This window comes from Chengkuizengella sediminis (assembly GCF_010078385.1).
GTDB classification, from domain to species: Bacteria; Bacillota; Bacilli; order Paenibacillales; family KCTC-33759; genus Chengkuizengella; species Chengkuizengella sediminis.
Map to the genome: position 1 here is coordinate 57,672 of NZ_SIJC01000003.1, position 230,686 is coordinate 288,357.

At 34.5% G+C, this 230,686-nt stretch carries 214 protein-coding genes, 4 tRNA genes, 1 other RNA gene and 3 pseudogenes (2 of these 222 only partly in view); 59 read left to right on the forward strand and 163 right to left on the reverse strand.

Annotation, left to right across the window (positions count from 1 at the left end; genetic code table 11):
• The 12 genes from EPK97_RS07450 to EPK97_RS07505 all read right to left on the reverse strand — a co-directional run.
• A protein-coding gene (locus tag EPK97_RS07450) for an acyl-CoA carboxylase subunit beta (RefSeq protein WP_162036001.1) crosses the window boundary here: on the reverse strand, positions 1 to 1,477 show its 5' portion. Its footprint begins 53 nt before the window's first position; only the first 1,477 of its 1,530 coding nucleotides appear in the window; it begins with the start codon at positions 1,475 to 1,477; its stop codon lies off the left edge, out of view.
• 101 nt (positions 1,478 to 1,578) lie between these two features.
• A complete protein-coding gene (locus EPK97_RS07455) occupies positions 1,579 to 2,361 on the reverse strand; it encodes an enoyl-CoA hydratase (protein WP_162036002.1) in 783 nt (260 codons plus the stop codon).
• 28 nt (positions 2,362 to 2,389) lie between these two features.
• On the reverse strand, positions 2,390 to 3,289 hold the full coding sequence (locus EPK97_RS07460; protein ID WP_338075665.1) for a hydroxymethylglutaryl-CoA lyase: 900 nt from the start codon (positions 3,287 to 3,289) through the stop codon (positions 2,390 to 2,392).
• 62 nt (positions 3,290 to 3,351) lie between these two features.
• Complete coding sequence (locus EPK97_RS07465; RefSeq protein WP_162036004.1) at positions 3,352 to 3,564, reverse strand: acetyl-CoA carboxylase biotin carboxyl carrier protein subunit; 213 nt, start codon at positions 3,562 to 3,564, stop codon at positions 3,352 to 3,354.
• Positions 3,565 to 3,604: 40 nt separating this feature from the next.
• Positions 3,605 to 4,948, reverse strand: a complete 1,344-nt coding sequence (locus EPK97_RS07470; protein WP_162036005.1) for an acetyl-CoA carboxylase biotin carboxylase subunit — start codon at positions 4,946 to 4,948, stop codon at positions 3,605 to 3,607.
• A gap of 87 nt (positions 4,949 to 5,035) precedes the next feature.
• Positions 5,036 to 6,178, reverse strand: coding sequence for an acyl-CoA dehydrogenase (locus tag EPK97_RS07475; RefSeq protein WP_162036006.1), 1,143 nt, complete (start codon positions 6,176 to 6,178; stop codon positions 5,036 to 5,038).
• Positions 6,179 to 6,391: 213 nt separating this feature from the next.
• A complete protein-coding gene (locus EPK97_RS07480) occupies positions 6,392 to 7,267 on the reverse strand; it encodes an SDR family oxidoreductase (protein WP_162036007.1) in 876 nt (291 codons plus the stop codon).
• Positions 7,268 to 7,357: 90 nt separating this feature from the next.
• The gene (locus tag EPK97_RS07485; RefSeq protein ID WP_162036008.1) at positions 7,358 to 7,810 is read right to left on the reverse strand and encodes a GNAT family N-acetyltransferase; all 453 of its coding nucleotides are present in this window, start codon (positions 7,808 to 7,810) and stop codon (positions 7,358 to 7,360) included.
• Between the two features lie 183 nt (positions 7,811 to 7,993).
• Positions 7,994 to 10,009: a transketolase gene (gene tkt / locus EPK97_RS07490; RefSeq protein WP_240903729.1), complete on the reverse strand. Its 2,016-nt coding sequence runs from the start codon at positions 10,007 to 10,009 to the stop codon at positions 7,994 to 7,996.
• 306 nt (positions 10,010 to 10,315) lie between these two features.
• A complete protein-coding gene (gene purU / locus EPK97_RS07495; RefSeq protein WP_162036010.1) occupies positions 10,316 to 11,215 on the reverse strand; it encodes a formyltetrahydrofolate deformylase in 900 nt (299 codons plus the stop codon).
• 3 nt (positions 11,216 to 11,218) lie between these two features.
• Positions 11,219 to 12,340 (reverse strand): deoxyribonuclease IV, encoded by a 1,122-nt coding sequence (locus tag EPK97_RS07500; protein WP_162036011.1) that lies wholly within the window; start codon positions 12,338 to 12,340, stop codon positions 11,219 to 11,221.
• Positions 12,341 to 12,415: 75 nt separating this feature from the next.
• The gene (locus EPK97_RS07505; RefSeq protein ID WP_162036012.1) at positions 12,416 to 13,339 is read right to left on the reverse strand and encodes a LysR family transcriptional regulator; all 924 of its coding nucleotides are present in this window, start codon (positions 13,337 to 13,339) and stop codon (positions 12,416 to 12,418) included.
• Positions 13,340 to 13,579: 240 nt separating this feature from the next.
• On the opposite strand from EPK97_RS07505, the gene EPK97_RS07510 reads away from it, so the two are divergent.
• Genes EPK97_RS07510 through EPK97_RS07520 form a run of 3 tightly spaced genes read left to right on the forward strand, consistent with a single transcriptional unit; the run spans position 13,580 to position 16,008 of the window.
• Positions 13,580 to 13,762, forward strand: coding sequence for a hypothetical protein (locus tag EPK97_RS07510; protein ID WP_162036013.1), 183 nt, complete (start codon positions 13,580 to 13,582; stop codon positions 13,760 to 13,762).
• A gap of 17 nt (positions 13,763 to 13,779) precedes the next feature.
• Positions 13,780 to 15,051: an APC family permease gene (locus tag EPK97_RS07515; protein WP_162036014.1), complete on the forward strand. Its 1,272-nt coding sequence runs from the start codon at positions 13,780 to 13,782 to the stop codon at positions 15,049 to 15,051.
• A 24-nt stretch (positions 15,052 to 15,075) separates the two neighbouring features.
• Positions 15,076 to 16,008: a DMT family transporter gene (locus EPK97_RS07520; RefSeq protein WP_162036015.1), complete on the forward strand. Its 933-nt coding sequence runs from the start codon at positions 15,076 to 15,078 to the stop codon at positions 16,006 to 16,008.
• Between the two features lie 11 nt (positions 16,009 to 16,019).
• On the opposite strand, the gene EPK97_RS07525 is transcribed toward EPK97_RS07520, so the two are convergent.
• From EPK97_RS07525 to EPK97_RS07565, 9 genes are all read right to left on the reverse strand, one after another.
• Complete coding sequence (locus EPK97_RS07525; RefSeq protein WP_162036366.1) at positions 16,020 to 16,889, reverse strand: DMT family transporter; 870 nt, start codon at positions 16,887 to 16,889, stop codon at positions 16,020 to 16,022.
• Between the two features lie 1,022 nt (positions 16,890 to 17,911).
• Entirely contained in the window at positions 17,912 to 19,087 is a 1,176-nt protein-coding gene (locus EPK97_RS07530; RefSeq protein WP_162036016.1) for a sugar ABC transporter permease, read from the reverse strand.
• Position 19,088: 1 nt separating this feature from the next.
• On the reverse strand, positions 19,089 to 20,606 hold the full coding sequence (locus EPK97_RS07535; RefSeq protein ID WP_162036017.1) for a xylose ABC transporter ATP-binding protein: 1,518 nt from the start codon (positions 20,604 to 20,606) through the stop codon (positions 19,089 to 19,091).
• 250 nt (positions 20,607 to 20,856) lie between these two features.
• Positions 20,857 to 21,921, reverse strand: a complete 1,065-nt coding sequence (gene xylF / locus EPK97_RS07540) for a D-xylose ABC transporter substrate-binding protein (protein WP_162036018.1) — start codon at positions 21,919 to 21,921, stop codon at positions 20,857 to 20,859.
• Between the two features lie 200 nt (positions 21,922 to 22,121).
• A complete protein-coding gene (tnpB, locus tag EPK97_RS07545; RefSeq protein WP_162036019.1) occupies positions 22,122 to 23,243 on the reverse strand; it encodes an IS200/IS605 family element RNA-guided endonuclease TnpB in 1,122 nt (373 codons plus the stop codon).
• Between the two features lie 239 nt (positions 23,244 to 23,482).
• Positions 23,483 to 25,201: a methyl-accepting chemotaxis protein gene (locus EPK97_RS07550; RefSeq protein WP_162036020.1), complete on the reverse strand. Its 1,719-nt coding sequence runs from the start codon at positions 25,199 to 25,201 to the stop codon at positions 23,483 to 23,485.
• A 30-nt stretch (positions 25,202 to 25,231) separates the two neighbouring features.
• Positions 25,232 to 26,785 carry a response regulator transcription factor gene (locus EPK97_RS07555; protein ID WP_162036021.1) on the reverse strand — a complete coding sequence of 518 codons (1,554 nt, stop codon included), beginning with the start codon at positions 26,783 to 26,785 and terminating at the stop codon, positions 25,232 to 25,234.
• Positions 26,778 to 28,226, reverse strand: a complete 1,449-nt coding sequence (locus EPK97_RS07560; RefSeq protein WP_162036022.1) for a sensor histidine kinase — start codon at positions 28,224 to 28,226, stop codon at positions 26,778 to 26,780. The genes EPK97_RS07555 and EPK97_RS07560 overlap by 8 nt, the downstream gene beginning before the upstream one ends.
• Positions 28,223 to 29,191 (reverse strand): sugar ABC transporter substrate-binding protein, encoded by a 969-nt coding sequence (locus EPK97_RS07565; protein ID WP_162036023.1) that lies wholly within the window; start codon positions 29,189 to 29,191, stop codon positions 28,223 to 28,225. Before EPK97_RS07565 ends, EPK97_RS07560 begins: the two co-directional genes overlap by 4 nt.
• A 471-nt stretch (positions 29,192 to 29,662) precedes the next feature.
• Here EPK97_RS07565 and EPK97_RS07570 point away from each other — a divergent pair, with 471 nt between their 5' ends.
• From EPK97_RS07570 to EPK97_RS22150, 3 genes are all read left to right on the forward strand, one after another.
• Positions 29,663 to 30,094 (forward strand): DUF2621 domain-containing protein, encoded by a 432-nt coding sequence (locus EPK97_RS07570; RefSeq protein WP_162036024.1) that lies wholly within the window; start codon positions 29,663 to 29,665, stop codon positions 30,092 to 30,094.
• A gap of 194 nt (positions 30,095 to 30,288) precedes the next feature.
• Positions 30,289 to 30,453, forward strand: a complete 165-nt coding sequence (locus EPK97_RS21370) for a hypothetical protein (RefSeq protein WP_170295487.1) — start codon at positions 30,289 to 30,291, stop codon at positions 30,451 to 30,453.
• Positions 30,454 to 30,576: 123 nt separating this feature from the next.
• Positions 30,577 to 30,705, forward strand: coding sequence for a hypothetical protein (locus tag EPK97_RS22150; RefSeq protein WP_276609477.1), 129 nt, complete (start codon positions 30,577 to 30,579; stop codon positions 30,703 to 30,705).
• 99 nt (positions 30,706 to 30,804) lie between these two features.
• On the opposite strand, the gene EPK97_RS07575 is transcribed toward EPK97_RS22150, so the two are convergent.
• The 8 genes from EPK97_RS07575 to EPK97_RS07610 all read right to left on the reverse strand — a co-directional run bounded on the left by EPK97_RS07575 (position 30,805) and on the right by EPK97_RS07610 (position 51,130).
• On the reverse strand, positions 30,805 to 31,422 hold the full coding sequence (locus EPK97_RS07575; protein WP_162036025.1) for a TetR/AcrR family transcriptional regulator: 618 nt from the start codon (positions 31,420 to 31,422) through the stop codon (positions 30,805 to 30,807).
• Positions 31,376 to 32,650, reverse strand: a complete 1,275-nt coding sequence (locus EPK97_RS07580) for an MFS transporter (protein ID WP_162036026.1) — start codon at positions 32,648 to 32,650, stop codon at positions 31,376 to 31,378. The genes EPK97_RS07575 and EPK97_RS07580 overlap by 47 nt, the downstream gene beginning before the upstream one ends.
• Positions 32,651 to 33,056: 406 nt before the next feature.
• On the reverse strand, positions 33,057 to 36,806 hold the full coding sequence (locus EPK97_RS07585) for a fibronectin type III domain-containing protein (RefSeq protein WP_162036027.1): 3,750 nt from the start codon (positions 36,804 to 36,806) through the stop codon (positions 33,057 to 33,059).
• Positions 36,807 to 37,006: 200 nt separating this feature from the next.
• Positions 37,007 to 38,383: a S1 family peptidase gene (locus EPK97_RS07590; RefSeq protein ID WP_162036028.1), complete on the reverse strand. Its 1,377-nt coding sequence runs from the start codon at positions 38,381 to 38,383 to the stop codon at positions 37,007 to 37,009.
• Between the two features lie 118 nt (positions 38,384 to 38,501).
• Positions 38,502 to 41,408, reverse strand: a complete 2,907-nt coding sequence (locus tag EPK97_RS07595; RefSeq protein WP_162036029.1) for a beta/gamma crystallin family protein — start codon at positions 41,406 to 41,408, stop codon at positions 38,502 to 38,504.
• Positions 41,409 to 41,776: 368 nt separating this feature from the next.
• Entirely contained in the window at positions 41,777 to 44,614 is a 2,838-nt protein-coding gene (locus EPK97_RS07600) for a fibronectin type III domain-containing protein (protein ID WP_162036030.1), read from the reverse strand.
• Positions 44,615 to 44,997: 383 nt separating this feature from the next.
• Positions 44,998 to 47,877, reverse strand: coding sequence for a hypothetical protein (locus EPK97_RS07605; protein WP_162036031.1), 2,880 nt, complete (start codon positions 47,875 to 47,877; stop codon positions 44,998 to 45,000).
• Between the two features lie 325 nt (positions 47,878 to 48,202).
• On the reverse strand, positions 48,203 to 51,130 hold the full coding sequence (locus tag EPK97_RS07610; RefSeq protein ID WP_162036032.1) for a peptidase inhibitor family I36 protein: 2,928 nt from the start codon (positions 51,128 to 51,130) through the stop codon (positions 48,203 to 48,205).
• A 446-nt stretch (positions 51,131 to 51,576) separates the two neighbouring features.
• On the opposite strand from EPK97_RS07610, the gene EPK97_RS07615 reads away from it, so the two are divergent.
• Positions 51,577 to 52,062: a hypothetical protein gene (locus EPK97_RS07615; protein ID WP_162036033.1), complete on the forward strand. Its 486-nt coding sequence runs from the start codon at positions 51,577 to 51,579 to the stop codon at positions 52,060 to 52,062.
• 140 nt (positions 52,063 to 52,202) lie between these two features.
• Here EPK97_RS07615 and EPK97_RS07620 read toward each other — a convergent pair whose 3' ends face one another.
• The 3 genes from EPK97_RS07620 to EPK97_RS07630 form a co-directional block, all read right to left on the reverse strand.
• A complete protein-coding gene (locus tag EPK97_RS07620; protein ID WP_162036034.1) occupies positions 52,203 to 52,424 on the reverse strand; it encodes a hypothetical protein in 222 nt (73 codons plus the stop codon).
• A 93-nt stretch (positions 52,425 to 52,517) separates the two neighbouring features.
• Entirely contained in the window at positions 52,518 to 53,435 is a 918-nt protein-coding gene (locus EPK97_RS07625; RefSeq protein WP_162036035.1) for a hypothetical protein, read from the reverse strand.
• A gap of 935 nt (positions 53,436 to 54,370) precedes the next feature.
• Positions 54,371 to 54,526, reverse strand: coding sequence for a hypothetical protein (locus EPK97_RS07630; RefSeq protein WP_162036036.1), 156 nt, complete (start codon positions 54,524 to 54,526; stop codon positions 54,371 to 54,373).
• Between the two features lie 197 nt (positions 54,527 to 54,723).
• Here EPK97_RS07630 and EPK97_RS22550 point away from each other — a divergent pair, with 197 nt between their 5' ends.
• Positions 54,724 to 54,906 (forward strand): hypothetical protein, encoded by a 183-nt coding sequence (locus EPK97_RS22550; protein WP_162036037.1) that lies wholly within the window; start codon positions 54,724 to 54,726, stop codon positions 54,904 to 54,906.
• Between the two features lie 441 nt (positions 54,907 to 55,347).
• Here EPK97_RS22550 and EPK97_RS07640 read toward each other — a convergent pair whose 3' ends face one another.
• The 5 genes from EPK97_RS07640 to EPK97_RS22355 form a co-directional block, all read right to left on the reverse strand.
• The gene (locus EPK97_RS07640; RefSeq protein WP_162036038.1) at positions 55,348 to 55,617 is read right to left on the reverse strand and encodes a hypothetical protein; all 270 of its coding nucleotides are present in this window, start codon (positions 55,615 to 55,617) and stop codon (positions 55,348 to 55,350) included.
• 243 nt (positions 55,618 to 55,860) lie between these two features.
• Positions 55,861 to 56,238 (reverse strand): hypothetical protein, encoded by a 378-nt coding sequence (locus EPK97_RS07645; protein ID WP_162036039.1) that lies wholly within the window; start codon positions 56,236 to 56,238, stop codon positions 55,861 to 55,863.
• Between the two features lie 361 nt (positions 56,239 to 56,599).
• Entirely contained in the window at positions 56,600 to 56,872 is a 273-nt protein-coding gene (locus EPK97_RS07650) for a YolD-like family protein (RefSeq protein WP_162036040.1), read from the reverse strand.
• 402 nt (positions 56,873 to 57,274) lie between these two features.
• The gene (locus EPK97_RS07655; protein ID WP_162036041.1) at positions 57,275 to 57,415 is read right to left on the reverse strand and encodes a hypothetical protein; all 141 of its coding nucleotides are present in this window, start codon (positions 57,413 to 57,415) and stop codon (positions 57,275 to 57,277) included.
• A gap of 326 nt (positions 57,416 to 57,741) precedes the next feature.
• A complete protein-coding gene (locus EPK97_RS22355) occupies positions 57,742 to 57,873 on the reverse strand; it encodes a CD1375 family protein (protein WP_338075666.1) in 132 nt (43 codons plus the stop codon).
• A 300-nt stretch (positions 57,874 to 58,173) separates the two neighbouring features.
• Here EPK97_RS22355 and EPK97_RS07660 point away from each other — a divergent pair, with 300 nt between their 5' ends.
• A complete protein-coding gene (locus tag EPK97_RS07660) occupies positions 58,174 to 58,485 on the forward strand; it encodes a hypothetical protein (protein ID WP_162036042.1) in 312 nt (103 codons plus the stop codon).
• A 224-nt stretch (positions 58,486 to 58,709) separates the two neighbouring features.
• A complete protein-coding gene (locus EPK97_RS07665) occupies positions 58,710 to 59,240 on the forward strand; it encodes a hypothetical protein (RefSeq protein ID WP_162036043.1) in 531 nt (176 codons plus the stop codon).
• A gap of 314 nt (positions 59,241 to 59,554) precedes the next feature.
• Here EPK97_RS07665 and EPK97_RS07670 read toward each other — a convergent pair whose 3' ends face one another.
• Positions 59,555 to 59,890, reverse strand: coding sequence for an N-acetylmuramoyl-L-alanine amidase (locus tag EPK97_RS07670; RefSeq protein WP_162036044.1), 336 nt, complete (start codon positions 59,888 to 59,890; stop codon positions 59,555 to 59,557).
• A gap of 5 nt (positions 59,891 to 59,895) precedes the next feature.
• Positions 59,896 to 60,129 (reverse strand): annotated as a pseudogene (locus EPK97_RS07675) (BhlA/UviB family holin-like peptide).
• A gap of 180 nt (positions 60,130 to 60,309) precedes the next feature.
• Between EPK97_RS07675 and EPK97_RS21760 the strand changes: the two are divergent.
• Positions 60,310 to 60,474 (forward strand): N-terminal phage integrase SAM-like domain-containing protein, encoded by a 165-nt coding sequence (locus EPK97_RS21760; RefSeq protein WP_240903730.1) that lies wholly within the window; start codon positions 60,310 to 60,312, stop codon positions 60,472 to 60,474.
• Between the two features lie 493 nt (positions 60,475 to 60,967).
• Here EPK97_RS21760 and EPK97_RS07685 read toward each other — a convergent pair whose 3' ends face one another.
• The 4 genes from EPK97_RS07685 to EPK97_RS22160 all read right to left on the reverse strand — a co-directional run bounded on the left by EPK97_RS07685 (position 60,968) and on the right by EPK97_RS22160 (position 63,595).
• The gene (locus tag EPK97_RS07685; protein WP_162036045.1) at positions 60,968 to 61,183 is read right to left on the reverse strand and encodes a hypothetical protein; all 216 of its coding nucleotides are present in this window, start codon (positions 61,181 to 61,183) and stop codon (positions 60,968 to 60,970) included.
• A gap of 358 nt (positions 61,184 to 61,541) precedes the next feature.
• Positions 61,542 to 62,237, reverse strand: coding sequence for a hypothetical protein (locus tag EPK97_RS07690; RefSeq protein ID WP_162036046.1), 696 nt, complete (start codon positions 62,235 to 62,237; stop codon positions 61,542 to 61,544).
• Between the two features lie 31 nt (positions 62,238 to 62,268).
• Complete coding sequence (locus tag EPK97_RS07695; protein ID WP_162036047.1) at positions 62,269 to 62,751, reverse strand: helix-turn-helix domain-containing protein; 483 nt, start codon at positions 62,749 to 62,751, stop codon at positions 62,269 to 62,271.
• A 715-nt stretch (positions 62,752 to 63,466) separates the two neighbouring features.
• Positions 63,467 to 63,595: a hypothetical protein gene (locus EPK97_RS22160; RefSeq protein ID WP_276609478.1), complete on the reverse strand. Its 129-nt coding sequence runs from the start codon at positions 63,593 to 63,595 to the stop codon at positions 63,467 to 63,469.
• A 476-nt stretch (positions 63,596 to 64,071) separates the two neighbouring features.
• Here EPK97_RS22160 and EPK97_RS07700 point away from each other — a divergent pair, with 476 nt between their 5' ends.
• Positions 64,072 to 64,608 carry a hypothetical protein gene (locus tag EPK97_RS07700; RefSeq protein WP_162036048.1) on the forward strand — a complete coding sequence of 179 codons (537 nt, stop codon included), beginning with the start codon at positions 64,072 to 64,074 and terminating at the stop codon, positions 64,606 to 64,608.
• 73 nt (positions 64,609 to 64,681) lie between these two features.
• Here EPK97_RS07700 and EPK97_RS07705 read toward each other — a convergent pair whose 3' ends face one another.
• Both EPK97_RS07705 and EPK97_RS07710 read right to left on the reverse strand, forming a co-directional pair.
• Positions 64,682 to 64,870 (reverse strand): hypothetical protein, encoded by a 189-nt coding sequence (locus tag EPK97_RS07705; protein ID WP_162036049.1) that lies wholly within the window; start codon positions 64,868 to 64,870, stop codon positions 64,682 to 64,684.
• On the reverse strand, positions 64,870 to 65,211 hold the full coding sequence (locus tag EPK97_RS07710) for a YolD-like family protein (RefSeq protein ID WP_162036050.1): 342 nt from the start codon (positions 65,209 to 65,211) through the stop codon (positions 64,870 to 64,872). Before EPK97_RS07710 ends, EPK97_RS07705 begins: the two co-directional genes overlap by 1 nt.
• 147 nt (positions 65,212 to 65,358) lie before the next feature.
• On the opposite strand from EPK97_RS07710, the gene EPK97_RS07715 reads away from it, so the two are divergent.
• On the forward strand, positions 65,359 to 65,817 hold the full coding sequence (locus EPK97_RS07715) for a hypothetical protein (RefSeq protein WP_162036051.1): 459 nt from the start codon (positions 65,359 to 65,361) through the stop codon (positions 65,815 to 65,817).
• A gap of 271 nt (positions 65,818 to 66,088) precedes the next feature.
• Here the strand turns inward: EPK97_RS07715 and EPK97_RS07720 are convergent, their stop codons facing one another.
• The 4 genes from EPK97_RS07720 to EPK97_RS07735 all read right to left on the reverse strand — a co-directional run bounded on the left by EPK97_RS07720 (position 66,089) and on the right by EPK97_RS07735 (position 67,660).
• Positions 66,089 to 66,319 (reverse strand): hypothetical protein, encoded by a 231-nt coding sequence (locus tag EPK97_RS07720; RefSeq protein ID WP_162036052.1) that lies wholly within the window; start codon positions 66,317 to 66,319, stop codon positions 66,089 to 66,091.
• 1 nt (position 66,320) lies between these two features.
• Positions 66,321 to 66,563 carry a hypothetical protein gene (locus EPK97_RS07725; RefSeq protein ID WP_162036053.1) on the reverse strand — a complete coding sequence of 81 codons (243 nt, stop codon included), beginning with the start codon at positions 66,561 to 66,563 and terminating at the stop codon, positions 66,321 to 66,323.
• Positions 66,564 to 66,645: 82 nt separating this feature from the next.
• Entirely contained in the window at positions 66,646 to 66,867 is a 222-nt protein-coding gene (locus EPK97_RS07730; protein WP_162036054.1) for a hypothetical protein, read from the reverse strand.
• Positions 66,851 to 67,660 carry a ParM/StbA family protein gene (locus tag EPK97_RS07735; protein ID WP_162036055.1) on the reverse strand — a complete coding sequence of 270 codons (810 nt, stop codon included), beginning with the start codon at positions 67,658 to 67,660 and terminating at the stop codon, positions 66,851 to 66,853. Before EPK97_RS07735 ends, EPK97_RS07730 begins: the two co-directional genes overlap by 17 nt.
• 193 nt (positions 67,661 to 67,853) lie before the next feature.
• Between EPK97_RS07735 and EPK97_RS07740 the strand changes: the two genes are divergently transcribed.
• Complete coding sequence (locus tag EPK97_RS07740; RefSeq protein ID WP_162036056.1) at positions 67,854 to 68,075, forward strand: helix-turn-helix domain-containing protein; 222 nt, start codon at positions 67,854 to 67,856, stop codon at positions 68,073 to 68,075.
• A 75-nt stretch (positions 68,076 to 68,150) separates the two neighbouring features.
• On the opposite strand, the gene EPK97_RS07745 is transcribed toward EPK97_RS07740, so the two are convergent.
• Both EPK97_RS07745 and EPK97_RS07750 read right to left on the reverse strand, forming a co-directional pair.
• The gene (locus tag EPK97_RS07745; RefSeq protein WP_162036057.1) at positions 68,151 to 68,603 is read right to left on the reverse strand and encodes a hypothetical protein; all 453 of its coding nucleotides are present in this window, start codon (positions 68,601 to 68,603) and stop codon (positions 68,151 to 68,153) included.
• Positions 68,604 to 68,658: 55 nt separating this feature from the next.
• Entirely contained in the window at positions 68,659 to 69,636 is a 978-nt protein-coding gene (locus EPK97_RS07750) for a hypothetical protein (protein ID WP_162036058.1), read from the reverse strand.
• A gap of 778 nt (positions 69,637 to 70,414) precedes the next feature.
• On the opposite strand from EPK97_RS07750, the gene EPK97_RS07755 reads away from it, so the two are divergent.
• Together EPK97_RS07755 and EPK97_RS07760 are read left to right on the forward strand one after the other, a co-directional pair.
• The gene (locus EPK97_RS07755) at positions 70,415 to 70,537 is read left to right on the forward strand and encodes a YjcZ family sporulation protein (protein WP_162036059.1); all 123 of its coding nucleotides are present in this window, start codon (positions 70,415 to 70,417) and stop codon (positions 70,535 to 70,537) included.
• Positions 70,538 to 70,854: 317 nt separating this feature from the next.
• On the forward strand, positions 70,855 to 72,039 hold the full coding sequence (locus EPK97_RS07760) for a tyrosine-type recombinase/integrase (protein ID WP_240903745.1): 1,185 nt from the start codon (positions 70,855 to 70,857) through the stop codon (positions 72,037 to 72,039).
• 130 nt (positions 72,040 to 72,169) lie between these two features.
• On the opposite strand, the gene EPK97_RS07765 is transcribed toward EPK97_RS07760, so the two are convergent.
• The 6 genes from EPK97_RS07765 to EPK97_RS07790 all read right to left on the reverse strand — a co-directional run bounded on the left by EPK97_RS07765 (position 72,170) and on the right by EPK97_RS07790 (position 74,498).
• Positions 72,170 to 72,255 (reverse strand) — tRNA-Leu (locus EPK97_RS07765).
• Between the two features lie 152 nt (positions 72,256 to 72,407).
• A tRNA-Glu gene (locus EPK97_RS07770) sits at positions 72,408 to 72,482 on the reverse strand.
• Between the two features lie 125 nt (positions 72,483 to 72,607).
• Positions 72,608 to 73,642 carry a copper amine oxidase N-terminal domain-containing protein gene (locus tag EPK97_RS07775; protein WP_162036062.1) on the reverse strand — a complete coding sequence of 345 codons (1,035 nt, stop codon included), beginning with the start codon at positions 73,640 to 73,642 and terminating at the stop codon, positions 72,608 to 72,610.
• Between the two features lie 196 nt (positions 73,643 to 73,838).
• Positions 73,839 to 73,929: transfer RNA gene (locus EPK97_RS07780), tRNA-Ser, on the reverse strand.
• 1 nt (position 73,930) lies between these two features.
• Positions 73,931 to 74,006, reverse strand: a tRNA-Asn gene (locus EPK97_RS07785).
• A gap of 18 nt (positions 74,007 to 74,024) precedes the next feature.
• Positions 74,025 to 74,498 (reverse strand): SprT family protein, encoded by a 474-nt coding sequence (locus EPK97_RS07790; RefSeq protein ID WP_162036063.1) that lies wholly within the window; start codon positions 74,496 to 74,498, stop codon positions 74,025 to 74,027.
• Between the two features lie 135 nt (positions 74,499 to 74,633).
• Here EPK97_RS07790 and EPK97_RS07795 point away from each other — a divergent pair, with 135 nt between their 5' ends.
• The 3 genes from EPK97_RS07795 (at position 74,634) to EPK97_RS07805 (ending at position 75,688) form a co-directional block, all read left to right on the forward strand.
• On the forward strand, positions 74,634 to 74,987 hold the full coding sequence (locus tag EPK97_RS07795; RefSeq protein ID WP_162036065.1) for a hydrolase/acyltransferase: 354 nt from the start codon (positions 74,634 to 74,636) through the stop codon (positions 74,985 to 74,987).
• Between the two features lie 123 nt (positions 74,988 to 75,110).
• Complete coding sequence (gene cmpA / locus EPK97_RS07800) at positions 75,111 to 75,230, forward strand: cortex morphogenetic protein CmpA (RefSeq protein WP_162036066.1); 120 nt, start codon at positions 75,111 to 75,113, stop codon at positions 75,228 to 75,230.
• 107 nt (positions 75,231 to 75,337) lie between these two features.
• Positions 75,338 to 75,688 (forward strand): zinc ribbon domain-containing protein YjdM, encoded by a 351-nt coding sequence (locus EPK97_RS07805; protein WP_162036367.1) that lies wholly within the window; start codon positions 75,338 to 75,340, stop codon positions 75,686 to 75,688.
• Here the strand turns inward: EPK97_RS07805 and EPK97_RS07810 are convergent.
• From EPK97_RS07810 to EPK97_RS07835, 6 genes are all read right to left on the reverse strand, one after another.
• Positions 75,685 to 77,877: a Tex family protein gene (locus tag EPK97_RS07810; protein ID WP_338075678.1), complete on the reverse strand. Its 2,193-nt coding sequence runs from the start codon at positions 77,875 to 77,877 to the stop codon at positions 75,685 to 75,687. The two genes, EPK97_RS07805 and EPK97_RS07810, sit on opposite strands and share 4 nt — an antisense overlap.
• A 144-nt stretch (positions 77,878 to 78,021) precedes the next feature.
• Entirely contained in the window at positions 78,022 to 78,372 is a 351-nt protein-coding gene (locus EPK97_RS07815; RefSeq protein ID WP_160648047.1) for a type II toxin-antitoxin system PemK/MazF family toxin, read from the reverse strand.
• 3 nt (positions 78,373 to 78,375) lie between these two features.
• Complete coding sequence (locus tag EPK97_RS07820) at positions 78,376 to 78,627, reverse strand: CopG family ribbon-helix-helix protein (protein WP_160648053.1); 252 nt, start codon at positions 78,625 to 78,627, stop codon at positions 78,376 to 78,378.
• A 260-nt stretch (positions 78,628 to 78,887) separates the two neighbouring features.
• Positions 78,888 to 80,048, reverse strand: coding sequence for an alanine racemase (gene alr, locus EPK97_RS07825; RefSeq protein WP_162036068.1), 1,161 nt, complete (start codon positions 80,046 to 80,048; stop codon positions 78,888 to 78,890).
• A gap of 125 nt (positions 80,049 to 80,173) precedes the next feature.
• On the reverse strand, positions 80,174 to 81,232 hold the full coding sequence (locus EPK97_RS07830; protein WP_338075667.1) for a DUF4367 domain-containing protein: 1,059 nt from the start codon (positions 81,230 to 81,232) through the stop codon (positions 80,174 to 80,176).
• A 281-nt stretch (positions 81,233 to 81,513) separates the two neighbouring features.
• Positions 81,514 to 82,605 carry a low temperature requirement protein A gene (locus tag EPK97_RS07835; RefSeq protein ID WP_162036069.1) on the reverse strand — a complete coding sequence of 364 codons (1,092 nt, stop codon included), beginning with the start codon at positions 82,603 to 82,605 and terminating at the stop codon, positions 81,514 to 81,516.
• Between the two features lie 110 nt (positions 82,606 to 82,715).
• Between EPK97_RS07835 and EPK97_RS07840 the strand changes: the two genes are divergently transcribed.
• Together EPK97_RS07840 and EPK97_RS07845 are read left to right on the forward strand one after the other, a co-directional pair.
• On the forward strand, positions 82,716 to 83,162 hold the full coding sequence (locus tag EPK97_RS07840; protein ID WP_162036070.1) for a MarR family winged helix-turn-helix transcriptional regulator: 447 nt from the start codon (positions 82,716 to 82,718) through the stop codon (positions 83,160 to 83,162).
• Between the two features lie 34 nt (positions 83,163 to 83,196).
• Positions 83,197 to 83,598, forward strand: coding sequence for a (4Fe-4S)-binding protein (locus EPK97_RS07845; protein ID WP_162036071.1), 402 nt, complete (start codon positions 83,197 to 83,199; stop codon positions 83,596 to 83,598).
• Between the two features lie 411 nt (positions 83,599 to 84,009).
• Here EPK97_RS07845 and EPK97_RS07850 read toward each other — a convergent pair whose 3' ends face one another.
• Both EPK97_RS07850 and EPK97_RS07855 read right to left on the reverse strand, forming a co-directional pair.
• On the reverse strand, positions 84,010 to 84,501 hold the full coding sequence (locus EPK97_RS07850; protein ID WP_162036072.1) for a hypothetical protein: 492 nt from the start codon (positions 84,499 to 84,501) through the stop codon (positions 84,010 to 84,012).
• Positions 84,502 to 84,763: 262 nt separating this feature from the next.
• Positions 84,764 to 85,252 (reverse strand): hypothetical protein, encoded by a 489-nt coding sequence (locus tag EPK97_RS07855; protein WP_162036074.1) that lies wholly within the window; start codon positions 85,250 to 85,252, stop codon positions 84,764 to 84,766.
• Positions 85,253 to 85,853: 601 nt separating this feature from the next.
• On the opposite strand from EPK97_RS07855, the gene EPK97_RS07860 reads away from it, so the two are divergent.
• The 3 genes from EPK97_RS07860 (at position 85,854) to EPK97_RS07870 (ending at position 87,279) form a co-directional block, all read left to right on the forward strand.
• Positions 85,854 to 86,192, forward strand: coding sequence for a ribbon-helix-helix domain-containing protein (locus EPK97_RS07860; protein WP_162036075.1), 339 nt, complete (start codon positions 85,854 to 85,856; stop codon positions 86,190 to 86,192).
• A 2-nt stretch (positions 86,193 to 86,194) separates the two neighbouring features.
• Complete coding sequence (locus tag EPK97_RS07865; protein WP_162036076.1) at positions 86,195 to 86,431, forward strand: hypothetical protein; 237 nt, start codon at positions 86,195 to 86,197, stop codon at positions 86,429 to 86,431.
• 353 nt (positions 86,432 to 86,784) lie between these two features.
• A complete protein-coding gene (locus tag EPK97_RS07870) occupies positions 86,785 to 87,279 on the forward strand; it encodes a hypothetical protein (RefSeq protein WP_162036077.1) in 495 nt (164 codons plus the stop codon).
• A 247-nt stretch (positions 87,280 to 87,526) separates the two neighbouring features.
• Here the strand turns inward: EPK97_RS07870 and EPK97_RS07875 are convergent, their stop codons facing one another.
• The 4 genes from EPK97_RS07875 to EPK97_RS07890 all read right to left on the reverse strand — a co-directional run bounded on the left by EPK97_RS07875 (position 87,527) and on the right by EPK97_RS07890 (position 89,173).
• A complete protein-coding gene (locus EPK97_RS07875) occupies positions 87,527 to 87,832 on the reverse strand; it encodes a hypothetical protein (RefSeq protein WP_162036078.1) in 306 nt (101 codons plus the stop codon).
• A 1-nt stretch (position 87,833) separates the two neighbouring features.
• Positions 87,834 to 88,076 carry a hypothetical protein gene (locus EPK97_RS07880; protein WP_162036079.1) on the reverse strand — a complete coding sequence of 81 codons (243 nt, stop codon included), beginning with the start codon at positions 88,074 to 88,076 and terminating at the stop codon, positions 87,834 to 87,836.
• Positions 88,077 to 88,158: 82 nt separating this feature from the next.
• Entirely contained in the window at positions 88,159 to 88,380 is a 222-nt protein-coding gene (locus EPK97_RS07885; RefSeq protein ID WP_162036080.1) for a hypothetical protein, read from the reverse strand.
• Positions 88,364 to 89,173 (reverse strand): ParM/StbA family protein, encoded by an 810-nt coding sequence (locus tag EPK97_RS07890; RefSeq protein WP_162036081.1) that lies wholly within the window; start codon positions 89,171 to 89,173, stop codon positions 88,364 to 88,366. The genes EPK97_RS07885 and EPK97_RS07890 overlap by 17 nt, the downstream gene beginning before the upstream one ends.
• A gap of 197 nt (positions 89,174 to 89,370) precedes the next feature.
• On the opposite strand from EPK97_RS07890, the gene EPK97_RS07895 reads away from it, so the two are divergent.
• Positions 89,371 to 89,595, forward strand: coding sequence for an XRE family transcriptional regulator (locus EPK97_RS07895; RefSeq protein WP_162036082.1), 225 nt, complete (start codon positions 89,371 to 89,373; stop codon positions 89,593 to 89,595).
• Between the two features lie 251 nt (positions 89,596 to 89,846).
• Here the strand turns inward: EPK97_RS07895 and EPK97_RS07900 are convergent, their stop codons facing one another.
• Together EPK97_RS07900 and EPK97_RS07905 are read right to left on the reverse strand one after the other, a co-directional pair.
• Entirely contained in the window at positions 89,847 to 90,095 is a 249-nt protein-coding gene (locus EPK97_RS07900) for a hypothetical protein (RefSeq protein ID WP_162035955.1), read from the reverse strand.
• Complete coding sequence (locus tag EPK97_RS07905) at positions 90,095 to 90,436, reverse strand: YolD-like family protein (protein WP_162036083.1); 342 nt, start codon at positions 90,434 to 90,436, stop codon at positions 90,095 to 90,097. Before EPK97_RS07905 ends, EPK97_RS07900 begins: the two co-directional genes overlap by 1 nt.
• 149 nt (positions 90,437 to 90,585) lie before the next feature.
• Between EPK97_RS07905 and EPK97_RS07910 the strand changes: the two genes are divergently transcribed.
• The gene (locus EPK97_RS07910) at positions 90,586 to 91,119 is read left to right on the forward strand and encodes a hypothetical protein (protein WP_162036084.1); all 534 of its coding nucleotides are present in this window, start codon (positions 90,586 to 90,588) and stop codon (positions 91,117 to 91,119) included.
• 20 nt (positions 91,120 to 91,139) lie between these two features.
• Here the strand turns inward: EPK97_RS07910 and EPK97_RS07915 are convergent, their stop codons facing one another.
• From EPK97_RS07915 to EPK97_RS07940, 7 genes are all read right to left on the reverse strand, one after another.
• A complete protein-coding gene (locus EPK97_RS07915; protein WP_162036085.1) occupies positions 91,140 to 91,328 on the reverse strand; it encodes a hypothetical protein in 189 nt (62 codons plus the stop codon).
• Between the two features lies 1 nt (position 91,329).
• Entirely contained in the window at positions 91,330 to 92,100 is a 771-nt protein-coding gene (locus EPK97_RS07920; RefSeq protein ID WP_162036086.1) for a peptidoglycan recognition protein family protein, read from the reverse strand.
• Positions 92,101 to 92,307: a BhlA/UviB family holin-like peptide gene (locus EPK97_RS07925; RefSeq protein ID WP_240903732.1), complete on the reverse strand. Its 207-nt coding sequence runs from the start codon at positions 92,305 to 92,307 to the stop codon at positions 92,101 to 92,103. It abuts the gene before it with no gap.
• Positions 92,308 to 92,390: 83 nt separating this feature from the next.
• A complete protein-coding gene (locus EPK97_RS21380) occupies positions 92,391 to 92,531 on the reverse strand; it encodes a hypothetical protein (RefSeq protein ID WP_170295489.1) in 141 nt (46 codons plus the stop codon).
• A 139-nt stretch (positions 92,532 to 92,670) separates the two neighbouring features.
• Positions 92,671 to 92,808, reverse strand: a complete 138-nt coding sequence (locus tag EPK97_RS07930) for a hypothetical protein (RefSeq protein ID WP_162036088.1) — start codon at positions 92,806 to 92,808, stop codon at positions 92,671 to 92,673.
• Positions 92,809 to 93,084: 276 nt separating this feature from the next.
• On the reverse strand, positions 93,085 to 93,219 hold the full coding sequence (locus EPK97_RS07935) for an XkdX family protein (RefSeq protein WP_162036089.1): 135 nt from the start codon (positions 93,217 to 93,219) through the stop codon (positions 93,085 to 93,087).
• On the reverse strand, positions 93,219 to 94,160 hold the full coding sequence (locus EPK97_RS07940) for a hypothetical protein (protein WP_162035956.1): 942 nt from the start codon (positions 94,158 to 94,160) through the stop codon (positions 93,219 to 93,221). The genes EPK97_RS07935 and EPK97_RS07940 overlap by 1 nt, the downstream gene beginning before the upstream one ends.
• Between EPK97_RS07940 and EPK97_RS07945 the strand changes: the two are divergent.
• Positions 94,098 to 94,418 (forward strand): annotated as a pseudogene (locus EPK97_RS07945) (tyrosine-type recombinase/integrase); the annotation flags it as partial. The gene EPK97_RS07940 and the pseudogene EPK97_RS07945 overlap by 63 nt on opposite strands.
• Positions 94,419 to 94,495: 77 nt before the next feature.
• On the opposite strand, the gene groL reads toward EPK97_RS07945, so the two are convergent.
• The 9 genes from groL to EPK97_RS07990 all read right to left on the reverse strand — a co-directional run bounded on the left by groL (position 94,496) and on the right by EPK97_RS07990 (position 101,552).
• Complete coding sequence (groL, locus tag EPK97_RS07950) at positions 94,496 to 96,142, reverse strand: chaperonin GroEL (protein WP_162036090.1); 1,647 nt, start codon at positions 96,140 to 96,142, stop codon at positions 94,496 to 94,498.
• Positions 96,143 to 96,178: 36 nt separating this feature from the next.
• Positions 96,179 to 96,460, reverse strand: a complete 282-nt coding sequence (gene groES / locus EPK97_RS07955) for a co-chaperone GroES (protein ID WP_162036091.1) — start codon at positions 96,458 to 96,460, stop codon at positions 96,179 to 96,181.
• 290 nt (positions 96,461 to 96,750) lie between these two features.
• A complete protein-coding gene (gene tatC, locus EPK97_RS07960; protein ID WP_162036092.1) occupies positions 96,751 to 97,506 on the reverse strand; it encodes a twin-arginine translocase subunit TatC in 756 nt (251 codons plus the stop codon).
• Between the two features lie 14 nt (positions 97,507 to 97,520).
• A complete protein-coding gene (tatA, locus tag EPK97_RS07965; protein ID WP_162036093.1) occupies positions 97,521 to 97,775 on the reverse strand; it encodes a twin-arginine translocase TatA/TatE family subunit in 255 nt (84 codons plus the stop codon).
• Positions 97,776 to 97,813: 38 nt separating this feature from the next.
• Complete coding sequence (locus tag EPK97_RS07970; protein WP_162036094.1) at positions 97,814 to 98,830, reverse strand: molybdopterin-binding protein; 1,017 nt, start codon at positions 98,828 to 98,830, stop codon at positions 97,814 to 97,816.
• A complete protein-coding gene (mog, locus tag EPK97_RS07975) occupies positions 98,827 to 99,321 on the reverse strand; it encodes a molybdopterin adenylyltransferase (RefSeq protein WP_162036095.1) in 495 nt (164 codons plus the stop codon). The genes EPK97_RS07970 and mog overlap by 4 nt, the downstream gene beginning before the upstream one ends.
• A 16-nt stretch (positions 99,322 to 99,337) precedes the next feature.
• The gene (gene moaC / locus EPK97_RS07980) at positions 99,338 to 99,820 is read right to left on the reverse strand and encodes a cyclic pyranopterin monophosphate synthase MoaC (protein ID WP_276609479.1); all 483 of its coding nucleotides are present in this window, start codon (positions 99,818 to 99,820) and stop codon (positions 99,338 to 99,340) included.
• Positions 99,821 to 99,942: 122 nt separating this feature from the next.
• Positions 99,943 to 100,539, reverse strand: coding sequence for a 5-formyltetrahydrofolate cyclo-ligase (locus EPK97_RS07985; protein ID WP_276609480.1), 597 nt, complete (start codon positions 100,537 to 100,539; stop codon positions 99,943 to 99,945).
• A gap of 185 nt (positions 100,540 to 100,724) precedes the next feature.
• Positions 100,725 to 101,552, reverse strand: coding sequence for an endonuclease/exonuclease/phosphatase family protein (locus EPK97_RS07990; protein ID WP_162036098.1), 828 nt, complete (start codon positions 101,550 to 101,552; stop codon positions 100,725 to 100,727).
• A gap of 212 nt (positions 101,553 to 101,764) precedes the next feature.
• Here EPK97_RS07990 and EPK97_RS07995 point away from each other — a divergent pair, with 212 nt between their 5' ends.
• Positions 101,765 to 103,696: an ABC-F family ATP-binding cassette domain-containing protein gene (locus EPK97_RS07995; protein WP_162036099.1), complete on the forward strand. Its 1,932-nt coding sequence runs from the start codon at positions 101,765 to 101,767 to the stop codon at positions 103,694 to 103,696.
• A 192-nt stretch (positions 103,697 to 103,888) separates the two neighbouring features.
• Here EPK97_RS07995 and EPK97_RS22555 read toward each other — a convergent pair whose 3' ends face one another.
• The 9 genes from EPK97_RS22555 to EPK97_RS08035 form a co-directional block, all read right to left on the reverse strand.
• The gene (locus EPK97_RS22555) at positions 103,889 to 103,978 is read right to left on the reverse strand and encodes a putative holin-like toxin (RefSeq protein ID WP_420826781.1); all 90 of its coding nucleotides are present in this window, start codon (positions 103,976 to 103,978) and stop codon (positions 103,889 to 103,891) included.
• A 191-nt stretch (positions 103,979 to 104,169) separates the two neighbouring features.
• A complete protein-coding gene (locus EPK97_RS08000; RefSeq protein WP_162036100.1) occupies positions 104,170 to 106,419 on the reverse strand; it encodes a hypothetical protein in 2,250 nt (749 codons plus the stop codon).
• Between the two features lie 811 nt (positions 106,420 to 107,230).
• Positions 107,231 to 108,244, reverse strand: a complete 1,014-nt coding sequence (gene tsaD / locus EPK97_RS08005) for a tRNA (adenosine(37)-N6)-threonylcarbamoyltransferase complex transferase subunit TsaD (protein WP_162036101.1) — start codon at positions 108,242 to 108,244, stop codon at positions 107,231 to 107,233.
• Complete coding sequence (gene rimI, locus EPK97_RS08010) at positions 108,241 to 108,705, reverse strand: ribosomal protein S18-alanine N-acetyltransferase (RefSeq protein ID WP_240903733.1); 465 nt, start codon at positions 108,703 to 108,705, stop codon at positions 108,241 to 108,243. The genes tsaD and rimI overlap by 4 nt, the downstream gene beginning before the upstream one ends.
• A 38-nt stretch (positions 108,706 to 108,743) precedes the next feature.
• The gene (gene tsaB, locus EPK97_RS08015; RefSeq protein WP_162036103.1) at positions 108,744 to 109,502 is read right to left on the reverse strand and encodes a tRNA (adenosine(37)-N6)-threonylcarbamoyltransferase complex dimerization subunit type 1 TsaB; all 759 of its coding nucleotides are present in this window, start codon (positions 109,500 to 109,502) and stop codon (positions 108,744 to 108,746) included.
• Positions 109,499 to 109,984, reverse strand: a complete 486-nt coding sequence (gene tsaE, locus EPK97_RS08020) for a tRNA (adenosine(37)-N6)-threonylcarbamoyltransferase complex ATPase subunit type 1 TsaE (RefSeq protein WP_162036104.1) — start codon at positions 109,982 to 109,984, stop codon at positions 109,499 to 109,501. Before tsaE ends, tsaB begins: the two co-directional genes overlap by 4 nt.
• A 19-nt stretch (positions 109,985 to 110,003) precedes the next feature.
• Positions 110,004 to 111,029, reverse strand: coding sequence for a thiamine-phosphate kinase (gene thiL, locus EPK97_RS08025; protein ID WP_162036105.1), 1,026 nt, complete (start codon positions 111,027 to 111,029; stop codon positions 110,004 to 110,006).
• Between the two features lie 798 nt (positions 111,030 to 111,827).
• A complete protein-coding gene (locus EPK97_RS08030) occupies positions 111,828 to 112,010 on the reverse strand; it encodes an H-type small acid-soluble spore protein (protein WP_162036106.1) in 183 nt (60 codons plus the stop codon).
• Between the two features lie 59 nt (positions 112,011 to 112,069).
• A complete protein-coding gene (locus EPK97_RS08035; RefSeq protein WP_170295490.1) occupies positions 112,070 to 112,270 on the reverse strand; it encodes a hypothetical protein in 201 nt (66 codons plus the stop codon).
• Positions 112,271 to 112,526: 256 nt separating this feature from the next.
• On the opposite strand from EPK97_RS08035, the gene ku reads away from it, so the two are divergent.
• The 8 genes from ku to EPK97_RS08075 all read left to right on the forward strand — a co-directional run bounded on the left by ku (position 112,527) and on the right by EPK97_RS08075 (position 121,319).
• Complete coding sequence (gene ku / locus EPK97_RS08040) at positions 112,527 to 113,363, forward strand: non-homologous end joining protein Ku (protein WP_162036107.1); 837 nt, start codon at positions 112,527 to 112,529, stop codon at positions 113,361 to 113,363.
• Positions 113,364 to 113,381: 18 nt separating this feature from the next.
• Complete coding sequence (locus EPK97_RS08045; RefSeq protein ID WP_162036108.1) at positions 113,382 to 114,320, forward strand: ATP-dependent DNA ligase; 939 nt, start codon at positions 113,382 to 113,384, stop codon at positions 114,318 to 114,320.
• A gap of 18 nt (positions 114,321 to 114,338) precedes the next feature.
• Complete coding sequence (gene ligD, locus EPK97_RS08050; RefSeq protein ID WP_162036109.1) at positions 114,339 to 115,226, forward strand: non-homologous end-joining DNA ligase; 888 nt, start codon at positions 114,339 to 114,341, stop codon at positions 115,224 to 115,226.
• A gap of 82 nt (positions 115,227 to 115,308) precedes the next feature.
• The gene (locus tag EPK97_RS08055) at positions 115,309 to 116,925 is read left to right on the forward strand and encodes a spore germination protein (protein WP_162036110.1); all 1,617 of its coding nucleotides are present in this window, start codon (positions 115,309 to 115,311) and stop codon (positions 116,923 to 116,925) included.
• Positions 116,918 to 118,105 (forward strand): Ger(x)C family spore germination protein, encoded by a 1,188-nt coding sequence (locus tag EPK97_RS08060; protein WP_162036111.1) that lies wholly within the window; start codon positions 116,918 to 116,920, stop codon positions 118,103 to 118,105. Before EPK97_RS08055 ends, EPK97_RS08060 begins: the two co-directional genes overlap by 8 nt.
• 248 nt (positions 118,106 to 118,353) lie before the next feature.
• Positions 118,354 to 119,676, forward strand: a complete 1,323-nt coding sequence (locus EPK97_RS08065; protein ID WP_162036112.1) for a GerAB/ArcD/ProY family transporter — start codon at positions 118,354 to 118,356, stop codon at positions 119,674 to 119,676.
• A 127-nt stretch (positions 119,677 to 119,803) separates the two neighbouring features.
• Entirely contained in the window at positions 119,804 to 120,862 is a 1,059-nt protein-coding gene (locus EPK97_RS08070; protein WP_162036113.1) for a M23 family metallopeptidase, read from the forward strand.
• A 43-nt stretch (positions 120,863 to 120,905) separates the two neighbouring features.
• Positions 120,906 to 121,319 (forward strand): bactofilin family protein, encoded by a 414-nt coding sequence (locus EPK97_RS08075; RefSeq protein WP_240903734.1) that lies wholly within the window; start codon positions 120,906 to 120,908, stop codon positions 121,317 to 121,319.
• A gap of 121 nt (positions 121,320 to 121,440) precedes the next feature.
• On the opposite strand, the gene EPK97_RS08080 is transcribed toward EPK97_RS08075, so the two are convergent.
• From EPK97_RS08080 to EPK97_RS08125, 10 genes are all read right to left on the reverse strand, one after another.
• The gene (locus EPK97_RS08080; protein ID WP_162036114.1) at positions 121,441 to 121,701 is read right to left on the reverse strand and encodes a metal-sensitive transcriptional regulator; all 261 of its coding nucleotides are present in this window, start codon (positions 121,699 to 121,701) and stop codon (positions 121,441 to 121,443) included.
• A 126-nt stretch (positions 121,702 to 121,827) separates the two neighbouring features.
• On the reverse strand, positions 121,828 to 122,430 hold the full coding sequence (locus EPK97_RS08085; protein ID WP_240903735.1) for a carbonic anhydrase: 603 nt from the start codon (positions 122,428 to 122,430) through the stop codon (positions 121,828 to 121,830).
• Positions 122,431 to 122,436: 6 nt separating this feature from the next.
• On the reverse strand, positions 122,437 to 124,095 hold the full coding sequence (locus EPK97_RS08090; RefSeq protein ID WP_162036115.1) for a SulP family inorganic anion transporter: 1,659 nt from the start codon (positions 124,093 to 124,095) through the stop codon (positions 122,437 to 122,439).
• 77 nt (positions 124,096 to 124,172) lie between these two features.
• On the reverse strand, positions 124,173 to 124,400 hold the full coding sequence (locus tag EPK97_RS08095) for a sulfurtransferase TusA family protein (RefSeq protein ID WP_162036116.1): 228 nt from the start codon (positions 124,398 to 124,400) through the stop codon (positions 124,173 to 124,175).
• A 21-nt stretch (positions 124,401 to 124,421) separates the two neighbouring features.
• Entirely contained in the window at positions 124,422 to 125,555 is a 1,134-nt protein-coding gene (locus EPK97_RS08100; RefSeq protein WP_162036117.1) for an MBL fold metallo-hydrolase, read from the reverse strand.
• Between the two features lie 71 nt (positions 125,556 to 125,626).
• A complete protein-coding gene (locus tag EPK97_RS08105; protein WP_162036118.1) occupies positions 125,627 to 126,022 on the reverse strand; it encodes a DsrE/DsrF/DrsH-like family protein in 396 nt (131 codons plus the stop codon).
• A 47-nt stretch (positions 126,023 to 126,069) separates the two neighbouring features.
• The gene (locus tag EPK97_RS08110) at positions 126,070 to 126,306 is read right to left on the reverse strand and encodes a glutaredoxin domain-containing protein (RefSeq protein WP_162036119.1); all 237 of its coding nucleotides are present in this window, start codon (positions 126,304 to 126,306) and stop codon (positions 126,070 to 126,072) included.
• A gap of 15 nt (positions 126,307 to 126,321) precedes the next feature.
• Entirely contained in the window at positions 126,322 to 126,894 is a 573-nt protein-coding gene (locus EPK97_RS08115; RefSeq protein WP_162036120.1) for a sulfurtransferase TusA family protein, read from the reverse strand.
• A 69-nt stretch (positions 126,895 to 126,963) separates the two neighbouring features.
• Positions 126,964 to 127,272: a rhodanese-like domain-containing protein gene (locus EPK97_RS08120; protein ID WP_162036121.1), complete on the reverse strand. Its 309-nt coding sequence runs from the start codon at positions 127,270 to 127,272 to the stop codon at positions 126,964 to 126,966.
• A gap of 54 nt (positions 127,273 to 127,326) precedes the next feature.
• Positions 127,327 to 127,797, reverse strand: coding sequence for a DsrE/DsrF/DrsH-like family protein (locus tag EPK97_RS08125; protein ID WP_162036122.1), 471 nt, complete (start codon positions 127,795 to 127,797; stop codon positions 127,327 to 127,329).
• A 297-nt stretch (positions 127,798 to 128,094) separates the two neighbouring features.
• Here EPK97_RS08125 and EPK97_RS08130 point away from each other — a divergent pair, with 297 nt between their 5' ends.
• The 7 genes from EPK97_RS08130 (at position 128,095) to EPK97_RS08160 (ending at position 138,817) form a co-directional block, all read left to right on the forward strand.
• A complete protein-coding gene (locus tag EPK97_RS08130) occupies positions 128,095 to 129,198 on the forward strand; it encodes a GerAB/ArcD/ProY family transporter (RefSeq protein ID WP_162036123.1) in 1,104 nt (367 codons plus the stop codon).
• A gap of 50 nt (positions 129,199 to 129,248) precedes the next feature.
• Complete coding sequence (locus EPK97_RS08135) at positions 129,249 to 130,673, forward strand: spore germination protein (RefSeq protein ID WP_162036124.1); 1,425 nt, start codon at positions 129,249 to 129,251, stop codon at positions 130,671 to 130,673.
• Between the two features lie 35 nt (positions 130,674 to 130,708).
• A complete protein-coding gene (locus EPK97_RS08140) occupies positions 130,709 to 131,842 on the forward strand; it encodes a Ger(x)C family spore germination protein (RefSeq protein WP_162036125.1) in 1,134 nt (377 codons plus the stop codon).
• A gap of 506 nt (positions 131,843 to 132,348) precedes the next feature.
• Positions 132,349 to 133,995 carry a M4 family metallopeptidase gene (locus EPK97_RS08145; RefSeq protein ID WP_162036126.1) on the forward strand — a complete coding sequence of 549 codons (1,647 nt, stop codon included), beginning with the start codon at positions 132,349 to 132,351 and terminating at the stop codon, positions 133,993 to 133,995.
• 76 nt (positions 133,996 to 134,071) lie between these two features.
• A complete protein-coding gene (locus tag EPK97_RS08150; RefSeq protein WP_162036127.1) occupies positions 134,072 to 135,730 on the forward strand; it encodes a M4 family metallopeptidase in 1,659 nt (552 codons plus the stop codon).
• A gap of 547 nt (positions 135,731 to 136,277) precedes the next feature.
• Complete coding sequence (locus tag EPK97_RS08155) at positions 136,278 to 137,948, forward strand: M4 family metallopeptidase (protein ID WP_162036128.1); 1,671 nt, start codon at positions 136,278 to 136,280, stop codon at positions 137,946 to 137,948.
• Between the two features lie 224 nt (positions 137,949 to 138,172).
• Positions 138,173 to 138,817 carry a VTT domain-containing protein gene (locus EPK97_RS08160; RefSeq protein WP_162036129.1) on the forward strand — a complete coding sequence of 215 codons (645 nt, stop codon included), beginning with the start codon at positions 138,173 to 138,175 and terminating at the stop codon, positions 138,815 to 138,817.
• A gap of 381 nt (positions 138,818 to 139,198) precedes the next feature.
• Here the strand turns inward: EPK97_RS08160 and ilvD are convergent, their stop codons facing one another.
• Positions 139,199 to 140,884 carry a dihydroxy-acid dehydratase gene (gene ilvD / locus EPK97_RS08165; protein ID WP_162036130.1) on the reverse strand — a complete coding sequence of 562 codons (1,686 nt, stop codon included), beginning with the start codon at positions 140,882 to 140,884 and terminating at the stop codon, positions 139,199 to 139,201.
• A gap of 157 nt (positions 140,885 to 141,041) precedes the next feature.
• Between ilvD and EPK97_RS08170 the strand changes: the two genes are divergently transcribed.
• A complete protein-coding gene (locus tag EPK97_RS08170) occupies positions 141,042 to 142,013 on the forward strand; it encodes a M23 family metallopeptidase (RefSeq protein ID WP_162036131.1) in 972 nt (323 codons plus the stop codon).
• 20 nt (positions 142,014 to 142,033) lie between these two features.
• On the forward strand, positions 142,034 to 142,513 hold the full coding sequence (locus EPK97_RS08175; protein WP_162036132.1) for a bactofilin family protein: 480 nt from the start codon (positions 142,034 to 142,036) through the stop codon (positions 142,511 to 142,513).
• 154 nt (positions 142,514 to 142,667) lie between these two features.
• Here the strand turns inward: EPK97_RS08175 and EPK97_RS08180 are convergent, their stop codons facing one another.
• Positions 142,668 to 143,438, reverse strand: coding sequence for a pirin family protein (locus EPK97_RS08180; protein ID WP_162036133.1), 771 nt, complete (start codon positions 143,436 to 143,438; stop codon positions 142,668 to 142,670).
• 183 nt (positions 143,439 to 143,621) lie between these two features.
• Between EPK97_RS08180 and EPK97_RS08185 the strand changes: the two genes are divergently transcribed.
• The 3 genes from EPK97_RS08185 (at position 143,622) to EPK97_RS08195 (ending at position 145,528) form a co-directional block, all read left to right on the forward strand.
• Positions 143,622 to 143,936, forward strand: a complete 315-nt coding sequence (locus EPK97_RS08185) for a hypothetical protein (protein ID WP_162036134.1) — start codon at positions 143,622 to 143,624, stop codon at positions 143,934 to 143,936.
• Between the two features lie 172 nt (positions 143,937 to 144,108).
• On the forward strand, positions 144,109 to 144,417 hold the full coding sequence (locus tag EPK97_RS08190) for a hypothetical protein (protein WP_162036135.1): 309 nt from the start codon (positions 144,109 to 144,111) through the stop codon (positions 144,415 to 144,417).
• A 172-nt stretch (positions 144,418 to 144,589) separates the two neighbouring features.
• Entirely contained in the window at positions 144,590 to 145,528 is a 939-nt protein-coding gene (locus tag EPK97_RS08195; RefSeq protein WP_162036136.1) for a polysaccharide deacetylase family protein, read from the forward strand.
• A 129-nt stretch (positions 145,529 to 145,657) separates the two neighbouring features.
• Here the strand turns inward: EPK97_RS08195 and EPK97_RS08200 are convergent, their stop codons facing one another.
• The 10 genes from EPK97_RS08200 to tnpA form a co-directional block, all read right to left on the reverse strand.
• The gene (locus EPK97_RS08200; RefSeq protein WP_162036137.1) at positions 145,658 to 147,439 is read right to left on the reverse strand and encodes an acyl-CoA dehydrogenase family protein; all 1,782 of its coding nucleotides are present in this window, start codon (positions 147,437 to 147,439) and stop codon (positions 145,658 to 145,660) included.
• A 219-nt stretch (positions 147,440 to 147,658) separates the two neighbouring features.
• Positions 147,659 to 148,837 (reverse strand): acetyl-CoA C-acyltransferase, encoded by a 1,179-nt coding sequence (locus EPK97_RS08205; protein WP_162036138.1) that lies wholly within the window; start codon positions 148,835 to 148,837, stop codon positions 147,659 to 147,661.
• Positions 148,838 to 148,870: 33 nt separating this feature from the next.
• Positions 148,871 to 151,243 (reverse strand): 3-hydroxyacyl-CoA dehydrogenase/enoyl-CoA hydratase family protein, encoded by a 2,373-nt coding sequence (locus EPK97_RS08210; protein WP_162036139.1) that lies wholly within the window; start codon positions 151,241 to 151,243, stop codon positions 148,871 to 148,873.
• 12 nt (positions 151,244 to 151,255) lie between these two features.
• On the reverse strand, positions 151,256 to 152,929 hold the full coding sequence (locus EPK97_RS08215; protein WP_162036140.1) for a long-chain-fatty-acid--CoA ligase: 1,674 nt from the start codon (positions 152,927 to 152,929) through the stop codon (positions 151,256 to 151,258).
• 84 nt (positions 152,930 to 153,013) lie between these two features.
• The gene (locus tag EPK97_RS08220; RefSeq protein WP_162036141.1) at positions 153,014 to 153,994 is read right to left on the reverse strand and encodes an electron transfer flavoprotein subunit alpha/FixB family protein; all 981 of its coding nucleotides are present in this window, start codon (positions 153,992 to 153,994) and stop codon (positions 153,014 to 153,016) included.
• Positions 153,987 to 154,757 carry an electron transfer flavoprotein subunit beta/FixA family protein gene (locus EPK97_RS08225; RefSeq protein ID WP_162036142.1) on the reverse strand — a complete coding sequence of 257 codons (771 nt, stop codon included), beginning with the start codon at positions 154,755 to 154,757 and terminating at the stop codon, positions 153,987 to 153,989. Before EPK97_RS08225 ends, EPK97_RS08220 begins: the two co-directional genes overlap by 8 nt.
• A 271-nt stretch (positions 154,758 to 155,028) precedes the next feature.
• Complete coding sequence (locus EPK97_RS08230) at positions 155,029 to 155,673, reverse strand: GDSL-type esterase/lipase family protein (protein WP_162036143.1); 645 nt, start codon at positions 155,671 to 155,673, stop codon at positions 155,029 to 155,031.
• Between the two features lie 568 nt (positions 155,674 to 156,241).
• Positions 156,242 to 157,027, reverse strand: a complete 786-nt coding sequence (locus tag EPK97_RS08235; protein ID WP_162036144.1) for a TIGR00266 family protein — start codon at positions 157,025 to 157,027, stop codon at positions 156,242 to 156,244.
• Between the two features lie 321 nt (positions 157,028 to 157,348).
• Positions 157,349 to 158,485 (reverse strand): IS200/IS605 family element RNA-guided endonuclease TnpB, encoded by a 1,137-nt coding sequence (gene tnpB / locus EPK97_RS08240; protein WP_162036145.1) that lies wholly within the window; start codon positions 158,483 to 158,485, stop codon positions 157,349 to 157,351.
• A 19-nt stretch (positions 158,486 to 158,504) separates the two neighbouring features.
• Complete coding sequence (tnpA, locus tag EPK97_RS08245; protein WP_162036146.1) at positions 158,505 to 158,909, reverse strand: IS200/IS605 family transposase; 405 nt, start codon at positions 158,907 to 158,909, stop codon at positions 158,505 to 158,507.
• A 167-nt stretch (positions 158,910 to 159,076) separates the two neighbouring features.
• Between tnpA and EPK97_RS08250 the strand changes: the two genes are divergently transcribed.
• On the forward strand, positions 159,077 to 159,175 hold the full coding sequence (locus tag EPK97_RS08250) for a putative holin-like toxin (protein WP_240903736.1): 99 nt from the start codon (positions 159,077 to 159,079) through the stop codon (positions 159,173 to 159,175).
• 176 nt (positions 159,176 to 159,351) lie between these two features.
• On the opposite strand, the gene EPK97_RS08255 is transcribed toward EPK97_RS08250, so the two are convergent.
• The 3 genes from EPK97_RS08255 to EPK97_RS08265 all read right to left on the reverse strand — a co-directional run bounded on the left by EPK97_RS08255 (position 159,352) and on the right by EPK97_RS08265 (position 163,909).
• Positions 159,352 to 161,124, reverse strand: a complete 1,773-nt coding sequence (locus tag EPK97_RS08255; protein ID WP_162036148.1) for a methyl-accepting chemotaxis protein — start codon at positions 161,122 to 161,124, stop codon at positions 159,352 to 159,354.
• 167 nt (positions 161,125 to 161,291) lie between these two features.
• The gene (locus EPK97_RS22360) at positions 161,292 to 162,047 is read right to left on the reverse strand and encodes an N-acetylmuramoyl-L-alanine amidase (protein ID WP_162036149.1); all 756 of its coding nucleotides are present in this window, start codon (positions 162,045 to 162,047) and stop codon (positions 161,292 to 161,294) included.
• Between the two features lie 710 nt (positions 162,048 to 162,757).
• Entirely contained in the window at positions 162,758 to 163,909 is a 1,152-nt protein-coding gene (locus EPK97_RS08265; RefSeq protein ID WP_240903737.1) for a S8 family peptidase, read from the reverse strand.
• 241 nt (positions 163,910 to 164,150) lie between these two features.
• Here EPK97_RS08265 and EPK97_RS08270 point away from each other — a divergent pair, with 241 nt between their 5' ends.
• Positions 164,151 to 165,701, forward strand: coding sequence for a thiol-activated cytolysin family protein (locus EPK97_RS08270; RefSeq protein WP_420826782.1), 1,551 nt, complete (start codon positions 164,151 to 164,153; stop codon positions 165,699 to 165,701).
• 322 nt (positions 165,702 to 166,023) lie between these two features.
• Here the strand turns inward: EPK97_RS08270 and EPK97_RS08275 are convergent, their stop codons facing one another.
• The 5 genes and pseudogenes from EPK97_RS08275 to EPK97_RS08295 form a co-directional block, all read right to left on the reverse strand.
• Positions 166,024 to 166,431 carry a hypothetical protein gene (locus EPK97_RS08275; RefSeq protein ID WP_162036150.1) on the reverse strand — a complete coding sequence of 136 codons (408 nt, stop codon included), beginning with the start codon at positions 166,429 to 166,431 and terminating at the stop codon, positions 166,024 to 166,026.
• Positions 166,397 to 173,215 (reverse strand): S8 family serine peptidase, encoded by a 6,819-nt coding sequence (locus EPK97_RS08280; protein ID WP_162036151.1) that lies wholly within the window; start codon positions 173,213 to 173,215, stop codon positions 166,397 to 166,399. Before EPK97_RS08280 ends, EPK97_RS08275 begins: the two co-directional genes overlap by 35 nt.
• Before the next feature lie 48 nt (positions 173,216 to 173,263).
• Positions 173,264 to 175,087 carry a hypothetical protein gene (locus EPK97_RS22560; RefSeq protein WP_420826784.1) on the reverse strand — a complete coding sequence of 608 codons (1,824 nt, stop codon included), beginning with the start codon at positions 175,085 to 175,087 and terminating at the stop codon, positions 173,264 to 173,266.
• A gap of 15 nt (positions 175,088 to 175,102) precedes the next feature.
• A pseudogene (locus EPK97_RS22565) lies at positions 175,103 to 175,525 on the reverse strand (RCC1 domain-containing protein); the annotation flags it as partial.
• Positions 175,526 to 176,030: 505 nt separating this feature from the next.
• Positions 176,031 to 176,531, reverse strand: coding sequence for a GNAT family N-acetyltransferase (locus tag EPK97_RS08295; RefSeq protein WP_162036152.1), 501 nt, complete (start codon positions 176,529 to 176,531; stop codon positions 176,031 to 176,033).
• A gap of 181 nt (positions 176,532 to 176,712) precedes the next feature.
• Here EPK97_RS08295 and EPK97_RS08300 point away from each other — a divergent pair, with 181 nt between their 5' ends.
• Both EPK97_RS08300 and EPK97_RS08305 read left to right on the forward strand, forming a co-directional pair.
• Positions 176,713 to 176,982 carry a transposase gene (locus EPK97_RS08300; RefSeq protein WP_162036153.1) on the forward strand — a complete coding sequence of 90 codons (270 nt, stop codon included), beginning with the start codon at positions 176,713 to 176,715 and terminating at the stop codon, positions 176,980 to 176,982.
• Between the two features lie 5 nt (positions 176,983 to 176,987).
• Positions 176,988 to 177,248 carry a hypothetical protein gene (locus EPK97_RS08305; RefSeq protein WP_162036154.1) on the forward strand — a complete coding sequence of 87 codons (261 nt, stop codon included), beginning with the start codon at positions 176,988 to 176,990 and terminating at the stop codon, positions 177,246 to 177,248.
• Positions 177,249 to 177,297: 49 nt separating this feature from the next.
• Here the strand turns inward: EPK97_RS08305 and EPK97_RS08310 are convergent, their stop codons facing one another.
• The 20 genes from EPK97_RS08310 to spoIID all read right to left on the reverse strand — a co-directional run bounded on the left by EPK97_RS08310 (position 177,298) and on the right by spoIID (position 208,531).
• Positions 177,298 to 178,263 (reverse strand): cell wall hydrolase, encoded by a 966-nt coding sequence (locus EPK97_RS08310; protein WP_162036155.1) that lies wholly within the window; start codon positions 178,261 to 178,263, stop codon positions 177,298 to 177,300.
• Between the two features lie 117 nt (positions 178,264 to 178,380).
• Positions 178,381 to 178,881 (reverse strand): hypothetical protein, encoded by a 501-nt coding sequence (locus tag EPK97_RS08315; protein ID WP_162036156.1) that lies wholly within the window; start codon positions 178,879 to 178,881, stop codon positions 178,381 to 178,383.
• A 161-nt stretch (positions 178,882 to 179,042) separates the two neighbouring features.
• Positions 179,043 to 182,993, reverse strand: a complete 3,951-nt coding sequence (locus tag EPK97_RS08320; RefSeq protein WP_162036157.1) for an S-layer homology domain-containing protein — start codon at positions 182,991 to 182,993, stop codon at positions 179,043 to 179,045.
• A gap of 602 nt (positions 182,994 to 183,595) precedes the next feature.
• Entirely contained in the window at positions 183,596 to 186,496 is a 2,901-nt protein-coding gene (locus EPK97_RS08325; RefSeq protein ID WP_162036158.1) for an Ig-like domain-containing domain, read from the reverse strand.
• A 390-nt stretch (positions 186,497 to 186,886) separates the two neighbouring features.
• Complete coding sequence (locus EPK97_RS08330; protein WP_162036159.1) at positions 186,887 to 189,679, reverse strand: S-layer homology domain-containing protein; 2,793 nt, start codon at positions 189,677 to 189,679, stop codon at positions 186,887 to 186,889.
• A 349-nt stretch (positions 189,680 to 190,028) separates the two neighbouring features.
• A complete protein-coding gene (locus tag EPK97_RS08335; protein WP_162036160.1) occupies positions 190,029 to 194,093 on the reverse strand; it encodes an S-layer homology domain-containing protein in 4,065 nt (1,354 codons plus the stop codon).
• A 575-nt stretch (positions 194,094 to 194,668) separates the two neighbouring features.
• Positions 194,669 to 195,769, reverse strand: coding sequence for an MraY family glycosyltransferase (locus EPK97_RS08340; protein ID WP_162036161.1), 1,101 nt, complete (start codon positions 195,767 to 195,769; stop codon positions 194,669 to 194,671).
• Positions 195,770 to 195,860: 91 nt separating this feature from the next.
• Positions 195,861 to 196,622, reverse strand: a complete 762-nt coding sequence (locus EPK97_RS08345; protein ID WP_162036162.1) for a WecB/TagA/CpsF family glycosyltransferase — start codon at positions 196,620 to 196,622, stop codon at positions 195,861 to 195,863.
• Position 196,623: 1 nt separating this feature from the next.
• Positions 196,624 to 197,760 carry a polysaccharide pyruvyl transferase CsaB gene (csaB, locus tag EPK97_RS08350; protein ID WP_162036163.1) on the reverse strand — a complete coding sequence of 379 codons (1,137 nt, stop codon included), beginning with the start codon at positions 197,758 to 197,760 and terminating at the stop codon, positions 196,624 to 196,626.
• Entirely contained in the window at positions 197,736 to 199,745 is a 2,010-nt protein-coding gene (locus EPK97_RS08355; protein WP_162036164.1) for a DUF5693 family protein, read from the reverse strand. Before EPK97_RS08355 ends, csaB begins: the two co-directional genes overlap by 25 nt.
• A 17-nt stretch (positions 199,746 to 199,762) precedes the next feature.
• On the reverse strand, positions 199,763 to 201,499 hold the full coding sequence (locus EPK97_RS08360; RefSeq protein WP_162036165.1) for a phospho-sugar mutase: 1,737 nt from the start codon (positions 201,497 to 201,499) through the stop codon (positions 199,763 to 199,765).
• On the reverse strand, positions 201,496 to 201,951 hold the full coding sequence (gene fabZ, locus EPK97_RS08365; protein ID WP_162036166.1) for a 3-hydroxyacyl-ACP dehydratase FabZ: 456 nt from the start codon (positions 201,949 to 201,951) through the stop codon (positions 201,496 to 201,498). The genes EPK97_RS08360 and fabZ overlap by 4 nt, the downstream gene beginning before the upstream one ends.
• 173 nt (positions 201,952 to 202,124) lie before the next feature.
• On the reverse strand, positions 202,125 to 202,649 hold the full coding sequence (locus EPK97_RS08370; RefSeq protein WP_162036167.1) for a CDP-alcohol phosphatidyltransferase family protein: 525 nt from the start codon (positions 202,647 to 202,649) through the stop codon (positions 202,125 to 202,127).
• Positions 202,650 to 202,738: 89 nt separating this feature from the next.
• On the reverse strand, positions 202,739 to 202,975 hold the full coding sequence (locus EPK97_RS08375) for a DNA-directed RNA polymerase subunit beta (RefSeq protein WP_162036168.1): 237 nt from the start codon (positions 202,973 to 202,975) through the stop codon (positions 202,739 to 202,741).
• Positions 202,976 to 203,106: 131 nt separating this feature from the next.
• Complete coding sequence (locus tag EPK97_RS08380; RefSeq protein ID WP_162036169.1) at positions 203,107 to 203,973, reverse strand: flagellar hook-basal body protein; 867 nt, start codon at positions 203,971 to 203,973, stop codon at positions 203,107 to 203,109.
• 18 nt (positions 203,974 to 203,991) lie between these two features.
• Positions 203,992 to 204,924: a flagellar hook-basal body protein gene (locus EPK97_RS08385; RefSeq protein WP_162036375.1), complete on the reverse strand. Its 933-nt coding sequence runs from the start codon at positions 204,922 to 204,924 to the stop codon at positions 203,992 to 203,994.
• 24 nt (positions 204,925 to 204,948) lie between these two features.
• A complete protein-coding gene (gene mreB / locus EPK97_RS08390; RefSeq protein WP_162036170.1) occupies positions 204,949 to 205,950 on the reverse strand; it encodes a rod shape-determining protein MreB in 1,002 nt (333 codons plus the stop codon).
• Positions 205,951 to 206,136: 186 nt separating this feature from the next.
• Complete coding sequence (gene spoIIID / locus EPK97_RS08395) at positions 206,137 to 206,409, reverse strand: sporulation transcriptional regulator SpoIIID (RefSeq protein ID WP_162036171.1); 273 nt, start codon at positions 206,407 to 206,409, stop codon at positions 206,137 to 206,139.
• A gap of 301 nt (positions 206,410 to 206,710) precedes the next feature.
• Entirely contained in the window at positions 206,711 to 207,439 is a 729-nt protein-coding gene (locus EPK97_RS08400) for a M23 family metallopeptidase (protein WP_162036172.1), read from the reverse strand.
• 72 nt (positions 207,440 to 207,511) lie between these two features.
• Complete coding sequence (gene spoIID, locus EPK97_RS08405; protein ID WP_162036173.1) at positions 207,512 to 208,531, reverse strand: stage II sporulation protein D; 1,020 nt, start codon at positions 208,529 to 208,531, stop codon at positions 207,512 to 207,514.
• 254 nt (positions 208,532 to 208,785) lie between these two features.
• Here spoIID and EPK97_RS08410 point away from each other — a divergent pair, with 254 nt between their 5' ends.
• The 6 genes from EPK97_RS08410 (at position 208,786) to EPK97_RS08435 (ending at position 212,514) form a co-directional block, all read left to right on the forward strand.
• The gene (locus tag EPK97_RS08410; RefSeq protein WP_162036174.1) at positions 208,786 to 208,995 is read left to right on the forward strand and encodes a hypothetical protein; all 210 of its coding nucleotides are present in this window, start codon (positions 208,786 to 208,788) and stop codon (positions 208,993 to 208,995) included.
• A 15-nt stretch (positions 208,996 to 209,010) separates the two neighbouring features.
• On the forward strand, positions 209,011 to 209,637 hold the full coding sequence (locus EPK97_RS08415; protein WP_162036175.1) for a hypothetical protein: 627 nt from the start codon (positions 209,011 to 209,013) through the stop codon (positions 209,635 to 209,637).
• A complete protein-coding gene (locus tag EPK97_RS08420) occupies positions 209,630 to 210,823 on the forward strand; it encodes a glutathionylspermidine synthase family protein (protein ID WP_420826783.1) in 1,194 nt (397 codons plus the stop codon). The genes EPK97_RS08415 and EPK97_RS08420 overlap by 8 nt, the downstream gene beginning before the upstream one ends.
• A gap of 1 nt (position 210,824) precedes the next feature.
• Positions 210,825 to 211,481: a hypothetical protein gene (locus EPK97_RS08425; RefSeq protein ID WP_162036176.1), complete on the forward strand. Its 657-nt coding sequence runs from the start codon at positions 210,825 to 210,827 to the stop codon at positions 211,479 to 211,481.
• A complete protein-coding gene (locus EPK97_RS08430; RefSeq protein ID WP_162036177.1) occupies positions 211,478 to 211,867 on the forward strand; it encodes a DUF350 domain-containing protein in 390 nt (129 codons plus the stop codon). Before EPK97_RS08425 ends, EPK97_RS08430 begins: the two co-directional genes overlap by 4 nt.
• Before the next feature lie 137 nt (positions 211,868 to 212,004).
• On the forward strand, positions 212,005 to 212,514 hold the full coding sequence (locus tag EPK97_RS08435; protein ID WP_162036178.1) for a DUF4178 domain-containing protein: 510 nt from the start codon (positions 212,005 to 212,007) through the stop codon (positions 212,512 to 212,514).
• A 462-nt stretch (positions 212,515 to 212,976) separates the two neighbouring features.
• On the opposite strand, the gene EPK97_RS08440 is transcribed toward EPK97_RS08435, so the two are convergent.
• The 14 genes from EPK97_RS08440 to rpoE form a co-directional block, all read right to left on the reverse strand.
• Entirely contained in the window at positions 212,977 to 213,642 is a 666-nt protein-coding gene (locus EPK97_RS08440) for a PDDEXK family nuclease (protein ID WP_162036179.1), read from the reverse strand.
• 505 nt (positions 213,643 to 214,147) lie between these two features.
• Complete coding sequence (gene recR / locus EPK97_RS08445; RefSeq protein ID WP_162036180.1) at positions 214,148 to 214,747, reverse strand: recombination mediator RecR; 600 nt, start codon at positions 214,745 to 214,747, stop codon at positions 214,148 to 214,150.
• Positions 214,748 to 214,916: 169 nt separating this feature from the next.
• Positions 214,917 to 215,228: a YbaB/EbfC family nucleoid-associated protein gene (locus tag EPK97_RS08450; protein ID WP_162036181.1), complete on the reverse strand. Its 312-nt coding sequence runs from the start codon at positions 215,226 to 215,228 to the stop codon at positions 214,917 to 214,919.
• Between the two features lie 64 nt (positions 215,229 to 215,292).
• Positions 215,293 to 217,089 carry a DNA polymerase III subunit gamma/tau gene (gene dnaX / locus EPK97_RS08455; RefSeq protein WP_162036182.1) on the reverse strand — a complete coding sequence of 599 codons (1,797 nt, stop codon included), beginning with the start codon at positions 217,087 to 217,089 and terminating at the stop codon, positions 215,293 to 215,295.
• Positions 217,090 to 217,359: 270 nt separating this feature from the next.
• Positions 217,360 to 218,778 carry an ATP-binding protein gene (locus EPK97_RS08460; protein WP_338075671.1) on the reverse strand — a complete coding sequence of 473 codons (1,419 nt, stop codon included), beginning with the start codon at positions 218,776 to 218,778 and terminating at the stop codon, positions 217,360 to 217,362.
• Positions 218,779 to 219,076: 298 nt separating this feature from the next.
• Positions 219,077 to 219,343, reverse strand: an RNA gene (gene ffs / locus EPK97_RS08465) — signal recognition particle sRNA large type.
• A gap of 58 nt (positions 219,344 to 219,401) precedes the next feature.
• Entirely contained in the window at positions 219,402 to 219,794 is a 393-nt protein-coding gene (locus tag EPK97_RS08470; RefSeq protein ID WP_162036183.1) for a hypothetical protein, read from the reverse strand.
• Between the two features lie 86 nt (positions 219,795 to 219,880).
• On the reverse strand, positions 219,881 to 220,078 hold the full coding sequence (rpmE, locus tag EPK97_RS08475; RefSeq protein ID WP_160647894.1) for a 50S ribosomal protein L31: 198 nt from the start codon (positions 220,076 to 220,078) through the stop codon (positions 219,881 to 219,883).
• A 120-nt stretch (positions 220,079 to 220,198) separates the two neighbouring features.
• The gene (gene rho / locus EPK97_RS08480) at positions 220,199 to 221,479 is read right to left on the reverse strand and encodes a transcription termination factor Rho (RefSeq protein ID WP_162036184.1); all 1,281 of its coding nucleotides are present in this window, start codon (positions 221,477 to 221,479) and stop codon (positions 220,199 to 220,201) included.
• A 109-nt stretch (positions 221,480 to 221,588) separates the two neighbouring features.
• Positions 221,589 to 222,839 (reverse strand): UDP-N-acetylglucosamine 1-carboxyvinyltransferase, encoded by a 1,251-nt coding sequence (locus EPK97_RS08485; RefSeq protein WP_162036185.1) that lies wholly within the window; start codon positions 222,837 to 222,839, stop codon positions 221,589 to 221,591.
• Positions 222,840 to 222,956: 117 nt separating this feature from the next.
• Complete coding sequence (fba, locus tag EPK97_RS08490) at positions 222,957 to 223,811, reverse strand: class II fructose-1,6-bisphosphate aldolase (protein ID WP_162036186.1); 855 nt, start codon at positions 223,809 to 223,811, stop codon at positions 222,957 to 222,959.
• A gap of 170 nt (positions 223,812 to 223,981) precedes the next feature.
• Positions 223,982 to 224,368, reverse strand: coding sequence for a response regulator (locus tag EPK97_RS08495; protein WP_160647890.1), 387 nt, complete (start codon positions 224,366 to 224,368; stop codon positions 223,982 to 223,984).
• Between the two features lie 106 nt (positions 224,369 to 224,474).
• Complete coding sequence (locus EPK97_RS08500) at positions 224,475 to 226,073, reverse strand: CTP synthase (RefSeq protein WP_162036187.1); 1,599 nt, start codon at positions 226,071 to 226,073, stop codon at positions 224,475 to 224,477.
• A gap of 170 nt (positions 226,074 to 226,243) precedes the next feature.
• On the reverse strand, positions 226,244 to 226,771 hold the full coding sequence (gene rpoE, locus EPK97_RS08505; protein WP_162036188.1) for a DNA-directed RNA polymerase subunit delta: 528 nt from the start codon (positions 226,769 to 226,771) through the stop codon (positions 226,244 to 226,246).
• Positions 226,772 to 227,224: 453 nt separating this feature from the next.
• On the opposite strand from rpoE, the gene EPK97_RS08510 reads away from it, so the two are divergent.
• Positions 227,225 to 228,388, forward strand: a complete 1,164-nt coding sequence (locus EPK97_RS08510; protein WP_240903738.1) for a S8 family peptidase — start codon at positions 227,225 to 227,227, stop codon at positions 228,386 to 228,388.
• 96 nt (positions 228,389 to 228,484) lie between these two features.
• Here the strand turns inward: EPK97_RS08510 and argS are convergent, their stop codons facing one another.
• The 3 genes from argS to speB all read right to left on the reverse strand — a co-directional run.
• Entirely contained in the window at positions 228,485 to 230,161 is a 1,677-nt protein-coding gene (argS, locus tag EPK97_RS08515; protein WP_162036189.1) for an arginine--tRNA ligase, read from the reverse strand.
• Complete coding sequence (locus EPK97_RS08520) at positions 230,158 to 230,577, reverse strand: YwiB family protein (RefSeq protein WP_162036190.1); 420 nt, start codon at positions 230,575 to 230,577, stop codon at positions 230,158 to 230,160. Before EPK97_RS08520 ends, argS begins: the two co-directional genes overlap by 4 nt.
• 93 nt (positions 230,578 to 230,670) lie before the next feature.
• Positions 230,671 to 230,686, reverse strand: partial view of an agmatinase gene (gene speB / locus EPK97_RS08525; RefSeq protein ID WP_162036191.1) — the end only. Its footprint extends 854 nt past the window's final position; 16 of the gene's 870 nt are visible here — the last part of the coding sequence; its start codon lies beyond the right edge, outside the window — the gene reads right to left on this strand; the stop codon is at positions 230,671 to 230,673.

Sequence of the window (230,686 nt, forward strand, 5' to 3'; positions counted from 1 at the left end):
TATAGGTTTCAAACCGATTTATTAACTCGCCACGTAATAAATTTGCAGGAACAATACCATCTATTATCATTTCCGATGCTAATCTATATATATCTATATCTTCACGATATTCTTCGCGCTTTTTCTCTATAAAAGCAGCTCTTTCTTCCTCAGGTAATTCAGCTATTTTGTTTGCATATACGGCATTCACAGCTGCCTCAGGTCCCATTACAGCAATTTGAGCAGTTGGAAGTGCAAGGCAACAATCTGGTTCAAAAGATGGTCCTGCCATTGCATATAAACCAGCTCCATACGCTTTTCTAACAATGATCGATATCTTTGGAACAGTTGCTTCAGACATTGCAGCAATCAATTTGGCACCATGTCGAATAATCCCTGCTCTTTCAACTTTTGTACCGATCATAAATCCTGGTACATCTGCTAAAAATAAAAGTGGTATATTAAAAGCATCAGCTAATGTAATAAATTTTGCTGCTTTATCGGAAGAGTCATGAAAAAGAACCCCACCTTTTACACTCGGTTGATTTGCGATGATTGCAATGGATTGTCCATTCATTCGTGCAAACCCAGTGATTAATTCAGAAGCAAATAACTTTTTAATTTCAAAGAAACTGTCCTCATCAATAATTCTATTAATTAAGTCATACATATTAAACGGGACATTCTGGTTTTTAGGTATGATCTCTTCAAGTGTTTTTTCAAACTGTTTTGGCGAAATCGCCTCTTTCACTGATGGCTTTTCTGAATAATTTGCAGGAAAGTATGTAATATAATCCCTCGTTAAACTGATTGCTTCTTCTTCTGAACTAGCAAGTATATCTCCAACACCAGAGACAGAGCAGTGCATTCTAGCTCCACCCATTTCTTCTAATGTTGTTTTTTCACCGATCACCATCTCTGCCATTCTAGGAGATCCTAGATACATTGAAGCATTACCTTCTACCATGATGACGATGTCACAAAAAGCTGGAATATACGCACCACCAGCTGCTGACGGACCAAACATGATACAGATTTGTGGAATCTTCCCTGATAATTTTACTTGATTATAGAAAATCCTCCCTGCACCACGACGTCCTGGAAACATTTCCACCTGATCTGTAATTCTTGCACCTGCTGAATCCACCAAATAGATAAGTGGTACATTTAGTTTTTCTGCTGTTTCTTGTATTCTTAGTATCTTCTCTACCGTTCTAGCACCCCATGAACCGGCTTTGACAGTGGAATCATTAGCCATAACACAAACGACTTGACCATGAATTTTTCCTACCGCAGTGACAACTCCGTCAGCTGGCAAATCATCTGCCATATTATTGGCAAATAAAGCATCTTCTAGCTCAACACCATCATCAAATAATAACTCTAAACGGTGACGAACAAATAGTTTCCCTTGTTTAGCATTTTTTTCATGATATTTACTCGCTCCACCTTTTTGTATTTGTTCAACTCGTTCTTGTAATTTCTTTTCTAATGACATTTCCCTACCTCCTTATGTGTCCCTTTCTTTTTCAAAGATTAATAAATTTGTAAATGAGTCTCCATCTGATTTCCCAATGTTTAAGGATTACTTAAACGAGTTCACTCACCTTTATATATTGGCTTTCTCTTTTCCTTAAATGCCTGAAGACCTTCTAATCTGTCTTTTGTAGGAATCGTAATTTCATAAGCGTTCTGCTCAATTGCTAGAGCTGTATTCAAATCAACATCGTAACCCTTATCAATTGCTATTTTAGCTTGAGATAGGGCTATGGGTGCATTTTTTACAATCTCTTTCGCTACTTCATATGCTTTATCCATTAAATTCTCTGGCGGTACTACATACTCTACTAAACCTATCTTCTTTGCTTCTATTGAATCCACTTTTCTAGCCGTAAAAATAAGCTCTTTTGCTCGCCCTTTTCCGATCAATCGAGGTAAGCGCTGTGTTCCACCTGCTCCTGGAATGATTCCTAGTGAGGTTTCTGTTAATCCGAATTTTGCATTCTCTGATGCTATTCGAATATCACATGCTAAGGCTAATTCGGTACCTCCTCCAAGAGCCATGCCATTAACAGCAGCAATAACAGGTTGAGGTAACTCTTCTAAATCATTAATATTTTTTCTAATCAAGGATACAGTCTTACGAACTTGTACAGCATCCATAGTTGCACGTTCTTTAAGATCAGCACCAGCACAAAACACCTTTTCACCTGCACCCGTTATAATGACACATCGAACAGATCGATCATATTTTATATCCATAATGACTTCTTGAAGTTCATTTAACATCTGAAGAGACAATGCATTTGCTGCTTCTTGGCGATTTAAACTAATATTTGCTATCCCCTCTTCAGATATTGAGATACCTACTTGTCTATCCATGTATATCCTCCTGGTCAATCTCTAATTTTCATTTTGCCAATCTTGCTTGTAGATTATGGCTTGGTAACATGCGATCAAGTTTTTCTTGAATAAATTTAGCAGCTAAAAAGAGTTTTTCTTGATCCACCCCAGTTTTAATATCCATTCCATCAAGCATATAAACTAAATCATCAGTAGCTAAATTTCCTGATGCACCTGGAGCATAAGGACACCCTCCAAGTCCACCAACTGCACCATCATAGTTTGTTATCCCCATTTCTAAAGAAGCTAGAATATTAGACAAAGCCGTTCCACGTGTATCGTGAAAATGCATTGCTAATTTTTCTGCAGGGAAACGTTTAAGTAACAATTCTAAGAGATCCTGAACTTGTTTAGGATTAGCCACACCAATTGTATCACCAAGAGAGAGTTCACTAATTCCCATATCAAATAAAGTCTCTGAAACTCTCAAGACTGAGTCAATATCTACCCTACCCTCGTACGGGCATCCAAATACTGTAGAAACATAACCTCTGACCGTTTTTCTAGCAGAAAGTGAATCTTGTACGACCTCTCTTAAAACAGGAAACGTATCTTGGATAGATTTATTAATGTTTTTTTGATTATGGGTCTCACTTGCTGACATAAAGATAGCTACTTCATCAATGTTTGCTTCTAATGCACGCTCAAGTCCTTTTTGATTCGGAACAAGTGCGGCATAAGTAACTCCTTCAACACGATGAATGCCCTTAGCTACTTCTAAAGCATCTGCTAGAGCAGGAATCCATTTTGGATTAACAAAAGAACTAATTTCTATATACTTAAGCCCTGATAAAGATAATTGATTTATCCAGTTGATTTTATCTTCTGTTGATATAAACGCCTTTTCATTTTGTAATCCATCACGAGGTCCAACTTCTTTTATTGTAACCTTTTCCGGCCATTTCACCATTCTAGCCTCCTAACCTCATAAATACCCGTTCAAAAAGTTCAGTTTTCAGCACAAAATGACTATTCTAATTCTACTAAAACATCACCCTCATTAACAAAGTCACCTTCATTGACTTTAATTTCCTTAACTACTCCACTTGATTCAGCTGCTAATGAGATTTCCATTTTCATAGATTCTAAGATGACTAAATCCTGTCCCTTTTCTACTTTGTCTCCTTGTTTAACAACTATTTTCCATACACTTCCTGCCATATTTGATATAAGTTTGCTCATTTTAATTCCCCTTATTATATTTTGATTAATATTTTGAACTTTATTTGTTTTGAAGATACTTCGAAACAAAATTAGTTGTGGTGTCTCCATCCTTGAAAGCTTGATGAGATATTACCTCTCGCAACATCGGGATATTCGTTTTTATACCTTCAATTTCATATTCAGATAGTGCATTTTTAAGATGAATTATCGCTTCCTCACGATTCTTTCCCTTAACGATTAACTTACCAATCATTGGGTCATAAAAAGGTGTAACAACAGATTGTTCCTCAATAGCCAATTCGTGACGCACTTCAGATCCTTTAGGTAAAGATAACTTTGTAATCTTCCCTGGTGAAGGGAAAAATGTTTTAGGGTCTTCAGCATAAATACGAACTTCAATCGAGTGTCCATCACGTTTGATATCTGATTGTGTATATTTTAAAACTTCATCTGCAGCGATCCTAATCTGCTGTTCAACTAAATCAATTCCTGTTATTTCTTCTGTAACAGGATGTTCAACTTGCAGACGTGTGTTCATTTCTAAAAAGTAAAAATTTTTATTCGAATCTACTAAAAATTCAATGGTTCCAGCATTACTATATCCAATTGACTTCGCCGCTTTTATAGCTGCAGCACCCATTTTAGAACGAGTTTCTTCATCTAAAATAACGGAAGGAGCTTCTTCTACAACTTTCTGATGACGACGTTGGATTGAACATTCACGTTCCCATAAGTAAATTGTGTTGCCTGATTTATCAGCAAAAATCTGGATCTCAACATGTCTTGGATTCTCAATATACTTTTCAACATACATTGCTCCATCTCCAAAAAAGTCAGTTGCACGTTTTTGATTGCCGGCAAAAGCTTTTTGAAGCTCTTCACTATCGTGAGCAATTTGCATCCCAATACCACCACCACCAGCAGAAGCTTTTAACATCACTGGATAACCCATACTGCTCGCTATTTTAACTGCTTCGTCAGCATTGGATAATGGATAAGTAATACCTGGTACTACAGGTACACCAACTTCCTCCATTGCTTTACGAGATTCTATTTTACTTCCCATACGAGATATAACTTCAGGTGATGGACCAATAAATGTAATTCCTGCCTCTTCACACTTTTTTGCAAAGACTGGGTTTTCTGATAAAAGACCATATCCAGGATGGACGGCTTCAGATCCTGTTTCCTTTGCTATCTCAATAATTTTATCTATATTTAAATAACTTTCGTTAACTCTTGCTCCTCCAACAAGAAAAGCTTGATCCGCTTTTTTGACATGTGGTGAATCTTTATCTGCTTCTGAATAAATAGCAACTGTATTAATCCCCATCAACTTACAAGTGCGCATAATACGAAGTGCAATTTCTCCGCGATTTGCTATAAGAATTTTTTTAAACACTACATCACCACCCTTATCCGATTAAATCTTCCATTTTAACAAATAACAAATATATTTTTCAAATTAAGCTAACATATATATAAATTTTTACAATCCCAATTGTCTAGCTAACACTAGTCTCTGAATCTCAGAAGTCCCTTCTCCGATTTCTGTTAGTTTTGCATCTCGTAAATACCTTTCAACCGCATATTCTCTCATATAACCATAACCACCATGTATTTGTATGGCTTGATTCGTAATTCTTGAAGATGCTTCTGAGGCATATAATTTTGCCATTGCAGCTTCTTTAGAAAATGAACGATCATTATCCTTTAACCATGCCGCTTTATAAATCATGTTTCGTGCTAATTCAAGCTCCGTAGCCATATCAGCTAATTTAAACTGAATAGATTGAAATTTCGAAATACTTGTTCCAAATTGTTTTCTTTCCTTTGCATATTTGATAGCGGCATCATAAGCTGCCTGAGCGATTCCAAGTGCTAAAGCTGCAATTGAAATGCGACCACCATCTAAAGTATAAAGAAATTGTTTAAACCCTTTATAAGGATCTCCGAGTATATTTTCCTTTGGCACTCTAACATTTTCAAAAACTAGTTGTGAAGTATTGGAACCTCGAACACCCATCTTGTCATAACTGTTAGTAATTTCAAAACCTGGTATTCCTGTAGGAACTATGAGTGCGGAAATGATGTTTTTACCCCTCTCATCTTTTCCAGTGACAGCGGTTACAATTACCGTTTTAGCAAAACCAGCATTAGTAATAAAAGTTTTCTCACCATTTATTACATAATCATCACCATCTAAAACAGCTTTTGTCTGTGTACCTCCTGCATCAGATCCAGCGTTAGGTTCAGTTAAACCAAAAGCTCCTAAAGCCTCCCCTGATGCTAAAGGAATTAAAAACTTTTGTTTTTGCTCTTCCGTTCCAAAATAGTATATTGGTGCTGCCCCTAGAGAAATTGCAGCAGCATAACTTAGACCAGTACTCCCACAAGCTCGACTTATTTCTTCTACTGCTATTGCATAGGATACTGTATCTCCACCAGATCCACCATATTTTTCAGAAAAAGGGATACCTAATAACCCTAATTCACCCATTTTCTTAAATGTATCAATTGGAAATTCACCAGTTTTATCAACATGTTCAGCTTTTGGCGCGATTTCATTCTCTGCGAACTTCCTAACCATCTCTTTAATCATTAATTGCTCTTTGGTTAAATCAAAATCCATTTTTTTACTCACTCCTGTCATGGGAAACGAATTTTAGGAAATTTATACAATACAATATTGATTATAATAAAAATTGTTAAATATAAATAGAGTTATTTTTAATATTTCGAATATTTCAAACAAAAACATCTCTTTATCCTCCTTTTTATAAGGAAGGACTAAGAGATGTTTATTAAATTTTAATATATTGCATCTAGAAATTTATTGAATGTTTTATTTATTTAGAACATTTTCTTCAAAATACTTTCCCCAGTCGGGCTGTCTACCATCAATATCTTTAAAACCATACTCCCTTGAAAGCTCCCAAGAACTTAGTGCTTTGCCATTTTTCTCATACACATTTGGATCACTTGCTAAAGCTGCAACAGCTCTTCCAACAAAAAATGGGGTTTCTGAAGCAATAAAATGTGGGTCTTTTTTTGCACCTTCTTGCCAATTTTCCTCTGTTACCTCAAACAAGTCCAACATAGCCTCCGAACGCAAAAATCCAGGAGTCAGTGCAACGGTTGTTATATGATCTTCTTTTAATTCAGCAGCCATAGACTGAGCTAAATGAATCGCCGATATCTTTGCTAAACTATAAAATAAGTTTCCTCTATAATCGTAACTAGTGCCGTCCGTTATTTCGATAATAAGACCTTTTTTGTTTTTTACCATAAGTGGAGCTCCATAGTAACTCGTTTTAATATGAGAGTGTACTGCTCTTTCCTGCATAAGTAATCCGTTTTCCAAATTGTGTTCCCAAAATGGGATCTCCCATTCTGTAAGAGGATCTCCACCCCATACATCATTCACTAATATATCTAGCTGTCCATCCTGCTCTTTTTTTACTTTATCAAAAAGGGCTACGATATCCTTATCAACCGTATGATCTACTCGAAAAGGAATTCCTAAACCTCCCGCTTCAGTTACAAGCTCAGCAGTTTCTTCAATCGTTTCGTTTCTTCCCATAGAGGATAGATTTCCTCTCGTACTTCTACCGGTAACATATACCGTTGCACCTGATTCACCTAACATTCTTGCAATGCCACGCCCCGCTCCACGAGTAGCACCTGCTACTACTGCAATTTTACCGCTTAATGGCCTCATTTCAAACCCACCCTTTCCTGTATACTGTAAAGTATACAAGACTAATATGTCACCTTCTGTCGTAATTCATGAATTTGTTACAGGAATAAATCAAATTATTCTTTGAAGTTTTGTTATAAACACATCTTCAACTAGTTCAATATCAGCTACTTCAATAAAACCATGTTTTCGATAAAGTTTTTTGGCAGGATCATTATCACGCCCTGTAGATACAATCATTTTTTTTACATCCAAGTTCAAGTCAAAAAGATAAGTTATTAATGCAGATGCTATCCCCCTGCGAAAATAATCTGGATGGACGATCATGCGACAGATTGTAAGGATTGAGGCTTCAATTTCATATGAAATAGCACCGGCTAATTCCATACCTTCATAATATCCAAAAAAAACCTCATCACACTTTTGTAGCGTTTGTACGTTATCCTTAAGAGGCGGAATATCATAAAAATCTATGATCTCTGCTTCTATTTTGTAGGAAGGGATTTGTATATTTAAGACTTGTTTTGCAACTTCTTCTTTGGAAATATCGATTTTTTTAATCATCATATTTTCACCTCGATTATAAAGATAAAACCAACAAAATAGAGAATAACTTTATTGTTTCATTGATACGATTTTCTGAGAGAAAATATATAAATTCGAATTTTGTAAAAAAACAGGCAGCTAGAATGTTTAAGTTCCAGTTTGCCTGTTATTTTAATTTACTTACACTAGTCTGAATTCAATTTAATTCAACAATGCCTTCACTTTTGAAACGACATTTTCTACTGTGAATCCGTATTCCTCTATCACTTTTGGCCCAGGAGCAGAAGCACCGAAGATATCAATGCCAAGTATATCACCTTGATCACCTGTATAACGTTCCCACCCAAGCGGTTGTGCCATTTCAATTGCTAAACGAGCTTTTACATTTGGTAAGATTACAGAATCTTTATATGATTGATCCTGTTTTTCGAATAACTCCCAGCTAGGCATGCTGATTACACGTACTTGAATTCCTTGTTCCGCTAAAGCTTTTTGGGCTTCTACAGCTAAAGCAACTTCCGAACCTGTAGCTATAATTTGTGCTTGTGCATTTCCATCCGCTGCATCGGATACAACGTATGCTCCTCGAGTTAAATCTTCATTAGCATTTTTAGTTCCTGCTAATTGAGGAAGGTTTTGACGAGTTAACACTAATGCCACTGGAGCACCTGTATTTTCAATTGCATAACGCCAAGCCGAACTTGTTTCGTTTCCATCTGCTGGACGAATAACAGTCAAGTTAGGAATGACTCTTAATGCAGGGAGTTGTTCGATAGGCTCATGTGTCGGTCCATCTTCTCCTACTGCAATACTATCATGTGTTAATACATAAATCGCTGGCAAGTTCATTAGAGCTGCTAAACGAACAGCAGGACGAAGATAATCTGAGAATACGAAGAATGTTCCGCCATATGGTCTAACTCCACCATGTAACAAAACTCCATTCATTGCAGCTGCCATCGCAAATTCACGAACACCATAATAAATATTTCTTCCACTATAATCTGCTGGCGTATACACTCCAAGATCTTTCATATGCGTATTTGTAGAAGACTCTAAATCGGCTGAACCCCCAAATATTGTCGGCACTTTGTTAGCTAATGCATTTAAAGCATTTCCAGAAGCTACGCGTGATGCAATGGCTTTATCTTCAGGAGTATAGGATGGTAGATCTGCATCCCAACCTTCGGGTAGTTCATTATTCACTGCCTGTTCGAACTGCTGTGCCAACTGTGGAAATTGTTGTTTATAGTTGGTAAACATGTTGTTCCATGCTTTTTCCGATTCTATGCCATTATTTTTAAGTGAAGCAAAGTGCTCTCTTACTTCGTCAGGCACATGGAAATCGGGTTCATTCGGCCATCCGTAAGCTTCTTTCGTAAGTACAACTTCATCTGCACCTAATGGAGAACCATGAGGTCCAACCTTACCACCTTTACCTTGTTTGTTTGGACTACCAAAACCGATCACTGTTTTTACTTCAATAATCGTTGGTTTATTTAACTCCGCTTTCGCTTGAGAGATCGCTTGATTAATTTCTGCTAAATCATTACCATCCTCAACACGTAACACCTGCCAGCCATGACCTTCAAAACGAGCTGTCACACCTTCAGAGAAAGAAAGATCAAGATCTCCATCTAAAGAAATATCGTTGGAATCATACAACATGATAAGCTTTCCTAATTTTAAATGTCCAGCTAGAGAAGCTGCTTCACTAGAGATCCCTTCCATTAAATCACCATCACCACAAATGGCATAAGTGAAATGATCGATCACATTAAAATCATCCTTGTTGTAAGTTGCTGCAAGATGAGTTTCTGCAATTGCCATACCTACTGCCATCGCTACACCTTGTCCTAGTGGACCTGTTGTAGCATCTACACCTGCTGTATGCCCAAACTCTGGATGCCCAGGTGTTTTACTGCCCCACTGACGGAAGTTCTTAATTTCCTCCATTGGAAGATCATATCCGCTTAAATGAAGTAAGCTGTACAATAACATAGATCCATGACCTGCGGAAAGTACAAAACGATCTCGATTGATCCACTGCGGATTATCTGGATTGTGCTGCATAAATTTTGCCCATAATTCATAAGCCATCGGTGCTGCTCCCATTGGCATACCCGGATGTCCTGAATTTGCTTTTTCAATTGCATCAATTGCTAAAGTACGTATTGTATTTACACTTAACGCTTCTATATTTGATATTTGACCCATCATAAAAACCTCCTAAATTTCAATTTAAATGTTTAGTTTAATGAATAAGTAATTACTACCTCTGTAAAATATTTGGTTTAAAATACCTTTTTTGAATGTAAGAATTGCATTGGAATCTTCATTCACTAAGATTGTATCTTTGGATTATGTACAAATCTAGTTACATTCGTTATTAATCCCCATTTTTCAGTACAAATAACAATCAAAGATAAAATTAATTGTAACACTTGAAAACTATCTCTTCCACTTTAAATTGATAAAGTAATATTGTTGAATTTTTGCAGACTATTAGTCCAGGTCCAATCTCTAATTAAATACTACCGTTTTATTTTCATGGACTAAAATTCGATCCTCAACATGCCAAGAAACAGCTCTTGCTAAAACAATTCTTTCAATATGTCTACCAATTCGTTTCAGCTCATCCACGGAATCTCTATGACTTACTCTTTGTACGTCTTGTTCAATAATCGGACCTCCATCAAGCTCTTCTGTCACATAGTGAGCAGTCGCCCCTATGATTTTTACACCTCTGTTAAAAGCCTGAGCGTAAGGCTTCCCACCTACAAATGCTGGCAAAAAGGAATGATGTATGTTAATAATTCTATTTTGAAAAACTTGAAGGAACTTATGTGAAATGATTTGCATATATCTCGCTAGAATAATCGCATCTACTTTTCCTTCTGTCACTTCAAGCTGTTTTGCCTCAGCTTCAGCTTTGGTGTCAGCTGTCACAGGAATATGATAATATGGAATCCCAAAAGATTCTACTAGCTCCCTCATATCATCGTGGTTACTTACCACCATCTTAATATCCGCATATAAATCTCCTGCTTGCCATTGCCATAACAATTCGAGTAAACAATGGTCTTCTTTTGAAACAAAAATAGCTAACTTTTGTTTCTTGTGAGCCAAACTTATTCTCCAATTCATTTGAAATTCATTTGCAACCATGGCAAAATCCTCTTTTAATGCATTTAGCTTAGACTCTAAATCAGGCAAATCAAATTCAATTCGAATAAAGAACATTCCACCCTCAGGATCCATCGTGTACTGATCAGATTGAACGATATTTGCTTCATGTTGATGCAAAAACTTGGATACGGTTGCTACAATACCAGGTCGATCTGGACATGAGATTAACATACGAGCTCTATTTTCACTTGTTTTATCTGACCATTTATTCAAATTAGGTGTCAGTGGTTTCATGTTTTAAGATGACGCTCCTTCTTTTGCAAAACTAACGGTTAAACGTTGATTGATCTGCTCTTCAGATAAATCTGAAAGCACCTTCGCTTCCATCATTTGATCATACAATCGTTCCATCGGCTCACGAGGATCTTGTTTTCTTAATTTTGCATCACTTTTTAACATTTCCCATGTGTTTAGTATAAATTCTCTTTGATTTATAGAATTTTTATTAAAAAAGTGATTTATTTTTTCAACATCTTCAAGAAACTCAGATCCAAATCGATCTTCTAAATCTCCTTTAAGTAAAGCAATCTCTGCTTCGTACATCGGTCTTTGAGATTTTTTATCTTTACCGATCCATGGTGTTTCTAAAATCATTGGAAGATGTTTTAATTTTTCATGATGAACGATGTTGTTCATCGCATTAAATCCAATAAACCCTGAACCTACTGGGGCATGACGATCTTTTCCTGCTCCACGAGGGTTTTTACTATCGTTCAAATGTAATACAGCGATGCGATCTAATCCAACAATCTTATCAAATTGCTCTAAAACTCCATCAAGATCATTTACAAGGTCATAACCTGCATCATGAACGTGACATGTGTCAAAGCATACTGTTAATCGTTCATTACTTTGTACTTTATCTATAATAGAGGCAAGTTCTTCAAAACTTCTCCCAATTTCAGTTCCTTTTCCAGCCATCGTTTCTAATGCGATATTTACGTTCGTTTCTTTTGTACCTTCAAGAACTTCATTTAATCCTTCAGCTATTCGTGAAATTCCGTATTCTGCATCTTTATCCGTATATGCCCCGGGATGAAGTACGATATTTTTAACGCCTAAATAATCCGTTCTTTTCATTTCTTCCTGTAGAAAATCAACAGCTAATTGAAACGTATTTGATTTATAAGAGCCTAAATTTATGATGTAAGGTGCATGAACAACAATCTCATGAATATCGTTTTTCCCCATTAATTGTTTGCCTTCTTCTATAAATTGCTCTTCAATCGGTTTTCTTCTCGTATTTTGAGGAGCTCCCGTATAGATCATAAAAGTAGATGAACCATAAGTTTCTGCTTCCTCTGCTGCATTTAATAACCCTTTACTAGAAAATGAAACATGAGATCCAATTTTTAACATATTTATCTTCTCCTAAATCTATTTTATTATAAAATACAAACAACCTTTTTATCGTATATTAAACTATTTCTATTATTAACTTATTGTACTCTTATTGTCCCTTTGTCGCAATTCATCAAAGTATCGAAGATTTAACAATTGAATGAATTCCTTAAGGGCAGGTGACATCCATTTTTTCTTGTGAACAACGAGTTGAACATAAACTTCAATGCTTGGTTCATCTAAAGGGATAAGAGATAAACTACCATCATCTAGTTCCTTCTCTACTGTTATTTTGGGTAATAAAGAGATTCCCAATCCGGAAATGACACATCTTTTTATAATTTCAATCCCATTAAATTCAAGTGATGAACAGTAACTTACACCTTCTCTTTTTAATGCCTGCTCCAGCAGCATACGATATGAACATCCTTTTTCTGTAAATACAATCGTCTCATCCCGAAAATCCTTAACAGTTACTCTCTGTTTTTGTGCTAACGGATGACGACTGTGCCCTACTACCACCATTTCTTCCTTTCTAATAATCACTTTATCCAAATCATCATGATGTAAAATTTGATCCATCACAAACGCGATATCATAGGTTCCGTCTACTACTTTTTGATACAATTCAGAGCAGATGTTAGATTCTATTGATAATTTGATTTGAGGGTGTTTTATATTAAATTGTTGAAAGTATTTCACTAATTCAAATGTGGTATACGATTCTACTGTACCGATACACAATGATCCGTTTAATTCTGTTTTAGAAGTGAGACGTTCCCTTGCTTCATCCTCTAATGAGACTAATTTTATAGCATATTGATACAAGTGTTCACCTGATTGTGTCAGCTGCATCATCCTTCCCATTCTCTCAAAAATCCGAACCCCATAAGCAGCTTCAATTTTTTTTATTTGTGTAGTCACACTGGATTGTGCATAACCTAACTGGTCTGCGGCTTTCGTATAGTTTTTCCATTTTACGACTTCGATAAAAGTACGATAAACATCTATATCCATTTTTAATCATCACCTTTTTCGATAGTTACTATCAATAATTATAGCTAACGTTGATAGTTGTGTCTATGGTAATGTGTATTCAACGAGATTAATTTAGTGGTTAAAAGAATAAAGTAGTAGTTATGCTACTGATTCGCATTGAAATATGAAATGTAGAGAATAGGGATTTTCAACAGTATAGAGTCCATCTCAAATTCATAAATCAATTTTTCTTGATTAAAAAAAGAGGGGGATAACATCATGTTATTAAACGAATATGAAATTAAAAAGTTGTCTAAATCGAAAAGGGATGAAATGAAAAAATTAGTACAAGAGGATGGTTTGAAGTACAAATCATTTTTTCAAGAAAAAATGATTCAAAAGCTTAAATATAAGTTATTCAGGAAAACCAAAGTAAAAGAATTAACAAGCTGTGAATGTTAATTTTAGGAGTGATTACAATGTTTGAAAAAAAACTAAATGCAGTCCAATTAAGCGGTCTCATCATTGGACCTATTTTGGGATCAGGTATTATCTTATTACCTCCGATCATCTATGATGTTGCAGGAGATTATGCCATATTTTCATGGATTGCAATCATATTAATTAATTGGTTTTTTGCTTTTTTATTTGGTACTTTGAGTGTGAAATTTCCCGGTGATTCTGGAGTAACACAAGCCGTTGAGGATGTGTTTGGAAAATATATAAAATATTTAACCTCCTTCTTTTTAATAGGAGCTGTATGTTTTGGACCCATCGCTGTACTAATGACCGCTGCTCAATTTCTTCAATTTGATGGGTTCTTATCAACAAAGTGGATCGCTGTTCTTTTAATGGGAATTACGATTTTGATTTTACTACTGAACGTTTCATTCATTGGTAAAATTGCTTTTGTTTTATCTTCTGTAGCAGCATTATTGTTGTTTTCAGGCGGATTAACCTCTTTAATTCAATATCCTAAAGCAGAACTATTTACTACAAGCTTTGATCTCTCATCATTTGGATTTAGTTTGTTATTGTTGTTTTGGACGATTGTGGGTTGGGAAGTGATTGGAAATTACAGTAGTGAAGTTAGAGATGTACGCTCGACGATACCAAAAGCGATTGGTTTCAGTGCACTGATCATTACGATTGTATTTTTAATAGTAGCTGCTTCTATACAATGGTCAGATATACATAGTATTTCTGGTGCTTCAAAAATGACCGTTGCAAGTATTTTAACTCCTATATTTGGAGGTTTGACTGGACTGATTATGGGAATCATTGCACCTGGTTTATGTTTGTCCTCCATCATCTTATTTATTGGGGGGACAGCTAGATTAATTCGGTCTATGGCAGAGGAAGGTATTTTACCTAAGAGGTTAAGCTATCGAACAAAAACCAATGTCCCTTTAGGCGGGATTATTGCTTTAAGCTGTTTTCATATCTTTGTTTTTATCCTGATCTTTTGTGATTGGATCAATGTAACACAAATTATCGCTATTGCAGATGGTTTTTTTATTAGTAATGTGTTTGTCACCATGTTAGCTGCAATCAAACTATTCAACCAAAAGATAGTGAAAACAGCTATAGCTTTGATGTTGCTCGTATTATTTGTATTTTTATCATTCTCATCACCTATTGTTTTGGTTTGTATAGCTATATTAACGGTAGGTTTCGTTTATAAACAGATCAAATCTAACACGAATGAGTCCCGTAAGGATAGTGGAAAAGATCTTTTAATGGTGGACTAAATAATATAGAAAGTAGGAATTAAAATGCCCCGCATACTCTTTTTAGTATTTATTTTACTGAGCCTCATTTGGGGTGGATCTTTTTACTTTATGAAAATATTACTCGAAGATTTTGGTCCATGGACGATTGTTTTTCTCAGATCTTCCTTCGGATTCATTACCATTGTGACCATTATGCTCGTTTTGCGTAAACCTTTCGAGCTTCAAAAAATGCCTTGGTTTCCTTTAACGATCATAGCCTTAATCAATACAACAATTCCGTGGGCAATCATAGCATTTAGTGAAACTAGAATATCTAGCAGCATGGCATCTGTGTTAAATGCTACAACTCCACTGTGGACCATCGTAGTAGGTATTGCATTTTTCCGTGCGACAACCAATCGCTACCAATGGTTAGGAATCGGAATAGGTTTATTCGGTCTGATGATATTACTTGATGTGAATCCTGTTACTATGATTTCAGTAGATTTGTTGGGATTTGTATGTATGATCGTGGCTTCGATTTGTTATGCGTTTGGATCTCAATTGTCTATGCGCCTGCTGACGGAGTTGTCCATGTATCAGATCACCTTCTGTACTTTGTTCATCGTCACACTTAGCAGCGGAAGTGTTGCTCTAACCTTTGAATCCATTTCGATATCCCACCTAGCTTCGTGGACGAATATATCTGTGTTAATTGGTTTGGGTGTATTTGGATCAGGTATTGCCTACATTCTCTATTATTATTTGGTTCAAAGAGGGAGCGCTGAGTTTGCCACGATGGTCACTTATCTTATACCAGCTACTGCCATCATATGGGGATATACACTGCTTAATGAAGAAGTGAAATGGAGCTTATTGGCGGGACTTGTTTTAGTACTTGGTGGAGTATTCATATCAACTAAAAAGCAAACGAGTAAGGTTGTTGATGTTCGAACGTTGAGACAACAGAAAATAAACGGAGCGTCAAAAATATGATTGGAAATAAACTAACTAGCTTCAGTTGATGATTTAATCGGATTACTCCGAACTAATATAATCACCATCCCCCCAAAAGTAAGGAGTAACCCAAGTATTTGCAATATACTAGGACGAAAACCAATAATCATTGTATCTAATAATATGGCCACTATTGGATCTAAAAAGACCAATGCTGAAATGAGTCTTGTTGGAAGGAATCTTACACTTCTAAAAAACAAAAAATACACCACACCTGTATGTATGACACCAATAATCGTAATCGCAATCCAATGATTAATCTGAAGTCCAGAAAAAGCACTAAAACTAACTAAAGGGAATAACAAGATGGCACCAAGTGATGTTTGAATCACGGTCACAGCATAGGGAGATAACTGATGAATACCTTTACTGAGAAGTGTTAACAGAGCGTATAAAATAGCTGCTAAAAAAGGTAAGATAAGTCCTGATGAGAGTAATTGTTGAAACGGGGTATCCGTTCCTAAACCGGATATTAACATCGTACCGATAAAACATATCAAAATAGAAATAATCGCTAACCATGTTAGCTTTTCTCTATAAAGAAAACTTCCCAACAATAAAACGATAACGGGTGCTAGATAATAGATTGAGATGGCAACAGTAATTGGCATCATTTCAAATGCTTTAAAAAGGAAAACCCAGTTAGATACGAGTATTACTCCACATAATAAAACACGTTTCACTTCTCGTTTATTCCAGTTTTCATTTTTGAATTTACCGGATAATAACCAGAAAGCACCTAAAAATAAAGAAGCACAAACACAACGAACAAAAACTAACTCAAAAGCCTGAAGTCCAGTTTGTGCAGCTATAAATCCGATTGAACCAAAAATAGCCATTGCCAGACCCATACTGATCATAGCTAGTGATTTTTTAGGATGTTGCAAACTATTACTCAATGGTAACACCTACCTTATGATGTGAATCCAGTTATATTAATATTAACTGTATTCATATTAAATGATTTCATTTAAGCAAAACTTTCTTTCAGTGGTTTTTCCGTATCCTCTATGCTACTCCGGTTTATATTTGTAGAAATAAAGGGAATTTATGGTCTTATATTGCTGAATTTTATATATTCAGAAAGATAGAGGTATTTTGTGGTCTTAAATCGGGGAATTGATCAGAAATTACATCAAAACTAGCGAAAATCATAAAAATAAGACCACCGATTCCCGCTATTTTAAATATATATCAACAAAAGACTATATAAGACCAAAAAATCCCGCTATTCCATTTTTTTCATCAGAGATGCTTCAAAATGGGGATGAGTCTGTCTGACCGCATTCTAAAAAGAAATTTTCAAAAAAACTCTTCTTATTATTGTATTACATTATATTTCTTATGGGCAATGATTTATTTGTGTTCATATAATAACAGCAAAATCAGTACATTCGGCAATTTCAAAAACCAACCACTGCATGTGGTTAGTGATGAAACAAACTCCTGTTTAATATGGACTAAACATTAAGTCACTTTTGTGACATTTATAGAAAAAAATAGAAGATGAAGCGATTCCCTCTGTCGCTCCATCTTCATTTATGGAAGATACATCCCCGAAAAGTAATAAGTCGACCATGTCCTTGTGGGCAGATTAAGATTATTTCACGTCCATGTGAAACATCTGCATCAGCTCATCCAGAAACTGACAACATCGATACCAGCTCATCCTAAGCTGGGAAATTACTTCACTTTTTGGGGATGTTTCCGGTCTCCGCTTACAAAAGTAATTGGCTTACGCTACATAGTTTCATCTCACTTTTGTTTTTCCTCAAGGCTACTTTGAAATCACTTTTTATTTTTGGGAGATGTTTTTGCTTGAACCCGGTAAAAATCTTCTGCGTAAGCTGCTGAAGAACTGCTTCACTTTTGTAGGTTTGCCTTACCCTTTATTTTTTCTTTGTCTACTATAAATATCCATCCATACCGCTAGGATCAAAATACCACCCTTAACGATATATTGCCAGAACGTTTCAACACTCATTAAACTCATACCATTATCTAAACTAGCCATAACTAATGCACCGATAATAGCTCCTGAGATGGTACCTGCTCCACCTAATAAACTCGTTCCACCAATAACAGCGGCAGCGATGGCATCCAACTCATACATGTTACCAGCATTAACAGTTGCAGATCCAACCCTAGCTGTTAATAAAATACCTGCAATGGCAGCCAACGTATTTCCTAATACGAATAACATCACTGTTCTTCTTTTAATGTTAATTCCTGATAAACGAGCTGCTTCTGGATTACCACCTATCGCATAAATCTGTCTTCCATATACCGTATTTTTAGCAATAAACGTAAAGATAACAGCTAAGAAAATAACAACGAAAATTGGAATCGGTATCCCTTTATAACTATTCATAGCTAATACAAAAGTAAGGACTATTATAGAAACTAAAACGATTTTGAATAAGCTAAGCACCATGGGTTCGATATCAAAACCAAATTTCTTACGAGAAACTCTTTTCATAACTAATAGTAAGGCAAACACACCAATCGCCAAAATCCCGATTAATAGTCCCCAACCTGCAGGAACATACCCCGTACCTACTAATTTAAATCCATCTGATAAACCAGAGATCGTCTGACTATTACTAATTCCTAACAATAGTCCTCTAAATATGAGCATCCCACCAAGGGTTACGATAAAAGCTGGTACAGCACGATAAGCAACCCACCAACCTTGCCATAATCCAATTAATGCACCAAAAGCGATGGTTACAATAAACACAACAACGGCATTCCAGTCATAAGTTGAATTTAAAATGGCGGCCACTCCACCTGTTAAACCAACCAATGAACCAACAGACAAATCAATATGTCCTGCAACAATGATTAATACCATTCCGACTGCTAATACAGATGTAACTGACATTTGATTAAATAAATTAGATAAATTTCTTGGTTCTATGAAACTACCACCACTAAGAAACGTGAACAATATCCAAATCAAAACTAAAGCAGCGATCATCGTATAAGCTCTAAGATCAAATTTGATCCATTGTATTTTTTGTTTCTTTTCCAATGACTGTGTAGTATTTGTATTCATTTTACTTACCTCCCGTAGCTGCTACCATAATTTTCTCTTGCGTTGCATCTTTGTAATCAAACTCACCCGTTAGTTGTCCTTCATTTAATACTAAAACACGATGGCTAATCCCCAATACTTCTGGTAGTTCGGATGAGATCATTATAATAGCCACACCTTTTTTGATTAGTTCATTCATAATATTATAAATTTCAAACTTAGCACCAACATCAATACCACGTGTAGGTTCATCCACAATTAATACTTTTGGTTCTGTCATTAACCATTTACCAAGGACAACCTTCTGTTGATTTCCACCACTTAAGTTTCCTACTATACTTTCTACAGATGGAGCTTTAATTCGTAATGACTGATGATATAGTTTTGAATGTTTGATCTCTTCGTTTTCACTAATCACACCATATGGTGAAATCCATTTCAAGCTTGGTAAAGTGATGTTATTTTGGATACTCATCCCCAGCACCAGTCCATATTTTTTTCGATCCTCTGAAACTAACGCAAGTCCCTTTTTAATCGCATGTTCGGTATTTTTAATCTTGACTTTCTCACCATCAATTTCAACTTCACCACTAGTTAAACCAGCATAGGTACCAAATAAACTCATCACTAGCTCCGTACGTCCAGCACCCATCAGACCAGAAATCCCTAGTATTTCTCCCTTACGTACTTCAAAGGACACATTATCAATTAGATTTTTACCTGCTTGATCTGGATCTTTCACTGAATAGTTTTTAACAGATAAAACAATATCTCCAGGATTGGCTTCAACACGTGGGAATCTTTCTGTTAATTCACGTCCAACCATTAATGAAATCACCTTATCTTCATCAATTTCAGCCGTGTCATGTGTTGCTACCGTTTGCCCGTCACGTAATATCGTAATGGAGTCTGCTATATCAAAAACTTCGTTTAACTTATGAGAAATATAAATGCAAGTTACTCCGCGCTTTTTAAACTCTCTTAATATGTTTAATAGGATCTCAACTTCTTTTTCTGTAAGTGCAGCCGTAGGCTCGTCTAATATTAAAATTTTTGCATCTTTTGATAACGCCTTTGCAATTTCAATTAATTGCTGCTGACCAATTCCTAGTGTTCCAGTAATTTGATCCGGTTTAATTCCCGCTAATCCTACTTCAGCTAACCATTTTTCCGTTTCACTATAGACATAGTCCCATTGGATGACTCCAAGTTTTTGAGGTTCATTTCCTAAAAATAAGTTTTCTGCTACCGTCATACCTCTTACCAAAGCCAATTCCTGATAAATAATAGCAATCCCAGCTTCTTCTGCATCTCTAATATTCGTAAAAGCTTTATTATCCCCATCCACAAGGATTTCACCTTCATAGGTTCCCTCAGGATATAACCCACTTAATACTTTCATTAAGGTTGATTTACCTGCACCGTTCTCACCACACAATGCGTGTACTTCTCCTTTATTCACTTTAAATGTCACTTGGTCCAAAGCTTTTACACCAGGAAATTCTTTGGTGATTTGTTTCATTTCTAATGCAATTGTCATTTTTGTTCTCCCCCCTGCTATAGTACATGTTCAAAAAGTTCGATTTTCAGCACCGAGAAAATTGTGCGAGTGAACTTTTTGAACAACCTCTATGAGTAAAAAGCTTGTATTGGAGTAATTAAGTAAAATCTTTTATTAAATTCAATTCATGCCTTTTTTTGAGGATAGAATCTAAACTTTCCTATCCTCTAAAAAAGGGGGGGAACTAAAGGAGCAAGTCCTTCATTTTCCCCGCTAAACTAAACATTGATTATTCTCCGTATACATCCTCTTGAGAGTGGAATCCATCAGCAATAACAGTTTCATCAATGTTATCTTGGCTAACTGGAATTGGATCTAAAAGAATAGATGGAACATCTTTAAAGTCATTGTTTACAACTTTATCCGTTTCAGGAGTTTTACCATTTGCTAAGTCAATTGCTAATTGAGCAGAATTGTAAGCTAAATCTTTGATTGGTTTATAAACAGTCATTGTTTGTGTACCTTCAACAATTCTTTGAATTCCAGCAAGTTCAGCATCTTGACCAGATACAGGGATTTGTCCCGCTAATCCTTGTTGATCAAGTGCTTGGATAACACCACCCGCTGTACCATCATTAGCAGCAACGACTGCATCAATGTTGTTTTCGTTTTTAGTTAAAGCATTTTCCATATTTGCTAATGCATTCGCAGGGTCCCAACCTTCTGTGAATTGCTCATACACGATCGTAATATCACCTTTATCAACTAAAGGTTGAAGAATGTTCATTTGTCCTTGTTTAAATAAGTGTGCATTGTTATCTGTCTCAGCACCTTCGATAAGTACATAGTTACCAGTTGGTGCAGCTTCTACGATTGCAGTAGCTTGCATTTCACCTACACGTTCGTTATCAAAAGAAACATATAAATCTACATCAGCTTCTTTAATTAAACGGTCATACGATAAAACTTTGATTCCAGCTTCATGTGCTTTTTCAACAATTGCCGCTGCTGCTTTAGCTGAATGAGGAACTACGACTAAAACGTCTACCCCTTGGCTAATTAAGTTTTCAGCTTGAGAAATTTGCTTTGCATCGTCACTGTTTGCTGATTGTACTAATACTTCTGCACCTAACTCTTCTGCTTTTTCAACAAAGAAGTCACGGTCTCTTTGCCAACGCTCTTCTTGTAATGTATCCATAGAGAAACCGATTACAATCTTATCGTCACTTGCATCATTACCACTGTCATTACTTCCAGTGTCAGTTCCTTCATCACTATTACCACACGCAGCTAATGAAAATACAAATACTAACGCTAGTAATAAAACCCCAAACTTTTTGAATTTTGTGTTCATTTGTACCTCTCCTTTTTAATATAAGTATTTACAATAATAAGACTACCAAGAAATATATTCTTTGTGAGATATAATCGTCTGTACTTTATTGGTATATACAGCACTTTTTTATGTTCACCCTTTGAACTCTCCCACCACTTAACGCTTTACGTTTGATGTGGAGGATTCCTAGGTACAGAAACCTAATGGTCTCTAATGGATTAGGCTATCCCCGTAGTTCCTACGGTTAAGAGACGAATGGCTTCGTTTCTTAGATTAAGTCCTGCGTTAATATCTCGATCATGATGAGTATGGCATGATGGGCATTCCCATTCTCGCAAATTAAGATTCTTAACGTCTTTGTTTTTGTATCCGCAATGAGAACAAAGTTGGCTTGAAGCGAATGTTTTAGATACAATAATCACATATTTGCCATACCATTTCGCTTTATATTCAAGCATCGCACGAAACTTTGCCCAAGAGACTTCCGTTATTGCTTTTGCTAGATTTCCGTTTTTGAGCATGTTTTTTACTTGCAAGTCTTCTAACCCGATAATGTCGTGGTTTTTGACAACTTCGGTTGAAATTTTTTGCAAATAATCATTTCTAGCATTGGATATTTTCTCTTGGATACACGCCACTTTCACTCGTTGCTTATTCCAGTTTGAACTGCCTTTTGTACGTCTAGAAAGAATGCGCTGAGCTTCAGCTAACTTTTTTTCTAAGCTTCTAAAGAACTTAAGATTAGTATATGTAGTGCCATCCGAAAGGATAGCAAACTGTTTTAATCCAACATCAATTCCTATGGAGGAATTTGTTTTATGTAGGGGATGAATTTCTACTTCAGCAAGAATAGAAACAAAATATTTCCCACTCGGATTACGTCTTACCGTAGCATTGATAATTCTACCGTCTATTTCACGACTTTTAGCGTACTTAACGAGACCGAGTTTAGGTAGTTTGAGTTTGTTATTGATGATGGCAATATTTCCGTTGGTATGCTTCGTGGTATAAGATTGAACTTTATTCTTCTTCGATTTAAACTTTGGAGCATCATTTTGCTTTTTGAAGAAACGGTCAAAAGAATCTGATAGATGACGAAGTGAAGATTGCAAAGCAATGCTATCCACTTCTTTTAACCACATGAATTCTCTCTTTAGTTTGGGTAATTCAGAGGAGCATGTTCCATACGATAAGCCTTTTCCCGTTTCTTTATATGTATCATTCCACAAACCTAAGAAACGATTAAACAAAAAACGACTGCAACCCATCGTTTTATGGATTAGATTTTCTTGTTTCTTTGTAGGATAGATGCGAAATTTATAGGCTTTATTGACTAACATTTCCTCACCTCTCTTAGTTTCATTTTACAACAAAATTGACATAGTTACAAACATTTGTTCGATTATGCAGGTGCATTCAACCCCCACTTAACTTTCATTCGTTTCACATTGTTTCAGTTTGAAGTTGGAGGTCTTCTGCTAGGAATAGATAAAAAAAACACTAATATGGAAGTTTTTTAATAAACTAACCAAACTAGTGTTTTTTGCAAAAATATGTTTTCTATCCTATATCGTTTAATCTATTCTTGTTGAAATTGAGCTACAAGTTTTTTAAGCATCCCCGCTTCCTCTGATAATTGTTTCGTCTGCTCTAAAATATGTTCAGTATTTGCCTGCTGTTGCTGTGAGGAGGCTGCAACCTCTTCGTTGGCGGCTGATTGCTCTTGAACTAGCGCACTAATATTATCAAAGATTGCTACGATTTCTCTTACATGCTCTAGAACAAAATTAGCTTCCTCTTTTGTTAGTTCTCCATTTGTTTTCACTTTATTGTTCATCTCGTGAATTAAACTAAAGGTGTTTTGTAATTCTTTCATACTACTACTACCTAGATGTATGATTTCCGTACTTTGCTCTGAATGTTGGACGGTATCAATTAACTTCTCCTGGATCTCCTGGATCAGAGCTACAATATTTACAGAGGAATGACTCGTTTGTTTTGAAAGTTCCCTAATTTCTTTGGCAATCACTGCAAAACCTTTACCATGCTCTCCAGCACGAGAAGCTTCAATCCCAGCATTAATGGATAATAAATTGGTTTGTCGAGATACTTCCTCTATGATTGTGTTAATCTCCACTATTTTATGTAAGGTTTGTTGGAAATAGTGTATAGACTGATTAGTTAGATCTGTTTGATGTTGTATTTTCTCCATTTGACTTAATAATGATTGAACCTGTGTATTTCCTTTTTTAGAATAATCATTTGCATTTTTTGCTAAACCATAGGTTTCCTCAGCATAGGTTGCAACAGAACTTAATTTATCAAAGGATTGTTGTAAAAATTGTTGCGTATCCTGTGTTTTTTCACTTTGAACAATCGATTGATCACTCATATTCACAGCAGCAGATGAAATTTCATTTGATGCTAAGGATAATTCCTCACAATGAGTTGTGATTTGTTTTGAAGAGGAAACCACATATTCAGTTGTATTACGAATTTGCGACACCATATTGTTGATCGTTTCTAATATTTTATTCACATAGTCCCCAGTATCCTGTATTTCATCTCCCGAATGAATAAGAACACGTTCACTAAGATCTCCTTTAGATTCACTTAAATCTTTTAATACTTCATTGATTTTTCCAATCGGACTCATCACAGAACGTGTTGTCCAAATAGATAGGAAAACTGATAAAATGATAACCATGAACATAGATATCATGGTAAAATTTCGACTCAAATCATATTGAGACTGATTGCTCTCAACGACAGCATTCATTCCGCTCAAACTGATATTAATTAATTCATCTAACCTTTCATGTAAGTCCATATAGAAACGATAAGCATTCGTTTCATAAATATATTGAGCACCTGCAGTATTCCCTTCTTGTATTTGTTCCAACATATTCTCATGCGTAGATGTATAAGCATCAAATTGCATCTGAAACAAACCAGCTGTTTTCTTCCCTTCATCTGATAACGTTTTCTGTAAGTATGCATCTACAGCATCGATCAATTCTTGTTGTTTATCCGCCATTTCCATTGCGATATCACCCGTTTGATTACTCAGGTATATCCCTTCTAACTCCCTATATTCTTGCGCAATTAATTTAATTTCATACGCTTTAGAAACGTTAGGCATCCAATAATTCGTAATGATTTTTGTATTTTCATTAGACTTATTACCCGTCATTAAGAAAAAGAGCCCTCCAAATATAAGAAAAAGGCACAATACACCAAATGCGATACTTAATTTCATTCGAATGGTTAACTTCATTTTCATCTTACGATCCTTCAAATTTTATTCCCCTCTCATCTCATATTACTTTCAAAATTTCTTTCTATATTCTGTTGGTGAAACACCATACTTTTTCTTAAATACTCTACTAAAATAATTCGGATCCTTGTATCCAATTTCATATGTAATTTCTTTTAAACTTCTTTGAGGATCTTTCATCAGCTCTCTTGCACGTTCAAGTCGACATTGCGTGAGAAAATCAATATAGTTTGTCCCAAATTGTTCTTTAAAAAGCTTGCTAACATAATACGGACTGAGTCCTACAAATTCTGCGAGCATTTCTAAAGATATCTCACGATGTGCATTTTTATAAACATAGTTTTTCATTCGTGATAATAAATCAGGTTCAACACGAATTCTCATCTTTTCAAAAGGTTCGGTCATTTTTTTCAAGATCACATTTGTTTCTATTTTTAATTGTTGTACACTTTCTATTTTTGTTAAATAAATTGGGCTTTCCACTTCAAAACCCATTTCATTCATGCTTCGGCTCATTAACCATAATACTTGTAATACTCTTTGTTGAATTTCAATTTGAGGTTTTTTATTAGATGCATAGTTTATAATAAGCTGATTTATTAATTCAGGTAAATGATGAATATTTCCTTTTCTTGTTTCTTCCAACATTCGTTTTTCTAAGTCTAAATCTAAAGTATTCGGAGTTGCATTTGAATTTTTTAAATCCTCGTAAAAAAAATGTTTGGAAGGCAAATCTAAATCTGCTGATGCTAATAAAGCCTCATGATATGAATTTTGAATGTTCTCGATTTGTACACATGGCTTCCCAACCCCGATGAAAAAATGAATACCTTGAAAACGATTTGAAAAATTAAGCAATTTCCTTATTAAACTTGAAGCATGAGAACGATACGTTTTTTCTGGATCTGGGATCACAATCATTGGGATATGTTTGCCTGATATTGCACCTACAAACCCCTGCACCTCTTGATGAAAAAAACGTTTGACTTCACGATATAATTCAAATAAAGGAACGGATTCCATTTTCTCAAGTTTTTCGGTTTGGACCACTAGTAAAAGTACATAAGCATTTTGGATTTTAGCCATGCCTAATAGTTCTAACATTTCATCAAGTTGCATGACATGGATATGTTCAAACAATAGTTGGGTCACTAAATCCGCTTCTACAATGGGCAGGACTTTTTCAAGGCGTTTTTCACTCTGCAATTGAACCTCCTTCTCTTTTTTTTCAATATCCATTTCATCCAATACTTTTTGAACAGCTTTGACTATATCTACAGGTTTACTTGGTTTGAGAATATAATCCTTGACCTGCAGTTTCAATGCAGTTCTTGCGTACTCAAAAGTATCGTATGCAGATACCATAATAAATCGGATATAAGGAGCAAATTGTTTAATTTTTTTTACGGCGTTTAAACCATCCACCTCTGGCATACGGATATCCATGAATATAAGATCAGGTTCAAGTTGCTCAGCCATATCAATTGCTTCTTTACCGTTACTGGCTTGTCCAACGATTTGAATATCATCAATATGTTTTTCAAGAATTTTCTGCAAAGCCATTCTTTCAATTGCTTCATCATCTACGATGAGAATTTTATTCATTTATTTCCTTTCTCCTTTTTGGTAACTGCAATGTTATTTTCGTCCCTTTTTCTGGAACACTTGATATTTGTATCACATCATGAACACCATAGTGTAATCTCAATCTGTTAATTACATTACTTGTGCCAATACCAGTGGAATGCCCCTCATAGTGATTTGAAGCTTCACCTTTTAAAATGGTGTTGACTTTTTCCTGTGACATTCCTTTACCTATATCTTCTATACAGATCAGAACATGCTCTGGTTGATCCTTAATGTTAATATGTATTTCTCCCCCTTCTTCAGATGGTTCTATGGCATGGATGAATGCATTTTCAACAAAGGGTTGAATCGTTAGAGAGGGAATCTCAAAAGAAAAACATTTTCCGTCAATGTCAATATCGTACTGGACACGATCAAAAAACCTTGCTTTTTGAATCGCTAAATATTCCTGTACGCCTTTCATTTCTTCAATAATTGTGACTGTTGTGCCCATTTGTCTTAAGTTATAACGCAATAAATTAGATACAGACGTAATGAGATCACTTGTTTCATATGCTTCCTCTAAATAAGCTTTTTTCGATAGTGTGTTTAAGGTATTAAACAAAAAATGAGGATTGATCTGACTCTGTAGACTTTTGAGTTCACTTTCCTTTAATAATAATTTATGTTCATTCAAATCACGCTCAATTTGAGCCTTTTCCTTCATTTCACCGATTAATTTTTTAATATCAATGCGCATACGTTCAAACATATTAGCCAAAAACCCAATTTCATCATTGCTCTTGATATTGATTTGCCGGTCAAACTTGCCCCTTGATATCTCTTTTACTGCCAGTGTTAATTTAAGAATAGGACGGGTGATACTACCCGTGAATAAATAGGAAAATAACAACAAAAAGAATGAAGCCATCAACAAAATCCAAAAGCCCATTTTTTCCAGATTAGTACTTTGTTGAATAATGGAACGATAAAATTGATGATATGTTTTTAATTCATGATTTAAAATGGTTAATGTCATCTCTGCGATATAATCTGATATTTTTGTCGCTTGATCCAAATGAGATGTAGCCAATTCATAACGGTCACTATGAAAAGAAACCAAGGCTAACTCCGTTAATTCTAGTTGGCTTTTAATCATATTTTCGTAATTAATTAAATCCATATAATTATCGGTATTTCGCAATGAATTCAATTGAACAGATGTAGTTTGTAATTCCAACTTTTTATTTTCGTATGATGTAAGATGTTCATCAGATGTTTCTAATATGTACTCATGTAATGTAGCAATTAAGTTTTCACTAAGGTTGGATACTTGATTCATTAGCAAATATCTATGTAATATTTGATTATATTGCTCAATCGTTTTTTGATTATGATAACTCATAAATAACCAAATACCTAACATCATGATCCATATAAATAAAGACAGCAGTATGATTTTTTTTTGAATGGTATTCATAGATCAAACTCCGTTATGACTTTACTAGGCGTATAGTGGTATTTTTCAAGTGGTATTTCTTTACCTTCTAACCATTTTAGCATCATCACCATACTAGTAACCCCAATTTCTTTTGGATGATGTTCAATTGTCGCCTGAATAATTCCTTCTCTTAACAACTCTTTTATTTCTGAATTATCATCAAAAGCGTATATCTTATAATTTTCAATTCTTGATCTCGTTTTAATCGTATTCACAATTTGACTCGCTGCATTCGCATTTAAGGCAACGATATGTTTACAATTAGGATTCTCATTTAATAAAGAGACAGATTCTTGAAGTGAAGATTCTAACGTATCGCTAAAAATATAAGAATTCCCCAATTTAATCTCATCATCTGTTAATAAGGTATCCATCACGCCTCTTTGTCTCATTTCTTGCAAGTTGATGGAATCTTCTCCAGCCAGAAAGCATACATTAGCTGGCGATTGGATTGTTTTTTGTATATACTCTGCAATTTTTATCCCTTCTTGATAATGATCTACCCCTACATAAGTTCTCCTTAGACTATTTGGTGCATCAGAATCAATAGTAATTACAGGTATCCCTTTAATTGATGCTTGATTCACGACCTCAATAAAATCAGGATGATCAATACCTTGTACGAGAATTCCATCTACTTTAGACGCGATAGCAATTTCAATTTGTTTGATGATTTCACTTTGGTTCGTTCGGTAAGTTCCCCATATATTCAAATCGGTATTATTGTTTTCTGCAATAAATTTTGCTCCGTCAACAAGCTCATCCCAGGAAGCACTTCCTAAATGATCCGAGATTAAAACAATTCTATATTTATTAAAAGTGGTTTCATCCGGATCCAGATATAAGATTGAATTATCGCTATACATATTAATAATATAGTAAGCGGATACAATCATGGTTAGGATACAACCAATGGATAGAGCAACGATAATCAATTTTCTCATTTTAAATTTACCTTTCAAATAGTACTGTCAAAATGATGCTGTTACACTTTATTGTAACACATCGTTCACACAGCATGAATGAATACAAAAAAACGACTTTACTCGAATTTTGTTTAAAAATAAGATATACTTTTTGTTAGTGCGTGTTCAAAAAGTTCAGTTTTCAGCACCGAGAAGATTGTGCAAACAGAAGCAAGGTTTTCGGGATCCCCTAAAAGTAGGACTATACTCCAAAGGATTTCTTCACTTTTTGGGGTAAAGCAAGTGTAGTTATTGTTACATGAGCACCGGACTTCAAATATGAGTGCAATATTCGATGTCGAAATCACTCCCTCGAGCCACTTCGTGATCACTACTGAAAACCAGTCACTTCCATGTGACTAATGTAGTACCAGCACGTCCTGTGCTGGCAAAAGGGGACTTTTTGAATAACCTTTATTAGTATGTGTAATTTTATGAGGTGAAATTAATATGTCAACAGGTTTCTCATGGTTTATTTTTATATGGGTCTTTATATTAATCAGTTTCATGTCAATTGGTGGATACTTCATGTTTAGAAAATTTTTGAAAGTACTGCCTCAAGCTGATGGTAAATCTAAATTAGACTGGCAAAATCATTATGTAGAAAAAAGCAGACATTTATGGACAGATGAATCAAAAGAATTTTTAGAACTGTTAGTCTCACCTGTTCCAACTGCATTTCGTGATATAGCCAAACATTCAATTGCCGCAAAAATTGGACAAGTTACATTAGAAAACAATGCTTCAGAAGTGACTCGTGACCATTGTGTGCAAGGATATATATTAGCAACACCAAGAAGAGATTATAAAAGTTTAATTTCATTTTTAGAGAAAAATGAAATTGATTATTCCCCTTATAAACACTTGCTGAAAAAAGCATAATGAAACAAGCCATAGTAGCTTTGTATTTCAACTTCTTCAGTTCCATCTGAAGAAGTTTTTTATACTTTAAGATTCCTCTGTCTTTACCTTTTATGCTATCCGCGAGTAGTTTTCTTTATTTGGAATATAAAAATGAAAGATTAACATAAACATGATATAAGATTGTAAAAACGAATGTGGAAGGAAGGATTGCCATGGCAAAATCTAAACGTGGAAGAGCTTTGTGGAAATTACCAGCAAGAAGCAGAGGAACCTGCCCTATTTGTAATGCAACTCGTATCAAACTACTTTACGATGTTGTTAATGAGGAAGGTGAAAACTTGAAAGTTTGTAAAAGATGCCAAAAACAAAAAATATAAATCTCAACTAAATTATTTATATGAAGCAGATGATAATTTCAAATCAAAATTGCCATAATAAAAATACTTCATAAAGCAAAGAGTAATTGTGAGTTTAAACTGACCATAGGGAGATAATACGCAATGGCAAAAACAAACCGAAGCAAAGATAATGAATTTAAAATGAAAAAAGAGAATCCTAAACCACACGGTAAGGTTGAATCCTTTGATGAAATTTGGGAAGAACAGAAGGAAGGAAAGTCAAAAACGTAGTTATTTCCAAGAACATGATTAATAAAAACCTCTTCAATTCAATGCGATTGAAGAGATTTTTTGTTTGAACCGATAGTTTTTTTACATTGTTGATCACTATCACTCTACCCCAAGTGTTATTTTTAAATAATCCATAAACAAAGCGGACTGTTGTTTCAATTTCAAATCTTCTTTCGGCAATATGGAATGATCTAAAGCTAACCCATCTATGAACGCAATGATGGATCTAGCAATGACATCACTATCAAACTTAGTGCTGAATTCACCTTTTTGTTGTCCTTGCTTTATAATATCAGCATATATTTTAAATCCATTATAATAACGAGTCTTACCGTATTCTCTTCTGCGTTTATCATTTCTCCCCGTGATGAAAAACTCTAGTTTTGAAGGTGCAAGAGGATCCATTTCATCATTTGGTTGTCGTTCCTCGCCATATATCGTTTCTAATAACAAATCCCAATGAGAATGAACGTTTTCTCTCAAAACTTCCGCCAGTTCAATTAAATACAACTGTATATCTTCTTCAAGTATGGTTTCAAATACATCTTCCTTGTTTGAAAAATACTGGTATAAACCACCTCTACTCACATTCGCTGCATCCATGATATGTTTCATCGTCGTATGTTCATAACCATGCTCTATGAAAACATCCTTTGCTGCATTCAATATGTTAGCTCGTCGCTGCTCCTTGTGTTCCTTGCTGACTTTCGGAGACATCTATTTTCCCTCGCTCTATTTTGCTTTTTAAAGTATATCCAATGATCGATATCAAGATCAAAAGTGACCCTGTTATAATAAATGTTGGGATGACCCCTATAACAGTAGCAAGCCAGCCACCTAATAATGGACCAATGATTGTCGCGGTCGTTGTCACACTATTAATGACACCAAACACTCTCCCTGTCATTTGTACAGGAGTATCAGTTTGTACGGCAGCCTGAAAAGGGATAAAAACTAGTCCAGCGGCAAAACCCGCAACTAACCCTAATATCGGTCCCCATAATGTAGATAATGATAAATCTACACTTGTTAATACTGCCATCATACCAAAACCTACTCCTATCCCGCAAACTCCAATAAACATTAATTGAAGAGGATTATAATCCGTTTTCTTAGCTAAAATCAGTCCTGAGAAAAACATGCCAAGCCCGGCAGCCGTGACGATATAACCAAACAAATCAGGAGAAACATTGGAAAGTTCCCTAATTAAAACAATAATTTGTGCATCTGATAACTGTAAAATTAGAAGGCTTATTCCTAAAACCATCATACCAACTAATAAGAAATAATTTCCCTTTATAAACGTCAATCCTTCAATAAACTCTTCTTTAAATGATCTTTTTTTATGCTCTTCTAGGTCTATTTTTTCTTCTAAATTATTCATACCTTTAGGTAGGGCTAATATGAGTAAAGCCGATATCATAAAAGTAGCTGAGTCAATAAAAAACACTAGTTTAGTACCAAATGCAGCAACCAATAGTCCACTTAATAATGGACCTAGTACCTTAGTACTGGAATCAATCATGGAGGTTATAGACATTGCACTTTTCATATGAGTATCAGCTACAAGCTCTTTTAGCTTGCCATTCTTAGCTGGAACAAACACAGCCGATAACATCCCTATCATGAACAAACAAATATAAACCGTCCAAATCGAATTAGCAAATGCTAATAAAAGAATGAGCCCTGCTCTAACCCCGTCAGATAAAACCATTAACGTTTTTCTATTAAATCGATCTGCAATTGTCCCTGCAAAAGGTCCTAAAAGTGCCATAGGCACTGCCAGAGATAAAATGATAAATGAAATTTCCATGGGTGATGCTTCCCACTTCAATCCTACAAGTGTAATAATCGCTACAATACTTAACCAATCACCAAGACTTGAAATTAACTGAGCAACCATTAATGTAATAAATCCCTTATTCTTACCTAAATGTTTATCCAAATGTCTTCCTCCATTTTAACGACACTAATGTCTTTTTTATTTTCCATTATAACGACATTGGTGTCGTTAATCAACTCTTTTATTAAAAAAACTCGACTGATGTTTGTGTTTCTATTATTGTAGGTGATTCCTTTCACTTCCAAAACAGACTCTGGACCATATTTCACCCTAGACTATAGTCTAGTCTTACAAACAATTTATGCATCAAAAAAACCCTTATATTCCAAGGGTTAATGAGATTAATTTAATACTTTAATATGAAAAGGAGCAGTTCCAGCGTGAATGTGTCAACAATTTCACGAGTTGAAACTGCTCTCTTGTACCTAATATGCTAAACGATAAGGTCTTATTATCCTAATGCTACGATTTCCCAAGTTATTATCATTACTAGTAAATTTATAATCTATTAATAAGTTTCTCCTGTCGTCGTATCAAAAAGCTTAGACCCGGCAATTAAGATACTTCCTTGTGATCCCTGGTCGGCAGAAACTGGATAAATTTCATACTCAAAAGTATCTGATCCATTGTTAATAGGGAACGAATAATCTATGGAATAATATTCCCATTGGTTCGTTATTGTAAAATCTCTTAACTCATAACTGTTATTCGAATAATCTCTAACAATGAACCTAACCTCTTGCGAAGCAGATCCGTCTGCCGTTTTTAGCCACGCACCAAGTCTAACAGTTTTCTCTGATAGATTTCTAATATTTGTAAATTGAGAAATAGAAGAGTATTCATTACTTGGTGCAGTAGATGTTAGTTGATAAATGGGTGCATCTCCTATGACAGAATTCATAGATTCAATTTTGGTGTTATCGTAAATGTCAAAGCCATTCAAGGCTACTCTATGAAAATTTGCTCCAGCAACTAAGACGCTTCCTTGTGATCCTTGCATAGAAGTAGCTGGATAAATATATGCATCTACCTTTGTACTGCCACTAGAAAATGTATAGTCTATGGAATGATATACCCACTGATCCGTTGCTGTAAAATATCGGAATCCAGTTCCGTTACCTAAATCATCTTTAAGCATAAGAGTAACCTCTTGAGAAGGAGATCCGTCTGCTGTTTTTAGCCACACACCAAATTCATAACTATCCCCACTACTAAGCCATAGATCATATATCGTTTTTCTAATCCAAGACCAATTATCACTTGGCGCAGTAGATGTTAGTTGATAAACTGGAGAGCCATCTTGCACCATTCCCGTGACGTGCATTGCATCTGTATTTTGAAAAGTATCAAAACCAGGGTATGAATCTGAAAAAGGAACTTCAGGACTCGAAGGAGGAACGGGTCTGGATGAGTCCAATGCTTCTACTTTAATAGAACTAACCGTATTTTCACCAATAGGATTGTCACTTAGATCTGGATCGTATTTAGTTTCCGTTTCACTCGTACCGCCAAAACCAGATTCCGGGTACAGTCTTGCTCGATAACCGATAGCAATAATTGAACTTAGTGAATTATCTGGGAAATTCACTTCTGGGTCTTCTATTGTTCTCCATTCTCCGGCGGTGTGTATTTCACTTAGTCCATTATGCCCATAATTTCTATCATCAAATAAATAAACACCTTTACTTAAAATTTTAAAAGATGACATTGCATTATCCCCTACATTCCCACTACTTCCCAAGTAACTATCTCTACGTTTAATGACTTGCACCCTACCTCCATAATCGCGGTGCTGATATAATAAAGCTGCATAGTCCCCGATCACTAGAACGGATGATAAGGAATCATTCTGCCAAGTTTGATAAGAGCGAGAACAACCACGATCACTATCACTAAAAGGACAATCCCATCGATCTTGACGTGCTTCACACCATCCATTAAAATCACGTTCCTTGCAGAACCAAACACCTTTGCCCCATAAGATTTTATATGATGAAGCTGCATTGTCACCCACAGCGGTACCACCATCAGCAGGAATAGCAATAGGATCTGCCCAATTTTCTGTAATAAAAGAGTACCTTCCTCCAAAATCATCGTCATATAGGACTACTCCATGCTTACTACCAACAACTTTCACCGATTGTATATCGTTATTTGCCATATTTCCACGTGGTAACTCATATTCTTCATGACCATATAGATATCCTAATTGAGGTCTATAAGTTTCAACTTGAGCCAAACCATAATACTCTTCCCCAGGAAATAAATAGACGCCCTCTGTTTGGGGTTGTACTCTTATAGCAGACACGATATCCGATCCTATAACTTTTTCCTCAAAGTCAGGAACCTGAGCAAATCCGTCCTCCGTGAAAATCGACTGCATTCTATCCCAGTCCCCGTAGTTATCGAAAACCTCAACCATTACGTTTCCTTGAACTAACATTGAAGACAACTTATTATCAAAATTAAACAATGGCTCACCTAAATCGGTTATGAATTGATCTTTGGACACTGTAATACAATCCCCATTGAAGCCTGCATTAGAAAACAAAAACGCAGTATCTGTCACTGTAAAATCATTTCCAACTCTAGTAGGTGCTGATGAAACTGGTTGACCATTAATAAGTGCTTCTCTTACAATATAGAAATCTTCATTGGGATTTACCAATAATTCATCATATAACTCGGCAGATAGGTTTATAGAAGTACTTGTCCCTTCATATGAACCTAGAAATGTCGAGCTTCCTGGAATAGATGGGTCTCCAATATATATTTTATAATAAGTTCTTTCCCCAGGATCAATTTGATTTTGGCCAACACCCCAAACAAATGGAATGGAACAACCAACGACTAAATCTCCCAACATTGCGGGTGTTACTTCTGCAGTTATAGAAACTCTGTTACTTTCTTCTGACACTATTTTAGTATCTTCTTCGCCATCAATGGTATCAGAACGAAAAGTCCGGACATAATAATCAGTTACTTCTCCCGGTACTACTCTTCTATCAATCCAACTCGTTCTTGATGGGTCTCTGATCACTTCAACAATAGCATCATTTTTATATACAAGGTAGCCCTGCAAATCGACATTACTCGATTGAGTCCAGCGAAGTTCTGCTGTTAATGCTCCATAATCTACATTATAAACTGCTAATTGAGGCACATCGAAGTCAGGTCTTTCTGGAACAATAGGTATTGTCATATCATGATAGACTGGAGTTGCCATTTCTTGAATATACGAGTTCATATCAAGTCTAAGTCCGAAATCATCTATGTTATCCATAGCTTGTTGTAATTCGCTAAAATATGGTGCATCTGCATAATTCACTTTTACTCGCGTGATTAATTTATAAATAGCATACCTGTAATCTTGCGTATTATCCGCACCAAGTTCGAATATTTTCCTTACTGTTTCTTGTTCTGATACGGTTCTACTAAACATTGTTTGATTGGTAGACGAAGAAGTGTATTCAAATTGATGACCTCCTCCGAAATTAAGACCAAATGCTGTTGCTCCATAATTAACATTATGAGTTACTCCACTTCCATGTGTAAGCGCCGCCATTTGCTGTTCTTGTACTGTTAAACCAATTTGACTCCAATACTCTATACGCGCTGTGCCTCCATTATCTTTAGTTCCTTCATCATCTTTTCTCCACCATTCTTCAACATCTAACGTAAGACCTTGAGCAAAGCGTGAATTATGATTTAATAAAAGTGTAATTTGATTCGGTGCTTCAGCTGGAAATGAAGAGTGTAACGTTTCTGTATTTGGATGATACGCAGCTACAAACGTATCAACCCCAGGAGTTTCATATTCGTTTAATGCAGTATTTAAAAAGCTTATATTTTGATTTGCTAGATTGCTGAAATACTCAGGAGAATAGTAATTATTTTGATCGCCGGAATCTACAATAAAATTAACTGGAATGTAATTCGTTTCTGCTGCACTCAAACCTTCATAGATTGTTCTAGTTTCGTAAGTATTTTCTGGAAATGGTTCCTGATTTGAGATCATAGCTGGCTCTTCAAGCTCAGGCAATAGATAACGATGACCATCTAAATCTATGGCTCCTGTTGCTTCTCTAGGTGCATCTGTTTCAGGAATATATGCCTTATGAGTACCACGATCGATCGTCACATATCCTTTCTCAATTATATTTGCGTGTACTTCTGTAGCAGCGAGCACACTCATTGCCATAAAAATGAATAAAGATATCACACAAATCAATAAATTATTTGTTCTAAACACAATCATTATTAATTCCTCCCTTTAAATTACTCTTAAATATACGATAAACCCTATATGGTAGTTTGTTATAACTAATTATAATTAAACTTTTGGAAAATCCATTTAAAACAAAGATGACTTCTGTTAGTTCAGATATCAACTTCAATGTTTTATAGTCTTTTTAATAATGTCATTGAAAGAGGATATAAAATAAAAATGCTCCTTTTTCACTCAACCAAAGGTGTCAAACCTATAGAACTTTCAGAAGGCACCAAAGGGTACAAACCTATAGCGCGACTCACATTTTCAACATGAGAATATATCATACTGTAACTTGGATTAAGTCCTTTTACTATTCCATAAAGTTTATCTGCTGAATAAACTGTGCCCCCACTGTCACCGCCTTGTGCACTAACATCTGTTCCTCTTAAATTAGTAAAAGTTGATCCACTGATTTGGTATCCAACATTTCTGCTTAGTAGAGTTCCACATGTTACCCCAGTCCTACTGCCTGTTTTACAGACCACTTCTCCTACAGTATCGTTTGATGCGTGCTGATAACTTGTTAAGGATGTTATTCCGTAAGATAATACTTCATTCGTTGCGGTTTCAGGAAGTAAAACTGAAATAGCCATAGCATCTGTATCTTTGTTATACTGCCAATACAAGCCACTTGCACGACCTATTTGATAGGTGTAATCATACTCAAACCAAAGTTCACCTGCTCTATACTCTCTGTAATCAAGAGCACCATCACCATTATCATCGCTCATATTACAATGTGCGGCTGTAACAATATAGAAACTATTATTACTATCATATGCTGAGTAACCTGCTGAGCATCCAATTGGAGCTGTACCTGATCTGCTTTCTATTAATTCCCCACCTCTAGTGGGTGCAGCCAAATCGGTTGGTGCACTATCTTCTTCAATAAGAACAATAGGCTTTTCTCCAAATAAGTGATTAATATAATCAGAACTTTCAACATTTACATCAGAAATACCAATTAAAACTTGTTGATTTATAACATCTGTTGAGACTGTGTAAATTTCGATTCCCTCTTGTTGCATTAAATTTTTATTTTCCCATACTTCGGTTACAAGATTATCTAGCTCTTTTTCACTGTATTGAATTTCGAATGGAATAATTTGATCTCCATATTCTGCTAGAAGCTCTTTAAACATTTTTTTATTTTTATCACCATTTTTATTTTTAACTCCCACTTTCAATTTTCCACCTTTTTTTTGATCGATGTATAAAATGGTTTCGTCAATACCTTTTTCTCTTATCTTACTTTTGATTACGGGGATCTCATCATTTTGAAACCCCACTCTGCGGTCTAATTCTTTTTCTTCCTCCCTAGTCAAAGCGACTCCATATTTACTTTCACCGGATTTTATATCAGATTTATTTTCAGAAATAATCTTCTTAACATGATCTTCATCTTTATTTAATCCAAACTTTTCTCTGAATTCAATGTTGGATTTATATTCTTTATCAGAATTTGAAGCAGAGACTATACTTGAATCTAAGTTTGAAGATATAGTAAGAATGATCATTAAAATAGCAATTAATAATGAGTAAATCTTTTTTCTATTAAACATAAAGTAACCTCCATAAAGAATTAGCAAGAACAAAATGTAATACTTCAATATAAAGAGGAGCAGTCCCCTATGTGAATGTTTCAAACAATAATTCGCTAGTTGAGACTGCTCCTCTTATTCATTCTTCAATTATGACCTCTTCAACTACGATAGAACTTGCAGCATTATTTCCAATAGTATTGTCACTTAAATCTGGATCGTAGCGAGTTCCACTAGGTTTATCAATAAACACTTCACTTGTTCCGCTTTCTCCAAAACCAATATCATCGTAAACTGTTGCTTTATAACCGACAACAAATATTGAACTTAGTGTATTTTCTTGAAAACCTATCCAATCCGTTGATCTATATTCTCCGGGTGAGTCTATTTTTACGTATCCGCCATCCCGAGTATAATTAGCATCATTCATTAAATAAACACCTTTTCCGAAAATTTTAAACGAACTAGCTTCATTATCCCCTATATTGCTAGCATGACTACCCACAACAGCATCTCTATGTCTAATGGCTTGAACTCTACCTCCATAACTATTGTTTTGATATAATGCAACGCCAAAGTCCCCAATAGTTAGCACGGATGATACGCTACCGAATCCCCCATCACAACTTCCAAGGAATTCACATTCACCATTTTCATAACCAAAGCCATTAAGAAGTCTTGGCTCAAGTCTGTAAAATTTATTTTCTCCTGAAAAATTAGGTTCTCTGAATAACCAGACACCTCCAAAATTGGGATTTCCATCATAGAAGAGTCTAAGTGATGAGGTTTGGTTATCACCAACACGAGAAATAGATTCTCCCCAATCCTCTTTTATTACAGAAACTGTACCTAAAAAATTGCGATGCTCATAAAGAGCTACTGCATAAGGACCTTTAACTTTTACCGAAGATATAGTATCTTCCCCTATTATGTCATTCAGAACTTTATAGTTATATTCATTTATACCAACATCCCACCATTCACCAACATATTCTAGAAACTTTAATTCACCTGTATAATCTGATCCAGAAAATAAATAGACACCATTTTGTTGTCCTAATACCCATATGGAAGATGCATTGTCCACTCCGATAATCATATCGTCAAAGTCACGAACCTGAGCAAATCCGTCCTCCTCTGTGAAAATTGTTTGCGTATACCCTTCAAAGTTTACCTCTGGGAATAGACGAACATATATATTTCCTTGAACTAACATTGAAGCCAAATCGTTATCAAAATTGTAGGCACGACCACTCAAATTTATTCTTTGATCCTTACTTACTGTTACACAGTCTCCATTAAAGCCTGTATTAGAAAACAAAAATGCAGTTTCTGTAACCGTAAAATGATTAGGAATTCCAGTAGCTGGAGATTGAATTAATCTTCCATTATAAATTACTTCTTTCACAATATAGAAATCTTCATTTTGATTTGCCAATAATACGTCATACAACTCAGAAGATATGTTTACAGAAGTGTCAGTTCCTTCATACGAACCCATAAATATCCCGCCCAAAGCTGGGTCTCCAATATATAATTTATAATAAGTTCTTTCACCAGTAGGAATTTGATCATCTGTCCAGACAAATGGAATGGAACAACCAACGGTCATTGCTCTAAAAATTGGGGCTGTTAATTCTGTCCTTACGCTAACTACATTACTAGAAAGTGACAACGTTGTGTAGGGTCTTCTGATATCAAAGAAATAATCAGTTTTTATCGATTTGACATAATAGGTATTGTTTTTGTCAGGTTCTACTTCCGTGTCAATCCAACTCGTTCGTGTTGGATCTGTGATATATAATGCAACCATATCATTTTTATACACTGCAAAACCTTCCACATTCGGATCTGTCACTTGATCCCAAGAAAGTGTTGTCGTTAAGTCTCGAAAATCTGATTTAGCTACAAGATTTTGAGGTCTTTCTAATCCTGGATCAACTTGATAGATAGGTCTTTCAACAGCTATATGCATTGAATTCTCCATTTGGGTAACATAAGAGTTCATATCAGGTCTAAGTCCGTAATCATCTAAATCTTCCACAAAAACGTTATCTAATTCGCTGAAATGAAGGCCACTTGTATAATTCACTTTTGTTCGTGTGACTAAACCATACACAGCCCACTTGTAATCATTTTGTCCAGAAAACTGCCCAAAAGTGTAGGAAATATCCTCTGTTCTAGCTGATTCAACTGTTCTAGTAAATGCATATCCTCGTGCGTCCGAATATTCGTAACTCAGGTCAATAGACGCTGACCAACCAGTGCCACTTATTGGGTCTCCTACTCTATATTCCGCGCCAATATCTACTCCAAATCCATGTGTAAGAAGCGCTGATTCCTGCTGTGACTCAGTTAAACCCCATTCTTGTCTAATACTATACGTTGTTTCTCCTCCACCTATTCGACCATCTTGCTGAGTTAAATCCCACCATTCCTCAACATCTAACGTGAGACCTTCAGCAAAGTATGAATTTTTATCTAGTAAAAGTGTGAGCTGTTCCGGAGTATCACCCATTAATGGGAATACATCTAAAAATTGATGTGTACCTGGATCATAAATAGATTTGAACGTATCAATAAAAGGATCATATTCATTTAAGGCATTATTTAATTCGCTTAATGGCTTTCCTTCAAGTCCTTCGTAATAATCAGAATTGTAGTAATGACCATTGGCACCATCCATAAATATATCAAAATTAACGGGTATATATTCCCATGGTTCTATTCCTCGATAAATGCTTCTAGATTCATATGTATCATCTGGAAATACCTCATTTCCTGTAAAAGCAGGGATGTTAAGATCAGGATGTTCGTATTCATTACTGCTCAAATCTGAAGCTCCATTTAAACCTTTAGCTTCTAAATCCACAGCCACTGTTTCTTCAGGTATATATAGCCGATAGTCACCATAATCAATCTCCACAAATCCATCACTAACAGCGTTTACCTTTACAGCATCAAATACGCTTATTGTCATCAATATGGATAAAGATATCACACAAATGATAAAACTAGATAAAGTATCTTTTTTGAATATTGACATGATTAATTCCTCTCCCCTTTAATAAATTTGATTAAATTACCTTTTCTAAAAGAAAGCCCTTACATTTGATCATAGAGAACACCATAAAACAAATAGAAACGATCAATCTAGCATTGCGGTGTCATGCCCCCATTTATTTAATAGAATGATATTAAATATAGTAAGTTATAACTTACGTAATAAACATATATGTATAATCATTCAACAAAACATTCTCAAAGTTTTAAATTAACAAGTTTATAAACTTGTTATCTATGAGTCATTCGTACAGGATATAATACTTCAATATAAAGAGGAGCAGTCCCCTAGTATGAATGTGTCAAATATCAATTTTCTAATTGAACTGCTCCTCTTCTTTGTTTCTAATATTACCTCTCTTCAACTATGATAGAACTAACTGTATCATTTCCAATGGTATTGTCCCCAAGGCTTGCATCGTAACCAGTAAACTCTTCACTTGTTCCTCTAAAATTAGTATCTCTGAACAATATTGCTTTCATATCCACAACAAATATTGAACTTAATGTATTATCTTGAAACCCTACTGCGTCTATTGTCGTATATTCTCCGGGTGATGTTATTTTATCGTATCCCCCATTTATGTCATAGTTATTATCTTTGAATAAATAAACACCTTTTCCAACTATTTTAAATGATGAAACTTTATTATCTCCTACGTTTCCTGAACTTCCAAGGTTATTATCTTTATGTCGAACTGCTTGTACCTTACCTTCATAATTCATATGTTCATATAGAGCCACACCACGGCTTCCTATAGTTAACACGGATGACAATCGATCATTAGACATTCCACAATTCCCAACATAACCACAACCTAAGTTATTATCGACCCTTACATAATCTCCTCTAAAATCAAAATCATTAAAGAAATAGACACCTACACCTTTGAACATTCTAGCTGTTGAAGTTTTATTATCCATATCATGATTCACTAGATTAGGATCTCCATAATCCTCTTTAATTACAGCCAATTTTCCATTATAGTCATAATGTTCATATACAACTAATGCATATGGACCAATCACTTTCACTGATGATAAATCATCATTGGCAATACCATCAGGCGTCGAAATATCCGGATTAAATGTAAAATTTCTTACTCCCCCATCCACACTATGGTCCCTAAACGTCATCACACCGCCATAATCTGATCCAGAAAAGAAATAGACGCCATCTTTCTGTTCTCCTACTTTTATGGAAGACACGATATCCTGTCTTATAAGAGTATCCTGATCTAGATCACGAATATTAGCAAAACCGTCCTCCGTAAAAATCGTTTGGGCATACCCTCCAAAGTTTAAGTCTGGGAATAAACTAACATATATATTTCCTTGAACTAACATTGAAGATAAATCGTTTTCAAAATTGTAGGTATTATCGTTTAAATTTATTTCTTGCCCCTTACTTACTGTAATACAATCCCCATTAAACCCAGTATTTGAAAATAAAAATGCTGTTTCTGTGACTGTAAAATGATTAGCCATTGTAGAAGTTGGTGATTGAATTAATCTACCATTATAAAGTACTTCTTTCACAATATAAAAATCTTCATTGCTATTTTCTACTAATATATCATACAGTTCAGGAGATATGTTTACAGAAGCATCTGTCCCTTCAAACACACCTACATCTATCCCACCCCTAGCTGGATCTCCTATATATATTCTATAATATGTTCTTTCCCCTGCAGGAATTTGATCATCTTCCCAAGCAAATGGAATGGAACAGCCAAGGACCAGACTACCAAAATTTCCAGATGTTAATGCTACCTCTTCTACAACTGTATTACTAGGAAGTGAAACTGTTTTAAAAAGGGTTCTGGAATCGAAGAAAAAATCCTCTCGAAACGATTTGACCCAATACACATTCGATTTTTCAGGCTCTACTTCCGCGTCAATCCAACTCGTTCTTGATGGATCAAAAATAATGCCATCAATACTATCATTTTTATAAACGATGAAACCTTCCACATCTGGGTCCGTCACTGAATCCCAAGAAAGCGTTGTCATTAAATTTTGAAAATCTGAATTAGCTACTAAATTTTGAGGTACTTCTAGTGATGCATCTACTTGATATATAGGTACCTCCATCGTAGCGTATGTTTGATTCACCATTTTTACAATATAAGAGTTCATATCAGGTCTAAGTCCGTAATCATCTAAATTTTCAAAAGCATCACCAAGTTGGCTGTAATTATGTGCATCTGAATAATTTACTTTTGTTTGTGTGACTAAATTATAAACAGCCCACTTGTATGGATTTGCTCCAGCAATTGTTCCAAAATCCACTGTGAAAGTCTCTGTTGTAGATGCTTGTACTGTTCTAGTAAATGCATATGAACTTGTATCAGAAAAATTATAACTTAGATTAACACCTGCCGACCATCCAACACCCAATGGTTGATTCTGATATTCAAAAGAAGTTTCTACTCCAAATCCATGGGTAAGGGTTGCTACTTCTTGCTGTGACTCTGTTAAACCATATGATCTTTGGAAACTTACATGTGACGGTCCCCCCGTTTTTGCATTTCCATATTGAGCCAACTCCCACCATTCTTCAACGTCTAACGTTAGGCCCTGAGCAAAGTATGAATGTTTATTTAGTAAAAGTGTAATTTCCCCTGGTGTTCCCAATGGGAAAATAGAGTTTAATAGTCCTGTGTCTGGGCTGTAAATAGCTACAAACGTATCAATACCAGGATCATAATCATTTAATGCTTGATTTAGAATGCTTATATGCTGTCCTGAGAGTTCTTCGTAATAATCAGCATTATAGTAATGATCATTAAAACCAGGATCTACAATAAAATTAATAGGGATATAATCAACTGGGTCTATTCCTTGAAAAGTGGTTCTATTTTCGTAAGTATCAAATTGAAATGCCTCATTTTCTTCAAGGGCTGGTACGACAAGATCAGGTTCTACGTAACCGCTACTACTTGCACTATTCAAATCTTTAGTACTAGATTCTAAATCTTTAGTAGATTTTAAATCTTTTTTATTCATAGTTTCTATTACTACTGTTTCTTCAGGAAAATACACCTGATGTGTACCACGGTCTATCATTACATAACCTTCTTCTGCGTTTACCTCTGTAGGAGTAAATATGTTCATTGTGATCAAAAGGAATAAAGACACCACACAAATCATTAAACTAGATAAAGTATTTGTTCTGAACACCAACATTATGAATTCCTCCCCATGATTTAAATTTGATTTAATTGAACACTATTCTTCTCTAAGAATGCCCCTCCTTACATTTAAATTAAAGAACTTCATAATTCAAATTGAAACAAACATATTATATTAGTACCATCATTCCCCCCCTTTATTTAATAGAATAAATGAATAGAAAGTCCAATTCTAGTTGGTTATAACTAACATCATACAGTCTTTTGTATAATTATTCAACTACTTTTTTTGAATTTTCAGAAAATTTTATGTATTTTCAAATTTATTTTCATTATTGATTTTACTATGTACAGAATCTCTAAATATAAAGAGGAGCAGCCCTAGTGAATAAATCTATCATTTCACTAGTAAAACTGCTCCTCATATTGTTTCTTATATTAAAATTCTCTGATCTTGACAGAACTAACCGTGTCATTTCCAATTGGATTATCAGCCAAATTTGAATCGTGGTTGTAAAATACTTCACTTGTACCTCTAAATAAAGGATCACGATATAATGTTACTTCATAACGACCAACAATAAAGATTGAACTAAATGTATTATCTGTTACCCAGCTTGCCATATTTTCTACAAATCTATATTCTGCTGAAGCCCTTGCCACAAAATCTCCAGCTATTGGTATATAATTACCTTGAACTCCAAAATAAACACCTTTTCCGAATACTCTAAATGACGAAGCTTTATTATTCCCTACTACAGCCAACCATTTGTCCCAATGTTTAACTTCTTGAACTTTACCTTGAAAATTAGGGTGTTCATACAGTGCAAGACCATAATCACCTATAATGAGCACTTGCGAGACTTTATCACCAAGTATTGGATTTCCTTTTATTCCGTTTTCATATAAATCTATCGCACGGCAATCATTCATATAATAACAAGTCATCTCACGATAAACTTGCCAATTTCCATGTGCATAATTTTCCTCAAATAACCAGACACCTTCACCTTTGAACACACTGACTGATGAAACTTTATTATCCCAGTTAACATTTTGTAAATTAGTTTCACCACTATCCTCTTTAATAATGTACGAATCTCCTGTATGATTGTTAGTGTCATATAAAATTGCTGCATAGTCTCCAATCACTTTCACAGATGATAAATTGTTTTCTGTACCAACCATAGTATTAGCCCCATAATGATTTACTCCAGGATTAATTCGTAGAAAGCCGTTGTCACCTGAAAAGTCCGGTCCTAGAAAGAAATGGATACCATCTCGTTGTTCTTCAACGATAATGGAAGATGCAATATTCGCTCCTATAATCTTATCATCAAAGTCACGAACATATCCAAAACCGTTCTCTGTGAAAAACGTTTGATCTTGTTCAGACCCAAATAATCCTATTCTTGCCATTAGTTTAACTATTATATCTCCTTGCATCAACATGGAGGACAACTGGTTATCAAAATTAATATCGCCTAAATTCTCTGTTGTCTGACTTACTGTCACACATTTCCCATTGAATCCTGCTTTAGAAAACAAAAAGGCAGTTTCTGTCACTGTAAAATGGTTAGGTATTTTAGTAGCTGACGATTGAATTAATTGATTATTATAAAGTACTTCTTTCACAATATAAAAATCTTGATTATTGTTTTCTTTTAATAAGTCATATAATTCAGGAGATAGATTTACAGAAGCATCTTTCCCTTCGAATTTACCCACTTCTTTCCCGCCACTAGCCGGGTTTCCAATATATATGACGTAATACGTTCTTTCTCCAGCTGGAATTTGATTATCATTCCATGCAAATGGGATGGAACAACCAATGACTAACTCTCTTAATTCTGCTGCATTTAATTTCACCTTTTCAGTCACAGTATTACTAGGTGGTGAAATCTGTCTATAGAAAGATTTAGTGCTAGTATATTCATTATTGCTAAAAGATCTGAGCCAATACGTATTGGCTTTTCCAGGCTCTACATTCAGGTCGGTCCAATTCGTTCTTTTTGGGTCAGTGATCGTTCCAGCAAGATAACCATTTTTATAAACAAAGTAACCTGCCACCTTCCCATTATTTACTCCATTATCTTGTGCTATATTCTCATCGGACACTGAATTCCAAGTAAGTTCTATCGTTAAGTTTTTAAAATCTTGAGCAGCTGTTAAATTTTGAGGCACTTCTAGGTTTGGATCTACTTCATAAACAGGGACTTCGACAACAGAGTAAACACTATTCTTAATTTCAGTCATATAAGAGCTCATATCAGGTGTAAGTCCGTAATTGTCGATATTGTTAAATGCATCATCTAATTCACTGAAATGGGATGCATTTGAATAATTCACTTTTGTTCGTGTCACTAAATCATATACAGCCCACTTGTATTGAGTGCCTGGAAATTTGGTTCCAAAATGTGCAGTGAATACATCTTTTTGAGACGAATGGTATGTTCTAGTAAATGAATTTGTGTTTGAGTTAGTATAATTATAACTAAATGTAAAACCCACACTCCAATTGATTTCAGCTATTCCAACTTTTACTTTCCCTCCATTTTGAGTATTAATGTCTACTCCGGTTCCATGTGTGATAGTCACTGAATTCTGCCTTGAATCTTCTACTCCAAAAGTTCTTTCAATCGTTTTCGATATCGGAACTCCGTCTGAATTCCCATAATTATTTACACCTCTTGCCCACCATTCTTCAAGATCTATCGTAAGATTCTGAGCAAAATATGAATGTTTATTTAATAAAAGGGTAATTTTGTTCGATGCATTCATTGGGAAGTAATTGGTCACTGATTCTGTTACTGGATCATAAACACCTATAAACGTATCCACATTAGGATCCTTATCATTTAATGCATCATTCAAAACGCTTAACAACATATCATTATTAGGGAAATATTTACGATCTACAATGAAATTAACAGGTATATACGTCTCTGGCTCTATTCCACGAAAAGAAGTTCTATTTTCATAAGTGTCAATTGGCATTGGATCATTTGCTTTAAGAGCTGGAATTACAAGATCAGGTTCTACATAAACACTATTACTACTCCCACCTTCAACATTATTGTTTAAATTCATAGATTTTAGATTTGTAGAATTCAAATTAAAAGATTTTAGATTAGATTCTATTTTTATTGTTTCCTCAGGATAATACACTTGATGAGTACTCCGATCGAACATGATATAACCTTCTCGTTCTTGTGCGTTTACGTCTGTAGCAGAGAATACACTCATTGAAATTAAAATGGTAAAAAACATTACCCAAATCATAAAACCAGTTAAAGAATTCTTTATGAACTCTATCATTCACATTTCCTCCCCTATCCTTCATTTTAAATTATTAAGCTAATTAATCCCTCCTATCTATGAAAACCCTTACATTTTTTTATAACTACTACACTTTAATTTTGATATACTGGTTTTTTTATGTTTGATTTAATAGACTAGACTAAGGGAAATATGTATAAATATCTCATATTGTGGTTTGTTATAACTAACATATTACGACATTCTGTTTAATTATTCAACATAATATTCATACTTTTTTGAAATTTCTGTAAAAACAATGAGGAGCAGTCCTAGTGAATGAATATAACATTTCACTAGTTGGAGCTGCTCCTCTATTTCTATTTTAATATTCTTCAATTTTTAAGGAACTGACGGTATCATTCCCTATGGGATCACTCCTAAAATCACCAAGCCAGCCATAAATCACTTTACTTTCTCCTTTATAAACGGGATCTCTATATAAGGTTACTTTATAATTACCAACAACAAACATTGAACTTAGTGAATTATCTGTAAGTCCTATCTTTTCTACAAAACTATAATTTCCCGGGTCTTTTACTATAACTGATGATCCAGGTCTAAAATTAAGTTCTTGCCCTAAATAGACACCTTTTGGGAATACTCTAAATGATGACATTAGATTATCTCCTACATCTCCACTACTTCCTGAATATTGATCAAAGTTTGTCACTGCTTGCACTCTTCCTATATAATCTGGGTGTTCATACAATGCAACACCGTAGTCACCAATCACTAACACAGAGGATAAAGTATCACCAGGAAATCCACATTCATTAGAACTATGTCGACAATTATAAGGGGTATTAGCATCAACTGGTAGGAAACGTTTATAATTCCCTCTATACGTTTGGACATCGAATAGCCATACACCTTCACCATGAAATACACTTATTGATGAAGCTTTATTATCTATATTACTATTTAAATTTGGACCACCATAATCCTCTTTAACTAAAGCATATGCTCCTGACCAGTTATAATTCTCATACAGAGCTACTGCATATGGACCCACAACTTTTACTGATGATATAGAATCATCTTTTTTAAAATAAGCGTCTCCTCTTTGATAACCCATCCAATCGTTTGCTTGATGACCACCTGAATCTCTAGCAAATTGCTCATCGTTATATAAATCAAAAGATCCACTAAAATCTGGTCCATCAAACATATAGGCGCCATGCCATTTTTCACGTACTTTTATAGAAGAGACAGTATTCGATCCAATAATCATTTCGTCAAAGTCACGAATATGAGCATAACCGCCCTCATCGGTGAAAAACGCCTGAGAATAACCTCCATAGTTTGCTTGTGGGAATAGGACAAGCCATATATTACCTTGTACTAACATCGATGACAACTTGTTATCAAAGTCATAGCCTGTTTGAGATAAATTTACGGATTGATCCTTACTTACTGTGACACAATCCCCATTGAATCCTGCTTTAGAAAACAGAAATGCTGTTTCTGTCACTGTAAAATGGTTAGGAATTTTAGTAGCTGATGATTGAATTAATTGATTATTATAAAGTACTTCTTTCACAATATAAAATTCTTGATTGCTGTTCTCTTTTAATAAGTCATATAACTCAGGAGAGATATTTACAGAAGCATCTTTCCCTTCGAATTTACCCACTTCTTTCCCGCCACTAGCCGGGTTTCCAATATATATGGCATAATATGTTCTTTCTCCAGCTGGAATTTGATCATCAGCCCAATCAAATGGAATCGAACATCCTATGACCATACTTTTAAATTGTGCCCCATTTAGTTTCACCGTTTCACTTACTGTATTACTAGGAGGTGAAATCTGTCTGTAGAAATATCTAGTAATCGTGTATTCATTATTGCTAAAAGATCTAAGCCAATACGTATTGGCTTTTCCAGGTTCTACATTCAGGTCGGTCCAACTCGTTCTTGTTGGATCAAAAATGGTCCCAGCAAGATGACCATTTTTATAAACAAAGTAACCTGCTACCTTCCCGTTGTTTTCTTTAGGATCAACTCCAGCCTCCGCCACACTATCCTCCGATACGGCATCCCAATTCAGGGTGATCGTTAAGTTTTTAAAATCTTGAGCAGCTGTTAAATTTTGAGGCATTTCTAAGCTTGGATCTACTTCATAAACAGGAACTTCGACAACAGAGTACACGCTATTCTTAATTTCAGTCATATAAGAGCTCATATCAGGTGTAAGTCCGTAATTGTCGATATTGTTAAATGCATCATCTAATTCGCTAAAATGATCTGCATTTGAATAATTCACTTTTGTTCGCGTCACTAAATCATACACTGCCCACTTGTATTGAGTGCCTGGAAATTTAGTTCCAAAATGTGCAGTGAATACATCTTTTTGAGACGAATGATATGTTCTAGTAAATGAATTTATGTTTGAGTTAGTATAATTGTAACTGAATGTAAAACCCACACTCCAATTGATCTCAGCTATCCCAACTTTTACTTTCCCTCCATTTTGAGTATTAATGTCTACTCCGGTTCCATGTGTGATAGTCACTGAATTCTGCCTTGAATCTTCTACTCCAAAAGTTCTTTCAATCGTTTTCGATATCGGGACCCCATCTGAATTCCCATAATTATTAGCACCTCTTGCCCACCATTCTTCAAGATCTAACGTAAGATTCTGAGCAAAGTATGAATGTTTATTCAATAAAAGGGTAATTTTGTTCGTTGCTTGCATTGGGAAGTAATTGGTCACTGATTCTGTTACTGGATCATAAACACCTATAAACGTATCCACATTAGGATCCTTATCATTTAATGCATCATTCAAAACGCTTAACATCATATCATTATTTGGAAAATATTTACTATCTATAATGAAATTAACGGGTATATACGTCTCTGGTTCTATTCCACGAAAAGAAGTTCTATTTTCATAAGTGTCAATTGGCATTGGATCATTTGCTTTAAGAGCTGGAATTACAAGATCAGGTTCTACGTAAACACTATTACTATTCCCACTCTCAACATTGTTATCTAAATTGGTAGATTTTAGATTTGTAGACTTCAGATCTATAGATTTCAAATTAGGAGATTTCAGATTAGATTCTATATCTATTGTTTCTTCAGGATAATATACCTGATAGGTACCTCGATCGAACATGATATAACCTTCTCGTTCTTGTGCGTTTACCTCTGTAGCAGCGGATACATTCATTGTGAGCAAAAAGATAAAAAACATTACACAAATCATAAAACTAGACAACATATTTTTTCTGAACAACACTACCATACACATTTCCTCCCCATAATTTAGTTTAACTTGATTTCATTTTGATTAAATTAGTCCCCCCTCTATGAAAGCCCTTACAATTTTTCAGATAAAAGACATTATCAAACCGATAAAACAATCAAACTAGTATTACGCTGGTATGATTCCCCTTATGTACTTTAAAAAATAGAACTACAGAAGCGACTGACTGCATTTGTAATAGTTCGTTATAACTAACATAATACGTCATATTATATAATCATTCAACATAATAATCTGAATTTTTTAAAATTTTTAGAAAAATAAACTAATTTTATCCTTATATTATGGCGTTCGTTGTCGCATATTCTCCATCCGGGTGTGCAAGAGTACATTTTTGGATCTTAGGTACATGCATCCAGTCAAAATATCTTTTTACCGAATACAATATCTTGTAAACAAATACAATTAAGAAAGAGGTGATCCTTATGGGACATTTCGATAAATCCATCTGCGACTGCTGTGTCTGTCCAATGAAGTGTGTTTTGATGCAATTAATGGAGCAACAAATAACTGTAGATTTTTTACGTACTACATTTGGACAAATTAACATTCCTTTTACTATAGATCGTATTGAAGATTTTATAGTATTCACTGATCAAGGAAATATCGCAATCTGTCAAATTGTTGCTTTAGGTTTGAATATGGAAGCTGATATTAAATTAAAACCAATTAGAAAGAATATTGTTGGGGAATGCGCATGTTGTGAAGACCCTATGACAAATTTGTTAAATTCCATGAAGGAACAGCAAATAAGTATACCTTCTTCAACAATTACAGAAGCAACTATAGCAGGTGTAGGTGAAGGAATCGTTTTACTTAAAGATCTTATAACTAACACAGGAGTAGAGTTTGATTCAGGTGTAGCTTCTACGTGTGCATTAGATATAGTAGCTCCTCCGATTAAAAAATAGAAAAATCCCCACCATCAACTACCTAAGACAGTGGAAAAAATAAAATAAAAGCTTCTCCGTAGAGGAAGAAGCTTTTGCTTTGTTCCCATTGGCTTAGTTTAAATTAGTTAGCTAGTGGGGAAATGTACAATATTAATTTATCATGCTACATATCCTTCACGTGTGATTTCTAAAAACTCAGATTCAGTAATCTTTTCTCTTTGAACAAACACCTTTTCTATTGCAAAAGTAATACTAGATGCATTAACTAAGGTCTCTACTACACCAATTTGAGCCATTGAATCAAGCGAAACTTGTGTACTTTGTGATTGTTTGACACACATCAACGGAAAGTCTTCGTTTAATCCTATGAACCCTCTCACGCGGTTGCTTAGACTCCTATCTATGGCCATTAATACAAAAAGAAGCGTTCTAATGGCCCTTCTAGTTAACCGTTTAAGAATAAAATTTTATTTTCAAACTGTAATTACTGTTGCTTTAAGGCTTCGAGAGCCGACAAATATTTCTGCATTGGCTGATACAAATGTACATCTGAGCACATACGTATTGATTCCAGCACTTGGTGTATCATCTACTAAAGGAAAGTTTGGAAAATTTGTATACCCTACTGGTTCAAGAGAAATATAATCCATACTATTATCTATAGTCGCAATTGTCACTCCATTACGCAGGAGCTCATAGGTCATTTCAAAAGTAACATCGGGCTCTCCCGTTATCACAGCAATTTGAGCCATTGAATCCAGAGATACCTGTGTTTTCAGCGGCTCTTTAACACATACTTCGACGGTAGCTACAACTGTAGGGACGCCGCCTGGAACAAGTTCAATTGCACCTGCTGCTACACTAAGTGCATCTATTACAGAAACCGTGTCAGCAACAACAAAAAGTCCTTTATTTAAACCCATAACTGTTGCTTTAAGACTTCGAGATGCGACAAAAATATCTTCTACAACAGATGTTGAAACCCTTGTAACTTTGAGATCATACGTATTAATTCCAGCATTTGGATTGTCATCAAGGATAGGAAAATTCGGAAAGTTTGTATGTCTTCCCTCACCTGCTGCTTCATAATCCATTTCATCATTGATTGTTGCAATAACATTACCATTACGCAGGATCTCATATCTAACTTCAAAAGTAACAGAGACATTCAAAATTACTGGGTCAGAAGTAGGAGACAGTCTTGTTACAGCAATTTGAGTCATTGAATCCAGTGAAACTTGTGTTTTCTCCGGTTGTGTAACACATACATCGACGGTGGCAACAATTTCAGAGTCACCATCAGCAGCAAGAGTAATAGAACCAGTTCCTCCATATGGATTCAATACTGAAACCGTATCAGCAGCGACAAAAGGTCCTTTATTTAAACCCATAAAATACCCTCCCAACTTCTTAAATTAAAATATCATTTCACATTATCTTATGAACCAACCAATGGATTTGCTTGGACTGATATCTATAGACATTCTTACAAAAAAAGAGCACTAATCGTACCCTTCCTGATACAGTTAAATAAATAAAATTTTATTTTCAAACTGTAATCTACACTTGAAATACAATCACTTTAATACTTCGTGAGGTGACAAAGACAGAATTCAAACCAACAGGTGATATCAGTGTACATCGTTTTTTGATTATTTCATTTAGAACTTGTCCATGATATTACTAGAAAAGGTATTATTGCGGGTATTTCAAATCAGCGGATAATCGCCGATACGTTTGAACAACTTAAAAAGAAGTCGAAATAGCACTGAAAAAATCCGCTCCCAAAATGTTACCAACTACATTTTTTTACTAAAAATTTATAAAGTCAAAAAAGAAAAGGAAAATAAAAACCCCTTATATATCAAGGGGCTTGGATGTTTATATTATGGTGACCTCAGGGTTCGAGCCTGTGACCTCCACCCTGCAAAGATGGTACAACCCTATTTTAGAATACTACAAATACATCACCCTTTTTTATAACTCCATCCGACGCCTTCTTCCCGTTAATACTTGGCACCACTAAGTCAGGGCAATCGCATTAGACTTGTTTAGAGCATTTCAAAATATTAAGTAAATAATCGTTATCCCAACCTGCTTTTTTACGTTTAGTTTTTTCTTTTCTTTAATTCGATAGCTTTCCCCTTTATGGTGCTTAAATTTGGTTACACTTTTTTAAATGTTTATGGGGTTTTGAATACTGAGAGGCAGACTATAATGATAAATAAAAGTGCCTGGGCATTACGTACATATAATCCTGTCTCTGGATTCTCCGATTATTTAAAATTGTTCTTGATTGTTTTGGACAGGTATTTCGCTGGTAGTGCTAACATTTATCTACGAGTGCAAAAACTGTAACATCCACACTCGAATCTGAGGACAATAGAATACTTTGTTTTGAATCTCTTGCTTCTGAGCTTACAATCACATCAACGACATTAGGTGAATTGGCGTTGACTTGACCTGAAGTTGTTAGTTCCAATCTTGTCATAACACTAGCAGGTGCATCAAACCCAAATTCAAAGCCTGAAATAACTGTTTCATGCCTTTGTACAGGACTTGTAAACTCAAAAGGTGTGCGTGTTTCATTATCGAGTTGTATACTTTTTCTTTTCTATTCTAAATTCATAATAAATTCCTCCTATATTAATTTATTTTTGTAGGGATACGATATATACTATGCTAACTAATTCATCTGGTGTAGATTGCTTTCCTTGTATACACATACATTTTTTAGATGGAAAAATCGCCTTTGTTACGAACCAAACCATATCATCGGTCATGGATGTCAAGACCCACTCCGTCAGTGCTACCGTGCCGGTGGGAAATCGTCCACTAACTGTCGCCTTTACACCAAATTAAGCCGTCAAGGTACGACAAGAGGTTACGTCACCACTAAGTGAAGCACGCTACACACCTGCTCTATTTAAGGTTTGAATTGAAATGGTTAAATCACCAAGCCTTTATGGTACATGGAAGAATTAAGAAAAAATTATGAATCCATCTTTCATGGTGGAAAAGGTAAACTAATTTACTGAAACATATCCTTCTGAGTGGTGGAAAAGGTTCCTTAATAAAAATAGTCTTAAAAAAATCCGTCAACTATTCCGATTTTTAATCCACTATCCTTAATTTCTCATTAGGGATGAGACCGAACCACTGACTTTAATAGTAGATTTTTTATAAATCAACGTTCTCTAACCTTTTTAATGCTCTTTTATAAGAAGCTTCCCTCTCTTTTTCTTTTAATCTTTAATTTGAATTAATTAGTGCTTCTTCCGTTACTCTCTCTTCATTTAGATTTTATAGCTCCAATTTACGTTCGCTACCTTTTTCTATTTGATAAGTTAAATTATTATTGTAAGTTATCATTGTATTTGGCTCCATCTTTGTTGGTATAGACCCATATACAACATCAGTAAGTGTTCCTTCTCCACGATCACTATAATGACTTAATCCTACGTCGGTGCCATCCTGATTCAAAATACGATTGATAAAACCATCAGTGCCATAAATAACTATCATTCCGGGAAAAGGTGTGGGTAGTACATATCCTATGTTGTGTTGGGGCAAATCCTTTGTTTCTTCATGAATTTATTTACCTCATATTATATTTTCTGTTTTTAAGTAGGTAAAACCTATTAACCTAATTCATTTTTTGGTCACTTTTCACTTCTACATAGTTTTTGGCGAAAAAATGATAATTTTGTTTCATTTTTTTTAAATAATATTTGTTGTATAAGTTGTGCATAGGAAGCATATCTTTCAAGAAAATCTTGTCTTTCTTCTTCTGATAATGGCATCTTAAATCTACCCTTACAACCTAGCCAAATATTTTTCTTGGGCGATTGTGTCTAGACCTGCGGCTTTTCGCTGTGCGATAACTGCTTCTGCTCTTTTCTTCTCGGACTCTCTAAAATCTTTATCCTCTTTTAAACGTCTTTCATTTTCTTCAATGCGTTTTTTCTGTTCTTTAGAGGACTTGTTATAATCAATTCCACCATGTCCAAGGACTTCCTCTGCTTTTGAGGTTCGCCCATCTTTGGCATCGATGGGTTTGTTTTTCTTGCTTGGTTTGAACGAACTTCCTTTTCTTATTGTGTCTGATATTCTTTCATACATAGAACTTACAATAATAATCACCAGCAAGATAAATAATACTAATATAATTGCCACATTAAAAAACTTACTCACCTTTTACACACCTCCTTAGTTTTATACAATATACTATGTTAATAGATTCTATTTGGTATAGGGCAGGTGATCTAAGACAAGCACACATTTTTAGTTAGTGTTTCTATCTAAATGGTGAATCATAATCCCTAGTAGAAGAATTAATTCAGAACAGATTTTTACAAGCCACAGGATTTATATGTTAGTAGAAGTGAACAAGGACTTTCAATCCTCCCCTCTAACGAGTCCGTTTAATACTGAACGGACTACTTTCTCGTTCTTACCTGTTTTGATTTCTAGTTCTGGTATAGTTGGCATCCTACGTTTTGAATGGGTGAGTTATACAGGATACGTAATACTTTTCTTTCTAAATCCGTAAGCATCACGAAACACCTACAATCTCATCAAACTTAACCCATTCGTAACCATCCACATTTTGTAGTTTTACTTGTCTTAATTGAGTGTTAATTTTAATTACTGTTTCAGTTTTAAACACATTCTGACCAAAATCTCTGAACAACTCAACTGTGATTTCTGATTTACTTAACATTGAATCAGATAATTGCTGAGATATGATATTAACTTCTTCTGCTAGTTCTGCCTTAATTTTTCTGTTTCTTTCTAGTGCATCAATAACAATGATTAATCCAATCAACCAAAAACAAATTAAAGATCAACCTTGATTTTCAAATTTCCAACAACTCAAAAAGGATACTACCCCACCAGCTACCTATGCCAGTGAGAGAAACTATATCAACTTATTCTTATCACTTTTATAAACCATAACATATGATGTATTAAGTACCAATACAATTGCAGTTCCTGTAGCAAAACTATGTAGTTAACCTCACAATTCAATGTAGTGAGGTTTCCGTAGAGAGATAATATGAGTGGATAGCCTGCAAATACTAGGAGGTAATATATTCTATGTTCTATAGCTTCATTTGGTGGTGAATGATATTTAATTCCAATCTATCCACCCCCCTTAACAGTAAAGAACCCTGCTATTAGATAGGCAGGGATTTATTCTGAATTCACCATATAACTTTGTGTATACTCATGCTGCCCCCAATAAAACCCGAAAAAAGGCACCTTTTAGATCATCTTTGTATCCCCACGAACCAACTAAAATAATAACTAAGAGAATAAAGAGTACTAAAACAATAGCTGCACCTGTAGCAGAACTATGTTTACTCATAAGCTCATCCTCCTTTCAATGTGATGTAATATATACTATGTTCAGAGAATCTACTTTGGTTGGACGGGTATCCAGGGGCAAGTACACATTTTTGATAGATTAAAACCTCACTATTAAATAGTGAGGTTTCCGTAGAGAGATAATATGAGCGCATAATAGTTTTACCAGGAGCCAATATATTCTATGTTCTTACCCTTCATTTGGTATAGACACGTGACTTGCTTGTTTGAAAATGTGCTATTTTACCATTTCAAACAAATAGTACCGCAAAGGGCCCTGAGTTAAAAAATATTGAATGATATTTAATTCCAATCTATCTACCCTCCTTAACAATAAAGAACCCTGCTGTTAGGGACTTGTTCAAATGTTCTACGTCCGTAAATAATGAGAGCGACATAAATATCAATCATGTTTACGCCCCCTCTCATACGTAGTATGAATAAGGCTATATTAATCATCCTTTAAGAATGGATTTTCATTAGGGAGAATCAGATTCAAATACAATCGACAATGTAGGGGTAGTTGGCTATAGGATTTATTTAGATGATGTATTACATGCTGATAGTGTTCTAACAACTACTTATATACTTTCGTTGAACTAGAACCAGGTACTTTGTATTCACTCTCTGTAAGTGCCATAGATGCAGTAGGGAATGAGTCAGAAAAGAATAGCATTGATGGTCAAACATTTTTAACATGGGACATTTTGATGAAACGATCTGTGATTGTTGCGTCTGTCCGATGTGATGCAGTGTATTTTGAAACAGTTGGTAAGGGAGAACATTGGAGTACTTACCCCTTCTATAGACCTTGGGGGAACTCTAATTTCCTTCAATAATTTTATAGCTACTCTTGATAATAATGGTAATATTATTCAAATTTCAGTTAGTGATATTTGTTTAGTTTCGATTGTAGGTACATTTAATTTCAAATTAAAACCCATTAAAAAAAGCGTAGGAGAATGTTCGTGTACTGAAGATCCAATAACTAACGTAGCACAATCTAAGATAGGGGAGATGAATAGTATTGTAATTTGGGTTAGATTATTAGATCTGATCACATGTTATTAAACAAGCAAAAGGCGCTAATCTAGCGTTTTTCCTTTTGTCCAAAAACACAAACGAAATTAATTCATTTGATAAAGTACCAATTTTACAGAAAGAAACGTGTAATAATGTTAATTAGATATTTAGTCAATTAGCGGATATTTGAATCTAGGTACACACGTCCAGTCAAATCATCATATTAACTCATAAAATATCCCATCAAATTAATTAATAAGGAGGAGTTTAAGGTGGGACATTTTGATAAATCCATTTGTGACTGCTGTGTCTGTCCGATGCAGTGTGTTTTAGAGCAATTAGCAGGGCAAACCATTGATTTTGTCACCACTGTCTCTTCTGGAACAACAAATTTAATTAGTGTGGATAATTTCATTGCTTTTACTTCAATCGGAAATATACCAATATGTCAATTCACTGGTGTTGCTTTTAATCCTGCATTAATACCTGGTGGACTTAAATTAAAATTAATAAGCAAAAACAAAGGGGAATGTGCGTGTTGCGAAGATCCAATCACTAACTTATTAATTTCTCTGAAAGGACAGTTTGTAGAAATTGAGTTTATAAAGGGAAGTGTTGGAGCGATTGTAAATGATATTGGAGAAGGGATTATTATTCTCAGAGCTCCTGAACCCACCAGCCCTATATTAGCTGCTATTTCTAGTTGTTCTGTAACTAAAATCACCCCAATGAATCAACAACAGTTTTCACAAATGTCATCATCTTCAAATCCAAACCACTTACTTTCCCCACCAGCTACCTAAAGCCAATGGGGATTACACTTTATATCAATTTATTCTTATCAGACTTATAGACCGTCACACCCAATAATAAAAAAGTAACCAGATCAACAGACATTTGAAATGTTTCCTGCTCAACTCCATAACCGTAAAACTCTAGCCCTTGATAAATCAATGTAGCAATCATTAGTAATATATGAGGTTGTTTAATTCTTTCTATTAAATGTATTCATATTAATTTCCACCTTCCTTTTGGCTTAATCGATCTAACATAACAAAAAATAACCAAGGGAAATCGTTAATACTTCCTGTGGTTTTTCCTCTACTTTCTTTTTCCATTAATCAACACCTGTTGCTATATCGTTTGCATCATCACCAAATATCTGGTTATCCAAAGGTTTTTGATATAGAACATGCCAAGCCTTTTCAGGTATGTCTGTAAGCAAAGGAATGCACTCATAACTACCTGTGTCATCTACAAAAATATGAGCTGATGCACTCATTTCATTGTTTGAATTCTCGTAGTATTTAATATTTTGTAATGCTGTGGAACCATCATTCCCTGTGTCATGAGCAACAATAAATCCTACTTCTGGAATCCGATATCCTGTTCTTCTTTTTGTGCCGCTAGTAAGGTATTTTTTAGTGATGGGATATTTCATTTTGAAGGTCAAACGTTTCACTTCCTCCCTGATAATTTCTCTTTTAATTCACGTAATTCATCAATAATCATGTCGTATTTTTCACTGAATTTTTCTAAAGTAGCGATTAATTACCCCTCTCTTTCTTTGTGAGACTGAATTAATTTATCTTCTCTTTCTTTGCTATTTCTCATTACAGTAATAAGTAACCATACAAAAAGGACCGCAAAAGGTCCCTGAGTTAAAAAGTATTGAATTATATTTAATTCCAATAACATTAAAAAACCCTACTTTAAATATGCAGGGTCTTTATCTATTCATATAGAAAAAACACTTGTGCCCCACTATAACTAAGAAGCTTAGAGACTATCTAAATGAAGAATTAATTAAATTCAAAATTGAAGTTGAAGCCGCTGAATATATCGCTCCAGAAAAAATGACATTTAAAGCATTTGTTCAAGAATGGAAGAAAATATGGTGAAAAAGAACTCTCTCCTTCTACACTCCGTACATATACTTTCAATCTAAAAAATCATATACTACCAAGATTCGGTCATATGCAAATGGATAAAAGATTTGAAATCTATTCAGGAGCGTCTAGGTCACTCAAACTATAAAACAACAGCGGACACTTACGCTCACATTACAAAAAAATTGAGTAGACAAACGCAGAAAAATTTGATTCACTAAATCCAATAGAAAATAGAGGTTAAGAATTCAGTCTCCAATTCGTCCCCAACACACTATTTAATCACACTATCTATGTCAAATTAAAAGAGATGCGCCGACTCCAAAACATATAAAAAACCCTTTATGTACCAAGGGTTCCAAAGACTTGATATGTATGTTGCGGTCGAGAGGACTCGAACCTCCACGGGCTTTCGCCCACTACCCCCTCAAGGAAGAAAAAAGGATCTCTGGCGATTGGTGTAATTCGCTAGAGTCCTTTATCATCAAGGATTTCGACATTTTATCAAAAGATGTAGATGGGTGTAAATATACCACTTTTGGTGTAATCCGTTCCCAAAATGTTCCCAATTTGATCCCTCTAGTCAATACTTGATTTTCCGTGTCATACCGCCAGTTTCAGCGGTTTTTTATAAAAACATTTTAACCATCATTAATTTCTGATTTTTTCATAATTGGAGACGGCATGTTCGTAATAAACCGCGTATACCCTTCCTTGCTCTTTACATAATTCAAACTGTGATATCTTTTTAAATTACTTAGATCCTCAGCCGTAAATGGATATAACTCATCTTTCAACTCGGTATAGTTCTTTTTGTCGCATCCTTCAAGCAGCATATACGAAGTATTGGCGCTCATTAATTCGACCCTCATGTATTTTAACTGTTTGACATTAAACTATTGCTCCAATAACAATTTAATCGAGGGAATTAAGACCGGATTTCAAACTTTTTAGAGGATCGCATTGTTCCAGCAAGGCGACTTTCCTATTTACATTATAATATAAGTTGTTTAATATCATTGATAATAAATTTCCTTACAAAAAAACCTTTTTTTCCCAATTAAAAAAACCAGCCCACCAGCTTAGCAGAATGGTTCTTTGTATATTAGTACTGTTTCTACCAGCCTGGATCAGTACCAGAAAATAATACCATGATTTCAGGTGCGTTTATTAGTGCAAAAAGGGTTATGGCAGTTAAGACCTTTTTTATACTTTTCATAAATTATCACCTTTCCTAACTTTGTTATCATAATAAGTTCCTAGTTTCTCAAAAATTGAAACTATATCTCCATTATTAGTAGTATGTATATTCGTAATTTGTTGTAAGCACTCACTTTCCAAGTTAATAAGATCGACTTTAGAGTATCGTTTTGCTGCCTCTAAATAAAAATTTATCCCTACCTCTAATTTTTCTGTTAGGAGGAAATACTCCCCTTTGAGTTTAAAATAGTGGGCTAATTCAGCCTTTTTAAAAGGGGTAACATAAGTTATTGATAATAGTTTCTCTTCTAGTTGGACAAGCTCTTCAATTGCTGATAAATTACCTGTTTGTAAATATAGTGTGAATAAAAAATTTACAACATGGAGTAAGGTAAATTCCCCACAATGTGGTAGGTTCTTTTGAAGTATTGAAATAGCTAGTTCATGATTTCCATAGGCTGTATGTAACATAGCTTCTAGCACATTTGCATTGTCCTTCACTTCTGGAAGTAAGAATTCTTTATACCGATCCAAATATTCTTTAGCTTTTTCATAATCACCTAAGTAGTAGTATCCATTGCATACAGCTTGAATAGTATTTGCCCGCATTCTAGTATCAGATATCTTTGCATGAAGTGCCTTTTTACCCATCTCTACACTTTCTTCAAATAAACACAAGTTGTAAGCATGAACAGAAAATTTATAGTACATTACACCCATCTCTTCACTCGTAAGGAACTCTTCAAAATCTATAATAACTTTTCCAGAAGCGTATTCCGTGAGCCCGAGAGTGGCTAACAATCAATTTATAAAGCGATAGCTTAATAGAAGGCTCTTCAAATCTTGCAACAAAATCAAATAGCATTTCTACTAAATCTACACTTTCCATTGTAGGAGATTGAAGGATTTTCTTAGCAAGCTTAATAACTAAACTAATGTCTTTCCCTTGAAAGTCATCTAAAATTGTAAATAAAACTTCAGATCTTTCCTCTATCTCTATATAACGTTCCATCATCTCTACATAAGGGATTTTTAATCTTGAGCTAATTTTTCGAATAGTTGGTAAATTGGGACGTTTCGTTTGTCCCGATTCAATTCGTGATATGCTAGCCTTGTCAACTTTAGATAATTCTTCTAATTGTACTAATGTCATTTCTGCTTGTTTGCGATGATGTCGTATGAGATCACCCAAAGATGATAGTGGTTTTTCAACGGATTCAGTCACGGACAATAGCTCCTTTCAATCTATTTTCCAACCAAGAAAGGTTGGAAAATACGCTTACCTACCCTTAATTTCCCAACTTAAAAAACAAAATTTTTTATTGAATAAGTTCAACGTATAAAATACCCCCAAATCAGGATATCCGTTAAACTTTTTTATTGGATTTTTTTAATATTAAATTACAATATTTAGGTCAAGGTTATCATACCATCAATTTTTTGACAATATTTTTCTAATCACAATATTTAAACAAATTGTAGTATAATCCTTCCGCCTTATGTCAAAGCTTGTCTATCAGTTTTTGTTTTTTAAGTATTGCAAATAAGTCAAGTAGATATTAAAGCCCTAATCGGGTTTTTAGCCTTTTAACTAACCACAAGAAAGTACCCGTACAAAACGAGACAATAGACCTCTGTGGAAATGATAATTATAAACCTAATAAAAAACTAGAAAGAAATTTTTAGATACTGCAAATCAATATAATCCAAATGTTAAGGAATCGGATTTTTGGTAAGAGATTAGGAGTTTGATATAATAAAATAGAACTGTGTACCAGTTCACAAAGCTAATTTTGTTTATGGGCAAATGGCCTCATTAGGGATGAGACCGAACCACTGACTTAGGTTGGTGGTTTTTTTGTTTGGAAAAACAAATCCCCACTTGGTTTAATTTTTATCAAGACCTATATCACACACAATGATCTAGAAATTTGGAAGATTTAGATCTCCAAATCAAATTGTATAATTTCTCCAAATTCAATAGGGGCTAGAAAGTAACATCTATCTCCAAGTAAAACGATCACTAACAATATAAACAACACTAACACCACTGCTACAAATGCGATCATATCTTTCACCTCCATATTTTCATACTATATACTATGTTAATAGACTCTTATTGGTATAGGGCAGGTGATCTAAGACAAGCGCATATTTTACTCCTAAACGAAAAATAACCACCCATAAAAGGTGGTTTTTATTTTTTAAACGGTGAATCATAATCCCTAGTCATTATAATCTTTATGTTTTGAGTATTCCCATCTGGACATTCTATATAACCACCCCTGTTTTGATTTCTAGTTCAGGGATAGTAGAAATAGTAAAATAATTGTAGCATTCAAAAAGCTTCTTTCCTTGAAACTAGTGGAAGAAGCTTTTTGAGTTGCTAAGTGAAATATCATAACTTATTCCCATCATATTGCAATACATCACAGGCTGACACAGACAAATGCTGATTTTTTAATACTAAGATATACGTCCAATCATTTTATCAAATCCGTTCATACAATACCTCATCAAATACATTAAAAAGGAGATAATCCCTATGGGACATTTTGATGAAACGATCTGTGATTGTTGCGTCTGTCCGATGCAGTGTGTTTTGAAGCAGTTAATTCGAGAAGAAGTAGTTCAGATTGAAACTCGAACTGATTCTGTTAATTTGCAAATAACGGAAGTAAAAAACTTTATTGTTTCTGGCATAGACGATGGAACTGGTGAGGTAGTTCATTTTCCCATTTGTAATATATCTGCTGTTTTTCCAAGGGAAACATTTTCCTTAGAATTAAAACCGATCAAAAAAAGCACGAAAGGAGAATGCGTTTGTTGTGAGGATCCCATAACCAATTTAGCCAACTCATTAAAAGGGGAGACAGTATTTATTGACTATATAGGAGGTGGTACTCCTGCCATAATACGTGATGTAGGAGAAGGAATTGTGATTGGAGAAGACACAACGGGATCAGGATTAATAGTTGCTATAACTAGTTGTGCCATAACTGAAATTAGAGAAGGTTCGGTAAAAGAAAATGATGGGTTTGTTAACGATACATCGGACGAAAAGAAGCGATATCGAGAATGAGGGATAATTTAAAATTCACATTAAATTAAAAATAAAAACCCCCCCCAGCTACCTAAGGAGGGCACTGAAAAACTTACCTTTTTATAATTAAGGGGGGCAAAATATGTCTCCCTCTATGCAAAACGAGCCTTAGAAGCGATTCTAGAAGCTCGTCTTTACCTGTTTTAATTTCAAGTTCTTTAATGGTTGGCATTCTTTTTTTTATTGAATGAGGGAAGTTATACAGGATACGTAATACTTTTCTTTCAAGGTCAGTAAGCATCAGGACACCCCCACTATATCACCAAACTTGATCCACTCATATTCATGCTCATGCTCTAATTTAATTTGTCTTAATTGGGGATCGAATTTAGCTACTGTTCCAGTTTTAAATGCGTTCTGTCCAAAATCTCTGAACAATTCAATTATAATTTCAGATTTACTCAGCATGGAATCTGATAACTGCTGAGATATGATATTAACCTCTTCCTCTACAAGTACTGGTTTCGTCTTTCTGTCTCTCTCATATTGATAATCATTTATGCGTTCTTTATGTTCAGGTAGTATCATTCTGCTTGCTTCCCACATCATATTTGATCCAGGCGTTAGTTTATTTTCTTTCATTTCACTCACCTCTCATTAGAACATTTGTTCTTATTATATAAGAGACACAGGGAGTTATGCAATAGCACAATTTTTGAAAATAGTTACACGTCCAGTCAAAGCCACACAACTATGAATACATTAATAAAAAATGAAGGACGTGATTGTATGGGGGCTTTTGATAGAACTATTTGCGACTGTTGCGTTTGTCCGATGCAGTGTGTGTTAAAACAGTTAGTGAGGGAGGAAGTTAGAATATTTACTCTTGACGATCATGACACAGGTACTTTAACTAATGTCGATAATTTTATCGCTACTCTTGATGATAACGGTGATATTTTAGAATACCCAATTGGCTCCATTTGTGCTGTTTCGAGTATAGAACCATTTGATTTCAAATTAAAACCCATTAGAAAAAACGTCAAAGGAGAATGTTCGTGTATTGAAGATCCAACAACAAAATTAGCAGAATCTAAAATAGGGAAGTCCACAACAATTCTAGCTGGTGACTTTAACGATGATGGAATAATTATTAAAGTTGGAGAAGGAATTGTCATTCTTTTGGAAGAAGAAACAACAGCTATATCTAGTTGTAAAATACAACGATTCGGAGTGCCGCAGCCATAAATTTTTTACAGTTGAAATATGAATAGAGAGTATAACCTTTAAACATTACTTGTATAAAATTAATTTGAGAAAAAGTAATCCAACATAAAATAGTAATTCGTTTAGATTCAGTATAACTATCTGATTTAATTTTATATATAACAAACTTTTAAAAGTTATATGAAAAAAAGGGCAGTGTGTTAACTGCCCTTTTACCTCTATTCATATTGTAATAATTCTCTAGCTTGTGCCCTTCCTCTCGATGTTCGATAGTCATTTATATATGTTGGTTTCATATTTTGTTTTTAACTCTTGCCTGTTCATCATCGATGTGTAAGCTACCACGTAAATACAGTTTTAACGCATCTTCAATTACGTCATCCTCTTTAATATGGTCCACTTCATCTACTTTAGCATTATGTAATGCAACATATGTAGTTAAAACCTTTTCTATTCTCTGATCCATCGTGACAGTAAAATAAACCTTATCGTCTTTTCCAAACCACCAGTTAAGTAATCCCATTTTAATAATTCCTCCCTTGTGAATGTACATAAGTAAAATGACCTTTCCTATTATCCCTTGGGTATTTATCTGCAATATAATTTAAAAACCCGTTTGAACCTAAAGCGTAATCAATCGCTTCTGTATAAAGTAAATTAAATGACATGGGGTGCTTAAAACAAATGATCTCAGCTTCAGCATGAAGCTCTTGCTTTAAACGTAGTTGAAACCTGTGTTTACGGTCTAACCTTCTTCTTCCCTCCATTTAATCAATCACCTCAATTTTTTCAAAGTTAAGTTCGATGTCATGACATCATAGTATCTAGTTTTGTACGGTAGGGGAGAGGTTAACCCAAAAGGTTAAGTATCTCCCCTTCATCCCTAGAACCATCCTCTCTTTTCAACTTCCGTGGTGTTGGTTGAGACTCTTTCCCTTCCATCCAATGAAAAAGCACCTCTTTAATGAAGGAAGAGCGATTGCTGCTTTGTTCATTCAACCAATTCAACATATTCATATGATGTTTATTATTTGGGTTAAAAGCGATTTGAACATTAATTTGCCCTTTCATATGCTACACGCCCCATTTCATACATACCTAACGCATTAGCAAAATGATGATTGTGATTGATCGTGATATTGCTGTTTGGATATTGTTCTTTCACATAGACATCCATTTCAGGTGCTTTTCCACCTATCAACATGATCCTTTCATCAAAATCATTCCACTTTTTTTCTAATTTGAACTTAATACCCCGTATGATGGACCTGAAATCTGTATCAATTAAGCTCTCGAAGCCAAAATCAAAGGTATGACTTCGTTTATCAGTGAGTCTACGGTTACGGATCGCAATAGCGTGAATTGTAGATGAACCAAAATCAAGTATGTTTAAATCGTTGTGTATTGGCATTGAGTAGTAAGCTGCCATTCCTTCAGGTGCTACACCAACATTATGGATCGTGATTCTATAGTCTTTATGATTGACTTTGAAATGTTTGGTCCCTATCAGCATGTTTTTAAGTACTTCTCTTTCTTTTAACGTGTTAATGCCAAATGGATTCCCTACAACAATACTAAAATCCGTTCCTGGCATCCTGCTAAATGCTGCAAATAGATTAATCAAAGTAACTGTATTAGATTTGTGCCAATCAGGAGAGTTCAAATAATTCTGTCCTTCTCTTTCAGCTAGATCACCCACAAAAAACATTTGGTTTTTATACTCTACGACCATGTTTTGGTCGTCTAGTGGAACATCACCCCTCAACTCTCTAAACGTTGATACACATGATAAATGACTTTGTGTGCCCCCTCTCCATTTTATCTTTGTTCTAAACTTGCCAATATCTGCACCAACTGTAATCATTTCATCACTCCTTTAGATGTTATCTAGATATTATCTAGTACCTAAAATTTTTGATTAGATGTTATCTAGATATTATCCGCCCCATTTGTTAAGAGTGTATTAGCTACTGGTTGTCCACTATTCCTAATTGATTAGGAATATTTTTATAGAGTTTTGGGAATAATGGTGATACGTATAAAAAAGGAGAGGTTAGATGTTTGGATTAGGGAAGAATAGAAGTGATTTAGGTAAGTATTTAGATAGGGATGGTTTGACGCAGGATTGGTTAAAAGAAGAGACGGGATTAAACAAGAATACTGTCGGTGATTTATGTTCAGGAAATAGATCACCCAATGCTAGGACTATGGGGAAAATAATAAAAGCCCTACGTGAAAGAGACCCTTCCGTTAGAGCTGATCAGTTTTGGGATTTGTGATTGTATGTATTGCCCGCTATTAGTTAAGTGATTTTAATATTTGTATAATTGTTTAAACTTACGAAGTAGTAAAAACTATTCATAATCTTTTTTTAATTCAATCAACAGATATTGTAATTCACTAATACTTTGTTCATCTAAAGGATCTTTTAATAGTTTATCTATTACTTGAATTAATTCCTGTTTTTTACTTATATCATCTATATCTTTATTCATATAAGCCATCTGAAGTAAATGCTCTAATATTTGTTTGGAATAAACACTCACACTATCGTAAGTTCTTTGATCATCATAAGTGGTAAAATTAGAAATGCTTTCAGCTCTACTTGCATATCTAATAACTTCTGATAAACCTGCATCATTCTCTAAAGATCGTTTAATTTGTTTTAAGCTTTGTATAAATTGCCTATCTATAGAGTTTTGTTCTCTACTTTCTCTTTTTATCTCGTTCATTTGATATACGTTAAATGATATTGATAAAATAAGTACTCCGATGAACAAAACAGTGATTGTATTAAATTTCTTCATTTAAAAACTCCTTTATTATTAATAAGGAGGGATTCCCCCTCCTTATTAATACTTATTACCAATTTCTAACTTGAACATCCCCATACACTATATCAAAATCTTCCTTTTGGCCTATTGAAATAGCACCGCCTGAAGGAATTGAAACAGATGGTGAAATACTAATTGATTTTTCTTGATGAGCATAACTAGAATATGCATCTGCAATAGTTAAACTAGGAAGTTGTTTTTCTATGTCATATCTCATATAACCTCTATGGTTAGAAGTTTTAACAATGAACCCATCCCCATTTAATGAATGAGATCGATCTGCTAAATCTATGGTATAAGCAATTCCTCCAACATCTCTTTTTTTCACCAGATTAGTAATCATTTCTGTGCCAGTTGTATCATTAAGATGGTCAATATAATCAAACTTATAATTAGCACTCTCAGAGCCTCTAATTGAAGACATGTTTTGGCCAATTCCGATTGCAAAGACATCTTTATCTGTATAAAAAGGCAATTTAGTCCATTCAAATCTACTTGAAACGGTCCCTGTTCCATCAGTACGTGTCCAAATCCAAGTTTCTAGTTTAAGCCAACCTGAATCAGTATCTACATCAGAGTCTTCACCAGCAGCTAAAGCACTAACAGTATTTTTCTTTTGTAGTGGTACTTCTTGAACAGTAGCTAAAGCAACAACAGTATCACTCATAAGTAATGGTTCATTTTTAGCTTTTTCCTCGTTTTTAGTTTTTTCGTATTTTTCTTTCGTTGTTTTCTTAACTGTTGTCTTTTTTGTTTTTAGATCCGTTATAAATTCATAATATTCTTCTTTTTTAGATACTTCAGAAGCTAGATTTACATTTAAAAAATATAAAACCTCTTCATCTGATAGATCATTTATATGTTCATCTGATAATTTAAATCTTTCTTGTACATTTTCTCTGTCTTTTTCACTTACTTTTAAAGTTTGTGCCTCAATTAGATTTAAATTGAACGAAGAAATAACTAGTGCAAATAATAATGATACTTTTAAAATTTTTGATAACATAAATTTCTCAACTCTCCTAAAATAATAGTCTGTACCTCTTGCGCAAGATTATTAAATTATATATATTTTATCTTATTATATCAAGGAAAGTTTATATAATTTTCTAAATTAATATTATTAATGGAAAAAATAGAAATATTAGATAATAATTACCTTAACAATTCAGGAGGGCAGGCACTTTACTGGGTTTAGGTATTTTTATGATTCTAATGTTTACCGATACCTTTTTTGCTAAAACTGACACTGAAAATAAATCAATAAAAATTGATATAAAGAAAGGCACAATTGACAATGAAAAAAGCAACATTTTATCACTTAAATTCACCAATCTCCATCATCTTAACGGTAAATCACATTTAATATTCCCACCTCTAACAAGTCCGTTCAAAACTTTCGTTCAAGGTCGGTAAGCATCTAAATCACCTCAACAGAAATACCATTTTAAATTTTTCTAAATAAATATGGAACATTTGTTCATATTATATAAGAGGTACAGAAGAATACGCAAGAGCACAATTTTATAAATCCAAAACAAACGCCCAATCAAAACACTATTAAAATCATATGATGGATTACGAGTATAAAGAGCACTAGAACAATTTCAAAAAAAAACAGAAGACTTGGCTAACTCACTTTCAATATGATGTAAACCTCACTACTTATGTAGTGGGGTTTTAATCTATGAAAAATGTGTACTTGTATCAGAGCATTAACCCAAGCAGTTAATATTTTTCAACATAGTATATATTACATCAAATAATTGAAAGGAGGGATTTTTATGAGTAGTCACAGTGGTTCTGGAGCTGCATTAGTTCTAGTTTTATTTATACTACTTGTAATAATATTATTAGCTTCTTGGAGTATGGCTCCCACCTGTGTTTTTGCAGGATATTCGCTTTAAAAAAAATTAAAAGGACTTAATAAATAAAAACAAATCTACGGAAACCTCACTATTTATGTAGTGGGGTTTTAAACTATCAAAAATGTGTACTTGCCCTAGGATACCCGTCCAATCAAAATAGATTATCCTTTCATAGTATATAGTACATCATAAATAGAAAGGAGGCGTTTTTATGGGTGCAGTTATTGTTTTAGTACTCTTTATTCTTTTAGTTATTATCTTGTTAGCTTCTTGGATTTGTACTTTCGGGTCCGGGTGTTTTTGATGAGTCCATATGTGATTGCTGTGTTTGTCCTATGCAGTGTGTTTTGGAACAAATGGTTAATGTAGGGGTAGTAGCTATTGCAACTCCTACATTTGTAATCAATGGTGTTATTATAAATCAAGTCAAAGATTTTATAGCATTCACAAACATTGGCGATATTCCTATTTGTCAAATTACTGCAGCCGCAAAAAAATTGTTAGCCGAGTTCCAAGTTGAAGTTCAATCCGGTGAATATATAGCGCCTGAAAAAATGAAATTTTGTGATTTTGTAGGGGAATGGAAGGAAAAGTATGCTATGAAAGAACTATCCCCTCTTACTTTTAAAACTTATGGATATAATTTAAAAAACCACATTCTTCCTGAGTTTGGACATATGAGGATCGATCAAATAAAGCCCATGCACATAATAACGTTTTTAGACAACCTAAGTAGGTCAGGAGCAAGAAAAGATGGAAAAGGAGAACAACTTTCTAGCGGAACAATAGAGGTAATATATCGTACTATAAAAAATGTCCTGAATAGAGCAAAAGATTGGGATTTAATAAATAAACACCCTATGGAAGGAATCAAAAAACCTAAAGTGGAAAAACAAGAATTAAATTACTATGATGAAAATGAAGCTCAGTTTGTTATCGAAGCTTTATATAACGAGCCTATAATGTGGAGATTGTTTATTTTAGGAGCAATGATAGGTGGTTTAAGAAGAGGGGAACTCCTTGGATTGGAATGGTCTGATATAGACTTTGATCAATTAACAATCACAGTGAATAAAAGCATATCCTTAACCAATAAAAAAGGGGCCATAATAAAAGAACCAAAAACAGAAAAGTCTAAAAGAAAAGTGGACATGCCTGAGTGGTATCTAATTGAACTTAAAGAATATCAAACAGAGTGGAAGTTATCTAAACAAAATGCAGAAGAGTCTTGGGAAGGTGGAAATAGAGAATTTATATTTCATGGAGGATTAGGAAAACCACTTTATCACACTTATCCAAGTGAATGGTGGAAGAAATTCATCAAGAGACACGGGTTGAAATACATTAGATTCCATGATTTACGACATAGTTCAGCAACAATTCTAATTGAAAATGATGTATCATTAAAAGCTATCCAAGAACGGTTAGGACATTCAAATTATAATACTACGGCAGATATATATGCTCATGTTACTAAGAAAATTAGCAGACAAGCAGCTGAAAAATTCGATAAATTTAATACAAAAGCAAAAAAGTCCTGAAAAAATCCGTTCCCAATCCGTTCCCAATTCAGTTTTTCAACAATGTTTTCACTTTCTTTTAAGTGATTAAAACCGAAATCATGACATCAAAAAAACCCTTGTATATCAAGGACTCTGAGGTTTATATGTATGGTGCGGTCGAGAGGACTCGAACCTCCACGAGCGTAAGCTCACTACCCCCTCAAGGTAGCGTGTCTGCCATTCCACCACGACCGCATGTAAAAAAGCTATTAAGAAAAAAAATAACGGTGATCTTGCGGTATATTCTCATTTCAAGATGAAAATCTTATTAATGAAGAATATGCTCCGACTAACCTTCCGCTCTGTTACATTGAAATATCTAGTTGTGAGTTTGTTGTTGTTTTTGTTGGTGACCCGTACGGGATTCGAACCCGTGTTACCGCCGTGAAAGGGCGGTGTCTTAACCGCTTGACCAACGGGCCATGTTTTTGACGACAAGGATTATTATAACGGATTACTTTTAGATTGTCTACTGTTATTTTCTTCTTTTTTAAATAAATATAATAAGAGCTAAATCAATGCTCGATTTAGCTCTTTGTCCTATCTATTATTCAACTAATATTTTTTCGGCAGTTCCAATAGGAGGTAAGCTTTTTGTCACTTTAGGACCATAAAAAACATAGACTTTTGCTCCCTCTTTTAATTGATCTTTAGAAATTTCAGTTTGATCCTTTGCATTTATAAACTCAGTTTGTTCTGTAATGTTTAATTTTATTTCATCATAACCATTAACTCCTATTTTTCGACCTTCTACAATGATTTGATTTAATTCATCAGTAGTTGTTTCAACTACTGTCCCATAAGTTCCACCATATTGCTCTATAGGAATTTCTTCTTTTACTGTTATCTTCTGTGCGTTTGTCATTGGTGGGTAACTCATGGTCATGATTAAATCATGTTCTACCTCAATTTCCATTCCAAGAGACAAGTCACTTACTGTTATTTCTTGTTTATTTTTTGAAATGATTTTTGTCTGTTCCGAAATGATTAATAGAACACCATTTGTGTAACCATTAATCTCCACTAATGTTGTCTCTTCATGATCTGAAATATTGGTAATGATTCCTTCTCTTTTAACAAAATCCTGTTCTGCAACTTCTTCAGCATATCTAATCTGAATGGTTCCTGTTTCAGAGATAGTCACATTAACATGTAGCTTTTCAATCACGTAGTCTACCTGTACATAAACTGTTCCCTCAAACAATTCATATAGTAAGTTCGAATCGTTTATATTTTTTTGACCAACATTCAACTCTAAATGGTCATTACCTTCGTATAATTCAACTTTTTTCTTAAATCCATCCCATTTGACCTGATACCCTAGTGCACTTGCCACATCTCTCAATGGAAGCATAATCAAATTTTGATCATTAAGATACGGAACTTTATTACCCGTTAACATGGTACCATTCACTTCAAGAGAATATTGTTTATTTTGCAATAAAGTTGTCTTCATTAATTCTTTGTTACTCATCGTGTGAATTTGCTTCAAATTCTCAATATTAGCATATGTATAATTCCCACCTGCTCCTGTTATCAAAGTGCTAATTACAGCCAAACTCAACCATTTAGTAAGTTTCATGTTGTTCTCCCTCTCATATTTATCTAGATTTTATTACTCAAACAAATTAGTAAACCTTTCTTTCATAAACGATCCATGTATTTAAAAGGTTGCAGATAAACATTATAAAAATTAGGTTTGTCATTGATCCCATGTATTATTAATGAAAAACAAAAAAACCACTGACAAGATCAGTGGTTTGACTTATATGTATAAGTGGCGGAGAGAGTGGGATTCGAACCCACGCACGCATTACACGACTACTCCCTTAGCAGAGGAGCCCCTTATAGCCACTTGGGTATCTCTCCTTGGCTCCCCGAACAGGACTCGAACCTGTGACAACTCGGTTAACAGCCGAGTGCTCTACCAACTGAGCTATCAGGGAAGGACAATAAATAATTTATCATGAATCTTGAATATAGTCAAGTGGGATTAACTTCAATTTCCCTTTACATTTTCCACAAACATATTTTGAGACATCCATTTTCCTTTTTCTTAAGTATGTAGTCTCACATTTCAAACACTCCAATTGATATCGATAAACATTTTCTTTAGGCTTGTCATTTAATGGTCTACAATATCTACTGCCACCCACTCTTTTTAATAATTGTTTAAAATCTGCGTCACGATGTTTGTATCCTTTATTTAATAAATGTAAATGATAATGACATAGCTCGTGTTTAATAATTTTTTCCGTTTCATCTTTACCAAATTGATCATAATGTTTCTTACTAATATCTATATCATGTGACCTGGTAAAATACCTACCGCCAGTTGACCGTAATCTACGGTTAAATTTGACCTGATGTAAAAAAGGTCGACCAAAAAACTGAAGTGATATTTGTTCTACCCAGGCTTGCAGTTGATCATCGTTCAACACATACCCTCCATTTACAATGTATAAACACAATAACTTCGTAAATTAAGTAGTTAAATAACTATACTTGAATTTTAACTTATACCTAAGTTAAACTGTCAAGTATAAAGATTTTCTAGAGAGGGGAAATAACTGATGTCTCAATATAAATACGTCATTTTACAATTAAACGAAAAAATTGATTTTGTAGAAATGCCATCTACTCATGCATATCAGTTAAGTGCACTAAATGTCAGATTACATAAAGAACTCAACAAATTAACTGCTAACAATGTACCGACACTTCCAATGGTTATTGCAGAATGTGACAACCTGGACTTAATTACTCAAAAAAATCAAATTATTGATGGTTTATTGTATATGACCCAACTAGAGAAAGAGTTTTCTAATACGAATGAAACGTCATATCCTTTAATTTCTCTACTTACAGAAATTAGAGCGCTTCTAGCACAATTAGAACAATGGTACGAAGAAGAAGTTGAAGCTTAAATCTTGACACGGACATGCACAATCTATTTCTGATTCCATAAAGTAATTTAAATAAAGTAAACTCTTCTCCCTTTAGAGGATTTAATATGGGGATAAAAATTTACTTCGGAGGTGGATTGTGATATGCCAAATTGGTTTTACAATCAATTGATTCGTGCTTACCGCAATAAAGATAAACGTAAAGTACAACTACTGAATGAATGTTGGTTTTTTTACAATCAACTAGAGAAGAAAATTGAATAATAAATTAAATATACCTGACTTATATTATCATTAAATCACCCCAAACTAGAAGATAGTTCTGGGGTGATTTTGATGATATCTTAAGATTAACAATTGGAGGAAATGAAATTATGGATCTGCCAAATTGCCCAAAATGCAATTCAGAATACACTTACCATGATGGAAGTCTCTTTGTTTGCCCAGAATGTGGACATGAGTGGACTTCAGAATTAGAAACTGGGAATGCCGAAGATAAAAAAATGATCAAAGATGCAAATGGAAATGTCTTAAGTGATGGTGATACTGTTACTGTAATCAAAGATCTTAAAGTAAAAGGGAGTTCATCCGTCGTAAAAATAGGTACAAAAGTAAAAAATATACGTTTGGTTGATGGTGATCATGATATTGATTGTAAAATTGAAGGTTTTGGAGCTATGAAATTAAAATCTCAATTTGTAAAAAAGGTATCACCGCATTAATCTGCCTGCTTCATCGTCAGGCTTACTCTTCCCTTTTTCTCATCAACCTTTAGTACCCACACTATTACGACATCACCAACAGATACAACATCCAGCGGATGTTTCACAAATTTATCACTGAGCTCTGATATATGTACAAGTCCGTCATTTTTGATGCCAATATCTACAAATGCTCCAAAATCAATGACATTCCTTACCGTTCCCTTTAATTCCATACCTGGTTTAATATCCTCTAATTTTAATACATCTGTCCTTAAAATAGGTGCTGGGAGATCCTCACGTGGGTCTCTTCCAGGTTTTTGTAAGCTGTCGAATATATCTTTCATCGTAGGTAAACCCACATCCAGTTTATCCGCAAGCTCTTCTGGGTTATGTGCTTGTAAAATGTCTTTAAATTGAGAAGAATTTATTTGATTTAACTCTAATTGGAGCTCTTTAAATAAAAGATCCACTATTTTATAAGATTCAGGATGAATAGGTGTATAGTCAAGTGGATTCACACCATCCCTAATTCTCATAAACCCTACGCATTGCTCATATGACTTAGCACCTAAACGCGGCACTTTTTTTAATTGACCTCTCTTTTTAAATTTCCCATTTTCTTCTCTATACTTTACAATGTTCCTCGCAATCGTCTGATTGACTCCTGATACATAAGATAATAGAGAAGGTGATGCTGTATTTAAGTCTACACCAACATGATTTACAGCAGACTCAACGATAACCTTTAAACTTTCTTCTAACCTTTTTTGTGAAACGTCATGTTGATATTGTCCTACTCCTATGGATTTGGGATCTATTTTTACCAATTCTGCTAAAGGATCCTGTAACCGCCTTCCGATAGATACCGCACTTCGTTCTGCTACATCAAGGTCTGGAAATTCTTCTTGTGCTAACTTAGAAGCTGAATAAACACTAGCGCCTGCTTCATTAACAATGATATATTGCAGTTGTGCATCCTGTAACTCCTGTATTAAATCCGCTACAAATTGCTCTGATTCCCTTGAAGCTGTTCCATTGCCTATCGCAATAAGTTGAATTCCATACTTATTGATAAATTCTTTAAATATTGCTTTAGCTTCTGCGATTTTATTTTCTGGTGGTGTAGGATATGTAACTGCTATATCTAACATCTTACCTGTTTCATCAATCGCTGCAAGCTTGCAACCTGTTCGATATGCCGGGTCGACAGCTAATACAATTTTCCCTTTGATAGGAGGCTGAAGTAATAAACTACTAAGGTTCTCACCAAAAATCTCAATGGCTTTCTCCTCAGCTTTTCCTGTTAGTTCATTTCGGACCTCGCGTTCAATAGACGGTGCAATGAGTCGCTTATATGCATCTTCAATAACTTGATGCAAGATATTTGTTACAACTGAATTCCTAGTAATCACTTTTTTATTGATGTATTCATAAATTCGTTCAGTAGGTAACTCCAAACGAACTTTTAGGATTTTTTCACGTTCCCCGCGATTGATTGCCAAAATGCGGTGAGGTGGCATTTTACGAATCGGTTCTTGATAAGCATAATACATTTCATATACGGACTCTAGCTGGTCATCCTTCGCTTCTACATCCATTAAACTCTGATCAAATGTAAATTTACGGATCCATGTACGAATCTTTGCATCATCTGATATACTTTCTGCTATAATATCCATCGCACCCTGTATTGCATCTTCGGCTTTTTCTACCCCTTTTTCAAGATCCACATACTTTCCTGCTTCAGTATCAACTGAACCTTCTAAAAGTTGCTTCTTAATCCAAATTGAAAATGGTTCCAATCCACGTTCCTTTGCTACCGTTGCGCGAGTTTTTCTTTTCAGTTTATAAGGGCGATAAAGATCCTCTACTTCTTGCAGTTTTTCAGCTTTTAGTATATCTTGTTTCAAACTATCCGATAATTTCCCCTGTTCATCAATGAGCCTGATCACTTCGATCTTTCGATCTTCTAAATTACGCAAGTAAAAGAGTCGTTCTTGAATTTCTCGTAAAGCAACTTCATTAAGCTCTCCTGTTTTTTCTTTGCGATACCTCGCGATAAATGGAATCGTATTTCCTTCATCCAGTAAATTCACCGTGGTTTTTACTTGACGGTAAGCGATTTGGAGCTCTTTACTGATTTGTTTTAGAATCCTTTCTTGTGTTTGGCTCTCTGTCTCATGTAAAACTCGTTCATTTTTTTCCACAAATTGTGTTTTGTCTACTGTTCCATGTTCAGGCAAAAGAATCATCCCCTGTTATAAATTTTATATGCATCTTTATCTACATCTTATGTATGTGGAATCACAAAAAACGAGGGTTTAAGCCCTCGCTTGTTTGGAGTTATCCTATTAAAATTCAATCAACCCTACGCTGATTTGTAAAGCTTCATCCACTTTACGCATGGTTTCTTCGTCTAAATGGGTGATCTTATCCGTAAGTCGTTGTTTATCAATTGTACGAATTTGTTCTAATAAAATGACTGAATCACGATCAAACCCATGTGTTTTTGCATCAATTTCAACATGAGTTGGTAATTTCGCCTTTTGTATTTGTGCGGTAATAGCTGCCACTACAATAGTAGGGCTAAAACGATTACCTATATCATTTTGTATCACGATTACAGGTCTGACTCCACCTTGTTCAGATCCTACTACGGGTGATAAATCCGCATAAAAAACATCCCCGCGTTTCACTATCAAGAGCTACACCCCGCTCACTAAACGGTCAGTCGTATTGTCCGCTTCTTCCTCCGCTTGAAAAGCCTCTGATGCCATATTCAGATTGATTTTTGCCATTTCCATATACCCGCGCTGCATCATTTCACGGATTTGCCTTTTTTTACGTTCCATGAGGTACACTTTCATTGCTTGTCGAATAAATTCGCTGCGATTGGATCGTTCCTGTTCTACGATTCCGTCAACCTCCTGTAATAAATGATCAGGTAAACTTATCATAATTCTTTTAGTGTTCGTGTTATGAGCGTTGGACACCAATCTCACACCTCCAAAACATTTCCAAACCAATAATACCATTATGGCGTATATCAAGCAATTTTATACAAGAGATAATATATGCATCTGATATATCAAGTATGCAACCATAACGGAAAAAACGTACATATTAAGGCCAGTTTGACCCCTACCTAAATATAATTCGATATTAAAATCGAAATTCCTTCATGATTCTTCAATTTATGCATAGTAATTATTGGTTATTATAAACGTAAACCGTTATGCACCATCACTGTTCTTCCATTTTGAACATATACATTTGGAACACGATGAGAGATCATACATACAATTTCATAATTTATGGTATCCAACTGATCAGCCAGTTCCTCTACAAGAATCTGTTCATTACCTTGTTTACCAAACAATACAACCTCTTCACCAAGTTTAACATTATCCAATCCCGTTATATTAATCATACATTGATCCATACAAATTGTACCTACAACTGGTACCCTTCTCCCTCTGATTAAAGCATCCACTTTCCCACTTAACATTCGAGAATAACCATCAGCATACCCTATAGGCAAGGTTGCAATTTGCTCATCATTCTTCGTAAAATACCTGGTTCCATAACTGATACCCGATCCAGAAGGTAATACTTTTGAGTGTACAATTTTAGTTTTCAAACTCATCACTGGTTTAAGATCAACTTTATGATGATTTATTTCTGTTGACGGATAAAGCCCATACATACTGATTCCAAGTCTCACCATATTATAAGAATACTCAGGTAAATCTATTGCAATTGCACTATTACCTGTGTGGATTATTGAAAAAGTGATATTTTTTTGTTTAAAATAGTCAACAATCCCTTTAAAAAGTTGATATTGTTCTAAAGTGTATGTTTTATCCTCTTCGTCTGCATTCGCAAAATGAGTATAAACACCTTCAATTTCAACTCCATCAAGCTGTAGTACTTTCTCAATAAAAGGGATGGCATTTTCGTAACGCACGCCTAACCGTCCCATACCTGTATCTATTTTAATATGAACTTTAATTGGTTCATGGTTTCTTATTTTGCATAAAGCTTCGACGGTTTCATCCTGAAAAACAGTTAATGTGATATCATGTTGAATAGCTAGTTCAACAGCTTCAGGAGGAATGTATCCAAGTATGAGGATCGGTGCAGTAATTCCTGAATTACGAAGTTCCAAAGCTTCATCCAAAAACGCAACAGCGATATATTGGGCTCCACTTAAGATCGCTTGTTTAGCTACTTCTACTGCACCGTGTCCATAAGCGTTTGCTTTAACTACAGCCATAATTCCCATATGATTAGGAAGAATCTCTTGAAATCTTGTTAGGTTATAATGTAAAGCGTCCAAAGATATTTCAGCCCAAGTTGGGCGATAATATGAATCCATCGTATGTTCACCTTCTTCACACAATAAGGAACAAAGAAATAAATATTGTGATTATGCCTATCCCTTTAATGTTAATCGCTTATGATAAGGCTGTCAATGAACAAACTACAAACAAGTTTTGGTATTTATTTTCCTATTTGTCCTTCTAAAGATTGTGCTACCTTCACCATTTCTTCCTTAGGTAAATCATCTGTCGTTAATTTGAATTCCACTCCATCATAATTCCAGCTCAATGTCTTTTGTATTTCACCTGTTAATACTGCAAAAGTATAACCTAAATCAATAATTTCACCTTGGGTAAGGCTCACATCTTTAGCTTCTGGTTTTTCCTCAATAATCGTGTAATTATATACTCCAGCATAACGAACTAAGATTGCTAAATGGTCATCACGCGGAACTTCTCTTAAATCACTAAACTCCACTCCTTCAGGTGTATAACTTGGCGTGTAAACTCCAAACGATAGGTTTGTTGGACCTGACTCAGCTTCATTATCTTCCGCTTCTTGATCTGCTAAAAAAGTAGGAAGTGATTTCATTTGCCACATGGATAAGTTACGCTTCATATCAAAGGCATCGTCCTCAAATTGTTTACCAAACTCAAATTCATTAAACTTCACTAATACAAGCACAGATGCACTATCATCAGCAATCTCCACTTGTTGTGGTTCATAACCATCTTTGCTTAACCAAATCTTTTGACGACTTAAAGAACGATTTTGATAATTGGCATTTACATCAAATACAAAAGATTTTTGTTCATCATCCATTGTAAATTGTCTTTCATCATCCGTTAAAATGCTATTTACTAAAGTTTCATATAAATATACTTGCCCTTGCTGCCCTGGCCAATCACTTTGGAATCGAAAGCTCTTCTGTAAATGAGGGGTGAGTACAAAAACTCCCTCGTCATTACGTAAAACAATTTGAGTGACATCTCTTTCACTATTCGTAATGGAGATACGATAATAATGAGGCGACTTATAACTTACCTCTAATTGATACTCCTGTGCTTCATTTCCTGTGTTCAGTGTCATTGTTCCCGTTCCATGATAGCTCTCCAAGTCTTTTAGCTTCTTTTCTAAATCACCAACTACGTCATCTGCATCTCTCGAACCACAGGCTGACAAGATAAGTGATACGCATATCACAACGATAAATATCCATGTGATTTTACGCATACGCATGTACATCCCCTCCACAAAAAGTTTAATTTACTGATACATGTCTATGTGGGAACTTGGACATTTATGCAGACTAGCTTAACAAGCAAAATAAAAAAAGAGGAGTTACAAAATATGAATCGATGATCCTGACATAAAATATATAAACACTAAATTTTATGGGGGTCTTTTCCATAATAAGATTTTGCCAAATGAAGTGATTTCGTAAAAGGTGGGGGTTCATGTGGTTTGATGGATAAGAAGCTCTCCAAAACCGGAGAGCTTCTTATCATAACTGAGTTAAGTTACCTAGTTGTAATTTTTGCATAAACAATAAAGAAAATAGCTAGTTGTATCACGATAACAATCTTGGGTACAACAAATAATAAATCAATGAGTATAAATAAAGCCAATATACCTACAAATAATCCTAGATGGTAAACCTTTAATCGATGATGTACGTGTCTGTATTGATGAAAAACTAAAGTTGTTGCAAAGAAATATAATATAACTGATGAAAATACAAAAAATACCATGAAGTAGTACTCTACCTCGTATAAATACATCAATTGTAACGAAACGGCGATCATACTTAGGGAAGTAAAAATAAGTAAATGACCATAAATGATTGAATGTCCTGCAGTTTTCAAGTTTTTATCAACCTTTTTCTCCATGTTATCAAAATACTGCCACCACATTGAAATAATGACTATAAATGATATGGCCGAAAACAAAATGGAATACCAGTCACCGTCTTTAGGATCTAGTATAGAAAGAGCACTTACTATAGATTCACCAAAGAGAATGATGGTAAACAATCCAAACCGTTCTAATAAATGAGCGATATTTGTCGGGTACTTAATTAGATATTTTCTTCCGAACATAGGAATGATTATCTCTACAACAATCCCCAAATAAAACACAACATACCTAATCCAAGAATCGAAAAAGATAGATAAGAATGAGATTATAATTCCAATCCAGAAGTAAGTTCCCAAATATTGAGCAACCTTTTGTCGATCCCCTTCTTCACGCCTTCTAGCAACAAGGTGTTGACTCACTGTAAAAACCCTTAGTCCTAAATAACCAAAAAGAAAAGAATAATAATACTTATCAAAGTCAACAGATAAACTTGAAATCATAATGAGCGTAAAAAACATTTGTATGATCATAAAGACACGCTGGTGAGTTAAATCTTCACCGAATCGATTAATAAACAGCGTTTGTCCTACCCATGCCCACCATATGGGAATAATCATTAATACAAACTTCAATATGTACTCTGCATGAATTACCCCTTCTTCAACGTGCAAAAGTACGTGCGTCGTAGTTGCAATAGCCACTACAAATACCAAATCATAAAAAAGTTCTAACCAAGTTACTTTTTTCTCGTGCACCTATTAACCCCCATTTCGAAATAAATAATATTTATTATCTTATGTATTTTTATGTTTGACAATTATATCAGTTTAATACTAAACTATCAATGCATTGAGGTGATGACATTATGAAACAAAATACTAATAAATTATTAAATGATAAAGAAAAGCGATTAGGTTTAATATTGTGGATTAGATTCGTGCGATTTGTTAATAAAAATTCCCGCCAATCCAATCAATTTCTAAACCAATGGAATTTATCCACTGCCCAATTTGATGTTTTAGCACAAATTGGCTCATATACTCATGGACGGTTAACACAACAGGAATTAGCGAAAAGGATGCTTGTCACGAAAGGAAATGTCACTCTATTATTAAAAAAAATGGAGGATGTTGATCTCATTATACGTGAGCAGGAATGGAAGAATAAATATATTTCTCTAACAAAAAAAGGAGAGCAACTTTACAATGAGGTCGTGCCCCAGCAAGAACAACTTCGTGCAAATCAATTTCGTGGATTGAACCGTGAAGAGCAAAAGCAGTTACTATACTTGTTAAAAAAAATTCAAAAATGATCTAAATAATATCAAACTTAGGAGTGAGTATACTTTGACTACAAATATAAAAAAATATACTGGTAAACATATTGATGTCTCTTTTAATCGCAAAAGATGTATTCATGCCGCAAAATGTGTAAGGGGATTACCAAAAGTATTTAATTTAAAAAATAAGCCATGGATTGATACTGACGGGGATATAGCAGATAAAATAGCTGAAGTGATAGAAAAATGCCCAAGTGGTGCATTGGAATATATCCGTAAAGATGGTGGTGAACAAGAAATCCCAAGCAAAAAAACTACGATTGAAGAAAATGCTAACGGTACTCTTTTTATTAGAGGAGACTTGTCCATTAATCAGGGTGAAGACAATATTAAAAGCAATCGTGCATCTCTTTGTGGTTGTGGTTTATCTAAAAACAAACCTTTTTGTGATAACAGCCATCAAAAGTAATGACAATTCCTTCTCCAACATTACTAATTTTCCCTTCAATCGGAGAATCACAAATTGCAATGCAGTCATCAAATGAGTATTGGCTCACATTTAATCTATTAAGATCGCATGGATTTATTAAAAGTGGGCTTAAAGCTGCTTTCATATCCCTACTGATTAGTATTTTCAGAGAGTAAATAGATAGAAAGTATCGAAAATATTCATAGGGATTATTAGGGGACATTTATAAGGACACCTATTACCGAAATCTTTAGGAAATTCAAAAAGGCACAGGGACTATCTGAGGCTAGAAAACAAAAAATAAACACTAAAAATAGTGCCCACTTACTCATTTAATGTGTCCATGTTATCACTTGTTTCAGAATTTTCGAGGTTCATTTTCTTTTGATTTACCGTGAAGTCCCAGCATGTTTAATAAAATCCTATATTCTTTTTAAATAAATTTATTTGTCTAATAGGAACATCAATTGCAGTAATGAAACATGTTGAGATTATAAAAAATTGTGGTGGACAATCCTGATCTTTAGCTAATACAATTCCTTCTCCTACTTTTAATATAATTGCATCGAGACCTACAATGTTTACATTTTGATTAATTTTAGAATTTAATAAACTAGTCATAGGATCTTCAATACATGCACATTCTCCAATGTTCTTCTCTATTCGTTTTAATTGAATTTGAGGATCGAAATCCATTGATAAAGTTAAAATAGAATGAATCGCAAAATCTCCGTTATCAGTAAATAAAATAAAATTTTCTACACGTTCTACCTTTACTGGAACTTCAATTACCTGATTTCCAAATACTACAGCTACGTTTATGTTTTTTCCAATCAACTGCTTCAACACACATTCCATCGGACAAACGCAGCAATCACAGAGTGATTTGTCGAAATGTCCCATAAAATTCAACTCCTTTTATTTAAGTTAGTGTATTATATGAGTTTAATTGTCATTATGAATGGACGTTTGTCCCCTAGTACTGAAATTCCGCTAATCAACTATCATCTCTAAACATCCACTAGGTTTATCTCCATAGAACAGATTAATGATCGCCTTGGGCATAAGGATGATAAAACGATAACTAAACTGAAAAAGAAAAAAGCTTCCCAAAAGTTCGAAGAACTAATGAGAAGCTTATAAGATCTACATGTTTAATAAAATCCTATATTCTTTTAAATAAATTAACTTCCTCAATATCTGTTGGAACATCAATTGCAGTAATGAAACAAGTTGAAATTATAAAAAATAATGTCATTCCATCAATTTCTCCTTTAGCTAATACAATTCCTTCTCCTACTTTTAATATAATTGCATCGAGACCTACAATGTTTACATTTTGATTAATTTTAGAATTTAATAAACTAGTCATAGGATCTTCAATACATGCACATTCTCCAATATTCTTCTCTATTGGTTTTAATTGAATTTGAGGATCGAAATCCATTGATACAGCTATAATAGAATGAATCGCAAAATCTCCATTATCAGTAAATAAAATAAAATTTTCTACACGTTCTACCTTTACTGGAACTAAAATAACTTCACTTCCAAATAATACAGATACGTTTATATTTTTACCAATCAACTGCTTCAACACACATTCCATCGGGCAAACGCAGCAATCACATAGGGATTTATCGAAATGTCCCATAAAATTCAACTCCTTTTTATTTAAGTTAGTGTATTATATGAGTTTAATTGTCATTATGAATGGACGTTTGTCCCCTAGTACTGAATTTCCGCTAATCAACTATAATCTCTATACAGCCAACTGGGTTTATCCGCATAGAACAGATTATGGATCGTCTTGGGCATAAGAATGATAAAACGATAAAACACGTATACCTGCACTAACTAAACTGAAAAAGAAAAAAGCTTCCCAAAAGTTCGAAGAACTAATGAGAAGCTTTTAAATTAAATCCTTATGTGACCCAAATGAGACCCTAAAGATCACATTTGAGGAAAAAACATTGATATTATAGGTTCATTGGGATGATATTACATCATACCGCCCATTTTATAGTGCGAAAAATATAAACATATAAACATTAAAAACCTTATAAAATCAACGTTTGTGGATTTATCCAATACATAATTTTTAGCTGTTTCAAACCTTATCGGACACTATTCGGACACCTTTTAAAAAGTTATTGTTAATTTAGGAAGAAATAAGTAAGTGTTTCAAATCACAGCTTATTAACTTAAAATAGTATTAAAAAATAAATTCAAATTATGTATAGGAGTAATTTCAAATGACAGAGCAAACTAAAATTGAACTGATTAAAGAACTACTCATTAATGATAATGAAAACGAAACCGAACTATCATTATATAAATGTATGAATTGTAACTGGTGCCTTGTTGGTAATTGTTTTCAAATTAATGGAGAAGAAGAGATTCATTCACCTAATTTTTGTCCTAAGTGTGGTACTAAAGTTAACGAGGTCATAACCAAGAAAAAGCAAACGTCCATCTATTTGGATGTAGATGTTGCGGAAAAATTTGATGAAGAAGCAAAAAAACATGGTAAAGGATTTAAGAGTGAATTAATCAATGCTTTATTGAGAAAAGAGTTAGAAAAGGAAGTGTAAAAATGCCCAATAAAAACCCTTTAAGCTTTGAAGACGTAGCAAACATTAATACTAATGAAAAACCTTCCGATAAAAATAAAGAAATTCGTAGCTATATGGCAATAATTGAAGCTATTGCAGTTGATTCAGATATGTACGAAACTGATCCCGATTATGAGAAAAATGTAAAACTTAGAATAGAGGGAATTAAAAAGGCTATCCAAGAGATTGAAAATATTATATCGGATGAACTATCTTAGGTATATTTTGTAGCTTAATAGATTATATTAATATTACCTTCTTTTTGTCATTGGAGATCGCCACCTTCAATGGCTTTTTTTTCGTTCATAATCTATATAAAAAGGAGAATTTTTTACACCTCATCTCATCAATCGCACCATATGTTCGTGAATCCTCTTTTGTATGGACTAGTTCCTTAATGAAATCACCTAAATTTTATTGGAAAACGTGCTGTACTCCTATCTTATGGTATATCATCACCTGTTGACACAGACAAATGCGGATTTTATATACCTAAGACAGAAGTCCACTCATTTATGACATCCAGTGCATAAGATATCTCATCAAATAAAAGAAGAAGGAGTTGTTTAACATGGGTTTTTTTAATGATTCGATCTGTACATGTTGCGTTTGTCCAATGCAATGTGTGTTGAAGCAGTTAATTGGTCAAGTCGTTGACATAGCGAATGATGATGAGAGATTTAATATTCAAATAGAGGAAGTCGAAAACTTTATTGTTTCTGGAATAAATTCAGACGGCAGAAGAATTCATAACCCTATTTGTCAAATAAATTCTGTTCAATTGTCGGGAATAGTTCCCTTAAATTTAAAACCGATTCGAAAAAGTACAAAAGGAGAATGCGTTTGTTGTGAAGACCCTATAACGGATGTAGCCAATTTATTAAAAGGTCAGGAAGTAACAATAGAAACGTCCAATCTAACTTTTGATGGTGTTATCAGTGATGTAGGTGAAGGCATTGTGAATATGCTTGGGGTTGATCCTGATTCGGGAGCAACAAATACAGTTGTTATATCTAGTTGTTTCATAGAAGCTATTTTAGAAGGAGCACCATCGCCATCGTCTTAAATGATGGTGGCGTAGCAGCTGCTATAAATCAAGAATCGTACGAACAGGCTTAACTAAACGGAAATCAGGATAACCACTATAACCTTCAAAAAGAATTCTTATCCAAAGAGTTGGTATAAAAGTGAGCCAACCAAAAATAATGAATAATTCGTTTAGATTCAGTATAACTATCTGATTTAAGATTATATATAACAAACTTTTAAAAGTTATATGAAAAAAGGGCAGTGTGTTAACTGCCCTTTTACCTCTATTCATATTGTAATAATTCTCTAGCTTGTGCCCTTCCTCTCGATGTTCGATGGTCGTTTATGTAAGTTGGCTTCATGTTTTGTTTTTTAACTCTTGCCTGTTCATCATCGATGTGTAAGCTGCCACGTAAATACAGTTTTAACGCATCTTCAATTACGTCATCCTCTTTAATATGGTCCACTTCATCTACTTTAGCATTATGTAATGCAACATATGTTGTTAAAACTTTCTCAATACGTTGATCCATCGTGACAGTAAAATAAACCTTATCGTCTTTACCGAACCACCAATCTAAAAGTCCCATCTTAATAATTCCTCCCTTGTGAATGTATATAAGTAAAATGACCTTTCCTATTATCCCTTGGGTATTTATCTGCAATATAATTTAAAAACCCGTTTGAACCTAAAGCGTAATCAATCGCTTCAGTGTAAAGTAAATTAAATGACATAGGATGCTTAAAACAAATGATCTCAGCTTCCGCATGAAGCTCTTGCTTTAAACGTAGCTGAAACCTGTGTTTACGATCTAACCTTCTTCTTCCCTCCATTTAACCAATCACCTCGATTTTCCCAAAGTTAAGTTCGATGTCATGACATCATAGTATCTAGTTTTGTACGGTAGGGGAGAGGTTAACCCAAAAGGTTAAGTATCTCCCCTTCATCCCTAGAACCATCCTCTCTTTTCACCTTCCGTGGTGTTGGTTGAGACTCTTTCCCTTCCATCCAATGAAAAAGCACCTCTTTAATGAAGGAAGAGCGATTGCTGCTCTGTTCATTCAACCAATTCAACATATTCATATGATGTTTATTATTTGGATTAAAAGCGATTTGAACATTAATTTGCCCTTTCATATGCTACACGCCCCATTTCATACATACCTAACGCATTAGCAAAATGATGATTGTGATGGATCGTGATATTGCTGTTTGGATATTGTTCTTTCACATAGACATCCATTTCAGGTGCTTTTCCACCTATCAACATGATCCTTTCATCAAAATCATTCCACTTCTTTTCTAATTTGAACTTAATACCCTGCATGATGGACCTGAAATCTGTATCAATTAAGCTCTCGAAGCCAAAATCAAAGGTATGACTTCGTTTATCAGTGAGTCTACGGTTACGGATCGCAATAGCGTGAATTGTAGATGAACCAAAATCAAGTATGTTTAAATCGTTGTGTATTGGCATTGAGTAGTAAGCTGCTATTCCTTCAGGTGCTACACCAACATTATGGATCGTGATTCTATAGTCTTTATGATTGACTTTGAAATGTTTGGTCCCTATCAGCATGTTTTTAAGTACTTCTCTTTCTTTTAACGTGTTAATGCCAAATGGATTCCCTACAACAATACTAAAATCCGTTCCTGGTATCCTGCTAAATGCTGCAAATAGATTGATCAATGTAACCGTATTGGATTTGTGCCAATCAGGAGAGTTAAGATAATTCTGTCCTTCTCTTTCGGCTAGATCACCAACGAAAAATCTTTGGTTCTTGTATTCAACTATTAGATTTTGGTTGTCTAGTGGAACATCACCCCTCAACTCTCTAAACGTTGATACACATGATAAATGACTTTGTGTGCCCCCTCTCCATTTTATCTTTGTTCTAAACTTGCCAATATCTGCACCAACTGTAATCATTTCATCACTCCTTTAGATGTTATCTAGATATTATCTAGTACCTAAAATTGTTGATTAGATGTTATCTAGATATTATCCGTCCCATTTGTTAAGAGTGTATTAGCTACGGCTTGTCCCTTATTCAAATTAATTTTCAAAATGTTTAATTAATTATAAATTTGGACAGAATGATAATAAAAAGTGAGAGGAATGATAGAATGTTTGGTTTGGGGAAGCCCCGAAGTAATTTTGGTAAATGGATTGATAGGAAAGGTTTAAAACAACAGTGGATTTCTAACAAAAGTGGTGTAAGTCACGGTACCATTAGTCAATTAGCTATAGATGATGATCGATCACCTACATACAGAAATTCTCAAAAAATAATAAAAGTCCTACGTGAAGTAGATCCTTCCGTTAGAGCTGATCAATTTTGGGATTTATGAAAGGAGAAATGAATAAATGAAATGTTTATACTGTAAAAAGAAGCTTTATAAGAAACAAGACTTTTGCAATAATAAATGTAAAAAACTAAAAATAAAAAGAAACATGGAGCAATTAATATCTTTAAGCTGCTAGATTGCAATAATTTGTAAAATATTAGGTGTTTGATATAATAGAACTGTTTAAAACTAATTTTTTATGGGCATGGTTTCATTTAAGGTGAAGCCAAAGAAAAACCACCGACTTTTTAAGGTCAGTGGTTTCTTCTCATTTTAAAAGGAGAATCATAATCCCTAGTTGATATAATCTTTATATTCTGAGTATTTCCGTCCTTACATTCGATATACCTTCCTTTAACAAGTCCGTTTAATACAGATCTCACTGTTTTCTCGTCTTTTCCTGTTTTGATTTCCAGTTCTCGAATGGTTGGCATTCTTTTTTTTATTGAATGAGGGAAGTTATACAGAATACGTAATACTTTTCTTTCAAGGTCTGTTAGCATCAGGACACCCCTACTATATCACCAAACTTTATCCACTCATATTCATGCTCATGCTCTAATTTAATTTGTTTTAATTGGGTATCGAATTTAGTCACTGTTCCAGTCTTAAACGCATTCTGACCAAAAGCCCTGAACAACTCGACTGTGATTTGTGATTCACTCAACTTTGATTCAGATAATTGTTGAGATATAATATTGACTTCTTCTTCCACAAGTTCTGGCTTCGTTTTTCTATTTCTTTCTTTTTGATAATAGTTCATGAGTTCTTTATGTTCAGGTAGTATCATGCGACTGGCTTCCCACATCATATTTGAACCAGGTGTTAGTTTATTTTCTTTCATTTCAATCACCTCTTATTAGAACATTTGTTCTTATTATATAAGAGATACTGGAAAATATGCAAGAGCACATTTTTAGAGAATAGTTACACGTCCAATCAAAACATCATTTGAACTCATACAATATTAAAAACTTATAAGGACGTGATCTCATGGGGGCGTTTGATAAATCCATATGTGATTGCTGTGTCTGTCCGATGCAGTGTATTTTGGAGGACTTGATTGGAGTAGAAAATTTAAATATTGAAACACCAGTTAGTAATATTCCTACTATCATTACCGGTGTTAAAGATTTTATTGTGTCAACAAATAATGGAGAATTTCCTATATGTCAAATTACTCATGTGTGTATTGAAGATCCATCAAATACTATAACTACGAGGATAATATCGGCTTTAAAACCTAAAAAAAATAGTAGAGGGAAATGCGCTTGCTGTGAAGACCCTATGACAAATTTACTAAAGTTTAAGATTGGGAATACTTTCAGAATTGAATTAATTGCTGCACAAGTATCATTTACAGATCAAATCTTAGGTGTAGGGGAAGGAGTTGTCGTGGGAGCTGCACCTCCCTTTTTAGACATTTTTCTTACATGTTCAATAACAAGGATTACTCCACTAACTCAACAAAAAATTAACGATCCATCCAGAACTTCTAAAAGAACTACTCCCCCACCAGCTACCTAAAGCCAGTGGGGATTATATCTCTATATCAACTTATTCTTCTCAGATTTATAAACTGTCATACCCAATAATAAAAAAGTAACCAGATCAACAGACATTTGAAATGTTTCCTGCTCAACTCCATAACCGTAAAACTCTAGCCCTTGATAAATCAATGTAGCAATCATTAGTAATATATGAGGTTGTTTAATTCTTTCTATAAATGTATTCATTTTATATATCCCCTTTCTTTTCACTTAATCGATCTAACATAACAAAGAATAACCAAGGAAAATCGTTAATGACTTCCTGCGGTTTTTCCTCTACTTTCTTTTTCCATACATCAACATCATGAAGCAATTCTTTCTCATTTAGGTTTTCAATAGATTGATGAGCCACAGCTATCTGCCATTTTTTTAGTTTCAATTCCTCCTTCGGTAAACAATCATAGAATTCTTTCACTACATCTTGTAATAACTGCTCATAAGATTTACCCATTTTTGATAGAGCGTTTTGTGGATCTGTCTTTCTTTGTGGATCAAGAATATGATGACCGATAATTGATTTTGCAGGGTCTAGACCAAACTTAAAACAGATATAAGCTAATACCCATACATACCTTTTATAGGACTCTTCATTATTAATACTTCCTCTTAGATGGGAAAAACAAAGTTCAACACCTGCTGCTATATCATTTGCATCATCACCAAATATCTGATTATCCAAAGGTTTTTGATATTGAACATGCCATGCCTTTTCTGGTGTATCTGTAAGCAAGGGAACGCACTCATAAATACCTGTGTCATCTACAAAAATATGAGCGGATGCACTCATTACATTGTTTGAACTCTCGTAGTATTTAATATTTTGTAATGCAGTTGAGCCATCATTTCCAGTGTCATGAGCAACAATAAATCCTACTTCAGGAATCTGATATCCTGATCTTCTTTTTGTGCCTTTAGTAAGGTATTTCTTGGTGATGGGATATTTTATTTTGAAGGTCATTTACTCTCCCTCCTTCCTATCAATTTTGTCTTCTATGCGATTTAGTTTTTTATCCAAAGAACCGAACCTTTTGCTTAATTCATCTAGGGTGTTATAGAGTCTATTTTCTCGGTTGTTGTTGTTCTTCATCACATAAATAAGTAACCATACAAAAAGGACCGCAAAGGGTCCCTGAGTTAAAAAATATTGAATGATATTTAATTCCAATCTATCCACCCTCCTTAACATTAAAGAACCCTGCTATTAGATAAGCAGAGTTTTGAATTTACTGTATAGCTTTATATTAAGACTTAAAGTCCACTTGGGCTTCCTGCTGCGATTAATAACCTAGTATATCTCGAACGTCCACTTGCAGCAACTAAAATAATAACTAAAAGAATGAATAGTACTAGAACTAATACAGCTCCACTACCAGAACTATGTGAACCCATGTTAATCCCTCCTTTCTATATATGATGTAACATATATAATCTATTTTGACTGGACGAGTGTCCTTGTGCTAGTACACATTTTTCATAGATTAAAACCCCACTATATTAAATGAATAGTGTGGTTATCTACATAGTTTTGCTACAGGAACTGCAATGCTGCTACTGCACATTCCCCTCTACGTACTATTTGATCGAATCCGTAACTAAATAAAATAATAACCAATAGAATGAAAAGGATTAAAATTATTGCTACGCCTGTACCTTTGTAAGTACTCATAAGAATTCCTCCTTTCAAAGTGATGTAGTATATACTATGTTCAGTGAATCTATTTTGTATGGACGGGTATCCTAGTGCAAGTACACATTTTTCATAGATTAAAACCCCACTATATAAATAGTGAGGTTTACACCGTAGAGAGATATATATGAGCGCACACCCTCCTATTACTAGGAGGTTGATATATTCTATGTTCATCCCCTTCATTTTGTATAGACATGTAACTTGCTTGTTTGAAAATGTGTTCTAACCCAAGTCCATACATAAAAATAGAACCTATACTGTGTATGGTTCACCTACGATTTGTTCATATTGTTCATCTGTGATCTTTGTTCGTTCAACAAATACTTTTACATTTTCTTTACTATAATACTTCGGATAATATCTTTGAACGATCTTAAACCAATCCATTAAATCACACCTCCCTCTACTAATGACAATGTGAGTCCTGCTAGTTCTGTTTCTAGTTCTTCGATTTGGGTTTCTTTTTCAAGTGAATTAAGAAATTGTGTAGCATTCTCACTCTCTAAAGCTTCTATTTGACTCTCTTTTTGTAATGAATCAAGGATAAGTGTGGCATTTTCAGATTTCAACAATTCAATCTCTTGCTCTGCTGTAAGTGGAGTCTTTGGAGCATTTAGAATATCTTCATAAGTAAATAAAGAAGGTTGGTCCTCAAACTTCACCATTTTAATCTGTTCAATATCTTCAAGAGCTGGCGCAAGTTCTTCCGTCCACCTTTCATCATCTTGAGTGATTTCTAGTGGCTCCTGATCTTCATAGGTGATGCTAGTTTCAGTTACTTCTTTGTAATATAATAGATTGCCCTCTGGATCTTCCTTTTGATTTAGAATTTGTTCAACGGTATAACAGTTAATCATTTGTCCAGTTCCTACTTGCCCCCAATATAAAAGGGTTCCATCTTCATCGACTTTGTGAACATCGTTATAAACTTCATTTTCTTCATCCCAAACCTTTTCCATCAATGGTTCATCTGTAACCTCTGTTGTTTCACCTCTCACGGTACGCTCATACTGTTTTTGTGTACCATCATCGTTAAAGATCGGAATTTGAGTTGGTGTATTTACCATCACTGGATTTTCTGTTATTTCTGTTGTTTCTATCGTTTTAGTGAACTCTTCTTGTATTTCCATTGGCTCCTGGGGAAGCAAATACAATAGATTACCATCTGAATCAACTTTATGACGTTGTGAGATTTCAGGAACTTGCTTGGTTAACCCTTCTAAATAAACATTTTCAAAGGAGTGATAATGAAAGATAACAAACCTTTCTACAAAGACAACGACTTTATTTTTGCAACAAATGAAGGTTATCCCAAAACAATTAAGCATTTATCATTCAGAATGCAGCGACTACTTAAGAAAACATCTATACAAAAACAGGTCACACCTCATTCATTTAGACATACTCACACGTCCTTATTAATTGAAGCTAACGTACACATAAAAGAGATACAAGAACGATTAGGACATTCAGATATTAACACTACTATGGACATATACGCACACATGACAAAGAACATTAAAAAAGAGGCTTCCAATAAGTTCAGTAACTTAATGAAAGACCTCTCTATAAATCTCACCGACTAATATCGGTGTTTTTTTCGGTGGTTTGATAGGGTGATAGGACTCATAAACGTTGATGTATCAAGGTTTTTACACCCTTATTACATCATGCCGCCCATTCCACCCATTCCACCCATGCCGCCCATATCAGGCATAGCAGGAGCAGCTCCACCATTTTCTTCAGGTTTGTCAGCAATAACTGCTTCTGTAGTTAAGAACATTGCTGCAACAGAAGCTGCGTTTTGCAATGCAGAACGAGTCACTTTAGCAGGGTCAACAATTCCAGCGTCAACCATGTTTACCCATTCACTAGTAGCTGCATTGAAACCAATACCTACTTCTTCTTTTTTCAAGCGATCTACAATAACAGAACCTTCTAAACCTGCGTTTGAAGTAATGATACGTACAGGCTCTTCTAAAGCACGAAGTACGATATTAACACCTGTTAATTCGTCACCTTCTGCTTGAACATTACCTACTGCATTGAATACATTAACTAACGCTGTACCTCCACCAGAGACGATACCTTCTTCTACTGCTGCACGAGTAGAGTTTAAAGCATCCTCAATGCGAAGTTTACGCTCTTTTAATTCAGTTTCTGTAGCTGCACCCACTTTGATTACCGCTACTCCACCACTTAATTTAGCTAAACGTTCTTGTAATTTCTCTTTATCAAATTCAGAAGTAGTTTCTTCTAATTGATTACGGATTTGTTGTACACGAGCGCCGATATCAGCAGCTTCACCAGCACCGTCAACAACGATTGTGTTTTCTTTTTGAACAACGATTTGACGAGCGCGTCCTAATTGAGAAATATCAGTATTTTTCAATTCTAAACCTAGCTCTTCAGTAATCACTTGACCACCAGTTAATACAGCAATATCTTGTAACATTGCTTTACGGCGATCACCAAATCCAGGTGCTTTTACAGCTGTACAATTAAAAGTTCCACGCAACTTGTTCACTACTAAAGTAGCAAGTGCTTCACCTTCAACGTCTTCAGCCATAATCACAAGTGGTTTACCTTGTTGAACTACTTTTTCAAGCACTGGAAGGATCTCTTGAATGTTAGTAATTTTTTTATCTGTAATTAGAATGTAAGCATCATCTAAAACAGCTTCCATTTTATCAGTATCAGTAATCATATAAGGAGAAATATATCCACGGTCAAATTGCATACCTTCAACCACTTCAAGTTCAGTTACAAAACCTTTGGATTCTTCAACAGTGATTACTCCATCATTTCCTACTTTTTCCATTGCTTCAGCAATTAATTGACCTACTTCTTCGTCAGCAGAAGAAATTGCAGCAACTTGTGCAATAGATTGTTTGTTTTCAACTGGCTTCGCAATTTCTTGAAGTTGAGTTACTGCAGCAGCAACTGCTTTTTCAATTCCTTTACGAATGACCATTGGGTTTGCACCCGCTGTAACATTTTTTAAACCTTCACGAATCATAGCTTGCGCTAATACAGTTGCTGTAGTAGTACCGTCACCAGCAACATCGTTTGTTTTAGTCGCTACTTCTTTAACTAACTGAGCACCCATGTTTTCAAATGCATCTTCTAGTTCAATTTCTTTAGCAATAGTAACACCATCATTTGTAATTAATGGGCTACCAAATTTTTTCTCAAGAACAACATTACGCCCTTTTGGACCTAAAGTTACTTTTACAGCATTTGCTAATTCATCTACACCACGAAGCATCGCTCTGCGAGCATCTTCACTGAATTGAATTTGTTTTGCCATTTTATATGTTACCTCCTCAAATTAAACCGTTTATATTTATGCTAAAACTGCAAGAACATCACTTTCACGCATGATCAATAATTCTTTACCATCAAATTTCACTTCTGTACCTGCATATTTAGAAAACAATACAAGGTCTCCTTCTTTTACTTCAAGAGGAACACGTTCTCCATCTTTTAAAGTACCGCTTCCTACAGCAACAATTTTACCTTCTTGTGGTTTTTCTTTCGCTGAATCTGGTAATACGATACCACTTGCTGTTGTTTCCTCTTTCGCAACAGCTTCTATCACTACGCGATCACCTAGTGGTTTAATCATAGGTAATAACCCTCCTTAAAATAATTATGTAATGTTAATTACATTATTTTGGTATTATTAGCACTCGGATACGTATAGTGCTAACAACACTATTTATCATACTCATTTTACCAAGACATTTCAAGTGATTTTAGTAAATTTTTTTTCTTGAGTAAAAAATTATATGGTTCCGGGGCCCCCGAAAAGTACCCGAATTCCACATCTTTGGTTCACTTCACTTTTTGGGGTATAGAAAAAACACTATACCATGTGCTTTTTTGCACCTGCATAGTGTTTTACGCATAAATCCATTACTTCTCCCCATATTCCTCTTCCCAAACACGATCCATCTCTAATTGTTTCTTATATACTCTTTTTGATAGTAATACGCTGAATTCATATAAAAGTATCATAGGTACGGCAACAATTAAAGCTGTAATGGCATCTGGAGGAGTGACTAAAGTGCCTAAAACAACAAGTATAAAATATGCGAACTTCCTTACTTTTTTTAAGAGGTTTGGATTTAATATTTTTATTTTCGTTAGAAACATGACAACTACTGGCAATTGAAAAATGGCAGCGAGTGGTAATAATATGTTAAACATAAAAGAAAAATATTGACTAATTCCATACGTTTCTATTAATCCCAAGCTTTCAGTTATCGTTGATGTAAATAAAAATGCTAATGGAAACACAACAAAATAACCGAATGATAACCCTACTAAAACCATTAAAAATGCAAAGGGCACATAGGCAAGTGAAGCTTTTTGCTCTTTCGGTTTTAATCCTGGTTTTACAAAAGCCCAAATTTGATACAACGTAAAGGGGAGAGAAATGACCAATGCGAAAATAAAAGCTACATTGACATACATGCGAACAGAATCCCAAGGTGATAAAGCATGTAAACTAAGATCAGCAGGAGCTGCCCCCATTAGATAATTGATGATAGGCCTTGCTATGACAAATCCTGCGACCATACAAACAACTAATACTACAGCGACCCAGATAATACGTTTGCGTAATTCACCTAGGTGCTGAACTAAATTCATATCTTGATTTGAACTCATCTCTACTCACCAACTTATTCAGGCAATCTTCTATTATCTTCCTTCTCATTTTTACTTTGCGTTACTTCTGATTCATTGATCTCTTTACGTGTCATATCCTGTTTCTTTTTGTCATCCTCATCTAAAATACCATTTGCACCTTTTTTAAATTCCTTTAACGTTTTGCCAAATGCACGACCTAACTCTGGAAGTTTATTTGGACCAAATAAAACTAATGCAATAATTAAAATCAGAATAAGCCCAGGTATTCCAATGGCTCCAAGACCCATGGGAATCCCTCCTTTCGTTTTTATATCTATATTATAACTTAACAATGATATAATCCACCATAGCCCATAATAGTAATGTCTTCCTTTTCAATTTTCTCACCTGCACAGATTCGAGGCAACAATACATCAAAAGAGGTAAATGGATCATGCATCACACACCCTGGAAGCCCCATAATAGGTGTATCACCTAAATAAGCCATCATCAGCATAGACCCAGGCAACATCGGTGTTCCGTAACTCACCACATTTGCACCCGTTTGTTTTATTGCACCTGGTGTTCGATCATCTGGATCTACAGACATTCCGCCAGTAACTAAAATGAGATCAACATCTTCATCCTTAAAGGCTTGAATATGTTGTATAATCGATTCAGCATGGTCTGGTGAAAAACGCTGTTCTACGACTTCAGAGCCTAGATTGGCAATCTTCTGTTTTACAATAGGGCCAAACTTATCTTTAATTCGACCTGTAAATACTTCTCCTCCAGTTGTAATCAAACCCACCTTCATTTGACGAAAAGGTTTCACATGAATCAATGAGTCACTACCGTATTTTAATTTATATTGTTCGATCGTTTTTTTAAACTGTTCCAATTTCTCTTTGTTTACGATTAAAGGAATGACCCTTGTGCCAACGATCGGTTGATTTGCTTTAACTACTGTGTTATTTTTCAAAGTAGCTACTGCAATTTCATCAATTTGGTTCAATTCATTAATTAAATCCCCATTGACTTTAGCCAATCCATGGATTTTGGATTTTATGTTTACTTTTCCCTCTCTAGGTTCATTCAATTCGACATTTTCCCCATACAATAAGTTCGCCATCTGTATGGCTGCTTCATTTTCATGAAGATAACCGTTTTTTAAATTTAGAATATAGATATGTTCCTTGCCAATATCAAGCAGCTTAGGAATGTCGTCTTTTTGAATCACATGCCCTTTTTTAAATATTCTCCCCTTAAATTTACCTGGAATAATTTGAGTCAGGTCATGGGCCAATACCATTCCTATAGCATCCTCTGTACGAACTTCCAGCAGCATGTCATCTTTTGTCATGATTTATGTTCTCCCTCCACACCTGTAAGAATACCTAAAGCATGAGGTAGTTGATCAATGATCGCTTGCAAATTTTCATGCACACCTTTCGGACTGCCAGGCAAGTTAATAATTAAAGTTTTGCCACGTATGCCCGATGCAGCTCTGGACAACATCGCACGCCTCGTTTTTAACATAGAGGTTGATCTCATGACTTCAGCAAATCCAGGAACCTGTTTTTCAATTACTTCCAGAGTAGCTTCTGGTGTGACGTCCCTTTGGGCAAAACCAGTTCCACCTGTTGTTAAAATTAAATCTGCTGCGTGTTGGTCTGCCATTTCAATCAGTGTATTTTTGATCATATGTTGCTCATCAGGAACAACTTTATATTGGACGATGTCTCCATTCATCTCTTCTTCAATTAATTCCCTGATCACCTGAGCACTAATATCTTCTCTTTCTCCTCTGGAGCCCTTATCACTTGCTGTTAAAATGGCTACTTTCCAGCTCATTGGTCCCCACCTCCATTTACAACCTATGATAATCTCCGCTTTTACCGCCCGTTTTTTCAGCTAAATAAGTGGGTCCGATGACAATAGACTTTTCCAATGCTTTGCACATGTCGTATACTGTTAAAGCCGTTGCAGATGCAGCCGTTAATGCTTCCATCTCAACTCCTGTTTTTCCTATTGTACTCACAATAGCTTCAATATACAATTCGTCCTTGTCATTATCTGAAAAACGAATATCAATACCCGTTATCGGAATTGGATGACACATGGGAATCCATTCACTTGTTTTTTTAGCAGCAATAATGCCTGCAACCTGCGCTACAGCCAGGACATCGCCTTTTTTTATTTTCCCTTCCTTGATGGCAGTTAATGTAGTTGACTCCATCTTCATCGAAGTTTTTGCAAGCGCTGTTCTTTTAGTTTGATCTTTCTCTGAAACATCCACCATTCGTGCTCTTCCTTGTTCATTCATATGGGTAAATGTTTTTCCTTCTTCCAAATGGCATTTCTCCTTCATTTATATTCTATCTTAATTTTAAAATATTTAACTGCTAAACATGTTACAAATTCATTAAATGAAGATTAAATTTACTTCATCTTTCTGATTGTATATAACGTTTACTACAATAGTGCTCCTTTTTCTGTAATTACTTGATCCATCATATAATCATGTACTTCTATAGGCACGTATTCCACAATTTGAATTTCATAGCCAACAGCTATTTTAAACGGTTCTTTAAAACCTAATTTATCATAACGTGAAAAAAAACGATCGTAATATCCACCACCGAAACCTAATCTACCACCAGATTGATTAAAAGCAATTCCCGGAACAATCACAACTTCAATTTGAGATATATCGTGACAGGTATCCGTATCTGATTTAGGCTCCAATATTCCAAACTTCCCTACTTCAACATCATTAAGCTTTTTTATCAAATGAATTTCCATTTCATTATTTTGAACAACCTTCGGAAGAAAAACAGTCCCACCTGATTTCCAACACCAATCCATTAATGACGTTATATCCACTTCATTTTTAAAAGGCATGTACATCATTATGTTAATAGGTTGTTGCATATTTAACACTCTCTCAACATACCTAGTGATATGACTGCAGATTTGTATCGACTTTGTTGTCCTTTCCTTTAATGTGATTTGAGATCGGACTTGAAGCATTTTATTTCTCAATTCTAATTTCTCATTTATTATGGACATAAATCAAATGACCTTTCCACTTAAATTATTATAGAGGTTGTTTTTACACGGACTTATATGTATTACTATCGTTATTTTATCATGTATAACACAAAAAAACTCCTATTTGAAAAAGGAGTTAAACCAGATGTTTCTCTAACATTGTACTGGAAGTGGCATTTGTGAGCATCAGAATATATTCAATCTCAATACATCTCTGTGACTGAAACCTCTGCTACAACAGGCATGTGATCAGAAGCATCAGATTCAATCGTCCAGCTATCTAAAATGAGCAATCCATTATTTGCAAAAATATAATCTATCTCTAAGCCACTTAAAACAGTTGCGGAATCAGTACGGGAGCTTTGCCAAGTATCAGTTAAATCTTGCATAAGTGAGTTATCTGATGTCATATTAAAATCTCCCATTAAAATAATAGGGTGTTCTATGTTTTGTATCTGTAACATAATCTGAGTCATTTGTGATTCCTTTTCCTCGTACGTTAACCCAAAATGCAAATTTATGATCTCTATTAAACCAAGTGGTGTTTCTATTTCTACTAATATGGCACTTCGATCCTCAATGTCATTTGTTAGATAAATCATCTCCTTGGTAATGATGGGATATCGACTCAAAATTGCATTTCCATACTCCATAAAGCTAAACTGTAAGCTAGGAACAAAAGCCCAATACATATTTAATCTTTCCGCAATTTCCTCTATTTGATCCGCCATATCACTTCGAATATGAAATCGGTCGACTTCCTGTAAACCGACAATATCCGCACCAGAATCCTCAATCACCGAAATGATACGATTTATATCCACTCTGCCATCCAATCCTTTTGCATGTCTTATATTATAGGTCATTACATCTATTTGATTGTTGAAATCAGAAGACGACGCACTCACTACCTGTATTGATTTTTCTGAACTTAATTTTATATCCCGTGTAGAAGGATAAGAAAAACTAGAAGTCAATAAAATGAGTAATATAATAAATAGAAAGCGTTTACAAAAGGGCTTAGATTTCATATGTATCCTCCCTCTAGTTATTCTCTTTCTTTATATGATACATGAGCTAGTTCCCTTATCCTAATCATAAAATTTGGTAAGTTTGTGATAGCTTTGAAGTGAAGATGAATTTAAGTTACACTGAAAAGAAACTAAATACTAAATTATTGATTGTTTCTTATATATAATATAAATGATATGAAGGCAGAAGTATTGCAGGAGGTTGTAAAAATATGCTTGTACAAGCATCTAATATAAGCAAAAGTTATGGCATAGAAACCATATTATCAAATGCTTCCATACAAATAGAAAAACAAGAACGCATTGGCATTGTGGGTGTAAATGGCGCTGGTAAATCAACTTTTATGAAAATTATCGCTGGAGAGTTATCTCCAACATCAGGTGATATTTTTAAAGCCAAAGAGATTAGCATCGGATACTTAGCACAGAATAGCGGATTAAATTCTGATAAAACCATCTGGAATGAAATGTTATCGATATATGAACAAGTTCTAAAAATGGAAACAGAGCTTCGTTTGCTTGAGCAACAAATGTCTGATCCTCAGGTCATTGAAAACACAAAACTATACGAACAAACTTTAGAGAAATATTCTAAACTCTCAGATACTTTTAAGGAGCAAGGGGGTTATGAAATTGAGGCCAACATACGGGGTATTCTTCATGGCATGGGTTTCTCCAAAATCCCTGCCGATTCTCTAATCGAAAATTTAAGCGGTGGGCAAAAAACTAGATTAGCATTAGCTAAGCTGCTATTACAATCTCCAGACGTCATTTTATTAGATGAACCTACTAACTATTTAGATCTAACCACTTTATCTTGGCTGGAAAGTTTTTTACGTTCTTATGATGGTGCAGTCGTAGTCGTTTCGCATGATCGTTATTTTCTTGATGCCCTAGTGAATGTCATTTATGAAATTGAAAGAACAACAAGTAAAAGATATACAGGGAACTATACAAGATACTTAGAATTAAAAGCACAAAATCTTGAGATTGAAAGTAAGAAATATGAAAAACAACAGGCTGAAATTTCAAAAATGCAGGATTTTGTTCAGAAAAATCTAGCTAGAGCATCCACTACGAAAAGAGCACAGAGCCGTCGAAAAGCATTGGAAAAAATGGAAGTGCTTGATAAACCAATAGAAGGGTTAAAAAAAGCACATTTCACTTTTCAAGTCGACAAGAGAACAGGAAATGATGTGTTGAAGGTTAACGATTTATCTTTTGAATTTGAAGAAAACACCCCTTTATTTAAAAATGTAACCTTTCACTTATACAGAGGGGACTCTATAGCTTTGATTGGACCTAATGGAACTGGAAAGTCTACTTTATTAAATACGTTAATAAAAAAATATAATCCTACTTCAGGAACCATTGATTGGGGATCAAACATTAAACTTGGCTTTTATGATCAAGAACAAAAAAATTTAAACGAAAATAACACTGTACTTGATGAACTTTGGGATCAATATCCACATTTAGAGGAAAAACGAATAAGAACGGTATTAGGGAATTTTTTATTCTCTGGGGATGATGTTCTAAAAAAAATTAGTTCCTTAAGTGGAGGAGAAAAGGCAAGAGTTTCACTTGCAAAACTAATGTTACTGAACGCAAATGTGCTCATTTTGGACGAACCCACCAATCACCTTGATTTATTTAGTAGAGAAGTACTAGAATCTGCATTAATGGATTATGAAGGAACGTTATTATTTATTTCACATGACCGTTATTTTTTAAATAAACTTGCAGAAAAAGTATTCGAGCTTTCTCCCAATGGTATGACACATTTCCTGGGAAATTTCGATGATTATGTCGAAAAAAAAGCTGAACTTGAAGAAGAGAAATTAGAAGAACAAAACTCAAAACCTGTTCATAACAATAATAATGACGATCCGGAAAATAATAATAAGAACTCATATGAATTAGATAAGCAGAAAAAACGAGATGAACGTAATCGTACCAGAAGAATTGAAGCCTTAGAAAAATCCATTCATGACCTTGAAGAGGAAATAAGTGAAATTGAAAAAGACCTGGCAGACCCTGAAATATTTAATGATTATGTATTGGTTCAGGAAAAAACAGAATTGATGGATCAAAAAAAGGTAAAGCTGAAGGAAGATTATGAGGAATGGGAAACCTTGTTGTGATCGAAAATTCACAAATTTAACCATATTATAGTTGCCGTTAGTAAATATTATAATGTATAATGTGATTAAGAGATCCATATAATAATAAAAACCCGCAGATGTTGGTGCATCTACGGGGATTTTGTACAATAGCCGTTATATAAACGGTAAGCCGAGATCAAAAATAGACCGCAGCCTTTGGTCGAGGGCGGTCTATTTCTTTTTATGAAATGACAGCATTGCAACTACAAGAATTGCAAACGTAATCATCAAAGAAATAGATTCATATACAGTCATAAGCATCACCTCCTTTAAAAGAGGATTAGCCTACCGCCCTATACCAACTATTGTAACTATTATATTATACCACTACTTCTATATAATGGAATATCCATAATGGAATCTATTTTCTATCTAATAATCCATTTTAATTACCTAACTTTCCATTAAAATATCCTATAAAATGTAATTTTAGAAAGTGGTCAAGTCTACAACTAAATCTCTACTTTATTATCTCCATCATTCAACTTCAACAACAACATCGGAATAGCTACATACACAATCATGGTAGCTGCCGCTACGATACCAGAATCATTTAAGAAAAATACTGCAATGGTACCAATTGTTATTGAAGAAAAGCCAATCATTAAAGAATAATATTTATCATGCCATTTCTGAAACCTCCCTTTTGGTTTTAATACAAACAACACAATCACAACTAAACTAGTTAAAAATACTTTACTCCATGCTGACACTTGTATTAGATGCCAGTTCATAGATATCTTCCTGATCACAATATCTAAAGTTTGTTGCACATTTCCCCCAAATAATCCATTCATCGCTTTTCCGATGTGACTCACTTTATTCTGGTCAGTAATCAAAACGTCATTTAATACCCAAAGAACACTCAACGACACAAACCCTAATATCCCACAAAAAACAGCCAACTTCATCCAGTGAATGGACCTCAACCATTTTTCTTTAAAACACCTTATCCACAATATAGAAAATGTTACAATTGCAGTGATTGTACCTCCAGCATTTGTTCCTAAAAAAGGAGCTCCTAAATAGAATATAACAATCAAAAAATAACTTGTAATCAACCATTTTGTAACCCTTTCATATTTCAAGTAAGTCATATGAAAAATCATGGTAGCTGCAAGCGCAGTTGATCCGATCAGAACCCCCATAAATTCATTTCCAATCCCATAATATCTAGCACCTATCATCACATCATATCCTAATACAGAATGTTTCATAGCATAGGCACCAAATAAACCATCCAATAAAATCATGAAGGAAGTAGAAAAGCTAATGATTGTAAGCATCAAAATTATCGAGAAATACTGAAACATCATACTTAGTAAAAAGGTAACTAAAAGAAAAAATACAATTTGAATGAAACTAGATAGTCCTGAAAAATACCCCATCCAAAGCATGACAAGTGGGGCTATAAGTAATGATAACAAAAATGGTTTAATGAATTGCATCCCTTGATTCCAACCTCTTAAAACGACAAATAAACTAGCTATTAATACGATCACTTCAAATGTAACAAATGAATATAACAGCTTTGGTCTTAACTGATATATGTTTTGAATTTTCACTAACTCTTGAGCAAGCCAATGTATATCTTTCTGATCATTATCTTCAGATATCATTATATTTCCCATCATTTCAACTGGAATAGAGATTTGGAAAAAATTCAACAAACTTGGAGCGATATCCACATGTGAAAGAATTCCGTTTCGTTTTGTTGTAGATGAAGTGAGTAATCCAGGGGTAATTTGATGATCGTAATAAATAATTGGTGTTAACAACAGCTTTTCCTCTTTTGCATCACGATGTACTTGCGGTGAAAACACGAACAATGCATCTTCAGGATTCATCTCAGTTATGATTTTTCCTAAGAATTTATCCATTTCTTTTAAGATTTCTTGTTTTAACTGTTGAAAACGCTCTGGTAAATAATATGACTTATCCACATATAAACGATCTAAATCTCCTAATTCAATCAAAATCATGGAATTTGTCTTCACATTACTCAATTGTTCATAAATCCATTGATAATTCGTTTGTATTGAAAAGGGTCTATTTTCATTCATAGTTAAGGTTTCTGCTCCTATGTTTCCATAAGGAATTAACCCCCATTGATCCATTAACATTAGAGCGACCGATCTTTTTCTCCCGTCGTATGATTCATTCGAAACGATCCCCCTATCTCGATTACCATACACAAAAATATTTTTTTCATTTTGTTTCAAAGTTTCTCCTAACAAACCAATTTGTGTTTGATAACGATTATTTTCATTCATCTCATACAATAAAGAGATTTCAGGCACTAAAATCTCTTCATCTGTGTGTAAACTGCCAACATAACGAAAATATAATACTTGTGCACTCTCTTCATCTATTTTTTCATCCACATTGAGTGCTTTAATATCGGATCTACTTTCCGTAGGTACACCTGCACCTAGTGTTACATATACATCATTAATATTAGTTCCGCTTGTACGCATATTCACAGCGCCCACCCTGCTTTGTTCAAATAAAAAAGAAAATGAAGGCAGAGCTTGTAACTGTTCTGTGGAAAACTCATAAAACGATAAACTAGGGATGGATACCACAATCACTTTATTCTTTTCTTTTTCTGTAAATGTAGAAGCTGAAATTTCTTCAAAAACTAAAAAAACCATATTGAACGTAAATATGACAAGAATTGATATAAATATTTTTTTCCACAAATTAATTCACCTCTGTTTCAAAAAACAGCCGACCGTATTTCATCATCATCTCCAATTCCAAAGGGATACATACTGTCCACATTATCCACAACCTTATCCCCAAAGAAACATGTCGATTTACATCGATTTTACAGCCTTTTTACACAACATTTCAATTTATCCACATTATCCACAATTTGCTGTGTAAAACTTATCCTATATTTTCATCACATCCATGATTCAGCAATAACAATAGATCGAAGTACTTTTCCACATTATACACACCCTGTTGATAACATTGTGGATAATTTGTGAACTATCCGTGTTATTACACAGATCTAGTATAATATTGAATTGATATAATCATATTCTACTAAGTGCTCGTTTTAGAAAATAAAGGATATTATATTCACATGGAAAATGTACTTTTTCTGGAGGTGTTTTCATCGTATCATTGGGAACCTCTCTCTTTCTTGTCATCATCATTTACCTGATATTGATTATCGTAGGAGCAAACGCTTTAAATAATTCATCAAATGAAAAAGAATAACTTAAATGTTGTTTTACTTAAACAAAAACAAAAAAGACGCATTCATGCGTCTTTTCGTAGTTTCAATAAAAATCTTTATCACCATTTGTTAATTTTCTTACTTCGTCTTCTAACAATCGTATCCTTTTGTGTATTCTGTAAAAAATAGGAATATATAAAATTGATATCAAAATCACAGTCCCTAACATACAATCACCTCTTTAAAATAAAAAAAATGCTTTATAAAATTTAGTTTTATTATAACTTACTTATGACAAGCATTTCTATTACCTTTTAATCATTTCACATCCAGTTTTCTAAAGAAAGACGAGCTTCCGATTTCAAATCCATCGAACTGAAGTCTTGTTTTTCCCATTTTAAGAAAGCTGCTGCACCTATCATCGCCGCATTATCTGTACAAAGATCTAGAGGTGGGATGAGTAAAGGAACTCCCTCTTTGTCACAACGGGCTTGTAATGCTTCCCTTAATCCTTTGTTCGCCGCTACACCTCCTGCTAATAACAGCTGTTTCGCATCGTATTGTCTTACTGCTCTTAACGATTTTTCAACTAAAACATCAATCACTGAATTTTGGAAACCGAGAGCTATCTGTGCTTTATTTAAAACTTCCCTTTTCATTTTTGCTTGATTGATTACAGATAAAACGGCGGATTTTAACCCACTAAAACTAAAATCATATGAACCTGCTTCTAACCAAGCTCTGGGTAATTTAATTTCTGCATCAGATTCCTGTGCTAGTTTATCCACATATGGACCTCCTGGGTATGGTAAACCTAACGCTCTAGCTACTTTATCATAAGCTTCTCCCACTGCATCATCACGTGTTTGTCCTATAATTTCAAATGATCCAGGTGACTCCATATAAACCAATTCAGTATGTCCACCAGATACAACTAACGACATTAAAGGATATTCTAAATCGTGTACTAACTGGTTAGCATATATATGACCTGCAATATGGTGGACTCCAATCAGAGGTAGATCAAAAGCACATGCAAAAGCTTTTGCTGCAACCATGCCTACAATTAAAGCTCCAACTAAACCAGGACCCTGAGTCACAGCCACAGCTGATAAATCTTTTACATCTAAATTGGCTTGTTTAATCGCTTCTTCTATGATTAAAGTTATCGTTTCAACATGTTTCCTTGAAGCAATTTCAGGAACAACCCCCCCAAATTTCTCATGTGTTTCCATTTGACTTGAAACAATATTCGAACATATCTTTTTTCCATTTTGTACTATGGACACAGACGTTTCATCACAGCTCGTTTCTACTGCTAAAATTGTAATTGTCATTTTGCTCCATCCTTTTGGTTCAGATCTATCCACATAATCAGTGCATCCTCATGATTATCTGAGTAATATCCTTTACGAATGCCTGATTCATAAAATCCTAATTTTTTATAAAGATGAATCGCAATTTCGTTAGATACTCTTACTTCCAAAGTCATTTTCTTCATTCCTAGTGCCAATGCATTTTCTTTCATTTCCTGAAGTAATTGTTCACCCAATTTTTGTCCTCGATATTGATTACGGACTGCAATATTCGTAATATGTGCTTCATCTATCACTGTCCACATACCACCATATGCAGCAATGTTCCCATCTACTTCAATCACTTGATATTTTGCAAAATGATTGTTCAAAAGCTCATTATAAAAAGCTTGCGCCGTCCAAGGGGTAGTAAACACCTCAGATTCTATTTCATAAACTTGCTCAATATCAGATATCGTCATCGATCGACTTACTCGTTCCATGGTTTGTTTCCTTTCAACAACCTTATGTAGGGTTCCTATCATAAATTTCTTTCTGCCTCAGTCAACTGTGTATAGTTCGGTATAAAATGATGTGGTTCGTTTATTTTACTTTGATCCCATTGGCTTAAAGCCAAAAGTCCAATATCATAAGCATTCATATGTTTTTCAAAACAGTTCACTTTTTGACCAGAAATCTCTTCTAATGTGGATATCTCGGATTTAAAATCATCAACATCACCCACAAATGTAATTTGTTTTGAAGAGGATTGTGATTGAAGCTGATCATGGATTTGTTCAATCCACTTTTCCATCAACCTTATACCATCAGGTAATCTATTTGATCTCCCATGTTCTTTAAATTCATATACCCCTGTGTATACTTGTCCTCTTCGCGCATTTAATATTGGAATAATCCAGGGAAACGCTTCATTTTCACCCATTTCACTCTGTTTCATATCCCGATAAAGTCCATAAGATAAACCTTCTAAACTGGAAACTCCAAATAAAGGGATATCTAATGCCCACGCTAGTGTTTTTGCAACCGTAACCGCTATTCGAACTCCCGTATATGAACCTGGACCATGTCCAGCTGCAATGCAGTCCAAATCTTTCATCTTGAGATCCACATCACTGAGCAATTTTTGTATACAAGGTATCAATTGTGTTGAATGACTTCTTTCCGCTTTCACTCGAATTTCTTTTAAACATTGATCATTTTGTAATACCGCAACAGTGAGATCTGCAGTTGAAGTATCCATAGCGAGCATGATGTTATCGGATGTTTGATCTGTTTTCATGAAATCACCCCACTGTTTTTCAACTTTTCACACCAAGTTACATATAACTCACCCTTTGGAGTAATCTCAAATTTTCGCTCTTGATTACCTAAATGCGTAATGTATAATTCCAAACGATGTTCTGGAAGAAGTTCAGTAACTTTACTTGACCACTCAACTAAACAAACACCATTTCCAAAAAAATATTCTTCCAAACCTAATTCATCAGCTTCTTCTATAGATAAGCGATAAACATCCATGTGATACAAAGGCAGCTCCTGACCTTGATATTCTTTAATTAACACAAAAGTCGGACTGTTTACGATCTCAGTGATCCCCATTTCCTTTGCAAACGCCTGAGAAAATGTTGTTTTACCTGCTCCAAGGTCCCCATCTAATGTAATCACATTCCCTGCTTGTACTTTTTTTGCAATTTCTTGAGCTAGCCGCTTCGTATCTTCTTCTATTAAAGCATGAAATTGAAAACTGCTTGTTTGATTCAATGTATTCACTCCAGCCTATCTAATTAAAATGATTATACCCTTTTTTATGTATTTTTTTTATATTACCGTATCGGTCTTTCATCTGTACACCTTTTTGAGTTACGACTTCTCCTATAATGAAAAATGGGATCCCATGTTGTTGAAAGCGACTATGTAGCTCAATCACATTCGCTTTTGAAGCCGTTCCAAGCAATTGATAGTCCTCCCCACCATACAAAATCCAATCTATGGGGTTCTTACCAGTGGAATGACCATACTCCTTTAATTTGGGATGTACAGGTAACTTCACTTCATCTAATAAAATCCCTACATTAGAAGCCTCACTAATCTCCTCAGCTTCACTTGATAGTCCGTCGCTGACATCATTTAAGGAATGACATCGTTTAGATATTGAAAGAATGCGACCTGCTTTAATTTGAGGCGTTGGTCTTCTATGCTCTTGTACAAGTAGACGAAAGTTCATAGGAATTTGATCAAGGGTGAGTTGTTTTTGTTTCGCTGCCAATAAGTAATCCAATCCTGCGGCTGAGCACCCTAAATAACCAGTGGTGAAAACTAAATCATTCACCTTCGCATTTGAACGTAACAGGGCCTGATTTGACTCAACCTCCCCAATTACAGTAATTGAGAGATTTAAATGTTTGGGTGATTTGGTTGTATCACCACCTATAACTGCAATCTCAAATTGATTTGCACATGCATAAAGTCCTTTATATATTTTTTTTAATCGAAGGGTAGAATAGTGCTTAGGTATGCTTAAAGAAATGAGCGCATACTTTGGTACAGCTCCCATTGCAGCTACATCACTTAAATTGGAAGCCAGCGCTTTATAGCCAACATCTTCATCTAACATCGTATATGAATTGAAATGAATCGTTTCCACCATCGTATCACAGCTCATTACAAGCTGCGAACCTTTACGGGTTTGTACAACAGCAGCATCATCCCCTATACCATTTATGACACCCAGTTTATGTTGAAAATGTTTGGATTGTTTTTTATAATTTAAAGATTGAATTAATGCAAATTCATCTAATGAACTCAAGGAAATCACCTACTAACTAAACATTCATGTTTCTTGCTGCCTCTAATTATAAATAAAACATCCCGAAAAGTGTAGTTATGATAAAACTTACAACCAAATTAGGTTGGGTGTGTATAATGGATTTGTACAGCTAAAGGAGATGTGTAGTGGAATGTATTTAGATTATCTTCACAAAAGAGTAACCGTATAGTAGATAGACCATTAGGTTCAAAACATCCAAATTTTGATGTTTATTATTCTGTAAATTATGGATATATCGAAGGTACTATGGCTGGTGATGGTGAGGAAACAAATTAAAAAGATGTTGCATTTTCAAGAGCAATATTTTGATAGTGAAGTCTTCTTTGTTAAATAGACTACCTATCGGTGCCCTTTCGAAGATTTAAAAGCAAAAAATAAAGGGAAATGAGGGTCTTATATGTGATAAAACAGACTACTTTTGTAAAATAACGGTAATCAATGGTCTTATTTCAATGATTTCACTCCAAAATATCATGAAAAAACCATTTTCAGCTAAAATAAGACCCTCAAATCCCGCTATTTTCAAAAAAATATGGAAAATACATAAATAAGACCCTCAAATCCCGCTATTTTCAAAGTTAGATGTCATGATTCCCTCATTCGGGATTCTATAACTGTCAATCAAGCGCCAAAGAATGACCATCTATCTGAAGAAGTTCAGAAGTTCCTATTACAGCGAACCGAATTCTGATCCACATCGCCGATATTCAAAATATGTTGAATATATAAGTTACTAAGAAATCCTTCTTCGGATAAGTATTGCTTTAACGAGTTTACTTATTGCAGTTCTTTTAATTTTGTGATTTCTACGGTTTCTTGTTCATTTGGGTTATTTACTTCGTGAATACTTGCGCAGTTGTTTACCTGATCAACCTTATCAATCCATATTTCCTTTCCATTTAAGTACACATTAATTTTTGCTTCTGAATCAAATATCTCCTGTGCTCTTTCTATATCCATACTAAACCTCCTAGATCAACGATTATTGTCCGTGCTGTGTAACAAGAAGACTTAGTCCCTCATTCACCGAAAGATTTTTCTTTAATATCATTCTTTTCATCATCCATTGTATCCGTTGTTGATTCATCGATGAGTCCATTTTGCTGGGTCACTTGTCCCCCACCTAACCCTTCGTTCACCATGCGATCAATATCCATAAAATGATTTTCTCTTCCTTCATTTTGTTCTTCATTACTTTCAGTTTGATTTTTTTTAGTCAAAATAATTTACCTCCCTTTATTTAAATGAATGGGATGCCCATTCGTTATATACGATGTATATTTATCAAGCAATCCCTTGTTTAAATGATACCCACTCCCCTTTATTTTTATCATCAAATTAGAAACCACACTGATACGGTTAATTTTATTTCGCAATGTAAATAATGAGTAAAAGAATAATGAAAATTCGCAGACTAACGAACTTTTAAGGTGATGACTTAAATAACCATAATAGCAAATAGAGGAGGAATGTTTAATGCATACAATGTGGAAAGGAGCCATAAGCTTCGGACTTGTACATGTGCCAGTCAAAATGTTCTCAGCAACGGAAGATAAAAGTATATCTATGAGGTATATTCACAAAAATTGTGGAACCCCACTCAGTTATGTTCGAAAATGTAAACATTGTGATGAAGAAGTAGAATGGGAGTCAATAACAAAAGGATACGAATATGAAAAAGGGAAGTTTGTTCTTTTCGAAAAAGAAGAGTTAGAGCAGCTTGATTCTGAAACAACAAAAGAAATACAGATTCTGGATTTTGTGCAATTAGAGGAAATCGACCCCATTTATTTTCAAAAAACGTATTATTTATCACCTGGAGAAACGGGTTCAAATGCGTATTCTCTGTTGTTAGAAGCGATGAAGGAAAGTGGGAAAATAGGAATTGCTAAAATCTCTATTCGTTCTAAAAGCAGTCTTGCAGCTTTAAGAGTAATAGACAAATGTATCACGCTGGAAACCATCTATTATCCTGATGAAATTCGAGCCGTTGAAAAAATTCCTAATCTTCCTGAAAATGTAAACGTCAAAGAAAACGAATTATCTATGGCTAAAATGCTAATTGAACAATTAACTAAACCTTTTGAACCTGAAAAATATCACGATGATTACAGAGGTCAGTTATTAGAGTTAATTGAAAGTAAAGTTTCTGGAGAAGAGATCAAAATTGCACCGAAACAGCAAACTGCTGACGTCATTGATTTGATGACAGCTCTACAAGCCAGTTTAAATGCAATGGATACAGGGGATCAATCACAAAGCAAAAAAGCATCTAAAAAAACAAAACCAAAAAAAACAGAAACAGTTTCTTAACAAATGAAGGAAAGCTTTATGACGATACAGCTTCCAAAAAAACCAATGTCACCCATCTTAAATGAACAGATCCCTTTAGGAGATGAGTGGGGTTACCAACTTAAATGGGATGGAGTCAGAATTTTAACTTTCATTCAGGATGGAAAAGTAAATCTTTACTCTAAAAAATTAACCGTTAAAAATGATACGTACCCAGAGATTGTACAACTCTTTAGTACTTCAGTTTTCCAATCCAATCTTCAGACAAAAGAGAAAGATTCAATTTTACTTGATGGAGAAGTGATTGTTTTTGATCAAGAGACTCAAAAACCTAATTTTCAAAAAGTCTTACAAAGAGAAAAAAACAAAAGTGGGATCATACAAAACAAATACCCTGTTTCTTATGTTCTTTTTGATCTGCTCTATCTCGATGGTATAGATTGGAGAAAAAAAACTTACATGGAACGTTATCAGAAGCTGAAAACACTTTTTAATGAAACCACTACCTCCCTTTTTGTTACAGATTTATTTGATGATGGTCAAGTTTTATGGGATTGGGTCAATACGCATCAATGGGAGGGTATTGTCAGTAAAAGATTAAGCAGTTCTTATCAAGAAGGGAAAAAACATAACGACTGGTTTAAGAAAAAAACGAACTTATCCTTTGACGTTGAAATCGCAGCAATCACAACCAAAGGAAAGCTGCTTTCAAGTTTAGTCATGGTACGAGAGGGATACTATTTTGGAAAGGTTTCCTCGGGATTAAATCAACAATGGAAAGAAGCTCTTCTATTATATTCGAAATTACATCAGTCAAATGATCCCACATTCATTTCTTTGCCTATAGATTTAAAAGGGGATCATATTGTATGGTTGAAGAAACCTTTTCCGTGTAAAGTCAAAGGATTAGAAATTACATCTTCTGGGGTATTACGTCACCCTCAAATTGAGTACATTGATATCAATAAATTGTATTAGTTTAATGGAGGGAAGTTCATGTCTAATGTAACAGAAAAAGTACCTTTGATGGTAGAAGGCCATGAGATCCTTATTTCAAATCCAAGCAAACCTTTATGGCCAAACATTCAGAAAATCGAATATTTACATAAGTTAATACTGTTAGCTCCTTTCCTCCTGAAATATTGTAAAAGTAGATATTTAACTACGATAAGATTTCCACATGGATATAATGATAAGACTTTTTTCTATCAAAAAAATTGTCCTGAGCCGACCCCTGATTTTGTAAAAACAGCAAATTTACATAATATTCAGTATGTAAACTTGGATAACGTAGCTACTTTATTATGGCTAGGTAATTTAGCATGCCTAGAATTTCATCCCTCCTTTCATTACATTAATCAATCCTTACCCGTCGAGTGGGTTATAGATATCGACCCCTCTATGGAAAATGAACCTAGATTAATAGATGCGGTCCTTTTCATTGGCGAGCTTCTGGACAGGCTGCATATTCAATCTATACCTAAAACCTCTGGAGCAACTGGGATCCAAATCGTAATCCCTATTGAACAAAAATATAGCTTTGATCAACTAAGGAAAATTGGACAGTTTATTAGCGAATACTTAGTCCAAAAACATCCAAACTTATTTACCATTGAACGACTCAAAAAAAATAGAAAGCAGCTCATTTATATTGATTATTTACAACATTGTCAAGGGAAAACATTAGCTGCCCCCTATACACCAAGAGCCCGAGAGCATGCCCCTGTATCTACCCCACTTCACTGGCATGAAATCAATAAAGATTTACATCCTTCGGATTTCAATCTTTTAAATATCGAGAATCGCTTAAAAAAAGAAGGAGACATCATACAAAAGGTTAAACCTCAACAGCTTAACCATTTATTAGATTACCTATCCAACTAATACATATTGTAGTGATATTTGGAGAAAATACTTTCATAACCCGTAACTTACTACTGTTTTGGCAAAATTGGGGGAAGTTAGTATGATTCTTTCTAATAAAAAAAAGAAAAAAAAGCAAGAGAAATCTTATTTAGATTATTCATTCCTTGAAGAATTAAAAGGGGTATTTATCTCACCAGAACTTGAAACGAATAAAAAAATGCTTGAAGAATATTTCAAAGATTGTTCTGATGTCATCATCAAATCGTTTCAAATTGGAAATGGAGTTGATAATGATGAAATTGATGCCCTCGCCATCTCTGTAGATGGGATGATAGATAACGATTTAATGACAGAAGCTATGAAATCATTGATGGAAAACAAAGTAGAGATATCTGACATTTCACAAATCAAAGAATCCATAATCCCATTTGCAGAAGTAAAAGAAAAAAACAATTTTTCTGATTTCATGTTAAGTGTATTAAATGGGGATTTAGGCATTCTTATCGATAAAAATACTAAATCTCTCTTAGTGAGCATGCGTGGTTTTAAAACACGTACGATTTCAGAACCAGAAACGGAATCATCCATTCGTGGTCCTAGAGAAGGGTTTATTGAAAACCTTCGTGTGAATACTTCGATGATTCGAAGAAAGTTAAAAACACCACATTTAAAAACAAAAGCTTATCAAATAGGGAAATATAGCTGTACTGATGTTTCTCTAGTTTATATCGATAACATCATAGATCCTAATCTGATTAAGGAAGTAGATCGAAGATTAAACATGATCGATATGGATGGAGTTCTTGAAAGTGGATATATTGAGGAACAAATCCAAGATAATATATATTCACCCTTTCCACAATTTAGATATTCAGAAAGGCCAGATACTGTCGCAGCTGCTTTATTACAAGGAAAGTTTGCTATTATCGTGGATGGTACACCTAATGTTTTAATTGCACCCACCGTATTTTTGAATTTAATCCAAGCAAGTGAGGATTATTATGAAAGATTTATAGTAGCTACATCCATTCGCTGGCTTCGTTTTTTATTCCTATTTCTTGCGCTGACAACACCAGCATTTTATATCGCCTTTACAACCTATCATCAAGATATAATTCCAACTACTTTGTTGCTAAGTATTATAGCAGCACACGAAGCGATTCCATTTCCAGCGATTGTAGAAGCTTTAATTATGGAGGTCACATTTGAGGCATTAAGAGAAGCCAGTGTTCGATTACCCAAAACCATCGGTCAGGCTGTAAGTATTTTGGGTGCATTGGTTGTAGGTCAAGCTGCTGTAGAAGCAGGTATAGTCTCAGCCCCTATGGTTATCGTTGTATCTGTGACTGGGATTGCATCCTTTACTATCCCTACTTTTAACACGGGTATAGCCATACGTTTATTACGATTTCCAATTATGTTTGCAGCCTCTTTATTTGGTATTTTTGGTATTTTTATGAGTCTGCTGCTGTTATTAGGACATTTAGGAAATTTAAAATCCTTTGGCGTGCCGTATTTAACCCCTTTGGCACCTTTGAGAATAAAAGATTTAAAAGATACGGTAGTCGCTGCTCCGTGGCCTTTTATGACTGAACGTCCTGAATATGTAACCGTTCAAGATAAAAAACGAATGGGTACTCAATTGATGAAAAATGTTGAAAAAGATGGTGGCATCAAAAACAAAAACGCTGAGGAAGTAGGAGATCCGGGTGAATAAAAAAATACAACTTCTCATTTTTTCACTCTTAATCGATTGTTTATTGCTTACCGGATGTTGGGATCGTATCGAACTAAATGATATCGCCGTTGCCCTAGCTACTGCCGTTGATCTAGAAGAGGAACATGTTTATCGTACAACCGTACAATATGCATTACCTGGTAAAATGGGAGCATCTCAAACCACAGGATCTGGGGGTGGGGCTGAAGATAATATTGCTTATATTGATTCAGATCTTGGAAAGACACTTCGAGAAGCAGTAACTAAAATGCAAGCAAGAATGTCACAACGAATCACATTTTCCCATCGACGAGTATTAATCGTAAGTGAAGAACTGGCTAGAAACGGAATTAGAGATATGTTTGATACAACAGCACGTACAGCCAGTAATCGACTATCCGCATATATTATTGTTGCGAAAGGAAAAGCTTATGATCTATTGAAGGCTGAACCGCAGTTTGAACGATTCTCTGGAGAAAACATATTGTATTTAGCGGAAGCCAGAGGGGTAATTAAAGTAAATATGAGGCAAGCGGCACAAGCAATGAGCCCTATAGGCAGTGATACGATCCTATCCTATATGACAGTGAAGAAATCACAACTTTCTAACGACCCTTCAAAAGAAATTGAGTTTGTAGGCTATGCACAATTTCAAGATGATAAAATGGTTGGAACGTTCGAAGGTGAAGAAGCACATGGTTTAATGTGGTTAAAAGATGAAATAAGCCCTTATACTACAATATTAAAAATAGAAGAAAATAAGTATGCATCCGTTAATGTTAAAAATGGGAACGTAAAAATTAAGCCTAAGCTTAATGATGATCATGTTGAATATGCAATTGATATTGAAATTAATGCAAATTTAATTGAGGACTTTACTAGATCTGATATTACGAATAATAAAACGCAAGAAGTACTTAGCAAAAGTCTTGAAGAACACATCGATGGAGCAATCCATAGTGCAATCAAAGTTATACAAGAGAACAAGGGTGACTCAGCTCAATTAGGTTTATTATTACAACGCCACCATCCAAAACAATGGCGGGAAAAATATGAGGACAATTGGTATGAAGAATTAGCAAAAGCCAAATTTTCAATCCAAATCAAAGCTAATATTACAGATGCTGGATTAGTATCAGAAAACATTACAAATAGAGTTAAGGCGGAAGAATCAAAATGAGCAGTATTATTAAAATCATCTTGTTTCTATTGTATTTATTAACAATATCTTTTGATATAAAGTATCTCAAATCAATCAAACGATCTGAGAAAATCATTTTATTGAGTTTAAATTTATTTGTACTCAGTTTTATGGTCATGAGATATTTGTATACTGATATCCCAATGCCTTTAGATTTCTTTATCAATCATGTCTCACCTTGGATTCATAAATGGGCTCATTCTGAAAATTAAGGAGTATATGAACTGATGGATCAACGACAAATTATTAGTCCTTCACAATTATCTTGGCTTGCAACCGTCATTATTTTCACTAGCAGTCAGACTTTTTTCCCAAGAGAAGCGCTTTATATTTCGGGTCATAATGGTTGGATTGCTTATACTGTACCTCTTTTTTATGCATTGTTTATTACATTTATATTTTACGAATTGTCTAAAAGATTCCCCGAAAAAAATATATTTGAAATCTCACAACAAATTTTAGGTAAAGTTATGGGGGGGATTATAAACTTCATTATTTTAGCTTATATTTGGATATCATTGATACGCAATATTGCTATTTTGACTGCATTTATGGACAGCTCTATTTTAATTTCAACCCCCATTTATATTATTGGGATCATCATAACTCTCATGATCATTTACTATGGAAAAATGAGTTATGAAGTAAGTGCACGTGTAAATGAATTAACTTTTTTATTGTTTATTGGAATGGCATTCACGATGCCACTTATGTTAATAGGAGACATTCAACCTGAAAGATTACTTCCTATTTTAGCGAAAGGCATAGATGGATTCGTAAAATCAAACACTTTAACTATTGGATGGTTTGGAGACATTTTTATTTTAGGCGCTTTTTTACATGCACTTTCTGTTCCTAAGCAAATTCATGCAGCCATCAGATTTGGTTTAATAAACGCTACTTTTATCTTAACCTTAGTTATGGTTTTAACGATTACTGTTTTGGGACCTAATATTGGGAGTAAAGCGACTTATCCTATTTATCTTTTAGCAGAACAAATTCATTTTACAGATTTTTTGGAACGATTGGAAATTATTATGGTTACAGCGTATACTTTTTCGTTTATGTTAAATATGATTTTTATGTTTATCGCAGGTTTAATCGGACTAAGCAGTTATACAAATCGAAAAGACTATCGAATCTATTCTACATCTGTTGGTTGGTTTCTCTATATGTTTAAAGTTCTATCTTTTTCAAGTATTACAGAGCTGTATATTTTTTCAAGTTACAGCAGTGTTGTAATCACCTTAGTTCTTCAAGTCCCTATTTTAATCATATTGTTGGTTTTTTCTAGAAGAAAGAAGTTTAAAAAGAAACAATCTAATATCGTCAAAAAAGAGCATAAGTATGCTCGTCGTTGGCGTTGGTCAACAAATGGACTCATATTGATGGGCATTCTTTTCATATTTTTTGGGATACTGTTTGGCAGAGATTTTTCTATTTGTGGGCTTATTGCTGGGATTGGTTTCGCATTATGTTTGACTAGTGCACTAGTCACTTCATTCATGGAAATGATAAAATGCAACAAATTAAGACAAAATAGTACATAAAATTTAAACTTTTTTATTTTAAAAGCAGGTTTTTTGGTTCTTATGTAGAATAATAACCACAGAAATATTTTTTCATGTGAGAAAAACTTACAAAAGACCATTTAAAGGAAGAGCAAAGGAGTTACGTATGAAGAAATTATTACAATATAAGTGGAAAAAAAAGAAATTCACCTTCATTATTTTACATGATGCCAGTCGTTCAACCATTCAATTTAAAATGATGGATTTAATTTTATATAGTATCCCCATCTTCCTTGGCATACTTATCTTGGCTACTTTCGCCCTTTTCACACTTCATCAAAGCACTTTGCTAAAGTACGATCGATTACAGACTTCTTTCGAAGTAAGTGAATCCGACTATGTTAAGATGGTTGCTCAAAAAGATCAAACGATCGAAAGTAAAGATGAAACCATTGAACAATTACAAAATAATTTAATTAGTTTATCAGAACAAACCCAAGAAATAGAAACAAAACTAAATGAGTTAGAAAAATTTGAAAATGACATAAAAAAAATCACGGGTGTTGACTCCACTGCGCTTGCAAATCCATCTAACATGACATTGGAAAAGGAAGTTGTCACTGCAGCATCACCAGTTTCTGTTCTACATAACAATAATAAACAAGTGCTTATAGGTACTGGTGGGTATCTTGTTCCTGTACATAATGATTCTCTAAAAAACGTTGCAACAAATACATCTGAAAATCTAATCGCTTTAAATAAAAATGTGGAATCCATGTTAGTTAGTTTATCGGACACAAAGGAAGATATAGTAGAATATCAACAGTTATTAAATATTACACCTTCAATTTGGCCTACAAACCATCAAAAAATCACATCTACTTTTGGTTATCGAAGAGATCCTTTTACTAATGCTCTTAGCTTCCACACAGGTTTAGACATTGGAGCCTACTACAATGATCCAGTTTATGCAGCAGCTGATGGAACCATTAGTTATACAGGTTATGATCGTATTTATGGAAATCAAATTACCATCAATCATTCCAATGGTGTGATCACTAGATATATGCATTTAAATAAAATATTATTGCAATCTGGTCAACAGGTTAAAAAAGGACAAAAGATTGGATTGGTAGGTTCAACAGGACGAAGTACAGGACCACATCTTCATTATGAAATAGTTAAAAATGGCGAGAGACAAAATCCGTTAGATTTCATTCAATAATCTCAATATAACTTTATTTCTACCTTAGAAGGGATGATGTATTTTGTTTAAAGGTAACAAAATGAAAACCATGGATCCAAATAAAACAGATACTTTAATTGGAGAAGGATCCATTTTTGAAGGGAATATAAAATCAGAAGCAAGCATTCGCATTGATGGTAAAATCGTAGGAGACATATATAGTGAAGGTGACGTCATTATCGGAGAAAATGGTGTAGCCCTTTCAAATATCAATGCTCGTAATACAACTGTTTTAGGTAAAATTGAAGGAAATGTAGAAACAAAGAAGCTGCAAATCTCATCTACAGGTAAAGTCCATGGCAATATTTCTATATCTATCTTAACAATTGAAGATGGAGGAGAATTTGAGGGGAACAGCAAAATGAATGTAGATCAAAGTACAACAGAAATTAAAAATGAATTGAAAGAAGAAAAAAAGAAGAATGTACCTGCTTAATTAAGTTTCATAAAAATATATAAATACTGAAAGTATAAACGTCGACCAAGCTAATTGGCCGACGCTTTTCAAGTTTAATCCTCTATTCTATTAACTAACTTTTTATTTGAAAATTATAATTTTATCTACTTTTTACTAATAAATCAACTGCTTCTTTTACTAGTTTGCTCGTATCATTTCCTTTTTCTTGTTCTTCTAAAATGCAGTCCTCCAAGTTCACTGCTACGATATAAGCAATCGCTTTATCTGCAGCACTTCTCACTGCTGATAGTTGACTGACCACATCCTTACAAGGCTTACCCTCTTCCATCATATTTAAAACGCCTCGAACTTGTCCTTCTAAACGTTTTAATCTTCTTTTGACATCTTCTCCATATTCCATCTTAAAACCCCCTTCAATGACTCATACATGTATAGGTATACTATCATGAGTAGATGAATGAAACAAGGATTTATAACCACAATAGAAATTCCAAAATATGCAGTAGCATCGTTGTTTCCTAGTCCATTAAGTCACCTTTTCTAACTTTCCTGAAGAAAGATCAAATACATATCCAACGATTTCAACATCAGTTCCATACTTAATATAAACGGGATGTTTCTTTAGATTTTCAATTTGATTTAACACATTTAATTTGGATAACTCAAAGGAAGTTATAGAATCACATACATGTTTACTTGGTACGTTTTTTTGAATTTCTGAAATCCATAAATGGAATCCATCGTCTTTTTGTATTTTTTCCTGTTCTTGATTCATTTCACATGCGGCTTGGATTCCTCCACAATGAGTATGACCTTCGATGAGTATATTTTTTACCTTTAAATATTTTAGCGCGTAATATAACCCCGCTGAAAAACTATGATCGTCCTCTACAACTTGATTGGCTACATTGCGATGAACAAACAAATGTCCTAATGGCATATTTGCTGTTACAGAAGGACTAACACGAGAATCACTACAAGCCAACACAAAATATTCAGGAGATTGACCTTTCGCTAATTTATCAAAGTACGCAGGATTTTGTTGTAATATCTCTGTGACAAACTGCTCATTTTGCTTTGTTAAGTTAGTCTCAGATGAAATCATATTTTGTTCACCTTCTCTTGTCATCTCTCATCACCCGATTTGTAAAACATGTTGTAATGATGGATGTTTAATATTTTGTCCATATTTCTCATACCAACCTGCTTTTTGAATTAAATCTTTAATCGGTCCTTTCATACCTACAATGAGAAATTGAATTCCAGCGCTTTGATAATTGTCCATGATTTTTTCTAACTCATCAATTGAAACTGCATCGATATCATTTACAGCACTGAAATCAAGAATAATTCGAGTTATATTTGTTTTTTTAGACATTTCATCACTAATTTTTTTTTCAATGAATCCGACATTTGCAAAATAAATAGAAGCATCAATTCTAAAAATCAAGGTATTTTTAAAGGTTTTCGCTTCAGGATAGCGTTTAATATTTCGAAAGACTTCTGTTTTCTCAATATAACCTAGTTCAGCAATGTGTGGATATGCACTTCTCCAAATAAAAACAAGTAAAGAAAACGCTGCTCCGATTAATATTCCCTCTTCTATCCCTAACATTAATGTAAATATAAAAGTAATGATCAAGGTCAATCCATCCATCTTTTTCACCTTAAATAAATGTTTTGCTTCCTTTATATCAATTAAACCAAACACGGCTACCATGATGATGGCTGCCAAAACAGCATTTGGTAAATAATAAAATAACGGTGTAAAAAATAATAAAGTAACAATAATGAGTACTGCTGTGATGATAGATGCTAAACCTGTTCGAGCTCCTGCTTGATAGTTAACAGCAGATCGTGAAAAACCACCTGTCACTGGATATGCTGAGAAAAAAGAACCGACGATATTTGCTAAACCTAATCCATTTAACTCTTGGTTCGAATTAATTTTATACTTTTCTTTTGCAGCTATCGCTTTAGCAACAGCAATAGATTCCATAAAGCCTACAAAAGAGATCGTTAATGCAATTGGGAGTAAAGCTACAATCGAATCCATATTAAACGCTGGAAGTGAAAAACTCGGAATCCCTTTTGGAACCTCCCCAACAATTTTCACACCTTGATCATATAATTTTAAAAAATATACTAATAACGTACTTACCAAAACAACTACTAATGGAGCAGGAAATCGTGGCAGTTTTTTCTTGAAAAAAAGTAAAGTGAGAATGCTGCCAATCCCAATTAAAAATGTAATCACATTGATTTCACTGATTCTCTGCGCTGCTTCAAACAAAGTATGAAATATCGTTTCACCAGTATCCAAATTGATGCCTAACAAATTTTTTAACTGACTTAAACCAATAATTAAAGCCGCAGCAGATGTAAAACCACTAACTACTGCATGGGATAAAAAATTAACGATAAAACCTAATTTGAATAAGCCCATACTGAACTGAATGATCCCTATCATAAACATTAGTAAAAAAACATATGACAAATATTCTTCAGTACCTGGTTCAGCTAAAGCAGATACACCAGATAAAACAAGAAGCGAAACCATAGCTACTGGGCCCACTGCTAGTTGTTTCGAAGATCCCATAATCGCATAAATAAAAAGTGGGATGGTAGATGCGTACAAACCAATGACCGGAGGCAAACCTGCAATCATGGCATATGCCATCGCTTGCGGTATTAACATAATGGCAACAATTAAACCAGCGGATACATCTCCCTTAAGGTCTTGTTTATTGTAATTTTGAATCCAATCCATTGCTGGAATGGTTTTTTTTAACATTTTCCACCCTCCCTTCTCCTATTTCTACTTACTTTTTTATTAATGGCTTCATATGAACGCATATGAAGCCATCCCAATTACCTTTTTCGAATCCAAAATTTAAACAATCCATCCTCTTCCGTTGACTCCAACAACTCATGCCCAGTTGATTTTGCCCACGCTGCCAAATCATTTTTAGCCCCTTTATCTGTAGCATGAATTTCTAAAATATCACCTGATTGTAACTCCTCTATCATTTTTTTCGTTTTTACGATCGGCATGGGACACGCTAAACCTTTAGCGTCTAATATTTTTGTTGCATTCATGTTCTTTTCTCTCCTTATCTTTTAATTAGTATGGTGAACTGCACATCGATTTGGTCCAATCTCCAACTCTTGCTTTTTTTCTTCTTCCGCTTCTTCCACACCTCTATTTATTGCGATAATCTCCTCAAAGTTTGGAGGTGTTTCTGAGCTTGCAGATTGTGCTACATGTTCAACAAAATCTTCCTCACTCTGATTGGACATCATTTCATTTTGCTTACGAATTTCGCCTAATATTTCACCTATATACCCAGCTACGTTTACTTCTTCTTCAAAATCAACATAATGGGCAGGTAGTACAATAACATCATCTACGATCAAGGATACTTTGTTATAAACCGTATCATATAAATCTTTAGCCCACTCTCTGACCTTTCCGCCTAAATCTGGTCTACCTAAACCACTAACAAAGATGGTATCTCCTGAGAATAATATTTTTTTATTTACAAAAAAGGAAACACTGCCTGGCGTATGACCTGGTGTTTTTACAGCAATCACTTCTAATGAAACCTGCTCAAAATCAATTTTGGTATAGTTTTCAAGCGCTTTAAAATCAAATACTGCCCCTTCACTTTGCATCAAATAATAGTTAGCTCCTGTTTCTTCTGCAAGTATACGACCACCAGAAATATGATCCGCATGAAGATGGGAATCTACGATATGTGTTATTTTCACCCCTTCATCTTCTGCAGCCTTTTTATAAATATCAGTAAATCTTGAAGGATCAACGATTAATGCTTCTCCTCCAGACACAACCATATAGGATAAACATCCTTTACCTACTCGAACAAATTGATAAACTTTCATCTTCTCATCTGAATATACTTCTTTTTTATAGAGATACTCACTCCATGATTTCATGCCGCCTTTTAGATACGAAGCTGTTAATCCTTGGTCACTTATCATTTCAGCTACCATTTGGGATGAACCTTCTTTAGCACACACAACAATGATTTCTTTATCAGTTGGAATTTTATCCATGATCTCTTCTACCCCATCAATCAGTTCAAAATAAGGAATATTAAAATGATCGATTTGTTTTCCTTCAATTTTCCAATCTTTAAAATCATCTTTATTACGTACATCTAAAATAAACATTTGTTCTTTGTTTAATATTTGGTCAAAAATTTGTTGAGCTGTTTTAACAGTTGCACTCATTACATTCACTCCTTTATTTTTTTACACTTACTAAATTTATAAATATTTTCACACCCATCAGTGTGTTTTCTTTAGAATGTTAAAGTTACATTTGCATCTTTGGCAAAATCAAGAAAGGTTACAGCGCCCCCCACATCAATACCAGAAATTAAATTTTCTTTTTTTACATTCATTACATCCATCGTCATTTGACAAGCGATGAATTTCACGCCTAAATCTTTTGCCATTACAATAAGTTCATCAATAGATGGCACTTTAGCCTCCTTAAAACCTTCTTGAAAATGCTCTTTACCTTCTGGTAAAGGAAGTTGCTGATTACCTTCCTTATGAATTAGATTCAAACCCTCAAAAGTAAAGAATATACCTACTTCAGCGTCTGTCGCTGCGGATGCTGTTGCAATATTAAACACTTTATATGCATCAAATAAACTACCATTAGATGCGATGATTGCCACTTTATTTGACATGATTATAAATCCTCCTTTAAATTTTTTAACTTGTATGAAACTGTTGTTTATTTATGAATTAAATCCAGTATCTTTTCCCGATCAAACCCTAATACCCATTCTCCATTAACTTCTGCTTGAGGCACGCCTAATTGCCCTGTAGTTTTAATCAGTTTTTGTGCTGCACTAGCATCATTTTCTAGATTGATCTCTTCAAAAGGCAGTCCTTGTTCATTTAAAAAGTTTTTCAACAATAAACAATAAGGACAAGTGTTTGTTGTATAAACCGTAATTTGATTACTCACTATAACCTCTCCTTTTTAGTCTATTAATTTCTCTGTCTTACCTTTCCATTCAGTCATTCCAGGAACAACATTAAATACTTTATTAAACCCTAATTGTGATAATTTTTGTGCTGCCAGGTCACTGCGATTCCCTGTTCTACAAATGATATACATCTCAGTCTCTTTATTTAAATCATCTATTCGCTGCTCTAGCTCTCCAAAAGGAATGGAGATAGAACCAGGAATATGATTAAATGCAAATTCTGAAGGTTCTCTCACATCTAAAATAATAATTTGTTCATTACTCTCCAGTTTTCTAGCTAATTCTTCGTTTTTAATTAAATGAGGATATTTTATTTCCTCTACCTCTTCCCCACCTTTTCTAACAAAATGATGGATAATCTCTTCATTCTGAATCGTTCCAATATATTGGTGGCCAATATTATCACACCAAGCTTTTAAATCGGCGGTTGATCCTTTATCGGTTGCTTGAATTTCCAATACTTGACCTGGCTCTAATTCATTGATTGTTTTTTTCGTTTTTACGATTGGCATTGGACACGCCAAACCTTTAGCATCTAATACCTTATCCGTTTGAATATTTGTCAATTATAAAACCTCCCTATTGATCAAACCTCGTTTGCTATTTGTCAAACAAAATACCCTAATGGGTATTAATTAGTATAAATTTTTTTGGACTTCCCCAGTCCATTCCAACATGCCACCAATCATATTTTTCACCTTAAAACCTTGACTTTCAAGAAATTGTGCAGCGATGCCACTACGATTGCCTGAGCGGCATACCATAATATATTCTTTGGATCTATTCAACTCATGAAGACGGAATTCTAACAAACCCAATGGAATGTGCATTGACCCAGCAATCATACCTTCCCTTATCTCATTCACTTCACGTACATCGATAATATGAATTTTCTTATTCTCTTTAAGAAGTTGTTCTACTTCTTTTGGTGTAATGATTTTCAACATATAATCCCCCTTTCCCAAATCCAAATTTCATTCCTTTATCTAATCATCCTGTTAAATAAATAAATTAACGTTTCCGTTTTCCGCATCTGCTAAATATGCAGCCACCCCTCCATATTCAATTCCGTCTAACAACTCTTCTTTTTGTAATCCCAGTAAATCCATGGTCATCGTGCATGCCACCAGTTTAACGCCTTGCTCTTGAGCCATTTGTATTAGTTGTTCAGGAGGTAGGACATTGTGTTTTTTCATCACACTTTTAATCATTTTAGGTCCCATTCCTGCAAAATTCATTTTAGATAATCCCATCTTCTTCACACCACGTGGCATCATGTTTCCAAACATTTTTTCAAGGAACCCTTTTTTGGTTAGAACATTTTCCTCTTTACGTAAAGCATTTAATCCCCAGAATGTATGAAAAATGGTAACCTCATGATCATAAGCTGCTGCTCCATTTGCAATAATATAAGCAGCCATCGCTTTATCGTAATCACCACTGAATAATACAATCGTTGTTTTTTTCATCCAGTACTTTCACCTCACTTTCAATACATATACCCCTATGGGTATTTATATTTTAAAATGAATTTGTCATTTCGTCAACATTTTTTTGAATGTTTCCATAAAAAACCACCGATACTAATAAAGTGAACCACCTTTCAGTGAGTGGTTTTATAATCTCCACTGAATGTTAGTTGAATTTATCTGGTTTCTTACGGTGTGTTGATATGGATAAATAATTACTCTACTCTTTAGATATTTTTTATGGAATATTATAAAAGAAACTCAGCAATATTGAATTAAATGGCGAGGGTTGAAATAATGAAAAAAAATGTAGATTTAATCTCATCTACTCAATTAATGTTATTAATAATTACTTCCGTTGGGTTAATTAATCACGTTTTTATCATTCCTGTTTTATTAGATACAGCTCAACGTGATGCTTGGATATCAGTAATTATGAACTCAGTTATCTATATGTTATGGATCCTAATTATTATATATATTAGAAAACACACACAACAAAAAAATATTTATGAATTTATTAAATCCAAACTTGGAAAAGGTATAACAATCACATTATTTATCATAATTTGTTTGCATTTATTTTTACTTTCAACAACAACATTAATTGCTACAATTCGATGGACAATCCTTACTTTTTTACCTGAAACACCAATGTTTATGCTCACGATCACTTTTATTTTGCTATGTTTTTTAACTGTTGTCACTAGTTTAAGAACGATTACAAATATGAACATGATTTTGTTACCAACCGTTCTTATTTTAGGTTTTTTTGTTTCTTTTTCAAATACCCAATATAAAGATTATTCATTATTAACACCTATTTTAGAACATGGGTTTGAACCTGTCCTTATGGGAATGATGTTTTCAGGAGCTGGATTAATTGAGCTATTTATAGTGATATTTTTACAACACAAAGTTCATTCAAAAATCAAACTGCTTCCTGTGTTATTAACGGGGTTATCATTGGTCATTCTTACACTTGGACCCCTAATTGGATCAATCACCATTTTTGGTCCTGAAGAAGCACAAAAAATGAGAGCTCCTGCATTTGAACAATGGAGAATGGTCACACTAGGTCGTTTTGTAGAACATGTAGATTTTTTATCTATTTATCAATGGTTAGCAGGTGCCTATATAAGGATTTCTTTATTTATGTATATCATCCCAGAAATACTCAATATAAAAAAACAAAAAAATAAAATATGGTTAACACTCATTTTATTTACGATGATGGTCATTCTCGTTCAATTACCAACTAGCGATATGCACTTAACTGAATTATTATATGGAGTTTTTTTACCTTATTCATTTTGGTTCATGTTCATTATTTCAATTTTAGTAGGACTCTTAGTATTTGTGCAAAATAAGATAAAACCAAAAGAAATCGCCAATCGATGATTTGTTAAAAACAATCTCCAACAAAATAAATCTTAAGGAAAAATACAACTATGGTATTAACAAAAAAAAATAATCAATATCTCTTTAAAGAACTAACCATAAAAGATGCTTTTCAATCCTGTTTTGATGTAAAACATCAGAGCTTTCATTTTCAATCCAGTTCTAATGATTACAAGGTCATGTTTACATACTGTGAGGGGCTTTATGATTACGATAAACTCAATAAAGTGATTATTCCAGAGCTCCGTCATTTTTTTCAATTGATGGAAGATCAGATATTTTCAGATGATTTCATTCAGAAAGACCTTAATATAACAACGTTGCAACAAGTAGAAAGCAAAGAGAAAATGATTACAAAAGTTTTACTTGGTGAAGTATTAATTTACTTTCCGAATCTAGAAACAGCTTACTCCATTGACACTAGCAACTTTCCTAAACGTGATCCACAAGATTCTACTACTGATGTACCCATCAAAGGATCTAGAGATGGTTTTATTGAAGATATAACTACGAATGTAGCGTTAATACGGAAGAGATTACCTTCAAATTCCTTACATTATGATCAATACATTGTTGGTGAAAAATCAAAAACTAAAGTCGGTTTACTTTTTATTGAAGATAAAATTGATCCAGATGTACTTAAGAAAATAAAAGATAAATTATCAAAAATTAAAACAGAAGCCATCTATAGTACAAAACAAGTAAAGGAGTTAATTGCAGATATTAAATTCCCTTTATTTCCAATATTCAGTTACTCAGGTAGACCTGATTTTACAGTCCATTCTTTGATGAATGGACGTTTTGTGCTCATCGTAGACGGCTTACCATCCGTTGTCCTAGGTCCTGCTAATTTTATGTTTTTGTTAGATAGTGGCGAGGATAAAGAGATGATTTCTGTCTTTGCTTTGTTTGAACGATTGATGAGAATCATTGGATTTATGATGGCAACATTTCTTCCTGGTTTTTGGGTTGCATTAGTTTCTTTTCATCATGATCAAATCCCCTTTGCTTTACTATCTACCATTGTTGAATCTAGACGTGGGGTACCTTTTCCTTCAGCATTAGAAGTATTTATTATGTTACTACTATTCGAAATTTTTAGAGAGGCTGGGATGAGGTTGCCCTTTGGTATTGGGCAGACGTTAAGTGTTGTAGGCGGACTTATTATAGGAGATGCTGCAATCGCTGCTGGGATCACCAATGCTACAACAATGGTTATTATTGCAGTAGCAGTTGTTTCAACCTATACATTAGTTAATCAATCTTTAGTAGGTGCTATTAGTGTTGTAAGATATTTTATTCTGTTCATCTCCTCGATTATGGGGATATGGGGATTCTTTCTATCCTCTTTCCTTACCATTCTTTATTTAGCCAATTTGAGACCCTATGGAGTTAATTATCTTACAATGTCATCAAAAAGCCCTCGTAAGTTATTGAAGACATATGTAAAACTCCCTTGGAAAAATAGTTCATAATTCTCTTTTGAAATCAAAACAATAGGATGAGAAAAATGCTAAAAAAAACAATATTTATTTTTGCTATTTCCATATTGCTTACAGGATGCTGGAATTCTGATGAGGTTGATCGCATGTTATATGCTCATGCAATAGCAGTTAATCTAAAAGATGATCTCTTTGAGATTCGTGTGCAATTTGTTATTTTCGGAGGCCGTGGTGGGCAGGGACAAGAAGCAGGTGGATCCCTTACACCAGCAATTGAAAAAGGGGTTGGAAAAACCATTGAAGAAGCATTATTTGATTTATATAAATCTGTACCGGAAAAAGTATTTTGGGGACATTTATCTGCCATTGTATTTTCAGAAAATCTAATGGAAGAAAAAGGAAAATTAACTGACGTTATAGAGAAGTTTGTTCGATACCCTGAAACTAGGTATACCATATGGATCTATAGCAGTAGCGAAGAAGCTTTGAATGAAATTTTAAATGTAGGTTCTTTTAAAGATATGAACCTATCCCCTATTTTTGGGAGATTAGGTGACCCTAAAAATAATTATGAGCAAAGTTCTTTGATTAAACCCGTCAATTTTAATGACTTATTAATTGAATTGGATGAACCTGGCTATACTTCAATTATCCCTTTTATTCAACTTAAATCAAATGGTGGAGAGAAGCATATCAGATTTGATAGTGTGAGTATCCTTTATACACGCAATGAATTTAAAGGAATATTAAGAGGGGCTGAAGTAAATGGGTTTCGTTGGCTGCATTCAGATATTACCAATAATAACCTCTTAATTGAAGATGAAAATAAAAAACCCCTTGCATCCCTTATTATTGATAAATTGAAAGTAAACATTATTCCTGAAACGAAAAATGAAAATATGATGTTTCAATTAAAAATAAAGGCAACAGCAAACGTAGGTGAAATATTTCAAGATATTACTAAAGAACAACTTGCAGAAAAAGCAAAAAAAGAAATAAAAAAGCAAATCTTAATGACATATAAACGAGGATTAGATTTAGATGCAGATGTATATCGATTAACTGAAACTTTATATCGGAAAGATCTTAAAAAATGGAAAGAACTCACATCTAAAGATAAACTCCCTTTAACTGAATCATCCCTTGAAATCGATATTGATTTATTGATCAAAAGCTCATCTAACTTAGAATTAACTCCTTAAGTATTTTAAAAACTTCTTACATTTTGTCTATTTTTAGAATTTTTTGAAGGTTTATTGAAATTTTATGCAATAAATGTTCAATATTGACAGTTTTGTGACTTTCATTTATAATTTGAACTGAGTATTTTGTCCATCACTACCAGTTACCAATTATTCCCTTACATATTACTTTTACCACTCCTGTATCAATTTCTCACAATTCAAACCCACTATTTTGTAATTACATCTCATTTACTAGGATACTTCATCTTAACTAATAAACGTGAATCTTATTTAATAATTATTCCACTATATCTTAGCAATTAAAAACTCCTAATTTTTGTACTTTTCATTCTATTATTCTACTAAACTTTATACCGTATAAGATAAATTTAATATATGCAATCATTTGTGGGAAAAAGTAATGTGAATTGTTAAACGGTAATTTATATGAGAGAGCGAGGTGAAACTATTTTACAATACAAATACTCAACTCTATTAAAACTTAAAAAAAGAGGAGAGATTATATGAATAAAAAATTCCTTGCTGTTTGTTTATCACTATGTTTAGTTATGGCCATCTTCATTCCTCAAGCGAGTGCAAAACCTGATATATTTGAAAAAATCAATAAAAATGAGAAAACTTCCACACCCGAATTTGTTTCTGGTAAATTAACAGAAAAGTCTGATAAAAAACCAAAAGATGTTTTGTTTGGATATTTAAATGGAAAAAAAGATATTTTCAAATTTGCTGAATCTGCTGAAAGCGATTTTGTTGTGGTTGATGAGTTTGTCGATGATTTAGGTTTTACTCATTTAAGATTACAGCAGGAATTTAAAGGCACTCCTGTATACGGAAGAACCTTTACAGCTCATATTGATAGTTCTGGCGTATTAACTTCGTTTTCTGGAACTGTCGCTCCTGAATTAGATAAAAAATTAAAAAAGAATAAAAAGGTAAAGAAAAAAGAAGCATTTTCAATCGCTGAAGAAGATCTTATTTCTTCCTTCTCCGAAGCACCAAAATATGCCATTGATCCAACTACGGAGGAAGTTGTATATGTGAAAAATGATAAGTCACAGTATGCTTTTCACATTAATTTTAAATTCTTTTACCCTGAATTAGGGGATTGGAACTATTTTGTCGATGCTGTCACAGGTGACATCTTAGATAAATTTGATCAATCTTTTAAAGTAGATTCTGTAGGAACAGGGACGGGTGTCTTAGGCGATGTAAAATCATTAAATACGGATCAGCAAGGAAGCATCTATTATTTACAAGATAATACGAGAGGTGATGGTATTTTTACTTATGATGGTGAAAATGTTCACCAGAATCTTCTTTATTATCCGATTTGGGTTATTCAACGTTATCTTCCAGGAACCTTATGGAGTGATGGGGATAATGTATTTAATAACCAATATGATAGATCAGCAGTTGATGCTCATTATTATGCTGGTTTAGTCTATGATTACTTCTTAGAGGAGTTTAATCGTGATAGCTTTGACAATCAAGGTACAGCGATTAAATCTACCGTTCACTTTGGACAAAATTGGGGGAACGCAGGTTGGTTAGGTGAACCTTTAAATCAAATGATATATGGGGATGGGGATGCAGATACTCTACCTTTCTCAGGGGCTTTTGATGTCATTGCACACGAGATCACTCATGCTATCACAGATAGAACTGCGGACCTGATTTATCAAGATGAATCAGGAGCGATAAACGAGTCCATGTCCGATATTTTTGGTGCTTTAGCTGAGTTTTGGGCAGGTTTAGATCCTGACTGGTTAATGGGTGAAGACGTTACGCTTTCTAGTAATGGTTTAAGATCTATGGCTAATCCAACTTTGTTTAATGATCCGGATCACTACTCTGATTATTTGAATACAACAGCAGATTACGGTGGCGTTCATACCAATAGTAGTATTATCAATAAAGCTGCTTATTTATTAAGTGAAGGTGGTAACCATTCTGGTGTATCTGTAAATGGCGTTGGGAAAGACAAAATGGGAGATATCTTCTACCGAACACTGACTCAACACTTAACTGCATCTTCTACTTTTAGTCAACTCCGTTCTGCTACAATACAAGCTGCATCTGAATTGTATGGATCTAACAGTTCAGAAGTTACATCTGTACAACAAGCATTTGATGCTATTGGGGTTAATTAATAGAGCTTTTTCTTTAAAATCTAGAATTTAAAAAATTTATAAATTCTTAAGTTATAAAAATATGAGGAGAGATTATATGAATAAAAAATTCCTTGCAGTTTGTTTATCACTATGTTTAGTTCTAGCTATCTTCATACCTCAAGCGAGTGCAAAACCTGATATATTTGAAAAAATCAATAAAAGTGAGAGAACTTCCACGCCTGAATTTGTTTCGGGTAAATTGACAGAAAAATCTGATAAAAAGCCAAAGGATGTATTGTTTGGATACTTAAATGGAAAAAAAGATGTATTTAAATTTACAGAAACGGCAGAAAGTGATTTTGTTGTACTTGATGAGTTTGTCGATGATTTAGGATATACTCATTTAAGATTACAGCAGGAATTTAAAGGAACTCCTGTATACGGAAGAACATTTACAGCTCATATTGATAGTTCTGGCGTATTAACAGCATTTTCTGGAACTGTCGCTCCTGAATTAGATAAAAAATTAAAACAGGATAAAAAAGTAAAGAAAAAAGAAGCTTTTTCAATCGCTGAAGAAGATCTTATTTCCTCCTTCTCAGATTCACCTTCATATATTATGGATCCAACTACGGAGGAAGTAATCTATGTAAAGGATGATGAATCTCACTATGCATTTCACGTTAATTTTAAATTCCTTTACCCTGAACTAGGAGACTGGAGTTATTTTGTCGATGCTGTTACAGGTGACATCTTAGATAAATTTAATCAATCGTTCAAAATAAATTCTGTAGGGACAGGAACGGGTGTCTTAGGGGATGTAAAATCATTAAATACGGATCAACAAGGAAGTACCTATTACTTACAAGATAATACGAGAGGCGATGGCATCTTAACTTATGATGGAGAAAATGTAAGTCAAAATATACTGAATAGACCTATTCGTATTATCCAGCGTTATCTCCCAGGAAACCTATGGAGTGATACGGATAATATATTTAATGATTCCTACGATGCTGCTGCAGTTGATGCTCATTATTATGCAGGTTTAGTTTATGATTATTATATGGATCAATTTAACCGTGATAGTTTCGATAATCAAGGTGCAGCGATTAAGTCTACCGTTCATTTTGGACAAAATTATAACAATGCAGGTTGGTTAGGTGAACCTCTAAACCAAATGATGTATGGGGATGGGGATGGTGTGAATTGGCTTCCTTTTTCAGGGTCATTTGACGTTATTGCGCATGAGATTACCCATGCAGTGACAGACAGAACTGCAAACCTGATTTATCAAAATGAATCAGGAGCGATGAACGAAGCGATGTCAGATATATTCGGTGTGTTAGCAGAATTTTGGGCAGGCTTAGATCCTGACTGGTTAATGGGTGAAGATATTTATACACCTACCATTTCAGGTGATGCTTTAAGATCATTTTCAGACCCAACTTTATTTGATCAACCAGACCACTACTCTGATTATCTGAATACAACAGCAGATTACGGTGGCGTTCATACCAACAGTGGTATTATCAATAAAGCAGCTTATTTATTAAGTGAAGGCGGTAATCACTCTGGAGTTGCCGTAAATGGCATTGGCATAGATAAAATAGGCGACATCTTTTATCGTTCTTTAACCCAATACTTAACTGAATCTTCTACTTTTAGTCAACTCCGTTCTGCAGCTGAACAGTCTGCAGCTGATTTGTATGGATCAAATAGTTCAGAGGTTACATCCGTACAGCAAGCGTTTGATGCAGTAGGGATTAACTAATATTCTTCCTAGATTGATTCACATAGTAAAGGTTTTTTACTCCAACTCCCTTTATCGATTTTTATTACTTCGATAAGGGGAGTTTTAATTTAAACATTATAGTGATACTTCGTGATACATCTTTTTTATAGTAATGACTAACACACTAAAATATATTGACAATTTCGAGTCTTTTATTTATAATTTAATTTGAGTATTTGACAATATACGACACCATTCAGCAATTATTCCCTTGCATATTACTTTTTCCACTTCTGAAAATAATTTATATAATTAGACATTATATCTCACCTATGAAACAAGTAATTAGGCCGTTACTTAATTATTTATATTTTAGTATTGTTACATTATACACTCTACTAGAATAACTTTTCAGTATAAACCTATTTTTTTGTATTCATGGAGTTTTAAAGTCTAAATTGTAGAAAGCGCTTTCAGATTTTAGTGATGTGAATTGTTAAACGGTTACTCTTAAAAAGAGAGAGGTGAACTTAGTTTAATACAAATACTCAACTCTATTATTATTTATAAAAAGAGGAGAGATTATATGAATAAGAAATTCCTTGCAGTTTGTTTATCACTATGTTTAGTTATGGCCATCTTCATTCCTCAAGCGAGTGCAAAACCTGATATATCTGAAAAAATCAATAAAAGTGAGAGAACTTCCACACCTGAATTTGTTTCTGGTAAATTAACAGAAAAGTCTGATAAAAAACCAAAAGATGTTTTGTTTGGATATTTAAATGGAAAAAAAGATCTGTTTAAATTTTCAGAAACGGCAGAAACTGATTTTGTTGTACTTGATGAGTTTGTCGATGATTTAGGATTTACTCATTTAAGATTACAACAGGAATTTAAAGGAACTCCTGTTTACGGAGCAACTTTTACAGCTCATATTGATAGTTCAGGCGTATTAACTGCGTTTTCTGGAACTGTCGCTCCTGAATTAGATAAAAAATTAAAAAAAGATAAAAAGGTAAAGAAAAAAGAAGCATTAACAATCGCTGAAGAAGATCTCATCTCCTCCTTCTCAGAGACACCAGCCTATATTATCGATCCAACTACAGAGGAAGTGATTTATGTAAAGGATGATGCATCTCACTATGCATTTCACGTTAATTTTAAATTCCTTTACCCTGAACTAGGAGACTGGAGTTATTTTGTCGATGCTGTTACCGGTGACATCTTAGATAAATTTAATCAATCGTTCAAAATAGACTCTGTAGGAACAGGTACAGGTGTATTAGGGGATGTAAAATCGTTAAATACGGATCAACAAGGAAGTACCTATTACTTACAAGATAATACGAGAGGCGATGGCATCTTAACTTATGATGGTGAAAATGTAAATCAGAGAATACTAGATAGATCCCTTCGTCAAATCCAGCGTTATCTTCCAGGAACCCTATGGAGTGATAGTGATAATGTATTTAATAGCTCCTATGACGCGGCAGCTGTTGATGCTCACTACTATGCTGGTTTAGTTTATGATTACTACTTAGCAAAATTTAATCGTGATAGCTTTGACAATCAAGGTGCAGCGATTAAGTCTACCGTTCATTTTGGACAAGGTTATAACAATGCAGGTTGGTTAGGAGAACCTTTAAATCAAATGATGTATGGGGATGGAGATGGTGTGAATTGGCTTCCATTCTCTGGCTCCTATGATGTTATTGCACATGAAATTACGCACGCAGTAACAGATAGAACTGCGAACCTTCTTTATCAAAATCAATCGGGTGCAATGAATGAAGCGATGTCGGATATATTTGGTGTATTAGCAGAGAACTGGGCAGGTTTAGGTAATGACTGGTTAATGGGAGAAGACATTTATACACCAAACGTTCCAGGTGATGCTTTGAGATCTTTGGCTAATCCTACTTTATTTGGTGACCCGGATCATATGGATGATTTTGTAGTACTACCTAATACTAGAGAAGGTGATTGGGGCGGAGTGCATACAAACAGTGGAATCATCAATAAAACAGCTTATTTATTAAGTGAAGGTGGTAACCATGGTGGCGTTTCCGTAAATGGTGTAGGAGAAGATAAAATGGGTAACATCTTCTATCGTTCTTTAACGCAATATTTAACTGAATCTTCTACTTTTAGTCAGTTACGTTCTGCAGCAGAACAATCTGCATCTGATTTGTATGGTTCAAATAGTTCAGAGGTTACGTCCGTACAGCAAGCATTTGATGCTGTTGGGATCAACTAATATTCTTCCTAGATTGATTAACACAGTAAAAACTTTTTACTCCAACTCCCTTTATCGATATTTATTACTTCGATAAGGGGAGTTCATTTTTTGTTTCAAAACTTCAATTCTATTTTAGATTGTCTTATAATAGTTGTTAGTTAATCTTTTTTGTTTTGTTATAACAAATGTTTTTATGAGAATAATATACGTATCCTTAACATCATTTTTGAAATTATTGAGAGGTGCATCGTATCAATTTATTAGATTTAGTATCCGACATTTCAGAAGAGGATATCCTCTTATTTATTGAAAAATATAGAGCTTTTGGACCACTTCCAGGAATTCTCCTGCCAATATTAGAATCTTTTCTTCCGATACTACCCATTTTTTTGATTGTCTTGGTAAATGCTCAAGTATACGGACTTGGTTTAGGTTTTTTATTTTCATGGCTAGGAATTACGATTGGGAGTTATAGTGTCTTTATCATTAGCAGAACTTTAGGCAGAAAATTATCTACTTACATAGAACACAGGTTTTCAAAAAAAAGAAAATATCAATTTTTGAAAAAGTATAGAGGGAAAATCAAAAAATCAAAACGATTTTTTCATTGGATAGAGAAAAGAGGATTTACTGTTATTTTCATTTTGGCATGTTTACCTTTTGCACCCACATTTTTAGTAAATGTCGTATCTGGATTATCTAAAGTCTCAAAGCGTACTTTTTTTATTGCCACACTTTTAGGAAAAGCCTTTATGAGCTTTCTCGTATCATTAGTAGGTTATGATCTATTCTCTATTGCACACAACCCATGGAAAATCATATTTACTGTGGGGATCTTTCTGCTCATATGGATCGGAGGAAAAAGATTGGAAATGAGATATGTGTAAGGTTTGGGCACGATGCATCACATCATCCTGAATTTGGTTTCGATGAATCAAATCATCTAGTTTGAAGATTAGGGAAAATTAGCAAGTACTTCATTATTGTTCACTATGTAATGAAAATAGAGGGAAATTACGGTCTTATATCTTTATTTTTGAATGAATAATAAAGATAGCGGGAATAAATGGTCTTATTCCATTGGTTTTTAACCCAAAATGATTAAAAACAGATGAAATGAGTGAAATAAGACCAAAAATTCCCGCTATTTATTAAGATAATGCTAATTTCCTTTAAATAAGGGTACAAATTCCCGCTATTTACAAGTTAAGTCATCACATTTAGAAGTATAACTCGATCAAGCATGTCTTGAATAAATATCAACATAATTAATCCGTTACAGCACCTTTAGAAGCAGAGGATACTAATCTTGCGTATTTATTCAATACTCCTCTGGAATATCTTAATGGACGTTCATTCCATTGTTGTTTACGTTTTTCCATTTCTTCTTCAGAAACATCCATCTTGATTTCCTGTGTTTCACTATCAATGGTAATCATGTCACCCTCTTCAAGAAGTCCAATAGGACCTCCAACTTGCGCTTCAGGTGCAACATGCCCTACGACAAAGCCGTGTGTTCCTCCTGAAAATCTTCCATCTGTCATCAGCGCAACATCTCCACCTAAACCTTTTCCGATTACTATGGCAGTTACAGATAACATTTCTGGCATTCCCGGTCCACCTTTTGGCCCAGTATATCGAATGACAATGACGTCACCTTTATTAATTTTGTCTGCAAGCAATGCTTCAGTGGCCGCTTCCTCAGAATCAAATACACGAGCAGGGCCTGTAATTTTTTTCATTTTCACACCTGACATTTTAGCCACTGCTCCTTCAGGTGCTAAGTTTCCTCGTAATACAACAAGAGGACCTTGAGGTTTCAAAGGATTATCAAATGGACGGATCACATCTTGCCCTTCTTTTAACCCTGGAAGCTCAGCTAAGTTTTCAGCAAGTGTTTTACCCGTAACTGTGATACATTCTCCGTGAAGTAAACCTTGTTCTAGTAACAATTTCATTACCCCTGGTACCCCACCTACATCAGATAAATCTTGCATCACATATCGACCACTTGGTTTTAAATCTGCTAAATGTGGTACACGCTCACGAATACGTTCAAAATCCTCAAGTTGAAGATCAATATCCACCGCATGAGCAATCGCAAGTAAATGTAAGAAAGCATTTGTAGATCCACCCAGTGCCATCACGACCGTAATTGCATTTTCAAACGCCTTTTTAGTCATAATATCTTTTGGATAAATTTCTTTTCTTAATAAATCCACAACAGCCTGTCCAGCTCTATTACAATCATCTTCTTTTAAATCGGCAATCGCTGGATTAGAAGAACTACTTGGAAGACTCATCCCCATTGCCTCAATAGCTGATGCCATCGTGTTCGCAGTATACATCCCACCACATGAACCTTGACCTGGACATGCGTGACATTCAATATCTTTTAACCCTTGTGCATCGATATCTCCTTTATTATACTGTCCCACTGCTTCAAAAGCAGAAACGATATCTAAATCCTTCCCTTCCCATTTACCAGGCTGGATGGTTCCTCCATATACAAATACAGCTGGCAAGTTCATCCGACCAATCGCAATCATACATCCAGGCATGTTTTTATCACAGCCACCAATAGCAACTACACCATCTAATCGTTCCGCACCCATTACTGTTTCAATTGAATCAGCTATAACTTCACGGCTTGGTAAAGAGTAAAACATTCCTTCATGTCCCATTGCAATACCATCTGATACTGTAATTGTATTAAATATTAATGGAGCCCCTCCACCTTGAGACACTCCTTCTTTAGCTTGAATGGCAAGCTTATCAATATGCATATTACAAGGCGTAACCTCACTCCAAGTACTCGCTACCCCTACCATCGGCTTTTTAAAGTCTTCATCTGTAAAACCTACTGCTCTTAACATCGCACGATTCGGTGCTTTGTTGGCACCTTCACTGATCACTTTACTTCGTATTCTTAAATCTTTCTCATTCCCTGCCATAAGTAATGTTTCCTTTCTGTTTTATTTATAACCCTAATCGTAATCTACAACAAAAGCTTTAGTCAAGTAAAATATTCATAGATTTAGTTCGTATATCCCGTCCGCTTCAAACATATATTTAACTTACGAGAATATTTCAAACTTAAGAGGGGTTCCCATGAGAAAAAATAAGTTCACCTTTATGTTTATCCCAAATGCGCAACAATCCATAAGGAGAATTCGGTTTCCACCTTATTTACTAACTCTGATTCCTTTAGTTACCGTTCTTACCATTCTCATCATTTTCGGTTGGCAGTATAACCTCCATTTTAAATCATTCAGTGAAATCAACGAGCTCTCAGAACAAATTGTATCGAATAATAATTCGTATCAAGATAAGCTTCTAGAAAAAAACCAAACGATAGATCAATTACAAGATAACATATTAGAACTTACATCCGAAGTAGATGTAATCAAACAACAAATTGATGAGTTGAGAGAACTAGAACAAGACCTATTAAACTTAACAGAAGAGGCATCATATTCAATAAAGGATCTTTCAGAGGACTCTAAGAATGGACATCTTTCTATAGGTGTTGGGGGACAAGAACTTCCCATAAAAGAGTATTTGGAAAACTTAATTACTGAATCTGATGAATATGTGGATGGTCTAAAAAGGGAAGTGAGTATGTTATCTAGTAATCTTGAAGAACTCAAAAAAACAATGCAGGAAAAAGTTGATTTAATGAGAATAACTCCCTCCATATGGCCAACGAATTCAAAAAGAGTTACTTCTTGGTATGGAATTCGCAAGGACCCTTATACAAATGTAGATAGTCTTCATACAGGTATAGACATAGACGGAAATTATAATGATTCAATCTATACAACAGCAGATGGAACGGTTGAAGAAATAGGATTTGATTATCAACTAGGAAATTTTATCCTGATTAATCATACAAATGAGGTAAAAACGTTATATATGCATTTGTCCGAGATTTTAGTGAAAGAAGGGAACTCCGTAACAAAAGGAGGTAAAATCGGTTTAATGGGATCATCTGGACGAAGTACAGGAACACACTTACATTATGAGGTTCTAAATCGTGGATATCCTACTAATCCATATCCTTATCTAAAGGGAGAGAAATGAAATAACAGGAGGTAAGGGAAATGTTTAAAAAATCAGAAGCAAACCCCAATTCAATTGATACTGTAATTGGAAAAGAAACAACATTTGAAGGGGAATTAAAAACAAAAGCCAGCTTACGAATTGAAGGTCAAGTTTCTGGAGACATTCAATGCGCTGGAGATCTAGTCATCGGAGTAGATGCTATTGTACAATCTAATATTAAAGCGAAAAATGTCACCACTTCAGGTATTATACGAGGTACAATTAACACAAGTGGGTTATTAGCCATCACTAATACAGGTAAAGTAATCGGAGACATTACCGTAGGTTCAATTAAGGTTGATGAAGGTGGAATTTTCTCTGGTGAGAGTAAAATGGAAGAGAAGAAAAACGTAACCGTCATGCCTACTGAAAATAATGCTGAAAAACAATCAGAAGTAAAAACAATTATGCATAAAATTAAACAAGAAAAAGCAAAAACGCAAGCAAAAAATGAACAAGTTTATCAGATGGATAGATGATAATTGAACAGTGCGAATAACGCTAACCTAGATAGATTAAAAGTTATTCGCACATGTTTATATACATCCTATAACTTGGTGTCCACTTACTGCTTTTATTCAGTGTTTCATCCACACTTCACAATGTATGTTGAAAGACGATTGAAGGTGACTCTTATCTTTTAGGGTATAGTGGATAGTCCACTTCAGTAGGAACCTCTATACAAAAAATTTGCAACAATTCAAATTTGCTTCTATTATGAACAACTGCATTTATATTTGTTGTGGATTCAATCACCGTAAAATCTTTTTTATTAAAAGGAACTGTACTCTGGTTCAATTGCCATTCGCCGTCACCTCTAACTGCAAGAATACATAAACTATAGCCATCCGCAGTTGGAATAGAGGTAGATCCATTCCCTTCTATGCTAATATCCCACATCTTCACATCTGTTTCTAACTGAATCGGAGCACCCTCACCGATGACTGTTTTAGTTGTTACCCCATTCTCTTCTTTCACAGGGAAAGCATCTTGCTCATATTCAAAGTAAGCTGGTGCTCGACCTACTGCTTCTTTAATTGAAGGTTCCAACCAAATTTGAAACCCCTCCATGTCAGGTCCGATAAATTTTTCCTGATGCTGTACGCCTGAACCCGTTTGCATCACTTGTGCCCCACCTGCGTTAATCTTACTTTTAATTCCTAATGAATCCCCATGTTCTGCTATACCATGGATCACATAAGTAATAATTTCAAAAGCTTGATGAGGATGAGAGGGGATAAAACCTTCCTTCTTAGCAAAAAACCATGCCCAGTAAAATAATGGCCCTACCCTTTTAACCTCAGAACCTTCCCCAGGAAAACCAATTGGTTTTTGTTCCGTTATTTTTTTTCCGTCAAACTCACCGTAACCTTGTTGTTCATGTGAATAAACGTTTATTTTCACACAAACCTCACCTCCAAAAGAAATTTTATAAAGGAAACAAGAATAATCTTCTTTTAGAATATCTCAAAATAGACAAATATCCAAGCACAAGAGCACAGTAGTGCATACAATATCAAGAAATATCCTATTCAAAGGTTGTTAAATTACTTTTATACAGGTTGTATAGAAAGGAGGAAAAGTATCATGCAAGAGATATATCCTATAAATGAATCAAATTGCAATCAATATGTAGGTCAGCATGTCTGTGCGGTACTACATGACGGCTCAGCAGTACATGGTTGTCTTTGTGAGGTTTCTGGAGGACATTTACATTTTGAATCTGGTTATGCAGGGCTCTCAAACATCTCAACTACAAGTTCTAAAAAAGCGAAAGCTCAGCTTAAAAATGCAAAAGATAAAGCATCGGTCTCCTTCTTCCCATTTTTGGGCGCACGGTTTGCACTAGGTTTTGCAGCTATAGCAACATTATTTTTATTACCATTTTTCTTCTTTATTTAAAGTAAGTAATGTTTTTAAGGACATCTCAAACTCTCTGGATGTCCTTTTTTTTCATATGTTAAATAGCTGTGTATGGTATAATCTTAAAATCAACCGAATATAACAAAATAACAATCTATAATTAACAACATCTATGATAATATTTTATTTTCTAATTTTAGGAGGAATGTAAATGGGTGCATCAAAAAATTTAAAATGGGTGACAGGGGGGCTAGAAGCTATATTAGGCATACCTATCCTTGGTGGTTCCATCGTATTAGGGCTAGCTTGGACACCATTAATTATAATGCTAGTATTACACATTATTACACTAGCCGTTTGTTCGAAAGAAGGTTCAACCAAAACTCCAAGCATTGTAGGAATCATAACTTCATGTATAGCATGGATTCCTATTGTAGGAATGATTATGCATATCATTACAGCCATATTATTACTGGTGAGCGCCGCTAAGTCTTCCCCGGAAGTTTCACGTACATATTAAGGATGATTTTATACCCTTTGAGATTCGGAACCTCCCAGTAGTCGAACATTATTATGACAAAAAGATGACAATAACCAGTTGGTTATTGTCATCTTTTTGTTACCCTTTCCTATCAGATTTTTTCTATCATTAGTACCAGATAGAATACAAGGAAGGGGAATCGAACAAGCTCATGTTTAAACAACCAGAATTGCTTACAGGTCACAAACAAGAGAAGAACATCCAAAGAACCATAAAACCATTTAAAATAAAAAAAATAGCAATTTTATTATTTTTTTGCATCTTTGTTTTTATAAGTCTACAGCAATTTACTTTTGGTGGTACAAAACATCTATATTCAAGCATTAACTCTGAAAATAATATTCTAACAGATGCAACCCTCCAACCAAATATTGAAATTTCAGATATAAAGCCTACTAATTCTTTAGAATCATCAAATATAGAAAAACAAAATGATGAAGTGATCTTGAATTCTGAAAAACTAGAGGATATCACTTATGATCATAAAAACGAAAATAAAAAAATGGTTTATTTAACTTTTGATGATGGTCCAAGAGCAGTTTCAAACGATATTTTACAACTTTTAAAAGAGTATGATGTGCAGGCTACTTTTTTTATGTTAGAGCCAAGTATGAGAAAATACGCTGAATCAGTACAGCAAATGGTCGCTGATGGCCATTCTGTGGGCTTGCATGGTGTAACTCATAACAAAAATTCATTTTATGCATCTCGAAACTCTGTCATTAGTGAAATGAATCTCACACAACAAACCTTAGAAGAAATTACAGGCATTACGTCTTTTTTAATTCGCACGCCATATGGGAGCAGACCCTATATGACCGATGAATATATGAATGAAGTGAGTGAAAATAATTATCTACTTTGGGATTGGAATATAGATAGTTTAGATTGGAAGTTTAGAAATGAACAGTATGTAAATCATGTTATTACTCAAATAAAACAAAAAGAAGGTTCGGAAGAACCCGTTGTTATCCTCTTACATGAAATTCCTGAAACGTTGCAATCCTTACCTCTATTATTGGATTACCTTGAGGAAAATGGGTATGGATTTGGGAAACTAAATGAGCGTATGGAGCCAGTACAATTTTAAAATAGAAGAGATAGTCTTACGAACTGTTAAATACAAAATAAAAAGTACCCATTAAAGTGGACGGTTAAAATAACCTACTCTATAAGGTACTTTCCATCTATAAAAATTCAAAATATTACAAAAAGACTCTTAAACAACATATTTCTTACTATCAATGATCGCAGCAGCTATTTGGCGTTTGATTGGAAGTAGGTTTCTGGGATTAAAGCGGACCAGTTTTTTTAAAATCGCTAGTGTCATTTTTAATTCATCCCCATCTTCCATCATAACAAATGCTTCCTTCGCCATATGCTCGACCTTGGCGAAACTTTCTTGGGTAAATGCTGCTGTAATATTCCACTTTTGCTTGGCTCTAACGATACCTTCTTTGCCAATCGCTTTTTTAGTCCTTAAAATAACCGATTCCATAGCATAAATTTGGATAGCTAAATTTGAAATGATTTCTAAAATTTCTTGTTGTTCTTCCAACTGCTGTTTAAATTGTTGAATCGCTTTTCCTAGTACCATTAAAAAGATTTTTTTAGTGGAGTTTAACATTGCTTTTTCTTGCAATAGTGGTACCCCTTCATCCCACTTAGAAGGAATATAGGTTACAAGCTCCTGTTCTAGTTTTTTTGCCGCATCTATAAGTGGAAGTTCTCCTTTCAAAGCCTTTCGGAGTAACTGGTTTGGAATCAACAGGCGATTAATCTCATTTGTGCCTTCAAAAATGCGATTAATTCTAGAATCTCGATAAATCCGTTCGATTTTATATTCTTGTATAAATCCGTAACCCCCATGAACTTGTAAACCTTCATCAGCAACAAAATCTAAACACTCTGTTGCAAACACTTTATTCATTGAACATTCGATCGCATATTCAGCAATCCCTTTTATCACTTCATTTTCATGATCCTCTGCATTTAATTCTAGCGTTTTTCTCGTTGCATCCATTAACCCACCAGTGCGAAATACCATGCTTTCAGCTGCATAAGTATAAATCGTCATGTCTGCAATTTTTTTCTGAATTAAGGGGAATTCAGTGAGTGTTTTTTTAAACTGTTTTCGCTTGCTGCCATATTGTACTGCAAGTTCAATGGTCCATTTACTTGAACCTACACAGCCTGCAGCCAGTGAATAACGTCCTAGATTTAAGATGTTAAATGCGATCACATGACCTTTTCCAACTTCACCTAATACATTTTCAGTAGGAACATGAACATCTTCCAAAAAAAGCTGTCGAGTGGAAGAACCTTTGATACCCATTTTTTTCTCCTCTGCACCTGTGGAGACACCCTTAAACTTTTTTTCTACAATAAATGTGGAAAAGCTTTCACCATCCACTTTCGCATATACGATGAACACATCTGCAAAAGCTGCATTCGTAATAAATTGTTTGGTTCCATTTAAAATGTAGTGTGTAGCATCCTCACTTAACACCGCTGTGGTTTTTGCATTCAACGCATCGGAACCAGAAGAAGGTTCAGTTAAACAATAAGCAAAAATTTGATCACCACTCACTGAATGAGGTAAATATTTTTGTTTTTGCTCTTTTGTTCCGAACAGAACGATGGGCAAAGTTCCAATCCCAATGTGAGCCGCGATGGTTAGTGAATAAGAGCTGCTGCGTACCATTTTTTCAGAAATTAAAGTGGAACTAATTCGATCTAAATTAGTCCCACCATACTCTTCCGGCACCGAAGCACCTAACAAACCTAACTCTCCTGCTTTTTTAACCAGCTTTACTAACAAAGTGAAGTCCTGTGCTTCCAATACATCATCATAAGGATCAATTTCTTGGTCAATAAAGCTTTCAGATAAGTTTGCAATCATAAGATGTTCTTCAGTACAATCCTCTGGTGTAAACACTGCAGAAGCATCCACCTCACTTAGTAAAAAGCTGCCACCTTTCACGCGGTTATTGGCTTTCATTGTATTCCGTCGTCAAAACTAAAGCTGTCCTAAGCCAAATATAAATGGAAAGTTACTGTTTCCACATCAATATAAAGATTAACATTTTAAAGAATGAAGTTCGTATGTCATGTTTTCATGAAGTTTTACAATATGTTTTGACAAACGTTCCTCCCTTCTTCAAATGATTTTATATGTGAAACAAGTATGAATGAAACTCACTACTAGATTTGTTATGCATTAAACAAATTCAAATACTCCAGCAGCTCCCATACCTCCACCTATGCACATGCTTACCACTCCAAATTTGCTCTTTCTCCTTCTTGCTTCATGTAATAAAGTGGTTGTTAATTTTGTTCCTGTACAACCAAGTGGATGACCTAAAGCAATACCACCTCCATTGACATTCACTTTATCTATATCTATACCTACTTGTTCAATTACTGCTACACATTGTGCAGCAAATGCTTCATTTATTTCAAAAAGATCGATATCCTGCAACGTTAAACCTGCTTGTTTTATCGCTTTGGGTATCGCTTCTACTGGGCCGATACCCATAATCTCAGGTGCTACTCCTGATACTGCAAAGGATCGAAAGATAGCCAGCGGTTTTAAACCCAATTGTTCTGCTTTTTCACGAGACATGACAACGACGGCAGATGCCGCATCATTCATTTGAGAGGAGTTCCCTGCGGTTACTGTCCCTTTTGTAAAAAAAGCAGGTTTTAATCTAGAGAGTACTTCAATAGAAGTATCAGGACGCACTCCTTCGTCTGTTTCTAATAAAAATGAAGTCTCTTCTTGTTTCCCACTTTCACTTATAAACGATTGTTTCACAGAGACAGGGACAATCTCTTCTTTAAATTTTCCCTCATTGATCGCTGAGGCGGCTTTTTGGTGACTTCTTACTGCAAAAGCATCTTGTTTTTCGCGGTTGATATCATATTTTTTCGCAACATTTTCTGCAGTAACGCCCATTTGAATATATACCTCAGGACGTGAATCTACTAAATAAGGATTCGGTTGTGGTTTAAACCCCGACATAGGAACATGACTCATGCTCTCCACCCCACCAGCTACCATCACTTCTGCAGAACCACATTGTATTCGTTCCGCTGCAAAAGCAATGGATTGTAAACCTGAGGCACAAAATCGATTCACGGTTAACGCAGGTACATGGTCCGGTAAACCTGCACGCAAGGATATAATCCGTCCCATATTCAAACCCTGCTCACCTTCTGGCATCGCGCATCCGATAATAACATCTTCTATTTTCTGTTTTGTTAAACCTGTGGTTCGATTAATCACTTCTTCAACAACTAAAGCCCCTAAATCCTCTGCACGGGTTTGAGCAAGTGAACCTTTATGAGCTTTGCCCATCGGAGTTCTAACTGCTGAAACAATAACTGCTTCCTTCATCCTATCTCCTCCTCAAAAAGAGTCACTTGAAACTTAATTACGTAACGGTTTTCTTGTTAGTAACATGTGCTGTATACGTTCTTGTGATTTCGGTTCACCACATAAACTTAAAAAGGCCTCAAGTTCTAATTCCAGTAAATACTTTTCGGAAACGAGACTATTCGCCGCTACCTTACCACCAGATAATATATTAGCAAGCTGTGTGCCAATTAGCTCATCATGCTCACTGATAAATCCACTCATTTTCATTTGATATAATCCCATTTTCAATGCAGCGAGTCCTGGTTCACCCACCACTCTTACTTTCTTCTGTATTGGCGGCTCATAACCAGCAATGGACATCCCGAGCGCCGCTTGTTTTGCATCATAAATTAAATGATCTGGATTCATCGTAATTCGATCTGATGCTTTTAATAAACCAAGATCCTTAGCATCCGATGCACTCGTAGAAACTTTTGCCATACCAATCGTTTCAAATACACGGTTCACAAATGGCTGTAAGTCAATCGTTTTGTCAATATCAACAGGGGAGGTAGATCGAACTAACATTTCTTTGGTACCCCCACCTGCTGGGATCAAACCAACCCCCATCTCAACGAGGCCCATATAAGTTTCAGCAGATGCTTGCACATGAGCAGATGGTAAACAAACTTCTACACCACCACCTAACGTCATACCAAACGGAGCAGTGACAATTGGTTTTTCAAAGTACTTTAATCCCATCGCCATTTGATGAAAACCTTGAATCATCTGTTCAATCTCAAACCAATCTTCGTCTTGTGCCGCCATCAGCAGCATCATTAAATTGGCACCTACACAAAAGTTCTTCCCTTTTTGATGTCCAATGACCAAACCTCGATAATTTTTACGAACCTCCTCTAAAGAGATGGGAACCATTTGTAAAACATCAGGTCCGATCGTATTGTTCATAGAATGGAATTGTAGACAGGCGATATCGTCTCCAATATCAAATAAGCTAGCCCCTGTATTACTCTTGATCACTCCGTTTTTTTCTTTGATTTGATCTAAAGTAATAATCTCCTTTGGAACTTCCTTTTCTTTTAAACCACCATCGATTTGAATATAAAAGGTTTTGTCACCTTGTTTTTCATAAAAAGAGGTTTTTCCTGAGGCAAGCATGGATTCAATCCACGCAGGGATTTTCTCACCTTCTTCTTTCATTCTTGAAACGGTATCTACAACGCCTACTGCATCCCAGGCTTCAAATGGTCCAAGGTCCCAATTAAATCCCCATTTCATGGCTTCATCCACAGCTTGAATATCATCCGATATTTCAAAGACTTTGTTTGCAGCATATAACCAGCCATTCTTCATTAGTTCCCAAGTGAACTTTCCGCCTTTATCATCTGATTCAATCAGGGCTTTTAATTTGTTTTTTAGTCCTTTTGCATTTTTTGCTGCCTCTACGGATTTCAAGTTGCTTTTACTTCTAGGAATGTACGTTTTATTTGCAACATCAAGTTCTAAAATCACTTTTCCTTTATCCGTACGTTTTTTCTGATAAAAACCAGATCCTGCTTTATCCCCTATGTATCCTTGTTCGACCATGTATTCCATCAGTTCAGGGACTTTGAATATTTCCTTCTCTTCAAGATCTGATACATTTTCATACATATTATTTGAAACTAAAACAAACGTATCAATACCTACTAAATCCAATGTACGAAATGTAGCACTTTTGGGTCTTCCTATTAAAGGACCTGTCAGTTCATCTACTTCTGATATTGTCAAACCTAGTTTTCCCATCTGTTTAAGAGAGCTTAAAAGACCGTAGGTACCGATCCGATTTGCAATAAAGTTAGGTGTGTCTTTGGCAATAACTACTCCTTTTCCTAATTTCTTCTCACAAAAACTTTTCATAAAAGAAACGATGCTTGGATCTGTATGTTTAGTAGGGATAAACTCAAGCAGTTTCATATATCTAGGTGGATTAAAAAAATGAGTGCCTAAAAAGTGTTTTTTAAACTGCTCTGAGTTATTTTCACATATAGCGTGAACGGAGATACCAGAAGTATTAGAGCTCACAATGGTACCTGGGTTCCAAAATTGTTCTATTTTTTTGAAAAATCCTTGTTTAATTTCAAGGTTTTCAATAATGACTTCGATCACCCAATCCACATCTGCAATACGGTGTAAATCGTCATCAAAATTGCCTACCTCTATACGATTTAAAACCTCTTTTGTGAATAGGGGACTTGGTTTGTTTTTCAACAGATTTTTTTTAGAGGCTTCAACGATGTCATTCATCTTGTTCGGATCTGTTTCTCCCTTTGGAGCCATGTCTAACAGTAAGGTTTGAATACCTACATTCGCTAAATGTGCAGCGATTGTCGCTCCCATCACACCTGAGCCCAAAACTGCTGCTTTACGAATTGTTCTCTCCATAATCACCACTCCTTAAGCTAATTTTTCCTCTTCCTCTTCTTTTAATTTTCTGCGTAATATTTTACCTACGATGGACTTAGGCAGTTCATCTCGGAACTCGTAAATTCTAGGTACTTTATAGGCAGCAAGCTTGGAGCGACAGTATTGGTCTAATGCTTCCTCTGAAATCGTGAACCCTTCTTTTTTTACGATATAAGCTTTGACGGTTTCACCTCGATATTCATCAGGAATACCTAAAACAATCACTTCCTTCACAACAGGATGCTCATATAAAACTTCCTCCACATCTCTTGGATATATATTGTACCCTCCAGCAATGATGAGGTCCTTTTTCCGATCTACAACGTAGAAATAACCATTGTCGTCCATATAACCCATGTCCCCTGTGTATAACCACCCATCTTTTAAGGTCGCCTCGGTCTCTTCTGGTTTGTTCCAATACCCTTTCATGATCTGCGGGCCTTTGCCAATGATTTCTCCTAATTCACCTGCTTTTACTTCTTCACCTTCAGGATTGACCACTTTGCATTCTGTATCGGGCCATGGGATACCAATACTTCCATTCACACTTTTCCCCCATACTGGATTCCCACAAATGACAGGCGAGGATTCAGATAAGCCGTAGCCTTCCACTAATTTCCCACCAGTTAGTTCCTCAAACTTAGCTTGTGTGGTTAGAGGTAATGGAGCCGATCCACTAATACAAAACTTGATAGAAGATAGATCTGTTTCGGTTACTTTCGGATGATTTATAATTCCTTGATACAAGGTTGGAGCGCCTGGGAAAAATGTTGGTCTTTGTGTTTTGATCGTCTTCATCATGACATCAATATCAAATTTAGGAATTAAAACCAGTTTAGCTGCATGTGCTGCTGCAAAAAGCATACAAATCGTCATCCCATACACATGGAATAACGGTACTACAGCTAATACAGTTTCTTCTCCTCTTTCAGTATGATAAGCCCAAGCCTGACATTGTGTTACATTGGCCACTAAATTTTTATGCGTTAACATGACGCCTTTTGGTGTTCCTGTTGTACCTCCAGTATATTGAAGAACAGCTATATCCTCGGGAACACAAGGATCTTCCACAGGTGTATCTTTGGCGTTCTCCATAAATTGGTGTAAAGTTTGAATCGGTTCTTTGCTATAGTCGATATCTACAGTGGGTCCTTTTTTGATTTTTTGAACTAGAGGATATAACATTTTTTTGAGTGGTGGAAGCCCATCGGGTATACTTGTGGTGAAAATATGTTCCAAACCTACCTTTTCTTTGACAGCTTTTACTCGCGGATAGACCAAATCTAAACAAAAAATGATCTTAGCCCCCGAATCTGAAAAGTGATGTTCTAACTCTCGTTCCACATACAATGGATTCGTTTGTACAACGATACCTCCTGCAAATAAAATGCCGAAATAACAATATACAAACTGAGGCGTATTCGGTAACATTATCGCTACGCGATCCCCCTTCTTCACACCCAATTCCTTCAGTCCATTTGCGACTTGATACGAACGTGTTAATAGCTCCTGGAAGGTCATTTCTTTGCCAAAGAAATGAATCGCTTTGTTGTTAGGAAATTGTTCTGCGGTCAACTTTAAGTAATCTGAGATTCGATAGTCAGGATAATCAAGGTGTGGTTGAATCTCCGTTGGATAAAAATTATTCCATGGATTGTTTGCCATCAGTACCACCTCTTTATTTAAATTTATAAAACTCGATCTATTCATCTCTTTATAGAAACGTGTTTTGATGCAATTGGAATCAGATCAGCTATGATCTGATAACACTCGCTCAAACTGTTTCGTTAATAATGGGACTACTTCAAATAAATCTCCTACAATACCGTAATCTGCAATATCAAATATTGGGGCTTCTGGGTCCTTATTAATCGCCACTATGATTTTTGAGTTCGACATGCCTGCCAAATGCTGTATCGCACCTGAAATACCACATGCGATATATAAATCAGGGGTTACTACTTTCCCTGTTTGGCCAATTTGAAGTGCATAATCACAATATTCTGCGTCACAAGCACCTCTTGAAGCACCCACTGCCGCTCCAATCACCTGTGCTAGTTCCTTTAAAGGTTCAAAGCCTGCTGTGCTTTTCACCCCCCTACCTCCTGCGACAATGATTTTTGCTTCGGATAAGTCAATCCCATCCGTAGTTTTTTGTATGACTTCTTTTACCGTAGTTTTAATCTCATCCAGGTTTATTGTCTTTTGAATTTTTTTTGCAGTTTCATGTTGATCCATTTTAGAGCATGGTATATTGTTTGGCCGTATTGTAGCAAAAATCTTATCATGAGATACCACCCTCCTTTGAAAAGCCTTACCTGCGTAAATCGGTCGGGTAAAAACAATATTTCCTTCACTGATTTCGACATCCGTACAATCTGTAATTAACCCACAGCCTAATCGAGCTGCTACACGAGGAGCAAAATCTTTGCCTATAGCCGTATGTGGTATGAATATGATGTCTGGGTTTTTATCTTCAATGATGGAAGTGAATGCTTGTGTATATCCATCGGTAGTATACGTATCCAATAATTTGTTTTCTACGAATAAAACTTCACTTGCACCATATTCAGTCAGCGAATCTGCTAGAGCTTCAGGTTGGCTGCCGAATAAAACAGCTGTAATCAAACCTCCATCGTTCACTCTTCTTGCTGCTTCTAAAACTTCAAAGGATACGTTTCGTAAACTACCATTTTTGGTTTCTGCGAATACTACAACATGTTTAGCCAACTGCATTCACCTCTTTTTGTAAACATTGGACTAGTTCATTCACTTGATCGTTTAATTCACCTTGCAGCATTCTTCCTGCCTGCCTTTCAGGTGGTAGAGTAATATCTTTAATGTTTGTTTTTGCATGTATTTGTGTGAGATCAATAGAAAGCTCTTCCGCAGTGATATGTTGAATTGGTTTTTTCTTTGCTTTCATGATGCCTGGTAAAGAAGGGTATCTCGGTTCGTTTAAACCTTGCTGTGCTGTAATTAAAAGGGGTAGTTCTGCTTCAATGACTTCAATATCTCCCTCTACATCTCTTTGAACCTCAACTTGAGATCCATTCACTTCTACTTTTATTGCCGCATAAATATGAGGAAGATCTAACTCTTCTGCCAAACGTGCTCCTCCTTGAGCTGCACCATTATCAACTGACATATACCCTCCTAAAATCAAGTCGAACTCCTGTTGTTTTAATACTGCAGCCAAAACTTTAGAAGTAGTGAATTCATCACCAAACAATCTTTCATCATCAATTAATATCGCTTGATCCGCTCCCATAGCCAGAGCTGTTCTTAATGCACTCTCCACACGAGTGGGACCAACTGAGATTGCTGTAACTGAACCTCCAAATTGCTCTTTTAAGCGAATAGCTTCTTCTAAAGCGTATTCATCATAAGGATTGATGATGAATTTCACACCATCTTCACTAATCTGACCCTCTCTAATGATTATTTTATCCTCTGTATCAAAGGTTTGTTTAAGACACACCATGATGTTCATAGTTCAGCCCCTATTCCTAATATTTTTATAGTAGTTATTGACGTATTTATAGTAGAGTTAATTCCACTACTTTTTTTCTCTCATTGTTTTATATTTTATGGCTGAAATATAAGTATCATGCCATTATGGACTAACTTACTGTTTTGGTCATATCGTATTGTGAAGCGTGTTAAATTCATAAGTTGTATTTTAATGGTTTTGCTTTTTGTGGTAGCGCTTTCAACACTAGATATATTTTAGTGTTTTATTTTTTGAATGTCTGTCCGATCCATTATTTTAATTTTAATGGCTCGTAGCCAAGATGGTGGAAAACATTTGCCAGCACCTCATAACCTTTCGAGTTGGGATGCACTTGATCTGAAAACAAATATTGTTCTTCATTTCCAATATAAGCTTGATAGGCATTAGCAACACGGATATTACCTTTATGAAATCTCTGTATCATATTGTTAAAACGATTCACTACAAACTGTGCATCTAACATTTGAGGTTTAGGATTGTAAAGATTCGTTATGTTAATCATACAATGATCTAACCTATCATCTTTAAACTTTTTGATCAAGCCGACAATTTCCCTCATATTTTTTTTGAATTTTTTTAATGCACCAATCATATGTTTAATTTCTTGATCGGTAAAATACAATTCGGCAGCTCGAAGTAAGTCGTTGCCACCCACCGTTATTGTAATAATATCAGCCTCCTTTAGTTCTTTCTGCATGGATGAATCAAGTGTGATTAATTCTAAAACGTCCTGTGAAGTTGCCCCTGAAATCCCCGCATTCGTAAAATGTATCTTTTTGTATAAATTTTGTTCAAGCAGTGTGTGGTATCTACTTGCAAATCCTCTACCCTCAGGTGCACCTACACCAACAGTTAATGAATCACCAATGGCTACATAACAAAGCTCATGATGCATAAATCTCTCTCCATTCTGAGTATGAGTATGTTGTTATAGTTTATTCATATAGTTTGTTCAGAATGTTTAAAAAGGAGTCAAAATTTTTGGTGGAAAATGGAGAGTTTTGTCTACATCATCTTTTTCTACTATTTCTACTTTTTCAACTTCATTTCCTGCTTTCATATCAAAATATTCATGTATTAAAAATTGGTAAAAATAAAGGGAATACATGGTCTTATTCCATGCTTTTTGAAGATTCTAAAAAAATAGCGGGAAATAAAGGTCTTATATCACTGTTTTTAGCCCAGATAAGGTAGAATGATGCAAATATTGGCGTAATAAGACCACTAATTCCCGCTATTTATTATTTTGAGCTAATGTTATAAGAATAAGACCACAATTTCCCGCTATTTTCAATTCCTCTTAACTGTATAATTAAATTCCTATTATTAAAAATAAAACTTTCCCTAGTTTATCCACCTTTTATTTCTACAATAGATAAGCCTTAAGACAATCAATAGTACAAATTAGCGATAAACGTTGGTTGAACTGATCATTTTATTAGAAAAATATATTGATTTCGTTATCAATCTCCATCTATAAGTCTTCCTAAACCTCCAAGTACACTACCTTCTTCTTTTCTGCCCGTAGCCCCAGATGCAGAAACGATTCGATCCGCCATTCGACTAAATGGCAGGGATTGAATCCAAACCGTACCAGGTCCTCTTAATGTAGCAAAGAAGAGTCCTTCTCCTCCGAAAATGGCTGTTTTAATTCCTTTAACAAATTCAATATCATATTCTACATCCTGAGTCATTGCAACCAAACACCCAGTGTCAACTCTTAATACCTCACCTGGTTGAAGTTGCTTTTTACATACCGTACCTCCAGTATGTACAAAACTCATTCCATCTCCCTCAAGTTTCTGCATGATAAAACCTTCTCCACCGAAGAAACCTGCTCCTAATTTTTTTTGCAGGGCAATTCCAATAGATACTCCTTTTGCTGCGCATAGGAAGGAGTCCTTCTGGCAAATGATTTTACCACCCATTTCGCTTAAATCCATAGGGATGATTTTGCCAGGATACGGTGAAGCAAAACTGACTCTGCGTTTACCATGACCTTTATTCGTAAATAAAGTCATAAACAAGCTTTCACCTGTTACTAACCGTTTCCCTGCACCGAATAATTTACCCATCAGACCTTTATCTTGATTCGTGCCATCACCAAAAATCGTATTCATCTCAATATGATCTTCCATCATCATTAAGCTGCCCGCTTCGGCGATGACACTTTCCTCTGGATCTAATTCTACTTCAACATACTGCATTTCTTCTCCTGATATAAAATAATCAATTTCGTGAGCGTTCATTAAAATCCCTCATTTCTTTTATATTCATATATATTTATTGAAACTAGCTTCTATTAATGCATCAAAAATAGGTTTGACGATCATCATTGGAATTCATCACAACGATTATAGTTCTAACTGTCATCTTAATAATATAGTAGCTTTTTATACAAACTGTCTATCAACTAAGGAAACAACGGTATAATAGATAGGTACATAGAGTGAAGATCACACGACTAAAGTCGCGTGCTTCTAGTATTACTGCTAGAGTTTCCCACTTCTCAGACCTCGTTACCTACTATCTCCATGGGCGTTAATTCGGACACTTCCTGCCCTATTTTCTTATCTATATGCGAATAACCCTAATTCTTTTAAACCTTTATTGAGAATATTTATACTTGCATTTTCATCTCTTTGATGAATTGTTTTGCACTTATCACATTCCCATTTTCTGATCGTCAACAGCTTAACACTTTTATTCTTATGTTCACAGGATGAGCATGTTTGACTACTTGCAAACCATCGATCTATTTTATGATAAGTTCTTCCATACCAATCTGCCTTATATTCTAACTGCCTTGTAAATTCACCCCACGATACATCGCTAATCGATTTTGCTAATTTAGAATCTTTTAGCATTCCTTTAATATTTAAGTCCTCACTTATTATCACTTGGTTATCATTAATAATTTGTGAAGATAACCTATTTAAGAAATCTATTCTAATGTTAGCGATTTTTTCATGAAGTCTTGCTACTTTAATTCTGTGTTTATTCCAGTTGTTGCTTCCTTTTTGTTTTTTAGCAAATTGCCTTTGCAACTTAGCTAGTTTCTGTTCATATTTATATATTGTTTTAGGATTGTCTATATGCTTATCATTACTATCCACTAAGAACTCTTTAACTCCTAAATCAAACGCAATGATGTTATTATTTTTTGGTAATTCTCTGATGTCTGTATCAACCAATATGCTTATAAAATACTTGCCACTAGGGTATTGTTTTATAGTAGCTGATTGAATCACGCCATCGAATTGTCTGTGTAGTTTACAGGATATCCATTTTAGTTTAGGCAACTGTACTCTATTATTCTCGAAATCTACTTTTATGTTATTATTTGTGAAATTCGTTTTGTAAGAATAATAACGATTTCTTTTGGATTTAAATTTAGGAAGTCCCTGATTTTTATTCCCATTTTTGATTTCACGGAAAAAATTCTGATAAGCTGTATCTAAGTCATAAATAGCGTTGGTTAAGGCGAATTTATCCACTTCTTTAAGCCATATAAATTCGTTTTTTAATTCTCTATTGCAGTAGTTGTTGCAATCCGTTTTGCTAATCGATTTTCGACTATTTTTATATAAATCTATCTTTCTGGCTAGTATTTGATTATAAACAAATCTACAACATCCAAATGTTTTAGCCAGTTGTACTTTTTGTTCATCATTAGGAATAAGGCGATATCTATAGGCTTTAAACATAGATAATTCACCTCGCTTTCTATTTTTGTTTTTGACTTTGGATATAATTTCTTATTTGTTCTTCAGTGTTTTCACTAACCGTTGCGATGAAATATGAAGGATTCCATAAATGTCCTCCCCACAACTTCTGCTTTAATTCATTTCCATATTCTTTCATAAGCATTCTAGCACTAACACCCTTTAAAGCTTTCATCATGTTAGGAATAAAATGTTGTGGTGAACAAGCGATTAGTAAGTGGATATGATCTTTATCTGTTTCTATTTCTTCTATAGTAAAATCATTATCATTGGCTATTTTATGTATGATTTCTTTTAATCGATCATCTATATTTCCTTCGATTACTCTGTGTCGATATTTGACGCACCAAACAATATGATATTGGATTGAGTAGATGTATCCTCTGCCTTTATACACTCCTACCATTAAATTACATCTCTTACATTTACTTTAACATATGTATCTGAGAAAATGTAATCTAGTATTATTTGATATTTTTACAACATATGTCGCCACTAACGAAGTCACGAGAGTGCGTGGCTAGACTTCAAGGGCAGGTTCGGCGTACTTCCTCATGAGAGGAGGTGATGCTTATGAAAGTACACGAAGCATTATCTTTAATGCTTAGATTTGGGATATTTATCCTGACGTTACTTTCTTTTATTGTGGTATTAATCACCGTAATAAAATAGACCTCCCTTGAGTTAGCGCTCTGAAGGTCTATTTCTTGAAGACGCCGACTGCCCTTAGGCAATCTTTTGTACATTTTAACCGTAGACGTTCACGCGTCTGCGGTCTTTTATTATTCTTACTCTTATTATACACTAATATTCTTTAATTTAACAAATTCAAGTACCCTTTAAAAAAACTATACTTTAAAATTGGATATAGAATGGTTTAATTGATTCACAATTTCCATTAGTCTCTTTGCCGAGTCATCCATATTTTCCATCAGTGCCAATTGTTCCTCTGTTGCTGCAGCGACATTTTGAGATTTACTAAAAATCTCATGCGCAGTAGAATTGGAATGCTCCATCGAAGCTGCAACTTCTTCTGAACTTGCAGAAAGCTCTTCTGTAATCGCAGACGTCTCTTGAATGTGAGTATCAATCTCTTTTACGTTATTTGAAATTTTATTAAAATCTTGACTGACCTCTACCATAGACTGATTACTTTTTTCTGCCTCTTCAACTGCTAATGTCATGTTTTTAGATACCATCGTAATTTCTTTCTGCGTTTCTATGATTAGTTTCTGAATATTATCTGCTGATTTTAATGAACTAGAAGCTAGATTTCTAATCTCATCCGCAACCACTGAAAATCCTCGTCCGTGTTCTCCTGCTCTAGCTGCTTCAATCGAAGCATTAAGGGAGAGCAAATTGGTTTGGCTTGCAAACCCTGTAATATCATCCATAATAGCACCGATTTTATCGGAACGCTGATTTAAAGAATCTACAGTCGTTGATAATTCCTGAACCGTGTTATACATGGTTACGATCTGATTGTTCAATTCAACAATCACTTGATTTCCTTTATCAGATTGTTGATCTGTTTTTTGTGAAAGTTCAGAAATAAATGTCGTACTTTCAGCGATTCTTTGAATACCTGACGCCATTTCCTCTACGGCTCTGCTCGTTTCATCTGCCGTTTTTGTTTGAACTTCGATTCCTTCAGTAATCGTCTGAATATTCTCAGCAACATGATTTGAAGCTGCAGAAGATTCCTGCGTACTTTGTGTCAGTTCTGTCGATGATGTTGCTACCGTTCTGGATTGCTCAACAATACCATGTATGAGGTCTTTTAATTTGAAGATCATCACATCCAAATTTTGTACCATTTGTCCCATATCGTCTTTTGTATACACGTCGGAAGGTTCAACTAGTAGATTTCCTTCTTTCACATGGTCAATTTTCTTAGCGACTCCCTTTATAAGCTTTACATTTTCTCTAATAAAAATTAATCCACTTATCGTAATTAATACGAAGATAATAGCGTAAATGATGTAAATCCATATTTTCGTCCTTTGGTTTGACGTATGTATTTCTTGAATGCTTTTCTTTGCATATCCGTTTAATATATCACCTGATATCTTTAATTTTTCTCGCCCTGCTTCAAAATATGGCAGAGCCATAAAATACAAGTCATATGTGGGGTTTTCTACATCTGTAATTCTTGCCCAGGATTCAAATTGCGTGTTGAATTCGGAAAGATATTTTTTAATTGTATTCTTATTACTCGATGATTCTGACTCATCAGCTTCTTCCCCTATAGAAGTAGCTGCTATAGTTAAATCTTCTAATTGATACTCTGTGACTATCGATAGAGCTTCATCCACTTTTTCATTGGCATTGGCTATTTTTGTCTGCACTTCTTGGCGTAATTCTTCTTTATTCGCGTTTTCTTTTCTTGTTAGAGTCAGATATGTAACCAATGCTTGATACAAATCTTTATCTGCATCTAAAATAAGTGTGTTCGTTTGAAATGAAATATCATACAAAGTTTCTGTAAGTTTATTTTCATTCTGTTGATTTAGATTCAATAAAAAAATGGAAGATACTAATCCAAGAATGAGAGGAACACCAAATATCAATAATAGTTTCTTACTCGTTGACATGTTTTTTGTTAATTTTATGAATAACATGTAACCACTCCTATAGATTGTAATAATAAACTATGTACCTTTTTTATATCGGCTGAAATCATAAATAACTTTAATCGAATTTGTAAAAAATTTGAAAACCAGTAGAGAAAGTTTCATAGAAATCCCTCCCCCACTGGCTTAAGAAGATGTTTATTTTTTAAAAAAATTTATTTTTTTGTTACAATATTATATTCATTCCTTTGTGCATCCCACACTACCTTGGCATCAAGTGATTCCCCAATAAAACGAAGGGGTACATAAGTTGTATTTTTAATTAAATAGGAATCAATAGTAACCCTTTCTCCGTTTAAAAGACCATTTACTTTTCTTTGTACTTTGGGCAGCATTTGATTCGGAGATTTATATTCACGACCAATAAAGGTAGTAAAAGTTTTAACTACCGCTTCAGCATAATCCATCCAATAGGTTTGGAGCTGTTCAACATCATCTAGTTTACTATCTGCAAAACCATACTCAATAATCGTAGTACGAACACTCCCGGTTTCTCGATGCATAAAAAAATAATCTTTTTTTGGGTCTGTAGTTAATCTTCTTGAAAATACTCTACGAAGGTTTTGTCCTTCATCAACGATTCCTTGCGCTAACCTTGTTGCCAGAGTAGGATCTGTGTGAATAGAATGAATTGTTTCAACTCCATCTCCACCACCTGCATTAATATGGTTGCTGAAACAATATTGTGCACCTGATTCGCGTACGATTCTAGCACGATCTACAGAACTGATAAATACATCTTCATTTCGAGTCAAGGTGACTGGAATACCCAATTGCCTGAATCGATCATATTGGTATAGTGAAATTTGTAATGCGAAATCTTTTTCCTTCCACAGGTGATTCGTTCCTCCACCAGGATCTTTTCCTCCATGCCCAGAATCTATGATTAATATAGGATCTATTATAATCACCTCCTTATTAATATCCTATGTTTTACTAGTCCTGATTGACATGGACAATCACCTGTTTTTGATAGTCTATTTTTTTACACATATAAAATCCTGTAAACATCTTTGTTTCACTCCACATTTTAATTTCAGGAAAGAACTTTGTTGATAAATATTGCCACATAACGTATAGAAATGTATAATAAAAGTAAGATATTGATCATAATAATAAAGAAATCCCGCAGGTGTTGGAGCACCTACGGGATATAAGTACAATTTATAGTCCGTTGAAAAACGGAAGGCTTAACCTATTTGAATAGACCGTACCTTTTAGCGGAGGCGGTCTTTTCGTCTTTTCTTACGAAAATCTAGAATTAACCTTGTTATATTAACCAACAAGTTTAAAAATTCTAACATGGCATCACCTCCTATCTCTTGAGAAATAATAAAGAGAAATTCGGTTTCAGCCTACCGCTCTCGCCAAACTATTTGATGTACATAGTTATATTATACCATTTTTTGATAGAATAAGGGTATAATTAATTGCTTTATAGTGAAGGTCATTGCATCTAAGTACCAAGCAGGTGACTACCAAATCTAATTATCTTCGAGTATGAAAAAAACAAAAAACCTAAGCCCAGATCATGCTGAGCTTAGGATGGTTATGGATGGCGTTTATAACCAAAAATGTTTAGGTTAGGGTTAGATAACGGAATCAGGGATGTTCCCCCATCTTACCTTACTGCGTTATATGCGTTAATTCGGCCATGTTCCCAATATCTGCCGGTCCCTTTAATTGGATCTGCGGTACTTTCAATTTTATCTCGAATTTCAACATTTGAAAGCCCTTGAGATGCAAGCAACGCTGCAAGACCAGCTGTGTGTGGTGAAGCCATTGATGTTCCATTGTAAGAAACATAACCTCCACCAAGTTGTGTAGAAACAATATCTACACCAGGAGCAGCTACATCCACCCAAGATCCATATGTAGAGAATGAAGCTTTTCTATCATTTTCATCTGTAGCAGCAACGGCTATTGTGTTTGTGTAATAAGCTGGATAATTTCTTTTGCGATTTCCTGAATTACCTGCTGCAGCTACGACAACAACACCACGATCCCATGCATAGTTAACCGCATCTTCTATAACCCTAGAAGAAGATGAACTTCCAAGACTTAGGTTAATTACATCTGCGCCATTATCCGCTGCATATGTAATCCCATTTGCCACTCCTTCATTCGTTCCATAGCCATCTCGATCAAGTACTCGAATAGACAGGATTTTAACATCAGGAGCCACTCCCGCGACACCTACTCTATTATCTGTGAGTGCACCTACTGTTCCTGCAACATGAGTTCCATGTCCGTTCAAATCGGAAGGATTATTGTCATTATCTATGAAGTCATAACCTCGCACTACTTTTCCTTTTAAGTCTTCATGATTTTCATCAACACCTGTATCAATAACTGCAACTAGTACGTTTGAACTGCCTGTAGTGATGTCCCAAGCGCTGTCCGCATCAATAATTTGAGGTCCGTATTGATCGGATGAATATAGTGGATCATTTGGATCGAATAGAGCGTAGTATTCAACAATGGGTTCAGCGAATTCAACATCTGCTCTATTATTATATTTTTCTAATGCTTTCTCTATTGATTTCCCTTTAACTTTTACAACTTCAAAACCTATTTGTTCATTTGCTTTTAAGACCTCTGCATTTTCTTCTAGATGTATTTGTTGTTTAACGTCTTTTGTAGTTTTTTCTTTAAACTTTACGATAATTTCACTGTCCTTGTTAGAATTTGCATCAACCTGTGCTTCTGATACGGAAAAAGAAAGAATTAGTGCAAATGCCATAAGAACTGAAAAAAACTGTTTTAATTTCATTACTTAACCTCCAATAAAATAGTTTTGATATCAGGGCCACCCTAAAGCTATTAGTAACTATCTCCCTAACCAATACAATATAAATACTTTCATTAATGTATAATTATTCCATCTTTTTTGTTTTTGAACAAGAAATAAATATATTCTCCAATTTTTTAGTTAGTTCTGAAGTCACAATTCTAATAGAGATAATGTATATATATTCTATTTATGCTATAATATAGAAACTAATTATAAGGGAGTGTGTTTTTTGAAAATTAAAAAAATGAATAGAATGGTAAGTGTTATGATCTGTTTTTTTATGAGTCTAAGCATTATTAGTTCTCCTTTTATTTCATCTGCAGAAACACTCACACCAAGTTTAAACAGTGAAACAAACAACTCTATTGACATTAATACTGGTATAGCGAATCTGAACTATAATAAGGACAGTATTTTAGCAGCGAATGGTGATAAAGTAGAACATTTTGTTCCAAAAGAAGGTATCTATTCGGATGGTAAATTTATAGTGATAGAACGTGAGAAAAAATCACTTACAACTTCACCTGTAGATATATCCATTATAGATTCAATGGCTAATCGCTCTTATCCAGGAGCATTACAACTCGCAAACCAAGCTTTTACAAATAATCAACCTACTGTAATAAGTTCTAGTAGACAGCCTTTGAACATTAGTATAGATTTACCAGGTATGAGAGAGGAAAATACAATAACTGTAGACAACCCAACCTATGGAAATGTTGCTGGAGCAATAGATGAGTTAGTATCTATTTGGAATGAAAAATATTCAGATACCCATACCATCCCTGCTAGAATTCAATATTCAGAATCTATGGTATATAGTAAATCTCAAATAGCAGCTGCTCTTAATGTGAATGCTCAAGTTCTTGATAGTTCACTTGGAATAGATTTTGATGCTATTTCAAATGATGAAAAAAAGGTAATGGTTGCCGCATACAAGCAAATATTCTATTCTGTTAGTGCAGAACTACCTAATAATCCATCAGATCTTTTTGATGATAGTGTTACTTTTGAAGAGTTAACTCGTAAAGGGATAAGCAATGAGGCTCCACCTGTCATGGTGTCAAATGTAGGGTATGGTAGAACCATTTATGTGAAGTTAGAAACGAATTCTAAAAGCAAGGATGTTCAGGCTGCATTTAGAGCTTTACTTCAAAATGCTGATCTTGATCTAGAAACTAGATTAAAGTACCAAGAGATTTTTGAAGATAGTTCCTTTACTGCTGTAGTACTAGGTGGGGATTCAGCAGAACATAATAAGGTTGTTACAAAAGACTTTGATGTAATACGAAATATAATTAAAGACAACTCAGAATTTAGTCTTAAAAATCCAGCATATCCCATTTCATATACAAGTATTTTCCTAAAAGATAACTCCATTGCTAGTGTAAAAAACAGTACAGAATATATTGAAACTACATCTACTGTATATTCTAAAGGTAAAATATCACTTGAACATACGGGTGCATATATTGCTAGATTTGAGGTATCCTGGGATGAAATCTCGTATGATATAAATGGAAATGAAGTCTTAACCCATAAAACTTGGGAAGGAAACAATAAAAATCGAACGGCTCGTTATTCTACAGTTATACCACTTCCATCGAATTCAAAAAATATAAGAATTAAAGCAGAGGAACATACTGGTCTTATATGGGAAGGATGGAGAACAGTTATAGATGAATACAACGTTCCGTTATTTAATGAAATAAAAGTTTCTATCTGGAGTACTACATTACACCCGAAGGGTAGCATTAGTTATATTAATTAAAATTTTATTCTAAATTAAACAAACGTGCTAGTGTAAGCGCTAGTACGTTTGTCTCGTACTCAAAATTAAAGAGTATAAATTGTACTATAAAGGGTGAACAGAGATATTAATGGAATTTTAGATAAAAAGATGATTTATGGGGCTGAAAATACATAAAAAATTATATTTTTTGAATTAAGCATGGATCGTCCCATAAACAACCGTTTATAGGACATAATAAAAACCCAAAGTTAATTCTACCATCCATTACCTAAATAAAAGGTGATGGAATAACTCATATAGTAATTTCCATCACCTTTTCTCAACTCTTTACCTTAGTCTTCTAAAAATCAAGATTTTTTACAAAATTAAATATATTATCTAATTCAGTATCTTTATAGTTAGTGGTTATTTCATTGCTTTCAATAGAAATATAATATTCAACATCCTCTTTTAGTTCAACTGTGTATACAAACACAACATCATTATTTACTTTTTGAGTTAATTTCTTTTTTAATTCCTCAAAGCTTTTGTAAAGCTGCTTGTTTACTTCATTCGAAACATGTATATTTAATTCTGAAATGAAATTTACAAATGTCTCGTATGGCTTGTCAGTATTTTTAAATAATTTATTATTCTTTTCTTTATTAAATATAATAACCGTATAAAAATTCTTTTCTCTTTCACCATCATACTTCAAAAATATTTTAATATTATTATTTTTGAAGTATTGTAGAAATTTCTGATACATCATCAATCACTCCATTTGCTATATCATTAATCAAATCCCATTTTTGATTATCTGTTAAAGTACTATTCAAATTAAAATCATTCAATAACATGTTCATGGTATCCAATGCCGTTCTCTTATTTCCATTTTCAAAGGCATGTTGAGCTACACTTCTAGTAATTGAAGAAACCTGATCCCATGGATTATCATAATATGAAGCCGAATTAATTATACTTTGTATAGAATTATACGCCTGATTTCCATTAGAATATTTCAAATTTATATTTATTATATCATTTGCTATATCTCCACCATGATCTATGAGATTCCGAGTCAAACAGTCACATGGAAATACAGCATTAACTGTAGACTTAGTGGTTTGTTTAGTCATAGCACCATATCCACCTGTAAATACGGCAACACCAATTTCAGTATATGCCATAAAATATTCTGCGGAATATGGTGAGTTTTTAGATGTTTCATAAAATGTAAAGAATGGATCAGTCGCTCCCAAAGTCCAATAACCAAGAGCACTTTCAACTGAGGTATGTTGTGCAGCAATATAATCCCATCCGTTACCTAAATAATTACCAACTGAATCCCAGATACCACCATCTGAGTCAACATAATAGGTTGCTCCACCATCAACTACTTGCTCACTATGTCCTGTAGGGTCAATATATTTCAATGGATTATTACTCACATACGTATACAAATTCAAGCTAAGGGGGTTATTAATTGTCCCTTCATACGTATCCTCAGTAATAAACCTTCCCATTGTTGGATCATAGTATCTTGCACGTAAATAGATCAATCCAGATTCTTCATCATAAATTTCACTTGTATATTGGAATGGATTATCAAAGGTTTTTGTTTCATGACTTGTTTCAGTTAAAACATTACCCCAGATGTCGTAGTCATATTCTTTTAAAACATCCTTACTACCATCTGCTGCGATGACTTTAACTACATCACCGTGACCGTTATAGAAGTAATATCCACCTAAACTCGATGTCATGTCTTCTCTATATAATAACTGATTTCCCCAAATGTTTCTTGCTGTTGGATTTCCTTCCTGGTCTAATTCTTCAATGACATTTCCTTGGAAGTAAATATATCTTGTAAAGTCACCATCTTGACTTTCTTTAGTTGCACGGAGTCCACCCACATAATATTGATAAGTAGTTACCTCATCATTTTCTTTAAAGGTACTTAATTGATTTAATGCATTATACGTATATTCTCTTGGACCTAATGGAAGTTTCATCGTTCCTTCCATTGTTTTACGGTTTCCTTTTTCATCATACGTATAAGTTTGAATACCTTCGACTACATCTTCTTGAATAATTCGATTTAAATCATCATATTGATACGTACTGATTTCACCGTTTTGATCCTTAGACACTATATTCCCAAGACCATCATAACCAAAAGATTCTGCCCAAGTAATACTTCCAGTATCTTTTTGTTCATGTGAAATGATTTCTCCAAATGGATTGATGTCCGTTTGGAATCCCATGGATAATGATTCATAAATGAGTGCTAAAGAAGTTCCATCTGTAGAAATGGTATAGTCATAGTCTCCCATCAATTGACCGTCATAAGAAACGGTTTGAATGCGACTTAAATTGTCATGCGTATAATCCACTTGTTTTAAATCTGGATAAACTAAGGCATTTAGTCTATCAAAATCATCATAGTTAAAGGTATAGGTGTTCCCAGCTATTTGTTGTGTGTTTAATCGTTTCCACTCATCATACGTATAGGAAAGGGTTTGCCCTTCACTATTTGAAAGCTCTGTTGGCAATCTTGTTTCTGGGTCATACGTATAGTCTTCCCATAATACTTCTTGGCCAGTGTTATCTACCACCGTCATATGTTCGACTTCGTTATATGGGCTATACGTATACGTAAACGTTTGTCCTTTTTTATCTACAAAGGTTTCAATCAGACCTTTGTTATTATACGTATACGTTTCTTGATCATCAGATGGAGAAGTTTCTGTTAATAACCATCCGACTTCGTTATATGTTTTCGTAACCTCAGGGTCTGTTTTGTCATTGATATAATATTCCACGACCTGTCCTAGTGGGTTATAAACATACTTATAGGTTTGCCCGAGGTCATCTTCTAGGAATATTAAGTTCCCTGTTCCATCATAACCGTATTGATTCGTTTGTGTTTTTCCTTCAGAAGTGACGGATGTTTCTAGTAATTGACCTAAAGATGAATATTGATTTGTTGTGATTCTTTCTTTATCTCCATTCATATCACGTTCAACAAACTTTACGAGATTTCCACTGACGTCATAGTATGAGATTTCTTCTTTTCCATTTGGATAAACTACTTTCGTTGTTTGTTGTAGGGTGTATTTTCCATCAGCACCTTGAACCGTGTTTGCATAATAAAATCTTGTAATGTTCCCTTCAGCATCTTCTATACTCATGACACGGTTTAAGTTATCATACGTGTAATTTGTTCCTAATGCACTATTTCCATAAGGTTTAGTTGCATCTGTAATGATGCCATCACTAGACTCAATTTCATTGATAACTTTTGATACTTCATTTACATTTCTGACTTGTTTTACATTTAAACCAAATGGAGTGTAAAAGCTATCGATTTGCTCACCATCTGGTGTATTCACTGTTACTTTTCTTTCATTGTCAACGTAACCTACAGTTGTGGTTCGAATGTCTCCACCAAATGGTACTTGACGATACGTTTTAATGCGATCTAAGTAGTCATAGTCATATTCGACTTCACTTGTATCTGGATAGATGATTTCCTTGATGGTTCCGTCAATATTGTAATCATATTGAATGGTTAAAGATATCGGACTCAGACCTTCTTCAAGAGTAACTCTTGTAGTTTCAGTTTGTAACTTTGCATCATCAGTGTACGTAAAGTCTTTTTCCGTTATCAATTGTTCCACGTCAAATTGATCTCCAGAGACATAGATATCCATAGAAGTTAACAATTCTTTACCATCATATTGAACATCTGTTTTAAAAACATCGTTTTTTTGAAGCGATGGCTCGTATGGATCTTGATAAATGTATGTTTCAGTAGTGAAATCTGGCATATAATCATTATAGTTAACTTGCTTTAAATAAGTTGTTAGACCATCTACTGAATTCACCGTTAAATTTGAAAGTTGATGGAAATTGGCATCATCATATTCATATTCAGTTGTATTTCCTAAAGGATCAATTTCTGTTATTACTTCTCCATAAGTATCATATTCTAAAGTACTTGTCTGCTTATTGATCTGATCAGAAGATACAGGAAGCATCGGAAATTGGTTGTTTTTTTGTATCCGTGGGAATAAGAATTTATGACCACTATCCTGATTATTTTCTACTACATCCCAATAATCTGGTATATGATCAGAATATTGATGGATTTTTGATGGTCTGAAGTAACCATCTTCATACTCATAAGCAGTTACAATATCAGAGTTTGAATAATAGTTGTTTCCATTCTCAGAAAATAATAATTCACTTTCTTTCAAATCTCTAACCCATGAGAATTCTAACAAAAATCTTTTTCCATGATTTCCATAATGATAAAAAGTGGTTTCCCCAGTTGAATCCTGAACATTCTTGATCGTTTGTTTATCTCCGAAACGTGAAGTGTATCCTTGAATTCTATCATTGTCGTATCGATCAAATTTCCAATATTCCTTAAAGTTATATCCATGGTCCATATGTTCATTAGAGTAAGTTTCATAAGTCACTTTCGATTGCGCATCTTCTTCATATGAATACAACACTCGATTCACGGCATGGAAAGAAATATGTTGTAATCCAAACTCATCTAAAAATAATTGTGTCGTATTTCTAAGCTCCTCAGCAATTCCAACTTCATCATAACCATCATATTCAACTGACCAAAGAGGATTATACTTATCATAAACAAATTGAAGAGTAGTTCCGTTATTAAAATTTATATTTTTTAATAATAAGTATGGAAGTTCTGCAAAATCATATAGTTGTGCGTCATAAATGTCTGCGAGTTCATAAGTTTCACCATCTTCTCCCCAGTAGGCTAACCACTCACCATATTCATCATTTTCATCTCTAGATAAAGGTCTACCACTACTTGAAGAATTATATCCATACCCATCCGCAGGAAGTATTAAGTTAAAGTCTGCCATTGTACTTGAATCGATGGCGTAGTAATCATACTCCTCTAAAACATTGCCACTTCCATCTTTGACTGTGTCAAGTTGCCAAAAAGAAATGCTTTCTGTTGTTAAATCATTAGGATGATCATCATTTGTTTTTTCCTTATAAGTAATTGTTTTTGTTCTTTTAGTCGTTTCATAATTAATTTCTTGAATAATGCTCCCTGTACTATCCATAGCTTCGATTTTGGAAATAACAAGATCAGCGTCTCTATAAATCTTGACTGTTCTATCAAGGGAATCTGTAATGATGATGTCATTATCAATGTATTCATAGTCTACAATCATATTATTAATGTGACTATATTTCTGAATAATTCGTCCCTGATCATCAAAATCGTACAAGGTATTTCCAATACCCAAAGTATATACTTCTATATCAAAACCTAACATATTATCGATGTAATTATCAGGGCCATTCTCAAAATCGAATTTCTGCCTATACCCATTCGCTCTTACTTCTAGAGAAACTTCATTCACATATGGGTAGTCTACTAATTCCATCTTTGGAGAACCATTGATATCGGTTAAATGAAACTCATATGAACTACCATCATCTACTGTGAAAACCATTTTAAATGAAGGTTCATCAGAGTCAAACACATAGCTGCTTTCATATATTTCCTTACCATCACTATCCGTTGTCAAATAATCAATATCATGAACGATCTTACCTTCAATATCGCGATCGATTTCTATATAAGGTAAGTTCAAGCTCCAGCCATTAGCAATAAATCCATTTTTCACTTCTTCTGAATCAAAAGGAATCGAATAGTTCCCACTACTTTTTGCTTCTGGCTTCATTAATTTACTATCTAAAGAGTTATATTGCCTTTTTAATACAAAATCAAAACCATTTTTCCCAGCTAAATAAATATCTGCTACACTTCTATTTGCTGTTCGGTATAACGAATCAACATATTGATCAGATTTAATATCATAATTATAGGTGCTGTTAAATTCAGTGAAAGTATACTCTTCTAAAGCAGATATAGACATCATTTCATTTAAATCAGCTACTCTATTCATGTTTAATTTCTTTTCTTGAGATGTGTTTAACTCTTCAATGTATGCTTCCCGATCTAAATCGAGTCTATATTGAGTAATAGCTGTTGGAAGTAATTCTTCTAACAACTCATAATCTTCTAAACTCAAATCAGAAATTCTTGCATTAACTAGTTCTGTATCCAATTCAATGAATTGAACTAAATCTTCATCATCTAACTGATCCATATATGATGGATCAAAATAAGCAGCAATCAGTAATAAATCTCTATTCAATTGAGGAACTTTTACATTCTCTTTTGAAGGAATTCCATTTGTTTCTTTTTTAGAATCAATATCTGTTGAGTCTTCTAAATCAATCGTTTCATCTATAGGCTGTTCTTCCGTCGTTTCTTCTGTTTCAGTAGTTTCTTCTTCAACCTTTTCATCGTTTTCAGTTATATCGTTTTCTACTAAATCTAATGCCTTAACTACATTGATTAATCCAAATCCATATTGAAGGTTATCCCCTAAAGGAGTAGCCGAACTATATATAGTATTTTTTACTTGCTCAGAAGTCAGCTTTTTATCGTTTGACCAAATCAATGCTGCAGCACCGGTCACATGAGGAACTGCCATAGATGTCCCAGTCATTTCCCCATATTCTTCATCATTTAAAGTACTTAATATCCCTGTCCCTGGTGCTACTAAATCAAGTTCTTCCCCAGTACTAGAAAAACTTGCTCTCTCTAAGTTATCATTTACTGTACCTACTGAAATGACTTCTGGAAATTGTGCTGGGTACGTTAATGTTTGTTCTCCTTCACCACCATTCCCAGCAGAAGCAATGACTAATATCCCTTCTTCAGTTGCTTCTTGAATGGTTTGATGAAGAGCTTGACTATAAGCATCTCCACCAAAACTCATAGAAATAATATTCATTTTGTTATCTATTGCCCATTGAATCCCTTCAATAACCTGTGAGTAAGAACCATTTCCATTTTCATTAAGCACTTTAACAGCATAAAGATCAGCTTTAGGAGCTACCCCAACTACCCCAACACTATTATTGAGCGCAGCTACGGTTCCAGCTACATGGGTACCATGTCCATGATCATCTTCATCAAAAGATAGCCCTTCTACAAAGGAAACTCCACCTTTTACTTTTAAGTCTGAATGGTTAGCAATTCCTGTATCTAGGATTGCAATATTGATGTTTTTACCTTCGAAATTATTCTCATGCGCAAGATCACTACCAATAGCTTCAATTCCCCAAGGAATCAACTGTTTATTTTCGTCTACATCTTTCTTTTTATGCTTATCTACAGAAGCAACTTCTACCAAAGCATTCTCTTCCACAAATAACACTTCATCATCACTGGCTACTTTTAGTAACTCTGATTCGGTCAACTCAGCCACAATGAAGTCTTTCTTTTTCATTTTTATTTTTTTAACCTTTTTATCTTTAAGCTTCTTTTCTTTAAATTCATCTGCTGATGCTTCTTCATTTAACCCTATTAAATAAGAAGTAACTTCATCATTTTCTAGTAATTCACTCGGTTTTGCATATGCTAGATTTGAAAATATCATAGTAAAGATACAAATAAGAACTATTATTTTATTAGATTTCACACTGTTGCCTCCTATATTTAAATCATACAAAAAATTATTATTAATCGCTTATTCTTGAATGTAACTTCTTTTTAGATTTCCATTTTGATCATATTCATATTGAATCGTTTGACCATTAGGAAGGATAACAGATGTAAGTTTACCATCATTATTATATTCATATATGTAATCTCCAAAAAGTGGTTCTGGAACTATCGATATTTCAACTGAGTTTTCACTTTCACCAAGATTATTTACTGCAGAAACTACATAATAATATGTGGTTCCATTAATAACTCCTTTATCAGTATAATTCGTGGATGTTATCCCACTTGCAATCACTGTGTATGGTCCAGTTGGGTTCTCAGAACGTTTTAAAGTGTAGCTATTTGCTCCTGTAGAAGGATTCCAGCTAATGTTCACAGCACCATCACCAGAAATTGATGTCACATTGGTTGGAACTGGAGGAAGTAATGTAGGATCTACTAGCATGATACTTACTTCATTTGAGTCTTCGCTTTCTCCCCCTGCATTGACTGCACTCACTACATAATAATAAGGTATAGCGTTTGATACATTTGTATCTATATAACTAGTTTCTGTACTATTTGCAATGATAGAATATGGGCCGTTCTCATTAGTAGAACGTTTAATGTTATAGCTAACCGCATCTACTACTTCGTCCCAAGAAATTTCTATCTGTGAAACAGTTGAAGTGGTATTCAAATGATTAGGTTGTTGCGGAACTAAAATTTTCATTTTATCCCATCCGGATAATCCTTTTATATGGTTATATTCATCAAAACCTACAACTACTACTGTACCATCACTTTTCAAGCCTAAAGTATGATAAGTTCCTGCCGATACCTTTACAATATCTGTCCAGCCTTCAACTCCCAATTGTCCATAACTATTATCTCCTACGGCTACTACTGTACCATTACTTTTTAAACCTACTGTATGCTCATATCCTGCAACTACTTGTACTACATCTGTCCAACCTGAGACATCTAATTGTCCATCTCCATTATTTCCTACTCCCAATACGTTTCCATCTTTTTTTAAACCTACAGTATGATAATACCCTGCTGATATTTCATCTATGTTTGTCCATCCACTAACATCCAGTTGATTATAGTTATTTCCCCCTACTGCCTCGACTGTACCATCATTTTTCAAACCTACCGTATGAGTAAACCCTGCAGCAACTTGAGTGATATTTGTCCAATTTAATACATTCATTTGTCCAAAAGCATCTTTACCTGCAGCTACTACTTTGCCATCACTCTTTACACCAACTGTATGGTAATATGCCGTACTTATTGCAGTAATATCTGTCCAACCCTCAACTTGCAATTGACCATCACTATTACTTCCTGCACCGACTACAGTACCATCACTTTTCAATCCCACTGTTTGATATTCAGCTGTAGTAATTTCTATAATATTCGTCCATGCGTTTGCATCCAATTGACCACCACTATCACCTGCAGCCACAACGCTTCCATCTTTTTTTATACCAAAAGAATGGTTGTATCCTGCAATAACTTCATCAACATTTGCCCAATCTATTGCTCCTGAAATTTGTCCATTATCATTTCTACCTGCAACTACTACACTTCCATCTTTTTTTATACCTATCACATGAAAGGTTCCTGCTGAAATGTCTACAACACCTGTCCAATCACTTATAGCTAATTGACCATGAGCATTATATCCTACAGCTACTAAGCTTCCATTACTTTTTAGACCTATAGTTTGATACTTTCCAGCAGATATTTCTATGATATCTGTCCAGCCTGATACATCTAACTCACTATAATTATTTCGTCCTACGGCCACTAGACTTCCATCACTTTTCAATCCCACGGTATGAAAGCGTCCTGCCGACACTTCAATAATGTCATTCCATCCACTTACCTCCAATTGCCCATAAGAGTTATCTCCTATTGCTACGACACTTCCATCACTCTTTAAACCTAATGTGTAATCATATCCAGCAACTACTTGGATAATGTCTGTCCAACCTGATACATCTAATTGTCCATCTCCATTATCTCCTACGGCCACTACAGTACCATCATTTTTCAAACCTACAGTATGATATCTACCTGCAACCACTTGGACAATATTTCTCCAATCAGAAACATCTAACTGACCATAATTATCCCGTCCTACGGCCACTACACTTCCATCACTATTCAGACCTACAGTGTGATATTGGCCTGCTGCTACATCTACAACATTTCTCCAACCAGAAACATTTAATTGTCCATAATCGTTCCTTCCTGAAGCCACTACACTCCCATCATTTCTCAAACCTACTGTATGATCACTAAATACACTAATTCTTGTTTTTTTAACATTTTCTTGAGTCAATAATAGAGATGATATAGTCACTTGATTTAAATCTAATGATCCAGACTCCTCTGCGATTACTATAGTTGTAAATACGAATAGACATATACAGAGTGTTGCTAGTAATTTTTTGTTAAACAATATAATTCCTCCTATAAAATATAAGTCTTAATTTACAATGTACTCTCCTGCGGTCTATTCCCCCCTTATTTTAATATGCATTCTCTAATTTATTTGACATAATTCCAAATAAGCAGAATTCATCTATCCATTTTTACAAGATAATGTAAATTCATATTTATCCATTTCATTCAATTACTTTCAAGTTTTTTAATTATGAAAAACCCCGAACGTAATGAACCACTCGTTTGAGGCTTCCTCATTAAAATTCTTTAAAAATTGACCAAATAACATTCCTAGATAGAATCATTTACTTAAGAATGAATGTATCAGATTGGAAATAAGGATAAAAATCAATTTATATTATTTCTTTATTAATAATTAACTGATAAAACAAAACATCTAACCAAGAATCAAACTTATAACCCACCTCTTTAAAACAACCTATGTATTCAAAGCCAAACTGCTCATGCATCTTTACACTTACTTCATTTCCTTTTGTAATACCGGAAATAATGACGTGGTGACCTAAACCTTCAGCGCGTTTAATCATTTCAGTCATTAAATTTTTGGCAATGCCCTTACCTCTAAATTTTTCATCTATGTATACAGATAACTCCACTGTTTGATAATATGCTGCTTTTGATCTATAAGGGGATAAACTGCAATAACCCGCCACTTGATCATCAATACAAGCTACTATGATTGGATGTTTCTTGCCATAATGAGAAAACCACTCTTTTCTCTGTTCCAATGTTTCTTTCTCTAAGTCAAAGGTTGCCGTTGTTGTTAAAATGGCATGATTATAAATACTTAAAATTTCAGGAAGGTCTGTCTCAACTGCGTCTCTAATTATCAATTTGTTAGTTCATCTCCATCAGAAAATCATTAAAAATAAAAAAACAATATACTTAAATGTATTGTAATTCTCTTTAAAAATCAATGTAAATAAATACAAAATGTACAATTATTTTTTCATATATTATCCAATTAGATTTTTTGATTTTTGGGAAATACTAATTTTAACAAGGAGGGATAACATGACGAATAAAGATATGGGGCCAATGTCAGGAGATCCTGTGGAAACTGAAGGCATATATAAAAATGAATGGGACAGAGAGGAAATGTTTAAACGTGGAGACATATTCCCTGCTGATCCTCAAATGGGAACTACAGCATGGGTATTAAGTGCGTTTCCTCCAGATCAGCAAAGAAGAGAAACGGTTGATCCACGATTTAGATTAAACAATACAAGTGAATCCAATCATCAAAACAAACCACGTTTGCACATAGATCGAGGGGATAAATAAACCTTATGTTTAAATCATATAAAGATCCTAATTTAGAACAGAGATTAAAGGAGTTACAAAAATACAAAATTAAAAAATTCTCTTCAGAATACCCTAGTGAAACCTGGAAAACATTGCAGTTGTATTCGCAAAAGAGACAGAAAAGAAACATCATTATTTCACTAATCACTGCTGCCATCATTATTCCAATGGTAATTGTTCTATTAATGAGTAGACAAAATCAAAAACGAAGTTGGTTTCACCAACTCTTTTGCAGATGGCGCTAAAAAAAATCACTGACCCCAATAGGTCAGTGATTCATTATGAATTCATCAATTATTTCACAAATCGATGTCCACCAATTTCTTTCACTACTTCCTTACTATAAAAGAAGTCACTTTTAGATACTGCGGGGTTAAAGAAATATAAAGCACCTTCTACTACAATTTTACCTGCTAACACTTCTTGAGCAGCCTTGATTGATTGAGCGGACGGCTGAATAGTTTCAAACTTACCTGTTTTTACAGGTGTAAATTGATTGTTGGCATAGATTACACCTTTAATCGTATTTGGAAAACGTGAATCATTTACTCGATTCAATATGACATTTCCCACAGCTATTTGACCTTCATAAGGTTCGTAACCTGCTTCTGCAGATATAATTTTAGCTAAAAGTTCAATTTCTTCTTCAGAAAAGTTTTGAGCTAATTTTGATTGCATTATAGATGGAATTACTACTTTTAATTGATCATTGATAAATAACTCATCGGATTCTAGTTTATTTCTGACTTTTAGTTGTTCAACCGTTATTCCATATTGTTCACTTATACTCTGTACAGTTTCACCAGGCATTATGGTATGTAGTGGTATAGTTGATACATTCATTTGTTTGGTTTCTACATTGTACTGAAAATTTGCATGCAAAAATTCTGTGAGATGTCGAACAGGTATATAAAAATGATCATTTTCTATAATGGTTGGAGCATCCATATAATATCTTTCACCATTAAGCAGTACGCTTACATCATTTAATTTAAATGTTATCTGGTCTCCAGAATTCATTTGGATAATAGCTTCTTTTGTATCCTTTATCCATTCAACTGTTGCGCCAAACTCGTCAACTACTATACGAATTGGTACATAAATACGACTTTCTTTCTCTACTATTGGCTTAGATAAATTTACTTCTTGAGAGTTAATTTTTATCAAGTAACTTGACTGTGACGCAAAACTAACACTCATCACTGTAAAAAATAAAAATAAACTTATCGTTACAGCTTTTAGTTTTCGAATAAAAATCACTTCCTAATATAAAATTATGAAACCCATCCCTATTATAACATAGCAATGCAATCAAATAATTCTCAATTAATGGAAGTGTATTATAAGAACATGAAGAAAAGACCCATAAGAGTCTTTTTATTTTATAGTATACCCACCACGAACCATCACATAAATCGTGTAATCAACACTCTCATGTGGCTTAATTCCGCGACCTTCACCAGGATTAATTAATAGATGGTTATTCTCAACGGCTACTCCGTTTAAAATATCTTTTGCACCAGTAACATCGGCTAATCCATTGCTTGAATCACTAAAAGCGACTGTTTTACCAGTTCTAACTATTACCTCTGTTCCAATATTAGGATATAAAGCTTGTCCAGGTTGTAATTTTACAACTTCCAAAGAAGATGACGATATCCCTCCACCTATTGTTGATAAATCTACACCCGATAATTGTTCTTCAATCAATTGACCAATTGTCTCATCTACATAACTTTTTGTTACTAGTGGATCATTTACTGAACCTGGTTGTTCAGAAGTGAAGGTATTTGCTAGGGAAGGGATTGAGGAGCCTGCTAAGTATCCACCTCCTAGTAATAGAGCTAATAAAGCTATTTTTGTTATGTGTTTTTTCATTGTGTTTCCTCCGATTTGGGTATGTATATTAATATAATATTATACTCTAAATAACATTTGGGGTTGCGGTATTATATCAATAACAATAATATAACTCTTAAACATTCAAAAATAAAGAGAAGCCCTAAACATTAGGACTTCTCCTTGACTTTATTATTATTTTAGATTCCATTATTATCTTGAATATTTGTTGGATTACTTATTACCTCATTACCTGAAGCATCATAAATTGAATCATCAGCAATATCTACAGTGTCAGCAGAATCTCCTAAAACATGATTAACATCAGCATTTAAATTAATTATTTGCAAGCCATTAGCAGTACTGTCCGCTACTTGATTTGATTCAAAAGTAGTCGAACCACTTACACTAACATCATTATAAGTAAACAAAGCTTCAGTAAAGTTTCCTTGACTTGCACTCTCATTAGGAAATACTATTTCACTAAATGTAACTACTGTTAATGGAGAATCTTGATTCGTAAGATCAGCTTCAACTTTAATAATTAGTGGAGCAGCCTTATCATCAACCTCAACTTCATTTCCGTCTGATCCAATATTTCCTAGCTGGTTATTTGAAGCATCAACAGCGTTTCCGCTTGCATCAACGTAATAATAATTTAATGCAGCAGTACCAGTAAGGACATCTAATTCATTTAAAGTCAATGTAATTGTATTTGTAGACGAGATACCCCCAGTAACCCCTATTGGGTTGCCATTAATATCCTCAATAATAAATCCACTCCCATCAGAAGTCACATTCTCATCAAAAGTTAAGACTATTTGATCAGTTATGCCATTCAGATTATTATCAAATGATTCCACTGTTTGAACAGTAGCAGGAGTAACATCTACAACATTAGCTACATCCGTTCTATCAACATTTGTATTTCCAAAACTATCTAAATCATCTTCATAAGTAACTGTTAATGTCCCACCTACAGTCCCCTGTACTTCGTTATTATTTGAAACATTAGAAATTAATGTTGCAGTACCTGAAAATACTCCAGAGTTATCATCTGTTTCTGTTAATGTAACTTGAATTGAATTTCCAGATCCTGCTAATGCTACATTTACTTGATCTTGTGAGTTAGTAGTGTCCTCATCAGCGTCTGTTACAGTTACAGTAACTGTTTCGCCTATCTCATAGCTAGCTTTGTCTAAAGAAACAGATCCAGTAAACCCAAAATCATTATCCTCTATATTAATGACTTCAACATCATCAATTTCTTCAAGGATATTACCATATACGTCTTCAATATCATAGTCATTTACAGTACTTAATTCTAAATCAACATCTAAATCAGAACTATTTTGCTCTTCAACTCGGATTACAACATAGATACCATCCGTATCATTTCCTTCTGAAAGATCAGCAGGTATTGTTGTATAATCATCCGTTGCATAAGCTCTAATTATATCGTTATAATCACTATCATTAAATTTAAACTTCTTCTTGTAAATAGAACTGTCACTTATAAGCTCCGTGAATTCAATGATAACATGGTCTGTTTTATTATTTCCATCAACGTCAATCGCAAAAACGTTTTCTACTTTATCACTTCCAAGTGTTCTAAATGCTACTTCAGGAGCTATACCATCTACAGCAACCCTTGCATTTCCATTTATAAATGGCTCTGGAGCTAAATTGAAAATGTTATGCGTATCTGGATCACTTTCATCTGCTTCAAATGATACTTTTATGTCTAGATCATCTTCTGCACTATCTCCAGTATTTTCAATTTCATTTTCTAAGAATAGTGTTACTAGTGTACCTTCATCGTTATACTCGATGTCTAATCCATCAATATCTCCATCACCATCGATGAATGAACCTTCTACTTTAAAATCATCTTCACTTACTGAAGTCAGTTCTTGGTCAAATTGTACTGTAATTTCAGATCTACTAATTGCTGTAACATCATTTAAAGCTACTTTCGCTCTAACATTACCAAATTCATCAATATCTATTGATATCTGGAATCCATCGTATTTATTTCCATTTACGTCCTCGACATTGGAAATTAATAACTTATCCGCATCTGCAAGCTCAGCAAGATCATCTTCAGTTAATTCTATCATGACTGTTTTATCGTTTTCGAAGAATTCAAAATCTCCATGAATTCTTGTTGTTTTATTTCCATCATAAAAACGATAATTATCTGGATCAATTGCTGTTTCACTAACTTCTTCTTTATAAATTATATATAATACGCTATCCTTACTTCCGTTATCATCAAATTCTACTCGACTTACACCAGCAAAAGTTAAATCATCTACGTCTAATTCAATTGAGTATTTTTCCATTTCATTTTCATATAACGTATCATCTACTAAATCAGAAATTTCTAAGATGATTGTGTTTCCTTCTTGATTGTCAAAATCAATTATTACGGATTCATTGTTGTTACCTGGATCAACTTCATGATCTACATCTAGTTCATCCCCATCTTCATCAAAGAATTCAAAATTATCTTCATCAAATTCTTTAATGCGTTCACTGAAAGATACTTCAATTTCAGAACCAGAGATCACTTCCACATCCATTACAGTTGGAGCTTCACGATCCGACTCAATCTCAATATCATAAGTCGTTGTTTCAAATTCATTACCCCAGTTGTCTACAATTTCTGAATCATTTGCATCATCTTTGATTGTAAACTCTACATCACCTGATGGTAATGGTCTATCATCATCCGTTTCTTCAGCAAATACTACAAATACTGTTGTTACTTTTTCATCTTCATCAATATCATTTTCTCTATTTTCATCTGCATAGATTTCTACAGCTTTCCAAGATCTATAAGTATGATAGAAATGATCAGGCGTTAATCCACTAACAGGTTTATCAAACTCAACTTCTATCACTTTTTGATCTGCGTTAATCACTTCTGCAGTTGGTATTTCTTTTGAATCTTCATAATCATAAGATTCTTTAAAGCTAATATTTGAATAACCTGCAAAGTCCTCTACTTTTGAAACAGTAATCGTGTACTCATTACCGTCTTTTAATTTAGAATTAAGGTCAACATTCACAACACGTTCATTATTCTGATCAATAATTACATCTCTTACAGATAATTTTGTTGAACCTTTTTTAACAACAACATTAGAATCATCAATTATAAAATCATCTTTTGGATTTTCATCATCCATGATTGGTTCATTAAATGTGATTTTAAAAGATTTAGGACCTGTAAATTCGATTCCTTCCACTTCTGGCAAATCACCATCAAATGGTTTAAATTCTTCTTCGAAATCCTCAATGATTTTTCCACCAATGTTCATTACTCCATCAATTTCAAGTGTATACTCTTCTTGATTATCCATTGGTTCTACTTTTAATACAATTGTCTTACCATCTTCTTGTAGCTCAGCTCCTTCAACATCAATACCATCAGATAAATCATAATGATCTGTGTTTTCAGCTGTTACTTCATCTAACAATCCATTAAATTCAATAACGATTTCACGAAGATTGTCAGAGTCAATATTCTCTACTTCTAGTTTCTTTTGTGATTCTTTATAGTCTTCTACTTTCTCTACACTTACATAAGCAGATTCTACTAGGAATGTGCGGTCAGCATCTATAGTGTAATCATCATACTCACCAATTAGACCTAATTTTAATGCTGCCGCAACATATTCTTGCGCCCAAGCACTAACATCTGCATCATCAACTGATCCATCCTCATCATATTCCTTGTCTGTTAAGAATACATAACCTTCAACCAACATTTTTGCAAATTCTTGAAGTGTTACATTATCTTTCGGAGCAAATTTACCATTACCAATACCCTCAATAATGCCTGCATCTACTGACGCTTCAACATATTTATAAGACCAACGTTCTTTATACACATCAGAAAATGTTGGTGTATTAGGAATATCAGATAGATCTAAGTCAAATACTAATGCGATGATTTTAGCGGCTTGCTCACGAGTCATATTGTCTTCTAAATGAGGTAAGCCATCACTATAACCATTAAAAATACCTTTGTCTTCCAATTCATTATATTTATCTTCAGCATCCATTTCTTTAGCAAAGGCCACTGAAGTAAGCATTGAGAAGACCATAGCTATAGATAGTAATATAGATAAACTTCTTTTCATAACCTTTTTTCTCCTCCTTGAGAATTATGTCTTAAATTATTGTTCGATATAGAGTTCATTTAAAATCAATGATTCTCTTACATAAGTTACCCCCTTTCTAGTATTGAAACTGAATTTATATCATTACTTCTCTGTAACAAATATTACAGAAAACTGTTAATTAACATTAATATTTCTGAAGCATTAAAACATAATTAATCCAAAAAAATACGCATCACGTAGGTATATTTATTTATCTATATACTTATACACTACTGATCTTAAAAGGTTTCGGATTTCTCTTAATTTTTTTAGTAAAAAAATAATAATTTAGTAAAAATTAGTTATGTCAAAAACTGTTCGTAATTAACAGATATATTTTAACTGTTTTTATTAAAAAATAATTTTCATATTAAGTTAACGATATGTAGCTAAAAAAAGTTGCATTTAATATTTATTTATCCACTACCAAATAATCAAAAAGTTGAAGCAAATCATGTGAATTACTAAAGCTATTTTTTTGTAAAGTTTGGCTTTAAGTAATGTCCTTTTATCTATAGGTACAGCAAAAAAAGCCCCATGAAATTTCATGGGGCTTTTTGTTAAAGTATGTTTAATTTTGATTAAGGATTTGTGTTGATCTCCTCAAGAGTTATATCATCGTCACCTTCAAAGAAGTTACCTGAATCATCAGCAAGTTTATCCTCATCAATAGTGATTTCTAGATCTTCACCATCTACAAGAACGTCATCTGCAACAGTTAAGGTGATTACTGCACCACTTACACTAACTGAAGTTGGAGTCTCGTCATTTACTTCGAAGAATCCTTTATACAATTCATCAGAATCCATATTTTCAGTAAATTCGATAGTAACTGTGTTTGTTCCAGTAACTGCTACTGGCTCATCAATTAATTCTGGAGCATAACCGTCTGCTATATCAGCACCAGAATAATTGAATGTTTTAGGTTTCACTCCAAAAATGTTTGCTATTTCTACGTCTGTAATACCGCGATCAAATGCAACCGTAACACCACTAGCATCTGTAGGGATTTCAATATCATCATCTTCATTATCAAGAGTTAGTTTCAATACTGTGTTCCCATCATCGTTAAGGTCTTCTTCAATTCCATCAATAACAACATCTGCACTACCAGATACTGTTACAGAAAACCCAGTTTCATTAATGTTTTCTAATCTTTGATCAAATTCGATAGTAACTTCATTACTTCCAGTTACTGATACTTCAGCTACAGCTTGAGTATCTTCACTATCGAAAGCAACTATAGTAGCATCAACTTGGAAATCGTCCATGCCGTTTCCATTTACATCTTCAATATTAGATAGTACAAGTTCATTATAAGCACCGTTTAATTTATCAAAATCATCACTTGTTAACTCAACTTGAATAATGTGATCTTCTTCAAAGAATTCGAATTCACCTTCAAGTTTTGCTAAGGTAGTACCGTTATATAAACGATAGTTATCTGAATCAATAGCAGAATCACTTACAGCTTCATTAAAGATGATATACAGTAGATCGTCACCTTCATTAAAAACATCTTCATCTTCTGCATCTTTGAACTCAACACGGTCTACTAAATCAAATGTTAAGTCATCAAATACCAACTCTTCAGAATACTCTTCCATTTCATTTTCATATAAAGTATCGTCTACTACGTCAGAAATCACTAAAGTAAGAGTTTCACCTTCTTGATTATCGTCTTCAAATGTTAACGTTACCGTCTTGTTATCATCTGAACCTTCTGCAGTAATGTCAATATTAACTTCTTCTCCATCACTATCTAAAAACTTATAGTTATCTGAATCAACTTTAACACTTTCGTTAAATGTAATTTCAACTGATGTACCAGATTCAACTTCCACACCTGTTACGGTTGGAGCATCACGATCTGCTGCTACTTCAAGTTCATAAGTAGTTTTCTCAAATTCATTACCCCAGTTGTCTTCGATCTCCCCAGAAGCAATTGTAAATTCAACTGTACCTGAAGGTAACGCATGATCACCATCGAAGCCATCATCTTCACCGTCATCAAATACTACAAATAACGTAGTTACATTATCCAGTGAAGCTTCTACATCAGCTGGGACTTCTCCCTTAGTTTCAGTGATGTAAAGAGCTTTCCATCCAGTATATGTATGATTAAAGTCATCTTTATTCACACCAGATACTGGTTTATCAAACTTAACTTCTACAACTGTTTGAGTAACATCTTCAATTGAAGCTGTTGGAACCTCTTTAGAATCTTCATAATCAAAGTTCTCTTTATAACTTACGTTTCCATATTCAGCAAAATCTTCATATTTACTAATTGCAATTGAATACTCTTCTCCATCTTTGAAAGAGGAGTTAAGTTCAACAAATACTTCATTACCACTAATTTTTGTATCATTTTTATCTACAGATAATTTCTTAGACCCTTTTTTAACCTCAACTTCACCATTTACTTCAGGGTCCATTGGTTCACTAAAAGTCACTGTAAAACTTTTCGGTCCAGTAAATTGAAGACCCTCTACAGTTGGAAGATCAGCATCAAATGCAGTGAATAATCCTTCGAATTCTTCTAATGTGTTTCCACCCGCACTTGTTACACCATCAATTTCAATTTTATATTCATCTTGATTATCTAATTCTTCAACAGTTAAAACAACTGTTTTACCATCTTCTTGTAATTCAGCACCATCAACATCGATAGAATCTGATAGATCATAATTTCCTTCTTCTTCTGCAGATTCTGCGTCAAGAGCTGCATTGAATTCAATTACTACCTGTACAAGACTGTCAGCAGTAATAGACTCAACTTTTAATTCCTTAGCTGCTTCAGCTAATTCTTCTACTTTCGCATTAGCAACATAAGCACCTTCAACTAAAACCGTACGAATTGCATCAACAGTGTAATCGTCTTGCTCAGCTATTAAACCTGCTTCAAGTGCAAATGCTACATATGCTTGAGCCCAAGCACTTACATTTTCACTATCTGTAGTAGCATCCATATCGATTTCCATTTCAGTTGTAGTTGCATAACCAACTGCGATCATTTTAGCAAATTGTTCAACAGTTACGTTATCTGTTGGAGCAAATACTCCTTCAGAAACACCATTGATAATTTCTGCCGCAGCAGCTGCTTCTACATACTCGTAAGACCAACGATCAGCAGCTACATCAGAAAATGTTGCAGCTTCTGGAGTGTCTAAGTCTAGTTCAAAAACAAGTGCAATAATTTTTGCTGCTTGTTCACGAGTCATATTGTCTTCTAAATGTGGAAGACCATCATCATACCCATTAAAAATACCTTTTTCTTTCAATGCATCAAACTTCTCTTCAGCCGTCATTTCAGTTTCTTCAGCAGCTGCTACAGAAGCGAACATTGAGAAAACCATAGCTAACGCTAATAATATAGATAAACTCTTTTTCATAACCTTTGTTTCTCCTCCTCGGAATACGTTTGTTTGTTTAGTTTTACTAGATTGAGTTATTGAATCATTTGAGCTCTTTTCTCTCATGTCGATTCACCCCCTTCCTAGAGTTGAGCTATAAATTGTCTTATATTTAATGTCTGTAACAAAAAGTTACAGAAACTAGTAAATAATTACTAGACAAGTTTAACCACTCTAAATATTATACATGGGTGGTGCCTTGTCGTAAAGTTATTTTTTGGAGAATTATTCTTTTCAAATCTATGTAATAAAACAATATACAAGTAGTTAAACGCATAAGTTTCGAAAAAGTTGCGATACTAAATAAAAAATAAATAATTTTTTAATAAATTTGTCCATGATAAGAGATCTTTAAAATCGATTTTCTTAAAAATATTGATTTTAAAAAATTTATAATTTCTTTTGTTAACAAAAAAAGCCCCATGTTAAACATGGGACTTTCATGTGAATAAATACTTATTGTGGGTTATTGTCTAATAAATCAATTGCATCTACAGTTAAATCATCACCTGCAAAGAAGTTATCAGATATATCTGCTAGTTTATTCTCTTTAATTGTGATTTCTAATTCTTCACCTTCTACAAGATCCTCAGCAACTATTAATGTGATTAATTCACCATTTATACTTACTTGAGATGGAGTCTCGCCATTTACTTCGAAGAATCCTTTATACAATTCATTAGTGTCCATGTCTTCAGTAAATTGGATTACAATTGTATTTTTATCATCTACTGTTACTGCATCTTCAACTAATTCAGGAGCAATTCCATCCTGAATATTTTCACTAAATACTTCAGGATATTTACCAAAAGCATTCACTGTAGATCCAGTTTCTTTAAGGCTAAGTGTAGTTGATGGGTTAGTTACTGTTAATTGACTTGCTTCATCAAGAGTTAAAGTGATTAAAGTACCTTCTTCGTTATAATCAACTTCAACACCATCAAAAGTACCAGTTTCACCTAGTATGAAATCTTCATGAGCTACTTCTGTAAGATCTTGGTCAAATTGAACAGTAATTTCACTTTTACTAATCGCTTTAACTTCTGTTGCATTAGCACCTTGTTGTCCAGTTACAGCTTTTGAAGCTTGGAACTCATCAAGGCTGTTTCCATTTACATCTTCTATTTTAGAAACTAGAACATTTGAACCAATCTCAACATTATCATCTTCATGAAGTTCGATTCTAACTGTTTTTTCATTGTAGAAGAAATCAAATTCACCTTTGAATTTCTTGATTTCACCACCATCATTTTGGTAACGATAGTTATCAGCATCAATTGCAGAATCTGTTACTTCTTCGTTATAAATAACATAAAGTAAGTTATTGTCAACTAATTCAACACGATTGATTCCAGAGAATGTTGAATCATCAAATGTTAATTCTTGAGAGTATTTTTCCATTTCGTTCTCGTATAAAGTGTTGTCTACAAGATCAGAAATTTCTAAAGTTACTGTTTCACCTTCTAAGCTATCAACAACTGTTAATGATACAGATTCTTTATCAGTTGCAGGATTTACAGTGATGTTAACATCTAACTCTTCGCCATCTTCATCTAATAAAGTATAAGTTCCATCTTCTAAGTTAGCGATTGCTTCACTAAAAGTTACTTTAATTTCAGTACCTGATACAACTTCTACATCTGTTACAGTTGGAGCTTCGCGATCTGCAACAACATTTAATACATAAGTTGTTTCTTCAAATACGTTACCCCAGTTATCAGTGATTTCATCATCACCATGTTTACCTAGGATCGTAAACTCAACGTCACCAGATGGTAAAGCGTGATCTTCATCAAACTGTACAAATACAGTTGTTACTTTTTCACCTGTAGCGTCTTCTGTTAATGCTGAATCAGTAAAGATTCCCGCAGCTTCCCAAGAAGTATACGTATGGAAGAAATGATCCACTGTTAAACCACTAACTGGCTTATCAAACTTAACTTCAATTACTTGTTGGTCAGCATCAACGATTGTAGCTGTTGGTGCTGTTGTATTTTCTTCATAAGTGAAAACTTCTTTGTAACTCACATTAACATAACCTGCGAAGTCTTTTACATTAGAGATTGTGATTTCATAATCAGTTGCATCATCTAAAGTAGAATGAAGTTCTACGTTTACTTCTCTTTCGTTATTAGTATCAATAACTGCATTTTTAACAGCTAAGCTTCTAGAACCTTCTTTTACAGTTACATTTCCTTTTGCAGCTGATTCAACTGGTTCGTTGAATGTTACTACGAAAGATTTAGGACCTGTAAATTCAATTCCTTCAACTACTGGTAAATCTGCATCAAATACTTTGATATCAGTAGAGTAATCTACTAATGTTTTACCACTAGCACTCATTACACCGTCAATTTCAAGTGTATAAGTTGTTTGGTTTTCAACATCTCCGACTGTTAATACTACTGTTTTACCATCTTCTTGTAATACTGCTTTTGAAACATCAGCAGAATCTGAAAGATCATAGTTACTTGTATCTTCAGCTGTTTCTTCGTCTAATGCAATATTATATTCAATTGTCATTTCACGTAAGTTATCTGCTGTAACAGATACTACATTTAATACACTATTGAATTCAACAACATTAGCATAAGTTGTGTAAGCAGAATCTACTAAGAAAGTACGATCTGCGTCAATTGTGTAATCTTCATATTCAGCGATTAAACCTAAATCTAATGCAGCTGCAATATAATGTTGTGCCCATTCACTAATGTTTTCGTTATCTACAGTTGCTTCTTCGTCAAGTTCAACACTTGTAAGGTTAGCATAACCTACAGCTAACATTTTAGCGAATTCTTCGATCGTTACATTTGCTTTAGGAGCAAAAGTACCATCGCCCATTCCTTCGATAATTCCAACTTTTACAGATGCTTCGATATATTCAGTTGACCAGCGATCAGAAGTTACATCAGAAAATGTAGACTCTGCTGATTTATCAATGTCAAGTCCAAATACTAAAGCAATAATTTTTGCAGCTTGCTCACGAGTCATGTTGTCTTCAAGGTGAGGCAAACCATCTAAATATCCATCAAAAATACCTATTTCTTTTAATTCGTCAAACTTTTGTTCAGTTGTCATTTCTTCCGCTGATGCCACAGATGCGAACATTGAGAACACCATAGCGATTGCAACTAATAATGATAAACTCTTTTTCATAACCTTTATGTCTCCTCCTGGATGTTGTTTTTTTGTTTGGTTATTTAATTTACTGTCATGTGACATTAAATCATGTGAGCTCGTTATCCTCATTCAAGATGCACCCCCTTTCCAGAGTGTGAGCTAAAAAATTGAGTAAGTAGAAAAATGATTGATACGAATACACATTGATATATTGTAGTGTGCTATACAATCTATCAAGTCTAGTGTATTGCCATCTATCAATCGGCTACAGAAATCAGTATATCTTAAATTATTCACGAAGTCATTGATAAAGATTTTCCAGTAAATTAACCAAAAAGTGAATAAAATAAAGAAAAACTTTACCAAGGAATAAAGTTACTTATAATTTTCACTTAAATATTTATAACTTAAAGTGCAAAAAAACAAAGCACCATGAATAAGTGCTTTGCTTATTGGAACAATATATATGGTAATGTCTTTATAAGTTCGGTATTTTCTTTTCGTTTAATAAGATGCGCATAACAATGGCTGCAGCTTCAGCACGAGTCATGTTTGCTTGTGGATCAAAGTAATAGGTTTCTTTTGCATTTGAATCAGATATGACTTGCTTACCTTGGATAATTTCTTCTTTGTAAACACCCAATACAGAAGCTCTAGCATAGTTGTTAATATCCTCAGCATCAATAAATACTTTATTCAAAGCATTATTTACTTTAATCTCATTTGTATCTAACCTTAAGTTAGCTGCTCTTGCGATAATTGTTGCTGCATCTTCACGAGTCAGATTTAAATCAGGTAAAAATTGATCATCTATTTTACCTCTTACAATTCCGGCTCTTGCTGCAGTTTCAATATACTTATATTCATATAACCCATCTGAAGATGAGGTTCTATTATTAACATCTGCAAACGTTCGGTCACCTTCATAATTTAAAGGAAGATCAAATGCTTTTACAATTAAAGAAGTGAACTCTCCTCTACTGATCGGTTCATCAGGTTCAAAAAGTTGGGTACTTGAAGCTCTATTGTTCATAATTCCTTTTGAATATAGAGTATCTAAATCATTTTTGGCCCAAGGATGTCCGATGACATCATCAAAAGATTCGTTCATGTACATAACAACATAATACCCAAATTCAGTAAATGGTACTGTGATCGTGTTTTTCTTTTGATCAACAACACCTCCAAGATTAATCCACTCGTATGACTCGTTATCTAAATAATCAACATTATAACCATAATGGAATACTGTCACATATCTCCATGCAGACTGTACTACATTTGGATCATACTTTAATGTTAATTCACCCGGATTTGATGGAATATATTGCTCATCAATTTCTGAAACATCTCGATCATAAAATTCTTGTCCATCCTCATATGGATAAATACCGCTACCGTATAATATTTCTTGCTGATCTTCTATTGAAGAAACCATACCTCCATCAATCCAGTATAAGTCGCTAATAGTTCTAAATCTTTCTGCAGGATCTTCAAATATTCTAACAAAGTTGTCACTCACATTATTAAATTTGGAATTCTCTCCGAAAAATGGATGTAATACTTTATTTACCCTACCATCATCTGGATCTGCAATAGCTAATAGGATATCTCTGGTTGGAGATAGAGCTTGTACTCCCGTTGCTTCATTTTGAAGTAAAATGGTCCCTTTAGAAAAAGACAACTCAACTGATTTATCAAATGCGTCAATTTTTCGTTTAGAGATACTTTCTTTGTGCTCTGCCCCAGGCACAGGTGTATCTGCATTTATTAACATAATTTCTGCTTCATCTTCCTGTGTACCTCTAACGACAGTAAACTTGATTTTATTATCTCCATTTTTCAAATCATTAATTTCAAATACGAATAAATCATAATCTTCCCCATCTAACTCAATAACTTCTGTTTTTGTCACTTCTTTTTTCTTATCATAGATAATTTTATCTGCATTTTCAGCTTCTACATAAATTCTTGTATAATTCCCATTTACAAAACCAGTTTTGGTTACAGGATCAATAGTTGGATAATGAACCACAAAGGTAGCAGGGTCTCTTCCAATTTCAATCGTTCTTGTATTTATTAATCCATTACCGTTTCTTGAAATTACTTCTACAGCGAAAGTTCCCGTTCCTTCAAGATCAAGTATTTCAGAGGTGAACGTAGCCCAACCACTTGTAGAGCCAGGAGGAATAGAATCTTCGCTAATGCCATCCTCATCGATCAAGTCCACATATTTATACCCTACTTCTTGCTCCGTACCGTATTTTGCCTCATAAGCACTTTCGGACATTCTCACAAAATTATTATCATCCCATAAATATAACTCTCTATGCTGCTCATAATCTCCATCTTCGTTTATACCACTAAATCTAAACTCAACTTCATTAGCACTTGCAACTGAACTTTTAAATTGAAGCTTTGTTTCTTGTGTATAATAACGATAGTTGCTTTCTTGAACATAGTTATAATCATCTAAGAAATCTTCATCCACTTCTAATAATAGAACCTCAGGCAATTCAGAAGTATAATAAAACATTTCATATTTAAATGTAGTAATTGGTTCGGTTAAACCTGGGTCGGTACCTGGATCAACATCTGGATCGGTGTCATTCAAAGTGCCTTCTGGATATACCTCTATGAGAAGTTCATTTAGTCCATTTTGCAATTGCCAATCCTCACGTAAATTATCGCTTATATCTGCATCATCATTTGTTTTATCCGCTGATCCAAAATAAAAGCGAAATTCTTCAAAGTTACCACTAACATCGTGTTCATCAATTTCCCTTATTTTATCCACATGATCGTTAAATATAATTCTAATATCTCCCCACTGACTTTCTGGAATATTCACTGGTTTGATTTGAAATATTGGTCCTGTAAAACTATCACCATCTGAGTCAATACCACTTGGCTCATTAATTGAACTAAAATCCTGTGCTTTAGAAATATTAGTTAAGTAAACGTAAGGAGATGGATTATAATTAATTTCAAACTCCTTAGAACCCACTTCAAAGTCAGTTTGAACTCCCTGATCATCTTCCTGATATGGGACAAATTTTAAAGTGCTTCTACCTTCAGGCAAATCTTCCTTGTCTAAGGTTACAGTATATCTAATGGTTACAGGTGGATTACCTTGCTCAGTATTTTGAGATTCTGTAGAAGAACTAGTTAATAATATTTCATGGCCAAAAGAATCTACACTATATACCTTCACACCACTTGCTTCTTTTTCAGTAACAACATCCAATAAAAGAGATTCCGTTAAAACAGTGATTTCTATTCCGCTAAATAACTTAGTAGATGAAATTGTTTCATATACTTCTTTTACAAAAGGCTGTTCCTCGTTTATAAAATAAAAAATGAAGTCCAAGACATTTTGTGAATATCCAGTCTGACTCGGAAGAAATGTTGCTGTTAATGTTTGTTCATTTTCACCGTGATCAAGGAATATACCGTTAATTTCTATGTTTTTAATTAGGTAATATTCATCTTCAATTTCAATATCATCATCTGAAATTGGGACAGCAGCACCGCCATCAATAGAGTAACTATATGTTAGAAGACTTTCATCAATGCTTAAAGCCACTTCATGTGTTTCATCAGTACCATCAATTTCAATGTTTAATTTATCATGTGTTGGACTAGAATCATTTCTATTTATTTTTATATCTGTTGAAAAATTAATTGTATATGTATCTGCACTGGTACTTGCGCTAAAGGTCGGTTGCTTGAATAACATGGATTCTGTAGGAGCGTTTAGATTTGATGCTGCAGATACCTCAGTGTTATATACGAAGTTATCTCCATTATTAAAAACAAATGTTCTTTTTGTGTTATATGTTGTATCTGCACTTGAAGCAAGTATTTTTAATTCATTGTCACCAGGTCTTAAATGTAAATCCTCACTCTCATCTTCTCCCGCAGAAAATGAAAATTGACCTGTTCCTGAACGGAAAAAGCTAGCATATACACCTAAAGGATCTAACGTCGTATAACCGAATAGTGAAGTAGCGTTTGGTGCAATCCCTTCAATAAAAATCGTATTATCATTAGAAGCTCGATTCTCTAGTGGTACTATCATACCGTTTATGAATTGTCTTTCATCTATCGTCAACTCGTTTACGGTCGTTATCTCTGTGTAATTTATCCATGCAGGTAATGATTGTGGGTTTGTTCCTGAATCCAGTTTAACTGTGATCTTATTTAAACCCTCGTATAATTGAATATCGCTAAATTTAACAAATCCCACACCATCTACTTCAGGAGGATTGTTCTTCACTTCATTAGAAACACCTGTATTCACTTCTTCTATGACATAATATAAATCAGATAAATCCGAGTCATCTATTTGTGTATAACCTACTCTAAGTTCTATCAACTCTTGTATCGTTGAATAAGGGTTGGATGGCCTTTCATCTGATGTTGGGTACCCTTGAATCTCCAAATTAACTGCTGCATATGATGTACTTCCAAGCGGTGGAAGCAAAGCAATTAACATGGCAAAAATCATGATAATACTTAACGAACGTTTAATTGATTTCATCTGGTTTCTCTCTCCTTTTAAGTAGCTCGTACAATTTACATGTGACAAAACACATTTATACTATGTATATCGGTAAAATGGTAAAAAAATTTAGTGAACACAGTAAAATTAAACTAGAATCATCTTAAGATGGTGGAAGAATGATCATATTAAAAAAAGGTAGAGATGATGGCTTGGTAAAAGCCAAAACCTATACCCTTTAATTAAATTTCTATGATAATTTAATTGTAAATTAATCACATTCTGTACTGATAAACTTCCAATTACAATAATTGTTTAAAAAGTTCCCTCTTTAGCACCGAGAAGGTTATGTCAACCCTTTAGAACCACTGTTTTTCGGGATCCCCGAAAAGTAATAGGATTACGCTTCAGAGCAACTCATCACTTTTTGGGGTATAGCAAGTGTAGATTGCTACATGAGTACCGGACTTCAAAGGTGAGCACAAGATTCGATGTCGATTAAACCCTCAGAAATTGCTTCGTGATCCCTACTTAAAACCAGTCACATCCATGTGACCAACGTAGGATCAGCACTTCCTGTGCTGACAAAATGGGGTACTTTTAAAACTTCCTCTCTAAGATTTTAATCCTAGGAGTTGAGTGGTCATATTAACAACAGAACGAAACACTGTTTTTTCTCTTTTTTGAATGAGTCCTAATTTCTGAGCAGCCATAATCAACAAAATGGACACAACTGCGGTCAATATAAGAATCCATAAACTTGCTTGTGATAAAATGATTGCACTAAAACCAAATGTAATCGCAATACCATAGATGGCAAGTACAGTTTGACGATGTGTTAAACCAACTTGCAACAAGCAGTGGTGTAAGTGACTTTTATCAGCCATAGAGATGGGTGCTTTTTTCACGATTCTTCTTACGATCGCGAAAAAGGTATCAGATAATGGTACACCTAAAATTATTAATGGAACAATAAAGGATACAATTGCTGCTTGCTTAAAACCTAAGATGGATAAAGTAGCTAAAGCAAACCCTAAAAACAACGAACCTGAATCCCCCATAAAGATTTTTGCGGGATGAAAGTTAAAATATAAAAATCCTAAAATACTTCCAAGTAATAAACAGCTTAAGATGATAACTGTTACGTTCCCCATCATGATCGCTAACACTAATAATGTAGCTGTTGCAATCGCTGAAACACCTGCGGCTAATCCATCTAAACCATCAATTAAATTAATCGCATTTGTCACACCGACGATCCAAAATAATGTGATAAAGGTACTGAGCCAGCCGTTAATGTTATACGCTTCCCCAAAAGGCAATGTAAGAAAAGATACTTTTAAATCAAAAACAAAAACAACGATACACGCTGCAATGATTTGTCCTAATAGCTTTACCTTTGGAGATATTTCTATCTTGTCATCAAAGGCTCCAACTAAAACGATAATCGATCCGCCAATTAAAATCGCAAAAACAGCATTAAACTGCACATTTACACCCATTTTCACTAAAATAGGCAACATGATTGCTAAGGTCATCACAAAAGCACTATATATAGCCAATCCACCTAAACGTGGCATTAAGGATGTATGTACCTTTCGTTGATTCGGTTGATCTACCGCTCCAACCAAAATTGCAAATTTCCTAACAAAGGGTGTCATTACAAAGGATAGTACGATGGCAATGACTAATGCTGTTGCAAAAATGTAAACCATAGGTTGGTATTTCCTCCTCTCTCCCTTATCCATATAAGTTGTGTTCAAAAAGTTCAAAATTGGACTTTTTGAACAACCTCTATAAGAGAGTCTATCTTTTTTCTGTTATGATATGTTTATCTTTTTTCACTCTAAAAACAAATTTAGGTAAATCTAGCATCCTTTTATAACGGGAAGGCTGTTGCAACAATCGATAAAACCATTCTAACCTAAGCTTCTGCATCCATTTTGGCGCACGTTTAAGCTTGCCAGCAATAATATCAAAAGATCCACCTACACCCATCATAACAGGAATATCTAGTTTATGTTTATATTTATATATCCACGGCTCCTGCGTGTCAACAGATCTAGCAACAAACAAGAGATCCGGTGAAAGCTTAAGAATGTCTTCAATCACTTGCATATCTTCGTTTTCCGAAAAATACCCGTCACGAGCACCTACGAATTGTACATTAGGAAATTGCATTTTCAACTTCGCTGAACTTCCTTGAATTACTTCAGCCGTTGTTCCTAACATATACACTTTCCATTGTTTTTCATTTGCAACTTTTAGCAATTCAAACATTAAGTCAAACCCTGGTACTCTTTCCTTAACTGGCTGACCAATATAATCTGCTGCCCATACTAGCCCTGTGCCATCAGGTACTACCAATTCTGCACTTTGCATTGCTTTTGCAAATGTTGCATCATTTAAAGCTGCCATGAACATGATTGGATTCGCAGTTATGACTTGATGTGTTTTTTTATGTTGTATGGCTTCTGTTAGATGCTGAACAGTTTCTTTCATGTTCATCTTGGAAACGTCAATCCCATACATGGTTACAGTTGGAAATTTTGTTTGAGTTTTATCCATTTCACTCACCATCTTTATATACGTAGAAATTGCCAATATGTTGCGCTGGTTTTTGGGACATTTCCTTTAAATTGTTAATTAGAGGTTTTTTTGCTAATAACCAACCTTCATATTCTAACATAAGCTTTTGTACATTTTCAACGATTTGATTTTCATCTAGCTGCTCTGTACTACCCACAGGTGTCATTTGTATCTGCTCTAAAAATAGATCAATCTTTGGATCATAAGAAATACCAACCAACGGAACGTAATTATTCGCTGCATAAATCAATGAATGTAATCTCATTCCGATTAACACATCACATGTACTTACCTCTTTGAACATCTCAGTTGGATTATCTCCAGAGAGAATTTGAATATCTTCAGGTAATTCTTTTTCAGATAACCCCATTTGATGAAGGATATAGAGAGAGGCTTCCAGATCATGTGGCATATGAAATGGAAGCATTTTGATGATTACATTTTCTTTTTCACGAAGTAACTTAATTGCCTTTGCAATTTTATTTAATTCTGATCGTTCCTTATTCCAAAAACGGACAGAAACACCGATCACTTTTGGCTGATTATCACTAGAAAAAACCTTATTATTTTCTTGTTGTAATGGAACTGACATGCCCATGACTGGATCTGGAACTTGATCTATTTGTGAATCATTCAAGCCCATCTCCTTTAAAAGTGCATAGGACGCAGTATCGCGAACAGAAATATAATGACAACGCTCAAAAACTTTGTTCACCCTTTTATGAAATATTGGCTTTTGGATTGGACCGATGCCTTGAGCATAAATAAAAGTTGGTTTTCCTAACCATTGCGCTAGTTTGAGAATGCCCAGATAATAAGGAATCGTTTTGTTACTTGTAACATCTTGAAGCAAACTTCCTCCACCACTAATCAGTCCGTCACTTTTTCGAATTGCGGCATATACTTCTTTCAGTTTCATGCGATGCACAGCTTGTACACCGTACATTTGTGTTGTCTGAACTGGATTAGCAGATAATACAATCGGTTCAATTTGAACATTAGTTTGAGCTGTTTGGTTTCTTAATGCTGCTAAAATGGAACATAATACCGCTTCGTCCCCGCTATTATTAAATCCATAATATCCTGAGATGACTAATCGTCTAACAGAGGACTCCACTTTTTCCAACCCCTTACTAGCATTTCCCAAATTATAATCAATATTAAACCGATCATTACGCCAAATATTAAACCATATAAAACACGAATACTTGAAATCAGCATAGGTGTATGTAAATGAGCAAAAGTATCCACGATCGATAACTGTCCAATGACTCCAATAATGAGTAGAAATAGCCCTTTTCGGTATTTTAAAGCAAAATATAAACCCAGTAATAACATTGGATGACCTAAGCCAAATTCCTTTAATCGAGGTCTTACTCCAAGTACATTTTCTAGAAAATATCTAAAAACTAATTCAATGGAGGAAACTTGTCCACTATTTCCTGTTCTAGTTAAGTAATAAAATGCAGTTCCCAAAAGGAATACTGCTATAATCACATAACCTACTTTTAAATCCATCATAAATAACTTCTTAACTTGCTTTAAAACATTTCGTAAACCACCTTCTTTTCCATAAAACACATAATATACAAAAGCCAAAAAGATAGGTGCAAGGTGAAGCACGCTTACTCCTCTAAACTGTTCTAAAACGAGCATATAAGTAGCAGCATTCAGTAGTCCGACAACATAAAAAGCTCCGATAAGTGAAATTCCTGTTGCCGAAATAAATAAAAGAATAGTTGATTTAATGGGTGAAACGACCTGCAAAGATTCTTTTCTTAATTGTTGTATGACTGTAATAATACCTAAAGTTGGTGCTGAAATTGCTGCACCTAACGCTGCTGCCTGTAATAAAAGGGATGAGTTTAAAACAAATAGTCCAGCAGAACCTATCATACCCAATACAAAAATCGGTGTAAGCAAGATAGGTACAAACCTTGATATCGTTATTGCGATGAGTGCAACCGCTCCAACCCACAAGATAAGCTTTGCGAATTTTTGCCAGTCTGCATTTCCATATTCAAACGGTCCAGCGATGCCAATTTGAAAACCTTCGTTCTGAATACGTTCGATAGCTCCGTCAGGTCCTGTTAAACTCTCATAAATATTGCCAAGTGAATTGACAACTTCCGCTTTCATCTCGTCTTTTTGTATATTCACATTTAAATAAATCATTCGAATATTTCGATCCGTAACGGCTAATACAAGCCGATCAGATAATTTAGTAGGAGAGAACACGGATTCTGCATCTAATATAGAATGAAGACGTACCACATTATAATCTGTTAAATAAGCTAATTGATTCAAGCCTTTTTCTTTGGCAGAAAACTCGTTTATTGCAAATCCTATATAGTGCTTGTTCATAAGTTCAGACATATGTGTTAATGAACCTTGGTTTAATTCTTCCTCATAACCAGTAACCGCATCACCTGTAAAAATAATTCTGAACACGCCCTGTTTGCTAAACTGATCCATCAATTTTTCCATATGTACAGGATCATATGGTCGATTATCTGAAATACGTACAACAATTTGAAATCCAGCTTTGATTAATTCGTCCATGATCATCGGATCTGGATCCATCGGTTCAATGATGGCAGTTGCTTTTGGAGATTCAATCACCATACCTGTTTGATCAAGAAGGTTCCAATCAAGCACGTTAATATCCAACTGTCTAAAAGCTTGTTCAATTATTGGACGTATTTTAATGTCTGTGACTATATCAGGAAACAAAACATAGGTGAAGTTTTCATTCGGGTCTGGTTGAACCCCTTCAATTAATGATGCTTCATAAGAGGAAAACAACTCCACTCGCCCGTTCGACTCTAAGTCTTCTAAGTTACTTTCAAATACTGCGAGGGATGTTATACCCGCTTCTTTGATCTGTGTTAATTGCTCTTCAATAAAACTTTGAGGGTTAGGTTCGTATTCTGCTATATGTAATATGTCTTTGTAATCTAAAACAATTTCAACTTGATTGGACGTATTTTCTGCTGTATAACGAATCATTCCCAATGGAACTGCGGCAATCATACCGATCACCACAAGAATCCAAAGAACTTTGTTCATGAAAGGGTTCATATTTGTAAGTGTTTTTAGCAATGAGTTCATCTCCCTGTCTAACCCTTATTTCCGTCTACTTTATTCATGATGACTTCTGACAACTGGTCTAAAACGATCTGCGCTTCTTCTTTTGACTGTCTGTTTACTGCGATATACACTTTTATTTTGGGCTCTGTTCCAGATGGTCTTAAACAAAACCATGATCCATCTGCTAATTTATATTTCAATACATTTTCTTTTGGTAACTCGTTTATCCCTTTTTCATAATCTAAAACTTCAGTAACGGAGGTATTCATCAATTGTTGCGGTGGATTTGTTCTCCAATCGTTCATAATTGTTTGAATTTGCTCCATCCCAGCTTTGCCTTTTAACGTTCTGGAATGTAATACCTCTAAAAATGTACCGAATTGTTCATAGATTTCAAATAGAACATCGTATAATGTTTTACCTTGTGATTTATAATAAGCAGCTGCTTCACAAATTAACATGGACGCAACGACAGCATCTTTATCACGTGCATGTGTGCCTGCTAAATAACCATAACTTTCCTCATATCCAAATACATAAGTTGCTTCACCCGTTTTTTCAAACTGGGTCATTTTCTCACCAATATATTTAAAACCTGTTAATGTATTTAATGTTTTTAATCCGTAGTAGCTTGCAATTTTTTCCCCTAATTCACTCGTAACAATCGTTTTGATCATAACTCCATTATCTGGGAGCTCACCTTGCTCTTTTAAATTACTTAATAGATAATTTAAAATAAGTGCACCTGCTTGATTTCCCGTCAGCACTTCATATGAACCTTGTTTGTTTTTCACAACCGCTCCCATACGATCACAATCTGGGTCGGTTCCCACGATAATGTCCGCTTGTATCTCATCTGCTTTTTGGATCGCTAATGCAAATGCATCCTTTTCCTCTGGATTTGGTGATTTTACGGTCGTAAAGTTTGGATCGGGCAGTTCCTGCTCTTTCACAACGTGTACTTCAGTAATACCAATTTGTTTTAATGATTCTCTTACTGGAATATTACCCGTACCATGTAATGGCGTAAAAACCACCTTTAGTGGTTCAGACATTTGTTTAATCGTATTTGTATTTAAACTCACAGAAGTAATGGCTTGAATAAATTTCTTATCCATTTCTTTTCCAATAGAAATTAACAATTGAGCCTTTTCTGCTTCATCCTTTGAACTCTTTTTCACCTGATCAAGGGAATCAATTTGACGGATGTAATGTATTACTTTTTTCGCATCACCTGGTATAAGCTGTCCACCATCTGATCCATACGCTTTATATCCGTTATATTCTGGAGGATTGTGACTTGCTGTAATCACAATTCCTGCGGTTGCCTTTAATTCACGTACGGCAAAGGACAACTCTGGCGTTGTACGTAAAGACTCATACAAATACGCTTTAATGCCGTTGCCTGCTAATACAAGTGCTGCCTCCAAAGCAAATTCTGGAGATTGGTGTCTAGAATCATAAGCGATCACCGCAGATTTTTCATGAGTTGCATTTTGTGATTGTGATTCCAATATAAATTGAGCCAGTCCTTGTGTAGCTTTACCCACGGTATAAATATTGATTCGATTGGTTCCTGCTCCAATGACACCTCTTAATCCACCTGTACCAAATTCTAAATCCTTATAAAAACGATCTTCAATTTCCTTAGCATCATTTTCAATACTGCGTAATTCCTGTTTAGTCTCTTCTGTAATCATTGGATCCTGTAACCACGATTTATAATTTTCAATTGCTTTTATTTCTAACCCTTGATCTGAACTCATTTGCTGTCCCCTTCACCTGCTGGTTCAGGATTTGAGATCGCAAACATAATCTCGCCTTCAGCAACGGTTTTTCCATCTACGGAAGCGATTGCTTTCCCTTTACCAATGCTGCCTTTAGCACGTATAATTTCTACTTCAAGTCGCAGTGTATCCCCTGGTGTAACTTGTCCACGAAAACGAAATTTATCTAATCCTGCTAAAAAGCCGATTTTCCCTTGGTTTTCTTCCATTTTTAAAATAGCTACGGCACCTACTTGAGCTAACGCTTCAGTAATTAATACACCTGGCATAACTGGATAATCAGGAAAATGTCCTTCAAAGAAAGGTTCGTTCATGGTGACATTTTTAATTCCTATCGCTTTTTTACCTTCTTGCACCTCTAAAATACGATCCACTAATAAAAATGGATAACGGTGTGGAATAATTTGTTGAATTTGATTGATATCTAACATATTAATATTGCCCTCCATTATTAAGTCTAATCCATGTATAAAAAGTGCTTAGAAATGTGAAACTAGATATGATCCCCTTCATGATCTGCAGTAGTGAAGGTTGATATAATTTGAGCATATTTATAAAGCGCAGCCAAATGCGATTGTAAATATGCTCTTTATCTTTTAAAGCTTTAATTCACTTTCTTGGGTATATTCTGATTTAGTGACTTAAACTGAAATATGTAAATAATCGAAGTTATAAACGAAAAAATGATGACGATCCAGAGAAAAGATACGGAAAATTTTAAGTTGAGTATGATAAAAAAAATGGCGGAGTAGTATAAAATCGTTGTCAGTTTCCCCATCACATTTGCGGGTACGGTTTTTTTTCCTTGAAAGTGATAAAAAAAACCGCCGATCACCATTCCAATATCCCTCAAAAATATGGCTATCGCTGCTTGCCATGGTATGAGTTGTTCATACAAGAGAGAAATGAATACAGTAATCATCATTAGTTTATCTGCCAATGGATCAAGCATGATACCGACCTCTGTTATCATTTCTCTTTTACGAGCAATGTAACCATCTAAAATATCACTTAAAATGGCAGCCACAACAACAATAAAGGCTATCATCATTTTATCGCTAAAAAATAAAATTAAGTAGACTGGAATGAGAGTAAAACGAAACAACGTAATCAAATTAGGTAGATTCATTTAAATCCCTCCTACCATCCCTATTCATTATACCGAGCAAAAGAAGAAAAGAAAACTCCCTGCTGGGAGTTTATTAAATTTTTTTTATTTTATCGATCCGCAAAAATCAAACTAATTAAATGTTTCCATGTTTGGACATCCAAAACATCGGAGGCTGATTCACCGCCAAGTATAACATAACCGATTAAAACACCGACATAGAGGGCAATGATACATAAAACAGGAACAAGAAAAAACCTTAAAATTTTTAATGTAGTTTTTGCCGGTTTAGGTGAAGTTTTTTTCTTTTTTTTAGCTGTTTTCGTTGCATTTGCATTTGTATCCATAGCATTAGCCGTTTTAGAGATGTTTCGTGATCATTTTTCATGACTGATTACGCCCATCCAACGGATTTTCAACTCCCTATTGTTATATTTAATTAAAATGAAAGTTCAAAAGTTCAGTTTTTGAACAACCTCTACGATCTTAAATTAACTGCTAGCTTCATCATCGTCTCAGCATTACTATATGCTTTGGAAGTTAACTGAAATGCCCTTTGTGTAACCATCATTTCTGTAATTTCTTCCGATAAGTTTACATTTGATTGCTCTAAATACCCTTGAAGTATCCGTATATTAATTTTATCATCAGGATTCGTTGTTAAGTTGCTATTATCGTTTAAATCAATTTCCTGAACTAAACTAGGATCCGTCAACCTGTCTTCGTTAAGTGTATACAAACTGTCACCTACTGGCTGTAAATACTGTGGAGATATAACACGAACGATTTTTAACTGTCCTAACTCTAAAGGTGCTTCACCAGGGTTAGATTTATTATATGCAAAAACATTCCCCATATCATCGATGTTAATGTCATGATTAACTGGAATGGAAATGGGTTCATTTTCGCTATTTTTCACGAACTGTCCTTGACTTGTTGCTAAATATAATTCGTCTAGATGATCTGAAGAAGGTACCAATTGGAAAGAACCGTTACGAGTAAACAGCCGATCTTCACCATCCAATGTCCCAACTTCAAAAAAACCATCACCTTGGATAGCCAAATCGGTTGATATGTTTGTATTGGTCACCGGCCCTTGTTCTGTCTTGAGGTAAGGATTAGACATTCTAATTCCTACTCCCTCTTGCACACCCAAAGAAGACTTTCTACCTTCTAAACTAAAATCATCCACTTGGTTTACTCTTGTTGTTAACAGGTCTTGAAACGAGGCTTCTAATTTCTTATATCCTGTTGTATTTATATTCGCGACATTATGAGATTGAATATTCAGTTTTTGTTGCAAAGTTTGCATGGAAACCATGGCGTTAATCATGGATTTATTCATTCATTTCACCTCAGTTGGTTACTGCACTCGTCCGATTTCGTTTACAGTTTTACTAAGCGTCTCATCTAACATCTTAATCACTTGCTGATTTGCTTCATATATTCTCATTGCACTGGTTAAATCAACCATCGACTGTGCCGCATCCACATTAGATCCTTCGATAAATCCTTGTAAAACTTGAATAGGTTGATCTTCTAGACCCTCTATGATGGTTACAGAAGCTTTTTTTTCATCTGTTATTGAGTATACACCATTTCCCTCACGAGCCATATGGTGTGGATTGTTAACTTTAGAGAGAAGCAAAGTGATGGGTTGTCCTACTATATCCGTTACCTCTTCCCCATTATATAACAGTTGACCATTTTTTTGAATTTGAATTTGCTCTACTGAAAGATCATCATCAAATAAAGTGATCGGTTGTTCGTCCTGACCTAAAAAAAGAAAACCTTCTTCTGTCATTAATTGTTTTTGATCGTTAATAAATAACTTCACATTCTGTATGTATCTTGGTTCCTCATCAGCGTTCCATAATGTAAAAAAGACTTCTGGCTGATACACTTCTTGCCCATCAGGTGTTATTCCTTTGCCAAAAGTATCAAACTGAATTTCTAGTAAATCCCCATTCTCATCTGTATATGGATTACCATTTTCATCAACAGGTTGAAGATTTGAGCTTATCATTAAATCTTCTGCACGGTTCGTTTCTATCATTTGTCCAGGTGTAAATACATTCACCGTTTCTTCGATCATGACTCCTGAATGAAAGCTGCCAACTTCGTTCGATGTGCCTTTTTGAATCATAGAGATATAAATCTCTGGAAAAGAACGAGAGATCGGCACAGCTTCTTTAAACCCTGGTGTATTTATATTAGATACGTTATTTGTAATCGTATCATGCCTTTTTTGCTGTGTAAGCATACCTGCGGTTGCTGTGTATAATCCTTTAATCATATTCTAATAGCTCCTGTCATATGTCTATCCTAATTTTCTTTTTGACATTTTGTCAAGGTTGTCCAGCATAATTCCTGTTCCTTTAACTACACATCCCATTGGATCATCTGCAATTAATACAGGTACTTTTAATTCTTCTGCCATTAATACATCTAATCCATGAAGCATAGCTCCGCCACCAGTTAATATAATACCTCGATCAATAATGTCCGCAGCTAATTCAGGTGGTGTTTTTTCCAAAACATTTTTTGCAGATAGAACAACCGCAGTAACCGGATCCCACAAGGCTTCTCTTACTTCTTTAGCTGTTATCGTTACCGTCAAAGGCAATCCGCTTACTAAATCCCTGCCACGAATATCCATCTCTTCATTGCTTCGTTCAGGATCTAGTGTACCTATTTTCACTTTCACATCTTCCGCAGTACGTTCCCCAATCAAAATTTTATATTTATCTTTTACATATTTCATGATCGCAATATCCAATTTATCCCCTGCTACCTTAAGAGAAGAAGAAGCAACGACATCTCCCATAGATAAAACAGCAATGTCTGTTGTTCCTCCTCCAATATCCACTACCATGTTTCCACTAGGTTGAAAAATATCCATCCCAGCACCAATAGCTGCCGCTTTTGGTTCTTCCTCAAGAAAAACATCCTTAGCTCCACTACGCTGTGCTGCTTCTCGAATAGCTTTTTGTTCAACAGAAGTAATGTTGGTTGGCGCACAAATTAAAATCCGAGGATGACTATACCACTTCCTTCCTCCAATTCTAGAGATGAAACCCTTAAGCATAACCTCTGTAATTTCAAAATCTGCGATAACACCATCTTTTAAAGGTCGGATGGCAATAATATTACCTGGGGTTCTACCTACCATTTTCCTGGCAGGCTCCCCCACTTCAATCACTCTTTTTGTTTCACTTTGTACAGCGACAACAGAAGGCTCATTTAAAACAACGCCACGCCCCTTAACATGAATGAGAACATTTGCAGTTCCTAGATCTATACCGATATCTTTATTGAACATAGATAGTTTTTTCCCCCTATAGAATTAGTTCAAATATTTTTATAATGAATTTATTAAATAGAATTACATATTTTTCAAAAATCATGTACATATACAATCATTATTTGAATTATTATTTATTTTTTTCGATATAGATCCATATAATTCCTGCATGTTTCTCATTTTTAATAAATTTTTTTTAATTTTTTACGAAGGTGAGGCGGATTTTGCTTTATTTTTTTTGTATTTGATCTTTGTCGCTTCACCCCCTCTTAAATGGCGAACTGATTTGTGATACTCTAAAATTTCTTTGACTTGGTTGGCCAATTCCGGGTTAATTTCGGGCAGTCTTTCTGTCAAATCCTTGTGCACCGTACTTTTTGAAACTCCAAATTCTTTCGCTATCGTACGAACCGTCTTCTTAGTTTCCACAATGCAACGACCAATTTTAATGGTTCGCTCTTTGATGTAATCGTGCACTCCCCTCGCCTCCCTACTCGAACTAGTTTGGTACATTATATGAGGGGATAACTTAGATATTCTTTGAATACAAGCATGACAAGCTGTTAAATTTACAAAACAGAATTATTTTATTGGCTAAAGTTGAATAAAACAGGACGTATTGGATAAAAATATTTAGCTCAAGAATGTAATAAAATTTAAGTCTGCCCACTTGGATATGGGTGTAAACAAAAAAAATCCCATTTATATAAATGGGATTTACAAATTCATGGAAATTAGGTTTTCATTAATCCTCAATTTCAATTGTTAATGATAATGATTAACTTTGGATAAATTGTTCTGGATTTACTGCTTCGTTATTTTGATAAATTTCAAAATCTAGATGAACACCGAACTCTTTATCAAGCTCATTTGTTCCTGCTTCTGCTATTTTATCTCCTTGCTCAACTTCTTGATCAACTTCAACCTGTATTTCAGTTAAACTTTGATATACCGTTTTCAAACCATCTTCATGCGTGATTTCTACTATATTTCCTGCAACTGGAATCTTTTCAATTCTAGTAACCTTTCCACTCAAAGCTGCTAGTACATCAAAAGTTTCATCATCAGGATGTGATAGAGAAACCCCTACACTTGGCGTCATCGTCCCATCAAATTCAACAACCGCAGCCTGTTTGCTTTCATTGTCGCCATTCTCATCATAAAAATGACGAATAATTTCTAAATCATCTCTTTTCTCTACTGGCCATGCAATAGATTCGGCTGATACGGTAACTGGGACATCTAAACCTGTTTGTGATTCTGATCCAGGATTGGTAATTTCTTCAGAAACTTCTAATCCTAACTCTGGATCTGTTAAACTAGTTTGATCATTGGTTTGAAAATAGACCATGAAACTAACAATTAAAACAACCGCTGCCATATACATGGCCGGAAATACCCACTTCTTACCAAAAAACCTTTTCCATGATCCAGCTTGAACATTTGTAGCTCCTTCTTTATTTTCAGGAGTTTGTTCATGCTGATTCTCTTTTTTATTATCATTCATAGATACATCACCTCAGCAATCATTGTTGCCAGATGATATACTTTTATACCTATCTTTACTAGATTTTTTATCTCAGAGAGTTGGATTCACTCTCACAACCTCAATTCCTTGATAATAATGTAATAAAATTTCTTCAGCAGTGCTTCCTTCCTTAGCCATTCCATTAGCTCCCCATTGACTCATGCCAACCCCGTGTCCATAACCATAAGAAGTGATTTGCACTTGGTTCTCTACCATTATCATTTCAAACTGTGAAGATGAAAGACCTAATCTCTCTCTGACTTCTCTACCAGTTAAAATCACATCACCTATCGCTATTTTTTTAATTCTATGTCCTTCTGACCATTCTAATATTTGAAACAAAGATTGACCTGTGGAAGCAGGCTGTGTAGGATTAATTTTTAATTTGTTAAAAAACTCCTTGGAGGAAAACACTAACGTATTTTTAAACTTAGGTGAAATTTCTGCATCCCATGGACTTTGTACACTGCGTAAATACGGAAGCTCTACATTCCAATAGTCCTCTGAATTTTCTGTATAACCATTACTAGTTGAGAAAAAAGTAGAGTTTATTGGGTGATCCTCATAAGTGGCTACTAAACCTCTCGTTTCATAAACCGCTCGATTGATTTTCTCCATATTTTTTTCATAAAGATCTCCTGTCCATCTCTGTTTTAGTTTATCCTCAGATAAATATACCTGATGTGAAACTGTATCTGTGACATAAGCGCCTTCAACCGGCACGTTACTAAAATCTTGATCTACCATCCTTCTAAAAATATAAGTTCTGGCTGCTATCGCTTGTGCTTTTAAAGCTTCAAGTTCAAAATCAATCGGCATTTCTGCAGCAATCACTCCTCTTACGTAGGTCTCAAGTGGAATCACTTCAATCTTCTTCTCATTTGTCATATAAATCGGGACATATATTGGATTCTCATCTTCTATGACTCCATTCTTCAATTCATCTCGTGTAATCACCATGTTGGAATCCTCTTCTTTTTCATTTACTAGAATGACAGGAATAATGAAACTAGCAAGCAAAAGCAAACCTGCCCACAAAGCAAACCACAAAATAAAGCGATGAATTTTCATGCACTTCCCTCCGATAATCCAAAACTAACACTATCATATGAGGACAAATACTAGAATAGAACTGAACTGAAATTGAAAAGTGAAATTCAACATTTACCATTGAAACCGAATTGTGTCTGTGTCGTAATAATAAGTATGAGTTTTAAATAGAGAGTTAAAAAAATAGTGCATGTTCAAAAAGTTCACTTTTTGGTGTTTAGTAAGTGTGGATTGAATGAGAATATGGTATGTTATTTTAAGGAGGTGAAGAAAGTTTGGGTACACGTGTGATTATATATGAAAAGCTAGAAAGTGGAGAATTGAGTAAATTAGATGAACGATCTTGGAGCGAGCCTCTTCTTAAATCATTGGAGCATGCAAATTACATTACAGTGAAGGAAAATGAGTATGAAATGGTAGAAGGGCGCTTAAACATAGATGAGGAAGTTCTTGAAATTCTAGTCATCGCTTCAAAAAAACCTTAAAGGGGGGTGAACGGCATGAAGCAAGATCAAAAGATGACAGATAAATTATTATATAACGGAAAACCTTTAAAAACATTATCAACAACGTTAGGTATTGCTCTTGTCGCAAATTTAGCTTTGACACCTTTTGTATATGCAGAAGGAGATACAACGAGCAGTGCTGAACCGAAGCTTGTGGAGTGGTCCTCCGAGGATGTAACAAAATATTTTGATGCAAACATGGACTGGAATATTCCTTTACTTATACCAGAGGAAGAACAGTCCGAGGGTGAAACTCAATCAGAATCAGGAAGCAGTAACCAACCTGTATACATTAATAACGGTTTTGGATGGGACGATATGTTATTGTATCACTTAATCTTTAACAGTGGACGTTCCTATTCAACAAGAGGTTGGTATGATTCAAGACCTGTTTATGATCCTAGAACAAACCAATCGTACAAACCTAAATCATATGATTCAGGTAAATTTCAAAACAAACCTGTTGTCAATTCCACTGTCAGACCAAAAACGGTCAACAGTCAGGGGACAATAACAAAGAGGGACAGCAATAAAAGTTCATCTACTTCAAAAGGAAGCATTGGAAATAAATCCAGCAATATGAGCTCTTCGAGCAAATCAGGAGGAAGTTTCGGTGGATAAAGCAGTGTACCGTGTAGTAGGCTCACCCCATCCAAATCGTCAAGAAAGAATGAGTCAACTTGAGGAATTAGGTTTTACATGGGGAGATCTTGACCATTATTGGATAGATCAAGTTGTTTCCATTGATCAACAAATGTGGGATGAGATTAAATTTGCTTCTCAAAACTTGTGGACTATTTTTGATAAAGCTGCTCGCTTTACGTTCGGGAAAAGAGATCTATACGCCCTTCTATCTATCCCAGAGGTATTATGGGATGCTTTAGATTTATTACTTCCTAACGAAGCAGAGAAATTGAGCAGGTATGCCCGATTTGATTATTCTATTACTGAGCAGGGTGAGATCAAATTATTTGAGCTAAATGCAGATACACCAACTGGTTATGTCGAATCCTCAGTTGTTACCCCCTGGATTTGTGATCAATACGAATTAAACTCACCAAATGTAACAATGAAGGAGCAGATTCGTTTAGCCTGGGAAAAAGAGAAACCAGATTACGCTACTTGTATCGCTTATGGAGAACATTTAGAGGATTCAGGTACAATCGACATGCTTGTTAAACACAGCGGATTAGAAGTTAAGTGCATTGATACATTAGAACTATCCGTTGATGATGGTGTTGTGAAAGATAAAGAGCTTAATCCCGTTAGAAGTATGTTTGCCTTATATCCAAAAGAATGGATGGCAGTTGATGATGGTGGAGAAGCATTAGCCTATTCGATTGAATCTAAAAATATTGAGATTTTTAATTCCTTACATTCCATTATTCTACAATCTAAGGGATTACAAGCTGTCATATGGGGACTTCATGAATTAGATTCAGAAATCTTTACAAAAGAAGAACATGAGTGTATTGAAAAATATATGCTTCCAACGTATAACAAACCCATTTTTGATGGGAATTATGTATCAAAATCCATGTTTGGACGTGAGGGTGGATCCGTTCGTCTTTACGATCATCAAGGCACACTAGAAACACAAGATGAAGAAGGATACGATACTAGCGTTTTGTTTGATCGAGTATATCAAAAACGAATCGATCTACCAAAATTAGAGATGCACACTGGCGCATTTCATTTATTAACAGGTATTTTTATGATCAACGGGGAACCTTGTGGATTACTCGGTCGTGCAGGTGGATTAATTACAGGGAACTCAAGTCATTTTATTGCAATGGGGGTGAGATAATTTGAATCGGATATTACAATTTGTTATTTTTGGATTGATTCTCTTTATAGCGTTATCTTTTATTGGAAATTTATTTGATAATGATTCAAAAGTCTTAGAGACCAATCCAGTTTCCAGCAGTTCTGGTACAGTCTCTTCAGAAGCTGAAACCAATACAAATACACTACCTTGGGATTATAGGGTTGAAGAAGGAACTGTGGGAGATTTAATCGGTGGAGATATGACCGTTTTACCAGATAATTTACTATTACCTAACGATGAGAATTATGCTACAGGAGACAAAATATGGACCCTTCAATACATGAATGCACAAATGGATGTTTTAGAAAATGGGAGTAATGAGGTTCATTTATCATCATGGAAAGGCATTAAGTCATATAAATCGTTAGAAGAGGCTGAAAAAGATTTGGTGGAATTGAAAGTTCAAATTAAAACAGAAGTGGATTTGGTTGGTGTATACAAAACGGAGTTTGAAGGAGAGTTTAGGCAATTTGCGATCCTTACTTTACCGACAGGCCACGATATTAAACAACCAATTGATGAGGCAAGATATAATACGCTAAAAGAGAAAAAAACAGTAGAAGTTTATTTAGAAGAAATCCATAGTTACACGAATTTTGACTTGGCAATGGCCAAATTCCGGGGGTGGGTAGAGTGATAATAGTAGATTTATTGATTAGTGTACTTGTGATTACTATACTACAGTTGTTAGGCATGATTGTTTTTAGTTTAATCACTCCTTTTAATGATTTAGAAGAATTGAAAAAAGGAAATACTGCCGTAGGTTTAGCTTTTGGAGGAAAGTTCTTAGGTACCGCCATTATTCTAGGTGTTTCAGCTTACACTAATACATCCATCTTGCATATGTCTTTATGGTTTTTAGTCGGTTACCTTTGTTTATTATTGACTTATTTTATATTTGACTGGGTTACACCTGGCCTAAAGCTTTCTGAGCATTTAGAAAAAGGGAATATAGCTATAGGGGTATTGCTTGCATTTGTATATCTTGGCATAGGTTTCGCTGTTAGCAGTTTAATCATTTAGTAATATCAATATTCATCTGAACATTTTTCAAAAATGAGAGTTTTCTTCTTTATGATTTGTCTCCTCATTATGGAAAAGCAGATGTTCCAATGTGATTGTTGCAAACTGAATGCATAAAAGAAAATAGGGTGAAAAAGATGAGTTTATTTAAACGAATTTCAAATCTAATGAAAAAACCAGAGGCTCCAAGACCTGAAAAGACAATTCATACTGTGGTTCCTGGAGACTTTGTAGAAGTTTCTTTGGTCATGTATGAAATTATAGGAAAAACAACAAATTTCATGCGAAATGAAGCCATGCTCACATTAAAAGACGGAAGAGACATTCAATACCTATACACCGAAAAACGTGAAAAACCTACGTTTATTTTATTTACTGAAGTTGATGGAAGGTTGGATTCCTATCACGAGATCCCTTCAACTATTACTTTAGAAGATACAAAATATTTTCTAGAGGAACAATATAGCGGAAGATCAGGAGTACAGGGAAGCACTGCTTTTCCAAGTGCAGGTGAACAATCAGTATGGATTTTCCAATCCGATGATCGAAAATATTTACGTATTGAATGGCAAGATGGGCGATTCATGTTTTATGAAGGTGAGGATGTTCTTACTGGAGATATTGAAATATTGCAGGGTAAGGAATGATTCAGAGAAAAAACAGGTATTCTCACAACTTTTTGGCAAGAAATATATAAATTGAAATTGAATAATGCTAAAAGATGCTTAGACAATAATTAGATATGAATTGGATAATATTATTTGTTAAATAAAACCTCCAACCTAATGAGGTTTTATTTTTTTACTTTCAGCTCAATGAATGCTCCTCAATATGAGATTTAGCGGTATTTGGTGGTCTTATTGTTATTTTTTTAGCTCATTTTTGAAATTAGCGGTATTTGGTGGTCTTATTTTGGACAAAAACGGCTATTTCATGGTATTTTGGAGTGAGATCACCGAAATAAAGCCGTTAATTCCCTCTATTCACTTGAAGGGCTTGCTTTTCCTCAAATAAGACCAACATTTCCCTCTATTTTCTATTTATACTTACAATTCCACATAAATTTTAAGTAAATAATCTTTTACTGCTCTTTATCGTTTCCTCTCATATTATAAAATGTAGTTTTTACCTTCAATATTTAAACGATATGAACGAATTCGTTGATTGCCCCGCTCTGGTTTCATCCATTTTTTTGATACAAGACTATATAACAACTTCCTTGATGTTTTAATATCAACATCTAAATGTTTACTCAGTTCAATCGGAGTAACTGGTCTGCCTAATTTCAAAGCAAATCTAATAGCTTCCTTTTCAACCCAAGTGGCTTCTATTACATTTTTATCTTCACCAAACCACCTTCCCATAAATTGTTGTAATTTTTGTTGACAATAACGAGGACTATTATTAATATCATCGTATGTAAACCGAAGTATTTTCCAGCCATCTGTAATTAAATCATTTTGACGTCTGCAATGATCTGAAAATTCCCAACGGCTGATGTTCTGCCAATGTGTTCCAAACCCATCAATTTCAATGGCCAGTAACATATTAGAGCGGATATATGCAAAATCAATATACCGATTCCCATCTTTAAAATCACTAACTTGGTATTCTGGATGCAGGTATTTAAAATCATTAATTGCAGGCCACCACACCTTTTGCAAAAAGAGTATCTCTGCAAAATCATGACCTTCTTCTAGTCTTCTCAAACTAGCTCCTTTACGTAAATTCAAATGATCTTGTATAAACTTTTCATGTGCTTCTTCAAACTTCATTTTAATTACCTCCTATTAAATACACTTAATATACGATTAGAAAATACAAAGTTATTTGAAAGTAATTCTAATATAAGAAATTTAAATATCGCTGAACCTTGATAGATGCCGTGGATTCCTTCTCAGGGACCAACACTTGCAACACCTGTAAGATATTTAATGTTTATGAAAATAGATGAAAATGATTATTTCTCATAAAAAAACACCACTCGACTACGGAACATCCGTAAACTAGTGGTGTGTACTTCACGACCATTTTTTAGATTAGAAAAATTGATAAATTTATATTTTCACTAGCAGATATATCTCTAGTGTTTTTATTAAGTGTTTCTTTTAAATTCTTCTTCAAGTTTCACTAATAGATTTTTTTAAAAAAACTCTTATTTTAAATCATAAATTTCAAGTTAGGATTAGAATACCCATTTCTTTCATAAGTGTTCTTCTTATAAAAACTTAACGTAATACATTTTTATGATTATTAGATTAAGTTTACCTAACTATCTCTTTAAAACAGCTCTCTTCTACCTTCAAGCGCTTTTGACAAGGTGACCTCATCGGCGTATTCTAAATCTCCTCCCACAGGCAATCCATGGGCTATTCGAGTCATTTTTATACCAAATGGCTTCACTAATCGAGAAAGATACATCGCTGTTGCTTCACCTTCGATATTTGGATTTGTTGCTAAAATGAGTTCCTTTACTCTTTCATCACTAAGTCTGGTTAAAAGCTCGGCAACCCGAATTTCATCTGGACCAATTCCTTCCATCGGAGAAATAGCACCGTGGAGCACATGATAATATCCTTGAAATTCCTTTGTACGTTCCATTGCAACCAAATCCTTTGGCTCCTGAATAACACAAATGACGGAGGAATCTCTACTTTTATCACTACATATTCTACATGGATCAACGTCTGTAATGTTACAACAGACAGAGCAATAGTGTAAATTCCTTTTTACATTCACCAATGCTTTTGCAAATTCAACAACATCTTCTTCTTTCATACGAATCACATGAAAAGCAAGTCTAGCTGCAGTTTTCGTCCCAATTCCGGGTAGACGAGTGAAAGAATCAATAAGTTTTGATACTGGCTCCGGATAATGCAAAACGTTTAACTCCTTTTACCGATATTAGACAGAAACCCTTCCCTATAACTTTGTTCATAATGCCAATCACTAAAAAATAAAAGTGAGTTAAATTCTATTTTTCAAATGATTTTACATTCAACTTTTTTAATTGGGAAAGCTATATTATTTTATTAGTTACACTTTATTCTTAAAGTAGCCCTGGTGGTAATCCACCTGCGAATTTACCTAAGTCTTCATTTGCAAGTTCATCTGCTTTGTTTAATGCATCATTCATCGCAGCAACAATTAAATCTTGTAACATTTCAATATCGTCTGGATCAATTACTTCTGGCTTAATTACTACATCAGTAACTTTTTTATCTCCTGTAACTGTGACTGTAACTACACCGCCGCCAGCTGTTCCTTCTACCGCTTTTTCCTTAAGTTCCTCTTGAGCTTTTAACATTTGTGCCTGCATTTTTTTAACTTGTTTCATCATTTGATTCATATTATTTTTCATTATAAAACTTCCTTTCTATATTCAAATCATCCTATAATATGTTTAAACAATGTGTATTTGTTCTTCACTTTTCTTCATCTATTTGCACTAAGTCGCTGCCAAACAGTTGAACGGCCTCATCAACCCAACCTTTTTGTTTCTCCTCATTTTCTTGATCTTCTGGAACTAATTCTAAACTTTCGGTCTGTTCAGTTTTCTGAGTACCTTGAGCTTCTATGGATTCTAATTCATTCCAGTCCTTTAACATGACAGTTTTGAGCTGGATGGGTTCATTATATACTTCATGAAGGACTTCTTCAATGATTTGTTTGTTCGTTTGTTTTTCTGTTGTTTCTCTATGGATTGTATTTTTAAAAGCAACCAATACCATGTTATTTTTTACAGAAACAGGTTCACCATCCACTAACCAAGCATGTATCGTAATTTTTTTGGACTTTACTAAATTTAGTACTTGGCTCCATTTTAACAGAATACGTTTAAAAGCATCCTGTTCTTTTTCGTTTAAAAACCCAAGCAATTTTTCCTTTGATTGACGATTCAATTTTGCAATAGGTTGTTTAGGAGTATTTATATGCTTCTTTTCGTTAGTTGATGATGGTCGGGACTCAACCCCACCAGCTTTTTCCCATTTCGAAATTTGTTTTTCTAACTCTTCAACCCTTTGAATTAATGTTGCAATCGAGGGATCGTTAAAGTTGGTTTGCCTATCATTCGGTTTTTTATTTGTTTCTATTTTTGATGATGGCTTTTGCAAAGGTATAGAACTCTGCTCCTGAACATTCAAAGTACATATCTTCATGACTGCGATTTCTAATAATGTTTGTGGATTCGAAGCATATTTCATTTCTACTTGATACTGATTTAACGTATCAATGATTTGAAAAACCTCTTCATTCTCATATACTTCGGCTAAATTAGAATAACTAGATACGTCTAACACACGGTCTGTCACGTCCTGAGCCTGATCCACCATTTTTATGACTAATAAATCCCTGTAGTAATAAATTAAACTTTCTAAACATTTATCAGCATTTTTTCCTTCTTGCATCAGACGGTTCATCAGCTCAAGTATTTGACTTACATTCTGTTGTTTCACTGCTTCAGCTATTTTTAAAAACTGACTGGACTCAATACCACCTGTGGCGTCAATCACTTGCTCATACGAAATATGCTGACCAGAGAAGGATACAATTTGATCCAACAAGCTCAAAGCATCTCTCATACCTCCATCAGATAAACGTGCAATATATTGAAGTGCATCATCATCTATGGATATATTCTCCTGTTCACATATCAATCTCATTCTTTTCTCTTGTTCTTCTATAGCAACTCTTCGAAAATCAAACCTTTGACATCTTGAAATAATCGTAGCTGGAATTCGATGAGGTTCGGTCGTTGCAAGAATAAAAACAACATGGGCTGGTGGTTCCTCCAATGTTTTCAAGAGAGCGTTAAAGGCTTCCGTCGTAAGCATATGAACTTCATCAATAATATAAACTTTATACTTCACTTCTGTTGGAGCATATTTCACTTTATCACGAATATCACGGATTTCCTCAACACCTCTATTAGATGCAGCATCTATCTCCATAACATCCATAACTGCCCCTTCAGTGATTCTTTTACATGCATTACATTGATTACAAGGCTCCATAGAAGGTCCAGATTCGCAGTTTAATGCCTTAGCAAATATTTTTGCAGTGCTTGTTTTCCCAGTACCTCTAGGTCCACTAAACAAATACGCATGTGTAAAACGATTTTCTTTTAAGGAGTTTTGTAGGGTTTGTACGATATGTTTTTGTCCTACGACTTCTTGGAAAGTTTGTGATCTCCATTTGCGATATAAGGCAATATGACTCATTATTTTCTCCGAGTTTAATTAGATTTTTTCTGAATACCACTTGATATCATTATACTATAGATGTCCATAGATGAAAAACCACTCTTTGAGTGGTTTAATATTTAAATTTTAATGTGGTGAACGTCGACATCAAAACATCCTCCTGCAAGGAATACCTCTAAAAACGACCACATCCTTGTGGGTCGATCATAATCTGCCACGTCCTGTGGCCATTCCGACACCAGCGCATCCTTGAGCTGGTCACGATGCACCAGTTCATCCACGAACTGGCTACCTACCCGGAAGTGGCATACTAATAATAAAAGTGGTTCCAAAACCTTTTGACGACACTCTTATAGATCCACCAATGTCATGAATAATCCTTTGGCAAACAGATAACCCTAAACCTGTACCCTCTTGTTTTGTCGTAAAAAACGGATCAAAAATTTTATCTACTAAAAATGAAGGGATACCAGGGCCTGTATCGTGTATCTCAATACTTACCTGTTTATTTCTTTCATCTATTTTTTCTGTAATGCTTAATGTTCCTCCATCAACCATGGCTTCAATTCCATTTTTGCAAATATTCAGACATACTTGTTTAATTAACTCTGTATTAGCTAATATAAATGGAAGATCGCTTGCAGAATGATAATGTACTTCAACATCATGTAATATAGCTTCGTTATGTATAATCGGTTTTATTTCTTGCATCACTTTTGATAAATCTACTTGCTCAAACACAAAATCCCTTGGTTTGCTTAACAATAAAAACTCACTAACTAATCCATTGATCCGATCAATTTCTGTTAGCATAATATTCGTAAACTCAAACTCTTGATTCATCTGATTTTCTTTAAGTGATTTCTTAATGACCTGTAAGAATCCCTTAATAGAAGTAAGTGGATTTCGTATCTCATGTGCAGTACCTGCCGCAATTTGCCCAATCATAGCCAACCGATCACTTCTTTGAACCTGTTCTTCAAGAGAACGTAAGTTAGAAACATCTTTCAAAATAATGTAAGCTCCTACAGTGTCTCCATTGCTGTTCTTTAAAGTATTTGAATCCATAAGCAACTCAAATCTTTGTGAATCATTAATCCACGATACCGCATGATTTTTCGTAACCAAACCTTCTAGAACAGTACGCTGTACCAACTGGTATTCTCTAGGAACAGGTTTAAAAATCTCATCCAAAGATTTATCAATCACTTCTTCTTTTTTCATGCCAAATATGGTACATGCCATATCACTAATATCAATCAATTGAAATTCTTTATTAATGAGTAATACACCGAGATTAACATCTTTCATAAAGGTTGCAGAAAAATGCTGAATTAAGTTTGAATTATGTAGGTCATATAACATAAATAAATATCCTTGGTGTTGATCATCGTGGGATTGTAATGATATTACTGAGTATGTTGATTCAATAGTGGTTTTGTTTTTAGTGTAGATGCTTAATTTCTTATTATTTTGCAAAGTCTGAGCTAAACTCATAAGAGGTTCTTGGAAGTGAATAATGTTTCTTATTTTAATATTGTTAAGTTCTTCAATATCTACATAACCACTAGCCGATAGAAATACTGGATTACTAAAAGTAACCTCTTCTTTATCATTAATTATTATCATAGATGTACTTTTAACTTCAAGGGAGTTAAGTAGATTTTCTATCGTATATGGGAACTTTAACGTAACTGGAGTATACAAATACTTCAACCTCCCATTCCAACAAATTCCATCGTATATCATATGTTAATTCTACTTTTGTATAGAAAATTCCTCCTTATTCGAAAAAAATCTCACATGGTAAGTAAATCCAAAAAAGTAAATCTATATTTTAACAGAAAACTATCTCTTTCAGTCATAACAAGAAATAAACCTTATTACAATATTGCAAAATGGAAATTATCATGTTGACAAATGTCACAAAATATGACTTTTATGAAATAGAAAGTCGACAACAAAAAAAACCACCTATAGGTGATTTGATTTAAAGTGTTTTTTACCGTGCACCTGTTATTGATAATTGCGACATAACCGCTGCTTTTATCGTTAGCTCAGGTCAGGCGACCCCTCGGCACATGGAACATCCTACTTACGGCTGCTTTCTTCCGAACCTGACCGGATTCATAGGCATCCATTGCGAGAGACCTGACCGTCAACACTACGTGTAAAAGGCTGACATTACATCAACAATACCTCTAACTGGAATTCAACCCCGCTATAGCGGATTGCGGGTTACAGGGCACCGCTACCTCCCCGTCTAGCACGGCAAGATTAAGTATATCTGATTCATCATAAAATATCAAGCTTCAGAAACGATTACCATCTCATCCAGATTTATTACTACGAACCGTTACTTCATATCTTGGTAATTGTTTCATTGTTTCTTTATAAACTGTTTTTTCAATTTGTTTTATTTTCTGTTTAGATAAATGTTTGGGTACTTGAATGGTTATAACCATGTTAGTCCCGTTTGTAATCGTTACAGCTGAGCTAGTAACACCATCAATTCCTTTTAAAGATTGTTCAACAAGTGCCGTATCTTTCCTATAGTTATGATAGGATGGGTTTGTTGGCATATTGGGCAGTGATTTTGTAAGCCCTAAATAACCATCATTTTCATATTTTTTCGTTTGAACATTATTATCCTCTGCGTTACATCCTGTAGATATCCATATAACAACAGCTGTCATTAATAAAAGAAAGCATTTTTTCTTCATAAAAAAACCTCCCTTGGTCATTATCATAACCAAAGAAGGTTTCTATATGCTGTAAAAATAAGACTCTATTTTTACTGGTTGTTTTCTTATAGACCATATTTTTTCTTGAAACGATCCACACGTCCACCAGCATCAACAAACTTCTGCTTACCAGTGAAAAATGGATGACAATTAGAACAAATCTCAACACGAAGATTTTCCTTAACAGAACCTGCTTCAAAAGAATTTCCACAAGCACATGTTACTGTAGTTAATTCGTATTTAGGATGAATTGCTTCTTTCATTGTAATTACCCCTCTTTCCGCCCTGAATATTTTGCAATCCAGAGTTAAATTGACACATAAAAGATTCTAACACGTTCATTCTAATGATGCAACCCTTATACAAATAAGCCTGTCATGTTATTACACTTTTCTTTTATTTGTAGAAAGAGGTTTTGAAACTGGTTTTACCAAAGTAGATAAAAATTCTTGATTGGTTTTGGAGTTCGATAGTCTTTTCAAAAATGCGTCAGTGAAGTCTGGTGCGTCATTCATATTTTTACGAAGCAACCAGATTTTATCCAATTCTTCTTTTGGCACCAATAATTCCTCACGTCTTGTACCAGATCTGCGAATATCAATAGCTGGGAAGATACGACGTTCCGCCAACTTACGATCCAGATGAAGTTCCATATTCCCTGTACCTTTAAATTCCTCATAAATAACATCATCCATACGTGATCCTGTATCAATGAGTGCTGTAGCTAAAATAGTAAGGCTTCCGCCCTCCTCTACATTCCTAGCCGCACCAAAAAATCTTTTGGGTCTATGGAATGCTGCAGGATCAATTCCTCCAGATAAAGTACGTCCTGAAGGAGGAATAACTAAATTATAAGCTCTTGCTAAACGAGTGATGCTATCCATTAAAATAACAACGTCTTTTTTGTGCTCCACTAATCTAAGAGCTCTCTCCAAAACGAGTTCTGCAACTTTTATATGATTTTCAGGCAATTCATCAAACGTGGATGCTACTACTTCACCTTTTACAGAACGCTGCATATCTGTCACTTCTTCTGGACGTTCATCAACAAGCAACACAAATAATTCCATATCAGGACGGTTGGTTGAGATACTATTCGCAATTTGCTTTAATAATAATGTCTTCCCTGCTTTTGGTGGTGCTACAATGAGTCCTCTTTGACCTAATCCAACTGGAGATAATAAATCTATAATCCGAGTAGAAAGGTGAGTAGGGGTTGTTTCAAGAATGATTTTTTCTTGTGGAAAAAGTGGAGTAAGTGCTGGAAAGTGAAGTCTTTCACTAGCTTTGTCTGGGTCTTCACCATTCACAGCTTCAACTTGTAACAATCCAAAATATCTTTCATTATCTTTTGGAGGTCTACACTTACCAGAGACTAAATCACCTGTTCGTAAATCAAACTTACGAATCTGTGATGCAGATATGTAGATGTCTTCTTTGCTTGGCAAGTAATTGATCGGTCGAAGAAAACCGTATCCCTCAGGTAAGACTTCCAAGACCCCCTGCATGAACATCAGTCCGCCTTGTTCTGCTTGTGCACGTAAGATCGAAAATATGAGTTCTTTTTTTTTCATTTGACTATAATATTGGATTTGGAACTTCTTAGCTAAGGTATACAGGTCGTTCAACTTCAATTTTTCTAATTCTGCTAAATTCATGTCCATATAAGTACCACCACATTCTAAATTATTAATACAATTATTACTTTCTTTCATAAACAAATGATGACTGAACTACATAGTATTTCCTTTAATGTATACATTCATACACTCATTAAGATTCACGCCACACATCTGCACCCAAATTCTTTAAGTTATCAACCAGATTGTCATATCCTCTATCAATAAATTCCACACCAGTAATTTCTGTATGACCTGAATCAACTGTAAGTCCCGCGATAACCAGTGCTGCTCCAGCTCTTAAATCCATCGCGGTTACTTTTGCCGATTGCAATTTGGATTTTTCGATAACGGCCGAACGATCCTCAAGTTTAATTTTTGCACCCATACGAATTAATTCTGGAATATGTTTAAAGCGGTTATTGTAGACATAATCTGATAAAACACTTACTCCATCAGCTTGTGTAAGCAAAGTGGTCATCGGGGATTGTAGATCTGTAGCAAACCCAGGATAAACTAGAGCCTTTACATCAATGCTGTTATATGAAGGTTTACCAACTACTCTAATACCTTCGTCTAATTCATGGATTTCAACACCCATTTCTTCCAACTTGGCTGTTAAAGCTTCCATATGTTTTGGAATGATATTATCTACGATAACATCACCTTTAGTAGCTGCTGCTGCAATCATATATGTTCCTGCTTGAATACGATCCGGAATGATAGAATGACGACATCCTTTTAATTCATCTACACCTTCGATACGTATCGTTCCTGTTCCTGCCCCTTTAATTTTAGCGCCCATAGCGTTTAATAAAGTGGCTACATCAATTATTTCAGGTTCTTTTGCAGCATTTTCTATTAAAGTAATTCCTTTTGCACGTGCGGCTGCCAACATAATGTTAATCGTTGCACCAACACTGACTACATCAAGATAGATTTTAGTTCCAATTAATTGTTTCGCTTTAATATAAATGGAACCATGTTCATTTCTTACTTCTGCTCCTAATGCCTCAAACCCTTTAATATGTTGATCAATAGGACGAGGTTCAAAATCGCAGCCACCAGGCAACCCAATCACTGCTTCGCCAAATTTCCCTAGTAAAGCACCCATCAAATAATATGACGCACGTAATTGTTTTACGTTATCATCAATCATTTCAATAGATTGTAAAGATGAAGGGTCTATCACCATATGGTCTTGTGAAAATTCTACATGAGCACCTAAGTCTTCTAAAATATGTTTATAAGTTTGAACATCCCTTAAAACTGGCATATTATCTAAAATAACAGTAGAATCGGCCATCAATGCAGCAGGTATAAGGGCAACCGCACTATTTTTGGCTCCGCTGATACGGATAGTTCCTTGAAGTGGTTTGCCTCCTGTAACGATCAGTTTTTCCATAGTTATGTATATCCCTCCAACAATCTAAAAAAACGGTAGTAAAAGTCATTTGATATGTTAACACATAGGAAAGAGAATGTCACTATAAGTGATTCCCTTTCCATTTATTATTCATTATTAGGCTTGATTGCTACTTCCAAACAATTTAATTTTAGATTTTACAACTTCAACCATTGCTTCTTTACCTGGACCTAAGTATTTTCTAGGATCATAAACGCTATCGTTGCTGTTTAATACATTTCTAATTGCATTGGTAAGAGCAACTTGATTTTCAGTATTTACATTTATTTTACCTACACCAGCTTCAATAGATTTGCGAATCATTTCATCTGGTACTCCTGAACCACCATGTAATACAACTGGAACTGGAATATTTTTCGTTACTTCTTCAATAATATCAAATTTAATATCAGGGTCACCACTGTACATTCCGTGAGCAGTACCCACAGCAATAGCTAAGCAGTCAACACCTGTCTCTTCGTAAAAACGAATCGCTTCATCTGGTTTTGCTAAATTAGCATCGGATTCATCAACACTAATATCATCCTCAACTCCACCGATCGTACCTAACTCACCTTCAACAGAAACTCCCATTGCATGAGCAGTTTTTACAACTTCTTTCGTAAGACGTACATTTTCTTCATAAGAATAATGTGATCCATCAAACATAACCGATGAAAAACCAGCGCGAATACACTTCATAGCTACATCAAAGCTGCTGCCGTGATCTAAATGAAGTGCGATAGGCAATCCTGATTGTTTAGCCGCTGCTTCAGCCATAGCAACTGTGAATTCAATACCCATATATTTAAGTGCACCTTCACTTACCCCGAAAATAAATGGAGAGTTTTCTTCCATAGCTGCTTGAACAATCGCTTGTGAAAATTCAAGGTTATTCATGTTAAACTGTCCTACTGCAAATTTTTTCTCTTTAGCTGTAGGTAAAAATTCATTCATTGATACTAATGGCATGGTTTCGAGCCTCCTACTCTAAATTTATTAAAGAAATAAACAACCGTAAGTCATTCTGCACTATTATAGCACTGAACAGTTCAAAAATGAAGTGAGCTTTAGCATAGGAAAAAAGACTATTTAATACCAAATCGGGATGTTTTGGTGCAAGCAAAGAAAAAAGATCCTTTTCAGGATCCTGTTGCAGCATGATCATCTCCGATTGCATCATTCACAACTGCACGAATTTCATCAATATCAAATGGTTTGGAAAAATGTCTCATTGCTCCAGCTTCTTTTGCTTCCTTAATCATGTTAAGCTCTCCGTAAGCAGTCATCATGATCACCTTTATTGAGGTGTTGATCTCTTTTATATGCTTTAATATTTCTAAGCCATCCATGCCTGGAATTTTCATGTCTAGTAGAACAAGATCCGGTGGGTCGTTGTTGACATGGTCTAATGCTTGTTGACCATTTGCAGCTGTAAGTGTATAAAAACCATCCATCTTAAACACTTCTTCTAACAAGACTCTAATTCCATGTTGATCATCAACAATTAAAAGCTTCCCTTTTTCCAAACTACCAACCTCCCGAACAACACAAATCACTTTTTTTGGTAAATAAACATTTCTATAAGTAACTCTTACATTCCTGCTTAATTTACCAAAAAGTTGAAAAAAAGCATTATTTATTATTCAAAGCTGCTTTTATAAATCCTGTGAACATTTTTTGTGGGCGATTCGGTCTTGATGTAAACTCAGGGTGAAATTGTGAAGCAAGAAACCAAGGATGATCTGGAAGTTCAATCATTTCAACAAGCCTTCCATCTGGAGAAGTTCCAGAAACTTTCAATCCTGCATTTTCTAATAATTCTCTATAATCATTATTAAATTCATAACGATGACGATGTCTTTCATTGATTAAATCCGATCCGTAACTCTCATATGCTAAAGTATTTTTTTCTAATTTACAAGGATAAGCCCCTAGTCTCATCGTTCCACCTAAGTCTTCAATATCCTTTTGCTCTGGTAACAAGTCAATGACAGGATGAGGTGTTTCTGAATTAATTTCAGAGCTATTAGCATTTTCCAAATCAGCAACTGAACGTGCAAACTCTATCACTGCAACCTGCATCCCTAAACAAATACCGAAAAATGGAACTTTGTTTTCTCGGGCATATTTAATGGCACTTACTTTTCCTTCAATTCCACGATCACCGAATCCACCAGGTACTAGTATGCCACCTACTCCATGAAGTAGATCATGTACATTTTCATCGTTGACCTCTTCTGCATCAACCCAACGAATGGAAACTTCTGCTTGATGCTCAAACCCAGCATGACTTAAGGATTCTACAATACTTAAATAAGCATCATGTAAAGCAACATACTTTCCAACAATCGCAATCTCAGTTTTATGTTTCAGCTGTTTCACTTTATTTACTAGTTGATTCCATTCTTTCATTTCCGGGGGTTTTGTTTCAAGTTTTAAATGGTTCACTACAATTTCGTCCATATGTTGGTCAAGCAGCATTAACGGAATTTCATACAAAGTATCTGCGTCTCTTGCTTCAATTACAGCATTTGGATCAATATCACAGAACAGTGCTAGCTTATTTTTCATATCTACAGACAACTTTTGTTCTGTTCGACATACGATGACATTTGGCTGGATCCCTAAACTTCTTAACTCTTTCACACTATGTTGAGTTGGTTTGGTTTTTAATTCTCCTGCCGCTTTTAAATAAGGAATTAATGTCACATGAATATACATCACATTATCTCTACCAATATCACTTTTGATTTGTCGAATCGCTTCTAAAAACGGTAAACTTTCAATATCACCGACAGTACCACCAATTTCAGTAATAACCACATCTGCTCCAGATTCTTTCCCTGAACGAAAAACTCGCTCTTTAATCTCGTTTGTAATATGTGGAATAACCTGAACGGTTCCTCCTAAGTATTCACCTTTACGTTCTTTTGTAATAACGGAAGAATAGATTTTCCCTGTAGTTACATTACTGTTTTGAGTCAGGTTAATGTCAATAAACCGCTCATAATGCCCTAAATCTAAATCTGTTTCTGCACCATCATCAGTAACAAATACTTCCCCATGTTGGTAAGGACTCATCGTTCCAGGGTCTACATTAATATAAGGATCAAATTTTTGGATCATGACTTGTAAACCTCTGTTTTTTAACAATCTACCCAATGAAGCAGCAGTGATTCCCTTCCCTAAGGAAGACACTACTCCTCCAGTTACAAATATATACTTAGTCACTGTGCCTTACCCCCTATAATTTAACAAAAAAATAAAGTGTCTCTTTGTTCAAAGAGGCACTTTAGCTTATTTATTTATACTTAAAATACTTCAAAAAATCTTTAGCCCTTGCAATAGTTTACTCTGTACATAGGAGGATGTCAAGAGACTAGAAATTGAATTTTTCCTTCCTAGTACGAACTATCCTCATCGTTGTCTTCATCCATCTCTTTTTCCATTTCTTCATCTAGACTAATTTCATCCGCTTCTTCTTCTATTTCTTCATTTTCATCAAGATCTTCATCATCTTCGCTGATGATTTCATCCGTATTATTTCCTTCACCAACGAACGCATCGTTATTTTCAATTTCATCAGAAAACATTTCTTTTTCATCTTCAAGATCATCATCATCATCATTGATCACTTTTGGTTTATTAGATATTTCTTCGGCTTTATCCAAAGTGTACCATCTTTTTAAACCCCAAATGTTATTTCCGATGCATGCAAAACGTCCATCAATGTTAATTTCAGTGTATAACTGTGCAATAACCTTATCGACTTCTTTTCCAGATAAACTTTTAACCTTTGCGATTTCTTTCATCAAATCACGATAGAAAAATTGTTTATTTGTTGATTTGAAAATCATAAATGCTAAATCAACCATTGGTATTTCTTTTATTTCCTCAGCGGTAAGATTTATTGTATATTGACTGCTCATGTCTAACACAACCTTTCACACAACATAAATAAAAATGATATGTATATTGAACTTTTATCTTTGTCATCATTAAGTAAAACCTATTTTACATTAAAATGCAAGAATGCTTCAACTAACACTTAAATTTCATGGTAAAAAAGTTCAGTTTTCAACACAGATAATGTCTAAATATGTAGAATGCCATTGGCTTACTCAAATTCCATGACAATAAGCGAAGAGTAATAAACTCTTCGCTTATGACTGTATCCGCATAGTTACGAATCAGCTATTCATAACCCGGAATGGTAAAGAGAGCTTCCTCTCTTTATCTATCCTATGTCCATAATCCATTTATGACCTAATCGAATGCCCAATTATTATAAAAAGAGGCATTCCCCCAAAGCCAACGGAGCAAAAACGACATAAAATAATGAAATATCCAAGTTAAATGCTCATCTTAGGGGGGATAACAAATTGAATTTCTCCAAATTTTTAAAACATCTAAATCATCATATCGTTACTAAGCAGTCTGTGACACGTCAAATTATTCGATTTAATAATCGGAAAGAATTTCAGAGTTGCTTGCGTCAAATAAAAAAGTTAAAACCGTCTTTATCCAAACTGTCACATATTCAGCCCATTGGGATCATTCATGCTATTTCTTGTCCCTTACAATCCAGTAAAAACCTTATAAATCATCCAGCTATTCGATTCATTGAAAAGGATACAAAGATAAAAATGCACGCACCAACAAACTTTAATCCCTTATATTCTTCCATTGAAACTGAATTAAAACCATCCATCCCATGGGGTGTTCAGGAAATCAAAGCACCTCAAGTATGGAAATATACAAAAGGAGACGGAATCAAGATTTCCGTTATTGATACTGGAGTGGATTTTAATCACCCTGATCTGAAAGACCAATTACGTAGAGGGTTCAATTTTATATATCCTCACATGCCACCATGGGATGATAACGGACATGGAACTCATATCGCAGGCACAATTGCTGCATCAAACGAACAGAAGGGCATCGTAGGGACAGCTCCAAAGGCACAGTTACATCCAATCAAAGCATTTGATCATAAAGGAACAGCTTATTCATCTGATATCATTCAAGCCATTGAATGGAGTATTCGGAATCAAATGAACATTATTAATATGAGCTTTGGAATGAGTTATCGCAGCCAGTCTTTATTAGATGCTATAAAACAAGCGAATGAATTAGGCATCATCACTGTTGCTTCTTCAGGAAATGATGGAAAAAAAGAAACCGTAGATTATCCTGCTCGATTTACTCCAACGATCTCTGTCGGGGCAACCTCTACTAAAAAACGCCTTGCCTCCTTTAGTAATAAAGGAAAAAACATTGATATTTACGCACCAGGAGAAAAGATTTTTTCCACCTGGCCAAATCGAAAATATGTTGAGTTAAACGGAACATCGATGGCTACTTCTCATGTCTCAGGCATCATAGCCCTTATGTTATCCATCAATCCAAATCTAAGTCCTGTAAAAATTAAAACGATATTAAAGAAAACAGGAACACCTATAAGTAGTTCAAATAAGAAAATAACACCAAAAGAGATTAATGCTGTGAGGGCTGTAAAGGCTGTTAAAAAAATTAAAACAACATAAATAAACTTTAATAGTGAGGTTAGCCTCGATACTATACGAGAATCCTCACTTTAAAGTTATAGAACATCCTATGGGACTTCCCTTTTTGGGGTCCCATTACATTTTTTCAGGTGCAGAAATCCCAATGATGCTGAAACAATTTTCAAAGACAGTCTTCAATGCAGATAGAAAAATTAATCTTGCCTGAGTCAGTTTCTCATCGTCCTCTAAAATAACCCTTTGTGCTTTATAATAACTATGGAAAAGGGAAGCTAGCTCATATACATATCGAATAATACGATGAGGTGCATATTGTTCTGTTGCAACTTGCACTTCATCATACAACGTAGCCACTTTTAACAATAAGTTAAATTCAGACTCTGTGTTTAATAAGCTAATGTCAATCTGTTCCAATGGCAAGATTGTAATTCCTTGCTCATCTGCTTGACGAAAAATACTACATATACGTGCATAAGCATATTGCACATAATACACTGGGTTTTCATTTGAGGTAGAAATAGCTAAATCCATATCAAAATCTAAATGAGAATCAATACTACGCATCGTAAAGAAATAACGAATCGCATCTACACCTACTTCATCCATTAACTCCTTCATGGTGACCGCTTTGCCTGTTCTTTTCGACATTTTTACCTTCTCACCGTTTTGAAACAAACTTACCATTTGAGAAATAAGCACGATTAATTGATTAGGTTCATATCCTAATGCGGTAATTGCGGCTTTCATTCTCGGAATATAACCATGATGATCTGCTCCCCAAATATTAATAAGTTGATTGAAGCCACGATTAAATTTATCTTTATGATAAGCAATATCTGGTGTTAAATAAGTGAAAGAACCATCGTTTTTGATTAATACACGGTCTTTATCGTCGCCAAATGGCGTTGTTCGTAACCACTTTGCACCATCTTGCTCGTATGTATGTCCCTTCTTGTCAAGTTCCTCTAAAACTGCATCCGTTTTTTTCTCTTGATAAAGGGAGGTTTCACTAAACCAGACATCAAACTCCACTCCAAAACGTGTTAAATCATCTTTTAACTTTTGTAATTCTTTTTCTAATCCGTAACGTTTAAAATATTCAAATTTATCAATATCTCCAAGGGAAAGAAGTCGATCACCTTCTTCGGATACTAAGTCTTTAGCAAATTGAATAATATCTTCGCCATGGTATCCATCTTCAGGCATAACCATATCTTTTCCCAGCTGTTCCATATACCTAGCTTCAATAGATTTAGCTAAATTATCAATCTGATTTCCAGCATCATTAATATAATATTCTCTCGATATATCATAACCTGCAAAATCTAGCAGATTACTTAATGCATCCCCAACAGCTGCACCACGAGCATGTCCTAAGTGAAGGCTGCCTGTTGGATTCGCACTGACAAATTCAATCTGGATTTTTTCACTATTTCCTACTTGAAGAGCCCCGTATCTAGCTCCTTTTTCCAATACATCTGAAATCACTTGATGTAAATAACTTTTATCTAAGAAAAAATTAATAAAACCAGGTCCTGCAATCTCTACATTCTCAACGCCTGCTTCTACATAATTAAGATTTTCTTTGATTTGTTCTGCAATTTGTCTAGGGTTTCTTTTTGCAATTCGAGTTAACTGCATGGCAATATTCGTTGAAAAATCCCCAAATGATTTATCTTTTGGTACTTCAAGAGTAACTTCAGGCAACTGATCAACTGAAACGATCTCAGACTGCACAGCCGCTTTATTTATGGATTGTATAAGCCTATCCTTTACTTTTTCTAAAACACTCACGACTCTGTCTCCTCCTGTATTTGAATCTTTAATTTAAAATCTCCGGCATGTTCATCATCTAAATATAATTCATAAGACCAAGAGATTTGCCCATAACCTTGATTCAATTCAATATTTATTTCAGTTGCTTTATTTGATATGTTCATTTTTCCTGTTGCTGTATGATAATAACCCGGTTGTAAACTATCAAGTTGAAATGACTGCTCGGATTGAGTATCCCCATGACGGACAACTCTAATGTCATTTCCTTTAATTTTTATCGTTGTATTGGTTCTACCCATGTTATGATCAGGTTCTTCATAACGATAATAAACAGTGTCACCTTTTTGAAAATATTCTCCCGTTACATTTTGAACAATTTGTTGTTCATCACTATTACTTTCAATACGTAGAGAGACTTTTTTGCTTTCTGACATATTTAACACCCCAATTTAAAATAGTTAGTTCATTATATCATGGATTTACAATTGTTTTCTCTCACTATAAAGTAGTTTTTTAGTTGTGATCACTTATTTTACAAAACCT

What these genes read in the sequence shown, in the direction of transcription:
- EPK97_RS07740 (WP_162036056.1), top strand. Translation starts at nt 67,854, where the DNA reads ATGTTTGGATTAGGGAAGAATAGAAGTGATTTAGGTAAGTATTTAGAT.
- EPK97_RS07905 (WP_162036083.1), bottom strand. Translation starts at nt 90,436, where the DNA reads ATGAAAGAAAATAAACTAACACCTGGTTCAAATATGATGTGGGAAGCC.
- EPK97_RS07775 (WP_162036062.1), bottom strand. Translation starts at nt 73,642, where the DNA reads ATGAAACTTACTAAATGGTTGAGTTTGGCTGTAATTAGCACTTTGATA.
- EPK97_RS07890 (WP_162036081.1), bottom strand. Translation starts at nt 89,173, where the DNA reads ATGATTACAGTTGGTGCAGATATTGGCAAGTTTAGAACAAAGATAAAA.
- EPK97_RS22555 (WP_420826781.1), bottom strand. Translation starts at nt 103,978, where the DNA reads ATGCTTATGACTGTATATGAATCTATTTCTTTGATGATTACGTTTGCA.
- cmpA (WP_162036066.1), top strand. Translation starts at nt 75,111, where the DNA reads ATGCCAAATTGGTTTTACAATCAATTGATTCGTGCTTACCGCAATAAA.
- EPK97_RS07605 (WP_162036031.1), bottom strand. Translation starts at nt 47,877, where the DNA reads ATGATAGAGTTCATAAAGAATTCTTTAACTGGTTTTATGATTTGGGTA.
- EPK97_RS08340 (WP_162036161.1), bottom strand. Translation starts at nt 195,769, where the DNA reads ATGGTTTACATTTTTGCAACAGCATTAGTCATTGCCATCGTACTATCC.
- EPK97_RS08215 (WP_162036140.1), bottom strand. Translation starts at nt 152,929, where the DNA reads ATGGCAAACAATCCATGGAATAATTTTTATCCAACGGAGATTCAACCA.
- EPK97_RS07480 (WP_162036007.1), bottom strand. Translation starts at nt 7,267, where the DNA reads ATGAGGCCATTAAGCGGTAAAATTGCAGTAGTAGCAGGTGCTACTCGT.
- tsaB (WP_162036103.1), bottom strand. Translation starts at nt 109,502, where the DNA reads ATGAAAACAGATCAAACATCCGATAACATCATGCTCGCTATGGATACT.
- EPK97_RS08230 (WP_162036143.1), bottom strand. Translation starts at nt 155,673, where the DNA reads ATGCATCATGAGCTTTGTTATGTAGCCATTGGTGATTCATTAACTGTT.
- EPK97_RS08125 (WP_162036122.1), bottom strand. Translation starts at nt 127,797, where the DNA reads ATGAAAAAAACAACGATTGTATTATTCAGTGGTGATTACGATAAAGCG.
- EPK97_RS07760 (WP_240903745.1), top strand. Translation starts at nt 70,855, where the DNA reads ATGGTTAATGTAGGGGTAGTAGCTATTGCAACTCCTACATTTGTAATC.
- EPK97_RS07505 (WP_162036012.1), bottom strand. Translation starts at nt 13,339, where the DNA reads ATGGATATAGATGTTTATCGTACTTTTATCGAAGTCGTAAAATGGAAA.
- EPK97_RS07655 (WP_162036041.1), bottom strand. Translation starts at nt 57,415, where the DNA reads ATGAGTAAACATAGTTCTGCTACAGGTGCAGCTATTGTTTTAGTACTC.
- EPK97_RS08150 (WP_162036127.1), top strand. Translation starts at nt 134,072, where the DNA reads ATGAATAAAAAATTCCTTGCAGTTTGTTTATCACTATGTTTAGTTCTA.
- EPK97_RS08315 (WP_162036156.1), bottom strand. Translation starts at nt 178,881, where the DNA reads ATGAAAAAACACATAACAAAAATAGCTTTATTAGCTCTATTACTAGGA.
- EPK97_RS07715 (WP_162036051.1), top strand. Translation starts at nt 65,359, where the DNA reads ATGGGGGCTTTTGATAGAACTATTTGCGACTGTTGCGTTTGTCCGATG.
- EPK97_RS07535 (WP_162036017.1), bottom strand. Translation starts at nt 20,606, where the DNA reads ATGACAATTGCATTAGAAATGAAACAAATCACCAAAGAATTTCCTGGT.
- EPK97_RS07755 (WP_162036059.1), top strand. Translation starts at nt 70,415, where the DNA reads ATGAGTAGTCACAGTGGTTCTGGAGCTGCATTAGTTCTAGTTTTATTT.
- EPK97_RS08335 (WP_162036160.1), bottom strand. Translation starts at nt 194,093, where the DNA reads ATGAAATCAATTAAACGTTCGTTAAGTATTATCATGATTTTTGCCATG.
- EPK97_RS08300 (WP_162036153.1), top strand. Translation starts at nt 176,713, where the DNA reads ATGACGAATAAAGATATGGGGCCAATGTCAGGAGATCCTGTGGAAACT.
- EPK97_RS07855 (WP_162036074.1), bottom strand. Translation starts at nt 85,252, where the DNA reads ATGGGACATTTCGATAAATCCCTATGTGATTGCTGCGTTTGCCCGATG.
- EPK97_RS22150 (WP_276609477.1), top strand. Translation starts at nt 30,577, where the DNA reads ATGGCAAAAACAAACCGAAGCAAAGATAATGAATTTAAAATGAAAAAA.
- EPK97_RS07500 (WP_162036011.1), bottom strand. Translation starts at nt 12,340, where the DNA reads ATGTTAAAAATTGGATCTCATGTTTCATTTTCTAGTAAAGGGTTATTA.
- EPK97_RS07455 (WP_162036002.1), bottom strand. Translation starts at nt 2,361, where the DNA reads ATGGATAGACAAGTAGGTATCTCAATATCTGAAGAGGGGATAGCAAAT.
- EPK97_RS08140 (WP_162036125.1), top strand. Translation starts at nt 130,709, where the DNA reads ATGCTAAAAAAAACAATATTTATTTTTGCTATTTCCATATTGCTTACA.
- EPK97_RS08305 (WP_162036154.1), top strand. Translation starts at nt 176,988, where the DNA reads ATGTTTAAATCATATAAAGATCCTAATTTAGAACAGAGATTAAAGGAG.
- tsaD (WP_162036101.1), bottom strand. Translation starts at nt 108,244, where the DNA reads ATGACAATTACAATTTTAGCAGTAGAAACGAGCTGTGATGAAACGTCT.
- alr (WP_162036068.1), bottom strand. Translation starts at nt 80,048, where the DNA reads ATGGATTCATATTATCGCCCAACTTGGGCTGAAATATCTTTGGACGCT.
- EPK97_RS08380 (WP_162036169.1), bottom strand. Translation starts at nt 203,973, where the DNA reads ATGAATAAATCCATGATTAACGCCATGGTTTCCATGCAAACTTTGCAA.
- EPK97_RS07920 (WP_162036086.1), bottom strand. Translation starts at nt 92,100, where the DNA reads ATGACCTTCAAAATAAAATATCCCATCACCAAGAAATACCTTACTAAA.
- tnpB (WP_162036019.1), bottom strand. Translation starts at nt 23,243, where the DNA reads ATGTTAGTCAATAAAGCCTATAAATTTCGCATCTATCCTACAAAGAAA.
- EPK97_RS08415 (WP_162036175.1), top strand. Translation starts at nt 209,011, where the DNA reads ATGAAGCAAGATCAAAAGATGACAGATAAATTATTATATAACGGAAAA.
- EPK97_RS08175 (WP_162036132.1), top strand. Translation starts at nt 142,034, where the DNA reads ATGTTTAAAAAATCAGAAGCAAACCCCAATTCAATTGATACTGTAATT.
- EPK97_RS07900 (WP_162035955.1), bottom strand. Translation starts at nt 90,095, where the DNA reads ATGCTAACAGACCTTGAAAGAAAAGTATTACGTATTCTGTATAACTTC.
- EPK97_RS21370 (WP_170295487.1), top strand. Translation starts at nt 30,289, where the DNA reads ATGGCAAAATCTAAACGTGGAAGAGCTTTGTGGAAATTACCAGCAAGA.
- EPK97_RS08520 (WP_162036190.1), bottom strand. Translation starts at nt 230,577, where the DNA reads ATGTCAGAAAGCAAAAAAGTCTCTCTACGTATTGAAAGTAATAGTGAT.
- EPK97_RS07510 (WP_162036013.1), top strand. Translation starts at nt 13,580, where the DNA reads ATGTTATTAAACGAATATGAAATTAAAAAGTTGTCTAAATCGAAAAGG.
- EPK97_RS07870 (WP_162036077.1), top strand. Translation starts at nt 86,785, where the DNA reads ATGGGTTTTTTTAATGATTCGATCTGTACATGTTGCGTTTGTCCAATG.
- ku (WP_162036107.1), top strand. Translation starts at nt 112,527, where the DNA reads ATGCATACAATGTGGAAAGGAGCCATAAGCTTCGGACTTGTACATGTG.
- EPK97_RS08225 (WP_162036142.1), bottom strand. Translation starts at nt 154,757, where the DNA reads ATGAACATCATGGTGTGTCTTAAACAAACCTTTGATACAGAGGATAAA.
- rho (WP_162036184.1), bottom strand. Translation starts at nt 221,479, where the DNA reads ATGGACATGAATTTAGCAGAATTAGAAAAATTGAAGTTGAACGACCTG.
- EPK97_RS08135 (WP_162036124.1), top strand. Translation starts at nt 129,249, where the DNA reads ATGGTATTAACAAAAAAAAATAATCAATATCTCTTTAAAGAACTAACC.
- EPK97_RS08325 (WP_162036158.1), bottom strand. Translation starts at nt 186,496, where the DNA reads ATGAGAGAAAAGAGCTCAAATGATTCAATAACTCAATCTAGTAAAACT.
- EPK97_RS07995 (WP_162036099.1), top strand. Translation starts at nt 101,765, where the DNA reads ATGCTTGTACAAGCATCTAATATAAGCAAAAGTTATGGCATAGAAACC.
- EPK97_RS08375 (WP_162036168.1), bottom strand. Translation starts at nt 202,975, where the DNA reads ATGGATACAAATGCAAATGCAACGAAAACAGCTAAAAAAAAGAAAAAA.
- EPK97_RS08265 (WP_240903737.1), bottom strand. Translation starts at nt 163,909, where the DNA reads ATGAAATTAAAACAGTTTTTTTCAGTTCTTATGGCATTTGCACTAATT.
- EPK97_RS07730 (WP_162036054.1), bottom strand. Translation starts at nt 66,867, where the DNA reads ATGAAAGGGCAAATTAATGTTCAAATCGCTTTTAACCCAAATAATAAA.
- EPK97_RS08485 (WP_162036185.1), bottom strand. Translation starts at nt 222,839, where the DNA reads ATGGAAAAACTGATCGTTACAGGAGGCAAACCACTTCAAGGAACTATC.
- EPK97_RS07520 (WP_162036015.1), top strand. Translation starts at nt 15,076, where the DNA reads ATGCCCCGCATACTCTTTTTAGTATTTATTTTACTGAGCCTCATTTGG.
- EPK97_RS08360 (WP_162036165.1), bottom strand. Translation starts at nt 201,499, where the DNA reads ATGAGTTCAGATCAAGGGTTAGAAATAAAAGCAATTGAAAATTATAAA.
- EPK97_RS07885 (WP_162036080.1), bottom strand. Translation starts at nt 88,380, where the DNA reads ATGAAAGGGCAAATTAATGTTCAAATCGCTTTTAATCCAAATAATAAA.
- EPK97_RS08205 (WP_162036138.1), bottom strand. Translation starts at nt 148,837, where the DNA reads ATGAAGGAAGCAGTTATTGTTTCAGCAGTTAGAACTCCGATGGGCAAA.
- EPK97_RS07970 (WP_162036094.1), bottom strand. Translation starts at nt 98,830, where the DNA reads ATGACAAAAGATGACATGCTGCTGGAAGTTCGTACAGAGGATGCTATA.
- EPK97_RS08145 (WP_162036126.1), top strand. Translation starts at nt 132,349, where the DNA reads ATGAATAAAAAATTCCTTGCTGTTTGTTTATCACTATGTTTAGTTATG.
- EPK97_RS08435 (WP_162036178.1), top strand. Translation starts at nt 212,005, where the DNA reads ATGAGTTTATTTAAACGAATTTCAAATCTAATGAAAAAACCAGAGGCT.
- tkt (WP_240903729.1), bottom strand. Translation starts at nt 10,009, where the DNA reads ATGGGTCAAATATCAAATATAGAAGCGTTAAGTGTAAATACAATACGT.
- EPK97_RS07565 (WP_162036023.1), bottom strand. Translation starts at nt 29,191, where the DNA reads ATGAGAAAATTGATTATCGTTGCTCTATCCATTGGTTGTATCCTAACC.
- EPK97_RS08200 (WP_162036137.1), bottom strand. Translation starts at nt 147,439, where the DNA reads ATGAAAGCCAATAACCGCGTGAAAGGTGGCAGCTTTTTACTAAGTGAG.
- EPK97_RS08095 (WP_162036116.1), bottom strand. Translation starts at nt 124,400, where the DNA reads ATGAATGCAACAAAAATATTAGACGCTAAAGGTTTAGCGTGTCCCATG.
- EPK97_RS07700 (WP_162036048.1), top strand. Translation starts at nt 64,072, where the DNA reads ATGGGACATTTTGATGAAACGATCTGTGATTGTTGCGTCTGTCCGATG.
- EPK97_RS07750 (WP_162036058.1), bottom strand. Translation starts at nt 69,636, where the DNA reads ATGTTATCAAAAATTTTAAAAGTATCATTATTATTTGCACTAGTTATT.
- spoIID (WP_162036173.1), bottom strand. Translation starts at nt 208,531, where the DNA reads ATGAAAATTCATCGCTTTATTTTGTGGTTTGCTTTGTGGGCAGGTTTG.
- EPK97_RS07475 (WP_162036006.1), bottom strand. Translation starts at nt 6,178, where the DNA reads ATGGATTTTGATTTAACCAAAGAGCAATTAATGATTAAAGAGATGGTT.
- EPK97_RS07600 (WP_162036030.1), bottom strand. Translation starts at nt 44,614, where the DNA reads ATGTTGGTGTTCAGAACAAATACTTTATCTAGTTTAATGATTTGTGTG.
- EPK97_RS07940 (WP_162035956.1), bottom strand. Translation starts at nt 94,160, where the DNA reads ATGCTTAATTGTTTTGGGATAACCTTCATTTGTTGCAAAAATAAAGTC.
- EPK97_RS08450 (WP_162036181.1), bottom strand. Translation starts at nt 215,228, where the DNA reads ATGAAAAATAATATGAATCAAATGATGAAACAAGTTAAAAAAATGCAG.
- rimI (WP_240903733.1), bottom strand. Translation starts at nt 108,705, where the DNA reads ATGGAACGAGTAAGTCGATCGATGACGATATCTGATATTGAGCAAGTT.
- tatC (WP_162036092.1), bottom strand. Translation starts at nt 97,506, where the DNA reads ATGAGTTCAAATCAAGATATGAATTTAGTTCAGCACCTAGGTGAATTA.
- EPK97_RS07735 (WP_162036055.1), bottom strand. Translation starts at nt 67,660, where the DNA reads ATGATTACAGTTGGTGCAGATATTGGCAAGTTTAGAACAAAGATAAAA.
- purU (WP_162036010.1), bottom strand. Translation starts at nt 11,215, where the DNA reads ATGAAACCACTGACACCTAATTTGAATAAATGGTCAGATAAAACAAGT.
- EPK97_RS08195 (WP_162036136.1), top strand. Translation starts at nt 144,590, where the DNA reads ATGTTTAAACAACCAGAATTGCTTACAGGTCACAAACAAGAGAAGAAC.
- EPK97_RS07525 (WP_162036366.1), bottom strand. Translation starts at nt 16,889, where the DNA reads ATGATCAGTATGGGTCTGGCAATGGCTATTTTTGGTTCAATCGGATTT.
- EPK97_RS07560 (WP_162036022.1), bottom strand. Translation starts at nt 28,226, where the DNA reads ATGAATACCATTCAAAAAAAAATCATACTGCTGTCTTTATTTATATGG.
- EPK97_RS08155 (WP_162036128.1), top strand. Translation starts at nt 136,278, where the DNA reads ATGAATAAGAAATTCCTTGCAGTTTGTTTATCACTATGTTTAGTTATG.
- rpoE (WP_162036188.1), bottom strand. Translation starts at nt 226,771, where the DNA reads ATGAGCAGTCAATATACAATAAATCTTACCGCTGAGGAAATAAAAGAA.
- EPK97_RS08080 (WP_162036114.1), bottom strand. Translation starts at nt 121,701, where the DNA reads ATGGAATATGGAGAAGATGTCAAAAGAAGATTAAAACGTTTAGAAGGA.
- EPK97_RS07875 (WP_162036078.1), bottom strand. Translation starts at nt 87,832, where the DNA reads ATGGGACTTTTAGATTGGTGGTTCGGTAAAGACGATAAGGTTTATTTT.
- tnpA (WP_162036146.1), bottom strand. Translation starts at nt 158,909, where the DNA reads ATGGTAGGAGTGTATAAAGGCAGAGGATACATCTACTCAATCCAATAT.
- EPK97_RS07590 (WP_162036028.1), bottom strand. Translation starts at nt 38,383, where the DNA reads ATGTTTAATAGAAAAAAGATTTACTCATTATTAATTGCTATTTTAATG.
- ligD (WP_162036109.1), top strand. Translation starts at nt 114,339, where the DNA reads ATGTCTAATGTAACAGAAAAAGTACCTTTGATGGTAGAAGGCCATGAG.
- EPK97_RS07485 (WP_162036008.1), bottom strand. Translation starts at nt 7,810, where the DNA reads ATGATTAAAAAAATCGATATTTCCAAAGAAGAAGTTGCAAAACAAGTC.
- EPK97_RS08370 (WP_162036167.1), bottom strand. Translation starts at nt 202,649, where the DNA reads ATGAATCTACCTAATTTGATTACGTTGTTTCGTTTTACTCTCATTCCA.
- dnaX (WP_162036182.1), bottom strand. Translation starts at nt 217,089, where the DNA reads ATGAGTCATATTGCCTTATATCGCAAATGGAGATCACAAACTTTCCAA.
- EPK97_RS07910 (WP_162036084.1), top strand. Translation starts at nt 90,586, where the DNA reads ATGGGGGCGTTTGATAAATCCATATGTGATTGCTGTGTCTGTCCGATG.
- EPK97_RS08400 (WP_162036172.1), bottom strand. Translation starts at nt 207,439, where the DNA reads ATGAATGATAATAAAAAAGAGAATCAGCATGAACAAACTCCTGAAAAT.
- EPK97_RS07465 (WP_162036004.1), bottom strand. Translation starts at nt 3,564, where the DNA reads ATGAGCAAACTTATATCAAATATGGCAGGAAGTGTATGGAAAATAGTT.
- EPK97_RS07685 (WP_162036045.1), bottom strand. Translation starts at nt 61,183, where the DNA reads ATGAGCGCCAATACTTCGTATATGCTGCTTGAAGGATGCGACAAAAAG.
- EPK97_RS07710 (WP_162036050.1), bottom strand. Translation starts at nt 65,211, where the DNA reads ATGAAAGAAAATAAACTAACGCCTGGATCAAATATGATGTGGGAAGCA.
- EPK97_RS08070 (WP_162036113.1), top strand. Translation starts at nt 119,804, where the DNA reads ATGAAGAAATTATTACAATATAAGTGGAAAAAAAAGAAATTCACCTTC.
- EPK97_RS07745 (WP_162036057.1), bottom strand. Translation starts at nt 68,603, where the DNA reads ATGAAGAAATTTAATACAATCACTGTTTTGTTCATCGGAGTACTTATT.
- groL (WP_162036090.1), bottom strand. Translation starts at nt 96,142, where the DNA reads ATGGCAAAACAAATTCAATTCAGTGAAGATGCTCGCAGAGCGATGCTT.
- EPK97_RS08440 (WP_162036179.1), bottom strand. Translation starts at nt 213,642, where the DNA reads ATGAAGTTTGAAGAAGCACATGAAAAGTTTATACAAGATCATTTGAAT.
- EPK97_RS07865 (WP_162036076.1), top strand. Translation starts at nt 86,195, where the DNA reads ATGCCCAATAAAAACCCTTTAAGCTTTGAAGACGTAGCAAACATTAAT.
- EPK97_RS08185 (WP_162036134.1), top strand. Translation starts at nt 143,622, where the DNA reads ATGCAAGAGATATATCCTATAAATGAATCAAATTGCAATCAATATGTA.
- ilvD (WP_162036130.1), bottom strand. Translation starts at nt 140,884, where the DNA reads ATGGCAGGGAATGAGAAAGATTTAAGAATACGAAGTAAAGTGATCAGT.
- EPK97_RS07615 (WP_162036033.1), top strand. Translation starts at nt 51,577, where the DNA reads ATGGGACATTTCGATAAATCCATCTGCGACTGCTGTGTCTGTCCAATG.
- EPK97_RS08090 (WP_162036115.1), bottom strand. Translation starts at nt 124,095, where the DNA reads ATGTTAAAAAAAACCATTCCAGCAATGGATTGGATTCAAAATTACAAT.
- EPK97_RS08345 (WP_162036162.1), bottom strand. Translation starts at nt 196,622, where the DNA reads ATGGATAAAACTCAAACAAAATTTCCAACTGTAACCATGTATGGGATT.
- EPK97_RS07610 (WP_162036032.1), bottom strand. Translation starts at nt 51,130, where the DNA reads ATGGTAGTGTTGTTCAGAAAAAATATGTTGTCTAGTTTTATGATTTGT.
- EPK97_RS07795 (WP_162036065.1), top strand. Translation starts at nt 74,634, where the DNA reads ATGTCTCAATATAAATACGTCATTTTACAATTAAACGAAAAAATTGAT.
- EPK97_RS07530 (WP_162036016.1), bottom strand. Translation starts at nt 19,087, where the DNA reads ATGAATACAAATACTACACAGTCATTGGAAAAGAAACAAAAAATACAA.
- EPK97_RS07915 (WP_162036085.1), bottom strand. Translation starts at nt 91,328, where the DNA reads ATGAATACATTTATAGAAAGAATTAAACAACCTCATATATTACTAATG.
- EPK97_RS07595 (WP_162036029.1), bottom strand. Translation starts at nt 41,408, where the DNA reads ATGTCAATATTCAAAAAAGATACTTTATCTAGTTTTATCATTTGTGTG.
- EPK97_RS07895 (WP_162036082.1), top strand. Translation starts at nt 89,371, where the DNA reads ATGTTTGGTTTGGGGAAGCCCCGAAGTAATTTTGGTAAATGGATTGAT.
- EPK97_RS07840 (WP_162036070.1), top strand. Translation starts at nt 82,716, where the DNA reads ATGAAACAAAATACTAATAAATTATTAAATGATAAAGAAAAGCGATTA.
- xylF (WP_162036018.1), bottom strand. Translation starts at nt 21,921, where the DNA reads ATGAACACAAAATTCAAAAAGTTTGGGGTTTTATTACTAGCGTTAGTA.
- fba (WP_162036186.1), bottom strand. Translation starts at nt 223,811, where the DNA reads ATGCCATTAGTATCAATGAATGAATTTTTACCTACAGCTAAAGAGAAA.
- EPK97_RS08235 (WP_162036144.1), bottom strand. Translation starts at nt 157,027, where the DNA reads ATGAACGCTCACGAAATTGATTATTTTATATCAGGAGAAGAAATGCAG.
- EPK97_RS07850 (WP_162036072.1), bottom strand. Translation starts at nt 84,501, where the DNA reads ATGGGACATTTCGACAAATCACTCTGTGATTGCTGCGTTTGTCCGATG.
- EPK97_RS22160 (WP_276609478.1), bottom strand. Translation starts at nt 63,595, where the DNA reads ATGATCGCATTTGTAGCAGTGGTGTTAGTGTTGTTTATATTGTTAGTG.
- EPK97_RS07880 (WP_162036079.1), bottom strand. Translation starts at nt 88,076, where the DNA reads ATGGAGGGAAGAAGAAGGTTAGATCGTAAACACAGGTTTCAGCTACGT.
- EPK97_RS07720 (WP_162036052.1), bottom strand. Translation starts at nt 66,319, where the DNA reads ATGGGATTACTTAACTGGTGGTTTGGAAAAGACGATAAGGTTTATTTT.
- EPK97_RS08085 (WP_240903735.1), bottom strand. Translation starts at nt 122,430, where the DNA reads ATGACAAGAGAAGGTGAACAAAATATGATTTCATCTGAGACTAACTTA.
- tatA (WP_162036093.1), bottom strand. Translation starts at nt 97,775, where the DNA reads ATGGGTCTTGGAGCCATTGGAATACCTGGGCTTATTCTGATTTTAATT.
- EPK97_RS07830 (WP_338075667.1), bottom strand. Translation starts at nt 81,232, where the DNA reads ATGCGTATGCGTAAAATCACATGGATATTTATCGTTGTGATATGCGTA.
- EPK97_RS08210 (WP_162036139.1), bottom strand. Translation starts at nt 151,243, where the DNA reads ATGGAGAGAACAATTCGTAAAGCAGCAGTTTTGGGCTCAGGTGTGATG.
- EPK97_RS08065 (WP_162036112.1), top strand. Translation starts at nt 118,354, where the DNA reads ATGGATCAACGACAAATTATTAGTCCTTCACAATTATCTTGGCTTGCA.
- EPK97_RS07705 (WP_162036049.1), bottom strand. Translation starts at nt 64,870, where the DNA reads ATGCTTACTGACCTTGAAAGAAAAGTATTACGTATCCTGTATAACTTC.
- EPK97_RS07575 (WP_162036025.1), bottom strand. Translation starts at nt 31,422, where the DNA reads ATGTCTCCGAAAGTCAGCAAGGAACACAAGGAGCAGCGACGAGCTAAC.
- EPK97_RS07555 (WP_162036021.1), bottom strand. Translation starts at nt 26,785, where the DNA reads ATGAATAAAATTCTCATCGTAGATGATGAAGCAATTGAAAGAATGGCT.
- tnpB (WP_162036145.1), bottom strand. Translation starts at nt 158,485, where the DNA reads ATGTTTAAAGCCTATAGATATCGCCTTATTCCTAATGATGAACAAAAA.
- EPK97_RS08170 (WP_162036131.1), top strand. Translation starts at nt 141,042, where the DNA reads ATGAGAAAAAATAAGTTCACCTTTATGTTTATCCCAAATGCGCAACAA.
- EPK97_RS07990 (WP_162036098.1), bottom strand. Translation starts at nt 101,552, where the DNA reads ATGAAATCTAAGCCCTTTTGTAAACGCTTTCTATTTATTATATTACTC.
- EPK97_RS08045 (WP_162036108.1), top strand. Translation starts at nt 113,382, where the DNA reads ATGACGATACAGCTTCCAAAAAAACCAATGTCACCCATCTTAAATGAA.
- EPK97_RS08030 (WP_162036106.1), bottom strand. Translation starts at nt 112,010, where the DNA reads ATGGATATAGAAAGAGCACAGGAGATATTTGATTCAGAAGCAAAAATT.
- EPK97_RS07985 (WP_276609480.1), bottom strand. Translation starts at nt 100,539, where the DNA reads ATGTCCATAATAAATGAGAAATTAGAATTGAGAAATAAAATGCTTCAA.
- EPK97_RS08320 (WP_162036157.1), bottom strand. Translation starts at nt 182,993, where the DNA reads ATGAAAAGAAGTTTATCTATATTACTATCTATAGCTATGGTCTTCTCA.
- EPK97_RS08105 (WP_162036118.1), bottom strand. Translation starts at nt 126,022, where the DNA reads ATGTCAAATAAAGTGGCAATCATCGCATCTAATGGTAGTTTATTTGAT.
- EPK97_RS08130 (WP_162036123.1), top strand. Translation starts at nt 128,095, where the DNA reads ATGAAAAAAAATGTAGATTTAATCTCATCTACTCAATTAATGTTATTA.
- EPK97_RS21380 (WP_170295489.1), bottom strand. Translation starts at nt 92,531, where the DNA reads ATGGGTTCACATAGTTCTGGTAGTGGAGCTGTATTAGTTCTAGTACTA.
- groES (WP_162036091.1), bottom strand. Translation starts at nt 96,460, where the DNA reads ATGATTAAACCACTAGGTGATCGCGTAGTGATAGAAGCTGTTGCGAAA.
- EPK97_RS07585 (WP_162036027.1), bottom strand. Translation starts at nt 36,806, where the DNA reads ATGATTGTGTTTAGAACAAATAATTTATTGATTTGTGTGATATCTTTA.
- EPK97_RS07515 (WP_162036014.1), top strand. Translation starts at nt 13,780, where the DNA reads ATGTTTGAAAAAAAACTAAATGCAGTCCAATTAAGCGGTCTCATCATT.
- EPK97_RS22550 (WP_162036037.1), top strand. Translation starts at nt 54,724, where the DNA reads ATGCTAACTAATTCATCTGGTGTAGATTGCTTTCCTTGTATACACATA.
- mreB (WP_162036170.1), bottom strand. Translation starts at nt 205,950, where the DNA reads ATGTTCAATAAAGATATCGGTATAGATCTAGGAACTGCAAATGTTCTC.
- EPK97_RS08190 (WP_162036135.1), top strand. Translation starts at nt 144,109, where the DNA reads ATGGGTGCATCAAAAAATTTAAAATGGGTGACAGGGGGGCTAGAAGCT.
- rpmE (WP_160647894.1), bottom strand. Translation starts at nt 220,078, where the DNA reads ATGAAAGAAGCAATTCATCCTAAATACGAATTAACTACAGTAACATGT.
- mog (WP_162036095.1), bottom strand. Translation starts at nt 99,321, where the DNA reads ATGAGCTGGAAAGTAGCCATTTTAACAGCAAGTGATAAGGGCTCCAGA.
- EPK97_RS08055 (WP_162036110.1), top strand. Translation starts at nt 115,309, where the DNA reads ATGATTCTTTCTAATAAAAAAAAGAAAAAAAAGCAAGAGAAATCTTAT.
- EPK97_RS08275 (WP_162036150.1), bottom strand. Translation starts at nt 166,431, where the DNA reads ATGTATCAGAAATTTCTACAATACTTCAAAAATAATAATATTAAAATA.
- EPK97_RS07690 (WP_162036046.1), bottom strand. Translation starts at nt 62,237, where the DNA reads ATGTACTATAAATTTTCTGTTCATGCTTACAACTTGTGTTTATTTGAA.
- EPK97_RS07820 (WP_160648053.1), bottom strand. Translation starts at nt 78,627, where the DNA reads ATGATAAGTTTACCTGATCATTTATTACAGGAGGTTGACGGAATCGTA.
- EPK97_RS08100 (WP_162036117.1), bottom strand. Translation starts at nt 125,555, where the DNA reads ATGAGTGCAACTGTTAAAACAGCTCAACAAATTTTTGACCAAATATTA.
- EPK97_RS08250 (WP_240903736.1), top strand. Translation starts at nt 159,077, where the DNA reads ATGAAAGTACACGAAGCATTATCTTTAATGCTTAGATTTGGGATATTT.
- EPK97_RS07935 (WP_162036089.1), bottom strand. Translation starts at nt 93,219, where the DNA reads ATGGATTGGTTTAAGATCGTTCAAAGATATTATCCGAAGTATTATAGT.
- fabZ (WP_162036166.1), bottom strand. Translation starts at nt 201,951, where the DNA reads ATGTTAGATATCAATCAAATTCAACAAATTATTCCACACCGTTATCCA.
- EPK97_RS08330 (WP_162036159.1), bottom strand. Translation starts at nt 189,679, where the DNA reads ATGAGGATAACGAGCTCACATGATTTAATGTCACATGACAGTAAATTA.
- EPK97_RS08470 (WP_162036183.1), bottom strand. Translation starts at nt 219,794, where the DNA reads ATGAAGAAAAAATGCTTTCTTTTATTAATGACAGCTGTTGTTATATGG.
- EPK97_RS07930 (WP_162036088.1), bottom strand. Translation starts at nt 92,808, where the DNA reads ATGAGTACTTACAAAGGTACAGGCGTAGCAATAATTTTAATCCTTTTC.
- EPK97_RS08385 (WP_162036375.1), bottom strand. Translation starts at nt 204,924, where the DNA reads ATGATTAAAGGATTATACACAGCAACCGCAGGTATGCTTACACAGCAA.
- EPK97_RS07860 (WP_162036075.1), top strand. Translation starts at nt 85,854, where the DNA reads ATGACAGAGCAAACTAAAATTGAACTGATTAAAGAACTACTCATTAAT.
- EPK97_RS07625 (WP_162036035.1), bottom strand. Translation starts at nt 53,435, where the DNA reads ATGGGTTTAAATAAAGGACCTTTTGTCGCTGCTGATACGGTTTCAGTA.
- EPK97_RS07570 (WP_162036024.1), top strand. Translation starts at nt 29,663, where the DNA reads ATGTCAACAGGTTTCTCATGGTTTATTTTTATATGGGTCTTTATATTA.
- EPK97_RS22355 (WP_338075666.1), bottom strand. Translation starts at nt 57,873, where the DNA reads ATGATTAATATAGCCTTATTCATACTACGTATGAGAGGGGGCGTAAAC.
- EPK97_RS08255 (WP_162036148.1), bottom strand. Translation starts at nt 161,124, where the DNA reads ATGTTATTCATAAAATTAACAAAAAACATGTCAACGAGTAAGAAACTA.
- EPK97_RS07725 (WP_162036053.1), bottom strand. Translation starts at nt 66,563, where the DNA reads ATGGAGGGAAGAAGAAGGTTAGACCGTAAACACAGGTTTCAACTACGT.